This window comes from Streptomyces sp. PA03-5A (genome assembly GCF_033792725.1).
In the GTDB taxonomy this organism is placed as follows: Bacteria; Actinomycetota; Actinomycetes; order Streptomycetales; family Streptomycetaceae; genus Actinacidiphila.
This window is the reverse complement of the sequence record NZ_JARAVL010000008.1, coordinates 53707-278860: the sequence shown is the minus strand read 5'-3', so window position 1 is coordinate 278860 and position 225154 is coordinate 53707. Positions and strand designations below refer to the sequence as shown.

Sequence of the window (225154 nt, the reverse complement as noted above, 5' to 3'; positions counted from 1 at the left end):
GTAGTGGACGCCTCCGGAGCCCGGGGGCAGTTCCTCGGCGGTGGGCTCCCGGAACCAGGCGGCGGGCATCGGGTCCGTGTCGCGCATCGCCGTCCACGCCGACACCTCCAGCTCCGTCAGGTCCTCGCCGGCGGACGCGGTGACGTGCTGGCCCTCGGGGATGGTGGAGGAACCCACGTACTGGCCGGGGGCGAGGCGGACGATGCGGCCTGCCTCAGCGGCGCGGACGAGGTGACCACGGGCGACGTCCATGCTCATGCCGAGGGCCTGGCAGACCTGGCGGGCGCCGACCGGCACCGGCGACGACCGTACGTACGTGACGACGCGCTGGTGCGGGTCCTGGTCGGCGGCGACGATGACCGGCGCGGCCGAGGCCTCCTGCTCCTCGGGCGGGTCGAGGACGATGCGGGCCCGGTCGTAGGCGGGCATGGAGACGAGGGTGGCACCCCGGACGCGGGCCCGGGTGATGCGCAGCAGGAAGTCCCCGGACGACTCGGAGTGCACGACGACCCCGCCCTCCGGGTCGTCGGCGTCTCCGGCGGCCGCGGTCAGCATGTCTCCGAAGGCGAGGCGGGCCGCTGCGGCGGAGACCCGCCCGCCGGGGCCGGTGATGAGCTGCACGGCCCGGCCGGTACGGGCCAGCGAGGTTCCGGCCGCGGTCCAGTCGGCGACGGTGCGTGCCGACAGCATCCAGCCGCCGTCTTCGAGGCGGATGACCGACGCCGACGGCAGAGCCGCAGCGAAGATGATCATGCCGTCTTCGTCGGTGGTCAGCGTGCGGTCGACGAACTCCACGTCGACGTCGTCGAGGTCGACGGATACCCCGAGCGGGGCGCCCTGGTCGAGGAGCGTGCACGCGTCGGCCCCGGCCGGGCGGTCGGCGTAAAGAACGCCCGCCGCGGTGATGCGGTCGCCGTCGCGGCCCATCGTGTCGATGGCGCCGGCGAGCTCGGCGCCCTGGTGGCCCATCAGCATCTCGTCGGCGTACTGGAGCGGGAACGGGCCGCTCTCCCAGTACAGGGAGCCTGCGGCGAAGATCCGGCCGTCGCCGGTCTCCTGGTTCTCGAAGGCGATCGCGGTGTCGTCGGGGGTGGACCAGGAGCGGGCGGACGGTGCCGCCGCCGCGGTGGTCTCTTCCATGGGGGCCTCCTCCTCGTCGGGGCCGAGCGGGATGTCCGTGTGGTCACCGGAGAAGGCGACCCTGATGCGGTCGAAGGTGATCGAGCCGAGGCGTTCCACGAGCGCGGCCAGCAGCCCGAAGTCATCGCTGTACTGGGCGCACACGTGCGGCTGCCATGGGGAGTGCTGCACGGGGATCTCGGGGCCGCGTGCGTCGTCCAGGGCCACGCCTGCAGCCGCGCGGGCCTCGCCGAGCGTGGGGGCCCCGCTGGGGCGGTCGCGGTCATCGCCGACGGACCACACCCATGACGGTTCGTCGCTTCCGGCGTTCCAGTGGGCTGCGCCGAACGCGCGGGCGTGGACGGGCCCGCCGAGGTCGGCGGCGGCATACCGGACCTGTTCGGTCAGGTCGGTGCGGGACTCGTCGCTCCAGTCGGCGCCCTGGCCGAGGAAGTACAGCGTCAGGTGCAGTTCCTCGGCGGCCTCTCCGCCGTCGAGGGCCAGGCGCTGCGCGTCCTCTTCGGACGGGATGAGGGCGATCATCGCGCCGTTCAGGTGGGAGCCGTCAGCGGCGGCCTGCAGAGCGGGGCTGGGGGCGGTCGTCACGGGCGGCTCCTGCGATTCGAAGACGCGGGCCCGTGGGCTCGCTTGAGAATCAAATGCGGCACTTCGGATTTCCGGGTACAAAGCGAGGACGCAGCGGCAGTTCACGACCTCCGACGCAGGAGCCGTGGGGTCGTGCGGCGAGTCCATCTCGATCCCGGACACCGTGAACGTCTCGTCGACGAGGCGGATCTGCCCGTTGACGTCCTCGTGGGACTCACGGACCCGGCTGTCCCGGCGGGTGATCCACTGCTTCACGATGGGCCGGTCCGGGCCGGTGACCTCCCGCGCCGCCGCGAGGGTCGCCGTGTTCCAGGCGCGTCCGGCTTCGGTGCGGGCGATGCGCTCCTCGCGGGCGTCGCCGAGCTGGGCGCCCTCGCGGGCGAACGCGACCCGCAGCCGGGCCCGGAGCTGGTCGATGGTCTCCCCTGCCTCCACGCCTTCGGACAGCTCGCGGGTAGCGACGTCGGACAGCCGCTCCCCGACCGCGCGCAGCAGGTGCTCTGTGGTCTCCACGTACGCCCGGAACGGGCCGGGCAGGGTGTCGTCGTCGTACCGGCCCGGCAGGTCCTCCCAGGTGTCGGGGAGTTCGGCATCCACGGACTCGGCGGCCTGGTGGGCGGCGTCCTCCGCGACGCCCAGGAGGCGGCGCACGATGCGCGGCATGCGGGAGGTGAACATGCGGCGGATCCGGGACACGGAGAACCGGGCGGCCACGATCTCGTCGGCGTCGGCCAGCTCGCGGGCGAACTCGGCGGCGACCTCGCCGAGGACCTCGGAGACCGTGTGGGCCACCTGCTCCTCGGCCGCGTCGAGAGCAGCGTCGAGGTCAGCCACGGCGCTGCACCTCCGGGCTCGGGCCGACGGCCTTGTCCGGCACGCCCGGCTCGCCCTCCAGCGCGTTCTCCCGGATGCGCCAGGCGTGCAGCTCCTCCCAGACCTCCCGGCCCGGGCAGCGGGAGCACCAGCCGTGCGCGCGGTGGGAGGCGCGGCTGTGCCCGGGTGGCGCCACGTGTGGTGTCTCGTCAGCCACGGGGCAGCTCCAGCCGTGGGTGGGGCAGGGCGTAGCACGCCGTGCAGTACGCCCAGCCCCCGGCGGGTCGCGATCCGTCCGGGAGCACGACCGACACCGTGACGATGGTGAGGAAGTCCCCGCCGCACTCGGGGCACCGCTGGTTGATGTCCGCGACGGCGGTGGGGGCGTACGACGGCTGGTTCTCGCTAGGCGGCTCCGCCACGGCGGGGCACCTCCTGTTCGCTGGGGTCCTCGCAGATCTCGCACCACGACCAGGTGCCGACCGTCGACACCCCTTCGGCCGCGAGCAGCAGGAGTTGGCCGTCGAGGCGCGTCCACGCCTTGCAGCGGTAGCACCAGGCCGTCACGACGTTGCCGGGGACGACCGTGAGGAGCGGGGCGGGGGCGGGCATCATGCGGCCGCCAGGCACGAGGTGAGAACACCGGGGACCACGCCGTAGTCGTGCTCTACCCCGGCGGCGATCAGCTCGCGGGCGTAGTCGTCGAGGGACGCGGTCAGGCACTCGGGGTCGAGGCCGTACCGGCCGGCGATCTCCGGTACCCGGGTCCATGCCCCATCGAGGAGCCGCCACTTCTCCACGCCGTCGGCGTCGACCGGCAGGGCGGTGTGGAGGGCTGCGGCCTGGATCTCGCGCGCCTTGGACCGCTCGGAGCGGGGGCAGGCCGGGGTGCGCTTCAGCTTCTCCCCCGCGGCGGACAGCGCGGCCCAGATCAGGCCGTCCGCTGCGGCGTACAGGGCCGTGTGGTCGGGGCGCGCGGCGGAGGCGGGGAGGTCTTCGGCGGGCTGGTTCGGCTGGGTGTCGGGCTCGCTGGTGGTCTCGTCGACCGGCAGCTCCGGGTCGGCTGGCTCCTGCGGCTCCTCCTCGTCGGCCTGCTTCTTGTCGCGCTTGGCCTGCTCCTCGTCGGAGGGCGCGTCGGCGTCGTCGAAGCCGGTCTCTCGGCGCAGCGCCTCGTCGGAGATGACTCCCCGGTCGTAGACCTGCAGCGCGGTCTCGGACCGGTTCGCGCGTACGCGCAGGGGGCTGCTGTCGTACCAGACCAGCCACCGGTGCCAGTCGTCGACGCCTTCGGCTTCCAGCAGGGGGCGGAGCCACTGCTGTGTCAGGGCGTAGGACATGGTGGCGAGCTTCGGTTCGATGCCGAGCCGGATCGCCTCCTCCGTCAGCGCCCACGCCGACCAGTGGTTGACGTCGCCCAGGCCCAGCAGGATCTCGGCGGGGATCTCCAGGCCGATCGCGAAGCGCCTGACGGCCTCCTCGCGGAGCTTCAGCGCGAGGTCGTCGAAGTCCGACTCGAACGTCAGCAGCTTGAAGTCCGAGATCGACTCGGCGGGGACCTCCAGCACGATCGGCACGGTGGCGGCCGCGCTCTCCGGCTCCTTGATGGCGGTCTCGGCGACCGTCATCAGGATCTCGATCAGGTCGTCCTCGGCGTCGCCCTGGGTGGGGGCGGTCGGGAAGCGGGTGCCCTTGGGGACGAGGAGGAGCCCGCGGCCAGTGAGCCGGGAGCGGGCGATGGCCTTCACGGCGGCGTTCAGCAGCTGGAGTTCTTCCAGCAGATCCAGGCTGGAGCGGACCGGGGAGTCGGCTTCGATGGCCCGCTCCGGGTCGGACTCCCACACGCGGATCGCCAGCGGGGCGTCCGAGTCGAGGCTCTCCGGGTCGCCTTCGGGGATGGCGACCTCTTCGCCGTCGATGTCGGCGATGAGCTTCCCGGACTGCTGGCGGACCTCACGGACCGACAGGACCCGCCAGTCGTGGCCGTCTTCGGGGCTGTCGGGGCTGAGGACGTCCGCGTTGGGCCGGACCACCACCCAGCCTTCGCCGGCCACGGTGAGGTGCCGCCCGAACGCGCCGAGCATCTTGGCCTGGCCGTCGGGTCCGCCGGCGATCTGGGACACGATCTCAGTCGCGGCGTGCCCGTCGGGGGTGCGCTCGATGGTGCCGTCGTCGGCGCGGCGGGCCGCGTACAGGAGGGCGCCGGACATGGCGCTGCCGATCCAGTTCGCGGCGAACCGGACCTCGGGTACGGCGTGGTACATCTGCCAGGCCCGGATCTGCCAGGACTGGTCCGGGGTGAAGTTCTTCCCGCGGATCTTGCGGGCGGTGTAGCGGGCTGCGGCCGCGGTGAGGTTCCCGGTCATGACCCCACCCGGCCCATGGTGTCGTCGACGCGGTTCATGAGGACGGCGGCGCCTGCGACGGCCAGCCACTCGATGCCGTGGACGAGGAGCGGCGCGTCATGGAACCGGCCGGTGACGAGGAGGTACGTGGCTAGGAGCGCGCCCGCGACCCACCAGCCGGTGCAGTACACGCAGCTGATCAGGGTGATGACGAACGTGCGGGGCTTGGAGTCGGGCCGGTCCAGGTGCCAGGCGAACACCTTGTCGCGGGCCGGGTCGAGGATGGAGTCATGGACGAGCAGCTGGGTTCCGCGGTAGCCCGCGAACCCCAGCAGGGCGAGTTCAAAGCCACTGATCAAGGTCGCCCCTCTGGTGAAGATCCGCCGGATGTCGGCGGACATCATAGGGTGCATCCCGATTCAGGCGTTGTGATCAGAAACCGCAGGTCAGGCCCACTATTTCCGATCACTCCGGATTGAGGGTGCTACGGGGCGGGTTGTGTAGGCTGCCCGTCACGGGGGCCGACGGCAGTCTCGGCCGGCTGCGGGGAACGTGTGCACTCCGCGAAGCCGTCGGCCCTCCTCCCCGCTGGGCGTCAACTCTTGGCATCGCTCCCACAGCCCTCCACCGCGCGCACCGGGGGATTCACCTTGAGGGCGCCGTATGCCTTCGAGGGCACTGGATGCAGTTCTTCACCCTCACTGAGCTTCCCTGCCTTCCGCACCCACCGCTCTCCGTCACGATCAACGAAGGCGATGCCGACGGCCTCGAGCTCGACGTCGCCGACCTTCTTCAGCCCACCCGGCGCCATGTAGCGGCGTTTGTTGAGCGGCGCCGCAAAGATCAGGGACGTCTCAGTCCCGTATGGGCCTACGTAGAACAAGTTCTGCCTGTCCACGTCCGTAGTGGTACAGGGAGGCAGACTGTTCAGCATCACGTTGAACACGGCATATTGACGCTCTTCGTTCTTGTCGACGCCAACGAAGGCACGGAAGATGATCTTCACGTCCGCGACGGGGTCGGGTGACCTGTTCATCAAGTGCAACGAACTAACACCCTCACTGGAATGGTCCACCCAATACGAGACATGCCCCGCTTGATCGCGGGTGCGTTGCTGGGCTTGCTCACGCGACTGCTCCAGCTGATCCGCCGACACACGGGCACTCCAGATCGCGCCAATGCCGGTCGTCACCAGCCCCCCAAGGCTGGCCACGATGGTGACGACCGCACCTGCGGTGAGGAGGTTCAGCCCGCCGAGCCGGCTGCCGGCCTCGGGCTCCTCGGCTCGTTCCCGGGCACGTACGCGACTCGCGCCGGGGCGCTGCCTGGCCAGGCGCAGCCGGGCCCGTCTCGCTGTTCCGCTGTCTCGCACGCGTCCCCTCCCTGGCATCCCTGCACACAGAGACGCACAGCGCGGGCAGATGACTCCCGCGGGGGCGTGCAAGTACGGATCGGGCCCCCGTCAACCGCATGACGGGGGCCCGGCCATGGCAGCGAGGGCTCCAACGGGGAGAGGAAAGCCCTCGGCCACTTCGTTCACAGCATGACGGCGTCGCGGTGGCGAGGCACCTCGGGGCGGTCCGGGCGGGTGACCTCGGCGCGGCGCCGGCCTGTCGAACTTCCCCACCGGCAAGGTCATGGTCATGACCTCGTACCTGGACGTCGACCTGATGCCGGAGCCGCACCCGGGGGTGGTCGACGTGACGCTGCGCGGCACGGACGAGATGGTGGAGTGCGTGCGGGACTGGATCGCGGAGCGCGCGGTCGACGGCGTCGGCTTCGTGGTGGAGGAGATCGACGGGACGGTGCGGTGTCGTATGCAGGTCGTCACACCTGAGGGTTGCTCGGCGCCTGCCGGGCTGTGACGCCTGGAGGGTGCCGGGGATGGCCGAGGGCCCCGCACCTGATCGGTGCGGGGCCCTCGGTTTGGGCTGGTCAGTGGCGTGTCTGCCACCACAGAACGATCAGGCCGACGGCGGTGGTGCCGACCTTGGTCGAGGCGCCCTCCAGGACGCTCCGGACGTAGGCGTTCTGACCCGCCCGTTTGATGAAGTGCAGCAGGCTGCGCTTAACTGGGCCTTGCATGGTGGTCCTTTCTCGCGATCGGGCACGTGCACGCAGGGAGCCCACTCGGCCCGAGGCGTCCAAACCAAGGCCGGGGTGTGGCTCCCTTTGCGCTTCTCCGTGAGGTTACCCGGGGACGGGGCCCCGGGCCGAATCGTGCCGACCCGGCCCGGGGCCCCCAACTGGCTGACCGTGGGCTTGGCTTGGGGCTGTCGTCGCAAACCTGCTACTCAGAGCCGCCCTGCTCTCCCCGTGACACGGCCGGCCCCGGCAGGCGAAGAGAGGGCGCACCTCGTCCCGAACCGCCCGCGCCGGCAAAGAGATCAGGCTTTTGCACGGAGTGTGACCGGCGAACATTCCGTTGGCAGGGCTGCGTATCGGGAACGTAGCGGTGCTCGGAGCTTGCCCTTCGGCACAATGAACGACGGTCTGATCGTCTGGTCGTGCCGCTTCGACAAAGGCGTTGCGGTCGGAGGCGAAGTTGTCACAGCTTGGCACGTCCGTCACCCACCAATCCTCCGCCCGTACGCCGAGGCCGCGGCGCCCGGCTGCCGCCCGAACTGGGCCGCCTGAGGCGCCGTCGCCATCAGGCGCTTCGGCGGCCCTTACTTTCGTGGTAGCTGAAGCGCTTCCTGCATGCGGGCTTGCAGAAGCGTGCCCGGACTCCGGTCGACTCGAAGTCGGTGCCGCATTCGGCGCACGTGACCGTGCTCGGCTGTCTCCGCACCCACTCCTCCTTCCGGTACCGGGACCGGGTCTCGGAATCGGCGGCGGTGGCGCCGACCGGGGTGGCCTTGTGGAGCCGCAGGTGGTCCGCTTCGGTCATGGGCTCCAGGTTGCCGAGGTCGTTGTTCGCCCGGTCTCCGTCCTTGTGGTGGATGTGGATGCCTTCGGGGATGGGGCCGTGGGCGTGGGCCCAGACGGCGCGGTGCAGCAGTCGCTCGCCGCGGCCTGGTCCGGTCCGAGTGCCGGACTGCCAATAGCCGTCCTTGCCTTCGAAGTACCGGTACCCGTTGAACTCGGTCGACCGCTGCACCGGCCCGTACGGGACCGCCTCCAGGTTGGCGAGGGTGACGTTCTGCCGGTTACCGTCCCGGAACCTCAGGCGGTGGCGTGCCGGGACGGGGCCGTGCGCGGCCTCCCAGATGGCTCGGTGCAGCACCCACGGCTTGCCCTTCCAAGCGGGGTTCGGTGACCGCTTGTAGTTGCCGTCGTAGGGGCTGAGGTAGTACGGAATGCCGCCGAACTCGATGCACGGATACTTGGGTCGCGGTGCCATATTGGGATGCTATCTAGACATTCCACATCATTCTTCCTGTTCAGGCGTTACTTGCCGATGTGTCGGCCGTAAGCGGACGCCGCTTCCGAACGCCTGCCGAACTGGGCCGGCTGCGGGGCCGTCGGGAGCGGGGCGTGGACGATCGCGCCCTGGTTGACCTCGGGGATCAGGCCGTACACCAGGACACAGGACGCGTCGATCCGGCCCGGGCTATCGGGGTCCGTCGGCTGCCAGGAACTCCACTCCCCCTCCAGGTCGACGAACGCGCCGCGCAGCCGGACCCTGTCCTCCACCATCTGCTGGGCGATCGGCTCGGCGCGAAGCAGCTTGCCTTGCTTGGCGTGCACGGGGTCGATCAGCGGCATCAGCTGCTTCTTCGGGATGCGGCCCTCTGTCTGCAGGGCCTCCCACGCCGTACCGATGGCGAGGGTGCACATGTCGCGGCCGAAGTTCCATTCGACGTAGATCACCGAGGCGTTCGTCTGGTGGGCGAGGAGGCAGGCCCGGCGGGACCACTCGGCGGACGACATCGCTGCCGACACGTCGTGCGTGATCCACACGCGCTTGTCCTCGCCGAGGAACCCGCCGATGACACCGGCGACGTCGCGGCCGCCACCGGACGGGTCGATGGAGACGGCGATCTTCTGCGGCTCGATCACGGTGATGCCGTCGCGGATGGTCCGCAGCAGGTCCCGGGAGACCAGGGCGCCCTCGGAGGGCTGCGGGTCGCCCTGCGACAGGGCGTGCCAGTCACGGACGCTGGAACCGGCCTTGTCGGCCGCCCACCACGCCATCAGTCGCTTCCGGTTCCGGGTGGGGATCTTCGGGTGTGTCAGCGGGTCACCGTCACGCCGGCCGAGCGGATCCGGGCCGAACTTGCTGGGGTTGGCGATGGCCGGGAGGTGGACGACCTTCCACTTGCCGCCGTCCTCGAGGCGGCCGTCCTCCGCGAGCCGGCGTCCGGCGAAGTCGTCCGGGTGCCATCGCGTCTGGATCGCGACCACAGCGTGACGGTCGGGCTGGAGTCGCTTCAGCGCGGCCGACGACCACCAGTCGTGGACGCGTTCGCGCATCTTCTTCGACTCGGCCTCGGCGCGGTCCTTGTGCGGGTCGTCGACGACTAGCAGGTTGACGTCGAAGCCGGTCAGCGAGCCGCCGAGCGGCACCGAGCGGACGCCACCGCCCTGGTTCGTGTCGTAGTCCTGCGCGGCCTCCGAGCCGGCCAGCAGCGACAGCCCGTACTCGCCGCCGTACTCGTTGATGTACTGCCGGATCGCCTTACCCCGGCGCAGCGCCAGGTCATCCGAGTACGAGGCGACGGCCACACGGTCCTCGCCGTGGAGCAGCAGCCACCAGAACGGGAACCACTCCGCCACAGTGGTCGACTTCCCGACCTGCGCCGGGGTGTAGATCAGCAGCCGGTCGTACTCGCCGCGCTCCAGCCCAACGAGCGCGTTGCTGATGACCTTCAGGTGCGGGCGCATCCGGTACCCGGCGTCGAGTCCCCGCGCGAGCGTCGCGGGGTCCTTCAGCAGGTCCTGGGCCGCGGCCGCCTTGGCAGCATGGAGCCGCTGGAACACCGCGCCGTCGTCAAGGTGGACCAGCTCGCCGGATGCGTGCAGGGTGGTCACTCGTCACCGCTGCGCTCGTCCGGCGCGGGCTCGCCCTCCTCGGCGCCCTCGTCCTGGTCCTCGTCGTCGAGCGGGTACGTCTCCTCACCGTCGTCCTCGTCGTCGGTGCCGTCCATCGCGCGGGCACGCCGGGCGACGGTGGCCGCCAGCTCGGCGAGGCGTACGCGCCGCTGCTCCGGCGGCAGGGAAGCGAACTCCTGGACCTGGACGGCGAGCGGGTCGCCGCCGGGCCCGGTGACCGCGATCGTCTCGGTCGGGTCGCCGAACAGGTTCCGCCGCAGCCGCATGGTCGTCTCGACGAACTTGGTGAACTCGCCGATCGTCATGCTGGCGGCCTGCTGCTGCACATGGGGCAGGGCCTGGCCGACCATGCCGGTCATGATCCGCAGGATCTTCGCGTCGTCGCGGGCGGCCTTGCGGCGCTCTTCTTCGATCTCGGCGGTGTACTGGCGCTGCTGGTGGGCGTCCCAGGCGCTGGCCCTGTCCTGCCAGCGGTACTGGGCTGCGAGGGCTCGTACATGGCTGTACGAAAGTGCAAGGCCGTCTGACGCTTTTGCAAGGGTCCGTGTGAGGCCGAGGTCGCGGAAGGCGAGGAAGCGTTGGTGGCGCTTGGCGGACTCTCCGGGCTGTCGTTCCCAGGGGTCGATGGCGGGGTCGAGGGTGATGCGTTCAGTCATGGTGGTCACGGTCCTGACGTGCAGGGTTGCTGAGGGTTGTCCCCACGCCTTCCTGTGCCGGGAGGGTGTTGGTCGTGATCGGTTCCGGGGCGTTGGGAAGGCGTGGGGGCTGGGTCAGGCGTTGGCGGGTTCGTGCTCGGCGCGCTCTGCTGCTTCTTCTGCTGCCTGTGCGACTTCACGACGGGCGATGTCGGTGAGGAGCGCGACCATGGTGGTGAAGTTGCGGACCTCCTTGCAGCGGCCGAAGGCGTAGACGGCGGAGGCGAACTCTTCGAACTGGTCGACCGAGGCGACGCCGACCACGTCGGTGCCGGAGGCGATGGCAGTGATGGCGGCCTTGAAGTCCTCCATCTGGTGGGGCAGGAACATGAGGGTGCAGGCGCGCCAGTCGAATTCGCCGTGCGGGATGGCCAGCTTGGTGTCGTCGGGTTCGACGGTGGGGAGCTGGGACTCGTCGAGGCCGGTGGCGATCAGGTCGTCCACGTTGTCGATCATCGCGACGAGGGTTGCGAGGACGTCCTTGTCGGGGTTGCCGTGGAGCTCGTTGTGGGCGATCTGCTTGGCGATGACCTCGGAGCGGCGCATGCGGCGGGCGTCGACGATGACGGGGATGCGGGGCAGGCCGGCGGCGCGTGCGGCGCGGGAGCGGTGGTGGCCGGAGATGACCTCGATGGGGCCGGTCAGTCCGGGCTGGTGGCCGTAGGGCAGGGATTCGAGGGCGCCGCGCTTGCGGATGTTGCCGGTGAGCCGCTCGAAGTGCCGGGGCTGCATGACCTGCGCGTTGATGTCCTGCTCTCGCAGGGAGGTGACGTCGACCCACTTGATGTACAGGTCTTCGCCGATCTGCATGACGTCCTGCGGCGGGTTCTCCGTGCCCCACTCCAGGCGGCCGTCGGTGACGCGGCCCCCGCCCGGCTCCTCGATGGGGGCCGCGTCGGCGGGCGCGTCCTGGTTCTCGGGCGCGGGGGTCGCGGGCGCATCCGGCGCTGCGGGGTCCGGGACCGCGGCGGCCGGGGCCTGGTCCTCGGCGGCCGGGGTGGTCACTTCTTCGCCTTGCTGCGGCTTGCGCGCCATGACTTCTCCTTCTCCAGGAACTTCGTGAGGGTGGTGGGGATGCTGTCGTCGCCCCATCCGGCGCTGTACGACAGCTTGTAGCCGTCCGGGTGCTTGTCGCGGGCGTCGAGCGTCATCAGCCCGCGCAGGCCCTTCGCCTCGGGGTGGCGGGTGTACTCGACGGTGACCAGGCCGTGCGATGCGGCCAGCAGGACCTCCGAGGCGCCGGTGAACACGTGCCGGGCGGTGTCGCGGCGCAGCGCGAGCATCGTCGCCAGGCGCGTCAGCCGCAGCTCGTGGTGCGGGGCGCCGAACGCGAACCGCATCAGCAGGTGGTTCGTGTACTTCGTGGCCCCCGGGTACGGGCGGGTCATCGTCTCGGCGCCGTAGCCGAGGACGCCGGCCACGTAGCCGTCGACGATGACGAGCATGTTGTACGAGCCCGGGGCCGCCGCGAGGCGGTGCATCCACAGGTCCCGGTAATAGTCGACCTCGGTTCCGCGTGCCCCGACTACGTCCACGCGGGACTGGTCGGTGACCTGGAGATCCGGGGGGATGATCGGTAGGGAGGTAGGGCCGGTCGACCGGGCCATGCCCAGGGCGACCTTGGGCCCGCCGGTCAGCTTGAAGATCTCCTCCGGCCGGTTGCTGATCACGTAGGCGCGGGCGACCTCGCCCAGGGGGTGCGCGAACACCGGCGTCGGGTGGGCGGCGATGCCGCTGCGCTCCTCCTGGAGGAACATCAGCAGCGCGGCCTTGCCCTCCATGTGGTCGGCGAGCCGCTTCATGTCGACCTCGGGGTCGAAAATCGCATAACTGGGCTCTTGCCACTCGACGCGGCCGCCGGTGTCAAAGAACTTCTCGAAGCCGCTGTTGTGCATCAGGTAGCCCTCGCCGATGTACGTGCGGGAGCTGGTGCTGATCGACTGCACGGGTGTGGGTCCGACGGGGTCCACAGAGACGATCCGAACGTGGTCGGCGCGGATCGTGCGCTTCTCCAGGCCGGACGTCTGCAGCTTCTCCAGCAGTCGTCCAGGGCGCAGCGTGCCCAGGACGCGGCAGATCTCGGAGAAGCCTCCCGCCACCTCGAACTTCTTGAGGTCCTTCTTGCTGAGCGGGCCCCGCGGGCTGGAGATGTGTGTCATCGGCTTGAACCCGGCCGCAAGCATCCGAGCTTCGATCAGGTCGGCGATCGGACCGACTGCCTGTGTGATGGCCAGCTTGTTGGCGCTGCCGATGTGCAGGCTTCCCTCACCGTCGAACATGCCGGCCAGCCAGCCCGCTTCGTACGAGCGCTGCGGCTCCCAGGTGTCCAGGGCGCGGAAGACGTAGCGAGCTTCGGGGACGGCACCGCGCCGGGGCTTCTTGAGCAGGTCGGCCGCTTCTACCCACTGACGCTTTGCGCCCGGCCCGCTGGAAACGAGCCATGGGTGGTCGGTGGTGCAGACGACCGAGTCGCCGTTCTCCAGGGTGACCCGCACGCAGTCCTTCACGGCGGGTTCGGAGTAGGTGATCTCTGCGAACTCCCAACGGCGGTGGTTACCGGCACCGTCGCGGTTGCCGTGGTGCTCGTTGAAGGCAAGGATGCGGTCGCCTGCCTTCAGCTCCCCGCAGGGAACCCACTGGAGGTCAGCAGTCAGGATGCGCTCGGAGCGCTCCAGGCATTTGTACGTCGGCGGCGCCGCGATGATGATCGCGTGAGGGTCATTCTCGGCGAGGGCGATATGGTCCCACATGCACATCGGCTTGAAGGCGACCCCGCGCAGGCGTTCGGCGAGCGACGTGAGCGAGTCGACGAGCCGCTTCTTGTGGTCGGCCTCGCGCTCGACGAGGTCGGTGACGAGGTTGTTCCAGTAATCAGCGGAGCCTTTGGCCTGCATGCGCGCTAGCCAGTGGACGTACAGCATGTGCGCGGCCTGCTCGACGATCGGCGCGTCGGGCAGCTCGACGGGCTCGCCGTCGAGGGTCATGCCGAGGTCGGTCAGGTCACCGCCCGACACGCATGTCCCGACGATTCCTGTGTAGAGCGTCACATCGCTCGTCTCCATGGCGGAGGGCGGAATGCCAGCGTTGGCGGCGACGAGCGCGGCGGCAAAGGACCCCACCCCCACCTCGACGTAGCGGGTGTATTTGTCGCGGGGGAGCTTGTTGAAGACCTGCCGGTAGAAGGCGCGGTCTGGGGCTGAGGAGTTCCCGGCGAAGAGGACGCCGGGCTGGGCGAATCCAGCTGCGGGCATGGCGGTCCCTGGGGACGTGGTGCGCGATCGCCCGGCCCACAACCAGCGGCGTAGGGGGAAAGGGTAACGGCAGGTCCAGTGGGGGTCCTGGGCTGCGCCCGGAAGCAGAACACCCCCCGCCGAGGCGGGGGGTGTCATGTGGACCGCGGGGGAGGATTCGAACCTCCAGCCTTCGGCTACGCGAACCGGTGCTCCATCCGTTGAGCTACCCGCGGGCGAGGAGCGCGGTGGAAGGGTAGCAGTTGCCCGGATATGCCCGGGATCGTCGCGGTGGGGTTGTCTGGGGGTCATGTTCGTTCTCCTAGGGGGTGAGTGGCCCGGGGCCGTGGAGCTGTGTGGCTCCCCGGCCCCGGTGGCGGTCGGTCAGAACAGCGTCGGCTCGTCCGGCTTGGCTGCCGGGGCGGCCTTGGGCCGGGCTGCGCCGGCGGGCTCGGGGTCGGGGAGTTCGGGGATGTCCCATCCCCAGCGTTCATCCGCCCACTGGGCGAACCAACGCCTGTGGCATCCGTCCGGCCCGTCCTTGCCGTTGACGTCCTCGAAGCACATCAGGACGGCCGGGGTGTCCGGGTGCCCTTCGGCGATCTCTTGGAGGGCGGCCACGATCTCGTCCTCGTGAGCCCGGAGCCGGTCGCGGTAGACGCGCTTCTCGATGGGGATGTTGTTGATCCCCTTGAGGGGGCCTTTCATCAGCTCCCAGGGGGCGAGGACGTCCACGCGGAGGTAGGGATGACGGAAGAAGCGCGGTCGCCCCACGGTCACCCCAACAGGCAGGTATGGGCTGCCGGGCTTCCAGTTTTGGTACCGGCTCGTTGCGAGCTGGAGCGGCTGGGGGACGTCGATTCGTTCGGTCGGGGGCTCGGGGGTGTCCATGTCGATCACGGCTGGTTCTCCTTGGGTGGTGGTGGGTTCGGGTGGGCCCCCCGTGGGCCGCGGCTGTCGGGCCGGGCCCCGGGGGGAGTCTGTGGGGTCATGCCGCCGGGGCCTCGGCCTCGGCGTCGGGGGCGACGCGGAGGGCGCTGGCCTGCACCGAGGCCATCGCGGCGGCCTGGCGGATGTTGTTGGATGCCTTGGCGGCCACGGTCTTGAGGTGGTCGATGCGCATCCGGTTGCCGGGGATCCCGCCGTGCGCTCCGGCGAGGAGGAGCGCCAGCTCGGCCGGGTCCATCGCGGCGATCTCGGTGAGGATCTCGCCAGCGTCGGACAGCTTGTGGATCTTCTTGACGAGCTCTGGCGGTCGGTGGTGATGCGCTCGCGCTCGTCGACCGGGAGGTCGAGGTGGGCGAACATGCCCTCTTGGCTGCCGCTGTCGCCGGTCTCGTGGACCTCTTCGGCGAGGACGAACATGCTGCCCTGGGTGGCCTGCCGCTGCTCTTCGTTCCTGCACATCTGGCAGAACGCTTCGGCGTCCCGGATGGTGTTGAAGAGGCCGCGGGCCCAGCGGGCGAGGAACGCGTTCTGGTTGTCGCCGGACAGCTGGGAGACGTACCAGGCGAGGCCGACCGGGATGTGGTTCTTGAGCAGGGCCTCTTGCATGGCGGGGGTGAGCTTGAGGAGGGACAGGCGCAGGTCCACGTGGTTCCAGGACTTCCCGGCCCGCTTGGCGACCTCCTCCGGGGTGTAGCCGTGTTCGGCGATCAGCTCCTGGAAGGCCTGCGCTTCTTCGAGGGGGGTCATGTCGGCGCGGCCGACGTTCTCGGCTACCTGGCGGGCGAACGTCTCGCCGGGGTCGGTGAGGTCGCGGAGGACCATGGCGTGCATCTCGGTGAGGCCGGCCATCTGGGCGGCCCGCCACCGGCGCTCGCCCATGACAATCACGTAGAAGCCCTGGTTGAGGTGGCGGACGGTGATCGCCTGGAGCTGGCCGAGCTCCTTCATGGAGTCGCAGAGTTCCTGCAGCTTCTCGGGGTCGAAGTTCTTGCGGGGCTGGCCCGGGTCGGGGCTGATGCGGTCGATGGGGATGGTGCGCTGGCTCACCCGCCCGCCGACGGGCGCCGTCTCGGCCGGGGCCGGGGCCGGGGCTTCGGGCTTCTTCGCCGGGGCCGCCTTCTTCGCGGGCGCCGCCTTCTTCGGGGCCTGGGCCTTCTTCGCGGTGTTCGGGGCCTTGGGCGCGGGCGCCTTCTTCGCGGTCTCGGGGGCCTCGGTGGTGGCGGTGGCGGTCATGGGCTTGCCTCCCGGTTTGTGGTGGTTGGTTGAGCTACATTCATCCTTGCCCAAACCCACTTGGATACCATCGGAATCCAAGTGGAATTGGTCAAGGAATCGTCAGGAGAACTGCAGGTCAGGCGGCCTGTCGGCCCGTCATGCCAGCGCCGGGAACAGCTCGGCCTGGACCGGCTCCGGGGCCGGTGCGGGCCGGGCCTGGTCGCGGTGGGCGAGGTGGTCGGCCACGCTCCACCCGGTCCACTCCCACTCGGGGAGCAGAGTGCGCCGTCCGGCGCCCACGTACTGACGAAACGTCATGACCCCGGCGGCGACGGCCGCAGCGCGGATCGGGGAGCCGTCGGGCCGCAGGCGTTCGGGGCGGACGCGGTGGACCGTGCCGTCCAGGTGCAGCCACACCTCGCAGGCCGTGGCGTCGAGGGCGGTCAGCATCGCCAGCTGGTGGATGTCGCCCCATCCGGCGTGGAGTCCACCCGGGCTGACCCATACCCACGTGCCCGGGGCGACGTCGCCGGGTCCGGCCGGTGTGTGCGCGTAGGGCGGGCACTGCTGGCGGCGCCGGCGGGGCTTGTCCGGGTAGAAGTGCGACGGCGGGTAGTGCGGGGCGCGGCCCCGGGCGGCGTCGGCGGCCCGGGCGGCGACGCCTTCGGCGGGGGTGTGACAGCGGGGCCCGGGGTGCCAATGCCGGGGGCCGCGCCGTTCCCACCAGGTGCGGGTGCCGCAGGTGCACGTGCCGGGTGTCAGGTGCTCGGCCGCGGTCTCGCACGGCCAGGGGGCGCCGCACTGGCGGCACTGCCACTCGGGCTCGGTGACGTGGGGCAGGTGGGCGTCGGGCATGCGGATCGGGCGGGGCTGCCAGGGCTCGGCCATCATCGGGCTCCTCTCGCGGGGTGGTGTGGTGGACTGGGGCGGGGGCCGGGGAGCGCTGCCTGCTCCCCGGCCCTCGCGGTCCCGCTACTGGAGGACTTGGGCGCCGCGTTCGAGCAGAGCGAGGGCGTCGCCGAGGTTGCTCGCGCCGCACACGAACCCGCCGGGCAGGTCGAGCGCGCCGTGCTCGGCGGGGACGATGGCGGTGCGTCGGCCCGCTTCCCGCGCGGCGCGGACGGCGGCGGGCACGTCGCCGCTGGGCCGGACCGTGCCGTCGAGGCCGAGTTCGCCGACGATGGCCACGTACTCCAGCGCTGCCGCCGGGACGTAGCCGGCCGCGGCGAGCGCCGCGCAGGCGACGGCCAGGTCACCGGCCGCGTTCTGTCCTGCCCAGCCCGTACGGACCGTCAGGGCGCCGACCGGCCACTGGATTCCGGAGTTCGCGATGGCCGCCCCGATCCGGTCGCGGGTCTCGCGCGCTGGTGCCCCTGCTGCGTCGGTGATGACGAGCTCGGCCGGGCCGGGCTCGAAGGTGCCGTGCACCTCGTGCAGGGTGCCGCCGACGAGCGTCGCGGCGCGGGCCTCGCCTGCCTGCGTTGCGGCCTCCACCGTCCCGGCGGGGCCGAGGCAGTCGGTGTTGCTGTCGTCGGTGAGCCCGTAGTCGGCGAGGCCGGACCGCTGGCCGAGTTCGGCGAGGAGGGTGGTGACGGCCTCGCGGGCGGTAGCGGCCCACACGGTTTCGATGGCGCCGAGCGCGTCGGCCGCGTCGACCCCCAGCTCTTCCAGGATGCGGGTCCGCTTGTCCGGGTCGGTGGGGGCGGGGGCGACGTCCCACAGGGTGTAGCCGGTCCCCCGGTTCACACCGGCGACGATGTACTCGCGGCGCTCCCGGGCGTCCGGGGCGCCGGGGAGTTCGAGGTCGTACACGTCGTCGTAGGCGTCGGGGTTCGTCCACCCGGCGTCCTCGAGCGCCGTCTCGTGGGCGCCCAGTTCGAGGATGTCCCGCATGACGTCGGCGATGTCCTCGGCGATGGCGTCGGGGAGTCCGGCGCCCGCGCTGGCCGGCTGGTACCAGAGGGCGGAGCGGTCGGCGTCCCGGATGGTGCGCAGCTCGCCGTCGGTGGTGTCGACGCTGATCGTGGCGGCCGCCGGGAAGTGGGGGCGGATGAGGGTGGCGGCGAAGGCTGCGGCGGCGGCCACGGCCGCGCGGCGTCCGTTCTTGGCGTCGGCGTACGCGTTGTTGAAGGCGTCGGCTGCGGCTGTGCGGGCGGGGGTCGTCGTGGTGTTCGTCATCGGTGCCCTCTTGTGGGGTGGTGGGGGCCCGCACCGGTCGGTGCGAGCTCGGCGGCTCCTGGGCGGGCGGCACGCGGTGGGCTCGGGGCCCGTCGTGCAGCCTGCTCAGGGGACGGCCCACGCGGGGCCGTCCGGCCGGTCAGTAGCCGCACTCGCACGCCTCGCAGTACGCCTGGTTGCAGCGGTCGCAGTGGAAGTCGAGGTCCCGACCGCAGTCCTCGCAGGTGCCGTAGTCGATGGGCGCGGGGCCGGCCGGAAGGACGGGCGCGGGGACGGGGGTAGTGGGGAGGGGCGCGCCGATGACCAGCTCGGTGACGATGACCGCGGTGGTGGTGGTGATCCGGATGCTCATGGCGCTCTCCCTTGGGGGTGGCGGTTGTGGTGTTGTGTTCTACATTCATCATTCTCCAAACCCACTTGGACACCCTCGATATCCAAGGGAATTTGGTAAAGGAATCGGCATGAGACCCCAGGTCAGGAGACTGATGCGTGGCAGTGACCTCGACGCGAATCGCTGCCGAACCGGGCCACCGGCTCCAGCAAGATGCATCCCTCCACCCGAGGGCGCAGGGTGGAAGTAGGGGCGGAGCCAATCGATTAGGGAGTAGGCATGTCGCTCAACCCTGGGCCCTACCTGAAAGCCCATGGGATTCCAGGTGCCGCCGCCACCGTGGCGGTGCTCTGTGGTGCCACATTGATGGCAACACCTGCATCAGCGGCGTCACATGCGACCTGGAAGGTCGGCGATTGCCGGCTGAGTCGGGCCGATGGATACCCGGTGGTACGTGCCAGCGTTTGGGTACGGAACCGCGACCGCAAGGACACCCATACCTACGAGCTGGACGTTGTCTTCGGCAAGAAGGGAGCTCCGATCGCCCGATACACTGCGTACGTGGGCGAGGTACGGCCTCTGGAAACTGGCAAAAGCCGGATAGTTGACCAGAATCCGAGCGCGGGCGTGAAGAAGGTCAAGAGCGGGACGGTTCCTTGCCGGGTGGTCAGAATCGTGGACTACTACACCGGTGAGACAGTTCGTCCATAGAGCAAAGGGGCCGGCAAACCTCCCGGCCCCTCAGCATGGCGTGAGCTATCCGCCCGCGCAGTGCAGCGCAGTGCTGGGTAACGCGGGCGGCCACGGCCGCGACGACGGCCCGGGTGTCGGCGCGCAGGTCGGTGTTCTGCGAGCGGTAGATCACTTCGTGGCCGTCGCCGCTGTATCCGCCGTCGGGGTAGAAGCACGCCAGCCAGCCGTGGTGGTCGCCGACCGGGTACGCGACTTCGTTCTCGCGCGGGCCGCCGTCGGCGCCGTTGATCCAGATCTCGGCGTCTCCTCCGAGGTCCATGGCGAGCCATCCGCCGCTGCTGTCGCCGTCGCGTCGCGCTGCGAAGCCGGCGATCCGCAGCTCCCTGTACAGGTAGCTCGCGGCCGTCCCGGGACGGTGGTCGCCGTACCGGGCCATGTCGGTGGCGAGCAGCAGCTGCTTCACGTCGTTGGTGAGGGCAGTGTCGGTGAGGTCGATGAACGCGCCGCCGTTGAGGCTGTGGTCCCATTCGGCTCCGGCGTACGAGGCGGGGTCGTCGAGCCACATCGGCGCGCCCTCGGAGGTCAGTGCGCTGAGGTCCGGCACGTTCCACGCCCAGGTGCCGGTCCCGCTGGGGAAGCGGTCGTAGGGGACCGTCACGGAGAACACGGCCCGGCCGTCGGGGTCGTCGAGGACTGCGGCCGCGGACCATGGCGTCGACGGCGGCCGGGCTGAACCGCATCGTGTAGTCGTCCAGCTCTCCGGTGATCTGCAGGCCGGTGCCGTCGGCGCGGCGGAGGCGGACCCGCATCCACGCGTCGTCCTCGTACACGGTGTTGAAGCCGGCCACGAAGATCCCTGCGGCCTGGGTGGTGGCGGGCATGCCGATGAGGCGCATAGCTGTCTCCTTCGAGAGGGAGGGGAAGGTGGGGCCGGGGCGGGCGGGTTAGGAACGCCCGCCCCGGCGGGGTGGCAGGTCAGGCGGCGGTGCCGAACCGGTCCTGCGGGGTGTGGCGGTCGATCTCTTCGCCGGTGATGCACTCGACGAGGGCGCAGAGGATGAACTCGGCGGCGGGCGGGGTGACCGCGTTGCCGTACTGGCGGACGCGGTCCCGTCGTGTGCATCGTGCGGAGCGGCTCGTCGACTGTCGTGCAGTACTCGCCGTCCGCGCCTTGCTGCCGTTGTTCCGCATGACCATGGCGGGCGTGATGAGTCCGTGGTGGTTGCCGGATGCGGTGACGGTGCACAGCGGGTCGGCGACCGATCGGGCGGTGCTGGCGCCGCCCCGGATCTCGGCCACGAAGGGCAGTCAGGCAAGCCCGGCTTCGGCCCGCGGGGTCTGGGTGCCCATGGGCAGGTACGCGCTCTTGCCGATCTTTCCGTCGCGGCCGTCGCGCGGGACGATCAGGGGCGGTACGGCGAGGGCGTCGTTCTCGCGGGTCGTGCGGGTCAGCATCGGCCCGGCTGGAAGCGTCGTCCCGCCATGTGCCGCCGGTGGGCACGACCATCGGCTGAGCGAACCTCTCCAAGCCCGCTTCGATGCGGCGGATCGTCTTCTCCGCGAGCGGGGTGTCACGGTCGCCGATGCGGGTCCCGGCGATGCTCCAGTCGATGGCGACGGCCGCGGGAAGCGTCTCGGGCTCCACGATCTGGTTGCGGCACCTGACCATGCATCGGATCCCAGGGCCGCCGTCGGATACCCTCTGCCGCTGGCATCACGTGGCAGCAGCTACCAATGGAACTGGGCTTCGGCTCGGGACAGACCTGCTGGCGGCGCCTGGGACGGTGGCGCGAGGCCGGCGCCTTCGAGGCCCTGCATCGAATACTCCTGGCCGAGCTGAACGCGGCCGGGCAGATCGACTGGTCGCGCGCTTGCGTGGACGCCTCCCACGTGAAGGCGAAAAAGGTGCCCCTATGGCTTTCGTCAAGCTGCCGCGTTGAGCGGGGGCTCGTAGAGGGTGCCGTCGCGGAGCATGGCGAAGAGCACGTCGATGCGTCGTCTGGCGAGGGCGACCAGGGCTGCGACGTGGTGCTTGCCCTCGCGGCGCTTCCTGTCGTAGTAGGCGCGTGATTCTGGTTGCGAGAGCGAGGCGAAGGCGGCGAGGTAGAAGGCGCGTTTGAGCTGTTTGTTGCCCCGCCGGGCGGGATGTTCGCCACGGATGGACGAGCCGGAGCTGCGGGTGACCGGTGCCAGGCCAGCCTATGCGGCCAGGTGTCCGGCTGTGGCGAAGGTGCTGCCGTCACCGACGTCGATGAGGATGCGGGCCGCGGTCCTGACCCCGATGCCGGGCATAGAGATCAGGACCTCGGAGAGAGGGTGGGCCTCCAGGAGTTCCTCGATGCGGGTAGCGAGGAGTTTTCGCTGGTCCAGGACGGAGCCGAGGGTGGAGACGAGGCTGGGGATGATCAGCGTGGCGGCGTCGGTGCCGGGGACGACCACGGTCTGCTCGTCCAGTGCGGCAAAGATGTCCTCGACCAGGCGCTCAGCCATCCGTGGCGCTTTCGGCCGCAGCAGTGTGACCAGTCGCCGCCGGCCTGCCTTCCTGATCTGCGCCGGGGAACCGAAGCGTTCAAGCAGCGCAAGCACGGCGGGATGGTCCAGACGCGGGCCGAGGACTTTCTCCAGCGACGGGTGGATCTGCGTGAGCAGCCCCCGCAGGCGGTTCTTGGTCCTGGTCAGCTCGATTGCAAGGTCGTCGTCGAACCCGACGATCATCTCCATTTCGGCGACGGTCGCGTCGGCCAGTTCGATGGCCCGCAGCGTGTGGGGCATCGCGCGGGCCGCATCCGCGATGATGTGCGCGTCGCGGGCGTCGGTCTTGGCTTCTCCCGGGTAGAGGTCGGCGATCCGCCGCATCGTCAGGCCGGGGAGGTAGGCGACGCGGCATCCCGCATCGCGGGCCACGGCCAGGGGCAGTGCGCCTATGGAGGCGGGCTGGTCGACCACCACCAGCACAGTGCCGTGCTTGGCCTGGAGCTTGGTGAACACCTCGCGCAGCTTCGGCTCGGTGTTGGGCAGCCGCTTGTCGAAAACCCGCTTGCCCGCCGGGGTCAGGGCGGTGGCATAGTGCTCGCTCTTGCCGACGTCCAGACCCACGTAGACGTCGATGCTGCCGTCATCGTTCACGGTCTTGCTCCTGTGTTCGCCCTCTTCCCGGCCTACCTGCGGCATCGGCGTGCCGGCATCCACGTTACGAAGAGACTGCCTCGCCCGGTCCGGGATCGGCGCTCGTGCCCCTAATCAGCGGTCTGCCAATGCCTCCGACGCCCGGTGGCACCACCTTTTCGATCATCACCGACTGGGGGCTCAAGTCCTGCCGGTGTCGGAGGCCGGGAGCCTCATTGCGAGGCCAGGAAAAAGGTAACGGGGCGATGCGGCCGGCCCGTCACCGGTCGACCGGGGTAGGACAGGCAGCAAACACCACGTGATCTGCGACGGCAAAGGCACCCCGTTCACGGTCACCACCACCGCGGCCAACGTCAACGACGTCACCCAGACCCTCGCCCTGGTCGACGGCATCCCGCCCGTCGCCGGCCGCCCAGGACACCCCCGCATACGGCCCGACGCGCTCCTCGGAGACAAGGGCTAGGACAGTAACCCGCTCCGCCGGGAACTACGCAACCGCCGGATCCAGCCGGTGATCTCCCGCAAGGGCAGCCCGAACATCCAGGGCCTGGGCAAACTCCGATACGTCGTCGAGCAGACCTTCGCTCTACTGCACCAGTTCAAGCGCCTCGCAGTCCGCTGGGAACGCGCCTCGACCTCCACGACGCCCTGGTCTCCCTGGCCTGCACCCTCACCTGTTGGCGGCGGAGGCGTCGAGACCCCCAGGCAACCGCATGTGCGACAGGACATGCTAGAGATCAGCGGTGACTTTCTACGAAGACTTGAGCCCCTACGCTGAGGAGCCGGAAGACACCCTCTGGGAGGGCGAGGGCACCCGAGTGGTGACCTTCACCCCCGCTACACGCGGATCAACATCGGCTGGCTCGCGGCCGACCACCCCTTCGACGTCGGCTCAACCCCTCCCGGCTTCGAGGAACAACTCGACCGCATCCTGCACGGCCAGTACGTCAACGCCTCCCTGGGGACGCACCCGTGCGACCTGTGCAACATCGCAGACGACGACATGCCTCGTGCACCCCGCGGCAGCAGCGAGATCCGCGTCCCGGCATCACTCACCGAGGTCTTCGCCGCCCCCTTCCTCGTTGGACACTACATACAGGCACACAGCTACCTCCCGCCGAGGCCCTTCGTCGATGCGGTCCTGGCTTGCCACGACACCTGGCGCAACGGACCCCCGGCCCCTGGCTCCCTGACGACGCCCAGCGACTCGACTTCGAAGCGGGCGACTGAGCAAGATCGCGTTACGAGCTCTTAGCCGAGCCCAATGGCCTGTCAGGAACGAGTGCGACAGAGGAAGTGGCGGAGCACGAAGCCGTCGTTCTGCATGATCGACGCGCAAAGTATGAAAACCTCGCCCAGCGTCTCCGGTGCCAACCAGGGCGTGGACACCCGGCGAGAAGATTGGGTGACACCCTGGGCCTGCTGTGCGCGGTCTTGGTCACCCCGGCCAGCATCCAGGGCTCAACCACAGGTCAGGTACTTCGTCGAGCACGCTGCCACGCTCGACGTCGATCTCGAAATCGTCCAACGCCCATCCGAAACCAGGGGATTCCTTGCGGTGCCGAAACGCAGGGGGGGCGAGCGGACGTCGGCTTGCTAATGCGCCACCGCAGTCTGGCCCGCGACTACGAAGCCCGAAGCCATGAGCCACCCCGCCATGACCGACCTCATGGCCCGCCACCTCACCGGCGAAAGCACCATCCCTTGGCGTGGCCCGAAATCAGCAGACCAAGCCCGCATCGCGGGATGAAACAACGGGAGACAGCAACGCTTGAGATGACGGACCCAAGAGTCCGGAAGTTAGGACGCCGCGTCACCACATTCGTCGTGAACTGCAAAAAGAAACAGCCTGAGAGGATAGCTTGACCAAGTTCTGCGGCATCGAGTGGGCCGAGCACCATCATGACGTGGACCTTATCGACGAAGGCGGTAGTTTACTCGCCACGGCACGTATCGCCGACGACGCGGTCGGCTACCAGGAGCTCTTCAACCTCCTATCCGAAAGCCGACTAGAAGCCTTCCAATCCCCCCCCTTCGCCCAGCATTCTCTCTCTTTCTTCACGCCACGATTCAAAGGTGGCCGGCAGTTCCAATTTGGCTCCCAGAGGCGGATGAATTTCGCGACGCACGAGCCTAAGTAGGAACTCCGCCATGCCCATGCGGTATTCCTGCTCCTGGGTAGGATTTCTGGGACGGACGATCACCTGCCAGGTGTCGGGCTTGCCCGTGCACCGCCACAACAAGTCGTCACCGGCCTCGTTTGACGCCCAGGTCAACCTGCCATCAGCGGGCGGCCACTGGACATTGTAAAGCAAGTGGTCCTCGTATGGATAGCCCTCGAATGGCGGTGCACCAATGCCGATCGAGTCGCTGATCGAGCCCACACCGAACACCGAGAGAAAGTCGCGGTAGTCAGTGGGAAACTCCCATCCGGTCTCGGCTTGAAGGGCGTCCCAGTCCACCGCGTCACCCCCGTCCGCGGGTGGTTGCATGACGTGCCGCAGTTCTTCGACAGCCCAATGCATAGTTTCCTCGTTCCGGTCAGATCAGTCGGTTACCGACGTCGGGATGTCCGCGCCCGTGCGCGTGTGAACTACGGTCCCCAGGTTATGCCAGCCCTGCGGCGTGTTCATCATGTTCCGCACTTGGCGCGTCACGGTTCCCACCAGATTACCCTTCTTATCCCAGCTGGTGGCGGCCATCACGTACTCCTGCGGCACGATGCGATCGCCAAGATAGCGCGGACGCACGGTGTACAGGACCGTATTGCCTGCACGTACCTGATCGTGGACCTGTGTCTCAAATTGCACCATGTTGTCCATGGCCCCAAGCCCGCCTCGCTCCGGGAAGGTGTTTGCGTCACGACCACAGGTCGAGAGATTTCTCAGGTCGGTGCCGGAGCCGCCGATTTGGGCGCCGAGTAGATGGCAATTATTGACTGAACTCCTGGCGGTGGCGTGGTGATAGCTAGCGTATCGCCGCGCCCACCCGTAACCGGGAGGGCGAATACTCTTCTCAGTATCCGTTCCGGGATTGTTGTCCAGATACTGATTAGTCAGACAAGCGGTGACGCCCCGAGCGCGATTGCCGTGCGACGGATCGGTGTCCTGGTAGTCAACCCACCCCTTGCCATTAACCGCGCAAGTCGACGGTTCGTCCTCCGGGGGCGGAACGCAGGACCCGCTCAAGATACACACTGCGGCTGTCGTGAGGCCTGCCGCGACGGCAGAAGCGGCATTGCGGACCGAGTTGCTTACATTGACGGGAGAATAGGCTGGCACATCAGCCTGAGCAAGCGAAGAGAGGTAGTCCGCAGAAAAAACAGCCTGAACAATATTATGGATATCATCCGGAGTCGGCTTCCACGGGTCCCAGTCCGCCCTTACCGGCCCTCGAGAAACCTTGGTTCCTGGGCCCTTGGGATTCTGCGGGATTATTCTGATTGCCTGCTGTACAGCTGCCGTTACGGCAGCAGAGGTGCCGGCAGCAACGCCAACTGAGTGGCCTGTCGCACCACTGTGACCGAAGGGCCCGCTTCCATGGGTCATGTTGCAGGAGAATCCGTAGTAGGCGCAGCTCCTGCCGATCGAAGTCGAAGTACTCGCACTGCTCGCAGTCGGAGCAGTCGATTGCGTGAAGTAATTTATGGTGGAGTTGATGGCATAGCCCGCAGCCAGCACCCCACTCACTCCCAAAAGGCCTTTGCCTGCATTCGAGCCGCGTATACCACCAAAACTGCCGCCACGTACACCACCGGCACCGCCTGTGTATATCGGCTGGCCACCGGCGTACAAGACTCCGCCCCCGCCGCTCCCGGTGGCGACTTCTTTGTGTCCGCTCGGGTCGATGCCGTTCATCGGACTGGCGTTTGCGTAGAGGTAGCGGTTGGCCTGGGATGACGGGCTTGGGTCCAGCAGCCAGTCGTCACGGGAGGTGAAGGTGCCGGTGCCGGGTTGGTACCAGCGGGCGGCCATGTTGACGTTGCCGTTGGCTGGGTCGGTCCAGCCGGACTGGTAGCCCACGGAGGGTGTGGTTCCCGCTGCGGATATCTCTTTGCCGAAGGGGTCGTAGGCCGTGGAACCAGTGAGGGTGTCGCCGGTCGGATTGAGGGTGGCCACGAGGTCGGTGTGCTGGTCGGTGATGGCGAGTTGGCCTGAGGTGCCATTGCTGGTGCCGAGGAGGGTGCCGTCGGGGGTTCGGGTGTAGACGCTGGTGCCGTCTCCGACGAGGTTGGTGGAGCCGCCGTCGTAGGTGAAGGTGGCGGCCCCGCTGGCCATGGCGCGGTCGAGGGCGTCGTACCGGTAGGTGGTGGTGCCGTCCAGCATGAGGCGGTCGAAGGAGTCGAAGCCGACCGTGCGGGTGACCCCGTTGGTGGTGACGCCGCTGAGCGTGCCGCGGCCGGTGTACGTGTAGGTGCTGGTGCCGTCTGAGGTGAGGCGGTTGCGGGCGTCGTAGGTGGAGGTGACTCCACCTACCTTGGTGCGGTTGCCGGACTTGTCCCACTCGTATGCGGTCGTGACGCTGCCGCTGGTCCAGGAGGTCATGCGGCCCGCATGGTCGTAGGTGTAGCTGTTTGCGGCCGCTCCGGCTGTGCCGGTGGTGGTCTTGGTGGTGAGCCGGTCCGCTAGGTCGTAGCCGTAGGTGATGGAGGCAGTGGTTCCGCCGGTCGGGGTCGTGATCTTGTCGGTGGCCAGTCGGCCGAATTCGTCGTAGCCGTAGGTGCGGGTGCCGCCGGTGCCGTATTGCTCGGACTTCGTGCGGCCGTTGTCGTCGTAGGTGTAGCCGACGGTGGTTCCCGTCAACGGGTCGGTGGCCGTCTTCAGAGTGTCATCTGCGTAGTAGCCGTAGGCGGTGGTGCCGGCTGCATCCTGACGGGACGTCATTTTCCCGTCGATGTCGTAGGCGTAGGCGGACTGGCCACCGGGACCGGCGGTGGACAGGAGTTGGCCGCGGTCGTTGTACGTGTAGGTGTTGGGGTTGATCGGGTTGGTTGTGCCGACTGTGGTGAGGCGGTCGTCCGTGTCGTATCCCAGAATGCGGTCTGCCGTGGGTTGGGACGAGCCGACGCCTGTCTCCTTGGTCAGCCGGCCCTGTACGTCATAGGTGCGCTGCCGGATGACGTTGTTGGGCTCGGCGAGCGTGACGGCCTGTCCCGCCTTGTCGTATGTGGTGGTCCAGGTGCGGGCCGCCGCCGCCGGGTGGGCCGGGGTGGACGGTTCGATGACGGATTCGGGCAGGTTCCAGCTGTTGTAAGTGTAGATCGACTTGTTCTGGCGGCCGTCGGTCAGGCTGGTGCGGTTGCCGACGGCGTCGTAGCCGAAGCCAGTCACAATGGAATCGGCGTCAGAGTCCGAGACCGGCTCGACCTGCTGGGTCAGCCTGCCCAAGGCGTCGTAGGTGAATTCGGTCGTCGCGCGGGTGGCGTCGGTGACCGAAATCCTATTGCCGTCGTCGTCATACTCCGCGCTGGCGTCGCGAAACCCGGATCCAGAGCCAAAGTCCGTGACCCCGGTGGGCTGGTCGAATTCGTTGTAGCTGATGAATGTGGAGTCGCCCAGCGGACGCGTCAGTCGGACCATATGGCCGACAACGTCGTAGTCCATCCGAGTGGTGCGTGAGAGCGGATCGGTGACCGTGACTGGTTCGCCAGCAGCATTGAAGGTGGCGGTGGTGAAATGACCGGACGGCGGCGCTGAGGCAGTCTGGTTGTCGGCGTCGTCCCACGCGTAACGGCTGGTGAGGTTCTGTGCCGTCGGGTACCGCTCCACTGTGGTGGCAGTGAGTTGTCTGCCGAGTTCGTCGTAGGTGGCCTCGGTGCGCGCACCGGTCGTGGACGTGGCGGACAGTTGCAAGCCGGTGGGCGTCCAGGTGTAGTGGTTCGCCGGGTCCGGGATCACGCCTGGCAGGAGACCGGACGGGTTGGCGATCGGCAGCGACTGGGCGGTGAGGTTGCCGAGTTGGTCGTAGGCGTAAGCCGTAGTGCGTCCGAGAGGATCGCTGGTGAGTACCGCCCGGCCGAGGACGTCGTACTGCGTGGTACTGGTGGCGGTCAGGGAGGTGCTGCTCCCTGGTGGGGTGTACTCGGGGAGCGTGGTGGTGGTGGGCCTGCCGAGCCTGTCGACGGTGGCCCGAGTCGTGTTTCCGTTGGGATCGCGGGTTTCCGTGGCCTCGCCGAAGGTGTTGTAGCCGGTCAGCGTCGCCGGGCGGGTGATCTGGGCAGGGTTCCCGCCTGTTTCGGTTGATACCGGGGGGGCAGTCTGTTCCACCAGACGGCCAAGGGCGTCGTGACGGTAGTTGGTCGTGTAATCCGCTGCAGTCGCGCCCGAAGTATTGCCGCGACCGCTAATGGTCGAGGTGAGCAGGCCGCGCTGATCGTAAGTGTGACGGACGAGGGGCGAGGATCCCAGACCATCACTGACACTCTCTGTGAGGACGTTGCCGGCTGCATCGTAGGTGTAGTCGCTCTCGAACCATGGTTCGAACGCCATCACCGTGAAGCCGGTTGTGGTTCCCTTTTGAGTGACCTGCTCCTTCACACGATCGTCATCGTCGTAGGCGTAGGTGGTGATCCGGTTCAGACCTGCCGGATCGAGCACCGCGCGGGTTGTACGGCCGGTGGCGTCGACGGTGTAGTTGGTCGTGGTCTTGCCGCCGCCGGTGACCTGCTGGATGAGCTGGCCGGCGCCATCGTAGGTGCTGGCTTCTCGAACGACGTCGTGATGGGTGCCGTCGGCCTGGGTCACGGACTTGGCGGTGACAGTGGCTTGCAGGTCGTCGTCGTAGTAGGTGTAGGCGGTTGTCGCGCCCATGGCGTCGGTGACCGAGGCGAGACGGCCTGCCGGATCGTAGGAGCGGGACTCCAGGACCAGATCGCGGATCTGACCTGACGGGTCGCCAGTCCAGTTCTTGAGGGTACTGGTGGCCAATTGCCCGCGGCGGGTGTAGTTGAAAGCGGTGGTGGTGCCCGCCGGATCGGTTTGCGCAGACACCCGTCCCAAGGGGTCGTGCTCGTACGTGGTGGCGGCTTCTTCGGCGTCGGTGACGGAGTCTGTCAGTCCGTGTTCGTCGTAGTGATACGCGGTGGTGCGCGAGGTGTCGCCGCCGGTCGAGTCCTGCGCCGTCTCGCTCAGCAGGTTGCCGTCCGCGTCAAAGAGACGGGTGATGCGTGCAGTGTGGGTGGTGTTGGTGATCTCGTTCTTCACACCGGGGCCAGTCTCGGACACGACCTGCGACATGGCGTTGTAGCCGTAGGTCGAAGTCACCCCGGCGGGTTGGGAGTCCGAAATCTGGGTTTCGGTGAGTCGACGGCCGATCCCGTCGTACGTGAAGGTCGTGACCAGGCTCGACGGCGACGTGACCCTGGCCAGGTCGCCATTCGCGTAGTACTCACTGGTCGTGACGGCTCTGCCCGTCGTGGTCTGAGTCTTGACCAAGCCGATTGGGGTGGAACCCCCACCCACGGCTTGTTCCGTGCCGTCGGTGTAGGTAACACGCCGTGTGCGACCGTCAACCAGGGTGGTGGTGTCGGGCAGGCCGCCGCTCGTGTAAGTCTGCCGAGTCAGATACCGAGCATCGGCCGGCCCGGAAGAGCGCGCGTCCCGTATACCGGTCGGTTTGTCGTTACGCGGGTCCAGTGGATCAGCGGGGTTGAGGTAGTACTCGGTGAACGAGGTCCAGCACGAGTTGCTGTCACGGCATGTCGTCTGGGAGACGACATTGCCGCGAGCGTCATGTCCCGTGATCGTCGCGTGACCGTTGGGGTCGGTCACGGTGTGCAGGAAGCCTCCGGTGTCGTAGGTGTACGTGGTCACCCCACCGTCCGCGTCCGTGTCCGACAGGCGGCGCTCGCCGCGCAGCGCGTCATAGGTGCTGCTGGTAGTGCGGCCGAGTGGGTCGGTCACGGTGACGGTGGAGGCCAGCGCGGAGACGCCGGTCTGGCTACGCGCGCGGTAGTGCTCGGCTACCTGGTCGCCCGTCAGTGGATGCTGGAAGATGCTGACTTCGTCGATGGCACCGTTGAAGTAACTGATGTCGCTGGGGCTGCCGGGCCAGTTCTTCGCGTAGCCGGCACCGATGTAGGTCAGGGAGTTGGCCTGATGGTTCACCGCACCAGTCAGGGTCCCCTGCGGGACGCCGTCCAGGTACAGGGTCTGAGTCGTGCCGGAGGCCGAGATCACGGCGTGGTGCCACTGGTTGTCCGTGACGGTGTCGGTGGACGCGACGGAGGTCCCCGTGACCGTTGAGTTAACGAAGAACTTGCCGTGCAGCTTGTTGTCGGCACCCACGTACAAGACCGGCGTCCAGGAGCCTCCTATGCCGGCTGGATCTTCGATCTGCCGGGACTGGTCCCCGATCATGACGCCCGGCTTCGTGGTCCTGAACCACAGCTCCACCGCTAGATTGGTGGAGGCATGCATGATTGCGCCGGGGAGCTGTGCGTAGCTGTTTCCGTTGAACTGGGCGGCTCCGCCTTCGCCCACTCCGAAGGCGCCGGTGGTGCCGAGGGTGACTCTGGTGTAGGTGCCGTTGCCGTTGTTCGCCTTGACATCGCTGGCGGCTGTGGTGCCGCTGGTTTCGTCCAGGCGCCAGTACGCCCCGGGGGCGTCGCTCTTCACGGATCCCCGATACGCGGGGGCATCTCCGGATATCAGGTCGGTGCGTGCCCGGTAATGGGCGGTAACGGTCGCCCCGTCAAGGGTGTGGTCGTAGACCGCGGGTTCGTCGATCTGCCCGGTGAAGTAGTAGGTTCCAGAGGTAGACGCCCCGTACCAGCTGGGGCTGGCATAGCCGCCACCGACGAACGCGTGGGGCAGTGACTGGTCGATGATGGTTCCGGACAGTGAGCCGACCTTCGTTCCGTCGAGGTAGAGCGACTGAGTGGACGTCGCTCCGGCGAGAACGACGTGGTGCCACTCGTTGTCGGTCACCGTGGTGGTCGACGTGATGGGGGTTGCACCGGCAGCCCCAGACACCCACAGTTCGCCGCGCAGCTTTCCGGCGGCGTCAACGTTTAGAACTGGCCGGTAGGCGGTCGGAGTCTGCCCAAGTTCGGCGTTCTGAAGGGCCATCAGAACCCCGGATTTGGAGGTTCGGAACCAGAGCTCGACCGAAGGTGTGGTGGTGCCTTCAAGAATGTCGTTGGGCAACTCGACGTAGGAGTCCGAGGTTCCATCGAAGGTAGCGGCGGCGTCGTCGCCGTCGGCGAAGGCCCCTGCGCGGCCCAGAGTGACGGCGTCACCATACGAGGCGTCGACGCCCTCGGGGAGTGCAGTGGCGGCGGTGGCGCCGTGCTGTTCGCCCAGGCGCCAGTACCCCTGGGGGTCCGACTTGGTGACCGCGGTGGTGTAGGTGGCCGAGCCGCTGGAGTAGGCCGGGGCAGAGATATGCCAGGTGCCACCGTTCTCGTCGGTGGTCTGGGTGACCCGCCCTGTGGCAGTGTCGTACGCGACCTGCGCGTGGGTCCGCCCGGAGGGCAGTGTCACCGCGGTCATCAGGCCGGTGGCCTGCCGGGCGGCGAAATGCTCGGCGACGGTGGCCGGATCCAGCGGGTAGTGGTAGACGGCGACTTCGTCCATCGACCCGGTGAAGTGCCGTACGCCGGCGGTCTGGCCGTCCCAGCCCGGGCTGGAGTACCCGGCGCCGAGGTAGGTGTAGGTCATGTCCTGGTGGTCGATCGGCCCTGTTCGGGTTCCGATCGCTTCCCCGTCGAGGTACAGGGTCTGCGTTGTCCCGGCCCCGGTGAGGGCGGCGTGGTGCCAGACGCCGTCGGTGACGGAAGTGGTGCTGGTGATCGGGGCCACGGAACCATTCCAGAACTCGCCCCGCAGCTTTCCGGCGCTGTCCACGCCCAGGGCCGGGGTCCAGTGAACCGGCGTGCCGTCCTCCAGAGGCGATTCCTGGAATCCGACCAGCACGCCGGGGCTGGTGGTCTTGAACCACAGTTCCACGGACAGGTACGTCGAAGTGCTGATGGTGTCGTCGGGGAGTTCAACGTAGGAATCGGTGCCGTCGAAGGTGGCGGCGGTGTCGGCCGTGCCGGCCACGGCCGGTTCCGACCCCAGCACGACGTCGCGGTACGTCGCCTGGTTCAGGCCGGTCCGGGAGGGTGCCTCGCTGGTCGCGACCGAGCCTTCTGTTTCGCCCAGCCGCCAGTACGACACCGCGTTGGCGTCCAGGACGGCACTGCGGTAGCGCGATCCGTCGTCGTAGGTGTACCTGGTGCACGCCGTGGTGGAGTCCGGCGGGCACACCGTGGTCAGCCGGTCGCCGTCATAGTGGTAGGTCCAGGTGAGACCGGGGGCGACAGGGCCGACAGCGCTGGTGGTGACCGACTCGACGTGGTTCCCGGACCATGTGAAGGTCAGGGTCCGCCCGGAGGTCTCATCGGTGACGCGCGTCAGCGGTCCGCCATCCTCCTGTTGGTAGCGCAGTGACTGCCGGCGGCCGGCGGCGTCGGTCACCGTGGTGAGACGCCCGGTCTCCATGAAGTGGTAGAGCCATCCCTTGCCGTCGCGCAGGTCCCAGCCCTGCACCGCGTCCTTCAGGGTTCCGGCGTAACCTGCCGGGCCGGTGTAGGAGCCGTCGGCGTTCTCACCGAACCGGGCCTGGGATCCATCACCGAAGGTGACCAGCACGGTGCCGGCGCCGAACTCGTTGTACAACCGCATGTCCCACGGCGTGGACCAGCCGACGCCGAACGCATTACCGGTCCGAGGGTCAAGGGAGTTGTAGGTGCGGCTCACCGCCAGTTCGGGACCGACGACCGCCACCGACGCGTCCGTCGCGGCCGTGATGTAGTTGCCGGACCGGGCGCCGAACTCGCGGCCGGCGTCGGCGCTGCCCAGATGGCTGGTGACTGCGGGTTGCGGTACTTGCGTGGTGAACAGGGCCGGCCCAGGCCGTGCCGAGGTCGCGTTGCCGTCGTAGACATAGGCATACCAGGCGTAGGTCTTGCCCCATGACAGCCAGCCTTCAGGCACCGCCCATTGTTTGGCGGTGCTCCTTGTGCCGGTGCGGCAGTTCTTGCGGGTGTCCTTGCCCTGCACTTCGCAGACCTCGAAGCTGTACTGCAGCGTGCTGAATGGGTACCGGTCGGTGTCCTTGCCTGTCGCCCAGAGCGTGGGAGTCAGTGAATCCTCCACTACGCCGCTGACCGGTGACTCACCGGTTAGCTGGGGAGGAATGTTCACCGACGAGAACTGCATCGCCAGGCCCGGCACGCCCGAGTCAGTGAACAGGGAACTGCCTTCGGCCATGGTCCAGGCGAGTGTGTACGTGGCGGGGGTCAGCTTGGCTATGCGTGCGTCGATGGTCACGGCTTCGCCTGGCGAAACATCCTGCGGCATGTCGGTGGTGAGGACGTTGGAGGAGGAGGTGATCTCCGTGCCAGCCGCGTTGTACAGGCGGTAACGCAACTTATAGGCGCCAGCCTTGGGCCAGGTCGCCTGTCCCCGGTTGGTGACGGTCACCTTCATCTTGCCCTCGGCGGTGGAGGTGACAGGCGTGACCCAGTCGCCTAGCTTGTAGGTGGACCCGTAAGAGGTCCATGTCACGTCCAGACTGGGCTTGTTGCTGTTGTCGTCGGAGCCGAACTCCTTCCATCCCCGGGAGTCCGAGGTGGAGGCCTTCACCGCCAGGCCGTAGTTCTTCACCCGTCCATGAGTCCAGTCATCCACGAGCTTTCGGCCCGCAGAGCCTAGCTTGATGGTTTCCCAGGCCCGATCGCAGGACCAGGTCTCGGTCCCCTCAGGCCGCCAGCCGTGCGCGAAGCTCTTCGAGCCCAGTGACGACCCGGTTGACGGCCCCGGATACTTCTCCGTGGTGGACTCCGACCAGTTCTGGGTGATCGGGTACACCGACACGGGACGGGCCGTGCAGGAGTATGACCAGGTGTTGTACAGGGCCAGATTGGCGCTGAGGACGTAGGCGTTCTTCAGCGTGGTCTCCAGACCGGAGAAGCGCAGGAAGGCAGCCGCCTTGTGACCGCCGGCATCGTAGGTACCTACCTTGAGCACCGTGTCACTGGAGAAGTCCTGGTTGTACGGCGACTCCACGTACGTGCCGGAGGTGGCGGTCACCTTCTGCACCGACGGATCAACCCTCACCGGATACATCCGATCCGGGTCCTGCAACCACTGCTTGTCCAGAGAAACCTTCAGCGCGGGGCCACCGTCGATCGTCACCAGGCTGTACTGAACCCCAGAAGACACCGCGCCCTCGTTGGAGTTCGGGCTGACACGGGAATCCTCCATCCACCCGGCGGGGATTCGCGCATACGTCCCACCCGTGACGTCGACTAGCGCGACGGCGCCAGAGTCCTCCACGCGAGCCGTCAGACCCCGCAAGGTCAGAGGGAAAACCCACTCCGTCGGCGCGTCACGGTCCTTGAGTACCAGCATCTCTTTGATCGAGGTGCTGCCCGCCTCGAACTGCACATCCGCTGACGGCCGTACATCGGCATAGGTGATGGTGTCTCCGTCGACGGCGCCGGCAACATGAGCGGCGTTCTCGAGGGAAAACGCAACCGAACGGTCCCCATCCACACCCAAGGCGGCCAAGGGCCTGTCATCCCCAAAGCTGCCCAGCGTGACCGATGCTTCGCCAGAGACTGTCGTCCAGCCCGCGGCAGGATCCGCAGCAACTGAGCGACCCAACCGGCCGCCGCCACCAGCCCGGATCAAGGTGGTATCGATTGCCTGCCAGCTGCCATCCGTACGACGGAAATTGACCGGCTCGTTGTAGTACCGCGTGGTGAACGTGCCGTCGGCGTTCCGGTACACCCGCTGACGTGTGCCTCGGCTGCCGACCAGTTCCTTGCTCGCCTCACGGTCGAAACCCGTCACGCCTGCCGAGTCGGGTACCGGAACGCGCTCCACGGCAGATGCCTTCGGCCGCCGGGCAGTCGCTACAGGATCCTGCTGTGGCTGCGCTTCCTCGACGGCGAGTTCCCCCCGCCCCTTGAGTGGGCCGAGCCTCCCCCCCTTGGACCAAGCGTCCGTGGCGTCCCCTGGTGTCCGGTGGGACAACCCGTCCGCGCTGCCGTGGCGCTGACTTGGGCGGATACCCCCATCGACAGCGCCGTGGGGCCACACCGAGGCTGCCGCAGCACCCTCTGCAGTACTCAGCACCGCCATCGCCACGGCAACAACGACAGCAACTGAACGCCGAGCGCGCACGAAGCCCCCCTCGTAAAAGACCATCCAGGTGAAGAAAGATCCTTCGGGCACTCATAGGTTTTTCACAAGACCTTGCCTACGAGTCGGCCAGCGATGAGAGATTGCTCACAATCAAACATGACCGATCAAACTCCATATGGGTGGGCATCTCAGACGTCGCGTCAGGACAAGACGAAGGGTTGGGGGGTCCCGTCTGTGGTGGTAGGCGGCCGAACCCGAGGGGGTTCCAGGGTGGCCGGACTGAACCGCATCGTGTAGTCGTCGAGCTTTCCGGTGATCTCCGGGCCGGTGCCGTCGGCGCGGCGGAGGCGGGCCCGCATCCACTTGTTGTCCTCGTACACGGTGTTGAAGCTGGCCACGCGGATTCCAGCGGCCTGGGTGAGGGCGGGCATGCCGATGAGGCGCATCGCTGTCTCCTTCGGGAGGGAGGGGAGGTGGGGGCCGGGGGCGGGGTCGCCCGTCCCCGGCGGCTGGGCGGGTCAGGCGGCGGTGCCGAACCGGTCCTGCGGGGCGTGGCGGTCGATGTCTTCGCCGGTGATGCACTCGACGAGCGCGCAGAGGATGACCTCGGCGACGTTGGGGGTGACGGCGTTGCCGTACTGGCGGACGCGCTCGCGCTTGGTGCCGAGGACCACGTAGTCGTCGGCGAAGCTCATGGCCCTGCCGATCTCGTGGGGCTCCAGCATCCGGAACAGGACGTCGTCCACGTTGATCTCGCCCTTGACGAGGGCGAAGCGGTCGCGGGTGGACAGGGCGCCGATCGGCTCGCGGACGGTGCGGGCGCGGCCGGTGCCGTAGTACGGGACGAGCAGGTGCTGCCAGGTGACGAGCGACTGGTGCCCGGTGGTGGTCAGGGTGCGCAGTGGCTCGTCCGCGCTGGTTCAGTGCTCGCCGCCGTCGCCCTTCGACCCGTTGTTGCGCATGACCATGGCGGGCGTGACGAGGCCGTGGTGGTTGCCGGAGGCGGTGACGGTGCACAGGGGGTCGGCGACCGATCGGGCGTCGCTGGCGCCGCCCCGGATCTCCGCGATGAAGGGCAGCCAGGCCAGTCCGGCCTCGGCTCGGGTGGTCTGGGTGCGCAGTGGGTCGTAGATCGGGCTGGCGTTCTTGCCGGGGCGGCCGTCGCAGGGGACGAGGATCGGGGGGACGGCGAGGGCGTCGTTCTCGCGGGTCGTGCGGGTCGGCATCGGGTCGAAGAGCGGGGTCGCGTCGTTCCGCCAGGTCCCGCCGGCTGGCACGACCATCGGCTCTGCGAACTTCCGGAGCCCCGCTGAGATGCGGGCTATCGTCTTGTCGGCGAGCAGGGTCTTGCGGTCGCCGATGCGCTGGCCGGGGAGCGTCCAGTCGATCGCGGCGGCCGCGGGGAGCACGTCCGGCTCCACGATCTGGTTGCGGCACTTCACCTGCGGGCACCGGTACACGTACTGCTGGCGGTACCGGCCCATGTCGTCGCCGGGCCGCTTGAAGACCTGGACCGTCCGGGGCGTGATCGACCGGCGGGAGATTGTGTCCAGCGGCTCCCTGATCGGGGTGCTGTACCTGCTGCTCAATGAGGCCACAAAGGGGTAGAACTGCGGTGCGTTGGCGTCTTGTCGGGTGGCCTCGATCCGCAGCCAAGCAGGCGCGCCGTGAAAGTGCGTGTGTGTGGCACCCCGGTATGGGGTGCCACACACATCACGCGATCAGGGCTGTTCGACTCGCAGGGCCACGTCGCTCTTGAGTGTTTGCTCGTAGCTGCGACCGTCCTGGCGGTAGGTAAACCTGGTGTCGCGCAGGTTGCCCTTGATAGGTCCGGTGATCTTCATGCGGACCACGTAGTAGATGTCGGTGTCGCCTTTCGCCCTGACTTTGACGGCCTTGTGAAAGTGGTTCTTGAGACGTTCGAAGTGCGGGTCCTCCGAATCGCCTTCGATCCCGAGCATCACGATGCCGTCGGTGTCGTTGGCGCTGTACGCACCGTATTGCAGGATCTTGATGCCCTTGGGGACTCGTAGCACTGTCGCCCCGGTGAGTTCGAGGTCCTTGTCAGAGACGTTGGTGGGTGGCGGTAGCGCCGCCCACCACACCTGCCCGACCTTGGCGTGGTCGTTACCGACCGTCCCCTGTGAGTAGGTGCCGCCGTCCAGGGCGTGGCCTTGTGCAGGACTGCTTTCTGTTCCAGAGCAGCCTGCCAGAGTGATGGTGGACGCGAGAGCCAGTGCCGCGGCAGTGCGGAGGCGTCTAGTAGGAGTAGAAGACGCCAGGCTTGCTCGAGAGCGGACCATTCTTGCCCCAGATGATGTGCGAACCGGTCTTGTTGCCGGCGGTGATGCGCTGCTTGTGCTCGCGATCGTACGAGGTGGCTGCGCTGAGAGAGATACCGAAGGCGGCCACGGCCTTGGTCCACTTGGTGCTCTTGCCGGAGGAGAGCTGGAAGTACGAGCCGCCGGGGACCTTCCCGTAGTACTGCCTCGGCGAGGCCTGGAATGCGGTGGGACCGTCCTTGCTTCGCACGTCCTGCCCGTACTTCCCCGTGGAGCCGCCAGCAGGAACCTTGTACTTGCCGGCCACGATCTGCCGGTAGGAAGACCGAGCGACGCCTGAGCAGTAGTAGGTCTTCTTGATCTTCTTGTACTCGATCGGGACCCGCCACTGCTTGGCGAAGTACGGGCCCTTGTTACTGTAACCGGTCGATATCCCGGTGGATCCACCGACCGAGACGGTGCCAGTGATCTTCCAGGTGTCGTTATGCGAAGTGGCGACGTCGACTGTGCTGGAGAGCTTCTGGTCGTAGTCGAAGTTCGCCTTGGCATCCCAGTATGCGTGGGCCTCGCCGACGGTGGTGTAGGCGACCGTCTTCGACAGCGTCTGGGTCAGCCATTCACAGGAGCCGGAGTTGAGCGGAGTGACCGCCTGACCACTGGTGTCAACACCGTTCACGACGTAAGGGTTGAAGCCTGCCGGGGGCGCGGCAGAGCGGTCGCTCTGCCACGTCGGCGTGGTCCCCTGATCGATGGGTTCGACGGAGTACTGTTCCGCGGTGGCAGCGAAGGTGGTGCTGACCTGCTCCGGGGTGGGATCGGTGCCGGCGTTGTTGGGGTCGGTGTCACTGAGCAGGGGCGACAGTGCCGTGGTGTGCGGCGCTTCATTGCTTGCCGACAGGGCAAAGCCGGTGGGTTGCGTCGATCCTGGTACCTCAGGAGCTGCGACGAGGTTGTCGGCACCGAACATGTTCACGCCGGAAGTGGTGACGCCAGCGGTGGTCGCGGTCAGGTTGAGCGCACCGTCGTTGGCGTCTGCAGCTGCCTGTATGGCTGCGGGAAGCGGGTTAGGCAGGGTCAGCTTCCATGTGCCGTCGGCCGCTGTGTGGACCTTGCCCAGGTCGGGGAGGTCGGTTGCGGTACCGTCGTCCGCCACAAGGTCGGCGGCTTCGACCGTCACCTCCAGCCCGGCAGCGGGCTGACCGTTTCCCAAAGTGAACTTTCCTTGGACAAGGCTGGGGTTCGTTGGCGTCGAGTCCGGCGGGGAGTCGGTACCGACGTCCGTGAGACCACTTTCGTCAGGCTGGGCGCCGAAGTAGGGGCGGGTGTCCGGTGTCGCCGCGAGACAGGAGGCGGTGTCCGTGAACACCGAACGGGCGTAGAGGCCTTGCCGTACGTCGTCGTTGGCGAGGGTGAGTGCAGTGCCGCCGGCTCCGGTGTAGCCCTTGACGATGCCGCTGTAGTCGATGCCGGTGGTGGCGGTGTAGACCGTGCCGGGGCCCGGGCTCCAGGCGGATGTCACCTTCGTGTCCGTGGCCAAGACCGTCTCGGTGGCCACGTCGAGCTTCGGAATAACCCCGAGCCAGGACAGGGTCCAGGACCGGATTGTTCCGTCGGTCAGGCCGTAGATCTTGTTGCCGGCCGACCAGACCTCGTCAGACTTGTTGATCGCTATCACTGCGGCGTTCGTCGCTGAGATCGTGGCCATGTCGAGCATGACGCCCTGACCGTCAGGGGCGTCACTAGAGCTCGGCTGGTGGACGGCGAGAGTACCGGCATCATCGATCGTGAAAATCTTGCTGCCTACGGACCACACGTGATCGTAACTAGCCCAGGGTTGAGCCGAGTTGGACTTAAAGGTCTTGACGTAAGTCATCAAAGAGCCGCCAGAGGCCGTGTTGTCCTTGTAGGACTTCAACTGCCCAGTCTTGCGGTCGATTTGATAGAGAATTCCGCTCCCGCCAGAGAACACCGAGGCCAGGTCCGGAATGGGTGCGACGTAGCCAGTGTCAAAGAGGGGGCCAGCGGCGCCACCGCCACTGGGGTCCCAGTCGATATACTTGCGTAGCGTCGTCGCGCCCGGAATCCCGAAAGGAAGTCCCGGTTTCGCTTCGACGACGTAGGTGGCCACGCTGGACTGGCAGTCCGCGGCAGCTGCGATGCTGGTCGGAGCCACTGTAGCAGGAGCGGCAACAGCTCCGGTGGCGAGGAGCGCCGTACCGAGCGTGGCATGCAGCAGTCGGCTACCCGATCTTCTTTGGGCTCGCTTTGTCAAGTGTTTCCCCTGAATGCAATACCCGCACCAACGGGGGTGGCGGGCAAGATATTTGGTCGTTGCCGATCAAAGCACACACGCCTTCTTTTCACCATGACCACAAGTGGAGGGCATCGTCCGGTTCACCTCGGCTCGTGCCCGCATTGCCTCGCTCGATGAATTTTTGAAGGCTTCTGCACTTGAGCTAGATATGAGCTTCAGGTCACCTTGTGAGGCGTGGAATCCACGCCCGTTCTCCGGTCGAGATCTAACCGTTATTAAATGACGAGGAGTCACGGAGGGGGTGTTTCCACCGGCCCGTCGTGTTGAACGGGCTCGCGCGGTCGAAGCGCGACGAGACAGAGCAGCGGGTCACGTCGAGGAGGAACGTGCGTGGGTGCTGGCCTGGCGCGAGGAACTCCTTGCCCACGCCTGGTGCGGGCTGGCCTGAGCGGCTGCTTGGGGGGCCTTCGGTGACCGCGGCGATGTCGAGTTGACTGCCGGGCATTGACGGCGCCCCTGATCCGTCGGATGCGGCCTCTAGGCGTACACCTCGCGCATCTTCGCCTCGAAGGCGATCACCGGGGCCTGGCGCGCACTGGTGGCCAGACGGGCCTGGAACTCGCGTACGTGGCCCGCGATGCGCGGGGAGTCCACATTGGTGGCCAGGTCCAGTGCCATGCTGGCGGTGGAACAGGCACGGTCGAGGGCCCCGTTGTGCAGTTGGGTGGTGGCGAGCCAGAAGGCGTGGAAGGCCCGGCCGCGCTGCTGCTGGCGGTTCTCGCGGCGCAGGCCTTCGGCGATGAGCGGTTCGGCTTGGCGGTGCTCGTCGAGCTGTGCGCGGGCGATGCCGGTGTCCACGATCAGCTTGGTCTCGTCGAAGTAGCGCAGCCACTGCGGCGCGTTGGCGGTGTCGGCCCGTTCGAACTCGGTGTGGGACCGGGCGAGGGCGCGGTGGCAGTCGTCGGTAGCGCGCAGCGTGGCGTGGGCGAATGCTTCCCGCATGTGGAGCATGGCCATCACGAGCTCCGGGGCCTCGGTGGTGCGGGCGGTGTCCTGCGCGGCGCGTGCGAGCGCAGCGGCTTCGCCGGCGTCGCCTTCGTAGGTGGCCTGCAGGCTCATGCACGACAGGACGTTGGCGGCGAACTGCCGGTTGCCGAGGTTCTGCGCGAGGTGCAGGGCCTGGGTGAAGTAGGTGCGGGCGGTGCTGTATTGGCGGGCGTCGAAGTAGGCCCAGCCCGCCATGCGTGCGAGCTCGGCACCCAGGCCGTCTGCCACGTACCGCGCGTAGTCCGCGCGCAGGGGGGCCGGGGTGGGTGCCTGCCAGCGGGCGACCGCGGGTGCGACGGTCTCGGCCGTGGCCATGTGGCGGGCGTCGAAGCCGGCCAGGTACTCGTCCAGCTCGGCCTTGCCCGCGGCTTGCAGTGCGGTGAGGGTCGCTGGGTTCGGGTTCGCACGGTAGGCCGCCTCTGCGGCCTGGCGGGCGGTGGTGGCGGGGGTCTGGGTGCGGGTCATGGCGCGCTCTCTTCTTTCGTCGTGGGTTGAGGGGGGGAGGCCGGCGGGCCCGGGTGGGCCCGCCGGGGTGGGTCAGAGGACCCGGGTTGCGGCCATGGCCGCCTCGACGATTCCGATCGTCTGGGCCGGGGTGGCCGTGATGCCGACGAATTCGACGCCGCCCCATCCGTCCCGGTGGGTGACCGTCGCCGGGCCGCTGCCGGTGGGAAGCTGGACCGTCCAGGTGTAGGAGCCGTGCCGGACTTCGGTGACCGGGCCGAGGTTGGTGACCTTCCATGAGGTGGCGCGGGCGGCCTCGGCGAACACCGCGTCGGTGGTGGCGGTGGTGATGGTGGCGGTCATGGCGGGCTCCCTGGGGGTTGGTGGTTTGGGGTGCGTTGTTCTACTTTCATCCTTCCTGACCCACCGTTAGCCAACCTCGTTTGGCTAAAAAGTTTCGGGGAATTTCAGGCCGCTGACCTGGGATGATGCCCCACGCGGCCGCCTCGCGTGGGGCGTTCGCTCAGCTCGCGGCGGGCCGCGCGTACCTCTCGGTCGCGGCGAGGAAGTCGCGGATGCCCTCCTGGACCATGAGGCCGTCCGCGACGCCCACCAGGTTGCCGGCGGGCCCTAGGGTGCCGTCCACGAGCCGGTCGGTCAGCGCCGACCGCACCTCGGCCAGCGTCTCGAAGAGATCCACGTTCGCGGCCGCGGCGAGGAGCCTGCGCCACGGCAGGGCGTTGGCGGTGACGCGCATCAGGCGCGTGATCTCGTCGGCGCCGATGACGCGGTCTTCGCTCATCAGGACCGAGGCGATCCGGGCCCGCTCGAACTGCTCGGCCCGCAGCGCCCGGTGAGCGAGGTCGAGGAGGCCGCGCTTGCGGGGGTCGGCCTCGACGTCCGGCTCGGGCGCCTCGTCCACGAAGGCCTGCCCGCTCGGGTTGATCACGAGCGGCTGTCCCTGCGCCAGCGAGTACGAGAAGTCTCGCGTGGTCCAGCCGTGGTTCTCCAGGGCCCACATGGTCTGGACCCAGACCTCGTTGGTGCCGTCGGGTCCGTGGACGCGCAGGTTCTTGCGGGGGCCGAACTCGCGGACGGTGACGCCACCGGCTGCGATGAGGCGGAGCGCTTCGAGCTGGAGGGTGTTCGGGCGGATCACGTCGGTTCTCCTTGGGGGTTGGCTCCTGGTGGGAGGGAGGGGCCGCCCGCCCGGTGCGGGCGGCCCGGGCGGTCAGGCAGTGGCGGGGGCGCCGGCCTCGATGTCCATGCCGTCGGTCACGTTGATGAAGCGGCGGAGGCCCATGTCCTCGTGGTGGCGGGCCGCGTTGGTGACCTGGCCGGTGCTCATCGAGAAGCCGTAGTGGAGCAGGGCCTCCAGCGCCTCGGCCCGCTGCTTGGCAAGGCCGTCACGAACGCCGTGCCGCTCGATGCGCACCATCAGCTCCCGCCACGGCTTGGCCTGGCCGTCGGCGGCCAGTACGGCGTCCATGAGGCCGTCGACCGGGGAGTCGAGGATCGTGAGTGCGTCGGTCAGGGCCGTGCGGGCGGACTCGGCCTTGGCGAAGGCGCCGTTGGCGCGGGCGGTGAGCTTGGTGAGGGCGGTGGTGGCGTCCATGGCGGGCTCCCTGGGGGTTGGTTGTTTGTGGTGAATTGTTCTACTTTCATCCTTCCTGATCCACCGTTAGCCAACCTCGTTTGGCTAAAAGATTTCGAGGAATTTCCCACCCCTGACCTGCGGCGATGCACCCGGAGGGTGCGGCCCGCCGGCCGGGCTCGTGGGTACCCACTACGGTCGGGGCGTGGACAGCACACCCCAACTCCCCAAGCCGTTCCGCGCGCTGGCCGACCTGGCGGCCGGGCCGGTCACCATCGACCATGCCAAGGCCCTGACGGACGCCCTCCTGGCGATCCCCGACCTGCAGCGCTGGCTCCGGGCCCAGCGGCAGCAGACGGTGCGGTCCCTCCTGGACGAGGGCCGCACCCGCGACGAGATCGCCCCCCACCTCCAGGTCACCCCGCAGCGGGTCGCCGACATCGCGGCCGGCCACCGAAGCACGTCGGCGCCGCGCCAGAGCTGACGGCCTCACGGGCGGACGCCCCACCCGGTCCGGGTGGGGCGCCGTCGCCTCTCAGTCCAACTGCGTTTGGCTAAGAAAGGCCGAGGGATTTCCAGCCGTTGAGCAGACCGGTCACCCCCCGGCGCGGCGGGGTGAGGTCAGGCGAACCGGGCGGCCGGGCGGGTCAGGCCCGTGACGAACGCTCCGGTGACCTCGCGGAGGTGGTTGCGGGCCCGGACCATCCGGGCCTCTTTCGGGTCGTCGCCGGCGGCCGCGGTCATGCCGCAGGTGCAGTAGGTCAGGCCGCGGTCCGGGTGAGGGGTTCGCGGCCGGTGGTGGTAGGCGAGCAGGCCGAGGCGGGCGGCGAGGGTGAGGCGGACCCGGCCGCCGGGGGCGTCGGTGACCATGCCGAGCTTGTGGAGGGTGAGGCCGGTGACGGCCTCGATGCCGTCCTCGCCGATGATGACGACTCGCCTGCTGCGGGGGCTCTCCCAGCGGGACCGGGAGTGGGCGTCGATGGTCTCCAGGTCGTGGCGGACGGTGCCGCCTCGGAGGACCGAGGTCAGCAGCTCGGTCGGGGTGAGGCGGATCGAGCGCTCCACGGTGTCGACCTGGCCGTCGCCGGGGCCGAACTGGAGGCGGGTCCAGGAGATGAGGGCGCCGCCGTCGCGCCGGGCTTCGATGTGGAGGCCGCGGCGGTGGCTGCGGGCGAGCAGGGTCAGTGCGTGCGCCTCGCTGGCGGTTCCGGTGGTGGTGCCGCCCGCGTGGGTGATCGTCTCGTGGAACATCGGGTCCTCCTCGTTGGTCTGGTGGCTGGTCAGGCGGTGGGCTGGAAGCGGTCGGTGGCGACGTCTTCGGTGAGCCGGTCGAACTTGCGGTGGAGGGCGAGGAGCGCGGTGGCGACGAAGCGGACGCTGCTGTCGGTGTCGCTGTCGAACGCGTCGTGCAGGACGGTCGTGATGCGCGCCTGCAGGTCCTGCGCCTGCCGGGCGAGGGCCGGGGTGGTGGGGTTGAGGTGGGGCAGCTCGGGCATGCGGCCGGTGATCGTGGCGGTGATGTACTCCAGCGCAGTGGCGGGGAGGTCGCCGGTACCTTCGGCGATCTCTCCGGCCTCGTGCAGGGCGGCCGCCGCGGCGTCGGGCATGTCGGTGGCAGGCGGGGCCGCCTCGAGGACCGTCGCCGCGGTGTCGAGGAGTGCGGCGATCTCGCGGGGCTCGGGACGACTGGCGCGGAGGGCGTTGCGGTCACGGAGGGCTTCGGCGAAGGAGCGGGCGAGGCGGGCGGCCCGCTGCTGGGGGGTGTAGGTGGCGGTCACGGTCGGTCCTTCCGGTGAGGTGGGAGGGCCGGGCGGTCGCCCGGCCCCGAGGGGTCAGGCGACCGCTGCGATGCGGACCGCGATCGCGTGGTAGCAGGCGTACGGGCGGGTCTTGAGGCCGGCCGGGCAGTTGCACTGGCCGGTGGCCGCCGTGCGGTAGGTCTTGGAGCCGTCGGCGGAGACGACTTCGAAGACCCGCTTGGCGCGGAGGGGGAGGACGCCGCCCTGCTCCAGCAGCTCGACGGCCTTGGCGACCAGGTGCGGCTTGTAGGGGGCGACGACCTCGGAGCGGCTGGCCTTGCGGATGCGGGTGCGGCACTTCGGGCCGTACCCGTCGGGGCTCGGGCAGCGGAGGAGGCGGTTGCACCGGCGGCACCGGGTGGGCTCGGTGGTGGTGTTTTGGGTGCCGTCCATGGCTGCCGCCCTTCGCTGACCTGGTGCTTTGTGGTTTGGTGTGACACCTCATTCATTGACCAAATGCCTTTGGATACCCTCGTTACCCAAAGGGGCTTGGTCAAGTGATCGTCAAGCGGGTCGGGGTCGGAAGGAGCCGGACAGCAGGACGCCCCGCCTGCGGCAAGTGCAGGCGGGGCGCCGTCCAGGGGGACGTCAGTCCGCGGGGCGCTGGGCGAAGACGCAGATCCCGCTCCCCGTCGGGCGGGTGACGGTCCATCCGGCCATCGTCAGCTTGTCCGCGAGGATAGCCAGCGACGGGCCGTCCCAGCCGTCATCGGCGGACACGGCGCGCCCGGCCTCGATCCAGTAAGCGGCGACCCGGCCGAGGCCGCGGGGTTCGAGGAGGTAGCCGCGCAGCTCGGGGTCCGCCTGGTGAGGCTCCGTCACCTCGGTGTCGTCGGCCACGACCGCCGGGCGCAGGGGGCGCAGGGCCTCGCGGGCGGCGTCGATGTCCGGGTGTCCGGCGTGCCGGGGGGCGACGCCCTCGCCGGTCGCCGGCCGCCCGGGGACGACGGCCTCGACGACGGGGCGGGCCTTGATCTGCCGGAGGTCGGGGGCGTGGATGTCGCGCTCCACGGTGACGACGTCCCAGGCGGCGTCTCCGAGGGGCAGGGCCACCTTCCACGGCGAGCGGTAGGTCTTGGCGCGGTCGGCGTCGGTGACGCCGTGGACTTCGGCCCACCAGTCGCACTGGCCGGTCTCGCGGGCCCCGGTGACGCCGGTGTCGTTCACGGTGAGGCGGGCGCCGAAGGCGTGGAGGACGTCGCCCTTGAGGACGTCGGTCCGGGGGATGGAGAGGGTGAGGCGTTCGGTGCCGCTCTTGGCGATGACCTCGGCGTACAGGGGGTCGGCCTGCTCCAGGTACCGCAGGGCCTCGGTCAGCTCGCGCAGCGCCTCGGCCCATACCGGGTCGTTCGGGTCGGGGTTGGTGCGGACGCGGACGGCGTACAGGGTGGCGACCCGGCGGGCCTCGGGGATGCGGGAGGTGTCGACCCGCTGCACCTTGGCCGGGTCGACGGTGCTGCCGCCGTCGACGATGACCGCGGTCGGCTGGCCCTTCGCCCGGTACATGCCCTTCACGGTGCGGGCGGCGCCGTCGGGGCAGATGACGCGGTCGCCTGCGGCGAACTCCGGGGCGGTGGTGGCCAGGAGCGGGCCGGACAGCTTGCACCGGCGCGGGGCGACGTCCGGCCGGTGCTCGGCCGCCGCCTTCTCGGCCTCGGCGAGCGTGACGTACGTGCCGATCAGGCTGGACTTGAGCGGGCACTTGCAGTTGATGTGGACCGTGGCGAGGGGGCCGGTGTTCCGGAAAGCGCGGACGGCGACCCGGATGACGTCGCCGGCGGCCGGGGCTTCGTCGGCCTCGGCGGGCTCGTCGACCAGGTCGGTGATGCCGGGGTGGACGGGGCAGCCGAGTTCGCGGGCGATCTTGGCGGCCCGGGCCGCGGCCTCCACGTACTTGCCGTCCCGGTAGTCGCCGACGGGAATGGTGAGGGCGTGGAACTCGCCGTGCTCCTCCGTGATCGAGTGCGGCCAGGCCTCCACGAGGAAGCCGACCACCTGCTCCTCTTCGACGACCAGCACGTCACCGTCGTTGATGTCCTCCCGGCACTGGGTGGCGTCGTAGGCCGTCGCGGAGTCCCAGAAGCGGTGGATGCCGCTGGCGCGCTCGGCGTCGACCTGCTCGAAGAGGTCGGCGAGGCCGGCGGCCGCTGCGGTCTGGGGGGTGCTGTTGGGGTCGATCACGGTAACTCCCTTTTGTGGTGAAGTGTTACACATTCATCATTCTCCAAACCATTTTGGATACCCTCGGTTGCCCAAATGAGTTGGGATAATTTCCAGCCGCCCCACCGCGAAAACAGCCGCGCCGCCTTCCTGTCCAAGTCGGCTTGTGCGAGCATGCATGCATGAGCGACGAGTACAGGCCCAGCGACGAACTCCTGGCAGACGTCCGCGCCTGGCAGGACGCGGTGCGCGAGGAAGAGCGGCTGCGTCACGCCCTGCGCAAACGCATCGCCGACGAGCTCAGGGCAACGGGCGTCACCAACAGGACCATCGCCCAGCACCTGCCGATGACCGAGGAGAACGTCCGCCTCATCGCCCGCGAGTACGGCGTCGCCCACCACCGCACGCCCAAGGAACCGCAGGCGGCCACCGGCTGACGCCGCCCCGGACACACCGAGGGCCCGCACCCCAGGGTGCGGGCCCTCCGTCGTGCGCGAGTCAGAACCGGATCAGGCACGCCACGACGAGCACGACCGCCAGGACCACGGCAGCGATGCGCTGCTCGCGCGGCAGGTCGAGGAGGCTCATCCGCTGCGGCGCGATGACCTGTTCGCCGTCCGGGATGTGCCAGCCGTGGAACAGATCGCGGTGGCTGCTACGGTGCTGGTTCAACTCGTGACAACCTTGGGCCGCCATCGACGTCGTGATGTGCGGACCGGCAGCGGTACATAGCACTCCCGTCGGCCGCCCCCACGCCCCATCGGCACTTTGGATGTGCGATCACGGACGTCACCCGGTCACGGTGTCATCGCCAGCCGAAGCCGACGAACCCGGCCGAGGCTCACTGACCTTGGCTGATCATGTCGTGGGTGGTATGCCGTATTCATGGGGGCAGGACAAGGTGCCGGTGATTTTCATCGGGCAAGGGAGCAAAGGCGTCTGACGCAGGCCAGTTATTTGAACAGGGCGGCCGGCCGGATGCGGAGATCGCACGTCTGCTGGGAGTCAGCGCGCAGGCGGTGCACAACTGGCACCATGCCTGGAGCGAGGGCGGCGCGGATGCCCTGCTGGGGCGGGGGATCGCCGGCGCGCAGTGCGCTCTGGACGAAGTTCAGCGGCAGGCTCTGCGGGAACTGCTGCGGGCCGGGGCCAAGGACTACGGATTCGCCACCGACGGCTGGACGCTGGCGCGGGTCCGCCGCGTGATCATCGAGCGGTTCTCGGTGGTCTACGGCTCGCTGTCCGGGGTGAGCCGGCTTCTGCACCGGATGGGCTTCACTCCTCAAGTGCCCGCCCGTCAAGCCGCCGAGCGTGACGCGGGCGCGATCCAGGAGTGGGTGGAGACCGGGTGGCCGAAGATCGAAAAAGTGCCCCTATGGTCTTCGTCAAGCTGTGACGGGGGTCGGGGGCTCGTAGAAGGTGCCGTCGCGGAGCATTGCGAAGAGCACGTCGATGCGGCGTCTGGCGAGGGCGATCAGGGCGGCGACGTGGTGTTTCCCCTCGCGGCGTTTCCTGTCGTAGTAGGCACGTGACTCCGGTTGCGAGAGCGAGGCGAACGCTGCGAGGTAGAAGGCGCGTTTGAGCTGCTTGTTACCTCGCCTAGCGGGGTGTTCGCTGCGGATGGAGGAGCCGGAGGCGCGCGTGACCGGAGCCAAGCCGGCGTAGGCGGCCAGGTGTCCTGCGGAAGCGAAGGCACTGCCGTCGCCGACGTCGATGAGGATCCGGGCGGCGGTCCTGACCCCGATGCCGGGCATCGAGGTCAGGACCGGGGAAAGAGGGTGGGCCTCCAGCAGTTCCTCGATCCGGGCTGCGAGGAGTCTGCGCTGGTCCAGTACGGAGCCGAGGCTGGAGACGAGATTGGGGATGATCAGTGCGGCGGCGTCGGTGCCGGGGACGATCACGGTCTGTTCGTCGAGCGCGGTGAAGATGTCCTCGACCAGGCGCTCGGCCATCCGCGGGGCCTTCGGCCGCAGCAGTGTGATGAGTCTGCGCCGTCCTGCCTTCCGCAGCTGGGCTGGAGAGCCGAAGCGTTCGAGCAGGGTGAGCACGGCAGGGTGGTCAAGTCGGGGGCCGAGGATCTTCTCGAGCGGCGGATGGATTTGTGTCAGCAGGCCCCGCAGTCGGTTCTTGGTCCGTGTCACCTCGGTGGCCAGGTCATCGTCGAATCCGGTCAGCATCTCCAGCTCGGCCACGGTCTCGTCGGCCGCCTCGATGGCCCGCAGCGTGTGCGGCATCGAACGGGCCGCGTCCGCGATGACATACGCGTCGCGGGCGTCGGTTTTGGCCTCGCCAGGGTAAAGATCGGCGATCCGCCGCATCGTCAGGCCCGGCAGATAGGCGACACGACAGCCCGCGTCACGAGCCACCGCCAGAGGCAGCGCACCAACGGAAGCGGGCTGGTCGACCACCACCAGGACGGTGCCGTGCTTGGCCTGGAGCTTGGCAAAGACCTCACGGAGCTTCGGCTCGGTGTTAGGCAGCCGCTTGTCGAAGGCCTTCTTGCCCTCGGGGGTGAGTGCCGTCGCATGGTGTTCGCCCTTGCCGACGTCCAGACCCAGATAGACGTCGATGCCACCTTCACCAGCCACCACGTGCTTGCTCCCGTATGCGCGTTCTTCCCGGCCTCACCTGCGGCATCAGCGTGCCGGCATCCACGTTACGAAGAGACTGCCTCACCCGGTCCGGGATCGGTGCCCGTGCCCCTAATCAGCGGTCTGCCAATGCCTTCGGTCCCGGTGACACCACTTTTTCGATCCTGATCGACAAGGGGGCTCAGTCATGCCGGGCCCGAAGGCCGGGAGCCTCGTTGCGAGGCCAGGAAGAAGGTAACGGGGGGCCGCCGGAGCCTGGTTCTGCTTCCAGGACGAGGCGGGGACCTCGCTGACCGGCGCCTTCGTCCGCACCTGGGCACCGGCCGGGCAGACTCCGGTGCTGACCATGGTCAAGGGCCGCCAGCCGAAACTGTCCATGACCGCCCTGGCCTGCTACCGCCCCGGCGAGACCCCAGACTGATCTACCGGATCCGCACCGGCTGGTACCGCGACCGCGACCTGATTCCCCTGCTCGACCAGGCCCACCAGACTCTCGGCGCACCCATGGTACTGATCTGGGACAACCTCGCCGGACACCATATCCGCTGGATGCAGCGATCAATCTCGGGCCGGCCGTGGCTGACCGTTCGCTACCTGCCCGCCTACGCTCCCGACCTCCCCTCGAACAAGTCTGGTCCCACCTCAAACGCACCGCCCTGGCCAACCTCGCCGCCCTCACCATCGACGAACTCACCCACGCCGTTCGAACAGGACTCCGCACGATCCAGCACCGTCCCGCCCTGCTGACCGCGTTCCTCGCCCACACCGGACTCGAAATTCGCTCAGCACCAACCTGATCAGCAAAGCTCAGTCAGTTCTGGGAACGATTCAGGGCCCGCACCCAGGTGCGAGCCATGAATCGCGTAACTCAACCTCAGTAAGAGAACCACCTCATCACGACAGCAATCACCAACAAAACCCACGGAGCCCAAGCGCTCAACTTCACAAGCGGCGGATTCGGCGTAGCCGCCACCTGGGCCGAGTCGTTCCGCGCGACCTCACGCCGGAACGACTCCAGCCTGCCCGCGACCACCGCGCGCCTTCCGAATGAAGGCCATTCAGAGAAGGCATCCAAGCGGAGAGCGCTTCCATCCCTGAACTGCATGTTCAGCCTTCCAGGAAGGGACTGAAATCCTTCAATACGACTCCATGGAATAACGTATTCCCCGTTCCGGTTCACCGCAACCAGCACCTCGGGGGTGACTTTCACTCGGGTGCGAAGGTGCACAACCCACACGTAACGCGCCGGAAGAAAAAATGCGGAGGCCATTCCAACCAACTGCCACACGGACTTCTGAGGCATGCCGTGCACGATATACCCCAAATAGACGGCGAGCGCAGTTAGGGCGCTGACCCAGAAGATACGCCTATCAACCCACGAATCCATGCGAAATCATCCCCTCCCAGCCTGTCAGGCGCATCGATAATAACCGATTTTGGCCGAATCCTAAAACCCGACCCTCGACTTGATACCGCTCCAGGCAGCCGACCCAGCTTTCGCCACACCATTTGCTATCGCTCCGGATCGCAAAATGCCGTACCCACCCGCTATGGCTAGACTGCGCATAACAGCGTCTCCTGTATCGCCCTTCGCCCAGGCGTTCACCACAGTGAGGGTTTGCATAGAGGCCCCCACGTACAGGGCGATGGTGGTCACGCTCTCCGCGGCGGCAACGCAAGCAGCAGCCCCAGCGCCGGCGGTCTCGGGTCCTGTCGCAGCGGCGCATCCAGCACCATATATCTGCGCACCAAATGCCACCTCGCCCGCAAGAACGGAAATCTCATCTAGGAGCTGTTCCGTGTCGTCGGACAGGAAGCCGCGCCCCACACCATCCAAGTCGGCCAAGCAGGAACTAGCCGCTTTTCCCGACACGACACATTTATGGAACTCTATTATGTTTTCGGCTTCACCCTCGGGTGCATTGTCGATCCAGGCCGCATAGTCCGCGTCGGTCAACTCGGCGGACCCGCTATAGCCGTAGTAGCTCCTCAACCTGTCGTAGGTGTCGTCGTCCAGCGTCAGTCCCTCCGAGTTGCTGCCGACGTTGCCAGTGCTGTCAGCGGCAGCGGTTCCCGAAGTGCTTCTGCGAGTACGGTGTCCCTGAGCGTTGTAAGTCTCGTGCGTGCCTGCAGGTTTGGGAGAGCCGCGCGTGCCTTCGAGGTCTGATGTTACGTCACCAGGTTGGCAGAAATCGGCGCAGGCAGTGGCGAGGCCGGTTGGGTCGGACATCGTTGCAGGGCTGTTGTTTGCGTAGGTGTAGCCGTTCAAAGACTGAGCGGCGGTGATATCGAGTAGGGGGTCCACGCTGAGGAATCGGCCGGTGGTTGGGTCGTATTCGCGGGCGCCGATGTGGGCGAGGCCAGTGGTGGTGTCTGCCGGGGCGCCGAGGAAGGCCTTGTCGTCGGGCCAGGTGGTGACACTCGTGCCGCGGGAGGCACCGAATGGTGTGCTGTAGCGCTTGGTGATGGCCAGTGTGGTGGCGTCGAGCGCGAGGCTCATGGTGCCGTGGTGGTCGCCGGCGAGGAAGGTGACGGTGTTGCTGGACGGGGTTGCGGTGCGCACTGCGATGGTTTGGCCGGCGGCGGTGTAATAGCGGTTGCCAGTCAGGGTTTTGGTCGTGCCGCCGCTGGTGGTTTTGAGGTGGACTTCGGTGGCGCCCAGGTAGAGGACGGTTTCGCCGTCGGTAGTGGTGGGGCGGCGGATGAAGAGCGTGCCGTTGGCGTCGTAGAGGTAGCTGGTGCCGGTGGCGGGCTTGCTTCCTGCAGCGGGCTCGCTGCTGGCGGCGAGCTTGCCTTCGGGGTTCCAGGTCATGGTTTGGGCGGCCTGGGTGCCGGGGCGTCCGGTGGTGTTGCCGGTCTTGTCGTAGGCGTAGCTGCCGGTAGTGGTGCTTCCGACGGTGGTGGACGACAGGGCGTGGGGTTGGCCGTTGGCGGTGCCGTAGCCGTATTTCGTGGTGGTGTTGCTTGTGGAGGTGTGCACGGTGCTGGTGTCGCGCAGACCGCTGTCCTTGTAGGTGTAGCTGTTCCAGTAGGGGGCGGCGCCGCCGAGGTTGGCGGTGGTGCGGCCGGAGTCGGCGCAGTCGGCGGTGGTGGGGGTCCACGCTTCGGTCACGCGGCGGTAGCCGTCGTAGAGGAAGCACTGGTTGTCGCTCTTGCCGGTGCCGCCGAGCGTGGTGGCGTCGAAGATGGAGCGGACGTTGCCGGCGTCGTCCTGCTTGAAGCGCAGTTCTTGCGGCATGTAGCCGTGGATGTCGTCGGTGACGTATGAGCGGGCCAAGCGGCGAGTGCCGGGTTCGTACTCGTTGTTGAGGTAGGCGTACTTGCCTGGGGTGGAGGCGAGTCCGAGGGTGAGCTGCTTGCGGTCGCCTTGGGGTGAGTAGGTGGCGGCCACCAGGTAGCCGGTGGTCCCCTTCAGGCCCACTTGCTGCCCGGTGGCGTTGTACGTGAAGGACTGCTGTTCGGTGGCCAGTCCCGCCACGGCAGGTTCGCGGTGCTGGCTGATGGTGCCGTCCAGGCGGTAAGCCGTGGTGAATGCCAGGGGGCTGAGTACGCCAGCCTTGACCAGAGGGTCTTCTGCGGGCAGCAGAAGCTGGTTGCCGGTGACGTGGTACATCGAGTCGTACGCGGTCACCCTGTTGGTGTAGGCCTGGCCGGTCAGGCCGCCGACGTAACGGGTGGCGTCGGTGAGCTGGCCCTTCTTGATGCTGTCGTAGGTCCAGGCGGCGGCCAGGGTGGCGTCGGTCTTGGAGCCGGTCCACTGCTTGGTCTTGCGGCCGAGCTCGTCGTACTCGTAGATCAGTTTGCGGGAAGCGTCACCGGCCAGGACCAGCGCGTCGCTGGTGGAGATGACCTGGTCGAGTTCGTTGTAAGCGGTGTCGGTCTTCCCCTTGTCGGGGTCGGTCGCCGTGATCTGCCGGCCGAACAGGTCGTAGGTGTAGGACCAGGCAGACGTGTCCGGTCCGGTGATGGTTTTTGCTTGGCCGCCCGGAGTGTAGGTGAAGCTGGTGGTGGTGTAGTGGGCGTTAGCAACCTGTGGGGCGTCGTATTCCCTGCGTTGGGTGGTCTGTCCCAGGGCGTTGGTGACGACGGCTGCTGCCTGGCCGCCCGTGGGGGCAGTGGTGGTGACGGTGTCGCCGGTGTAGGTGCTGGTGGTGGTCCACAGCGGGGTGGTCCCGGTCTTCGTTGCCACCTGGGTAGCACGGCCAGCGCCGTCGTAGGTGGTGTCGGTCTGGATCGGTGCCTGGCCGGCATCGATCTGGCCCATCGTGCTGGACGGGGCTGAGGTGTTGTCGTAGATGTCGCCCTGTGTGGTCACAGCCAGGCCGCGGGCGTCATAGAGGGTTTGGGCGATCAGCCGTCCGCCGGTCGGGGTCGGCGTCTGGATCTGGCGGAAGCGCAGCGCGGCGTCGAAAAACTCGTAGGTAGTGTTGTAGCCGGTCGCATCACCCTTGAGGGCCGCGGTCGACACCCACGAGACGTCGGACGAGATCACCTTGTAGGTGTAGACGTAGTTGGCTGGCTTGCTGCCCGCACGGGAGCTGTTGGGCAGCCAATTGGCGGTGACGCGGCCGAGGCTGTCGTAGGTTGACTCGGTGACCGAGTTGTTGGGGTCGGTGACCTTCAGCGGCGAGCCCCACGCCGGGTTGATGGTGGTGTTGGTGGCGTAGGTCTTGGCGTCGGAGACCTTGGTGGCGGTCAGCGGTCCCGAAGCCACGGGGTCGTACTCGGTGGTGAGCTTGGTGGCGTCGTTGGTGTCCTTGACCGTGGTGGGCCGGCCCAGGTCGTCGTAGTCGACGGTGCCCATCTTCTGCCAGATGGGGGCGTCAGCAGTGGTGTAGCCCTTGGCCCGGCCGGTCCAGCGTGCCTCACCCTGGGTCGGGGTCTGGTCCTCGGTCCAGGTGGTGGTGTCGTAGGCGGCGGCGGTGTCGGAGATGACGTCGCCGGGGCGTGTGGAGTCAGCGGGCAGGTCCAGTTGGGCGTCGGCAACGCCGCAAGCCTTGGCTACCACTCGGGAGCGTGCGACAGGCGAGTTGATGCCCTTAATGTCGTTGCGGGCGTACCAGGTGCGGGTGCACGTTTCGTCGCCGGTGAGTGAGTCGTCGCCCTTGTCGTCGACGGTGATCGGCATGCCGTATCCGTCATAGGTGGTGACGGTGGTACGGACCCGGTCGTAAGGGGTGACGCCGCTCGAGATGCGGGTGCGGCCGTGCGTGGCGCCAGTGCGCACGTAGTACGACTCGGTGTCGGCGTATGACTTGTGCTGGGTGGCGGTGCGCTGGGACCAGGGGTCGTTGACGCTGCCGGAGACCTCGTTGGCGCCGTCGTAGGTAACGGACTCGCGGGTGAAGCCGGCGTACTGCTCGCTGTCGGTCAGCTCCGCCGCCTTGATGCCGGAGACGGTGACAGATTTCCGCTTGTCGCGGTCCGGTGTCTTACCGTCGCTGCCGAGAACGCGGTCGCCGTTCATGCCGCGCAGGTAGACGGTGACCGTCTTGGACTGGGTGCCGCTTGCAGGTCCGGTGAGGTGGGTGACCTTTTCGAAGCCGCGCCAGATGGACCAGGTGCGTTCCTTCTCCGGGGTCATCGGGTCGTCGTTGTAGTGCCAGGCGCCGCCGCCGGAGTAGCTGTAGGTGTGGGTGACTGATTCCGATCCGCCGGTGGTGTCCCCTGTGGTGACCGAGGAGACGGGGTACTTCTGGAACCAGTCGAGCTGCGGGGTGGGGCCGCCGTTAGGCGACCAATACACGGGGTAGCAGCGTGAGGTGTTCTGGTCGGGTGCGGGACGGATTTCTGTGGCCAGGCAGCCCGGGTCCATGTAGGTCACCTGGGTCTCGGCACCGGTCTCAGACAAGATCTTTTTGATGCGGGGCCGGGACAGCGGCAGGATGTCGTCAGCGTCGCCGTCGACGCGGTTGGCCATCCAGGTGGGGGTGAAGGTGACCGGATCCAGCGCGATGTCCGTGCCTCGCTTGCCGGTGTGGCGGATCTGGTCCAGCCACAGCGCCTGGTCGGAGGCGTCACCCGGCTTCAGGTAGCTCTGCGTGAGAGCCCAAGCGTCTACCGGTGCGTAGTCGGGTGTGGCGAGGGTCTTGTCCCAGAAGTAGGTCGTGACGGCGGTCAGGCGCTTGCGCGTGAAAAAGGTCGGGCCGACGTTACCGGTACACGCGTCCCCCGATGCACAGATCGCATCGAATGGAACATCGGGCCAGTGGTCGCGGGTGCTGTCGGTGAGCTCGCCGCAGCTGGTTTCACAGCGCTCACTGGGAGTGAAGACAACCTTGTCCGAGGCGGCCGGGACAGCGGAGAACAGCTTGCCGGCGCGCTGACCGTAACGGATTTCCTTCAGGTAGCCGCCGCGGGTGTACTTGCTGGAGGTGGTTCCGGCCCTGAGGTAGTAGTTGTCTTCGGCGGCGTACCAGTAGGTCATGGCGTTGTCGTGGGTGTCCACGACGTAGTCCAGGTTCCAGCGCCAGGCTTGTTGCTTGCTGCGGCCGCTGAAGCTGGTATCGCTGCTGTAGCCGGGCTCCCCCTCGTCGTCGCCATAGACCGGGACCGTCCACACCGACTCGGTACGGTCGGAGGCGCCTGCCCCGTCGAGCTTGTTCAAGCCGAAGACGTACTGCGTGCCGTCGCCCGTGGTGACGGTCCAGTATTCGCCATCGTCGTCGCCGTTGTCGGCCCCGGTGGAGTGGGTGACGGTCGAGGCGTCATCGTTCTTCAGCCGCCACTTGTGGCTGGTGTCGTCCTTGACCAGCTCGGTGGCCTTGCCGTTCAGCACCAGGGAGGCGTTCTCGTACTTCCAGCACATGTCGTACTTGCCGTCTTGGCCGTCGTCGTCGCAGGTGCCGTACTTGCGCTCGATGTAGGAGGAGGTGAGGTCGAAGCCCTCACCGATCCACGTGCCCTGGTTGTTCGTGCTTGCAGTACGACCGTCGACGCTACCGGAGTCGTAGGAGATCGTCAGGTCGGGGGCGGGCCCGGCCGCAGCCGGGGGCACACGCAGCGGGTAGGACCAGGTGAAGGAACCGGAGTTCCCGCCGGCTTCCCAGGTGGAGGAAGCCGCCAGTGGGGTCGCCTTGTGGTCGCCAGCGCCGGAGGCGCTGGTGGCGGCGAGCGCCAGCAGCATCGTCTGGCCGGTGGCAGCCGCGGATGTCCCGGTGGAGTCGAAGGCGAGGTCGGCCTGGAGCCGCTCCTGACGACGCTCATTGGTGAAGTGCAGAGGGGTGAGGGTCCGGCAGGCGGCCTTGTCCGGCGTGGTCAGTGCGCAGGCGGGCATCTGAGCGACCTGCAAGCGGCCCGCCCAGTCGCCGCCGTATGCGGAGGAAAAGGCCGAGTAGTCAATGCCCAAGCGTGCGGTTCCGCCGGCGGCAGGAGCCGTCGCAGTCAGCAGCACGCCCTTCAGACCCACCGCCTGGGACGCCTTCTGATCCAACACCTTGACGGTCACCGAAGCCGCACGAACGGCCGGACGTCCCTTACTTCCCGCATGAGGCACGGACAAGGTGACAGGCAGGGAACCAGGAGCGGCTATCTTAACGCCACTGGCAGGCACGGTGAGTTGTGCGGTTCCTGCTTTCGGCCAGGTGACAGTGCGGGCCTGGTCGTCTTGTGCACGGCGGTGGTCAGCATTGAGCGCCTTCTCGTCCTTGGCTCTCCTGGCAGCGGCCTTGGTCTTCGCCTCAGCAGTGAACGGCGTGACCTTGACCGTAGAGGGGGCGCTGAGCTCCGGTCGGCCCAGGGGCTTCGACACAGAGGCGAAAGCGATCGGGGTCAGCAGCCCTGGCAGCATGGCAAACCCGACCACCGCGGCTAGGCGGTTGCCCCACTGGCGACGTACCTTGGCGGCACGCCGATACATCAATGGCCTAAGAACGCTCATGTGTGTCCCACCCCTGTGTGGCCTGCGCGGCCGTTTATTTCAGGTCCCCGCACCGGCTGGGTTCTCCGGTGCACGGTGAAGGCTGTGACTGGTGCGGCTCATACGATCAGGTAGGGGCACGACGCGTAACGTGCCGTGCCCCTACCTAGGGGTCAGGTCGTTCCGGTTTCGCGCGGAGCGATGATCTTCTGGAAGACCTGCTCGGAATCCATCGCGCCGACGAATACCTTGATTTCCTCCAGGGCGCCCGGCAGATACTTGCCTGTTGTGCCACCGCTGGTCCCGCGGCCTGTTGTTATGTCTCCGGAACCTTGCTGGGCGGTGGAGAAGCCAGCGTTCGATCCGAGCGGCTGAGGGGTTTCACCGACGTACAGATGGGTCACGCCGTAGCGTTTGTCGCTCTGAGTGGCATCGACTTCGTTGGCGTCGAAGACGCCCGTAACTTGCACAAAGGTGTCCAGTTCGGCGACGTTGTAGTCTTCGACTTCGCTGGCCTTCGTAAGTTTCCCAGTCGCGTCCACCGCTGCGCGTCCGAAGCACCAATAGATGCCATCCGCCCGTTTCTCCGCCCACAGAGCCCACGACGACTCACCTGCCGTGCCGCCTGCTCGCTGGGCGGCGACGATCGCGGAGTAGCCAGTTGGCTTCGTAGCCCACTTGACACTGTCAAGTTGTGCCCGGGCTGTGATAGTGAACGATGCGGTCTCGTCCAGCACTGGGCCAACGACAGAAGCGGATCCGCTGGTGCCGTCCAAGGTGAGATTGTTGTTGTCGGCGTCGATGACCGCACCCGTGGCGGACAGATTCATATTCGCCCGCGGGTAGGAACTGGTCTGCTTAATCGCAGTCCCGCTGGACACGGTCGCGTCCCAGGCGGCCACCAGCTCGGTTTGCGGAGCGCCGTTCTCCCTGACTGCGGTCTCGTCCCGGATCTCGTCCTCGGTCAAGGCACGCTGCCATACGGCGGTTTCATCCGCGCGTCCCCGGTAGTACTCGCCCCCGACTCCGTCCTTGACCGAGCGACCCCACTGCAGACCACCGCTTGCAGTCCACGGCTGATATGTCGACGACAATCCGGTCAGGTTGACCGGCTGGCCCTGCGGCTGTCCATTGACAAACAGCTGAATGGTGTCGTTTGTGGGGTCGGTGTCAGGGATTCCGTCGTCGCCGTTGGTCTTGAATACGGCGGCCAGGTGCGTCCAGACCCTCAGCGGCGGGTTCTGCTTATCCGCCACAGAGCGCAGATACACCGGTGTGGATAGATCCCGGTCCGTGCGGTTGAACACCCAAGCCTTGTAAGACGATGAGTAGTACAGAGTGAACGCGTTCGCGTGATCGCCAGGCGCCGCCAAAATCACGTGGTTGGAAGCCGCATCCGTAAGGTAGGCCCACGTGGAAACGGTAAACGAATCGTGGCTGTTCACTGGAGGAGCTGCGGTGGCGGCCCATCCCACGGGCACCGTTGTATCCGAGCTGTCGTTCAGGTACAGCGAGTAGTCCGCGTCTCCGCGCCGCGCAAGGGTCGACCAGCCAACTCCACCCGTTGGGTCCTTGAGTGTGGCGTCGTGCCGAGTCCCATCCGTGGCGCTGTCCTTAGCTGTCCCCACCGGCGACCCCGGAGCGGCGTCGTCGAAGTGCCACCGCCCAACAGGACCCTGGGCCGGCGCCACCTTGAACGTCAACTCAGCAGGTGTCCCCCATCGCTGCCGAACGTCCTTGGCTTCAACCGTCAGTACCTGGGTTCCTGACAGCGTCGGAGTGACAGCGACGCCCAGGGCGTTGTGACTGGCATCTGCGGTCACCTCCTGCTTGTCCGCGGCAGTTGTGGTCAGTAGCCGGTACCGGTAGCCGATGATGTCGGTGTCCGCGGCGTTCTGCTTGAAGTCGAACGCCCCGGCTACTCCTGGGCCGCCGTGCCCCTCGCACAGGTTTGCCGTGCACTCGGTGTACGGGGCCTTGGGCAAGATCTGCGGGGCTTTGGGTGCTGTCGCATCGATCTTGAAGTAGCACCATGACGAGTAGGCCGAGAACTGGTCCACGGCCTTCTTGTTGAACGTGGTGTGGGACTGCGTACGAGCCTTGTACCGGTAAAGCGTGTTGTCTGCCCTGGGTGTGGTCCGCATCGACTGCAGGGTGCCGTCGGTCACCCAGCCGGACGAGGGCCGGTAGTCACTCCACGAAGCCACCCACGTTGCGTCTGCCTGCTGTCGTTCCACCGCGAATTCGGCCTGCAGGCTGCCCTTGTCTTCGTCAGAGGCAGGCTGCACCTTCGTCTGGACTCGCGCCCGGACCATGGGATCGGTTCGTGTCACGATCAGGGGATCCGCTGCGGTCCTGCAGTATGCGGTGTCGCCGTCGCCGGGGATCAATCCCACATCGGTCGGCGTACCCGGCTGCGCGATGTAGATTACCGACAGCTCGGCGTTGTCATCGAACCGCTTCCATGCCGACGGATCACCCTCGTCCTTGGCCCGGAGCATCAGTGTCAGGCGGGAAATCTTGCCCTCGGCGAACGACTTCACCGTGGAGGTCAGGTTCTCGTCGGTCTCGTCTGCGTTGTCGTTGAACTCGATCCACTTGTTGGGCTGCTCCGGCGAGCACGCGTCGCCCCGGCCCGCCGATACCAGGCGATCGCCCATCTGATCCAGCTGCGTCGGACCCGGCCAGCGAGTGCCTTCTGAGATGTTGTTGGTCCGCTCGAGATCCACCCAGTGCGCTTCGCAGTCGAACGACCACGTTTCGTAGGCCCGGAAGGTCGCGTCCAGCACGTATTTCCCAGACAGCCGCGCCGGGGAGAACTCGTAGTACATGCGATTGGTGTAGTTCGAACCGCAGTAGTAGGGGCCTACAGCACTGCAGTTGCCGACTCCGTAGTCACCGTCGAACTGCCAGAACCGGTCCCCGTCAGACGATAGGACTGTGCGTTCCGAGGCTTCCAGCTTGAACTCAGGATCAATGTGTACCGGGTACACCGTCGCATCGCCGCGCAGCAGGTCCAAGTCCGGACGGATACTCACGGCACCATCAACCAGTCCCACTGGGAGCACTGCCGTGGCATCACCGTCGCCCGGCTGTGTCTCAGGCTCTTGCTCGCCAGAGACCGGCTGCACGGCAGGCACCGCCGCCTTGGCGCCGGCACGTAGCGTCGAAATTGTCTCCGGGCCGGCCGAATCCCACATCAGCGCAGCCGACCCCTTGAACACGGCGTTGCCGTCGTCGTCGACCGCCCGTACACCGCCACCCGCACCAGGCGTCAGAGCCAGGCCTGTGCCAGAAGCCTGGAACTGGATGTGCTCCAAGGAAGGATTCGCCGCCGCCTGAGCAGACTTGACCACCAGGACCTCACGAGAGCCCTCAACGGTCGCGGTCAACTGCAGGTCAACCCCAGGGAGGACTTCAAAGTAAGTCGCGGTGGAGCCGTCTAGCACCGGGACCGGCAGATCATCAGGCCACTGGAGCCCCAAGGCCTTGTCGCCCTTGGCGATCCGCAGCATTTCGCTTGCCGCACCGCCCCCAGAGAACGACACGTCCACTGCCGCGGCCTTCGGTGCGATCCGGCCGTCCGCGCGCTTTACCAGCGTCGCGTCCGGCTCAACCCAGTTACCGCCAGCGTCCCTCACTCGCTGCGGCACGGTTGCCTGCTCGAGTGTGAACGTCCCGTCGGGGTTCGCAAACGTCTGCGCGTACTCGTCGCGCAAGCTGAGGACCTCGACGCGCTCCCCGGTCTCGGCAGCGATCGCCGCGGCAGAAGTCTGATCTTGCGCCTCGGTCACGGACTGAGTTGCGGGAGCCGCGCGCACCACGGTGGGGAGCAGGCCGACCAGAATCACCGCCGACGCAGCAACGCCCATCACCCGCAGTGCACTACGTCTCTGCGCTCTTCGTCGCAGGAAGACACCACGTCGCGACCCGTCCTGTGGCAAAGCCCCCACCCCCGATTCACATGATCTACACAGCGAAGACATCCAACCTCGATCTCCCCGTAACTGATCAACTCCGGGATGCGACCAAAACCGGCATGACCTGTACCGGACAACATTCGAAAGTGATCTCTAGTACCCCTGCACACCACGACGTCCCACCTACTGCGCCCCTGATACAGCGACTGGCGCTTGCTCGATGCCCACGCGCAGGGCGCATCACCGTGCCGCCGCGTTCGATCGAGACGAACTACCTAACCCAAGCCAGCTCTGTCTGGCCCTCACCTGCGGAAGGACGCACGCCTCGTACCTGTCAAATCGCTTTGTCTGGATATGGTTGGGCGCCCAGTGGCGGCCCGCGACGAACTCCTGGCAGACCTTTGGACCTGGCAGGACTCGGTGATGGAGGAGGAGCGGTTGCGCGCACTGCGCAAGCGTCGCCGACGGGCTCAAGGCGACGGGCGTCCAACAGGACTATCGCCCAGCACCTGCCGATGACCGAGGAGAACGTCCGCCTCATTGCCCGCGAGTACGACGTCCCGCACCACCGCATGCCCAAGAACCCGGAGACTGCCGGCAGCTGAGGTCATCCCACACACACCGAGGGGCCGCACCCCAGGTGCGGGCCCTCGGTGTGAGCGGGTCAGAACCGGATCAGGCACGCCACGACGATCACGACCGCCAGAACCACGGCGGCGATGCGCTGCTCGCGTGGGAGGTCGAGGAGGCTCATCCGCTGCGGGGCGATGACGTGCTCACCGTCCGGGATGTGGCCGCCGTGGAACAGGTCGCGGTGGCTGCTACGGTGCCGGTTCAGCTCGTGGCGGCTGCGGGCCGCCGGCGACGTCGTGCGGCACTGGTCGCACCGGTAGCGGTACATGGCGGTCCTCCTCGTCCTCGTCTGTCCTGCTTATGGTGCTACACCCGGCTGACAGTTGAAGCCCGTTCGCGGTCAGGAATTACGTTCGGTGACCGGCGCCAGGGGCCACGAACAAGGAGAGGTCGTCGCGATGGACGCCGGAGCGTCCCGCCCCTTCACGGGTTCGCATGCTGCGCCTGATCCTGATTCCTTCCGCCTCGAGTCGGCGCCTCAGCTCTTTCCGGCTGTCGATGCCCAGGTGCCTGACCAGAGGCAGCAACGTCGAGAGGTGAACCCCTCGGCAAGCTCTGCCGCCAGCGCTACCGGCTCTAGGTCCTCGTGCCTGCGCTTCCCATCCATGTACGACCGGACGGGGGCCTCACGCCGGAACCACTCGGAGTCCTCAACCCGAAATGGATCGAAGTAGAGGTGAAGCGCCTGCTCCAGCTGCCGGTCACCCCAGAGCGCCAGGACCACGGCACTCGGGCGCAGCGAGAGCGAGCTGATGCGCTTGCCGAGGTTCGTGGTGTATCCGATCTTCACCCGCCTCCCGTGTTCGATGAAGTACACCTGCGGTTCGTGGGCGGTGTTCAGCAGCAGAGGTGCCTTCCGCGCTGCCCTCAGCAAGCGAGCCGAGTGCGGGTCCACCGCGTTCGTCGGCGTTACATCGGCCGTCTCGGCGGCCACGCTCAGTATGTCCGGGACGATGGCGATCGCGACCTGCATCCGATGCGGGGTGCACAGCGGGACGGGCGTCTGGCAGGTCGCGGCCTCGAAGCACGAGACGCCGTCTTCGGCGGCATGCAACGGACGCTACTGTCTTTCACGTCGACTCCTACAAGTCGGCTTAGCCCTGGAGAGTGTTCCTAGGCACTCTCCGGGACACTTTCGTCTAAATCTTGACTTTAAGTCAGATCGACTTCACTAATCAATTAATCCGGATTATGGACGATTACTCCGGACTCGCCGAAGCGCTCCACTCGGAGCCCTCGGGTGGCGTTGTTGGCGTTGGCTGTTGGCTCCTCACCTGCGACAACATCGCCACCAAGAGCCACCCCTTCGAAAGAGGGGCAGGAGGGGAAGTCTTTCCGGTGAATTCCGGGCCCGTTTCCTGCCACCGCACGGACCCCCGGGCGTGAGTGAATACCAGCCTCTTTCAACAGCGCTTTCACGGCCTTGGTAGAGGGCACCTTGAGGTGGTCCCGGAGGGTCGTGAACAGAACCCCGCTACCGCTTCCCACAAGAGCGTGCAGCGCCTTTGCGATGTCCTCTGGCGCGGGCCCAGGCACGGCCTCATCGGGAGCCTTCTCTTCCTCCTCAGCGGGGCCCTCGTCCTCCTCGTCGACGTCGTCGGCGGGCGTCTCCCCGGCGTTCTCCTTGCCGGCATCGTCGCGCTGCTTGTTCGCCCCGGCCTTGCCCTTGCCGCGCTGGCGGCGGCGCTCGGCTTCAGTCGCGGCCCACCGGTCGGCGAGGGCTGCGCCGAGGACCCAAGCAACGGCGAAGCCGAGCAGGGCGCGGAGCGGCCAGAGGGCGACCGCGCGGCACAGGCAGTAGCCGACCAAGAGGGCTCCCCCGAGCCGGTAGACGAGTGAGCCGCCGCTCTTGCCGCGCGTCCCGGTTAGCCAGCCGACGACCAGCTGCAGCAGAACGCCGCTCCCGTTGGGGAAGCGGCTCAGGAGGGCGGCGAGGCCACGGCCCGCCGCGCGGGCGGGGCGGCGGCTCACGTCTATGCCGAGCTGGGCCATCTCGCCGGCAGCGCCGCGCGGGTCGAGGTAGGGGCGGAGGTCGGGCATGGTGAACGCCCGCCCGGGCGCGGCCTCCTCCCCCGCCTCCTGCCCGTCGTCGTCGACCAGCTCGTGCTCCTGGTCCTCGTCGTCGACCGGCTCCTCCCCCGGCGTCTCGTCGTCGCCGGGGTCGGGCACGACGTGGACGGCGCTCATGCCGCGCTCTGCGCGATGAGGTGGATGCGGTCGGCGAGGACGCTCCACGCTCCCCCGGCTCCGGCTGCGACGTACCAGAACGCGATGCCCATGACGCTGATGCCGCGGAGGGTCAGCTTCTTCCACAGGATGATGATGACCATGGTGAGGGCGAGGGCGGGCATCGTCAGGCCGGGCAGGATGCCTTTCGCCAGGCCGACGCCGTCGCCGACGAGGTCGGAGACGAACGAGAACGGCGGCCCGGCTGCCTTGAAGGCGCTGCCCGCCACCATGCTCAGGACGAGGCACGCGCCCCACGGGAGCGGCTTGAGCCGGCCGCCGGGCTGGGTGCCGAGGAGCAGCAGCGCGGACAGGGCGAGGGCGACGCCGACGGTGCCGAGCGATCCGAGGAAGCTGTTCACGGGCTTGTTCCGTTCCGGGAGGGGCGGTCAGGTGGGGTCGCCGTAGAGCAGGACGCCGACGACGAGGGATGCGGCGGGGACGCGCAGGAGGAGGGCGAGGCCGGGCCACCAGCGGCGGGTTCGCCAGTCCACCCAGGCGATCCCAGCGGTGACGGCGTACCAGAACAGGCAGTTCGGGTCGGCCCATGAGCTGCTGGTGGCGACGAGGTAGGCGGTCTCTGCGGTGAAGAACTGGGGCAGGCCGAAGGCGAAGCCCAGCGCGAGCGCGGCGCCGTTGTAGATGGCCCACCGGTGGTGTCCGGACATCGTCCGGACTGACATGAGCAGCGACTTGCGGCGCTTCGGGACGCCGGGGGCGGCGAACGGCGGGCGGCGCTGCGGACGCGCCCGCCGCGGCTCCTCGTCCTCGTCGTCGTCCTCGTCGTCGCCCTCCCCCGCCTTCGTCTTCTTGACGGTCCGGGTCTTCGGGCGGCGGGCGGTCCGCTTCGGCTCGTCCTCGCCGTCCTCTTCCTCTTCCTCCTCGTCCTCCCTGTCCGGACGCCGTGTCCGTGGGCGCCGGACAGGTCGCCTGCGCTTCGGCTCCTCCCCCGGCTCCTCCTCTTCGGGCTCGCCGTCCAGGTCTTCCCTATCGGCCTCCGTCATCGGCTTGGTCTTGCCGAGAACCCAGAGCGGCGGCGGGTGCGGCCACCGGCGGGGCTGCGGCGTGCGCTCCTCGGTCTCCTCCTCCGCGTCGCCGGTCGGCGTGTAGCCGACGCCGAAGTGACGGAGGATCATGCCGATGCGCCGCTCGTCAGCGCCGGGCTCGGTGGTGGTCATCGGGTCACGTCCGTTCGCGGCGGGAGCTTGCGCAGGGCAAGCTCGGTGAGGTGGCGTCGGCTGCTGCGGCCGTGGGGGCGGCCGAGGCGCCGCATGACGTCGCAGGCCCGGTCGGCGGACACGATCCGGACGCCCCGGAACGACAGCTGCTTGTCGGCGACCCGGGCGCCCTGGACGACGACCAGGGGCACCACGGGGACGCCGAGGGCACGGGCGACGGCGGCGGCCTCGTGAGCGAGGGCGTCAAGCCGGCCGGTGACGATCCGGCCGCCGTGCATCAGGTGCTCACCGGCGACGTAGACCGGGAACCGGGCGTCCCAGCGCTTCGTGTCCGGCAGGATCACCGTGCCCGAGGGGCTGATGGCGAGGTGGTCGACGTTGGCGCGGCCGGTTGATCTGGCGGGCGGTGCGCCGCTCCCCTTCGGCGCCCGCGTCGTACCGGCGGGCCAGGCGCTCGGCGCGGGTCCTGATGCCGAGGAGCGTGGCGAGGCGTACGGCCGGGGTGCGGAGCTGGCGGGCGCGGGCGGCGGCCGACGCTCCCGCACCACTTCGGTGCTGGGAGCGCCGGTATACCCACACCACCGCGGCGGCGAGGACGAGGACCGCGACGAGGCTCATCAAGCGCCCCGCCTGCTCTTCTTGGGCGGGTTCTCCTGCCGGTGCCGGGTCCGGACCACGGTGCCGGCGAGCTTGCTGTCGTCCCGGTCAGGGTGGACGGCCCGCACGCGCTCGATCAGGTCCTCGTCGCTGATGCTCTTGTCCTTGGCGAGTTCGGCCCGGATGGTGGCCGCGATGGACCCGCCGACCGGCGCGACAGGCGGCACCGGCGCGGGCGGCTCCTCGGCCGTGTCCGGCCCGGTGTCCTCGTCGTGTCCGGACACTGTCCGCGCAGGCTCCGGTGCCGTGGGCGCGGGCTGTCCGGACGGGTCCGGGTCCGGGCGTCCGGACGTGTCCGCGACGTGTCCGGGCACCTCGACGACCGGCAACGCCTGCGCGGGCGCGCTGAGGATCTCGGCAGCCGTCGACGCCTGCGGCCCGTACACCGCCTCCGCATACCGGCGGTGCCGGTCGATGCGGCGGAGCTGCCCAGCCACGGCGAGGGTCGCAACGGCCTTCTCCCGGCGGCGGTGCATCCAGAACGCCACGCCATCGCTGAGCGGCACCGCGTACGTGCGGAGCACCAGCCACCACAGGCCCTTCGACAGCAGCGGAACGGCGGCCGCCACACAGCCCGCGGCCCACTGCTCCATGACGCCGCCGAACGCGACGATCGAGCCCATCGAAATCAGCAGGGCGACCCACCCGGTATTGCGGGCGGCGCGGGCGCGCGGCGGGTAGAGCCGCTCGACGTGCTCGATGGCGATGCTGGCAAGCCAACTCAGATCAAAGACGAGAGCGGTGCCATAACTGATGGCGACGGGCACAACCCGGTGCAGCAGGCCGCCGATGGCGGCCGTCGTGCCCGCGAGGGCCAGCACCGTCACGCCGACCGCGACGGCGGTTACGCCTCGCACGATGATGTCGTCCCAGTCGCGCGGTGGCACCGGCTCCCACGTGGTGTACAGCACCTTGCGGGTCTCGGGCACGCCATCGATCACCGTGGTTTCAAGGCGGTACCGCTCGGCCTTTCGGTAGCGAACGCCAGGGATGCGCGGCTGGACTGGCGTCGTGTCCTCGGTGGGGCGCTCAGTGCTCATGCAGAGACCTTCCTTGCGGTGCCGGAGGTGCCAATCGGGTAGTTGTCGACGACGTCCAGGACGAGGGCACGCACGCGGTCTGGGAAGTACTCCCGTCCGTGCAAGGGGCGTTCGCCGGCGAGGCGCAGTGTTGCCAGGACGTCACGTTCCAGGCGGGGGGCGATCCCGTCCGGCAGGCCGGTCAGCAGGCGGTGGACTGTCTCGTAGCCTGCGCCAGCGTGACGTGACAGGCGTGAGCGCCCGTCTCCCGTTGTGATGCCGAATTTGAGAGCACCGTCACTGTTGGACACGACGTAGAAGGCGTTCGAGTCCCAGCCGCGGCAGCGGAGGCACACACCCCACCGCGCCACGTTGCTGGGTCGTGGCGCGCACTCATGCCCAGCCGTGCAGAGCACCCGGTGGGGAGCGTGATTACCCAGCCACTCGGGCTCAAGCAAGGTGGCGCCCAGCTCGGCCAGGCGGGCGCGGAACTTCGCCTCAGCGGTTGCTGGATCTAGTCCTACGCACGCCCGACAGATGCCATGCCCTTGCTGGACGTCAGCGGGACGGGGAGTCGACTCATGCCCGTACTGGCAGCGAATCCTGTGCATTTCAAGCGAACCAAGCCACTCCGGCTCCAGAAGGGTTGCCCCGAGTTCTGCGAGCCGCTGGCGGAACGCGCTCTCGGCGCGTGCCTTCTTCGCATCGTTCATACGGATACGGGCGCACTTCTGGCACCCTCGGCCGCGCTTCGCGCCGGCGGGGGTGTAGGTGCACTCGTGTCTGGCTGGGCACAGCGCGCGGTGCGGAGCGTGGGTGCCGAGCCACTGCGGTTCGAGCAGCGTTGCCCCAAGCTCCGTGAGCCACGCATGAAACCGCGCCTCCGCCGACTTGCTGTCGCCCCCGGCGCAGATCCGGCAGATGCCAACCCGCATCGCATTGCCAGGCCGAGGCAGGCATTCATGCCCGCCAGCACAAAGCACCCGGTGGGGCGCCTTGTTGCCGAGCCACTGAGGCTCAAGCAGCGTGGCGCCCAGCTCGGCGAGGCGATCGCGGAAAGCTCGCTCGGCCGCCAAGGAGCGGGCCGAGCGGCGGGCGACCGAAGGCGCGGTGTCGGTCACGGGGTGTCCCTTTCGGACGTCGGGTAACGGCAAGCGGGCCGGGCCCGCAGGAAAGTCGGGCCCGGCCCACGGGACGGGGGGTAGGTCAGCCTCGGCGGCGTCGCCAGCGGCCGACGCGCTCGTGGGCGCGGTCGTTGTCCTCCCAGGCCTGGCCCTCCCGCGCGGCCCGGTCGGCGCCGCCGTTGCGGTGGCCCTCGCGGTTCTTCTTCGAGCTCTTGCTGGGCTTCTCGCCCGGATCGGGCAGGCGCCAGGTCACGACCGGCCACCTCCCGCCAAGGCGACGGCCACGGCCTCGTTCACGTCGGCACGGCTCTGCGCGCGGGCAATGCCCTCGTCGTACTCGGTGCGGCGGGCGGCCCGCTCGTCCGGCGTGCCGTAGTCGGCACGCGCCTGGGCATGCAGGGCGGCAACCCGCTCCTGGGAGGTCGGTCGCGCCATCAGACCGTCACCCCCGCCGACTCGGGCGACCGGCGCGGACGCGGGAAGCGCGGGATCACGCGCTCGTTCGCGTCGTCCCACTGGCCGACGACGAACGGCAGTTCACCGGCCCCGCACTGGGGGCCAGGGAAGGTCAGATCAGTAAGGTGCACTGTGTCAGCTCCTGTGTCAGCAGGTGTCTGGCGTCCCGGCCCGTGTGCAACCACGAACCGGGGTTGAGGCGCCGCCCGGTGTGCAACCACCGGGCGGCGTCGTTTTCAGCAGCCCCGGCCCCCGTGTGCAACCACGCGGGCTGGGGCTTTGTGCTGAGCAACGTGGGTTGCCTTGTTTGAGCGTACGGGAGTCCCATACGCTGATCAAGCGGCAACCCGACAAAAGGAGCGGGATGGCCGATCGATTGACGGATGGCGAGGAGGCGCGGCGGGTGCAGGAGGCGCTGGAAGCCCTCAAGCGGATGGAGGACCCTGCCGCCCGGGCGCGGGCGATCAGTGAAGTCCTCCGCGCGCAGCCCGAGACCACCCGGGAGCTCAAGGCCCTCCGACGTCAGTACGTTCTTGACCAGCGCGCCGAACATGTCCCGTACCGCAGCATCGCCACCCAGCTCGGCGTATCGCTCGCGACGGTCCAGGACATCGAGCGCGGCTATTCCGGCTCCGGCCGGGACCGCCCGCGCAAGAAGAGCACCGAGGAGCCCACGACCGAATGAGGGCGGCCGGGCGGCAGTGGCCTTTGCCGCCCGGCCCCGGGGTTGCCCTCAACCGTGCGCGGGATCGTACAGGATTGCGGCTTTCGTGGTGTTTGCGCTGGTCCGAACGGGGAGCGGCCCCCGCCGGGTGACTGGCGGGGGCCGCTGTGATGAGCTCACGGCCTGACCGTAGGGCCGTGGTGGTCCGGCGGGGTGGGGTGCCGGGCCTGCCTGGTGGATCTAGGTCGAGGGTAGCAGGGAGCGTTCAGTCGAATGCCGAGAGTGACGATCCGGTCGGCTGTCAGTGCCCGGGGTTAGGGTGCGCGGCATGGCCACTCCGACACCCCTGCCCCCGAGGATCGCGAACGGTTCCTGCCGGAAGTGCTTCGAGCCCTGTGTCCGTTACGGCGTGGGTGGCAATCCGTTGTGCGACTCGTGCCTGCAGAAGCAGATGGAGCTGTGGGGGCCGGGTGTCCGGCTGGCGGGGCGCGGGCCTGCGGTGCCGGCTGAGTAGGTCGCCGGGCGAGCGTGGGGCGGCCCCGCCGAGGACTGGGAAGGACGCGCCGGCGGGGCCGCGCCGTGGGCCCGCCCGGCACTCACCACGTAACCGGGCGGGCTGCTGGGGGGCTATGGGCTGTGCTCCACGCGGGCGGGGATCATGAGGTTCCAGCCGATGCCGGAGCAGTGTTCCGGAACTGGCGGGAAGGTGTGGCCCTGCACGTTGGTGCTCGTGATGGTGAAGCGGTGCCCTTCGCCGCACGTGCACTCGTAGATGCCGCTGACCGGGACCTTCTCGCCCGGGCGGTGCATGCGGGTTGTCTCGTCCATCATGTCCTCCTCGCCGATCGGGGCCCGGAGGGGAGGGAGCCCCGATCTACAAGGGTGCCGAGGGGCGGAGGCCCTTCGGGAGCCGCTGTAGGGCAGGTGCACTGCGGCTCTGCGAGGTCGTATTACCGCCCGCGAATCGCCGAAACCCTCGTGTTGGTGTTCCTCAGGTCGCGTCCATCTCCGGCGGCGCGACGATGCGCATGCGGCAGCGGGCGAGGCCGTCGGGCTGGTCGGTGAGCATGCTGCTCCCGTCGCCGGCGGCGCGGGCCTCGATCCAGGCGCGGACGCGTGCGACCTGGTCGACGGGGCCGGTGAGGACGATGTCGAAGGCGTCGCGGTCGGGGGGCGGGAAGAGGTCGTTTTCGACTGGGCTCATGGCCTGTGCACGTGCGGCCGGCGTGGGCCGGTTGCGCCGGGGTCCATGGCCACTCGAATGAGTGAGCGCTGCCGTCCGGGGTTGGTTGCGCCCTCTCCCCCGCCCTACAGTCGAACACGTGAGCGATTGGCGTGATGCGGTGGAGGTGCCGCCCCGGCGACCCGGGGACGGCGCCGAGCCGGTCGCTGTCACCGAGGCGTACCCGGAACACAACCGGCCCAGGGTCCGCCTGCAGATCGCCGGGCATCCGCACCGGGCTATCGCAAGCGAGCGCCGCGAGTACCCGGACGGGCGGGTCGCACTCCACCTGATCCTCTGGCCGGCCCTGCCCGACGGCCGCCGCCGCGCCTGGTTCTACTGGGACGAGGCCGGGATGCGCATGGAGTCCCGCGCGGTGAGCCCGGTCGAGGAGCAGCTCCTCGACGGCGACGTGGTGCGCGTCCACCACGGGGATCTGCCGACGGGCGTGCCCGGGGCGGACGTCGAGGCGTACCCGTCGGACCGGCGGCCGCGGGTGGAGGTGCGGGTCGGCGGCCAGTGGCACCAGGCGACCGTCTTCGTGAAGTTCAAGCACTCCGACGGGCGGGTCACGCTCCTCATGCGGGTGTGCTTCCTCGAGGCCGACGGGTGGCCGGTGCACTACTGGCGGCGCTACTGGTGGTCCCCGGAGGCGATCCGCGTGCCGGGCCGGCCGTCGACAGAGCCGGCCGGGCAGGAGCCGGCGGCCGTGGGGTGGAAGCTCGCGCACGTGCCGGTGGGCGACGGCGGAGGCCGGGGCGTCCTGCACCGGGCCGGCTGCCGGAAGGCCACTGGCGGGACGCTCACCCGGCAGGAGGCGCTGGTGGCGCTGGAGGTGGACGTCGTCTCGCCGTGTGAGGAGTGCCGCCCCGAGGCGGAGCTCCGCGGCTGACGCGACGCCGGATCAGTGACCGGTGAGCAGGATTCCGATCCACACAACGCCGGAGAGGGCGCACCCTGCTCCGAAGACCCGGGCGAAGCCCCGCGTGAGAACGTGGCTGGGGCTCACGACACTCAGGAAGCGCCGGACCGCGTCCCGGTAGGCGGTCGCCAGCAATGCGCCCCCAATGACCATGATCGCAAGCACGGCAATCCCCATGGTTCCCCCTGGTCGCGGACCTGTGCCGCGAGGATAGTGGCGCCACCGCAACGTGGGCGAGGCAGGGCCAGCGCCGGGCGGGCTAGTCCACCGTGCACCGAACTGCCCCGCATCCCACGCTGTCGGTATGCGCGCGATCTGGACCGGCTACGTCAGCTTCGGCCTGGTCAGTCTGCCTGTGCACCTGTACTCGGCGACCGACGAGCACGGCACCGGGTTCCATCAGGTTCATGTGCGCGATGGCTCCAGGATCAGGCATCGGAGGGTCTGTGAGAGCGAGGACGTCGAGGTTCCGCAGTCGGAGATCGCCCGAGGGTGGGAGCGGCCGGACGGCCGCACCGTCGTGCTCCTCGATGAGGACCTTGCCGCTCTCCCCCTCCCGACGAAGCGCACCGTGGACGTCCTCGGCTTCGTCGACGAGCGCGATGTCGACCCGGTCCTCTACTCCAAGCCGTACTGGGTCGGCGCCGCCGGCGAGCAGGGTCAGCGGCCGTACGCGCTCCTGGTGGAGGCCCTGGCCAGGCACGGGACGGTGGCGGTTGCAAAGGTCACCTTGCGCACCCGGGAGCGGCTGGCGGTGCTGCGGCCCCGGCACGGGATGCTCGTGCTCCACACGCTGCTGTGGCCGGAAGAGATCCGGCAGCCTGACGACCTGTCGTCGGCGGCCCCGGTGACGGAGCGGGAGCTGGAGCTTGCCGAGCTGCTGATGGATCAGCTTGCCGGGGTGGAGATCGCCGAGCTGCACGACGAGTACGCGGCGGCGCTGGAGCAGCTGGTGGTCGCGAAGATGACGGGGGCGGGGCTGGAGGAGCCGGAGGAGCCGGTGCCGGCCGTGGACCTGATGGCGGCGCTGGAGGCCAGCATCCGGGAAGCCGGGAGCCGCTGACCGCGCGCCTGCTGCGCGCTCTGCGGGCATGCGATCGAGCGCTGCCTCCTTCGTGCGGTCCGGGGCGATTCCTCCGCGTCTGCCGGGCTGGCGCCGTTAGGTTCTGCGCTCCCAGAACCACCAGAAAGGCACCACCAGATGCGTACCCGGCTTGCCCTCGCCACCGTGGCCCTGGCCGCTGCGGCGGCCCTCACCGCCTGCTCCTCCGGAAGCGGATCGACGTCGGCGACGAACGACTCCACCGCGGCAGCGAAGGCTTCGGCTGCCGCGTCGGCGAAGGCGGAGGCCTCGGGCGCCGTGAGCCACGTGAAGGTCGTGAAGTCCGGGTTCGAGAATCACCAGACCTGGGGCGACAACGCCTACGTGGTCCACTACACGATCACCAACCTGGGCAAGGAGACCGCGGACTACTTCGTGTCCATGGAGTTCCTGGACAAGGACGGTGACGTGCTCGGGTCGACCGGCGTGACGGCGGACAAGCTCGGCGTCGGCAAGGTCAACACCGGGGACTCGGCACCGCTGGACGCGGAGATCGGCAACGGCAAGATCTCCGACATCAAGTCGGTGCGGGTCGCCTCGGTCGAGCGGACGCCGACCGCCGGCTGACCGGCGCCACGCGGCGGCACCCACCTGTGCCGGATGGGAGCCGTCTCGTGTGCTCAGTGATTCGGAACCGGTGGACGCCGCAGAGGGGCGTCGCCATGCTGATACGCATGCCGAGTAGCGAGACACCCGAGGTACCGAACTCCCGCGATGGGGCCGAGAGACGCCGTCCGCTCAACAATCTGCTCAGCGTCCGGCGCGTGGCCGTCATCACGGCATGCGTGCTTTTCGGTTCAGCGCTGGGATTCGCGATCGCTGCCCTCAGGTCGGACGATACGTCCACTCGCCAAACTTTCACGGCGATCGTTTTAGCGCTCATCGCGCCCGCACTCTACGTGCTGGAGCGGGGCTACAGGACTAACAGGTCACTTATCCGCGAAAGTCGCGACCGCGTCCGCGAAGCTGAGCGATCTTTCGAAAATGCCGTACGAAGAGATGCTACCCCCGTTATCGGCGGAGACCTCCACGGAGACCTTCACGTTTGGTATGGCCGACCTGGCAACGGAACGGCCACTGACGTTCCGGTTCCCCGTCCGGACGGTGACTCGGCAGTGCCACCCGTGGAAGGACGCAGAATTGCGCTTGCCGAGCAATGGGAGCTTACGCATGCCCGGCTGGAGCTGTATCACGTTATTGCTCAGGACCAGGCCAAGAAATCCTTCCGGAACGCTCAGATTTCCATGGGACTCGGCTTCGCACTCCTCGTCGGCTTCATCGCTGTGGCCCTGAAAGCGAGCAACGCGACTGGAAGCATCGTGGCAGGCGGTTTGGGAGCCGTCGCCGCAGCTTTGGCTGGGTACGTGAGTAAGACCTTCGTCAAGTCGCAGGAGTCCGCGGCCACGCACCTGCGGTCGTACTTCGATCAGCCCTTGGAGTTCTCCAGGTATCTGGCCGCGGAGCGTCTGATTGTTGATGCTGGCTTGGCTGATGAGCAGCGACGGGAAGTCCTGATGGCGCTGGTTCAGGCCATGGTGGCCTCGCCGGCGGCCCCGGGAGCTCCGGCTGCGGCTAGCGGTCAGCAACAGCCAGCTCAGGCCCCGTAGCCGGGCTCGCCGCGGCGCTCGGCAGCCCCGGCTGACCGGCGGCGCCCCCACCGTGCCGGGTGGGGGCCGCTGTCGTATGACTGCCGACCGGTCAGGAAGCGACATCGGCTACGTCCCCACTGTTGGTGAGGACGGCCCGCCACTGGTTGATCCTGGCGAGAGGGACGTGGCCGGTCTGCTTGCATTTCTGGCCGGGGTGCGTGTCGTTGGTGAAGTGGGCCAGGACCTCGTCGAGGGTGGCGGCGAAGGTGGCAGCGCGCCCTCGGTGGTGGGCGATACGATCGGCGACCGCACGGCCCAGGTCGGCGTCCTCATCGGCCGGGTGGCCGTCGGCGGCGAGGACTTGGCGGACGGCGCCGAGGCCGGCGCGGGCCGTTTCGGCGCGGTCCCACGCCTTGCCCCACGCGCTGATGGCCAGGTGCTGGACGTCGGCGGGCAGGACGGTGCCGAGCCAGCCGACGAGGTCCTCCACGTCGACGCGGTCCAGCTCGGGCACCGCCGTGACCTGCGGGGCTCCGTCGGGGTGGACGACTTCCGGGGCCGGGTCGGGCGACTCGTCCACCTGGTGCCAGCACTCGCTGGGGTAGTGCCCGGTGGAGGACTGGCAGTCGTCGCACTGCTTGCACCAGCCGCGCGAGCTGTGGTCCCAGTGGTCGTGCCCGCACCGGCACTGGTGGTCGCACGCGTCGTCGGCGGGGGTGTCGGCAATCTCGAACGCGGCATCGATCGCGGCCCGTACATCGGCGCGGCGCTCCCCCTGTCCGGACACTGTCCGGCCGGTGTCCGGGGACACGGTGTCCGCGCGTCCGGACGCGGTGTCCGTGCTGGCCGGGGCCGGTGCGACGGGTGCGAGGTCGTTGCGGGCGAGGGGTGTCCGGACACCGTCCGGGGACACCAGGACAGCAACGCCGGACGGTCCGGACGCGCCTGTCCGGACGTCCTGCGCGGCGTCCAGCGTGGCTTTGGCCGCCCGGTACCAACGCACGTCGTCTTCGGGGTCGTACTGCCAGGGGACGCCGACGGGCGCGGCCACGATCGACCAGCCGTAGGCGACGCCGCGCCCGTCGGCGTGAAGTGAGAGGGCCAGGCCGTGGGGGTGGAACACGGCGCGGTTGATCAGCCACAGGATGCCGCTGTCGCAGAGCTGCTTGAAGGCCAGGGCTTGCGTGGGGGTAGTCATGATCCGTCCAGGAGGGCTGCGAGGGCGAAGACGAGGCCGATACCGGCGAGGACGACGAGGGAGCGCCACGAGGCGTGCCACGCGCGCTTCACGGGGCCGCCTCGGACTGCTCGGGGAGTTCGATGCGGGCGGTGACGACCATCCGGGTACCGGGCGGGAAGTCGTCGGCGAGGGCCTGGAAGCCGGTGCCGACGGCGATCCCCTGGGCGCCGATGGTGCCGGGCGGCCCCCAGAACCGGCCGACGAGGACCTGCCTGCCGCCGACCTCGCGGTGCCGCTCGGCGACCTCGACGACGGTCTCGACTTCCAGGCAGGCCGGGGTCATTCGTTGGGATTCCGTGCGGTGGGCGAGGTAGGTCCGGAAGTCCTCGACGGCCTCTCGGTCTCCGGGCGCGAGGCGGGCGGCGGGGTCGTTGCCGCAGCGGGGTCCGGCGGCGTGCTCAGGCATGGGTAAGCCTTTCCGGTTGAGGGCCCGGCCGGGGAGTCGTCCGGCCGGGCGGTTCAGGAGCGTCAGGCGCGGGGCGGGGCGGCCCAGTCGGGCGCCCAGCGGGGCCGTGCTCGCCGGCGGGCGGCGAGGTAGGCCGCCCCGGCGGCGAGCGCGACGACGGCCAGCTGGCGCACGCCGGTCACCGCTCGCCGTCCCGGCGGGGGCGCAGCAGGCCACGCAACCTGTCGGCGAGCGGGTGCGAGGCGCCGGATCCGGCCTCCTCGTCGAGCTGGTCGGCGGTGGCGTGGATCTGGGCGACGGTGCGGGCGTCCGGCGCCGGGTGGTCGGTGTCGTCGCTCCAGCCGAACGGGCTCTCACCGCGGTCGGTGTCGCACTCGATGCGGTCGTACGGGTCGGTCATGGCGCTGTGCTCCAGGTAGGTTGCGGGGTGCGGGCCCGCCGCCCCGGTTAGGACGGGGCGGGGGGCTCGTTTCGTGGTCATCGGAAGTCGGCCCACCGAGGGGCCTGGGGGCAATCGGCGTCGTGCTCCTCGCCCATGGACGACCACCAGGCGTTGCACTCAGTGCGCGCGGTGATCGCGGCCGCTCGGGCGGGACCGGGCGGGATCGGGTCGTACGCCAGCCCGAGGTCCAGCGGCGCGGGCCGCACCTGGGCGCGTCGCTCGATCTCGGCGGCCTCTTCGTCGAACACGCAGCGGATGGCCATCACGGGCAGCAGCGACGCGGCGGCGAACACGATGGCGAACAGCGGGGCGTCGTGCTCCGCGCACATCACGCTGAGCCCGACGAGGACGAGACACGCCAGGGAGTTGAACAGGACGAGGAACCCGCCGGTGCGGCTCATGTGCGGCCCCCCGCCCCGCTCACTCGGTTGACGATGGCGGGGCCGTAGCCGAGCCACGGTGGTTCGCCGGGGCGCTTCGTGCTGCCGTTCATCTCGGCGGCGAGGTCGACGAACTCGCGGAGCCTGTTGCGGCGGTCGTCGGGGCCTCGGACTCCGGCCTGGACGTCGGCAAGGACCGGGCGCAGCGGGTACGCCTGGATCTCGATACGGCCCCGGGTGGACTGCAGGCAGTGGCGGTCGCCGATGTGGAGCCAGTCGGCGGCGTCGAGACCGGCCGCCGTGGCGAGGCCGTCGATGCGGTCGCCCAGGGCGGTGCCGCCGTCGGTCCACGCGTGCCAGACGCGGGCGCCGCCGTCCGGCTTGGTGAAGACGACCCACAGGAACGTCTCGGGCTCGTGCCCGTCGAGGATGCTGTCGACGGCGGCCCGCTCCACGGGCGCCGGGTCGCCGGTCGGGGTGAGCAGCGTTCGGGGTGCGGTGATCACGCGTACTCCTTGGGGTCGTTGGCGGGGCTCACGGGCGGGGCCTCCGGGCGGGGCGCTGGTCGGGTGGGAGGGCGGTCCGGTCGCCGGCGGCGAGGCGCTGCAGGCGGCGGACGGACAGGGTTCGCCAGCCGAGCGCGGTCGCCCGGATCACGGCCTCCCTCAGCAGGTCATCGGGGTCGGTCACTCGAACTCCCTGGGGTCGATGAGGCCGAGCACGATCGCCGACGTGCACGGCCAATCCACGTAGTCGCGCGGCCACGGGCCGGGGGTGCCGGGGACGAGGCGCATGCACCGGGCGCACACGTCGCGCTCGACGCGATCACCGCAGGCGTCGCAGGCCCCGCACATGCCGTGGTCGATCCGCCGGCGCCGATGCCCGAAGTCCTCCCGGGACGGCGGGTAACGGACCAGGTCCTCGGCAAGCACCAGGCGCTTCACGGCTGGGTCTCCGGCAGGTCGCCCCGGTCGATCTCGACCCCGTACTCGGTGCCCGTGATCGGCCCGTACCTGGCGATCAGCTCGCCCAGCGGCTTCGGCGTGGCCCATCCGTCGCCGTCGGCGAGGAACGTCAGCTGCCCGTCGTCGTCGATCCCGTACGGCATCCACCAGTCCTGCCCACTGTCCAGGTGCCAGTGCACGGCGCTGTACGCGACGCCGTCGTGCAGCACCCTCGACTTGTGGCAGGCCGCGTCGTGTCCGGGCGTATCGAAGCACCGGCAGTTGTCGACCACGGCGGCCGAGCCGGCTTGCGCCTCGGCGGCCTCGATGTCCGCGAGGAGGTCGCCCAGCTCCCGGCGCACGGTGTCGGACATGTCGCCGTGCTTCACGATCACGGCCAGCGCGGAGGCCACGCCTCCCAGGGGGTTCGCCGTCGCGCCGCCCCCTCCCGCTCCTCAGGCTGGACCGGCCACGTGTTGCCGTCGCCGTCGTCGTGGTCCTCCCGGTGGTCGGGGTCCGTGTTCACGCAGTGCATCTCCGACCCGATGTCGTTGTGGGCCATCCCGTCGCACCCGGTGGGCTTCTCGGCAAGCACCGGCACGCGCTTCGTCTGCTGCGCCCGGTTCAGCTTCCGCCGGGTCTCCATGCGCAGCCGGATCTGCGCCGGTGTCGGCGCCGTCCACTCGTGGGACTTCGCCGACCGGCCGGTCTGGATGGCGTGCCCGAGCCTCGGCAGCCCGCACCAGCGGCAACCCATCGGCGTCGGCGGGGAGTCGTCGGCCCACCGGATCGCACTGCAGCGCATCCCGGACGGGTGGTGGACGAACGGCAGGGTCTCAAGAGCGCTCATCCGGCGCTCACCTCCAAGGGTTGGGCGTGCTCGCATTCCTGGCACCGGCCCGACTGGTGGGCTCGGTACGTCCGGCCGCAGCCGCAGGTGTGCTGCGGGGCGGTCGGGTCTTCGGGCTGCCACTGGGGCAGCGGCGCATCCGTGACGGGCTGCTCGGGCCCAGTGGGCACCGGCGCCATCAAGGGCGGCTGGATGACTCGCTGACGGCCTCGGGCGCCTCGGCGCTGGCCCGGCATCGGGGTCTCACGGTGATCGACGCAGCGGGGGCTTCCCGGGCGGATGAGCGCCTTCCGGCAGACCTCGCACCGGCCGTACGGCGTGTCGTTCTCGTGGGGCGTCGAAGGCTGATCGGTTTGCTCGTCCGAGCCCCCAACAACCTGAGGTTGAGTACCTACATCAACCACTACTTGGGTAACCCCCTGGGTTACCCCTGGGTTATTCGGGCCGCTGTGGCCCGAACCAATCGGGCCGCTGTGGCCCGAACCCATACGGGCCGCTGTGGCCCGAACTGGTTCAGGCCGCTGTGGCCCGAACTGGTTCAGGCCGCTGTGGCCCGAACTCTCCTCACTGGAGTTCGGGCCGCTGTGGCCTGAACTCTCCTGATCCGGGGACGGCGTGCTCCGGGTCCGCGCGGTGGCCTTGAGGTGATGAGCAGCCGCATCCCAGTCCGGCGCCCACTCGTCGCCTCGCAGGGGGTTCAGGACATAGAGCGTCGGCACTCCACGGCGACGTTCGCCACGGACTACCACCAGGCCGGCCAGGACAGCAGCGTCCAGGTACCGGCGCGCATCCTTCTCCCTGCACCCGGCGGCCTTCGCCAGGTCCTGAATCCGGATCGCCTTGCCGTCCTTGAAGCACAGCTTGCCGGAGCTGTCGGCCACGTGCCGGAGGGCGTAGAGCATCGTCAGGAAGCCGCCCTTGAGGGCAGGCGGCATCACCCGAGTCCACTGCCAGGCGAGCTTGTTGCCGAACTCATGAGGCGCGCAGTGATCGGAAGTGTGGGAGCCAGCTCCCTCTGTACTCACTGGACTCCTCTCTCGGTCATACGGGCCGAAGGGTGGGCACATGCGGTGACCGTGTCGTGACTCGCGATCACCGCATAGCCAACATACACTTGGACAACTGCCTGTTGGCTGATGGACACAAGGGTGTGTCCAAGGAGCTGTGGCCAAGGCGGTGTGGAACGATCAGCGCATGCCAGTGGAGGACCCGTTGACCCGCCTGAGGGAAGCTGCCGCCGCCAAGAACCGCGCCGACCAGGAGGCGCAGGCCATCCGCGACAACGCCGCCGCGGCCTTTGCCGACGCCGTGGTCCGCGCCCTCACCCAGGACGGCATGAAGCCCAAGGAAGTCGCCGACGCCACTGACGTCAGCTACGAGACGATCCGGCGCATCGCCCGCGCCCGGGACATCGAGCGACTCCGCGAGCCGACCGTCACCAGCCGCAAGAAGGCCGGCGAGCCCGGCCAGTCCTGACGTCATCGGCTGGCCGCCTGCCGGGCGAAATCCAGCGCGGTCCAACGGCGGTTGAGCGCTCGCCGCTGTTGGCGGGTGAGCTGGACGTACCGGTCGTACACGGTGCGGACGCGGGCGGCCTCGACTGCCCATGACGGGAACAGGTCCTCGGTGGACGGCTCGACGTCGCCGACGGGCTCGACAACGTACAGGTCCCCCCGGGGGAACAAGGACGCATACCAGCGGGCGTACTCGCGGTCGCTGGTGAGGTAGACGCGGTCGGGGCGTTCGGTGAGCGGGTCGACGATGCCGAGGCCGGGCACGTGAGGCTGCTGGCCGGCTGCCTTCGCTGTGCAGATCGGGCAGCCGTCGACGAAGTTCGGTTCGTGCGGGGTGAGCAGGTCGCCGGGCCTGAGGCCAGGGATGCCGCCATGGAAGTACCTTGCGGGCAGCGGTGAGGCGCTGTTGGTCATGAGGGCTTTCCGGGGCTGTGAGGGCAGGGAGAGGGCCCCCCGGGGAGGCAGGTTCCCGGGGGGCCGGTCTAGGGGTCAGCCGCAGGGACCGAACGTGATGTCCACGTCCAGGTCTCTGCGGTGGCGGGGGGTGCTCGAGGACGTCAGGCCTGACGGCCGGGTGGCCTGCCGGGGCGGGTCGGCCTTCTTCCACGAGCTGGAGCCGCGGGTGGCCTCGGGGGCGACGGCCGCGCCGGCGAGGCCGAGGTTCGTGCAGTCGGCGGGGGGCGGGTCTCCGTCGACGTGGATGCACCCGGCCGCGATGAAGGCGAGGAAGACCGCGAGGAGGACCCAGCCCGGCCAGAACGGGCGGGCGTTCACGCGCGCCCTCCCTCGACCGCCGCGGTGCTCTTCTTGCGGGCCGCGCGGGTACCGCTGCGGGTGCGCATCTGCACGCCCATCTCCAGCAGCACGACCCGCGTCCAGCCGTACGACCGGCCGTAGTGGTCGGCGATCGCTCGGATCGACGACCCGGCCGTGTAGAGCGCGGCCATCTTCCCGGCCATCTCTGACCGCTCGTCACCCTTGATCCGCGTCCGGTAGTTCTTGCTGTACGTCACGCTGGCGTCTTCTCTCGTTCTCGTACGACTCGGCTTGCTCGGCGATCTGTCGGGCGATGGCCTCCTCCGCGCAGACCTTGTGCGCGGGCTTCCTCTTGGAGTCGCGCAGGTTGGTGAGGCCACCGCAGTAGCGGCAGGGCTTTTGGAGGTCCGACCAGTGGTCCCAGGACTTCCAGTTGAGGACGACCCCGGTGACAGGCGGCTTGTGCCGCTGCCCCTGGGGCATGGGTGGTTCCTTCCGTGCGTCATGCGGCGGTCCGGCTGCTGGAGCTGAGGGCACGTCTCTCGTCCGGGTCCAGGCCGCCCCAGATCCCCCAGGGGTCGCCGGTGTCCAAGGCCCGGCCGAGGCAGGGCAGGCGGCACGAGCAGCGGCCGCACAGCCGCTTGGCCTCCAGGACCGCGAGCGGGTCGCTCTCGCGTTCCGCGAACCACATGTCGGGGGCCTCGTGGTTCTGGCATTCGGCGTCGTCGCTCCAATGCGGCGGACGGTCGGTGGTGTCGGGTGCGTAGCGGCTTGGACGAGGCATCAGCGGTGATCTCCTCCCGTGAGCCCGGACATGTCCGGGCCGGCGTCCACGGACATGTCCGGAGACGTGTCCGCGCAGGTCAGAGCACCGCCCTCGGGCACCTCGGGGGCGGTGTCCTCCGTCCTGTCCCCGTGTCCGGGGACAGGAGTCTCGGGTGTCCGGACATCGCGGCGGCGGCCCGTCGGGCGCAGCCGCCACCACATGGCGCCGGCCACGGCAAGGCCCACGGGCGGCCCCCACACGAGGACCGTGCGGGCCACGGAGTCGACTGCGGCCCCGTACGCGAAGACCACGTCAACCCACGACATCGGCCGCCGCCTCCCGCCACCGTGCGACGGTCCGCTCGCTGATGCCGAGCCGTCGGGCAACCTCCTTGTCGCTGACCTCGGCCTGGAACATCAGGCGTGCGGCCACCCGCTGCTCCTTCTCCTGCAGCTCTGGCAGCGGCCAGTCGCCGCTCACGACCCGCTGCACGGCCACGTAGTCGACGTCGCGGTTCCAGGTGTCGCCCTCCATCGCCATCAGCGCCTCGCCGCCGTCAGGGCCCGCAGCCACGTGTCGGAGAGGTGGGCGCCGGCCACACAGCCCGGGTAGTCGCACGTCGACAGGTGCAGCACCGGCCCGTCAGGCTCCCGCCCGTGGTGGATCTCGAAGCCGATCCGGTACGCGGTGCGGTACCGCCTGCCCAGGCCGACCACGGGTGTCCCGCGCGCGCTGAGCGACCCGGTCCAGTGCACGTGGTCGCCGTCAACCGCGACGGTCCGCGCCCCGTACGCCTCCTGCCAGGAGTCGGCCGTCCTTCGCCGCCCGCGCGGGTAGGGCGCCAGGCCGATCTCCCAGCGGATGCGCGACACCCGGTCCTTTCGACAGCGCAGCAGGCGGGCCACCGACGCACACGACACGTCCGGCCCGGTCAGGGCCGCGGCGATCTCCTCGTCCGTCGCCCGCCGCACCACCAGCACCGAATCCAGGGCTTCCGCGATTTCCTCGATCGTGATGCCGCCCGCGCCGGTCACCGGCCAGCCCCCTGCCCTGGGTTGGGGTTGGCCTTCCAGCAGGCGCGGCACCGGCCGCCGCGGTTGTGGCTGAGCTGCGCGTCACACTGGGAGCACTTACTCCGGTTGTTGCGCCGGTTCCGGGGCCGCGCCTTCCAGTACGCGCGGCTGCACACGAACGAGCAGAACACCTGTGTCGCTGTCTTCCGCCGGAACGGCTCGGCGCACCCCTTGCAGTCGACCGGCTCGGACAGGTCTCGGCCCGCTGCCTCGTTGGAGCAGAGTTTCGAGCAGTGCTTCTGGGCGGCTGGCCGGTCAGTGTTGAAAGGCTTCCCGCAGTGAGCACATAGGCGGTCGTTGTCTGTTCCCCGCGCCAGCGTGGAGTGGTGGCGAGCGACCACGACGATGGTGCGCGGGTTATCGGCGTCGCACTCCGCGATGCCGTAGGCGGCGGTTACCTGCGAGTCGTCGACCCATGCGATGCCGTTTGCCGAGTCGCAAATGTGCTTGAGCATGTTGTCGACATCGATGCGCTGCCGGTTGGGCCGAAAGAACACACAGCCCAGGGCAACGTTCCCTGTCCAGGGGCCTTCTCCCTTGAACAGGCGGCGGAAGTGCCACCCGGTGCGCTTTTCGGCGTCGGTGTCCGCGTCTGTCTTGTAGGTCTTTCCACCACGGCCGAACCGCGGGCGGCTCTTACTGGCCGGCTCGCCGGGGATGACGAAGATCTTCGCATCAGCCGTACCTGGCGAGAGGGCAGCCATGAGGCGTAGAGCACGCTCGTTGTCCAGTTCGCGGCCGCCCTCGGGAAGGAGCGAGGATCCGCCGTAGCAACGGCGCGGAAACTCTGTCGGTTCTTCTGATGAGGGGGCGGCCCCCGCCGCAGGGGCGGGGGCATCTTCGAACAGCACCAGGTCGTCGGCGTTCACTCGGCACCACCGGCCGGACCGGCCCACGACGCGAGCGCCGGAGCCACGCGGATCTCCAGGAGCACGATGTGGTCGGCGTCCTCCACCGCACAGTTCGCGGCCGCGTCCAGGAACTTGCCGAGCAGGTCGCCCGGCTGGAGGCCGCTCGCGCCCACCAGCTGGTCAACGGGGACGGTCACGGGCTCGTCCGTCTTCCACGCGGTCACCACGACCTGCGCGGTGCGCGCCCGCTCGTCGACGTCCATGACGACGACCGGGCCCCGCTTCCACTCCCCCAGCCGGCGGCCCGACAGGTACACGTGCCCGAGGTCGGTGACCTGCAGCCTCAGGTCCACGAACCTGACGAGCCACCGCTTCGTGACTTCCTGCAGCGGCCCGAGCGGGCCGTCCAGCACCTCACCGTCGGCGAGGCCGCGCAGCAGCTCCTCCGCCTCCTCGGACAGGCCCTTCCCCATGGCCAGCCGGGTCAGGGCGATCTTCGCCGCGTGCCAGGCCGCGGTGCCCGTCGTCGACTCCGCCGAGCACGGGCAGCCATCGACGGTCGGCCGGTGCTCGGCTGGCGTCGACCCGGCACAGGCCGACACCGTCGTCCGGCCCCGCGCGCACAGGGCGGCGGTGCAGCAGGGGCAGTCGGGGCAGACCTGCCGTGCAGGTTGCACGTACTCCGGGCCGAAGGTCTCAACACTCATTGGTCACCCGCTGTCTCGTGTCCGCAGCTCCAGCACCGGCGGGACCCGTCGCCACGCATCGCGTGAGGGGTCCGGCGTCCTTCGCGCTGGCACTGGTCAAAGTCGTTGCTGTCGGCGTCGTCGACCACGCCCATCTCGGGGTCGCAGTCGTCGTCGAGGGCACCCAGGTCCTCGAGGAACGTCGTTGTGGCATCGGCCATCGCCGCCCGCAGGCGGCCAGCCCGGGCGCGGAGCGCCGCGAGGGGGCTCATACGCGCTCACCCATCCCCACCGGCCACGCCGGGACGATCGGCCAGTCCTCACGGACCCCCGCCGCCAGGTGCTCCCGGCCGGGAGTGCGGGCGAAGTAAGCCCGCAGGTCGACGGCTTGGTCCTTCGCCCAGCGGGCCTGGTCCTCGTGCAGGGACTCCAGGCTCAGGTCGGTCAGCCAGCCGTGCCGGGCGGCGATCTCCCACACCACCGCGCACGCGGCCTCTGCGTCGGCGTGCGCGGAGTGCGCGTCGACCAGGGGCACCCGGTAGTGCCCGCACAGGTCGGTCAGGGTCCGGCGGCCGGGCCGCCACGGATCGGTGTGCTTGTCCAGCACCCGCGGGTCCAGGACGTACGGCACGGACACCGAGAACAGGCCCCGCTGCCCGTACCGGACGGCCTCCGCCTCCAGCATCGTCAGGTCGAAGGAGGCGTTCATCGCCACGATGGGCAGACCGCGTTCCACGGCCTCCGCAAGCGCGACCTTCACTTCGGCCACGACCTCGGCGGCCGGGCGGCCCGCAGAGCGGGCCACCCGGGTTGAAACGCCGTGCACTGCCGTGGCTCCGGCCGGGATCTCGACGCCACCGGCGTCCGAGAGCCACGACCGGGAGTCGAGCGTCCGCCCGTTCTGCCAGTAGACGACCGAGGCAGTCACGATGCGGTCCGTCTCCGGGTCCGTGCCGGTCGTCTCGAAGTCGACGCCGACAAGGACCCCTTCGTGCCAGGACATCAGCGGCGCCCCTTTCGGATGGCGCGGCGGCGGAGCGTGTTCCGCTTCACCAGGACCGGGCGGGACTCGCGCACCCGGCGCAGGGGCAACTGCGGCGCCTCCGCGTCGGCGTCCTGTCGGGCCGCGATCCACGCGGCCTCGCCGGGCGCCGGCGGGGCGTGGAGGATCTGCGGGGTGCCGGAGTCCCCGGCGTCGTCCGCAGCGGCCAGTGCCGCCAGCTCGGGCGACATAGGCACATATTTCGGCAGGCGGCGGATCGCCGACTTCACCCACATGTCGGGGAACTTGATGTGCCAGAACGAGTCCCGCTTACCGGACTCCTCGGCCCGCTGGTACGCGCGGCTGTGCTCGTCGCGGATCTGCTCGGCGTCCTCCCGACTAAGGACGATCACCTGCGAGCGGGCGCCGCCCGTCATCCAGCAGAACGCGTACGCGAGGATCGGCTCGCCACGCTTCTCCTTGGGCAGCTCCACGCGCGGCAGGTGCTTGAAGTCGTCCGGCGGAGTCGCCGACGGCGCGAAGTGCCATTCGTCGCCCTCGTAGATCAGGCCGACCCGCACCGACTGCACCTGCCCGGACAGGTGCATCAGCTCGATGTAGCCCTGATACATGGGCACGAACACGGCCAGGCCCTCGTCGGCGACGATCGCCGCACGGCGCCCGTCGGGGACGAGTCCGAACCGGGCGCAGGCTAGGAGCGCCTGCAGCACGCTCGCCGGCGTGCAGCGGGCCAGGGACGGCAGGACCGCCCGCACGGCCGCGAAGAAGTTGTCGCGGTCGACGTGCGCGGGCAGGGCCTCGGCGAAGTGCTGCTCGTACCGGCGGAGGAAGTCCATCGCCACCTGGGCGGCCTCGGGCTCGTCGGCCTGCTGCGCGGGGATGATGCCCTCCGGCACGAGGCTCCGCGCGGTGGTGCGCTGGGGGTTGGCCGTGGTCGCGGAGCGGACCCGGTCCTTGAGAGAGGTCGTCATGGCTCACAGGCCCTTCGTGGACGGCCGCAGAACGCGGGCTCGAAACTCGGCATAGATCTCGGGGTGGTCGGCAGCGAGCCGCTCGGTGTCCAGCACTGGCGCATCGGTCGTGTACTCGGCGGCCAGATCGGGGTGGGCCTCGCGGAACTTCTTCGACGCGAACGTGCCGTTGGCCTTCCACGACCACGCCTGCTTGCCATCGGCCTTGGCGATCGCGGCCTTGCCGGTCAGGAGGCGCATCTCGTTCTCGACCGTGCGCAAGGCGTCATCGAGCGCCTTCTCCTGCGCCTTGAGGTCCGCCCGGCGGGCCAGCAGCTCCTTCGCCTTCGCGAGGTCGACGGTGGCCACCTCGTCGGCCTTGACCGACCACAGCTTGGCCAGGAGGTTCGTCGTGGCCTCCAGGCCGTCAGGCGGGGGCGGGAAGCCCTCCACCACGTGCTTCTGGAACCACGTGCCGCAGTAGTCGACGAGGTAGCCGATCATCTCCTCGTCGCGCTCGATGCGGTGGTAGCGAAGTTTGTTCCCGCCGACGAGCGCAGCCACGTACGCGTGGTCCCAGCCACCGACCGCGAGGTACCAGTGGGCCTGGAGAGCCGGGCCGTCAGGCACGCCCTCTTCCCAGTCGTCGATCTGGTACTCGGATCGGTTTTTGCACTCCAAGGGCGCGATGACTGCACCGGCCTCATCGAGGACGTACCTGTCGACGTTGGCTCGCATCCATGCGTGCTCGTTGTGGACGAGCGTGCCCGGCGGCTCGGCGATCGTCAGGCCAGACCGCTTGGAGAACAGGTAGGCGATGAACGACTCGATCTCCACGCCCACTTCGGCGTACTCGGTGTTGCCGTCGAAGGTCGAGCGGCCGTGCTTGGCCTCGAAGACCTGCCGAGGGCTGGAGTACTTCCCGGCCAGGCCGAGGATCGCGGCGACGTCCGAGCCGCCGATCCCGGCGCGGCGCACGGCGTGCCACTCAGCCTCGGACGCGTCGGCGGGGAGAAGGAGACGGGCGGTTGGGGCATCAGCGGCGATCGCGCTCGTCATCGCGCACCTGCCTGACGACGAGCCGCCTTGAAGGCGGCAACCCGCTCGTTACGGCAGATACGACAGGCGCGGCCACCGTCGGTCTGGATGTACGTGTTCGCCGCGTCGTACGCATGGCCTCTCGGACAATGCGTCTTATTGGCCCAGTGGTGGCTGCCGCGCTCCACGCAGTCCTGCGAGTTTTCGCCTACCGAACCCTCCCGCAGGTGCTCCGGATCGGCACACGGCGGGTTGTCGCAGGAGTGCAGCGCGAACATCCCGTCCGCGAGGCGTCGACCAAGGCGCACCTCAAGCGAGGACCTGTGCGCGGTCAGGACGACGCCGTCCATTCGGAATCGGCCGTAGCCCCCGCTCCTGGCGCCCGTCCCCACCAAGCAGCCGTCGCGACGCTCGGTGCGGTCTGCGAGCAATGCGAGGAAGCGTGCCTTCCCGTCGGGAAGGTCGTAGATGCTGCGACTCACAGGGGGACCCTCCTGGTCATGATGTAAAGGGCACCGCGGCAGCTCTCGCAGCGGTGAGAGACGGGGTGGCGGGCGGCCTGAATGCGGCGCATGCCGGCCAGGGCCTCAATGTGGGCGGCAATGCTGATCGCGTCGTCGCTGTCGAGGGACGGCGGCCGCTGTTCCTCGCCGCGCACGATGGCGTCGGCGTAGTAGCGGGTCATCCGCTTGAACCGGGTCGGGTTCTCGGACTCGGCACGACGCTTCCGGGCGACGTCCTCGATCGCGGTGACCAGCGGGTGAACCTGCCGCGCGGTCTTGGCAGTCTTGGCGCTCGTGGCGGTCATCGGCCGTCACCCCTGCCGAGGGTGTGGAGGTGGTGGGCGGCCTGGTTGGCCGACATCAGTCCCCGGCAGGCCTGGAGCTGTTCCCAGACGATTCCGGCGGCCTCGGTGTGCCCTGCCTCGTCGAGCGCCTGCGCGCCCTGCTTGGCGTGAACGAAGCGCTTCGCCGTCGCGCCCTTGACGAGGAATTCCACGGCCTCGGCGAACCGGCCGCCGTTGGTCTCGACGACCGGCACGACCGGGTTGGCCCTGCGCCTCAGGCTCCGAGCCTCGGACAGCACGTCCTCGTACATGTCCTTGTGCGTGCACGGGTTGGCCCACTGATCGCGGACGTGCCAGACGTCGTCTCGCTGGAAGCAGTCCGGCACGATGCGGTCGAAGCCGCGCGGACCGCCGCAGACGGAGCAGGTCGGCAGGATCGACACCTCCACGATCCGCACGCCCTGGTAGTCAGGGCCGGGCCCGTAGTCGGGAACACGGACCGTCATCCGCTCCGGCATCGGCGGCGGGACCGGGCCGTCGCCGCCGACGTAGCGGACCCACACGGCCGCGCCGGTGGGGACGAGCGCGGCGTACGCCTCGAACTCCCCGGCCGGGCCGTACGCGAGTCCGCCGCTCCTGGCGAGCCGTGCGATCTGCTGCGCGGTCGGCGTCGCCCGGTAGGTGAACACCGGCACCCAGACGCCGCGCTCACCGCGGGCGGTCGCGGCAGTGGTCACGTGGTTGGCGCGGTACAGGTCGCGGCTCCGGCTCATGCCTGGCCTCCGATCCGGGGGCGGGGCATCGCGGCGAGCGCGGCGCGGGCGGCGAAGTTGGACGGGTGCCGCAGCCCCGCGCAGTCCTTGCACGTGACGGCGTCGTGCGGCGGGGCCTGCGTCCGGTCGGTCAGGAACCGCTGGAGGACGATCGCGGCGGGGAGCGCCAGGGCAAGGAAGCCCATGGTGGCGAGGATGCAGGCCTTGATGGTCTCGACGACGTCCATCAGTGCTCGCCTCCAGCCGGGTTGTGGTCGGGCGAGGCGAGGCCGGCGAGAAGAGTCATCGCCTTGCGCTGCGGGCTAGCATTGGGTTTCACGGGTTCCTCTTCTTCTCGTGGTTGAGGGCTCGTGGTCGGCGGGGCTGTCCGGACGTGCGAGGTCCGACGGCCCCGCGCTCATGAGGCGGCGCGCTTCCTTCCCGGCCCCGAGGGACGGATGGCAGCGAGCGCCTTGGGCGGGGTGGTGGTCTGCGGCTCGACCGCCGCGAGCACCGGCATGGCGCGGAACTGCGCCTGGATCCGGCGGAGTTCGCAGTCGCAGAACGAAACCGATTCGCCGATCTTCTGGTGCAGGGGGCGGCTGATGTTGTCCTGCAAGAACCGCTTCTTGCACCGGAGTTTCTCGGCGGCTTCGTCGTAGTCGTAGTTCCGGACGACCTCGCAGCCGCACGGGTGGCCGGTCATGCGGGGAGCTCTGCGATCAGGTCGCTGACGGGGACCTCGTAGGCCGCCCCGAGCGCCCACAGCGTGTGGACGCTCGGGAAGGTCTGGCCCGTGAGCAGGCGCGTGACCGTCGACTGGCGCACACCGATGCGCTTGGCGATATGGGCGTCGCAGTTGTCACCGACCTCCCCTGCCTTCTCGCGGAGGAAGGCCGTGCGGAGAACAAGCTCGGGCACGTTCACTCCTTGTCACACCTGTCGTGCATGCATGCATGGAATTGCTTGCATGCATACACGTTAGGACGCGTGCACGCATGCACGCAAGTAAGACACGGGCTGATTGGAGTGTGATTTTTCGGGTGAATGCGCCCAGCGCACCTCTGGCACTACCTGGGCAAATTACGACACGCCTTGATCACCTGGGCTAATGCGTGCATGCACGCCTTCCCCTGATGCATGCATGCGCGCTAGCTTGGAGACATGCGGAGTATGGACGACACATCCGAGCCGACGGTGGAGCGCTTCCGGGCACTGATCGTCGACCTCGCCGACAGGGCCGGCTACGACCTCACCAGCGGGGCCGGCGGACGGAAGCAGCTCGCAGCCGCAACCGGCATGAGCCAATCCGCGGTGAGTCGCATGGTCGACGGCATCACCCTGCCGCACCCCAACCAGTTCGAAGCACTCGCTCGCGCCCTCCACACCGACGTGTGGACTCTTTTGATCACTGCGGGGGTCGTCTCGGCCACAACAAGCCCGACATACCCAAATCAGGATGTACGCTCACAATCCGAACCGATTCAACCGCTAACCCCCGAAACTGCCGCTGACGCGTGGGGCATTCACGACCCCAGCATCCGCAGCATGCTGATCGCCAACATCGAGCACGCGCGACGCCTGCAATCCGAGTTGGGCAACCAAGGGGGTGCGAGAGCAAGGGGGTGACGGGATGCAGCGACGCTTCCCACAATCCACCGTCACAGCCGCCGTCGGCGGACTGACGGGCGGAACCGCGATCGGCCTCGCCGTGGCCGACGACGCCCCCACGGCCCACGACATCAGCGTGGTCCTGCTGCCCGTCGCCTTCGTCACGGCCGTTGCCACCAGGTCCATGCAGCGGTGGCTCCGCCGCCGCGACGAGCAGACCCGCGAGGCGTACAGCGAACTCGCCGAGCGCCGCATCCGCCTGGACAAGGAGCACGGGGAACGCCTCACGCAACTCGCCGAGCGGGAAGCGAAGCTGACGCAGTCACACTCGGCCCGATCCGGAAGCGTCGCCATCCTCGCCAAGTACATCGGCGACACCCTCGGCACCCTCGCCAGGGAGCGAGCCCAGCGCGAACAACTGCAACGCGACTACGAGACCCTGGCCGGCGAGTACAACGACCTGGTGCAAGAGGCCATGCAAGAGCGCGCCGACCGCTTCAACCGGACCGCTCCCCCGGAGGCCCGCCCCGGCGTGCCGCGGCTGGTCCACGCCCGCTCCCCCGTGGTCGGTACACCGTCCCGCCGCAGAGGCGAACGCTCTCCTGCAGACGGCACACGCGACCGCGTCTAACGACAAAGGCCCCGGCCGATGGCCGGGGCCCTTCACGTTGCCTGTATCGGTCACAGGTGCGGCAGGCTGCCTGGCGAGTGATAGTGGGAGATACGAGCCGGATATCAGGTTCGCAGTTCGAAAGAGGCCATGCGCCACAACCCCTCTCCCTGCCGCCGCACAGCAGGGGGAAAAGGGGACGCTGGCCACCGACACGGCATTCGGCGATCGCGCCGCCATGCTCGCCGGAGCGGCGGCGGCTGGGCTCGCCACGCTGGTGGTGCTGCATGCCCAGCACAATGCCAATCGCACTCCCGCCACCTCCGATGCGCCAAAGCCAGCCTAGGATCCGTCATCAGAGATCACAGATGGTGGCGATCGCGAACGCGCAGAACACCGGGTCAAGGCGAGATCGGAGATGGTGGCGCTGTGGACGAAGAGGGCGCCGCTCCCTGCCGCATCATCGTCTGTCCGGCCCGGTTGGCGGGACGATCTTCCGCCTCAGGACCTTGCCGGTCGGTCCCTCCGGCAGCGCGTTCGTGATCCACACCTTTCGCGGGTAGGCGGCCACCTGACTGTGACGTAAGCACGCAGACTCGTGGCCGTGGCGTGGGCGCCCGGCTTGAGAACGATTGGCTACCTCCTCACCCAGATCGGGGTTGGGGAAACCGACGACCGCGACAGCGGCCCCACTGCGGTGTCGTCCTCGTGCCGGTCGGACACGTCCTCGAGGGCTGGGATGGAGCTCAGCAGGTCGCCAAATTCTACCAGCCCACGACGACCGTACCGGCCCTGGCCTGCCGAGCACCGGCACGCGCCTCGTCGGCGCAGGCGTGCCAAGCGAACACCACCCGATCCTCTGAGTCGCCAAGGTGGTAGGCGACCTCCCGAGGCTTGAGCAGGGGTTCATCGGAACGATGATGCCGCCGGCCCGCAGTACGGCGAAGTAGGCGCGAACTCTGGGGTGTTGGATAGCCTGATTGCGACTCGGTCGCCGCGTTTCACGCCGCGGTCGCGGAGCAGCCCGGACACGCGGGCGCTGCGCTGGTCGAGCGTGCGGTAGGAAACCGTGTCGTCTTCCAAACGCAGTGCGGAGCGATCCGGATGGGTCCGGGCGCCGCGCATCACGTGGGCTGCGAGGTTCATGTCAGCTCCTCTTTCCTGCGCGCCAGTCCCTCAGTCACATAGCCCCTAGCAGGATCCGAAGGGGTCATGCCAGCGCCCGTGACGGCCATGTCCGCCATTCCGGGACGGGGTCGCGAAAGTGGTCAGCCTCGCCAGGGGACTCGGCTCGGCCCCAGGTATCAACGCTCAGCCGTGTTCGGGTAGATCCTGTTCCGCCCAGACGACCTTGCCGCCGGTTGTCCAGCGGCTGCCCCACCGGTGCGAGAGCTGGGAGACCAGGAGAATGCCGCGGCCGCCTTCGTCGCTGCTGCAGGTGTGGCGCAGGCGCGGGAAGGACTTGCCGGCATCCGAGACTTCGCAAGTCAGCAGCCGATGTTTGATCAGACGCAGGGAAACGGGTCCGGCGCCGTGGCGGATCGCGTTGGTGACGAGTTCACTGGTAATCAACTGCGTGTCAATGGCCAGGTTTTCCAAGCCCCACTGGGTCAGTTGCCGGGTCACCAGTGCGCGGGCGCGGCAGACAACGGCGGGGTCGCGGGGCAGATTCCATGAGACGGTCTGGACGGGGGTGAGCGAATGGGTCCGCGCCACCAGCAGCGTGATGTCGTCAGAGGGTGACCGAGTCGGCAGCGCCTCGATCACCGCGGAGCAGAGCGCTTCCAGAGACCGCTGGGGCTGGGCCGCGAGGGTCGCGCCCAACTGCCGCATCCCGGTGTCGATGTCACTCTCGCGGGCTTCGACCAAGCCGTCGGTGTACAGGGTAAGCAGGGACCCGTCGGGGAGGTCCACATCCACCGATTCGAAGGGGACCGATCCAATGCCGAGTGGAGCCCCTGAGGGCAGGTCGGGAAACGTCACCCGGCCTTGCGGATCGACGACCGCGGGCGGAGGGTGCCCGGCCCGTGCCATCGTGCACCGCCGGAGCACCGGGTCGTACACGGCGTAGAGACACGTGGCGCCGACCGCGGCGCAGGCCCCGTTGTCGACGTCGGCATCCTCGTCGGCCTGGTGCCGGACCGTGTCGTCGAGATGGGTCAGCAGTTCGTCGGGAGCCAGGTCCATGTCCGCGAGAGTGCGTACGGCCGTCCGGAGCCTCCCCATGGTCGCCGCGGCGTTGATACCGTGCCCGACGACGTCTCCGATGACCAGCGCCACCCGAGCGCCGGAGAGGGGGATCACGTCGAACCAGTCGCCCCCGACACCGTTGCCCGCATCGGCCGGCAGGTAGCGCGAGGCCGCCTCGATCGCTGTGCCGCTCCTCGAGCGCTGGGGCAGCAGGCTGCGCTGCAGTGCGAGAGCGGTGGCGTGCTCGCGCGTGTACTGGCGGGCGTTGTCCAACGACAGCGCGGCCCGGGTGACCAACTCCTCCGCAAGGAGCAAGTCGTCCTCCTGGAACGGCTCGGGATCCTCGCTGCGGATGAACAAGGCCACCCCCAGCACGGCATGACGCGCCAGGATGGGCACGAGCATCATGGAGTGCATCCCGTGCTCACGGATCGCCCGCGCCCGCGCGGGGTCGAGGTCCACCCAGGTACCCGGAGACGTGTCCAGGACCGGTTCGAGGTGGGAACTACCCGAGGACAGCACCTTGATCCAGGGCGAGGTCGGCGGCACGAGGATCAAGTCCCCACGCGCCCACGGCGACTCCGGGGTGCCCGAGTGGATCGAGGCCAGGCCCGCACGGCGGAACGTCTGGCGGCACTCCCCCGCCGAACGGACCGGGACCGTCGGCTCCTCGCCGAGCCGGACGCACTCCGCGAGGTCGACGACTGCGTAGTCGGCCAGGAGGGGCACGGCGAGGTCGGCCAGTTCCTGACCAGTCTCCATCACGTCCAGGGTGCTGCCTATCCGGGTGCCGGCCTCGCTGAGGATGGCGAGACGCTCGTGCGCCCGTCGGCTGCTGGTGACGTCCACGGTCAAGGAGCACACCCCCAGCGGTCGACCTTGGCTGTCGTGGAGGCAGAAGAACGACGCCGCCAGGGCACGCTCCCTGCATTGGTCGTCCACGGGCGACGCCCGGTACTCGTACGCCGCGCGAATGCCGCTGTTAAGCGCCTGCCGCATCACCGCCTCGAGCGCTTCGGATTCGAAGCCAGGTCGCGCATCCGTAAGGCGACATCCCAATCGCCGGCCATGCGGGACGCCGTCCAGGCGTTCCATGACCTCGTTGACCCAAGTGCAGCGCAGTTCCAGATCGCGGACCACAACGCCGATCGGCGTGCGCATGAGAAGCGACTCGCGCACCGATCCGGTGGTCGCCGATGACGACAGCGCGGCGATGTCGGTGCCGGAGACGAGCCAATGGACATTCCCGTCCAGTCCCCACAGCAGCGAAATCCGCACCCCCACCTGGAGCGTGCGGCCGTCGCGATGTCGAACCGCCGTCGTGCCGGACCAGCCGCCCCGCACGCGGCACTCCTCGACGAACGCCTGTACCTGCCACATGCTCCGGGACAGGGGCATCACGAACCAGACGGGTTGGCCCACCACCTCCCGGGCCGAGTAGCCGACGAGCCGTTGTGCGGCGCTCGTCCACGCGACGACCCGCCCCTCGGAGTCGACCATCGCGATTGCGGAATCGGTCGTCTCGAGCGTGGTGTACTGCTGCGTGCTGAGGCTGCCTCGGTAGGTGTCGGTCACTGAGGACCATCTCCTCGGATGGTTCTGGTCTCGAAGCATGGGCTGGCGTGCGCCGACCGCCGCAGAACGGATTCGGGGCGATCCCGCCAAAGGACGACGCTAGGGGTGGGAGGCACGGCAGCCACTGGGCGCGTAATACGACCTTCGCGCGAAATTTGGTGCCGTTGAACCAATCCACGCGGGCGGACTGCGTCGGTGTGCGGCCGGGGGCATCGCTGTCCATCACCGGCAGAAGAGCAAGAAGATCATGAGGCCGCTGTAGAATCGAACCATGGTTGCGGAATATCCCGGCACCGCAAAGCAACTGTCCGTTGTCGCGGAGAACGTAGGGTCACACCTGTCGGCGGTAAGCCACGACATAAGGCAGAATCTGATTGCCGAGATCCCGGATCTCAGGGGCGACGAGACCGTCGTCAAAATTCTCCAGGCGAGCGTCACGGAAAACGTCGCCACCTTGCTGCACATTTTCGAGAACGACATTCCGCTGGACAACGTCGAGGGGCCCGTGGCCGCCTCGGAGTACGCCAGGAGACTCGCGCAGCGGAATGTCTCCGTCAGCGCGCTGGTTCGGGCCTACAGGATCGGCCATTGGCGGTTCATGCAGTGGTGCCTCGATGAACTTGACCGGCAGGGCGCCGAAAGGGATCTGTGGGCCGCCACCAATCGGCACATGCTGCAGGTGAGTTTCGGCTACATCGACCGGGTGACCGAGCACGTCATCGACGTGTACCAGTTCGAACGGGAGCACTGGCTGCTCAGCCAGACCGCCGTGCGCGCCGCGCGGGTGCGGGACATCCTGGCCGAGCAGGATGTCGACCTCGACTGGGCGGAATCGGCACTTGGTTACCGACTCCGGCAGCATCACCTCGGAATGGTGGCTTGGCTGCCTCCGCTGACCGGCGAGGGAAATGGACTGTCCCGGCTCGACCGGATGGCCCATGTGATCGCCAAGGAATTCCAATGCCCTGCCAGGCCGCTTTTCGTCCCCCGCGACGAGATTCTTTCGTGGGTCTGGCTGCCGTTCGGCTCGCGTGTCGACGTTCCCTGGGATCGGCTGTCGAATATCGCCGAGCTCGGTGATCATTCCGTGCACTTGGGTTTTGGTGGCATGGGATTCGGAATCGATGGATTTCGCTGTACGCACCGGCAGGCACTGCGCACTCAGGAGCTGGCGGCCATGGCCGACCCGGCACCGCGGTTCACCGAGTACTCCCAAGTCGCTCCGATCGCCCTGATGGCCGGGAACATCCAGGACTTGCGCACCTGGGTGCAGAGCGTCCTGGGTCCGTTGGCCACCGACAACGAGAGCTGCGCACGGCTGCGGGAGACCGTGCAGATCTTCCTGAACAACGGTTGCAGTTACACCGCGACCGCCAGCGCCCAAATTCTGCACAAGAATACCGTCCAGTACCGCATCCGGAAAGCTGAGGAGACGCTGGGACACTCTGTCCAGCAAGGGCATACCGATCTGGAGGTCGCGTTGCTCGCGGTCCAGTACCTCGGCTCGACGCTTCTTCGCACCATCCCCGCATGACACGCCGGATCGGTGCCCGTGAGGTGCGACACGGCGGATTTCAGGACGGGGGGTCACAGCATCGCCTTCTGGGGTCGCGTGGGGACCACGATGACGGTGGTGGTGGCGGCGGACAGCGCGGCCTTGAATTCGCGTTCCAGGTCCTCGGTGGTGTCCACGTCGACCGCGCGGCAACCGAACCCTCGGGCCACGGAGGTGATGCCGAGCCCCGGCAGGTCGAGTCCCGGAACGCCGGGCGTCCCCTCCAGTACCGCGAACGACTTCAGGATCGAGTACTCCTGGTTGCGCATGACCACGTAGACGATGGGCAGCCTGTGCTGGGCCGCCGTCCAGATGGCCTGTACGGAGTACTGGAACGAGCCGTCGCCGATCAGGCCGACGACCGGCCGGTCGACACCCCTGTCCCGGTCGCCCAGCGCGATCCCCACCGCTGCCGGGACGCCCCAGCCGATGCCCCCGCTGGCCGTGGCAAAGAACGATCCGGTCCTGACTGTGGGAAGCCACTCGACCTGCTGGGCCATGGTGGAGGTGGTTTCGTTGACGATGACCGCGTCCGGAGGCCTGACTCGGCTGAGGGCGGCATACACCTCCGGCGGGGTGAGGGGACTGTTCGGCACCTGCGGAAGGTACCGGGGCCGCGGCATCGGTTCCGGCGTGGACCGTGCGGATCCGTCCGCGACCATGTCCTGCAGCAGCTCGATCGCCGTTGCGGGGTCGCCCAGGAGACTGTCGCCCACCCGTGCCGCCCCGGCGGCCGAGGGGTCGGCAGTGATCTGCAGCAGTTCCGTGCCCACCGGGAGGTGGTCGCCGGGGACGTAAGGGTAGTAGCGGAAGACCTCCGCCCCGATCACGACCACCAGGTCGTGCCCGTCCAACCGGCCGCTGATGGCCTTGACCGACATCCCGAGCGGACCGGCGAAGAGGGGATGGTCCTCCGGGAAGGAGGCGCGATCGAGCAGCGGCGCCCCGTAGACGGCCGCACGCAGCTTCTCCGCCAAAGCGACGGCCGCATCCCATCCGCCGCCGCGGTCCACCTCCGGCCCGAAGACCAGCGCGGGGCGTCGGCTGGCGGACATCCGGTCGGCGAAGCCGCGCAGTCGCTGGGTGTCGGGGGCCACCCGGTCGCTCACCGTCCGCACGCGGGCGAAGCCGGACAGCGGCTGCTTCCAGTCGTCCATGGGAATCGAGAGGTAGACCGGACCCGCCGGAGGCTGCAGCGCCATCGCGTAGGCCCGCATGAAAGCCTCGGGTACATCCTCGGCGCGCGCGGGTTCGTATGACCACTTCACCCAGGGTTTCGGCAGAGTGGTGGCATCGCGATTGCCCAGATACGGGTCCCCGATCATCAGTTCCCGATGCTGCTGCCCCGAGGTGACGATCAAGGGCGTGTTCCCGTGGAACGCCGCCACCAGGTTCCCCACAGCATTGCCGAGGCCGGCCGAGGAATGCACGTTGACCAGTGCCGGGCGCCGGGTGACCTGTGCGAACGCATCGGCCATCGGGACGACGGATGCCTCTTGCAACGCCAGGACGTAGGTGAAGTCCTCGGGAAATTCCTGGAGGAACGGCTCCTCGGTGGATCCGGGGTTACCGAAGACCGTGGTGAGTCGGAGGGTCCGCAGCAGATCGTAGGTCACGCTTCGGACAGTGGATTGCTCGGTCATCATGGGTCACCGGCTTCGTACGGTGTGAACAGGGGCTGTGCCTGTGGGCGCGGGCCATGAGCGCCGTGCGCGGCAGGGCGGGAGTCAGCGCCCCTGCCAGCGCGGCCGTCGCTTCTCGGCGAAGGCGCGGGCGCCCTCCTGCGCGTCCTGCGATGACAGGACCGGTCCGACGATCCGGTCCTGGTCGTGGAAGGCCTCCTGGTCGCCGAACGCGGTCCGTTCGTCGACGACCGGCTTGACCGCTGCCACCGCCAGCGGGGCGTTGCGCGCAATGCGGGCGGCGAGTTCCAGAGCCCCCTTCAGTGCTTCACCCGGTTCGGTGAGGTGGTTGACGAGGCCGAAGCGTTCGGCGCGCTCGGCGGGGAGGGGATCGCCTGTGAGCAGGAGTTCCAGGGCGATGTTGCGGGGGATGCGGTCGGGCAAGCGCACGATGCCCCCTTCGGGCGGCACGATGCCGCGCGTCTGGACGACCCCGTAGGTGAGCCCCGCCGTGTCCAGCAGTTCGCGCCACTCGGCCAGCGGCCGGGTCGCGAAGGTCTTGTCCAGCAGGGCGGCGATCTCCGACGCGTGCGCGCGGCGGCTGCGGGTGTCGGCGTAGCGCGGGTCCTCCGCCGCTTCGGGATGGCCGATGGCCTTCAGGAACGGCGGGACCTGCTTGTCCTCGATGACGAAGACGAGTATCAGCCAGCGGTCGTCGGCCGTCCGGTACATGTTCCCGAGCGCGTTCGGCGGGTCGGACCGGTCGACCGGGCGAGGGGGGGTCCCCCCCGACCAGTACGGCCTGCAGCCACAGGCCCGCCGCCCAGGCGCCCTCGGCGAGCAGCGACGCCGTGACCCGCGCACCCTGGCCGGTCCTGTCCCGCCGGTACAGCGCGGTCATGATCCCGGCGAAGAGCGTGATCGCTGTTGAGTGGTCACCGGACCCGACCACGTTCATCGCCGGCGGCACGCCGTGTTGGCGTGTGAGATCCATCAGGCCGCTGCGCGCCCAGTACGCCGTCACGTCGAAGCCCGGCAGGTGCGCGTCCTGTCCGTCCTCGCCGAAGCCGGTGACGTCGGCGTAGATCAGCCGGGGATTGAGGGGGGCCAGAGCGTCGTACTCCAGGCCCAGCCTCTCGCGCGTGGGCGGTGGGTGCGCTTGTTCCGGTTGTCCAGCTGCCAGGGGTAGTTGATGCCCTCGACATGGGGGTTGGGCGGAATCCGGTCGAGCGACCGGTAGGCGTCCCCGGTGTGCGGTGGTTCGACCTTGACCACGTCGGCGCCGAAGTCTCCGAGAACGGTGGCCGCGGCCGGTCCGGCGATGAAGCTGGCGAGATCGACGACGTGCAGTTCTTGGAGGAGGGGCGTGTTCTCCATGGCTGGTCCTGTTCTTCGGACGTGACGTGTACCGGGTCAGCGGGCCGGGGACGTGGGCACGACGGCGTTGTAGCCGGTGATGTCACGGCCCACGATCAGTGCCTGCACCGTGTCGGTCCCCTCGTAGGTGTTGATGGCCTCGATGTCGCACAGGTGCCGGGCCACGTGGTAGTCGAGGAGGATGCCGTTGCCGCCGAGCATGTCGCGTGCGTCGGCCAGGATGGCCCTGGCGCGCTCGGTGTAGTGCATCTTGGCCAGCGCCACACGCGGCATCGAGTACTTGCCCTCGTCCAGGAGCTGGCTGAGCCGGAACTGCATGCACATCATGTCGGTGATGTCCGCCAGCATCCGCGCCAGCCGGTACTGGACGAGCTGGAAGGCGGCCAGTGGTGTGCCGAACTGCTTGCGCTGCTTGGCGTAGGCCAGCGCGGTCTCGTAGCCGGCGACGGCGGCGCCGATCGCCTCCCAGGCGACGCAGAAGCGCGAGGCCAGGAGCACCTTCTCGGTGTCGCGGAAGGTGTCGACGTTCGCCAGCCGATTCTCGGCGGGCACCCGGACGTCGGTGAGGGAGATCTGCGCGTTCTGCACGCAGCGCAGTGCCGTCTTGCCCGTGATGACCTCGACGTCGAACCCCGGGGTGTCCTTCTCGACCACGTAGCCGCCCACGTGCCCGTCCTCGCCGCGCGCCCAGATGAGCACGTAGTCGGCGAAGCTCGTGTTGCCGATCCACCGCTTGTGACCGTTGAGGACGTAACCGTCGCCGTCCCGGCGCGCGGTCGTCTCCAGCTTGACCACGTCCGTGCCGTGCGCGGGCTCGGTCAGCCCGAAGGCGCCGATCTTCTCCAGGCGTGCCATCGGCGGCAGGAAGCGCTGCTTTTGCTCTTCCGAGCCCAGCAGCGCGATGGACATCATCGCCAGCGCCGAGTGCACCCCGGTGAACGTGGAGATGCTCAGATCACCGCGGGCGAGTTCGAGGATCACCAGCCCGGCCATCACATTGCTCATCCCCGGACAGCCGTAGCCGGAGATCTGGAAGCCCGCGATCCCGAGTTCCGCGAGCTTGGGAAGCAGCGGGAAGGGGAATTCCGCCCGCTCCCAGTAGGGGTTGATGATCGGGGTGACCTCGTGGTCCATGAAGTCCCGGACCCTCTGGCGGAGCGCCTTCTGCTCGTCCGTCAGGAGGTCGCCCAGCAGGTAGTAGTCCGTGTGCTCGGATCCGCCCAGCACGGGAGGCTGGACAACCGGGTGCCCGTTCCCGGGGCCCACGGTGGTGAGGTCGACGGGCGCCAGCGTGTCCTGGCCTGTCGCGTTCATCTACCGCTCCTTCCGTTCCGGAAGACCGGATCGTGTCGGTGACTTCGACGCTACGAGCACGCCGCACGGAAGCTATTAGCCCCGGAACACCACCTTTGGTCTGGTTTTGGTGGCCCCGAACCATACCTCCGACAGCGCCGTCGAACCTGCCTTGCAGCAGGACTTCGGGTGCACCGCAACTCCGCTCGGCCGACCGGCACCGCACATGACCTTTGACCAGGCGATTTGCAGCGAAGACCGGACAACGAGCGCAAGAAGATCTACGCTTCGGCGACCACGCCGGATTTACGCCTCCCAGCCCACCGGCGAGGTCCACGGATTCCTCGCCAGGACGCTTCGCCGAAGACAACGCCGGCAAGCCGTGGGAGCACCAGAGCCGCCTTGGGGCTGTCGAAGGAGTTCATCTGAGGAGGTGCGCGTCGACCGACGCACCTACAAAGCAACCCTCAGCATCAACAACTTGACGCCGATGATCAGCCCTGTAACTTCACGGCCTTGGGCTTTGGGGGTCCGAATGGAGGGTGTGTAAGGACGCGGGCGCAACGCACGGTGCACCTGTCCGGCCGCCTTTGCAGCCAGGGTGCAGAGCACCTGCGGGAGCGAACCGGAGAGGGGTGGTGTCAGGGCGCCGGCGACCTCATGTGCGGCGGATCACCAGTACGGCCACGTCGTCGGCATGGTCTACCGCGAGCGCGGCGTCGAGGATGCGGTCAGCGGTCTGCTCGGCGTTCAGTCCGTCGTGGAGGGCTGCGCCGGCCAGTGTTCCGGCCCGCTCCAGTCCGGCTTCCAAGGTCAGGCCCGGTCCTTCGACCACGCCGTCGGTGACCATGATCAGCGCGCTGTCCTTGTCCAGGGTGAAGGTCTCCTCGCGGTACTCGGTGTCGGCCACGACTCCCAGGACCGGCCCACCCGGCAACTCGTGGATGCTGTGGCTGCCGTCCCTACGCGCGCACAGCACCGGCACATGGCCGGCGCTGGCGCCGGTGACCTGTCCGTCGCACGGGTCGAGATGCAGCATGGTGCAGCTGGCGAACCGTGCCGCATCCATCGTGGTCAACAGCTCGTTGGTACGCCTCAGCACGGTTGCCGGATCCGGTTCCTGGGCGGCGATCGCACGCATGGACAAGCGGACCTGCCCCATGAGGGCGGCGGCGTCCACGTCGTGCCCTTGGACGTCGCCGATCTCCAGTGCGATGGCGCCGTCGGGCACAATGAAGACGTCATACCAGTCTCCGCCGATATCCAGCCCGTCCCGGCTGGGCCGGTAGCGGGCAGCCACCTCCAAGCCCGCGAGGTTCTCAGGCAGCCTGGGGAGCATGGTCTGCTGCAGCGCAGTGGCCAGTTCGACTCGTGCCTGCTGCAACCTGACGCGCCTCAGCGCCTGGCCTGCCAGGTCGGCGAGGGTACCCATGAGGGTGTGCTCCTCCGGGGACGGGCGGTGTCCGCTGCCGTAGAACACCATCCACGCCCCGAGTGGCTGATCCCCGGTCTCGCTGAGGGGGGTGATGGAGGTGGTGTAGTCGAAGCCGAGTCGGCCGAGCCGCGGAAATCCGGCCCCATGCGGCCAGCGGTGGATGTAATCCTCCCGGTCGCGGATGAACTGCGGCCGGCCGCTGCGGATCGCCTCGGGCAGCGGGCTCGGTTGGTCCAGCGGCAAGCCGTGCAGGGCCTCGACCTCCCACATGGCCACCCGGGCATCGGTGGAGACGAGCAGGCGGCCTTCGTCGACGAGTGCGAGCAGGGCACCGGTACCACGGAAGGTCGCGGCGAGCCGGGTCAGGACGACCTGCTGCACCTCCTGCTCCGTGGCTGCGCTGATCAAGGCGGAGGAGAAGTCGGTGATGTCCTTAGCGCGCTGTCGCTCGGCAGTCAGTGCGGCATGCGCCTTCTTCTTGCGCTTTTCCTGCTTGGTGTCGTCGCGGACCACCCCGAAGATCCGCTCCGGGCCGCCATACCCCAACTGAATCCGACGGCTCTGAGCAGCCAGTTGGTGCCACCCATCGTGCTCAGTGAGGTACCGCAACCTCACCCAGGGGGACTGCGCGGGGGCTGAGCGCAGGAGCTGCCGCAAGGCCGCACGGTCGTCAGCGTGCACTGCCGAGATCACGCTGGAAAGCGACACAGTGGGATCCGGGAAGAGCGCGGCCAGGGCGGGTACGCCACCAAGCCATCCCATACTGTTGTCACGGGACGAATACATCCACAGGCCGAGGTCAGCGGCCGTGGTGGCCATCCGAAACGGGATCAGCAGGCTGGCCAGGTCGTTTCGCGCGTCCAGTGCATGCACCCAGACCAGTTGCTCGTCACCGGCGGGATCCTTCACTTGCCGCGCCTCGATCAAGCAGACAACGGGTGCTCCGCCTCGCCCGGGGAACTCCATCACCTGCATCGCGACCGTCTTCGTCCTGGCGGCGTGGAGCACGAGACTCCTGGCCGACATGCGCTGGCTTGCGGGCCACAGATCACCAAAGTCACGTCCCAGGGACTGCTCTGCCAGCCTGCCGAGCGCCGTGGCCATCGCGGCGTTAAGGCTGAGGATGGCACCGTCCAGCCCGAGTAGAGCCGCCGGGTCAGCCCTTCGAAGGAGTGCGTCCGAGGCGTCCATCCGTGACTCCCTGGCACATACCGAAACAGTCTCTTCAGCAATCTTTGCGCATTTTGCCCGTCACCGAGAGGGTGCGGCGCATGACTGACCAGTCACCTAGAGTGACGACTATGCCTCAACAGAGGCCAACGACTCCTCCGATGGGTGATTGTGCGCTGGCAACAAGCTATCGCCCCAGTTTCGTACGGTCAGGACATGGGCGCCGCCTGGCCTCCTTCGCACGCTGGGGAAGGCGCTGTGCCGGCCGACCCAGACCGGGTGAAGCGAGGAGGATAGGCGCGATGGATCCAAAGCTCGGCGGGCAGTTCGGGAATCGCCTTAATGAGATCCTTGTCAACGTACTGTCCCGCGTGGTGTCGACTGTGCCCGTGGTCGGGCAGAGCGCAGGGCGCAGCTGGCGCCGTCGCTTCTGTCGGGCGTCGCGAGTGGCGCGACCGAGTGCACCCAGCGAGCCGACGGGCACAACCGACAGACGCGGGCCACTACTTCCAGCACGGAACGACGCAGTCCCGAAAGGCGGTAACGCCGTCGCGCGGCGCAACCATGGCCCGTGGTCGAACATGAGAAGAAAGGGCCTCTCCCGGCGGGTACGGGAAGAGGGCCGGCCGTTCTCGCCTGCGCTCCTGATTCCGCTGCTGGTGATCGTGCTGGACTCGGTGGTGGCACTCTTCACGCCCCACCTGCAGTTCTACCGGTTGATCGGGGCGGCGCCGGCGCTGGCCGCCGCGATGTTCTCCGTGGCCGGCACGCTGGGCATCGGGCTGCTCGCCCTGATGGCCGGGTTCGCCATCTCCGCCGCCGATCACACTCTGGGCCGGGCGCCGGGCAATTTCACCCTGCTCGCGATCATGGTCGTCACCCTGGCCGCCACCTACGCTAGCCGGGTACGGCAGAACCGGGAGCGCACCCTCGCCGAGGTCCGCACCGTGGCGGAGACCGCGCAGCGGGTGCTGCTGCGCCCACTCCCGCAGCGCCTCAAAGACATCGACGTCGAGGTCCTCTACCGGGCCGCCGCCGCACAGGCCTGCATCGGCGGCGACTTCTACGAGGCGATGCAGACCCCGCACGGGGTGCGGTTGATCATCGGCGACGTCCGCGGCAAGGGACTTCCAGCCGTCGAGGTCGCCTCGGTCATCCTCAGCACGTTCCGGGTACTGAGGATGAGCGCGCCCGACCTGCCATCCCTGGCAGGACACATGGAGACCGTCATGAGCCATTACTCCCGAGAGGTCCCCGACGACGCGCTGGAGCGCTTCGCCACCATCGCGCTCGTGGAGATCCCCGCCGGGGAACCGATCGCGCGCGTGCTCAACTGCGGCCACCCTCCGCCACTACTGTTGCACGGCGGCGAAGTACGCGAGGTGGAACCCAGCGCGCCGTCACCCCCCATCAACATGGCGGACCTCGTCGGCGACCACTACCAGGTCGACACCATCCCCTTCACCCCCGGCGACCGCCTGCTGCTCTACACCGACGGCGTCAGCGAGACCCGCGACCGGACCGGGACCTTCTACCCCCTCGCCCAGCGCGTTCCCCGATGGGCCCTCGCCCCGCCCCGCCAACTCCTCGACCACCTCCACCAGGACCTGCTCACCTACGGTCACGGCACCCGCGACGACGACCTCGCCGCCCTCGTCGCCCATCGCGTCACTCCACACCCCTGACCCGCACCGCCGCACCCCTGTGCCCACCGCGTGCCCGTACGGAGGGCACACCACGTTGGACAACGCGGAATCACGGCGACTTGCCAGCTCCCCCATCGCTCGCCATGACGGCGGCCTCCGCCATGGACCTGGTGCTGGCCGCCGCGGTGGGCGTCGCGGCCAACGCAGCAACGAGCGAGGACCGATGGCCCGGAGTCCTGGACGTACTGCACCGCCACCCGTGGACCGCCGTCGGAACGCTGCTCGCGCTCGCCGTGGTCACCTTCGCAGCCCGGACCTGGAAACAAGAGGCTCGCCAAGCGAATGATCCGCCGCTGCCGCCACGGGCGGTCGTACCGGAGTGGTTCGTGGCGCGGTCCGAGACACGGCAAGCGGTCGCGGCAGTCTGCCAGGAGACCGGCGGGGCGGTGGGCCTGACCACCGCCCTGTCCGGGGCCGGGGGCTTCGGTAAGACCACCCTTGCCACCGCGGTGTGCGCGCACCGGCAGGTGCGGCGGCACTTCCGCCGGCGGATCTACACCATCACCATCGGTCGCGGGACTCCTTGGGCTACTACGTCCCTCCGCGCATGGCACCACTGCCGCGGGGGCATCTATGACGCTGTTCGGTCTCGGCTCGTGCCTTGGCCGGGCCGTCTCCGGCCAGCTGACCAACCGCGCCGGCCAGCGCACCGCGCTGGTGCTCCAGTTAAGTCGGAAGAAACCCCCAGGTCAGGTGGGCCATCACTATTGGAATTCTCGCCTCGATGTCCTGTATTTTCCCACCTGACGTCACATCAATTTCTCACTGGCTGTCATCCGTAGCTCTGCCCCGCACAGCCAATCCAGCACGTGATACGGATGCCAGCCAGAAGAACGCCGGACACTGAAAAGAGAACTCATCCGGACATCGAAGTGAGACTCAGCACGCCGAGACGTACAAGCCACGGGTACCCGGACGGTGCAGATGCCGCACAGCGCGGTCCAGGCCACCCTGTTGATCCGGGCGCAGCACCGCCCGCCCTGACGCGGGATCCGGGACGGCGGAGAGGGGGTGGCGGTGCTCATGGAGAGCATTCTCCCGGGCCAGTGGGTAGCGGGCCGAAAGTGCCGGAGAAGGGGACGGATCCGCAACCTGGGGAGGCATGCAGAACGGCGCGCCAGTGGTCACCTTTGGGCGGCATCAGGTGACTGCGCCCCTGCCATCAGCCACGCCGCGGCCCGGGTGCAGTCCGCAGATTCTCAGAGCGTCCGTGCGGGCCTCCGCGTAGGCAGCCCGCACGGAGGCTTCGTAGAGGCCCCATGCGGCCGCCACTGTCAGGCCGTCGGCGCCGTCGAGCCACTCCGCCCGCGACCGGGCGGGCTCGCTGGTGTACAGGTCGTCCCACTCCCACGCCCACCGGCCGCGCAGCTCGTGCACGTTCGGGTCGCTGGCCAGCTCGGTGCCGTCCGACCCGTACACCGCCGGGCCGAGCTGCCAGACCCACAGCCGGTCGGGCACCTCGCTGCGGATGTCCCTCACGCCGTTGCCGACCGTGCGCGACCACCACTGCGCCGACCACGTCTCGACGCGGGTCGCCCCGCCCGGGTTCTCGCTCCAGGCCGCGGAGGTCTCCAGCGCGTGCGCCCGCTTCCAGAACCCGACCAGGCGCTCCCCGAGGTGCACGATGTACACCGTGCCCCGGGCGCCCGGCACCGGCGCGGTCGTCTCCTCGGTGTCGTCGTCTCGGCGCAGCGACTCGTCGATCGTGTCCATCGCCGCGTCGTCGGCCTCCGGCAGCAGGTGTCCGTACCGGTCGGACGCCGTCTGGATCGACTCGCGCCCGAACCGCCGCTGAACGTACGTCAGCGAGTGGCCGGCGGAGATGAGCGCCGAGGCGTGGGAGTGCCGCAGGTCGTGAAAGGCCGGCACCTTGAAGTCGAGCAGAGTGCCCTCGGCATGCGCCTTGGCGACGGCAGCCATCCAGCGGTCGTAGAACGTGCTGTACGGCAACCACTTGCCTTGCCCGTTATGGAAGAACACCGGCTGGTTGCTACTGAGCCCGTACGGGCCCGCCTGGCACAGCTCCCGCCACACCTCGGGCGACGCCCACAAGGTGGGCCGCAGCTTCTTTGCCTTCGGCCGCCGAGGTAGTCGCCTCGGGCCTTCTCCTACTTACAGGCGGGCGCGACGCGCAGCATCGGCTTGGCCAGGTCGGCGTCGACTGCGTAGGGGCGCGAGCGCGGCCATCGCGCACAACGTAATGCGTTCTCAGTCAGCTGACACTACGCAGCCGACCGTGCGCCAAAGGGGCGGGCTAAGTGTCGCTTCGATCGTAGACATGGCGTCGTCGTCGGCCTCTGGAAGCAAGTGGCCGTAGGTGTCTGACGTCGTCGTAAAGGACTCGTGTCCAAGACGACGCTGCACGTACGTTAGAGGATGCGAGGCCGAGATCAACGCGGCTGCGTGAGAATGCCGGAGATCGTGAGGGGTGGGGTGCTTCTCCGGCGGCAACAAGCCAGAGTGCCTTGCTCGCCTAACGGCACGATGCCATCGTCCCGAGAAGGTTGCATAGGAGAGGCGTTGCCCGCTATCGCCCGTGAAGAAGAGCGCATCATGCTGTAGGCGATTGAGACCCAGTTCCTCGAGGGCTTCCATCACCCCCGCGCTCACTCGGAGGGTACGCCGGCTACGTCGCGTCTTCGGCGGACCGAGAAAGTAGCCCGTCCCGCCATCACGCTTCCATGCTCGGCGCACCCGGATCTTGGGCTTATCAGTGTCGACATCCTGTACGCACATGGGTGCCAGCGCGGTGATCTCCGACCACCTCAAGCCCGTCCCGTACTTCACGAGTACGAGTAGCTGGTCGCTGCGCCGTTCCATGCACGAGATCAGGCCCTCGACTTCGGTCGGCGTCAGGAACTCGATGTCCTCGCCGTCCACGCCGCCGTCATCGTCGCAGCGCGGCAGCACAGTGAGTTCACATGGATTCCGGGCGCGAAGTGGCGGCTCAGCGGTCACAGCCTCGTGTCCGAACTCCTCAACAGCTGTGGCGAACGCGTGAGCCGACGCCTCATCGGCGAAGGTCTCCGACTGCCATTCGCCTGTGCGTGTGCCACCGAGGCGCCACTTCACTCGGTAGCCGATGATGTCTCCTGCGCGGTTCCTTCGCGCCTGCACGCTCGCCATGGATGCGATGAAAGCAGTCCGTGTGGCCGCGGTGTGGCCTCATCCAGGGAACATCACCCTCGTGTTTCGGCTATTTTCGCAGGACAACGCGGGTGCGGAAGGCCACGCACGGAGTAGTACGACGACCTCTTCCATGCAGACAGCCGATCACCGGCTTGGACTTGGGGCAATAAGTATGGCCACATGCCAAGCCCGTTGGCCTGGTAACCCCGTTGTCGGCCGCCCAACCAACTCCCTGGCGAGCCCTGCACTTCGAGCGAGCATCGAGCGAGCAGACGATCTTCGAAGAGGGTACCCCCGGATTCCTGGAGCGGCTGGTGCCAGGTCCTCCCAGGTCCGAGGGCTGCGACCCCGTCACGCCTTGCAGGGGCGGCAGGATTTGAACCTGCGGCGTGCGGGTTTGGAGTCCGCTGCTCTGGCCGGGCTGAGCTACGCCCCTTCGGTGGCTCCACCTTGACATGTGCGGCAATGGGCCGGCCACGCAATTTCCGGGGCGGCGAAGGCTGGTCAGCCGCCCGGGCGTTCGTAGCAGTCGCAGTTGCGCTGGGCGGTGATCCTGCCGTCGCGGAACTCCAGGAACGGCGCGATGTGGGCGCGCGGGACGTGGCCGGCAGGGTGCTCGGACACCTTCCGTATTAGGGACTCACGGTTCGGGCCGGCTTCCGTTGGATCGACCGAAGCATTCTGATCGTGGTCTCGTCGGTGAGCCCCATCGGTCATTTCCATGAGTACGGGCTCCGGCTCGACTTTCTGTGATGCGGCACGCCGAGACAAATAGATACCTGGGGGCGCTGTCCGTCCCTGATCCGGCCCCGTCGTGTGTGGCACGGCTGTGGCACGTCGTTGCGAACCGACACCCGTCTGACGCGCAGCGCCCCGGCAGATAGCCCGCGAAGCGCGTCATGCATCATTCTTCGGGCGGCGCTGGACGGCGCTGCGGGACGAAGGACCAGAACATGCCCGATCGACTCGGACCTCTTGCGTTCACCGACGGGGAGTGGGTGATCGGTGATCCCGCTGGAGACCACGTAAGGCTGAGGAAGGAGGGTCTATCGCACTGGGTGCAGGGCGTCGAGACCCAGCAGATTCCGTGGGCCCGCGTGATGGACATCGTGCTCGACGTCCAGCCTCACCGGCACAACCACTCGAAGAGGCTGCGGAAGGTTGCGGAGATCCTGTCTTGGCTCGGCCAGCCGACCGAGCACGTGGGGCTCCCCGCTTCCATCGGGGGGCTTGCGCGCTGTCCCTATGAAGAGTGGAGCGCGAACTTCACCCACCATGCCTACCGGTACCCCCGGCGGGAGATCACCGCAGCTTGCAAGCTACTCGACGAGGTAGCGACCAGCGGCCGAGTTGCGCAGCTCGGCGACGCCGAGTGGCTCGCCGCCATTACCCAAAACCTGAGCGGCCACCGGTACGGCTCACGCGCACTCTTCCCCCGCAGGCGGGCAATCCGAGAGGTCCTGGAAGCCGACCCGGACCGCCGCCTGTGACCGTCATGTGCTCACAGCCCTACGGCCGGCACCGGGCAGACCTCCTGCGGGCCGCCCGGAGGTCATCCACCAGCCAGTTCTTCCCCAAGACGGCCCAGTCGCGGGGGCTCAGGAATCGGCACTGCCCCCGAAGCGTTCCCGAAGGTCATTGGTGATCGTAGACATCACGGCAATGCCGTCCGGGGCCGAAAGCTCGGAGAGCGGAAGCTCGACCTGTGGGTCGTAGCCTTGTATGCCGGTCTCGCGTTCGATGATCGCGCCTAGCGCATACGCCATGCCGAGGACGTGTTCCGCCTTGTCCCCCATGTGCCAGTAGGGCACCGTGATCGTTACCTCGTCGATGAAGACAGATGCCTGAATGCCTGTGGCGTGGTGCGTGAGCTCTCGTGTCTCATCGGTCTCGAAGAGATTGAGCTCGCCAAGCAACCCCCGAGCCTGAGGGACGATGCGGTCCCACGCGTCGATGAGCTCTGGCGTCACCGGCCCGTCGAGAACGTCCTCACTTTGCGCTTCGAGCTCCTCCAGGGCGTCGTCCCACGACTGCTCTGGGCGCCGGTTCAAAAAGTAGATGTCGTAGCTCACGGCGGAACCTTAGAGCCCCGGCACCTCTGCCACCAGGCAGGAGGTCGGGGCAGCGGCTTCGGGCGGGAGCTGCCTTGGGCGAGGGATCGGGGGCCCGTAAACTTGCGGCGACTTGGGCAGCACTTGTTCGGTCGGCGGCGACCCATGCGGCGTCCGGCTCGTCCTGGCGCACGAAGCTCGCCGCGGCTACCTGGCAGGTCCGGGCCGGTACGGCGTGGAGCTCCGCGCGTTCGGCTTCGGGGCCCTGGCGTACGGCGACTTCGAGTTGCGGAAGGACCTCTGGCTTCCCGCCCGGCTTTCCAAATCAGTTGGAGTCGCACGGGGCTGTTCATCTGCATTCGCGCGGGGTCGGCGGTACAGGCGGCGGCTCCGGTCTCGCCATGAACCCTCGTGCACGGTGCTGAATGAGGCGGAACACAAGACGGGGACTGCGGTGGAACGAGTAGAGGCTGAGCTGTCCACCGATGGCAACGACGCCGTACTCCGCCAGGTCGCCGCGCCCCACGGCACAAGCAGTCAGGCTCTCCGGCATGGGCCGGCACTCGCGGCCAAGCATGGAGAGGCCCCTCCTGGACCCGCCACGGGAGACCGTCCCATGGTGCGGAGGAGTGGATGACCGGGGGGTTGCGGGCCGTAGCTTCGTGCGGCCCGGGCCGCCGCGATGGGCGCGCGGGGCGGGCTGTGCGTGCATAGGGTGGGAGGCGCTGGGGCGGCCGGGGCGACGGGAGGCTGGGATGAGCGCACAGGGCACGGACGCGTACACCGACGGCAACGCGCTGGCCGGGCCGCTCCGGGAGATCTTCGCGGTGGACATGACGGCTGCCGAGGGCCGCTGCGTGGGCTGCGGGCGTACCGGGCCGGTGGCCACGCTGCGGGTGTACGACCACTCCCCCGGGCTGGTGGCCCGCTGTCCCGGGTGCGACACCGTGATCCTGCGGGTGGTGCGCGGGCCGTCCGCCGCGTGGCTGGACCTGCGGGGCTCGGTGAGCATGCGCATCCCGCTCCCCGAGTGACGTCGCCGGGCTGACAACCGGCCCGGTCGACCGCCGCACGGGTCTTGGCTCTTCGTGCCGTGTGCCCAACACTGTGGCGATGACGACGCGAGCGGAGTGGGAGATCCTGCTGGACCGGCTGGCCGTCGACGAGCTGATCAGCGGCTACGCGGCGGCCGTCGACGACGGCGACTGGGCGGCGTACGTCGCGCTCTTCGCCCCGGACGGCCGGGCCGATTATTCGTCCGCGGGCGGCATCGCCGGACCCGCCACCGAGGTCGCCGACTGGCTCTCCTCGACGATGCGCCTGTTCCCCGTGCGCCAGCACCTGGTCGTCAACCGCCGGATCGCCCTCGACCCGCCGTCCGCGGTGGCGCACGCCGACTACGTCAACCCCATGCGGCTCGGCGAAGCGGGGGCGGGCCCGACCGCCCCCAACTTCGTGTGCGGCGGCCGCTACACCTTCGGTCTGCGGCACACCGGGACGGGCTGGCGGATCGCGGAGGTGCTCGTCCTGGAGAAGTGGCGCTCCTGAGGCGGGGGCGGAGCGGGCAAAGCGGGCGGAGCGGGCGGAGGGCGTACGAGCGGGCAGGGCCACGGACGCGGGTGTATCCAAGAGTCATGGATGTTGCACGACGCCTGGAACAGTGGGGGCGGTCGTGGCGGCCCGGGCATCTGCTGGTCGCCACCATGCTCACGCTGATCCTGATGGTCACCGTCGTGGACATCATGTCACCGCCCGACGTCCATCTGGGGCCGTTCCTGGTCGCCGCCCCCGCGATCACCGCGTCGTTCGCGGGGGCCAGGACGACCGCGGTCGTCGGCGGCGTCGCGGTGGTCGCGCAGGTCCTCGTGGCGGCGGTGCGCACGACACCCCTGGACCTCAACCACTCGGCGCAGATCGCCACCCTGGCCCTGATGTCGGTGCTGGCGACCTTCTTCGCCCATCTGCGCGTGAAGCACGAGCGACAGGTGACCCGGCTGCGCTCGGTTGCGGAGACCGCGCAGCGGGTGCTGCTACGGCCCATCCCCCGGCGCATCGGGCCGCTGCGCATCGCCTCGGTCTACCTCGCCGCGGAGGAGGAGGCACAGATCGGAGGGGACCTGTACGCGGCTGTGCGCACGGACACCGGGACCCGGGTGATCGTGGGGGACGTCCGCGGCAAGGGCATGGAGGCGGTGAACGAGGCCGCGCTGACCCTGGGCGCCTTCCGTGCCGTGGCGCACCGGCAGGCGGAATTGCCGGCGCTGGTCCTGTGGCTGGAACAGGCGATCTCCTCCGACCTCACCGACCCCGCGGCCGAGGCCGGGCCGACCGAGGACGAGGCGGAGTCCTTCGTCACCGCGGTCGTCGCCGACATCCCGGACGACGAGCCGGTGGTCCACCTCGTCACCTGCGGTCATCCCCCGCCGCTGCGGCTCCACGAAGGCCGCGTGACCCCGCTCGACATGCCGGCGCCCGCGCCGCCGCTGGGGCTGACGCAGTTCGCCGGCGCGGAGCCCTCGGTGCGTACGTTCGCCTTCGAGCCGGGCGACACCCTGCTGCTGTACACCGACGGTGTCGTCGAGGCGCGCGACGTGGCCGGGTCGTTCTACCCGCTGACCGGACGGCTCGCCGGGCAGCCGGCCGGTGATCCCGAGGCGCTGGTGGAACGGCTGTGCACGGACCTGCTGGCCTACGCGGGAGGCTGCCTCGGCGACGACGCGGCCGTGCTGGCGATCAGCCGGTCCCCGGCCCTGGTGGCGGCGACCGGCCGCGCGGGTGGTCGCCCGCCCTCGGCGCCGCCGCCTCCCCATCAGGCGGCGCCCCCGGGGTGAACGCCGTTGCCCGCCGCGGAGAGCGCGGTCACCCGGCATCCCGGAGGGCGCTCGGGGTATCCGGTCTGTGACACGGGGAGACCACGACCGGAACAGACCAGAAGAGGGGGGAAGTCCGTGGCTCGGTTGGCGTTGCGCGGGCGTTCGTCGGAGACAAGGCAAGAGGGGCGGCGGTCGCCACTGGCCTCGCTGGCCCGGTGGGCGGCGATGGCGCTGGCGTTTGTGGCGATGGTCGCGTTCGGGGCGGTGCTGGCCCGCGCGACGCTGGCGCCGTCGTACGCCTCTGAGGGTCTCGCTCACGCGAACCTGCACCCGGGCGCCTCGCTGCGCCAGTACTACGAGCGGTACACGGTCGCGGGCGCCGTACGGCAGGTCGGGGGGAACGTGCTGCTGGGCATGCCCTTCGGCGTGCTGCTCCCGGTGCTGGCACCGAAGGCGCGCGGGGCGCTGCGCGTGGTGGTGACGACGGGCCTGGTGATGATCCTCGTGGAGCTGGCGCAGGGGGCGGTGGTGCAGGGCCGCGCCTTCGACATCGATGACGTGATCATGAACACCACCGGTGCCCTGCTGGGTTACCTGCTCTTCGGGCGCCGCCTCGGCCGGGCCGTGCACGCCGTCCCCCCGGCGGCCCCCGCCCAGGCCCCGGCCCCGGCGGCGAAGCCCACGGGCGGCACGAGGACGTCGAGGATCACGAAGGTTTTCGGGACCCGCGGGAGCGGCACGGCCGGGACGTCGGGGAAGCCCGGGAGGTCCGGTAGGACGACGAAGGCCGGCAAGGGCGCCAAGGCCGCGCAGACGGCGCCCCGCAAGTCCTTCCTGTCCTTCGGGACGGTGCGCCGCAAGGCCGCCCGGCGCTCCTGAACAGGGCCCGGAAACCCTCCCGGGCCACCTGGCGCTCCGCCGCTGGTACGTCCCTGACCAGCGGCGGAGCCGCATGGAGTGCGTCACATCCGAGCCGGAAAGGCTTTCCCCCGAGCACGACCCTTTGTTACACAGGGTGGATTCATCCCCGATTGCCCCGGGAGCGAGCGACATGAACGACGACGACGTCCCGGACCGCCTCCACGCGTTCGAGCTGGACTTCACCGACCACGAGACCCGCCGCCGGGCCGAGGTCCTCGCCGCCCTCGGCGACGACTGGGACCCGGTCGCCGTGCTGCGCGAGGAGGACGCGGCGTACCGGCTGCTCTACTCCGGCCTCGACGACGAGCAGGAGGCGGTGTACCGCACGCTCGTGGCGGCCGGCGTGCTGCCGCCCCGTGAGGGGTCCGAGGAGGACGACGGTGCTGCTTCCGATTGATCCCACGGCCGACCCCGGCCGCCGGGCGTGGGTCCCCTGCCCGCGCTGCGAGGACCACCGGGAGTGCGCCACCTGCGCCGCGGGCCGCAACTGCCCCGACCACTGGCGCTACTTGCTGTCGAACAAGGGGCCCGTGGTGCATCTGCAGTGCCCCGGCTGCACCCACATGTGGGCCTGGGACTCCGGTTTCGGCGCGCACCACCGCAACGGGGCCTGAACACCGCGCGGCCGGGCCGTCCCCGGCAGGCGGCGGCCAGCCTGGTGTGCGAGGCTCGGGGTGTGGGCTGCCCCCGTCCGCGGGGAGCAACCGCGGACCCCTCAGGGAGGCGATCATGGAAACCGATGCCCTGACGGCCGGCACCCTGCGAGCACTGCGCGCGACCAGGCCGTATCCGGCGGTGTCGCTGACCATGCCGACGCATCGGCGCGAACCGGACAACGCCCAGGACGCCGTACGGCTGCGCAATCTGCTCGCCGAGGCCGAGCGCCGGATCGAGCACGATCCGGAGGCGTCCCGCCGTTCGCGGATGGCCATCAAGACGCAGCTGAAGGCCGCCGCCGCCGAAGTGGACCTGCGCTACTCGCTGGACGGGCTCGTCATGTACGCCACGGAGCGGGACCACCAGATCTGGACGCTGCCCCGGGCCGTCCCCGAGCGGGTGGTGCTCAGCGACAGCTTCCTGACCCGCAACCTGGTCGCCGCGAAGGCCAGGGCCCTCCCGTACTGGGTGCTCACGGTGGCGGCCGACCGGGCGACCCTGTGGAGCGGCAGCGGCCAGTCGCTGCACCCCCAGGACGCGCAGGGCTTCCCCATGGAGCCGGACCCCGTGCAGTGGGACCCGGAGCGGCAGGAGCAGGTCGGGGACCACCCGAGCACCTTCCGGGACGAGGAGACGCGGCGCTTCCTGCGGTCCGTCGACGGCGCCCTCGCCTCCCTCCTGGCCGCCGATGGCCGGCCGCTGTACCTGGTGGGCCTGCCGGACGCGGTCGCCCTGCTCAAGGAGGTCGGCACCGCCGCGGACGCCGCGGTGGCCGTCGTGCACAAGGGCGGCCTGGCGAACGGCCCCGCGCAGACGCTCCTCCAGGAACTCGCCCCGGCGCAGAGGGAGTTCGCCGAGCGGGAGACGGAAAGGACCGGCCGCAGGCTGGTGGACGCCCGTAGCCGCAGGACCTTCGCGGCGGGGCTGGACGAGGTGTGGGAGTCCGTGTGCGAGGGCCGTGCCGAACTCGTCGTGGTCGAGGAGGACTTCCAGCGCACGGTACGCCTGAGTGACGGTCACCTCACTCCGGTGGACGGTGACGGCCCGGAGGCGGGCGGCTTCGAGGACGGCATCCGCGAGGACATCGTGGACGAGTTGGTCGAGGCGGCGCTCGACAAGGGCGCCGAGGTCCGCTTCGTGGCGCCGGACAGCCTCGCCGAGCACGACCGGATCGCGGCGGTGCTGCGCTACTGAGCCCCCGCCAGGACGCCACCCGGGTCCGCTGTCGGCGGCGCGGCCCGGGTGACGCGTGCCAGGGTGCCAGGGGGTCGGTGAGCGGTCAGGACGCCTCGGCGGCGGCCTTGATCCGCTGCCCGAACGCCGGGGCGTCCTTGCGTGCGGCGCTCAGGGCCAGACCCACCAGCAGCTTCCCGAGACCGTGCCCCTCCAGGTGGTTGAAGATCCGCACCCGGGTGGTGGTCTCGGACACCGGCTGCAGGTCGTAACCGCCCTCGGCGGTGACCAGGTTCTTCGACTGCTCGGTCCAGCGGATCCGGTTGGGCGGGTCGAACTCGGTGATCCGGAACTCCCGGTGGGACTTCATCCCGGCGTCCTTCACGACGCTGGTGAACACCGTGCCGACCGCCGTCGGGGCGTCGGGCGTGCGCAGGATCTCCTGCACCCGGGGGCTGAACTTGGGGTCGTTGCGCCCGTCGGCGAGGAAGGCGAAGACCTCCGCCACAGGACGGTCGACCTCGACGACCGCCTCGAATTGACCGCCCATGTCGCTCCTTGATGGCTCGTTGGATCGTCGGCTGCGCCGACCCGGCCACGATAGAGCGCCTCGCCACCCCGGGCACCTCCGCGCGTTCCGGATCGGCGCCGCACGCGGTGAGCGCTGCGGCTCCCCCGCACGTATGGAAGGCCGGGTCCCCTCTCGGGCCCGCGGCAGTCGATGCCGGTGACCTGCAGGTACGGAAGCGGATGTAGGGGGCACGTTGAGGCGCACACGGCGTCAGGTGCAGCGCGCGCTGCGGCTCGTGGCCGTCGCGGGAGTGGTCTGCGGCGGAGTGATGATGTCGCAGGCCTTCGGGGCGGCCCCCGACGGCACGCGGACCGGGAGCGGCAGCCAGGTGCTGGACGCCCCGGACGGCGCGCAGGGCGGGCAGGGCACGGCGGACGCCGCGGGCCTGGCCAGAGACCTGGCGGCGCGCCTCGGCGACGCCCGGACCGGCGGGAGCTGGGTGGACGCCGAGGGCCGCCCGGTGGTCGCCGTGACGGACCGGGACACCGCGGCCGAGGTCGCCAGGGCGGGCGCCCGGGCGGAGGTCGTCCGCTACAGCATGCGCGACCTGAAGGACGCGGCCGGCGAACTGCGCGAGGCCCCCCGCGTGCCCGGAACCGCCTGGTCGGTCGATCCGGTCTCCAACGAGGTCCTGGTGCTGGCCGACAGCACGGTCTCCGCCGACGAGTGGGCGCGCCTGCAGTCCGTCGCGGACGGCATCGGCGGGCAGGTCCGCATGGAGCGCACCGCGGCCGACTTCACGACCAGGACCGCGGGGGCCGCACCGATCCTGACCCGGGGCAGCCGCTGTTCCGCAGGCTTCAACGTCACCAACGGGACGACCGACTTCATCCTGACGGCCGGTCACTGCGGCCCGCCGGGCACCGCCTGGTTCGCCGACAACCAGGGGACCAGGCCCGTCGGCACCACCGTCTCGACCTCCTTCCCCGGCGGCGACTTCTCGCTCGTGCAGTACCAGAACGACGGATCGGACCACAGCAGCGTCGTCGGGGTCGGCGCGGGCCGCGTGGTCCGGATCACCGGCGCAGCCGACCCGTTCGTGGGGCAGGAGGTCTTCCGCAGCGGCAGCACCTCGGGGCTGCACTCCGGTCAGGTGACCGGGCTGAACGCGACGGTCAACTACCCCGAGGGGACGGTCAGCGGGCTCATACAGACCTCCGTGTGCGCCGAGCCCGGCGACAGCGGCGGCCCGTTGTTCGCGCAGGGCTTCGCGCTCGGGATCACCTCGGGCGGCAGCGGCGACTGCACGGCGGGCGGCATCACGTTCTTCCAGCCGGTGAACTCGGCGATGGCGGCGCTCGGCGTGAGCCTGCCGCGCGCCACGGACAGCGGTGACGCCCCGGCGCCGGCCGCCGGTGGCGACGCGCCGGGCGCGGCGCCGGCCGCCTCCGCCGGTGCGCCCACCCGTGAGGCGGGCGGGGGCGCGGGGGGCGGCTCCGGCGGCACAGGCGGCTCCGGCAACGGTCAGGGCGGGCAGCAGGCGGCCCCGGGGGCCCCTGCCGCCCCGACGGCGCCGGGTGGTGCGCCGGTCTACCCGGGCACCGCGAGCGATCAGACGTCGCTGGGCGCGATCGGCAGCGGGGGCGGCATCGGCCCCGGTCTGCTGATCGTCGCCGTCAGCTGCCTCGCTTTCCTGGCCACGCGGTGGATCCGTCCCGCCGCGGGAGCCGGCGGGGGCTACGGCCCAGGAGGCTGGGACTGACCGGGCGCCACGAGCGGGCCGGGGCGGAGGATCATGGAGGTATGACCAGCTCACCTCGCGCCCGCGCCTTCGACCGGGCCGCCGGACGGTACGCCGCGAACCGTCCCTCGTACCCGCCGGCCCTCCTCGACGCCGTGGAGGAGCTGGCGGGGCACCGGCTGCACGGTGCCCTGGTCGCCGACGTGGGCGCGGGGACCGGCATCGCCACCGCGCTGCTGCACCAGCGCGGCGCCCGGGTGGTGGCCGTGGAGCCGGGCGACGGCATGGCCGCGGAGCTGCGCCGCAACCTGCCGGACGTCGCCCTGGTGCGCGGGGACGGCGACCGGCTGCCACTGGCCTCCGGCGCCTTCGACTTCGTGACGTACGCGCAGGCCTGGCACTGGACCGATCCGCGGCGGTCGGTGCCGGAGGCGCTGCGGGTGCTGCGGCCGGGCGGCGCGTTCGCGCTGTGGCGCAACGACCCCGACGTGTCGGTGCCGTGGATCGCCGGCGAGCAGGACCGGCTGGGCGGCTTCTTCGGGAAGCTGTCCCATCCCCGCTCGGGGCGGCTGCCGGGCGGGCCGGGTTTCGCCGAGCACCGGCTGCCGTGGTCCCGGCGGGTGCCCGTCGAGGTGCACCTGGCGAACGTCGGCACCCAGTCGGCCTTCCTGGTGCTCGGCGAGGAACGCGCCGGCGCCTTCCTCGCCGCCGAACGGGAGCGCCTGCTGCGGCACTTCCCGGACGGCGTGGTCGAGGAGAACTACGTCGTGACCTTGGTCCTCGCGGTCCGCTGACGCGCGGCCCGGCCGGCCCCGGACGCCCCGGGCCGCCCGCGGTTGATCAGGACGACGCCCGCGATGCCGATCGCCCCGCCCGCCAGTTCGGTGGGCCGGGGGATCTCGCCGAGCCACACGAAGGCGACGAGGAGGGCCACCGGCGGTACGAGGTACAGCGCCGCCGTCGAGGTCGCGAGGCTGAGCCGGGCGACCGCGTACCCCCAGATCACGAAACCCAGCGCGGACGGCAGCAGGCCGAGGTAGACCGCCGAGGCGAGGGCCGGGCCGGGGGCGTGGGCCGCCGCCCGCACGGTGCCGGGGGCGAGTGGCAGCAGCATCAGGGTGCCGGCCCACATGGCGTAGCAGGCCACCTCCAGTCCGGTGTGGCGGCGCAGCAGCGGTTTGGTGGCGGCGTGGTAGACGCCCTGGACGACGGCGGCGCCGAGGACGACGAGCGCGCCCGCGGTGAAGTGCGCGCCGCCGCGGGCGAGGGCGATGACGGCGGCCCCACCGATCGCCACGAGGCTGCCCGCCACGACGGTGCGGGTCAGCGGTTCGCCGAGGAAGGCCGTCGCGAGGAACACGCTGAAGGCGGGGGCGATGGCGACCAGCAGGCTGGCGGTGCCCGCGGGGACGTGAACCTCGCCCCAGTTGAGCAGCAGTTGGTACGCGGCCATGCCGGTCAGGCCGCACAACGCGATGAGCGGCAGGTCGCGCCGCCGTGGCCGGCGGACGCCGAGCAGGGGTGCGGCCACGGCGAGCGCGGCGGACGCCACGGCCAGCCGCAGGAAGGACAGACCGGCGACCCCCAGCCCCTCCAGGCCGACGCGGATGGCGGGGAACGCCGAGGCCCACAGCACGACGGTGCCGGCGAGGGCGAGGACACGGGGCGAGGGGGCGGGAGGCTTCACGTGTCCCACTGTCCCGACTAGGATGGAAAAGATCCAGTTACCCTTTCTTCCGAAAACGAGAAGGTGGGCTTTATGCTCGACGTCCGCCGGCTGCGCCTGCTGCGGGCCTTCTCGGTGCACGGCACGGTCGCCGCGACCGCCGAGGCACTGCATCTGACCGGCCCCGCCGTCTCCCAGCAACTCGCCGCGCTGGAGCGGGAGACCGGGGTCCCGGTCCTGGAGAAGCGGGGCCGCACGCTGCGGCTGACCCCGGCCGGGCGACTGCTGGTGGAGCACGCGGAGGTGATCCTCGGCGATCTCGCCTCCGCCGAGGCCGCGTTGGACAGGCTCCGCGGGGGCGCCGGCGGCCCCGTCCGCGTCGCCGCCTTCCCGTCCGCGGCGCGCACCCTGATGCCGGAGGTGTGGCGGCTGCTCGCCGGCGGGGATGCCGGTGCGTCGACCGGGCTGAGGATCGCCGAGCACGAACCCGCCGCGGCGGTGGAGCTGCTGCGGCGCCGTGAGGCCGACATCGCCGTCGTCCACGCGTACAGCCTGCTCCCGCGCGAGGTGCCCGCCGGCTGCGAGCAGCACCATCTGATGGAGGACCCGGTGCTGCTCGCCGTTCCTCCCGCGCTCGCCGCCGAACACGGCCTGGGCCCGGGCGAGGCCCTCGACCTGGCGCTCCTCGCCGGGCAGGAATGGCTCATGCCCGGACCGGACACCTCCTGCCACGAGCTGACCCGGCGGGCCTGCGGCGCGGCCGGATTCGTGCCCCGGCCGGTGGCGCTGGCCAGTGACTTCTCGGTGCTCACCGCCCTCGTCGCGGCCGGTGCGGGTGTCGCGCTCGTCCCTCGGCTGGCACTGCCCGCCGCCCTGGACGGCGTCAGCCTGCACCCGCCCGCGCACCCGGTGACCCGTACGGTCTCGGCGCTGCTGGCCGCCGGCACCGCCGGGCAGCCGCCCTTGCGCCGCGTGCTGGAGTGTCTGGTGGCCGCGGCGGGGCGGCACGCCTAGCGTGGGCGGAGCGGCAGCGGGGACCGCCCGGCACAGGAACCGAGGGAGCACGCATGAAGAGCGCAGATCTGCTCGCCGACGCCTTCGGCAGGATCCAGGAGACCGTGCACGAGGCCGTCGACGGCATGCCCCTGGACGGCCTGCACGCGCGGCCCGACGAGGGGGCGAACTCGATCGCCTGGCTGATCTGGCACCTGACGCGCATTCAGGACGACCATGTGGCCGGCGTCGCGGGCACCGGGCAGCTGTGGACCGACGGCGGCTGGGCCGACCGCTTCGGCCTGCCCTTCGCGCCGTACGACACCGGGTACGGCCACCGCCCCAAGGACGTCGCCGCGCTGCGCGTCGCGTCGGGCGAGCTGCTGACCGGCTACCACGACGCGGTGTACGAGCACACCCTGGGCTACCTGCGGACGCTCCGCGAGACGGACTTCCCACGCGTCGTCGACACCAGCTGGGATCCGCCGGTGACGCTGGCGGTACGGCTGGTCAGCGTGGTGTCGGACGACCTGCAGCACGCCGGGCAGGCCGCGTTCCTGCGCGGCTGCGTGGAACGCGGCGCGCTCTAGCGGCGGTCAGGCGCCCGCTCAGACGCCCGGTCAGACGCCCGGTCCGGCGTCGGCCCGGTCGTACTGCAGCAGCACGACCCCGTTGCCGAAGGTCTGGGTCCCGGCGAGCCGGAGGGCGGTGAGCGTGCCGGCGTCGGGGAAGACCGGCCTGCCCCGGCCCAGCACGACCGGGTGGACGTAGATCCGGTACTCGTCGACCAGTCCCAGCCGCAGGAACGAGGCGGCGAGGTCGGCACCGCCGAGCACCAGGTCGCCGCCCGGCCGCGCCTTGAGCTCCAGGACCTCCTCGGCGACGACGTCGCGCACGATCGTGGTGTTCCACTCGGCCCGCTCCAGCGTCCGCGAGTACACGAACTTCGGCATGTCGCGCCAGATCCCGGCGAACTCCGCCTCGGCGGGGCTGCTCTGCGGGTCGGCGTCGGCCGTGGGCCAGTAGGCGGCCATGAGCTCGTGGGTGACGCGGCCGCTCAGAAAGGCGCCCATCGTCTTCAGCCGCTCGTTCATGTGGAGGTGCAGTTCCTCGTCCACGCGGTGCCAGTCGATCTCACGGTCGGGCCCCTCGAAGTAGCCGTCGAGGGACACCGCCATCTGCAGGATGATCTTTCGCACGGGGGTCCTCCCCTGGGTTGCCTACGACCCACCGGACGATACGCCCCCGGGGTCGCCGGGGACGCCCTTCACGGGCGCGCTCCGGAGGCGCCGGAGGTGGTCCCCGCCGGTTCCCCGACGGCGCTGAGCGGGGCAGCCAGGGACTCCAGGCTGCGCCGCTCGGCGCGTACCCCGATGGCCGCCTCGACCAGGCCCGCGAGGGTCATCAGGGCGGCGCCGAGGCAGAAGGCGAGGGTGGTGTCGCCGGGCTCGCCGCTGCCGACCAGGCCGTTGAAGAGCAGGGGGCCGGTGATGCCGCCGAGGGCGGTGCCGACGGCGTAGAAGAAGGCGATGCACAGCGCACGGGTCTCCAGCGGGAAGATCTCGCTGACCGTCAGGTAGGCCGCGCTGGCTCCCGCGGAGGCGAGGAACAGCACCGCGGTCCAGCAGGCCGTCATGGTGACCGCGCTGAGTGCGCCCTGCTGGAACAGCCAGGCGGTGCCGAACAGGAGCAGGCCGGAGCCGACGTAGCTGCCGGTGATCATCGGCTTGCGGCCCACGGAGTCGAAGAGGTGACCGAGCAGCAGCGGGCCGAGGAAGTTGCCGACCGCGATGACGGCGAAGTAGTAGCCGGTGTCACCGTTCGGCACGTCGAAGAAGGTGGTGAGGATGACCGCGTAGCCGAAGGTGACGGCGTTGTAGAGGAAGGCCTGGCCGGAGAAGAGCGCGAGACCGAGCAGCGTGCGGCGCGGGTACTCGCGGGTGACGGTGCGGGCGATGGTGAGGAAACCCAGTTCGCCGCGGGGGCGGATGAGGATGCTCTCGCCCGGCTCCGGCAGGGGCTTGCCGCTCTCCTCGGCCACCGTGCGCTCGACGTCGGCGACCAGGCGCTCGGCCTCCTCCGCCCGTCCGTGGGTGAACAACCAGCGCGGGCTCTCCGGCACGTGACGGCGCACCAGCAGGATGACCAGGCCCAGGACGACGCCGATGCCGAAGGCGAGCCGCCAGCCGACGTCACCGGCGAACAGCGAGGTGTCCAGCAGGGCGATGGACGCGAACGCGCCCACGGCGGCGCCGATCCAGAAGCTGCCGTTGATGATCAGGTCGATCCGGCCGCGCACCCGGGCGGGGATCAGCTCGTCGATCGCCGAGTTGATGGCGGCGTACTCGCCGCCGATGCCGAAGCCGGTGAAGAAGCGGCACAGGATGAAGAACCAGGCGGTCCACGACACCGCGGTGACCGCCGTGGCCGCGAGGTAGACGGCCAGGGTCACCATGAACAGCTTCTTGCGGCCGAGCCGGTCGGTCAGCCTGCCGAAGAACAGCGCGCCCAGGCAGGCCCCCGCGACGTACACCGCGGCCGCCAGCGTGGTGACCTGGGCGGTGCTGATGTCGATGCCGCTGCCCTGCTCGGCCAGCCGGCCCGCCATGTTGCCGACGATGGTGACCTCGAGGCCGTCGAGGATCCACACGGTGCCCAGGCCGATGACGATGCGCCAGTGCCAGCGGGTCCACGGCAACCGGTCCAGCCGGGCCGGCACATCGGTCCGCAACGCTCCCGGCGGGTCGGCATGAGCCGTCGACGCTGACATGGTCACCTCCGTGAACGAGCCGTTCTGTCCGGAAGCGCGCCTTCCCCCGCCGGGGGCGTTCATGCTGCGGGCGGTCAGCCGTAGAAGTTGCGCTCCCAGCGGTGCCGGGCCAGGACCGCGAGTTGTTCCGGCGTCAGGGGCCGGCCGTCGCTCAACGCGGTGTTCCGCTCGACGTTGCGCACCGACCGCATGCCGGGGATGACGGTGGAGACCGCGGGGGCGCTCAGCACGAACCGCAGGGCGGTCTCCGCGATGTCGTCGGGGTCGATGCCGAGGTCGGCGACAATGGCGTCCACGCGGCGCTCCACCTGCGCGGGGCGGTCGTCACGGAAGTAGCGGTTGCGGAAGTCCCCTTCGGGGAAGGTGGTTCCGGCGGTGATCCGGCCGGTCAGGCCGCCCTCGTCGAGGGCCACCCGGACGATGACGCCGACGCCCTGCTCCTGGCAGGCGGGGAGCAGCGCGTCCGCCGGTGCCTGGTCGAAGACGTTGTAGACCACCTGCACCGTGTCCACGAGCCCGCTGCGGACCAGGGCGAGGGCGTTGTCCGGCTCGTGGTCGTTGACCGACACCCCGAAGAGCCGGATCTTGCCCTCCTTCTTCAGGTCGGCGACGGTCTCCGCCCAGTCCCCGCGGCCGACCCACTCGTCGCTCCAGACGTGGAACTGGAGCACGTCGAAGTGGTCGAGCCCGGCGGCCCGCAGGCTGGTCTCGAGGCTCTCGCGGATGTGGTCGCCGGGGAACGCCTCCGCCGGGTCCACGCCGTCGGGGGCGGGCCACAGGCGGTTCTTCGGCGGCACCTTGGTGGCCACGAGGATCTCGTCACCGGCCCGGGCGCGGTCGCGGACGACCCGTCCGACGATGCGCTCGCTCTCGCCGTAGCCGCGGGCGGTGTCGATGAGGTTCACCCCGAGGTCGACGGCCCGGTTCAGGGCGCGCAGCGACTCGTCCTCGGTCGCGCCCACCCACGCGGACTCGCCGATCCCCCAGGCTCCGTAGTCGATCTCCGACACCCGCAGCCCGCTGCGTCCCAGGTCCCGGTAGCGCACAGTCGTCCTCCACTCGTGCCGTCACCCGCGGAGCGGTCTCCGCAGCCACGACGATAGGCGACCGGCCGGCACAAGGTCGTCAGGGTTCCTTCGCGGCGCCGTCGGCGGTGACCGCGCATACCCCAACGGAGCCCGGGGCGCGGCGCGTTCGGCGATTCCGGGCCTTCGGCCCACCCGCGGGTCCTAGCGTGGCCGGCCCAGTACGAATGACGGGGGGGGGGAGAACAGGGGGACCGCTGTGCCGAACCCGTCCGGCGGAGGACCGCCGCGGCGCCGCATGATCGAGCCGACGCGCATCATCACCGCGCGGGAGACGCCCGGAGGGCCGGACGAGCCGTGGGAGGAGTCCCTCGGCCTCTTCCGCCCCGCCGGCGGTGCCGCCCCGCCCCGGGAGGGCGGCCCTGACACCCAGGCGCTGCCCCGCACCGGACCGCCTCCGCGACGGGCCGCGCCTCAGGCCGCGGACCCCCGGGCCGCGGATCCCCGGGCCGGGACCAGGACGGCACCGCCCCGGCGCTCCCCCGCCACCCGGCGCGCGCTGCGCGTCGCGCTGCTCACCGGCACCGGCGGCGCCGCCGGATTCGCGCTCGCCCTCGCCCTCGCCCTGTTCTCCCCCGGCGTCCTCCACCCCGGTACCCCGCAGGGCGCCGCCCCCGCCTCCCCCGCCGCACCCGGCTCGCCCGGTGCGGGCGCGATCGGCGGGGTGCTCCGGCAGGGCGACACCGGACCGGCCGTCAGCGAGCTCCAGGCCCGGCTGCTGCGGATCCCGGACGTCTACGCGGACGGTGCCGTCGACGGCCGCTTCGACGGGCGCCTCGCCGCGGCCGTCGCCCGTTTCCAGGTCTGGTACGGCGTCCGCGGCGACGAGAGCGGTGAGTACGGCGACGCCACGCGCCGCGACCTGGAGTCCCGTACGTCGCTCGCCTCGGGCTGAAGGCGCCGCCGGGCGGGCCCGCCTGGCGGCGCCTTCGCGACAGGTGAGGCGGCCGAACGCCTTATAGATTGGTTGCGTGGCCCTGCCGGACACGGGGGACGACGAGCACGCCGTGGCGACACCGCAGATCGACTACGCGGCGCTGTTCGCGGCGACCCCGAGCCCGTACCTGGTACTGGACGCGGCGCTGGTGATCGTGGGCGTCAACCAGGCGTACCTGGCGGCGACCAAACGCACCCGGGACGACCTGATCGGCCAGTACATCTTCGACGCGTTCCCCGACAACCCGGACGACCCGCTGGCCGACGGGGTGCGCAACCTCAGCGCCTCCCTGCAGCGGGCCCTGACCTGCCGCGAGCCCGACACGATGGCGCTGCAGAAGTACGACATCCCGGTGATGGACGATCCCGGGAGGTTCGAGGAGCGCTGGTGGAGCCCGATCAACACCCCTGTCCTCGGGCCGGACGGCACCGTCGCATGGATCATCCACCGGGTGGAGGACGTGACCTCGTTCGTCCAGGCCCGCCGCCACCGGCACGGGCTGCAGGGCTCGGAGCTGAGCGAGCGGGAGCAGGCGATGGAGGCCGAGCTGTACGCGCGGGCCCGGGAGCTGCAGCGCCTCAACGACCAGCTGCGCGAGGCCCACGCCCGCGAACGGCAGGTCGCCCTCACGTTGCAGGAGGCCATGCTCCACTCGCCGGACCTGCACCAGCACGAGGATATCGCGGTGCGCTACCTGCCGGCCGCGGGCTCGCTCAACGTGTGCGGCGACTGGTACGACGTGGTCAACCTCTCGCCGAACCGCTACGCGGTGGCGGTCGGCGACGTCGTGGGCCACGGCCTGGAGGCCGCCAGCGTCATGGGGATGCTGCGCAGCGCGCTGAGCGCGGCCATGCGCACCGTCGACGGTCCCGCCAAGGCCCTGGAGGTCGTCGGCCTCTACGCCCGCTGCGTCGAAGGTGCCGTGGCCACCACCGTCGTCAGCGCGCTGATCGACAAGGAGCGGCGCACGATCAGCTACAGCAGCGCCGGGCATCCGCCGCCCGTGCTGCTCCACGGCGACGGCACCTGCGAACTGCTGGACCAGGCCACCGACCCGCCCCTGGGTGCCCGCCCCGCCCACGTCGCCCGGCCGCAGGCGGCCTTGACGTACCGCCCGGGGGACACGCTGGTGCTCTACACCGACGGCCTGATCGAGCGCCGCAGGGAGGACATCTACACGGGCCTGGCCCGGCTGACCTCCGCGCTCGCCGATACCCCCGGGCTCGGCGCCGAGCGGCTCGCGGACGCCCTGCTGGCCCGGCTCGGCGTCACCGGAGGCGCGGCCGACGACATCGCGCTGGTCACCGTGCGCCTGTGAGGCGCGGGCGGGGCAGGACCGCGCGGTGGCCGGGCGGTCCTGCCCCGCCTACCGTGATCTGAAGGGGTCCGGCGTGTCGTGGACCTGAGGAACGAGGAGGCCGCGGGTGCCCGGTCGCGGTGCGCGGGAGTGGCTGCGGGCCCGTGATTCGGGCCTCCGCGCGGTGCGCCGTTCGGTGCGGGTGACCCTCGTGGCGTGCCTGAGCTTCTACGTCGCGCGCTACGGCTTCGGCCAGCCGGTCGTCGCGATCTACGCCCTCTTCGGCGCCGTGGCCTCCGGTGGCCTGTCCTACGTGCCCGGTACGCCGGTCGAGCGCGCCCGCACGCTGGTGGCCGCGCTGCCGGTGGCCGCGCTGCTCATCGCCCTGGGCACGGCACTGGCCGTCAGCGACTGGACGGCGGCGCTGGGGATGCTCGGGGTCGGGTTCGCGGTGTCGTACGCGGGGGTGGGCGGGCCCAAGCTGGTGGGGCTCGCCAACGGGCTGCAGCTGTTCTACATCCTGCCGTGCTTCCCCCCGTACCAGCCGGAGTCGCTGGGCCTGCGCCTGTGCGGTCTGGTGGTCGGCGTGCTGCTGATGGCCGCCGCCGAGGTGTGGGTGTGGCCGGATCCGTCACCGGGCCGCTACCAGGACCGGCTCGCCCACGCGTGCGAGACCGCGGCGAAGGCCCTGCGGTCACTGGCGCTCGAGCCGCCGGTGGTGACCGAGCGGCTGGAAAGCCTGCTGGGGACGGCGCAGCAGCTGCGCATGAGCCACGTGCCGAAGGACGAGCGCCCGGCGTCTGCGGGGGCACGCGACCGGGCCCTGTGCCAGGGGGCCGCGTACCTGCGGCACCTGCTGGCGCAGACCGGGCAGTTGGCCGAGGACGCGGCGGAGCGCACACCGGCCCCCGACCCCGCCCGGTCGCGGATGCTGCTGGCCTCGGCCACCGCCTGCCACAGTGCCGCCCGGGCGCTGAAGGGCGAGGCCCCGGCGCCCCTGGTCGCCCCGTGCGCGGCCGCCGCGGCGGCCTTCGAGGAGCACCGGGCCCGCCGGCCGGTGTCCGGGGGGACCTCCGCCTCGACGGTGCGGGACGGGGCGATCGCGCTCGACATCGCGTACACCGCGGCCTTCCTGGTCACCTCCGTGCGGATCGCGCTCGGCTCGCCGGTGCCGCCCGACACGACACGGCCCGAGGAGCGGCTGGGGCCGTTCTGGTACGCGGGGCAGTCGCCCGTCGCCCTGTACGGGCACCGGATGCGGGCCCATCTCACGCCGCGCTCGGTCTACTTCCAGAACGCCGTGCGCATCGCACTGGCCCTCGCCGCGGCGCGCCTGATCGCGGGCGGGCTCGACCTGTCGCACGGCTTCTGGGCGCTCCTGACCACGCTGACGGTGATGCGCACCAGCGCCGCCGGCACCCGTACGACCGTGGTCCCCGCGGTGCGCGGCACGCTGGTGGGGGCCGGGGTGGCCGCGCTGCTGCTGTTGCTCGTGGGCGACCACACGCCGGTGTACGCGGTCATGATGGCGCCCGTGTTCTTCCTCGCGTTCACGGCGGGGCCGGTGCTCGGTCTCGGCTGGGGCCAGGCGTTCTTCACGGTCGCGGTGGCCTCGGCCTTCACACAGATCGCCCCCTCGGGTCCTGAACTCGCCGCGTTCCGGATCGCGGACGTGGTGACGGGTGCGCTGACCGGCATCGTCGTCGGGCTGCTGGCCTGGCCGCGGGGCGGCACGGGCGAGCTGGGGCGGGCCTGTTCGCGGCTGCTGGACCAGGGCACCCTGGCGGTCACCCGGATCACCGAGTGCATCACCGGGACCGGGACGGTGGGCGACGCGCTGTCCAGGGCCCGGCTCGCCCAGCTGATCGCGGAGGCCAGCTACGCGCAGTTCGCCACCGAACGCGACGCCCCCGGTGCGGGACCCGCGCTGCCGACGGACTTCCAGGCGATCATGCTGGCCGGGAACCGGGTCCTCACCATGGGGCAGACCCTCGTCGACCACTGCCCGCCGGGCGCGCTGGCCGCGTGGCCGCTCAGCGCCGCGCACCTGCGCGACGCGGCCCACCATCTGCGGCTGACCACACTGCCGCTGACGTACGACCTGCGCTCGGGCACGATGCGTCCGGCGCCCGCCGAGTCCCCGCGACGGAGCGTGCCGACGGACCGCACGGTCATCGCGGACGTCTGCGCCGCCTCGGGCGGCCGGGCACCGGACCCGCTGCTGTACTACGCCGTCGACGCCGCGATCTGGCTGGCCAGCCTGCAGCGGGTGGTCACCGCGATCAGCAGGCCGGCGGAAGATCCGGCAGCAAGGCCGGGTTGACGACCGCGAGGATCGTGGCCACGTCCTCGCGGGGCACCGCCGGCCACAGGATCGCCCGGGCCCCCCGGTACTTGGCGGCCAGCCGCAGCCGCTGCGCCTCGTCGAGGCGCGCGGCCCGGTCCGGGTGGCTGTTGTGGGCGTTGTCGGCGATCTTCACCAGGGCCGCGTCCCGGTTGGCGGCGATCCGGCGCAGTTCGTCCTCGTAGGGCACGCCCGGCTGGTTGGTGACCTGCTCGACGATGCCGACGACCCGCTCCGGGACGCCGGCGGCGCGCAGCCGGCCGGCGGTCCAGGGGGTGTCCTCGATGGCGTCGTGCAGGAGTGCGGCCATCTGCAGGTCCGGCCCGAAGGCGGCGAGGCCCGCCGCGACCGCCCGGACGTGCTCGATGTAGGGCACGCCGATGCGGTCGGTCTGGCCCTCGTGCGCCAGGCGTGCCAGGGCCTCGGTGGCGGCCACGCTGTTCACCCTCATGGCAGCCCATCCTCGGGGGCGCCGGGCGGGCCGGTCCAGCCTCAGGCCAGCGTGGCGAGCAGGCGCTCGGCCAGCGGGCCGGAGGAGGCCGGGTTCTGACCGGTAATCAGGTTGCGGTCGGTCACCACGTGGGGCGTCCACGGCTCGCCTTCCTGGAAGTCCGCGCCGAGGGCGACCAGACGGTCCTGCAGGAGCCAGGGGGCACGGCCGGCGAGCCCTCCCTGGGTCTCCTCGGCGTTGGTGAAGCCGGTCAGCCGGTAGCCCGCGAACGGCCAGCCGCCGTCAGCGCGTTCGGCGGCGAGCAGGGCCGCGGGACCGTGGCAGACGACGCCGAGCGGCTTGCCCGAGTCGAGCGCGGCGGTCAGCAGGCGGCCGGAGACCGGGTCGACGGCGAGGTCCTCCATCGGCCCGTGCCCGCCGGGGTAGAACACGGCGGCGTAGTCGTCGAGGTCCGCCTCCTCCAGCTTGATCGGGCGCCGCAGCACCGTCATCGCCTCCAGTTCCCCGGCGAGGGCCCGGGCACCCTCCTCCCCGCCGTTGAACTCGGCGGCCAGGCTCCCCCGGTCCACGGCCGGCACGACGCCGCCCGGGGTGGCCACCACGACCTCGTGGCCCGCGGCGGTGAGGATCCGGTACGGGGTCGCGGCCTCCTCGGCCCAGAAGCCGGTGGGGTGCTCGGTGCCGTCGGACAGCGTCCAGGACGAGGCGCCGGTCAGGACGAACAGGATCTTCGCCATGTCAGGTCTCCTTGGTGTGCTCGGTTGCCACCGGACCGCGTCGGAGCGGGCCGGACGGCTCGACGGTAGGGCGGACCTCCCATTGGCATCCAATAGGATCGCCATCATGAGCCATACGGTTTCCAATGGGTCGCCGGGAATACGCCCGGGGCACGGGGGCGGGGGCCCGGGAGGGGGGTCGCTGGACCTTGCGCTGCTGCGCACCTTCCTGGCGGTGCACCGCGCCGGTTCCTTCACCGCGGCCGCGCGGCTCCTGGGGCTCTCCCAGCCGACGGTGACGACCCAGATCCGTACGCTCGAAGGCCAACTGGACCGAGAGCTCTTCGAGCGGCTGCCACGTGGCGTCGCCGCCACGCCCTTCGCCGACGAGCTCGCCGGACGGGTGGCCGAGCCGCTCGACGCGCTGGCCGCCGTCGCCGGCCGCGGGCACGGCGACGCGGACCTGCCCGCCGAGCCGGTCCGCCTCGGCGGCCCCGCGGAGCTGCTGTGCGAGCGCGCGCTGCCCGCGCTCGCACCGCTCGTCGAGCGCGGCGTACGGCTGCGGATCGGCACCGGGCTCACCGACGTCCTGCTGGAGTCGCTGCGGGCCGGGCAGCACGACCTGGTGATCTCCACGCACCGCCCGCGCGGGCGCCTGCTCAGCGCCGTGCCCCTGATGGACGAGGAGTTCGTGCTGGTGGCCGCCCCGTCCCGGGCCGCCCGGCTGGACGTGGCCTCCGGCGGGCCCGGCGCGCTGAGCGGCGTCCCGCTCGTCTCGTACGCCGAGGACCTGCCGATCGCGCGCCGCTACTGGCGCCATGTGTTCGGCCTCCGTCTCACCGGCCACGCCGCCGTGACCGTCCCGGACCTGCGCGGCGTGCTCGCCACCGTCGCCGCGGGCGCGGGCTTCACCGTCCTCCCCCGCTACCTGTGCGCGGCGGCCCTGGCGGACGGCACCGTGGTCCCGCTGCTCGACCCCGACGACCCGCCCATCAACACCGCCTACCTCGTCCAGCGCCCGGGCGCCGACCACCACCCGCACCTCGGCCTCGTCCGCGACCTGCTGCTGCGCGAGGCCCGCGCCTGGTGAGGCGCGGCGCCGCCCGGGGCGCATGCTTGAGTCTCCCGCGGCGGGAGACCCCAGGATGGCGGACATGGACGACGACACCCTCCACACCATCGGTGACCTGGCCCGGCTAACCGGTCTGACCGTGAAGACCATCCGGTACTGGTCGGACACCGGAGTGGTGCCGCCGACCGATCGGACACCCGCCGGCTACCGGCTCTACGACCGGGCCGCGCTGGACCGTCTGGCCCTCGTGCGCACGCTGCGCGACCTCGGCATCGACCTCGCGGCCGTCCACTCCATCCTGGACAGGAAGGTCACCGTCGCCGAGGTCGCCGCTGCCCACGCCGAGGCGCTGGAGGTGCAGATCCGCACCCTGCGGGTCCGCCAGGCGGTGCTGCGGACGGTCGCGGGGCGCGGGGCCTCACCACAGGAGACGGAACTGATGCACCGACTCGCCACCCTCTCGGACCGTGAACGCCGCCGCCTCGTCGACGAGTTCGTCGACGACGTCGTGAGCGGCATCGACGTCGACCCCGGTTTCCCGGCCATGATGCGCGCCGCGATGCCCGAACTCCCCGACGAGGCCTCGCCGGAGCAGGTGAGCGCCTGGGTGGAGTTGGCCGAGCTGATCCAGGACGAGGACTTCAGGGCCGGCGTCCGCCGCGCCGTCGCCGACCAGAGCCGCGCCCTCGCGAAGGGCGGTCAGCCGGACCCGGCGGCGGCCCGCCGGACGGCCGAGTTGCTGCGGGAGCGCGCGGGCGGCGCCGTGGCGGCGGGCATCGGCCCGGCATCACCGGCGGCCCGTCCTGTCGTGGAGGAACTCGTCCGCGCGTACGCGGAGTTGTCCGGCCGGGCGGACGGCCCGCAGTTCCGGGGATGGCTGGCCGAGCGGCTGGAGATCTCCCACGACTCCCGTTACGAGCGCTACTGGCAGTTGCTGGCGCGGGTGGGCGGGCAGGAGGCGCCGCCCGCGCTGGCCCCGGCGGTGGCGTGGCTGACGGCCGCCCTGCGGACGGGATGAGGCCGGGCGTCGCGGGCCGTCAGCGTTCCTCGGCGACGCGAGCCCGCTGCCGCAGGACTTCGGCGGCCCGCCGGCACCAGTCCCGGTTGCCCTCCTCGAAGGCCAGGCCCCGCAGGCAGGTGAGGTAGGGGCCGACGCGGCGGCCGCGACCGAGGAACTCCTCCTCGGTGCGGCCGCCGCGCATCCGCGCGAGGAGCCGTTCGAACAGTTCGATCTTGGCGTCGGCGAAGGCGGCCCGCTCGCCGAGCCGGGCGATCAGCTCCCCGGCGTCGACCACGTCCGCGGCCTGCACCGCCACGAGCAGGTCGTCGCGGATGAAGGAGGGTTTGCCGACCGCCGCCGCGAACCGTTCCAGCTCGGCGACCCCGCCCTCGGTGACGTGGAAGAGGCGCTTGTTGGGCCGGCTGTCCTGCACGACCTCACGGCCCGCGATCAGCCCCTCCTTCTCGAGCCTGGTCAGTTCGGCGTAGAGCTGCTGCGGCAGGGCGTGCCAGAAGTTCGCCACCCCGATGTCGAACGCCTTCGTCAGCTCGTAGCCGCTGAGTTCCCCGTCCAGGAGTGCGGCCAGGACCGCGTGCCGCAGGGCCATCCCGGCTCCCCTTCCGTCCGTCGTCACGTCTGTCCCGCCGTGCCGTGCTCTTCCGTGTGACCGCTCCTCATGATACTCAAGAAACTGAGTAATCAATTTTCTGAGTGTCGACGTCCGGAGCCGGACGACCAGGAGGAGCCATGACAGCCGCCGACCGCTTCCGGTCCGCCGTCGAGCGCCGCGATCTCAGCGCGCTGGACGAACTGTTCCACGACGACATCCGCCTCTACAGCCCGGTGAAGTTCACCCCGTTCGAGGGCAAGCCCATGGTGCTGGGGCTCTTCGGCGTCCTGCTGCGCACCTTCGAGGACTTCCACTACGTGGGGACCCTCGACGGCACGGTCGAGACGAGCGCCGACGGCACCGAGGCACCGTCGACGGTGCTGGTGTTCCGTGCCACCGTGGGCGGCAAGAGCATCCACGGCATCGACCTGCTGCAGGTCGACGAGGCGGGCCTGGTCAAGGAGTTCACCGTGATGGTGCGCCCGCAGTCCGCGGTGCACGCGCTCGGGGAGGCCGTCCTGGCCGGCCTCGTCGCCGACGGGCTCGTACCGGCCCCGTAGGGCGAGGGCCCGGCGCCGGTAAGGCGGCGCCGCCACGTGCCCGCGAGCAGCCCGCGGTACCAGGCGACGGTGGCGTCGAGCGCCTCGCCGAGCGGTGCCGGCCCCGTGCCGAAGGCCCGCTCGAAGGCCGAGGAGTCCATGACCTGCGGCTCGGTGTGCGCGCTGGCCGAGGCGTACCGCGCGTGGGCGGTCCGCAGGCCCCACCGCTACCTGCTGGTCCAGGGCACGCCCGTCCCCGGCTGCACCGCCCCGGCCGACACCGTGGAGCGCGCCAGGGCGGCCCTGGGACCCTTCCTGGAGGTCTTCGCCACGGCCTCCCCCACCGCGGCCGTCCTCCCCGTCGTCGAGGAGACGGACAGCTGGGCACGCCGCGACGACGCCGTCGCCGCCTGGGTGACCACCCACACCGGGGAGCGCGCCGCGGCGGCCCCCGGTGTGCCGCTGACGGGCGCCGTGCTCGCGTGGTCCCACCTGCACGGCGCCGTCGGCCTGGAGACGGCCGGCCAGCTCGAGGGCATGGGCCACAGCGGCGCCGCGCTCCTGACCGCCCGGATCGACTCCCTGGCGGATTCCTTCGGGCGCGCCTGAACCCGGGCCGAAGGGATCCGAACGGCTCCGAAGGGATCCGAAGGGCCGCGCGACCTAGGCCGGGTCCTACGCCTGCGGCCGGTTACGCCGCCGCGGCCCCCCGCCTAATGTCCTGGCCATGGATACGACAGGGACCCTGGACGAGGCGCTCCAGCGACTGCACAGATCGGGGCCCGAACGCCTCGGACGACTCACCAACCACGCGCCGATGGCCGTCGAGGCCCTCGCCGCCCACGGACAGGCCCGTTCGGTGCACCGCTGGCTCGACCTCTACGCGCGCAAGCTCGAGGAGTTCCCGTCCGGCACCGAGCCGGTCACGGCCGGCAACTGGCGTGCCGCGCTCGGCGATCCGCGCCGGGCCGGCGACTGGATCGGCTACTTCGGGCGCGAGATCGCCGAGCATCCCTGGCGCGAGGTGCTCACGCTGTGGTGGCCCCGACTCCTGCCCGGCTTGTACGGCGGCTCGACGCACCCGGTGATCCGGGTGGGCCACGCCGTACGCACCCTGCTGGCCGGCGAGAGCACCGGACCCCGTCTGGCCGAACTCGCCCACGGCCTCGGCTACTGGGCCGCCCGCCACCACGCCGTCGCGGACCTCGCACCCCTGCCCGGCGCGGGCAGCGCGGCCGCCGCCCTCGACGCGGTCGTGCCCCTCGCCGTACGAGACGGCGGCTTCCCGGCCCGGCTCGGCCGCGTCACGGGCCTGCCGGTGTGGGCGGCGGCGGTCACGGACCCGGACGAGGCCCGAACCCGCCTCACCGAACTGGTGCGGGCGGCCACCCACCGGTACGCCACCCACGGCCACGGCGAGGAGACGATGCTGGTCCACGCGGCCACTGCCCCCAACGCCGTCCTGCGCACCCTGCCCGCGCTCCCGCGCGCCCTGTGGGTGCCGAGCCTGCGGGCCGCCTGGACGGCCTCCGCCGCGGTGACCGCGATGTACGCGCCGGACGCGCCGGTCGCGTACACCCCGCCCGGCACCTTCACGTCCGAGGAGGTCTTCGAACGGGCCCTGGAGCACGGCGACGAACACGTCATCAAACTGACCGACACCGCCCTCGACGTCGGCGACGGACCAGCCCTGGCGGCCGCCCTGCGCTCCATCGAACTGAGCGAACCGTTGCGGTAGTCGGTTGTCCGGCGGGGCTTGGACGACAGGACCTAACGGCCCCGGGTGCCCGGTGAGCGGCGCAGCCGGAACAGCAGGGCGATCGCGGCCATGCCGCCAAGCAGGGTGGCGCTGCCGAGGGCCAGCAGGGTGCGCCCCGGTCCCTCGCTCTCGGCGGCCACGGGCTGGGTGGCCGGGGTACGCACGGCGTCCCGCGGAGAGGCCTGGGCGGCCGCGGGGGATCCGGCCGTCCGAATGGCGGAGGGGGACGCCGTGCCCTTTGACGCCGCGGCTTCGGGCGTCGCGGAGGCCGAAGCCGGCGAGGGCTTCGCCGGCTTCGCGGGCTTGGCCGGTGCCTTGGCCGCGGCAGCCGGGAAGACGACGTCGGAGCACGAGTAATACGTGTCGGGTGTCGAGAAGTTCTGCCAGATCGTGAAGAGGACGTGGTGCCCGGTGCGGTTCGAGGGCAGCCGCCCGCTGATGCGGTAGGCGCCGCCGGACACGGGCGGGTCGGTGACCTTCACGAAGGGGTCGCTCGCCAGCGACGACCAGGTCAGCGGCCGGGTCGGGTCGTAGCCCTCCTTCGTGAGGTACAGCCGGAACGTGCCCTGGTGCGGGATGGTCGTTCCGTACGCCATGGTGAAGGCGGCGCCCGGCGTCAGCCGGGTGGCCGGCCAGTCGGAGCGCGGCAGGTCGAGGCCACGGAAGGCGGCCAGCCCGCCGCTGCACAGCTTCCCGTCCGGGATCACCTGGCGGTCGCGGCCCGCGACCCCGGCGACGCGGAGGTTGTCCCAGTCCGCGAAGGGCCGGCTCCCGCCGTTGGCGGCCGCGGCGGCCCGGCAGGCGGCCGTCCCCACGTACTGTCCGCTTCCGGACGCGCACGCCGCGGCGCGGCTCACCGGGGACACCGGCGCGCCGTGGGCGGCCGCCGGTCCCGCCAGGGCCAGCGGCAGCAACGCGGCCGTGCCTGCGACGACGGAGCTGAGCACGTGGCGCGATGGGGCCATGCCGGCCGCCTTCCTGTTGCCGTTCGGTGGATCGGAACGCACGTCCCCTCGTAGTACGGACGGTCGGCGGGGGGTGTTCAGCCGGGTGGGGGGTTCCCCGGGAACCGGTCGCCGAGGAATCGTGTCTGTTGAGGAAAAGTCGACGCGGTCGCCGGCACCGCGCCACATGCAGGGGGGACAAGTGAATGAGCGGCTGGAGGGCTCCGGGGTACACCGAGGCCAGAGAACTGGGCTCGGGCGGCTGCGGTCGCGTGGTGCTCGCGTCCCATGACGCCACGTCAACGCCTGTCGCGATCAAGTACCTGAGCGACGAACTGCGGGGCGACCCGGAGTTCCTGCAGGAGTTCCGAGCCGAGGCACAGCTGCTGGGAGGTCTCCACACCCCATATGTCGCCAGTCTGTACGAGTACGTGGAGGGTCCCGCAGGGGCGGCCATCGTCATGGAGCTGGTCGACGGCTTGGCGCTGAGGGCGTTACTCCGCCAGGAAGGAGCCACCGGGCCCGAAGCAGCCCTGGTGGTGCTCAAGGGGTCGCTGCTCGGCCTCGCCGCCGCCCACCGCACCGGTGTGGTGCACCGCGACTACAAACCGGAGAACGTCCTGGTCGCGGCGGACGGATCGTCGAAGCTGGTTGACTTCGGCATCGCCCTGCGCAGCGGAACCAAGGGGGCCGTGGCGGGAACGCCCGCCTACATGGCCCCCGAGCAGTGGAACGGGCGCCCGGCATCGCCCGCGACCGACGTGTACGCGGCGACCGCGACGTTCTACGAGTGCCTGACCGGCCGCAAGCCGTTCCAGGGTGAGAACTTCGCCGAGCTGGCCGTTCAGCACATCGAAGCGCCGGTACCGGTCGGGCAGGCACCGGAGCCGGTGCGTGAGCTGATCCTGCGCGGGATGGCGAAGGACCCGGCGCTGCGTCCGGCGGACGCCGAGGCGTTCGTGGCGGAACTGGAGGTGATCGCGGGAGCGGCCTACGGGAACGACTGGGAGGAGCGAGGGCAGCGCAGGCTCGCCGCGCTCGCGGTGCTGTTGCCGCTGCTCTTCCCGTCGGCGGGACCCGGGCCGGGGACGGTCCACCTGGCCACGACCATGGTCGGCGGCGGCGCACGGCGCCTGACACGTCAGGGCATGCTCGCCGCGGTGGGCGGTGTGGTCATCGCCGGGCTGCTGACCTTCGCCGCGGTGGCCTCGGGTGAGGGCCCGCACCAGACGACCGCCAACTGGACAGGGGAAACGACGAGAGCGACCCCACGCGGCACCTCCGAAGCGCCGGGGACGACGGCTCCGCCGGGCAGTCCCTCGCCCGGCTCCCCGAGCCCGTCGCCCTCCACGCCGGAGAGCGCCCCGGCCTCCACCGGGGCGACCGCCGTCACCACGCCGGCCGCACCGACGCCGACCACGACGGCCTCGGCCACGGCTTCCGCGTCCGTGACGGCGACGCCGACGGTGTCGCCCTCGGCATCGACGACACCCCCGGTGAGCGTGAGCGACGTCTCGGTCACCTCGCTCGCCCAGACGGGTGTATTCAGTGCCTCGGCCACGATCCGGCTGCGCACCAGTGATGCACGCCCCGTGACCGTCACGGTGACCTGGTACACGAGCGACGCGAAGGGAGAGCCCGGCACCGCCGACGGCGCACAGACCTTCACCCGCAGCGGTTCCACCTCGTACTCCTTCACCGCCGACCACACGTTCCCGCGGGGCAGCGGCTGTTGGTTCGGCGCGGCCGCCACCACCGACCCGACGGCGGCCAACGGGCAGTCGTTCCAGCAGATCCTCACCCGTGGTTGCGTGATCACGTGAACGGGTCACGCGACCTCCCACCCGAGGAGGACACCGAGCGCACCTTCCGTCTCGGCCTCACGGACGCGGCGCCGAACGACGCGACCCCCCAGGACGCGAGGCCGCACAGCACGGCGCCGCAGGACGCCGATCCCGAGTACAGCGCGACCGTCCTCGCCGAGCACTGGGCGCCGTCGGCACTGCCGACGGCCCGGCTCGAGCCCGTGGTCAGCGCCGAGGCGGCGGTACCGACGGTGAAGGCCGGCCCCACCGTCGTCCTGCCGGACCGGGTCGAGGGCGAGGTCATGCGGTTCGGGCCCGGCGTCACACCCGCCGCGGCGGCCCGGGCCAACGTCGCCGCCGAGGTGTGGCGGGGCCGGATCACCCCGCTTCCGCCGCCCGGACCGCATCGTCGCAGGTGGCCGCGGCGGTACGTACTGGCCGGTGCGGTGCTGGTGGCGGTGCTCGTCTTCCTGGCCTGGCAGCGCTTCGGTCCGGGCCTCGAGGTGAAGCGGGTGACGGTGACCCCGTCCCCGTCGGCACCCGCGTGCGACACGACCGTCGACCTCGTCGCCGTCGTCACGACCAACGGGCGCCCGGGCACGATCAGTTACCGATGGCTACGCAACGACGGCACCTCCTCCGACGTGCTGTACGAAGAGGTGCCCCGCGGCCGCCACGAGGCACGGCTGCACCTGCTGTGGACCTTCCGCGGTCACGGCACGTACCGGGCGGAGGCCGAACTGCGCATCATCACACCCGGCCACCGCGCCGTCACGACGGGTTTCTCGTACGTCTGCCCGTGACCCCCGCGACCCCCGAGCCCGCCCGCGCAGCCTGTGCGCGGGCGGGCTCAGCCATATGACGAGGCCTCAGCACACAGCCGTCGCCTTTTAACTCTCTTGACCGGGACGACCACTCTCGGTAGCGCTTATCGCATCTCCGCGGCTTTCCCGCAACCTTGCGAATCGGTGGTTTTTCCGCCTTTCGGGAACGGTACTCGTCGATTCATCGCGACTTCCCGAGCATTTGCGCAGTCCAGGGCCGCGACATACCACTTCGATCATCTTCGAGTGGCAGTCCGAACGAGGACGGCGGAGACTACGAGGAGCGACATATGGTTGTATGGCGAGAGAAGAGCTCACGACCGCATGGCTTCCGGATTACTCGCTCCGGCCCATAGCCGGGGCAAGAGGGACACCGGGTACCGGCTTTACCGGCCGCCCGTGGTCGACTTTTCCTCAAGGAGCTCACATCGTGGAAAAATCTGCAGAGGTCCTGGCGTCGGATCCCGCTTCGGATCCCGATGAATCTTCAACCACCGGGCGCCCCTACACCGCCCCGGCCGACGGCACGGAAAGGATCCTCGCCGACATCCTGGCGGGCATCGTGCACACGGACCGGGTGTCCGTCGACAGCCATTTCTTCACGGAAATGGGTGCCGACTCCCTGGTGATGGCACATTTCTGCGCCCGGGTGCGGAAGCACCAGGACCTGCCGTCCGTGTCGATGAAGGACATCTACCGGTACCCGACGATCAGAAGTCTCGCGACGGCCCTGGCGGACGCCCCGCCGGTCGGCGCCCTGACCCCCGCCACCCAGGCCCTCGCCGACGTGCCGCTCCCGGAGCCGATCCAGGTGACGGCGGCGAAGGGCACGCCGCGCTACGTGTTCTGCGGCGTGCTGCAGGCACTGTTCTTCCTGGGCTACTCGTACCTCGCCGCGTTCGTCGTGACGCGCGGGGCGGAGTGGATATCCGCCGGCACGAGCCCCTTCGACACCTATCTGCGGTCCGTGGAGTTCGGCGGCGCGGCCTTCGCGGGCGTCTGCGTCCTGCCGGTCGCGGGCAAGTGGCTCCTGGTCGGACGGTGGAAGCCGCAGGAGATCCGCATCTGGAGCCTGGCGTACTTCCGGTTCTGGTGCGTGCGGACCCTGATCCGGTCGAACCCCATGGTGTTGTTCGTCGGTTCACCGCTGTACGTGCTGTACCTGCGGGCGCTGGGCGCGCGAATAGGCCGCGGGGTGGCCATCTTCTCCAAGCACGTCCCGGTCTGCGCCGACCTGCTGACCATCGGCGACGGCACGGTGATCCGCAAGGACTCGTACTTCTCCTGCTACCGGGGGCACTCGGGGGTGATCCAGACCGGTCCGGTCACGCTCGGCAGGGAAGTGCTGATCGGCGAGGTGACCGTGCTCGACATCGGCACCTCCATGGGCGACGGCGCCCAACTCGGCCACGCCTCCTCGCTCCACAGCGGCCAGGCCGTCCCCGCCGGCGAGCGCTGGCACGGCTCCCCGGCCCAGCCGGGCGCCGCGGACTACCGCGTGGTCGCGCCGGTGCAGTGCGGCAGGAGCCGCCGTGTCACCTACTGCCTGAGTCAGTTGCTGATCCTCCTGGCCGCCTGGATCCCGGTCGCGGTCGGCGGGGTGGCGATCCTTCTCACGGTGGTCCCGCGCCTGGACCTCCTGCTGGAGCCGGGCCCGGTGGCCCTGACGACGTGGACCTTCTACGCCGACGCCCTGGCCGCCTCCTTCGTCCTCTTCTGCGGGGCGGTGCTGCTGGGCCTCCTCGTCGCGGTCACCGTGCCGCGGCTGCTGCACCCGCTCGTGAAGCCCGACACGGTCCACCCGCTCTACGGGTTCCGCTACGGGATCCACCGCACCATCGGCTTCCTCACCAACCGGAAGTTCTTCCGCGTCCTTTTCGGCGACAGTTCCGCCGTCGTGCACTACCTGCGCGCCATCGGGTACGACCTGTCGCCGGTGGAACAGACCGGCTCGAATTTCGGTACCGAGGTGAAGCACGAGAATCCGTACCTGAGCAAGGTCGGCAGCGGGACCATGGTCGCCGACGGACTGTCCATCATGAATGCGGACTACTCCAGCACCTCTTTCCGCGTCACCCGGACGGCGATCGGCCCGCACAATTTCCTGGGCAACCACATCGCCTATCCGCCCCAGGGCAGGACCGGCGAGAACTGCCTGCTGGCGACCAAGGTCATGGTCCCCGTCGAGGGGCCCGTCCGGGAGAACGTCGGACTGCTGGGCTCGCCCAGCTTCGAGATTCCCCGCACGGTGGACCGCGACAGCAAATTCGACCACCTGAAGGACGGCGAAGCGTTCCACCGCCTGCTGTCGGACAAGAACAAGCACAACACCGGCACCGCGGTGCTCCACCTGCTGCTGCAGTGGCTGCTGCTCTTCCTGGTGGCGCTGACCGCGTCCGTCGCCGCCGACCTCTACCCCGCGTACGGCGCCGCCGCGGTCGCGGTCGCGAACGTCGTGGTCCTGGTGGTCACCGTCACCTACATCGTGCTCGGCGAGCGCATCGTCACCAGGTTCCGCGGGCTGCGGCCGCTGTACTGCTCGATCTACGACCTCGACTTCTGGCGGCACGAACGCTACTGGAAGGTGACGGCCGCGACGGAGTACCTGAACGTCCTCAACGGCACCCCGTTCAAGAACGTCGTCTGGCGTCTGCTCGGCGTGCGGATCGGGCGCCGCGTCTTCGACGACGGCCTCTTCCTCCCGGAGCGCTCCCTGGCCGCCATCGGCGACGACTGCACCCTCAACGCGGGCACGGTCATCCAGAGCCACTCCCAGGAGGACGGCGCCTTCAAGTCCGACCACAGCACGCTGGGTGCCGGCTGCACCCTCGGGGTCGGCGCCCTCGTCCACTACGGGGTGACCGTCGGCGACGGCGCCGTGATCGCCCCGGACTCCTTCGTGATGAAGGGCGAGGAGCTCCCCGCGCTCGCCCGGTGGGGCGGCAACCCCGCCCGGGAGATGCCCGAGAACCCGAAGACCCCGAACAGCGGCGGCGATCGCGCCACCGCGCTGATCAGCGGTGTGTAGTCCCGTGGAAACCGCAAGTGGAGGCAAGTCGATGGACATGGCAGCGCAGGCCGGACGGGAGTTCTGGCGCGGAGTGCTCCTCAAGGGCGGGTTCACCGCGATCCCCCGCTGGACTCCCGAACCGGCCACCGGCGCCGCCGAGCACGTGGTGGCGGTCCCCGACGGCCTCACGGCGTCCGTGCGCCGTGTGGCCGAGGAGGTCGCCGTCCCGGTGGGCTCGGTGCTGCTGGCCGCGCACGCCAAGGTGCTGGCAGCGCTCGCCGGCGAGACCGACGTCGTGACCGGTTACGTCGCCGCGGGCGGCGCGGTGCTGCCGTGCCGGCTGTCGGCGGGTCCCGGCTCGTGGCGGTCCCTGCTGCTGGACGCGCACGGCGCCGAGTCGCAGCTGCTGGCCTTCCAGGACTTCCCCGTCGACGCGCTCCGCAAGGAGCTCGACCTGGCCGAGCCGCTGTTCGAGACGGTCTTCGACCTGTCCGGCGGTGGCGTCGAGCTCACCCCCGGCACCGTGCTCTGGGTGGGAGCCTCGGACCGCGACGGCCGGCTCTCGTTGCGGCTGCGCTACGCCAACGATGTCATGGACGAGGACGCCGCGGCCCGCGTCGCCGGCTACCACGTGGCCGCCCTGGCGCGGATCGCCGCCGACCTGGACGCCGAGCACACCCGCAAGAGCCTGCTGTCGGCGGAGGAGAACCGGCTGCAGCTCACCGGGATGGCCGGACCGCGCAGGAAGCTGCCGGACCGGCGGATGCACGAGCTGTTCGAGGAGCGGGTCCGGGCGCACCCGGAGGCGGTCGCGGCCGTCCACGGGGACCGCCAGTGGACCTACGGCGACCTCAACGCCCGCGCGAACCGCCTGGCGCATGCCCTCCTGGCGCGTGGTCTGGAGCGCGAGGGCGTGGTCGCGGTGGTCACCGAGCGGAACCTGGACTGGCTGGCGGCCGTGCTGGCGGTCTTCAAGGCCGGCGGCGCCTACCTGCCGATCGAGCCGCACTTCCCGGCCGGGCGGATCAGGAACACCCTGGCCCGGGCCGAGTGCCGGATGGCGCTGACCGAGCGCGGCAGCACCGCCACGCTGGACGAGGCGCTGTCCGCGCTCCCCGAGGTGCAGCGGCTGCCGGTCGAGGACGCCTACGCCGAGGACCACCCGAGCGAGGACCCCCGCGTGGCGGTCGCCCGCGACCAGTTGGCGTACATCTACTTCACCTCCGGCTCGACCGGGGAGCCCAAGGGCGCCATGTGCGAGCACGCGGGGTTCCTCAACCACCTCTACGCCAAGATCGACGACCTCGGCATCGGCGAGGGGCACGTGGTGGCGCAGACCGCCCCGCAGTGCTTCGACATCTCGCTGTGGCAGCTGGTCTCCGCGCTGCTCGTCGGCGGACGCACCCTGCTGGTGGAGCAGGAGACGATCCTGGACGCCGACCGCTTCCTCGACAAGGTCGTCGAGGGCCGGGCGAACGTCCTCCAGCTCGTCCCCTCCTACCTGGACGTCGTCCTGTCCGCCCTGGAGCGGCAGCCGCGCGAACTGCCGGACCTGCGCTGCGTGTCGGTGACCGGCGAGGCCCTGAAGAAGGACCTCATCGGGCGCTGGTTCGCCGTGCGGCCCGGCGTGAAGCTGGTCAACGCCTACGGGCTGACCGAGACCAGCGACGACACCAACCACGCGGTGATGGACCGGGTCCCGGACACCGACTGGGTGCCGCTGGGCCGGCCCGTCAACAACGTGCGGGTGTACGTCGTCGACGAGCACCTGTCCCCGGTGCCGCTGGGCGCGCCCGGTCTGGTCGTCTTCTCCGGGGTCTGCGTGGGCCGCGGCTACATCAACGACCCCGAGCGCACCCGGCAGGCGTACCTGACCGACCCCCACCACGCCGGTGAGCGGCTGTACCGCGGCGGCGACTACGGCCGCTGGCACCCGGACGGCACGCTGGAGTTCCTCGGCCGCAAGGACCACCAGGTCAAGATCCGCGGTTTCCGCATCGAGATCGGCGAGATCGAGAACACCCTGGTCCGTGCGCCGGGGGTGCGCGACGGCGCGGTCGTGGTCAGCGACGACGGCAGCCAGCTGGTCGCCTTCTACTCGGGCCCCGCGCCCGTGGAGGCGGACGTGCTGCGCGAGCACCTGGCGGCTTCCCTGCCCGCCTACATGGTGCCCGCGGCCTTCCACTGGAAGGAGAGCCTGCCGCTGACCGCCAACAGCAAGATCGACCGCAAGGCCCTGACGGCGCTCGCCACGGAGGAGACCTCCGAGCGGGACCCCGCCGGGACGGACCTGCAGGCCCCCGGCACCCCCGCCGAACTGCGCCTGGCGAGGGCGTGGGCGACGGTGCTCGGCGTCCCGCAGGAGCGGATCGGGCGCCAGGACCACTTCTTCGACCGCGGCGGCACCTCCCTGTCCGCCGTACGGCTGGCGATCCTGCTGGACCGCGCGATCTCCCTCAAGGACGTCACCGCGCACCCGGTCCTCGCCGACCTCGCCGAGGTGGTCGACGGCCGGACGACGCGCCGGCCCGGACTGCTGCAGGCCCTGTCGGAGCCGGACGGCGAGCCGCACGGCGCCCTGGTGTGCTTCCCGTACGCCGGTGGCAACGCGGTGAACTTCCGGCCGCTGGCCGCGGCCCTGCGGCCCGCCGGCTGTGCGGTCTACGCCGTCGAACTGCCCGGCCACGACCCGGCCGCCCGCGACGAGGACTTCGCGCCGCTGGCGCAGGTGGTCGACGCGGTGGTCGAGGAGATCGCCGGCCGCGGACTGTCCCGGATCCTGCTGTGGGGCCACTCCTCGGGCACCGCCCTCGCGGTGGAGACCGCCCGGCGGCTGCGGGAGCGGGGCGTGGAGGTCCAGCGCGTGTTCCTCGGCGCGCAGCTGCTCGGCGACTCCGCCGGACGGCGTGCCGCCGCCGACGCGCTGACCGGCCGCAGCGACGCCGACATCGCCGCGGAACTGAGCGGCGACGGCGGTTACGGCCAGCTCGCCGAGCTGGACAGGGCCCGTGCCGGGCATGTGGCCGCCGCCTACCGCCACGACTGCGTGGCGGCCCACCGATACTTCGCCGACGCGTTGGACTCCGCACCGCCGGTGCGGCTGTCCACGCCGGTCACCGTGGTCGTCGCCGCCGACGACCCGTACACGGCGGACCACTCCCGCCGGTACCGCGAGTGGCAGCTGCTGGCCGAGCACGTCGACCTGTACGAGCTCGCCCGCGGCGGTCACCACTTCCCCCGCACCTGCCCGGACGAGGTGGCGCAGGCGGTCCTGCGCGCCGCCGAACTCCTGGCCTCCCCATGAACGGCAACCGAGAGGAGACGCAGTTGTCGACCTCAGCTTCCCCTCCGTCCCTGCTCGACCTCGAGCTGCGGCCCGGTTCACCCCCGATCCTGCGCACCGGGGCCGTCCAGGACCCGGCGGGCTGGGCCGACGGGCACCGCGACGCGCTGCGCGCGGTCGTCGCCGAGCACGGCTCGGTCCTGATCCGCGGCCTCGGGCTCACCGACGCGGACAAGGCCGCAGGCGTGGTCAAGCGACTGGCCGGCCGGCTGACCGCAGAGAAGGAGGCCTTCGCGTCCCGGCGGACCTACGCCGAGGGCCTGTACTCCTCCTCCAACTGGCCGCCCAACCAGCCGATGTGCATGCATCATGAACTCAGCTACCGGCTCGAGTTCCCCGGCATGATGATGTTCGCCTGCCTGACCGCGCCGGAGAAGGGCGGGGCGACGGCGGTGGCCGACGCGCCGACCGTGCTCGAGGCGCTGCCGTCCGAGCTGGTCCAGCGCTTCGAGCGCGAGGGCTGGCTGCTCACCCGCAGCTACAACGACGAGATCGGGGCGACCGTCGCCGAGGCCTTCGGCACCGACGACCGCTCCGCCGTCGAGGACTACTGCCGCGCCAACGCCATCGCCTTCGAGTGGCAGCCGGACGGGGCCCTGCGCACCCGCCAGCGGCGCAGTGCCGTGGTCCGCCACCCGGTCACGGGCCGGCGCTGCTGGTTCAACCAGATCGCGTTCCTCAACGAATGGACGATGGACCCCGAGGTGCACGAGTACCTCGTGGACATGTACGGCGCCGAGGGCCTGCCGTTCAACACCCGCTTCGGCAACGGCGACCCGATCGGCGCGGACGTCGTCCAGCTGCTCAACACCGTTTACGAGGCGAACACCGCCCGCGAGCCCTGGCAGACGGGCGACCTGATGCTCGTCGACAACATCCGCACCGCGCACAGCCGCGAGGCCTACGAGGGCTCCCGTGAAGTGCTGGTCGGCATGGCCGACGCGGTGCGCCTGGCCGACTGCTCCCCGACCGTCGAGGTGACCACCGCATGACCAGCAACCGCTCCGCCGCACAGGGTTCCGCGCCCTCCGGGCCGCTCACCGTACCGCCGTTCGCGGTGGTCCCCGGTGTCCAGGTCCAGCGCGCGCTGCACGGGCGCGAGAAGCAGATCACGGAGCTCGTGGAGACCACCTACCGGCTGCACTCCGCCGGTGACTCGGTGAACCCGCCGTCGTACTTCCTGCGGTTCCCCGACCGTCCCACGGCCCGGATCATCGCCCTGCCCGCCTCGATCGGCGGTGACGTGCGCGTGGACGGCCTGAAGTGGATCTCCAGCTTCCCGGAGAACGTGGCGGCGGGCATCCCCCGCGCCTCGGCGGTGCTGATCCTCAACGACCACGACACCGGCTACCCCATCGCGTGCCTGGAGAGCTCCATCATCAGCGCCACCAGGACGGCGGCGATGGCGGCCCTGGCCGCCGACCGGCTGAGCCGCCCCGACCGGCGCCCGAAGCGCGTCGGATTCTTCGGGACGGGACTGATCGCCCGCTACATCCACACCTACCTGGTGGGCACCGGATGGCACTTCGACGAGATCGGCGTGCACGACCTGTCCACCGAGAGCGCGAAGGGCTTCCGCGGCTACGTCGAACAGACGGGCGCCCCGGGACGCATCACCCTGCACGACAACCCCGAGCAGCTCATCCGCTCGAGCGACCTGGTGGTCTTCGCCACCGTCGCCGGCGAGCCCCACGTACGGGACATGACCTGGTTCGGGCACAAGCCGCTCGTGCTGCACATGTCGCTGCGCGACCTCACGCCGGAGATCGTGCTCGGCTCGACCAACGTGGTCGACGACGTCGAGCACTGCCTGAAGGCGGACACGTCGCCGCACCTGGCGGAGCAGCTCACGGGCAACCGGGACTTCCTGGCCGGCACCCTGGACGACGTGATCGCCGGGCGGGTGGCGCTCCGCGAGGACCGGCCCGTGGTGTTCTCGCCCTTCGGCCTCGGAGTCCTCGACCTCGCGGTCGGCAAGTACGTCTACGACGAGGTGGCGCGCTCCGGCGAGCTGCGCGTCGTCGACGACTTCTTCCACGAACTGCGCCGGTACGGATGAACGGCCGCGACCCCGCCCCCACGACCCCAGGCCCCCGGACCTGGGCCCGGGCCCCCGACGGAGGGGCGGGCACCACGGCGACGGACGACAAGGAGCCGCATGCGGACGCACCTCCGGGAAAGACCAACGGTCCAGCCACGCAAGCTCATCAGTGCAGGACACAGCGGCCGCTGACGCGTTGCTCCCCCGTCTCGACGGGAGAGGCGCTGCAGATGAGGAGGCCATCGTGACAGTCATATCCGTTCCCCAGGCCTTCAACGAGGAAGAGCTCTTCGTCGACCTCGAGTCGATCTTCGGGCAACCGCTCTTCCTGAAGTGCGAGGGCTTCAACTTCGCCGGTTCGATCAAGCTCAAAGCCGCGACCGAGATGGTGGAGACCGCCGAGCGGGAGGGGATCCTGACTCCGGAGTCGATCCTGGTCGAGTCCTCGTCCGGCAACCTGGGCGTGGCACTGAGCATGATCGCCGCCAGCAAGGGCTACCGGTTCCTGTGCGTCACCGACGCACGGTGCAACCTGTCGACCAGGCTCCTGATGAAGGCCCTGGGCAGCCAGGTGCACATCATCTCGGGACCCGACGCCCACGGCGGCTACCTCGGCGCGCGGCTGGACTTCGTCCGCGCGCTGTGCGCCTCGGACGACCGGTACGTGTGGCTCAGCCAGTACACCAACCCGGGCAACTGGAGGGCGCACTACCGGACGACCGCTCCGGAGATCGCACGGCAGTTCCCCGAGGTCGACGTCGTGTTCGTCGGGGCCGGCACCACGGGAACGCTGATGGGCTGCGCCCGCTGGTTCCGTGAGTGGTCCCGGCCGGTGAAGGTCGTCGCGGTGGACAGCGTCGGCTCCGTGACGTTCGGCGGGGCCCCGGGCCGGCGGATGATCCCCGGGCTGGGCATGAGCGTCCACCCGCCGCTGCTCGACGAGTCCTTCGTCGACGAGGTCGTCCTGGTCGAGGAGGCGGACACCATCCGCGCCTGCCACCGGCTGGCCCGCCGCGGCTTCCTGTTCGGCGGCTCGACGGGCACCGTGGTCAGCGGCGCGATGAGCTGGCTCGAGAAGAACGGCGCCCCCGGCCTCACGTCGGTGGCGATCGCGCCGGACCTCGGCGAGCGCTACCTCGACACGATCTACCAGAGCAACTGGCTGCAGGACCTGTACGGCGAGGACGTCCTCGAACCCGACGAGCGGGCCGACACGTCCTGGGCCGACCCCGCCTGGGCGGCGGCGGCCGAAGCCGCGTGGGCCAACGCCCCCGCGGCACCCCCCGCCGAACCCGAACCCGAACCGGCGAGGACGCCGTCGGTCTCACCCGACGGTCAACTGCACTGACGGCCGGGCGGCGACCCGCCCCCGTCGAACGCGTGCTGCTGCGGCGGTCCCCGACCGCCGCAGCAGCACGTCCGCGTCGGGCCGGGTTCCGCAAGAGGCATTCGGGCCGCCTGCACTGAGTAGATCCGCCGCGCGGAAATGAGCACGCGTGCTCATCCCCCGCCCAGGAGCATCGCCGTAGCCTCGTGAGCACGGTCGGTAACGACACCTGGGACCAAGGGGGAACCTACGATGATCCGCCGCGCCGCCACCGCTCTGGCACTCTCCGCCGCTTCTCTGCTGATCGCCGCGGGGGTCGTCGCCGCCACCGGCCCGCAGTCCGAGGCCTCGACCGAAGCCTGGGTGGGGCCGGGCGTCACCCAGGCATGGGTGGGCCCCGGAACCGCCACCCAGGCATGGGTCGGACCCGGCGTCACCCAGGCATGGGTCGGACCCGGTGTCGTCAAGGCATGGGTCGGCCCCGGAGCCGTCACCCAGGCATGGGTCGGACCCGGCGTCGTCAAGGCATGGGTGGGCCCCGGCGTCGTCAAGGCATGGGTCGGACCCGGAACGGCCACCGAAGCCTGGGTCGGACCCGGCGTCGTCGAAGCCTGAGCCGGTCCGGGCGGCATCGCGGGCCGGATGACCCGCCGGTCCGCACGACGTGAAGGCGGGCGCCGTCGCCGGCGCCCGCATCCCCGTCCGGAACCGGCGCCCCCGGCCCGACACGCCCTTACATGGCAAGCGTTACCGGTGGTATGTCATGCGCATGACTACCTCTCGAAGCGCTCGCTTCGTCTCCCTGCCCCGCGCAGGCGCGGTGGTGGCCGCGGTCCTCGCGGTGACCGTTCCCGGGCTGCCACCCGCAGCCGGGGCCGCCGTCGCTGCCGCGCCAGGCGGCACCTTCTCCGTACAGAGCGCCGTGAACGGCCTCAACGCCTCCGACAGCGGCGGCACCGTGGCGCTGCACCGGCCCAAAGGCAACGAGGACCGCCAGCAGTGGACGGCCGTCGCCGTGACCGGAGGGCAGGAACTGCGCAGCACCGACGACGCGAGCCACTGCCTCGGGCGTTCCGGCGCCGACGCGGCGATCGTGGCGTGCGGCGGCGCGAGCGCGACCTGGGAGATCACGGCGGCCGGCGACGGCACGTACGCCCTGGCCGTGCCCGGCACCTCCGACCGCCTGACCCTGGGCGACGCGCCGAGCGGGGGCGTGTACCCCGAGCGGCCGCGCGTGGGCGCCGCGGGCCCGCTGTCCCGGTGGTACCTCACACCCACCCCGCTCCCCCGGGCCGCCATGCCGCCCGCCGACCAGCGCACCCTGGACCAGGTCACCTTCCTGACCGCGCACAACGCCTACGCCAACGGCGTCGACGGCGGCTTCGCCCCGCCCTTCGTGAACCTCTTCCCCAACCAGGCGCGCGGCATCTCGCAGCAACTCGACGACGGCGTCCGCGGCTTCATGATGGACATCCACCAGACCCCGGACGGCGCGATCCTCTGCCACAACAGCTGCACGCTGGTCAGCCGTCCCGTCGCCCTCTGGGTGGACCTGCAGCGGATGGTCGACTTCCTCCGGCAGCACCCGGGGCAGTTCGTCACCGTCTTCCTGGAGGACTACGTCTCCCCCGAGGTGCTGCGCTCCGAGCTCTCCCGGGTGAACGGTCTGTACGACGTCCTGTACCGCCCCGACCAGGACGGCGTGCGCGAGCACGGCTGGCCGACCATGGCCGACCTGGCCGCGCGCGGCAAGCAGCTGATGATCTTCACCGACCGGACCCGCGGCTCCGACACCGGTCTCGAGCGCGACAGCTTCGGCGTGCTGTACCAGCAGGAGTGGACCGTGGAGAACTACTGGTCGATGGGCTCCGGCGCGAGCACCTCCGACTGGTCCTGTTACAGCCGCTGGTACGGCGCCGGGGTCAACGTCCCGCTCACCCGCGAGGAGCCCGGATTCCGGCCGCTGTTCGTCATGAACCACTTCCGGGACACGACCATCGCCGGCACCGCGTCCACCGACAACGGCAAGCTGCTCAACCGCACCCAGAACTTCTGCGAGCCCGCGGCCCGCAAGAAGCCCACATACGTGGCCGTCGACCGCTACGACCTCGGCTCGCCGAAGAGCGCGGTCGACCAGCTCAACACCTACACCGTGGTGCCGTAGCCGTGGCCGCGACGTTACCGCGCCGGCCCCTCACGGCCGTGGCCGCCGCGCTCGTCACCCTCATCGGCCTGCTCACCCCCACGACCGCGCTCGCGCGGGACCCGGAACCCTCGGCCCCCGCCGCCCCCGCGGCGCGGTCCACCGCACTCGCCGCGTCCTGGACCCCGCCGCTCAGCACCCGCGGACGTTACATCGTCGACGCCGAAGGCAACCGCTTCAAGCTCACGTCCGGCAACTGGCACGGCGCCAGCGGCACCTGGAACGGCTCGGGAGATCCGGCCGACCCCGCGAACCACCACGCCGGCGAGGACTCCGGCCGCATGCCGCTGGGCCTCGACCGGGCGCCGATCGCCGAGATCCTCTCCGGCTTCGCCGAACTCGGCATCAACAGCGTCAGGCTGCCGTTCTCCGGCGAGATGATCCACGACACCGTCCCCGTCACCGACGCGGCCGTCGCGGCCAACCCCCAGCTGCGCGGCAGGACACCACTGCAGGTGTACGACGCCGTGGTCACCGCCCTGACGGACGCGGGCTTCGCCGTCATCCTCAACAACCACACCAACACCACGCGCTGGTGCTGCGGCGTGGACGGCAACGAGCGCTGGAACGCCTCGCAGTCCACCGCCGCCTGGGAGGACGACTGGCTGTCCATGGTCCGCCGCTACCGCGACAACAAGCGCGTCGTCGGCGCCGACCTGTACAACGAGGTGCGCCGTTCGGTCTGGGACGACCCCAACTGGGGCCTCGGGGACGACCACGACTGGTTCGCCGCCTCGCAGCACCTGGGCGACCGCATCCTCCAGGAGGCCAACCCCGACCTGCTGGTCATCGTCGAGGGCATCAACTGGACGGGCTTGCCCGTCGACGGCCTCCCCCACGACCGCCCCACCCTCGAACCCGTGCAGCGGCTGTCCCACACCCTCGTCCGGTCCGGGAAGCTGGTGTACTCCGCGCACTTCTACGGCTACACCGGCCCCCGCCACAGCGGCGCCACCGGCATCGGCGAGACCCACGACCCGCGCTACAGCGACCTCGGGCGCGACGAGCTGTTCGCGGAACTGCGCCGGCAGGCCTTCTACGTGTCGTCGGACACCGGCCGGCATTACACGGCACCGCTGTGGATCAGCGAGTTCGGCGTCGGCGGCCGGGACGAGACCAACGAGAAGTCCCGCGCGTGGTTCGCGAACTTCACCGACTTCCTGATCCAGACCGACACCGACTTCGCCTACTGGCCGCTCGTGGGCTGGCACGAGAACCGCCACGGCAACGGCTGGGCGCTCCTGCACTGGGACGCCGCCGGTCACCGGATGGGCCCGTACGACGGCGACGACTGGCGGGCCGGCGCCTGGTCCCGGCTCGTCGGCAGCCCCGGCCGCACCGGGTACGTGGCCCCCGTCGCCCGCTGGTCGATGCTCAGCCCGGACCACGGCGACTTCGTGCAGAGCCTGCGCATGCGGGCCCGTCCCGACTGGGACCCCGGCGCACGCAAGGCGGCGTGCCCGGACGGGCAGCGTCTGATCGGGCTGGCCCACACCGGCAACCGCGGTCTGTGCACCGACACCGGCGCCGGGGACCTGTGGGCGTCCTCGGGCGCGTACCAGGTCGTCACGGACGAGCGGTACGTCCCGTCGGGCGGGGACTGGGCGTCGGGCTACACCAAGCTGCAGTGCCCGCCCGGTTCGTTCCTCGTCGGCTACGCCGTCCGCGGCGCCGCCGTCTCCAGCGCGCTGTGCGCCACCGCGGGCACGGCCCTGGGCGGCGGCGGGCGCACCGTGTGGTTCGACCGGGGCGACGACCGTCCCGCGTCGGGTGCCGGCGGGGACTTCGCGTACGGCAGCTACAAGGGCCAGTGCCCGGACGGCGAGTACGCGGCGGGCATCGCCTACACCGGCCGCTTCGGTTCCTCCCGCACGCCGGACGCATTGTACTGCCGGTCGCTTCCGTAGGGGCGGGTCCGTGCCGCCGCCCACCGCGCCCCTGTGGCGGTGGGCGGCGGCACGGGGCCCGGTCAGCTGCCAGGGACGGTGTCGGTGAAGACGGTGCCCGCGGTGCGGTAGGCGGCCACCTTGGCGGCGACCTGGGCCGGGGTCAGCACCTGGTCCTTGACGAAGTAGACGTAGTCCACCTGCTGGTCGTAGGAGCGCGAGGTGCTGCCCGTCTGGCCGGCGAGGTCGATGAGCCAGTGGTTGAAGTCGATCCACTGGCCGGTCTCGGGCAGGTAGGGCTCGCCGTGGGTGCCGAAGACCTGGCCGTCGATGTAGTAGGTGATGGCGTTGTTGTCGATGGTGAACTGCAGGTCGTGCCAGCCGTCGTAGCTCCGGCGGTTCTCCGAGTGGGTGTTGACGGCGTTCCACGGGTCCGGGTTGTAGGTCTCCCAGGACGTCGTGTACATGATGTTGCTCGGCTCGCCCCAGCCGCCGTTGGGCAGGTACTCGAAGTCCTGCTCGCTGTAGTTCGGGTCCATCGGGGCGTTGAGCGGCGTGAAGGCGAAGAAGGTCTGCACGACGTGGTCCCCGTCGGGGCCGCCGGTCGGGGTGTCGTCGAAGCGCACCCGGGCGGCGTAGGTGCCGTTGCGGAACTTGCGGGCGCTGGTCTGGATCTCGCTCTCCTTGGTGCCGGCGGCGGTGCCGTCGGTGGTGAGGCGCAGGTTCATGACCTTGTTGCTCCCGGTGCCCGCCACGAAGGTGACGTCCTGCGGGGACCAGGTGGCGCCCGGTACGCCGGGGCCGCCCTGGCCCGACTTCACGGTCCAGCCGTGGCTCTGCAGCGCGGGGTCGCTGCTCGAGGTGTAGCTGAAGTCGTCGAAGAGCGCGGGTGCGTTGGGGTCGGTGGGCGGCGTGGTCGGCGGATCCGTGGGCGGCGTGGTGGGGTCGTTGCCGGCGGGCGCGGTGCCCCAGACGACCGAGCCGCCGCGCTGCACGGTGACCTTGTCCCAGTCCGCGTACGACGTCTGGGAGCCGTTGAACGAGTAGTCGTCGGACTGGGTCAGGCGCTGCCAGTCCGCGCGGTAGAAGCGCAGTTGCATGTCGCCGGTGTTCTGCCCGGGGGCGAGCGATCCCGCGCCGGAGGTGAAGCCGATCTCCAGGTAACGGTCAGCGGTGGCGGTAGGGTTGGCGAGGGTGCCGAAGGTACCGGTGATGTTGGCGCACCCCTTGACCGCCCAGGAGCACGCGAAGCGGTACGCGGTGGTGGGGCTGTCGGCCTTGAAGTAGTAGCGCAGGGTCACCTCGCCGAGCGGGACGGACGAGGTGCCCCGGTTGGTGATCTCGAGCCAGGGCTCGGTCTGGTCCGCGGTGGCCCCGGACGCGCTCGTCCGGTACTGCGCGGTGAGCGTGGCCGCCGCGGCGGACGCGGGCAGCGCGACGAGCCCGGCGCAGGCGAGACCCGCCGTCGCGCAGGCGGCCACGGCGGTGCGGACCCGGGCGGTGGTGCGGAACGGTCCTGACATGGGGACCCCTTCCAGTCGGGTGGAGCGCGTGGGGGAGGGCTTACCACTTGGCAACTGGTCTTCCACTGGTAAGGGAAGGTGGCATAGACCAGATGAGGGGTCAAGTCCCGTAACGGGAAGGGAATTCGGGACCCCCACAACCCAAGCGATGACGGAAGGCTGGAGAACTGGTCAGCAACTGGCTAGCCTCGGGCACACGGCATTGCACGGCGCTGCACGGCACTGCACGGCCACGGAGAAGGGCGGGGCGCATGACGGGTGAGGCACCGCGGTCACCGCTGAAACGGGAACGGGTCCGCGACCACCTCCTGGAACTCGTCGAGTCCCAGGCACCGGGCACCCCGATCCCCTCGGAGCGCGCCCTGTGCGAGCGGCTCGACGTCTCCCGCCCCACCGTGCGCTCGGCCGTCGACGAGCTGGTCACCACCGGCCTGCTCGTCCGGCGCCACGGGAGCGGCATGTTCGTCGCCCCCGCGAAGATCACCCAGGAACTCGCCCAGGGGGAGAACGCCTTCAGCCTGCCGCAGGCCTCCGGCCACTGGCTCAGCCGCGTCCTGGAGTTCGCCACGGTACGGGCCGGCGCCCGCGTCGGCCGCAAGCTCCGCGTGTCGCCGGCGGCCGAGATCGTCTACATCGCCCGCCTCCGCCTCGTCGACGGCGAGCCGATGGCCGTGGAGTACCTGCACGTACCGGCCGACCTGGTGCCGGGGCTGCGCGCCGCCGACATGGAGTCCGGGGACTTCTACGCGTACCTGCGCGAGCGGCACGGCGTCCACGTGCACGAGGCCGTCCAGTCCATCGAACCCACCGTCGCCAACGAGGAGGAGGCCCGGCTGCTGCACGTGCCGGTGCTCTCCCCCGCGCTCCTCTTCGACCGCCTCACCAGTGACGCCGCCGGCCGCCCCGTGGAGTACGTGCACTCCCTCTACCGCGGCGACCGCTACCGCATCGTCTCGCGCCTCTCGCTCGCCGACTCCGCGCCCGCGGGCCGGCCCGTTCCGGCGGGACACCACCCGGGCATGCCCCCCGACGAACGCGCCGTCCCGGCCGGCACGCTCGCCCACGTGGTGGGGGACGTACAGCCCCGCGGATGAGGGCCCGCAACCCGTACACATGTGCGGCCCTCAACCCCTATGATCACTCCGCTCCCGTGTCCACCGGAGCCGCGCACGACCCGAGACAGGCCATCCACGATGTCCAGCAAGCCCCCCAAATCCCCTCTGTTGCCCGCCCGCTGCGCGCAGGCGGCGATAGCCGCGGCCGCGATCCTGGACGTGTTCCGGGCGGTGGCGCTCCGGGACTACTTCCTCCGTCCCACGCAGCAGACCCTGCACACCTCCGGCATGGTCTCCATGGTCTTCCTCTACGCCATGATGCTCGCGATCGTCCTGTTCCTCGTCTGGCTCGCACGGGCGCGGCACAACGCGCAGGCGCTGACCCCCCAGGCGTCCCTCCCGTCCCGCGGCTGGACCATCGGCGTGTGGTTCGTCCCGCTGGTCAACTTCTTCGTCCCGCGTCAGGTGCTCCTGGACATCGGGCGCGCGAGTTCGGTCTCGTGGCAGGAGACGCGCGACAAGACGGTCGTGAACCTCTGGTGGGTGGCCTGGCTCGGACACGCGCTGGCGCTCCTGACCGCGGGTCACATCGATCCGGCCTCGATTCCGCTGGTCGCGCTCGCGGAGGCATTCATGATCGCCGCGGCCGTACTGGTGGGCATCCTCATCGAGCGCATTACCACGCTTCAGAACGCCACGCTGGGCACCTCGGTGGCCCTCTCCCCCATCACGCAGTCATGAGGCAGGCTGCAGCCATGACCGGCTACGACATAGTGCGGGTCTTCTGCGGACCCGACGGCGACCACGGCGACCGGTTGGCCGTGGTGCGGGACGGAAGCACCGTCACCGACGAGCAGGACCGCGTCGCGTTCGCCCGGCGATCGGGCTTCGCCGAGACCGTGTTCGTGGACGACCCCGAGCGGGGCATCATCGACATCCGCTCGGCGGACGGACGGCTGCCCTTCGCCGGCTCCCCCTGCATGGGCACCGCCTGGCTGCTGGACGCCCCCGAACTGATCACCCCGGCGGGGGTCGTGGGCGTGCGTCTCGACGGCGAGTTCACCTGGCTGGAGGCCAGCCCCGCCTGGGCCCCGCACCGCACCCTGCGGCAGTACGACTCGCCCGAGGAAGTGGACGCCCTGCCCGTACCGCCACCCGGCGAATGGGTCTACGCCTGGGCCTGGGAGGACGAGGCCGCCGGACGCGTCCGCGCCCGCGGCTTCCCGGGCCGCGGCGACGGCGTCGACGAGGTCGAGGCCACCGGCTCGGCGGCGCTGCTGCTCACCGACCGCCTCGACCGCTCCCTGAACATCGCCCAGGGCCGCGGCTCCCAGATCCTCACCGCCCCCGCACCGGACGGGCTGGTCGAACTCGGCGGCCGCGTCCACCTGGAGCGCGCCGTCCCCGGCACCCCCACACGCACCCGCCCCGCGATCACCCTCGGCACATCGACCTCCTCCCGCCGCCGTATCCATCTGCTCGACCTCTGACCCATGGCCGGAGACCGGGCGGTGGACCTCATCTCGCTGACCGACGGGGAGGGCCGTCGCCTCGTCCGGGTGCTGGGGCGGCACATGCCCGGCGTGCTGCCCTGGCACGACGTCCTTGACGCGGAGATCACCGTGACGAGCGGGTTCGCGCAGGGGCGCCTGGAAGTGTGCCTCGATCCGGACGACCTGGACCGCTGGTCCGACGTCCTCACGGCTGGCCGACGGCTGGTCCGATGAGCACGTCAAGCGCCTGCGCCGGGTGCGCGAGGCATGGCCCCGTGATGGTGGAGACCTCACCGAACGCCTACGAGCGGCGTCGTTGACACGTGCTGCGCGTCGTCGGCCGTGAGACCGCCCCGAGGTCCGTCAGCGAAGGAGGGAGCCGTCCATCGCGCCGAGCCGGCGGATCTCGTCGAGCGGGAACGGGGTCTGCCTGCTCTGACGCTGGAAGGAGAGGTTGAAGTCGGAGATCACCGCGGCGACCGGCGCGTGCCGGGCGAGGATCGCCGTGGCCACCTCCGGGATTCCCGTGGGGCGTTTGCCCTGCGCGTAGGCGCGCACCAGCGCGTAACGGCCTTCCCGGTCCTCCCTCCGGAATCCGTACAGTGCGGTGACCAGCCAGTTCACCAGGTATGTGGCGGTGTAACAGCGGTCGTAGGCCTGATGCCGGTCGAAGAAGTCGGCTTCCTCCTGCGACAGTTCGAACCCGGAGGACAGGGCGAGGCCGTAGTCCGCGAAGTACAGCCGCCGGCCGTCGGTCAGGATGTTCTCGAAGTGCGCGTCGAAGTGCAGGAGCCCGTGGCCGTTCATGAACGCGATGCCGGCCTCCAGTTCCCCCTCCACCATGGCGCAGGCCCGGTCGGCGGTCTCGTCCCCCGCTTCGACCTGGGTGCCCAGCCACTGGTGCAGGTTCTGCGGGATGTACTCCAGGAAGAGCGCGACGCTCGCCGAGGACTGCTGGAGCGCCTCGATCCGGCGGCGCACCTGCGGTCCGCCGCCCCAGTAGGCGACGGCCCTTTCGATGTCGGCCAGTTCTTCGGGCAGGGGCGTCGAGTCCGGCAGCACCCGCCAGTGGTACATCAGGGGGAAGCCCTCGTGTTCCCCCGCGAGCACCCAGTTGGTCGTCATGGTGTGCACGGCGAGCTCGCGCCAGGCCCCGAAGCCCGGCCCGCCGATGGTGCCGACGCCGTACTGGCAGAAGACGGGCGTCTCGAACAGATTCGCCGTGGACCGGACGTGCTCGGGTTGCCTCTCCAGATCGGTGAGGGGCACCCGTTTCACGAAGACCGGGGTTCCGGCGACCTCCAGCAGGGCCGCCTTACCCCCGATGCCGGACCCGAGCGGTACGGCGGTGTCGACGAGCTCGCGCAGGGCACGGTCACTGCGCAGGGCCAGGGAGGTGGAGACGGCACCATGGGCGGCCAGGCGCCCACCACGCGACATGTCGGGGCACTTCATTGCGGCCTCCACCTTGACACTCCCGCCGAGCCCAACGACCGCACTCTATGTCACGCTCCACGACGGAATCCGGGGAGGGCCCGACCCGGCGGACCGCCGCCGGGGAAAAATGCCTGGCCCCGGCGTTCCGCCCCGTCGCAAGATGCCCGCATGGGCGAACGTTTGAGGAACAGCGCATGGCAGTACGTCGCGGGGATCGTGCCCGTCGAGGACCTGCCCATGCTGGCGGCCCACACGCTCGTGGACGGTGACGATTCGCCGGCACTGAGGGAGCTCGCCGGGCTGTCGCGCCGCGACGACGCGGCCGGGATCCGTGAGCTGTACCACCGGGCCCTGAGCCAGCTGGGCATCCCGGTGCCGGACGAGCAGACCGCCGGCCGGCGGGTGCTCCTCGACCGTGCGCGGGCGCTCGTCCGGGGTGAGCTGACCGCGGTCGAGGTGGCGTGCGGGCTCTACGCGGCCGCGGCGGACACCCCGGAGGAGACCCACTTCCTCGAGACCGCTGCCGTGTACAGCGAGTGGCTCCTCCCCGCGCTCCCGCCTGGCTGGGAGCGTGATCTGTGCGCCGCGGCCCTCGCCTTGGTGACGTCCGCCGGCCGGCCGTGACTGCGGGCCGGCTAGGACCGGCGCGCGTACAGCACGTGGCCCAGCGCCAGCACGCTCAGGCCGAACATCAGCACGCCCAGGGGGACATGGAGCGACGGTATGTGGGCGATGCCCAGCACCACCTGTGCCGAGGCGAGGACGAGGAAGCCGGAGGCGTACAGGATGGGGCGGGGCGATCCGCCGCCCGGCCGCCACGCGAGGATCGCGGCGAGCACGTACAGCATCGAGGCGCCGTACATCACGCGTGCTCCCACACCGTGCAGCACCTCGCCGTGGGACGAGGAGAGCAGCACTCCGGCGGTGACCGCCTGGAAGAAGATCGCCGAGGTCTGCAGGACGACCGCGACCTGGAGGAACGTGGGGCTGCGGTGTTCTGCCGTTGTCCGTGTGGCCATGACGCGGTCCCTCTTCTGTCGCACGGGTGCGGATCGGTACTGTCCCGTCAGTCCGACGACCTGGGCCCGTGAACTGTCAGGCGGGGCACCGGCCTGACGAACGGGGGCGGTGTCCCGTCGAAGTGGCGGGAGCGGAAGCGGACGGGACGAACAGGGAGCGGTCGCGAGGATGAGCAGCACCCCATTCCAGTCAGGGCACGACCGGTCGGAGCCGGACCTGAGCGCGGTCGTCGGCGAGCGGCGCCATCTCATCAACCTCGCCTACCGGCTGCTCGGTTCGCTGGCCGAGGCCGAGGACGCCGTGCAGGAGACCTACGCCCGCTGGTACGCGATGTCGCGGCAGCAGCAGGAGGCCATCGAGTCGCCCGGCGCCTGGCTGACGACGGTGGCCAGTCGCGTCTGCCTGGACCTGCTCGGCTCGGCCCGCGTCCGGCGCGAGCGCTACGTCGGCTCCTGGATACCCGAGCCGCTGCCCGACCGTGCGGAGTGGACCGGCGGGCCCACCGTCGGGGGCGGGGCGGAGTCGGCCGACCCCGCCGACCGGGTCACCCTGGACGAGTCGGTGACCATGGCCTTCCTGGTCGTGCTGGAGGCGATGACGCCGGCCGAACGCGTGGCGTTCGTCCTGCACGACGTCTTCCGGTTCCCCTTCCCGGAGGTCGCCGGGATCGTCGGCCGGACACCGGCGGCCTGCCGGCAGTTGGCGTACTCGGCCCGCCGGCGTGTGCGCGACGCGCGGGACCCGGCGGTGCCGGCTGCCGGACAGGCCGGTGTGGTGCGGCACTTCAAGGAGGCCTGGGAGGCCGGGGACATCAAGGCCCTCGTCGGCCTCCTCGACCCCGATGCCACGATGGTCGCGGACGGCGGCGGGCAGGTCGGCACCGTCCTGCGCCCGGTCGAAGGCGGAGAGCGCATCGCCCGGTACCTGGTCCACATCGCGGCGAAGTCGCCGGGGCTGACGCTCCTGGAGCGGACGGTCAATGGCCGGCCGGGCCTGGTGGCCCAGCACGCCGGGGTCACCGTCACCGTGGCGGCGTTCGGCGTCACCGGCGGCCGCGTCACCCGCATCTGGGCGGTCCGCAACCCGGACAAGCTCCGGCCGTGGACGGCGAGCGGATCCGCCTGACGTCGCCGCTCAGGCGACGTCCGCGCTGCCTTCGCGGTAGACCTTCGCCGAGGCGATCCGCCCCTCGCGGAGCTCGTAGAAGGCGGCGATGGGGCAGGTGCGGCGCTCGCCGCGGTAGGTGAGGGTCTCGGTCATCTGGCAGGCCGCACGGTCGTCCGCGGCGATGAGGTCGTGCACCTCCAGCGTGGGGAGCAGCCCGCGCATCGCCTCGTCGAAGAGACCGGTCAGCGCGGCGCGGCCGCGCACCGTGGTGGTACCGGTGATCCACACGGCGTCGTCGGTGAAGCCGGCGAGGAGCGCGTCCAGGTCTCGGGCGTTGAAGGCCGCTACGTGCGCGTGTATCGCCGTCGCGGCGTCAGTGGTGGTCACGGGTGCCAGTGTGGCAGGGCCCCGCGGGGCCGACCTGGCAGTGGTCGGTCCCGCGGGGCCGGTGGTGCGGTCCCGGCGTCGGTGCCGGCGTCGGCGTCAGTTGACGTTCACGGCGGACCAGGCGGCAGCCACGGCGGTGTACTCGGCGCTCGACGCGCCGTAGAGGTCGGTGGCGGCCTTGAGGGCGGCGGTACGGGCGCCCGCGTAGTTGGTGCCGGAGGTCATGTACACCGTGAGGGCGCGGTACCAGATCTTGCCGAGCTTGTCGCGGCCGATGCCGCCCACCGTGGAGCCGTTGCAGGTGGGGCTGTCGTAGCTGACGCCGTTGATCGTCCTGGCGCCGCTGCCTTCGGCCAGCAGGTAGGCGAAGTGGTTGGCGACGCCGGAGGAATAGTGGACGTCGAGGTTGCCGACGCCCGAGCTCCAGCAGTCGGCGGAACTGCCGTCCCTGGAGGGCTTGTCCATGAAGCGCAGCGCTGCCTTGCCGAAGCCGGGCTTCACGATGCGTTCGCCGATGAGGTAGTCGCCGGTGTCGGAGGCGTTGCCCGCGTACCACTCGACCAGCGTGCCGAAGATGTCCGAAGTGGCCTCGTTGAGGCCACCGGACTCCCCGGAGTAGGTGAGGCCCGCGGTGCGCGAGGTGACCCCGTGGGACATCTCGTGCCCGGCGACGTCGAGGGCGACCAGTGGCCCGAAGGTGGTGCCGTCACCGTCGCCGTAGGTCATGCAGAAGCAGCTGTCGTCCCAGAAGGCGTTGTTGTAGTTGTTGCCGTAGTGGACGCGGTTGTACGAGCCCTTGCCGTCGCCGGCGATGCCGCTGCGGCCGTGGACGGTCTTGTAGTAGTCCCAGGTCTCGTCGGTGCCGTACTGGGCGTCGACGGCGGCCGTCGCGCGGTCGGCGGTGGTGCCGGTGCCCCAGTGGTTGTCGGCGTCGGTGAAGAGGACCGCGGGGGCCCGGGAGAAGCAGATGCCGAAGATGCACAGGTCGGTCTTGTTCTGCGCGTCGCCGGTGTAGGTGTTGCCGCGGGTGGGGTCCTTCAGCTGGTAGGTGCTGCCGCTGAGGGTGGTCTCCAGGGACACGGTGCCGCCGTACAGGGACTTGCCGTCCCCGGCGGCGGTCTCCAGGGCGTCCCAGGCGTCGATGCGGGCGCCGGTGCGGGCGTCGGTGAGGACGACGCGGGCGGCGGGGTTGCCCAGGCTGTCGAGGCCTACGGCCGTGGTGCGCCAGGCCAGGCGGGGTGTGCCGTGCAGCGCGTCGACGACGAGCTGCGGCTTGGCCTTGGCCTGCCGGAAGGTGGTCCCGCGGTGGGCGGAACGGAGCGCGGCCAGGCCCTTGTCGGCGGCGGTCGCGGCCTTGACTGCGGGGGTGGTGCTCGGGACGGCGAGGTCGGAGCGGGTGGCACGCTCGGCGCCCTCGTAGGCACCGCCCGGGGCGAGGTGGACGACGAGGTCGCCGCCGAGGACCGGCAGTCCGCGGTACGTCCGGTCGTAGCGGACGTGCTGGGCGCCGTCCGTGTCGGTGACGACGTCGCGGACGGTACGGCCCTGCGCGGACGTGAGGGAGAGTCGGCCGGCGTTGGCCATGACAGCGGCGTCGGCGCGGGCGACGCCGGTGGCCCGGGAGGGGAGGTCCCGTCCGGACGCGGACGCCGCGGAGGGCGTCAGGAGGGCGGCCGTGACGGCGGTCGCGGCGAGCGCCGCGGATATGGCGGTCGCGGCACGTCTGGTGCTGGGCTGCATCGTGCTCCTCTGGTGGGGGCGTGCGCGGTCCCCGCATCTGCGTCCGGCCACGGTGGGGCGGGCCCGGGTGCGGAGGTGAGGCGGTGCCAGATTTAAGTGCCCATGACATACGGATGTCCAGAGCGCGTCCGTGGTCCACACACGGGAACCGGCCGAACCACACACGGCGGACACGCGATGGGCGCAGGTCAGCCGGACGACCGGCGCGGATCGGCCCCCGTCGGACGCTCCGCGCCGGTCAGCTCACCTCGAACGCACCGTGCCTCCCGGCCCCCGCCGAGAAACGCGCCGCGCCCTCCCCCGCTTCCGCGAGGGACACCCGGCCGTGCCGCAACTCGACCTCGAGCGCGGCCGTTTCCTCGAGCCCCTCGGCCTCCAGCACCGCGAGCCGGTCGTGCCGTACGCAGGTCTGCGGGAAGGCCGCGATCTCCGCGGCGAGCCCCTCGGCGGCGGCGCGTGCCCCGCCGACCGGGGCCACCCGGTTGACCAGGCCCATGGCGTACGCCTCGGCCGCGGCGACCGGACGCCCCGTCAGGATCAGGTCCATAGCGCGGGAGGTGCCGATCAGCCGCGGCAGCCGTACCGTCCCGCCGTCGATCAGGGGCACGCCCCAGCGCCGGCAGAACACCCCGAGCACGGCGTCCTCCTCGGCGACCCGCAGGTCGCACCAGAGGGCCAGTTCCAGGCCGCCGGCCACCGCGTGACCCGAGATCGCCGCGATGACCGGCTTGCCCAGCCGCAGGCGGGTGGGCCCCATGGGCCCGTCCCCGCCGCCCCCCTCGGTCACGCCGGTCACCTCGTTGCCGCGCGGGGTGCCGATGGCCTTGAGGTCGGCACCCGCACAGAAGGTGCCGCCCTCGCCCCACAGTACGGCGACCGAGGCGCCGGGGTCGGCGTCGAACTCGCGGAAGGCGTCGGCCAGCTCGCGCGCCGTCGGGCCGTCGACGGCGTTGCGCGCCTCGGGGCGCGAGAGCACCACCGTGGAGACAGGTCCGCTGCGCTCGACACGTACGGGCATGGCCTGTTCCCTCCGCCGCCGGTCACCTCTGCCTGGTCAGGAGAGGTTATCGCCGTGGGTCAGGGTCTCCCAGGCGACGAAGAGGTTGTTGCTGCCGGCCGGGCGCTGGGACTCGGTGAGCGCCTGGGTGTTGGTCATGGCGTAGCCGAGCCGGTTGTGGATCGCGTTGTAGCCGACCTCGGTGACCGGCCCGAGCCCCAGGTTGAGGTGGCCGCCGCACAGCCAGGACGGCACGGCCTCGCCCCTCTGGTACTTGGACTGGAAGCCCAGCGCCTGCCGGAGCCGTTCGCCGACCTGCGGGTAGAGGTCCTCGCCCTGGATGCGGCTGGTCTCCGCGACGTGCGAGATCGACGAGATGCCGTAGCCGGTGTGCGTGAAGTCGCGGCAGGTCTCCTGGGTGAGACCGGTCACGAAGGTGGACTGGCCCTGCCAGTAGCCGACGATCTCGTCGCGGGTGTCGAGCCCGCTGCCGGGCACGGTCCTGGGCAGTGCGCCGTCGGTGTCCAGGTAGACGTACGCGGCGACCCGGTTGAGGTAGCGGGTCACGGCCTTGTCGTACGAGGTGCGGTCGTCGAGGAAGACGGAGATGCCGACGGCGGCCTCCATCATGCTGAGCTCCCAGTTGCCGTTGCTCTTGGAGCCGTTGATGACCTCGGGGAGGTAGACGTTGCGCAGCATGGTGGCGAAGCGGTTCACGTTCGGCCAGCTGGTGTACGTGTAGCGGATGATCTCCGCCGCGCGCGGCCACACCGAGCCCGCCCAGCCGGTCTGCAGCGGGGCGTTGCTGTTGGTGTGGTCGGTGATGGTGGCCGACCAGGCGTCCATCAGCTGGATCGCCTTCTGGGCGTACTTGGCGTCACGGGTGACGTACCAGGCCAGTGCGTTGGTGTAGGCGGCGATCGCGTCCTCGCGCTCGTCGGTGCAGCCGTAGTTGGGGTTGGAGTAGGAGCCGCACTCGACGACTGCGCGCGGCTTGGGGGTGCGCGACTGCGAGGCGTACGCCGACGCCATCATCTGGTCGTAAGCGCCCTTCCAGGGCTGCGCTCCGGCCTGCACCTTGCTGCGTGCGAAGTCGAGTTGGGCTCGGCTGACCAGGACGCCGGGGTGGCTGAAGGCAGCGGGCGCGGCGTCGGCGCGACCACTGCCGGGCAACGCGGTCAGGAGGGCGGCGACCAGCGCCGCGACGAGGGCGAAGACGCCCTTGGTGAGGAGACCTTGTGACCTGTGGGACATGGGGGGACGCCTTCCCAGGAGACGGCATGTTCACATGGGTGAACCATGGATGCACCCGTGAACACTGCGATTGACGGATGACGGTAGGACTAGACCAATGCCCCGTCAAGTCCCCTGTCGTGCACGGCTGATACCTGCCACCGCGATGCACACGGCTGCGACGCGCCGACGGGCCGACGGGGCGTGAGGACACGTATCTGCCCCCCTCACACCTGCCCCCGCCCGGCGGCGCTCCGATGGCGGGCCCGCCTCCCCTCCCCCAGGCTCGATACGCATGCGCCCATCCCGAAGGGGTCCCCATGGAACTGCAGCTTCAGGGCAAGGTCGCGGTGGTCACCGGAGCCGGCCGGGGCATCGGCCTGACGGTGGCACAGACGCTCGCGCGTGAGGGCGTGCGCGTCGTCGCGGGCAGCCGCAGCATCACCCCGCAGGCGCGAGCCCTCCAGGACGCCTACGACGTGACCCCCGTGGCCGTCGACCTCTCCACCCCGGACGGCCCCGCCGAACTCGTACGGCAGGCCGCCGAACGCTACGGAGCCGTCGACGTCCTGGTCAACAACGTGGGCTCCGGGACGTCCCGCAACGGCTTCCTCGAGGTGGACGACTCGGAGTGGCGGCGCGTCTTCGAGATCTCCTTCTTCAGCGCGGTCCGCACCACCCGCGCCGCGCTCCCCCACATGCTGGCGGCGGGCGGCGGCGCGATCGTGAACATCACGTCCGTCAACGCACGCCTCCCCTTCCCCATGGTCGTGGACTACTCGGCCGCCAAGGCCGCGCTGGCGAACCTGACGAAGTCACTGTCCGAGGAGTTCGCCCCGCGGGGCGTCCGCGTCAACGCGGTCGCCCCCGGCCCCGTCCGCACGCCCTTCTGGACCGCTCCCGGGGCCTTCGCCGACCAGACGGCCGCGGCGGCCGGGACCAGCGCCCAGGAGGCCCTGGACGAGGTCGTGCCGCGCACCATGGGCATCTCCACCGGGCGCATCACCGAGCCCGAGGAGGTCGCCGCCCTGGTCGCCTTCCTCGCCTCGCCCGTCGCGGGCAACGTCACGGGCGCCGAGTTCACCATCGACGGCGGCCAGATCAAGACGACCTGACGCCCCGCCACGACGGGGAACACGCGAAAACAGGGGCGGCCGACCCCGTCCCACGAGTCGGCCGCCCCCTCACAGGGCTCTCCCCCACGGTGAACCCCGTGGCCTTGGTTCACGGCATCGGCGTCAGAAGGCGAAGACGCCGGCCGTGTCGCTGCCGCGCAGCATGCACGGGTTGCCGAAGGTCTGCGCGAAGGTGACGCGCCGGCCTTCCCAGACCCCGTCGGCGGTGACCACGACCGGGTCCCACACCCGGGTGCAGGTCACGCCCCCGGCGTCGGCCGTCATCGCCGCGAAGTCCCCGTGGACCGCGGTGAGCTCCGCGCAGGCGGCCACCGGGTCCGGGTGGTCCCCGTACGGGGTGGGCTTGCACCGCAGCACGACCGCGCGCTGTATCGTCGCCGTCGCGGGGTCCTCCCCCTTCCCCACGGACAGGACGAGCGCGGACGGCGCGTACAGGCTCGTCGCCCCGGCCGGCCGGGCTTCCGCCGAGCCGGCCGCGACCCCCGCCGAACACACCGCCGCCACCAGGGCCAGGCAGGTCCCCACCGCACTGAACCGCATAGCGAACACTCCTTCGGCAATTGATCCGGTTATCGGACGTCGAGGAGTCTTGTGCATCGAACGCCCGCCCGTCACATCGTTCCGCGACTTTCGGTCACCGGTTGTTCACAGTGTGTACTATCCGTTGTGTCGCACTTGCGGTGAGCTGGGCGTCCGGGTGAATGGACTCAGCGGAGCCGGGGCCTCCGTGAAAGCGCCTTCACGGATCGACACATCGTCTCCACATCGGCCGGAAAGCAGCGGGCCGCCACCGTGTTCTCCACACGACGGCGGCCCGTGAGGGCGGTCCCGAGGGGTGCTAGCCCGTGTAGCCCGCGAAGATCCGCGAGAACTCATAAGGGGACTGCGGGATGTTGGTGCACATGTAGAGCGCGCCGGTGCAGGCGTTGCGGTCCCGGGTCGTCTCCCAGAAGGCGAGCAGGCCCAGGTGCCTGCCCTGGGCGAAGCTCACCAACTGGCGGGCGTCGGCCTGGTCGTAGATCCGGCCGTCGTCGTTCTGCCCGAGCATCGGCGTGACGCCCACCATCGCCCACAGCTGGGCGTCGGACTTGCCGGGGTAGAGCGACTTGAGCTGGGTGAAGGTGCTGTTGGCCGCCTGGATCGCCGCGTCGCCGTAGTCGGCGCTGCGGTAGTAGTCCATCGCCATGATGTTGACGACGTCGAGGTTCACCCCGGCGTCCCGGGCCGAGCGCACGACGCCCAGACCGTCCGCCGTGAGCCCCTCCGGCAGGACGGGCAGGGTGAGCGAGATCCGCAGCCCCGGATGGGCCTGCTGGAGTCGGGCCAGTGCCTGGGAGCGGCGGGCGACGGACGCCGGGTCGGCGGTGGCGGCGCCCTCGATGTCGAAGTCGGCGTACGTCAGGCCGTAGGCGTTGACCACCGCGTTGTACTCGGCGTACAACGCGTCGACGGAGCCGCAGGCCTGCGCGAGTTCGATGCCGCTGGCACCACCGAAGGAGATCTTGACGTCACCGCCGGCCGCGCGGATCGCGTCGATCTGGTCCTTGTTCCAGGCGTCGCGCGGGTCATAGGCGTTGAACCACATCGCCTTACAGGACGAGGCGGTGATGAAGGCCATCGTGAAGCTCTTCAGGCCGCTCGCCGAGGACAGCGTGGTGAGGCTGGGCGTCGGCCAGGCGCCCATGTCGACGTACGGCGCGGTACGCACGCCGCCCGGGGGCGGGTTGGTGCCGCCGGAGGTGGTCGTGCCGCTCACGGCGGTGCTGTACGCCGAGGTGTTGCCCGCCGCGTCCTTGGCGCGGACCCGGAAGGAGTAGGCGGTGCTCGCCTGCAACCCGCCGGCGGTGTACGAGGTGCCGGTCACGGCGACGGGCGCGCCGCCGTCCCGGGAGACCTCGTAGCCGGCGACACTGCCGGAGTCGTCGGTGGAGGCCGTCCAGCGGACGGTGAGGGAGGAGGAGGTGGCCGAGCCGACGCTCACCCCGCCGGGGACGCTGGGCGCGGTGGTGTCCGGTCCGCCGCCGGTGCCCGTGCAGGACCCGCCGTTGAGCTTGCAGTTCGCAGGCGCCCCGGTGCCCGAGGAGACCCAGCCGAAGGCGGCGGTCGCGCCGGGCGCGAGGGTGCCGTTGTAGTCGCGGTTCTTGAAGGTGTAGTGGCTGCCGCTCTGGGTCATCAAGGTGTCCCAGTACGAGCCGACGCTCGTCCCCGACGGCAGGTCGAACTCGACGGTCCATCCGCTGAGCGTGGTGGTGCCGCCGTTGGTGATCGTGTACTGCCCCTGGTATCCGGTCTCCCAGGTGGACGTCTTGACGAAGGCCGCGCTCGGCGCCGCTGCGGCGGCGGGCGGGGCGAGGAGCAGGACGAGCGCTCCGACGAGCGCCGTGACCAGGGCCAGAGTTCTTCGCATCCGGGCCTCCCGTGGGGGGAACGCGCAGTTGGTCTGTACCAAATGCATCTGGTGTAGACCTATCGAGTTGATGCGTTCGCGTCAATACGCGGAACGGTCCGGGATCACGGAGCCGCACCCCCTGAGTGGCGGCCGGCCCGGTGGCAACCGGGTGAACGACGGCCGGGCCGCACCCGCGGACGCCCACGGGGCAGGCATCATCGCTGAAGGCCGGGGCCGGTGCTCCCCCCTCCCCGATCGTGCCGGGCGGCCCGGGAGGTCGTCATGCACATCCTGCTCATGGCGTCGGCGTTCAACAGCCTGACGCAGCGCATGTACGCGGAACTCGGCGAGCTGGGCCACACCGTCGCCGTGGAGGTGACACCGGACGGCGACGCCATGCGCACGGCGGTCGCCCGCCACGAGCCGGAACTCGTCGTGGCACCCATGCTCAAGGCGGCGATCCCCGCGGACGTCAGGACCGCCCGCACCTGCCTCGTCGTGCACCCGGGGCCACCCGGCGACCGCGGCCCCGCCTCCCTGGACCGTGCCGTCCAGGAGGGTGTCGCCGCATGGGGCGTGACGGTCCTGCAGGCCGAGGAGGAGATGGACGCGGGCCCGGTCTGGGCCGCGGTGGACTGCACGGTGCCCCCGGTCGGCAAGAGCGACCTGTACCGGGGCGAGATCTCGGACGCCGCCATGGAGGCCGTCCTGCTGGCCGTCGACCGGTTCGCGACGGGCGCGTACGTCCCGCGGCAGCAGGGCGACCCGGCCCTCGGAGCGGTCGTCCGCCTCCGCCCCGCCCTCGGCCAGGACGAGCGGCGCATCGACTGGGCCGCCGACCCGACCACGACCGTGCTGCGCAAGCTGCGCGCCGCCGACTCGCGGCCCGGCGTCCTGGACGAGCTCCTCGGCGCCCGCTGGTTCCTGCACGGCGGCCACCCCGAGGACCGGCTACACGGCGAGCCGGGGCGGCTGCTGGCCACCCGCGCGGGCGCGGTCTGCCGGGCCACCCGCGACGGCGCCGTGTGGATCCCCCGGCTGCGGCCCCGTCCCGCCCCCGGCGGCCCGCCCACGTTCGCGCTGCCCGCCGTCACCGCCCTCGGCGCGCTCCTGCCGCCGCTGCCGGAGGAACCGTTGCCCCCCGAGCTCGCCGGCGACCGTGCCACCTGGGCCGACATCCGCTACCGCGAGTACGGCGCGGCGGGCGTCCTGTCGTTCACGTTCGCGGGCGGCGCGATGTCCGCCGCCGACTGCCGCCGGCTCCTCACCGCGTACCGCCACGCCTGCACGCGGCCCACCTCGGTACTCGTGCTGGGCGGCACCCGGGACGTCTTCTCCAACGGCATCGACCTCAAGACCATCGAGGCCGCCGCGGACCCGGGCGCCGAGTCCTGGGCGAACATCACCGCCATCGACGACCTGGTCGAAGCGGTCCTCACCACCACCGACCGCCTGGTGGTCGCCGCGCTCGGCGGCAACGCGGGCGCGGGCGGCGTGATGCTCGCCCTCGCCGCCGACGAGGTCTGGTGCCGCCAGGGCGCGGTGCTCAACCCGCACTACCGCCTGATGGGCCTGTACGGCTCCGAGTACTGGACGTACACCCTGCCCCGCCGGGTCGGCCCCGCCATGACCGCGCGCCTGACGGAGCAGGCGCTCCCGGTCGGCGCGGCCGCCGCGCTGCGGATCGGCCTGGTGGACCGACTGCTGATGTGCGGCCCGCAGGAGTTCGGCGCCGACGTCGCCCGCCTCGCGGCCCGCCTGGCCCGTACGGCCGGGACCCAGCCCAGGATCGCCGCCAAGAAGGCGGAGACCGAGCGCCGCGAGGCGGAGCGCCCCCTGGCGTCCCACCGCGCCGAGGAGCTGTCCCGCATGCGCGAGGCCTTCTTCGACCCCCGGTCCCCGTACCACGCCCTCCGCTCCGCCTTCGTCCACCGCCGCACCCCCGCCGGCACCCCAGCGCACCTGCGGGAGGCGTCGGCGGCCTCCTGCCCCTGAGGGGCGGCTGCGCGGATCGCGGGGCGGTCACCGTATTGGCCCTCTTCGACATCCCCTCCCGGCGAGCCACTCGCTATCAAGGGGGATAGATGCCTTTATGTGGCATTTGTCGCTCGATGAGGAGGCATCCCGATGGATGCGACTGCTTCGACCAAGAACGACGCCGCGCGTACCCCGGCAGCCGGGGACGAGCAGGCCCCGATCCACATTCTCTGGATCAACGCGGGGCTCAGTTGCGACGGCGACTCGGTGTCGCTGACCGCCGCGACGTTGCCCAGCATCGAGGAGATCGTCCTGGGCGGCCTTCCCGGGCTCCCCAAGATCCAGGTGCACTGGCCGCTGATCGACTTCGAGTGCGGTCCGGTCGGGGGCGCCGACACCTTCATCGAGTGGTTCTTCAAGGCCGAGCGCGGCGAGATCGATCCGTTCGTCCTGGTCGTCGAGGGGTCCGTCCCCAACGAGGCGATCAAGGCGGAGGGCTACTGGTGCGGTTTCGGCGACAACCCCGAGACGGGCCAGCCGATCACCACCAGCGAGTGGATCGACCGGCTCGCGCCCAAGGCCCTGGCCGTGGTCGCCATCGGCACGTGTGCCACCTACGGGGGCATCCACGCCATGGAGGGCAACCCGACCGGCGCCATGGGCGTGCCGGACTACCTGGGCTGGGAGTGGAAGTCGAAGGCGGGCATCCCGATCGTCTGCGTACCCGGCTGCCCCATCCAGCCGGACAACTTCGCCGAGACGCTGACGTACCTGCTCTACCAGGCGGCCGGCTCCGCGCCGATGATCCCGCTGGACGACAAGCTGCGCCCGGCATGGCTGTTCGGCGCGACCGTGCACGAGGGCTGCGACCGGGCGGGCTACTACGAACAGGGCCAGTTCGCCGACCGCTACGACTCGCCGCAGTGCCTGGTGAAGATCGGCTGCTGGGGCCCGGTCGTGAAGTGCAACGTCCCCAAGCGCGGCTGGATGGACGGCATCGGCGGCTGCCCCAACGTCGGCGGCATCTGCATCGCCTGCACCATGCCCGGCTTCCCGGACATGTTCATGCCGTTCATGGACGAGCCCCCCGGCGCGCGGCTGTCCAGCACCGCCAGCGGCGCGTACGGCGCGGCGATCCGGCGGCTGCGCTCCATCACGGCCAGGACCGTGGACAAGGAGCCCAAGTGGCGTCACACCGGCCGGAAGCTCACCACCGGCTACAAGGCGCCCTGGTGACCTCACGGCACCGCCCCGGCCACTGACCACCCCCTCCCCCGCTTGACGAAGGGCACGCACACACCATGGCTCCGAAGACGAAGACGGCCGGAGACGGCAGTGGCCTGATGGAGATGTCCTGGGATCCGATCACCCGGATCGTGGGCAGCCTCGGTATCCACACGAAGATCGACTTCAAGCAGAAGCGCGTCGCGGAGTGTTACAGCACCTCGTCGGTCTTCCGCGGCTACAGCGTCTTCATGCGGGGCAAGGACCCCCGCGACGCGCACTTCATCACCAGCCGGATCTGCGGCATCTGCGGCGACAACCACGCCACCTGCTCGGTCTACACGCAGAACATGGCGTACGGGGTGAAGCCGCCGCACCTCGGCGAGTGGATCATCAACCTCGGCGAGGCCGCGGAGTTCATGTTCGACCACAACATCTTCCAGGAGAACCTGGTCGGGGTCGACTACTGCGAGAAGATGGTCCGCGAGACCAACCCGGGCGTCCTGGAGCAGGCCAACCGCACCGAGGCCCCGCACGCCTCCGAGCACGGCTACCGCACCATCGGCGACATCATGCGCTCGCTCAACCCGCTCGAGGGAGAGTTCTACCGCGAGGCGCTGCAGGTCAGCCGCTACACCCGCGAGATGTTCTGTCTGATGGAGGGCCGGCACGTCCACCCCTCCACCCTCTACGCGGGCGGCGTCGGCACCATCGCGTCGGTGCAGTTGTTCACCGACTACCTCACCCGGCTGATGCGGTACGTGGAGTTCATGAAGCGCGTCGTGCCGCTCCACGACGACCTCTTCGACTTCTTCTACGAAGCCCTGCCCGGCTACGAGGAGGTCGGCCGCCGCCGCGTCATGCTCGGCTGCTGGGGCGCGTTCAACGACCCCGAGCACTGCGACTTCACGTACGCGAACATGACCGACTGGGGACGGAAGATGTTCGTCTCCCCCGGCATCGTGGTGGACGGGAAGCTGGTCACCAACGACCTCACGCAGATCAACCTGGGCATCCGCATCCTGCTGGGCAGCTCCTACTACCAGGACTGGGAGGGCCAGCAACAGTTCGTCACCCACGACCCGCTCGGCAACCCGGTCGACCCGCGGCACCCGTGGAACCAGCACACCATCCCGGCGCCCCAGAAGCGCGACTTCGGCGACAAGTACAGCTGGGTGATGTCCCCGCGCTGGTTCGACGGCAAGGAGCACCTGGCGCTGGACACCGGCGGCGGCCCGCTCGCCCGGCTGTGGTCCACCGCGCTCAACGGACTGGTCGACCTGGGGTACGTGAAGGCCACCGGGCACAGCGTGTTGATCAACCTGCCCAGGACGCTCACCAAGCCGGAGACCACCTTCGAGTGGAAGATCCCGCAGTGGAGCAACGCCCTGGAGCGCAACCGGGCCCGCACGTACTTCCAGGCCTACGCCGCCGCCTGCGCCCTGCACTTCGCCGAGATGGGGCTGGAGGAGGTCCGCGCGGGCCGCACCCAGACGTGGGAGAAGTTCGAGGTCCCGGACGAGAGCATCGGCGTGGGATTCACCGAGGCGGTGCGCGGTGTGCTCTCGCACCACATGGTCATCCGCGACGGCAAGATCGCCAACTACCACCCGTACCCGCCGACCCCGTGGAACGCCAGCGTGCGCGACAGCTACGGCACCCCGGGCCCGTACGAGGACGCGGTGCAGAACACCCCGATCTTCGAGGAGAACTCCCCCGAGAACTTCAAGGGCATCGACATCATGCGGGCCGTGCGCAGCTTCGACCCGTGTCTGCCGTGCGGCGTCCACATGTACGTCGGCGGCGGGCGCACCGTGGAGAAGCTCCACGTCCCCACCGGTCTGAGCGGCATGGCCGGATGAGCGCGGAGCAGACGGCGCGGCGCGTCGAGGAGATCCTCGACGCGTTCGCGGCCTCCGGCGACGGCGAGACGGCACGCGCCGCCGAGGAACTGGTGCGCACCCTCATGGAGTTCTACGGCGCGGGCCTGACGCGCGCCGTCACGCTCCTCAAGAACGGCACGGCCGACCCGCTCGCCGTGCTGATCGCCGACGAGATGGTGGCGGGTCTGCTGACCCTGCACGACCTGCACCCCGAGGACACCCTCACCCGGGTCGGCCGCGCCGTCGAAGCGGCGCGCGCCGGGGCGACGGTGGGCATCGAGCACTTCGACCCCGAGACCGGCACGCTGCGGCTGAACGCCCGCGAGGACGGCGGCTGCGGCTGCCCCAGCACCATGGACGCCACCCGGCAGCGCATCGAGGCCGCACTGTCCTGCTTCGCGCCCGAGGTGACGGTGGTCGAGATGCCGCGCTCAGGCCCGGCGGCGGGCGAGCCCGCGCTGCTGCAGATCGGCAACCGTCCACCGGGGGCGCCGTGAGCCCGCGGACCCCCGCGGCCGGACTGCGCCGTTTCGTGGCGCCCCGGCAGCCCGCGATCGAGCGCTGCGAGCTGTGCGGGGTGGAGCTGACGGGACCCCACCGGCACCTGGTCGACACCGGCAAGCGCGCGCTGGCCTGCGCCTGCGTACCGTGCGCGCTGCTCTTCGAACGGCCCGGCGCCGGCGGGGGCCGCTTCGCTTCCGTGCCCGACCGGGTGCTCAGTGACCCGGGCTCGGTGCCCGGCACGGCCTCCTGGCAGCGGCTGCGCATCCCCGTCTCGGTCGCCTTCTTCTTCCACAACTCGGTGCTCGACCGGCCGGTGGTCCTCTACCCGAGCCCGGCCGGCGCCACCGAGAGCGAGGTCGATCCGGGCACCTGGCGGGAGGTCTTCGGCGACTCGCCGCTGGCGGCCGCGCTGCGGCCGGACGTGGAGGCGCTGCTCGTCCGCCGGGACGGCGACGGGGGCGACGGGGGCGAGTGCTTCCTCCTCCCGGTCGACCGGGCCTACGAGCTGGTGGGCCGGCTGCGCCTGAACTGGCAGGGGTTCGACGGCGGTTCCGGCGCCCGCGCCGAACTGGCCGCCTTCTTCGACGACGTACGACAGCGGGCCGCACCGGTGCCGCGGGAGGGGTTGCCGACGTGACCGAGCTGGACTTCGCCTGCACGGGCGTACGGGCGGACCGGTACGCCGCCGGACCGACGCTGGTCTTCCGGCTGCGCATCACCGCCCCTGGCGGGGAACGGGTGCACGCCCTCGCGCTGCGCTGCCAGTTGCGCATCGAACCGGCGCAGCGGGCGTACGGCGAGGCCGAGGCGCAGGGCCTCGGCGATCTGTTCGGCGAGCGTGAGCGGTGGGGCAGCACGCTGCAGCCGATGCAGTTCGCCCAGGTGTCGCTGATGGTGCCGGGCTTCACCGGCGAGACCGAGGTGGACCTGCCGGTGCCGTGCACCTACGACATGGACGTCGCCTCGACGAAGTACTTCGAGGCCCTGGAGGACGGCGAGGCGCCGCTGCTGCTGCTCTTCTCCGGCACCGCCTTCCTCGGCCCGGCCGGCTTCCAGGTGCAGCCGGTGCCCTGGGACAAGGAGGCCGTGTGCCGTATGCCGGTGGCGGTGTGGCGCGAGACCATCGACGCCCACTTCCCGGGGTGCGGCTGGATCCGGCTCCCGCGTACGGCGCTGGAGTCGCTGCGGTCCTTCCGCAGCGCGAACGCGCTGCCCTCCTGGGAGGCGACCGTCGAGGCCCTGCTCGCCGGCGCCGCCGCCCCGGCGGGAGGTGCCGCCCGGTGACGGCCGCCACGGAACGCTTCGCGACGGCCCGTCAGGCCGCCGACGCCGTCCTGTTCGAGGGCTACGTGCTCTACCCGTACCGGGCGTCCTCGGCGAAGAACCGGATGCGCTGGCAGTTCGGGGTGCTCGTGCCCCCGGTGTGGGCGGACGCGTCCGGCGAACCCGTCCTGCAGCGGACCCAGATCCTCATGGAGCCGCGCGCGGACGCCGCGCTCCACGCGGAACTGCGCTTCCTGCACGCCCAGCGGCGCACGGTGGAACGGATCCTGAGCGACGGCGAGTTCGAGCCCACCGACGAACTCCAGCTGCCGGACCGGGTGCTGGTCCCGTGGGACGAGGGCGTGGAGGAACGCGTCGAGGTGTCCGTCGACGTCGCGGCGCTGACCGCCGAGGACGTCGTCCTGCCCTTCAGCGTCCCCGCGACGGAGGAGAGCGAGATCGTCACCGGCGCCGACGGCAGCCCCGCCGGGCGCGTCCTGCGCTGCCGGGCACGCCTGGAGGGCGTCCTGCGGATCTCCGCCGAGGAACTGCCCGGCCCCTACCGGGTGCTGAGGCTCACCGCCGTCGCGGAGAACACCGGGTGCGCCCTGGCCTCCAGCCGCGAGGAGGCACTGCCGCACGCGCTGGTCTCGGCCCATCTGATGCTGGGCCTGACCTCCGGCTACTTCGTGTCGATGACGGACCCGCCGGAATGGGCGAAGGCCGCCGTCGCCGAGTGCCGCAACGAGAACACCTGGCCGGTGCTGGCGGGCGACCACGGCGCGGCGAACGTGGTGCTCTCCTCCCCCATCATCCTGGAGGACCATCCGCGGATCGCCCCGGAGAGCCCGGGAGCGCTCTACGACGCCACCGAGATCGACGAGATCCTGGCGCTGCGCACCGCCGCCCTCACCGACGAGGAGAAGCGGCAGGCGCGCGGTACGGACGACCGGGCCGCCGCGGTGATCGACCTGGCCGAGTCCATGCCGCCGGAGGTGATGGAGCGTCTGCACGGGGCCGTGCGCGCGCTGCGCGAGGTCACCGCTCCGGCAGGCCCGCCCGCCGCGGCTCCCCGGACCCCCTGGTGGGACCCCGGCGCCGACGCCTCGGTCGACCCGGCCCGGGACCGCGTGATGGTGGGCGACACCTGGGTGGCCGCGGGCAGCCGGGTCGTACTGCAGCCGGGACGGCGGCGCACCGACGCACAGGACCTGTTCCTGCACGGGCGCAGCGCCCAGGTGGAGGCGGTGCTGCAGGACGTGGACGGCGGGGTGCACCTCGCGGTCACGGTCGACGGCGACCCCGGCGCGGAGATCCGCCGCGAACAGGGCCGGTTCCTGTACTTCCAGCCCGACGAACTCGCTCCCCTGGAGGACGCGTGAGCACGGGCGGCGTGCTGGTCGCCGGCATCGGCAACATCTTCCTGGGTGACGACGGCTTCGGCGTCGAAGTGGTGCGCCGGCTGTCCGGGCACCCGCTGCCCGACGGCGTCCACGTCACCGACACCGGCGTGCGGGGCGTGCACCTGGCCTACCAGCTCCTCGACGGGTACCGCAGCGTGGTCCTCGTCGACGCCGTCGCGCGCGGCGGCTCCCCCGGCACGCTGCACCTCATCGAGGCTCCGCCGCCCGGCGGCGACGGCCCGGGCGAGGCCCTCGTGGACGGGCACCGGATGACCCCGGACACCGTACTGGCGCTGCTCGACACCCTCAGCGCCGGGACGGATGCCCCCAGGCCCTCCCGGGTCCTGGTGGTGGGCTGCGAGCCGGCCTGCCTGGAGGAGGGCATCGGTCTGAGCGCTCCCGTGGCCGCCGCCGTGGACGAGGCCGTACGCCTGGTGCTGCGGGTCGTCGGTGAGGAGTGCGACCGGCCCGCGGACCCGCACGCGGTGGCCTGACCGGCCCGCCGCGCCACAGATCCCGGCAACGAGCAGAAAGGAGCACCCCGCCATGTGGAAGATCGCCCTGAGCGCGGTGGGCGCGGCCGTGGCCGCCCTCGCCTTGTCCCGCGTCCTGCCCGACGTGAAGCGCTACCTGCACATCCGGTCCATGTGAGGCCGAACGGGTAGGCCGTCGCCGCCCCGGCGGCGTGGCGGGCCGGGTGCCCCGGGCGCCGGGCCTTCAATGAGCCGCGTCAGCCGCCGGCACCGCCCACCGGGCGCGCCGGCAGCCGGGGCCCGGCCGGCACCCGCACACCGGAGAAGAGACCGATGCACGAGATGTCCATCGCAGTGGCGGTGGTGGAGCAGGTCGAGGAGGCCGCCGCCCGGCTCGCGGACGGTACGGGGGCGGCGCCCTCCGCGGAGTCCGTCCACCTGGAGGTCGGCGAACTCGCCGGTGTCGTGGCGGACGCCCTCGCCTTCAGCTTCGACCTCGCCTGCACCGGCACCGTACTGGAGGGCGCGGCCCTCACCACCGAGACCGTCCCCGGCCGGGCCCGCTGTGCGCGCTGCGCGCGGGACTGGCCCACCGGCATGCCCCCGCGGCTGACCTGTCCCGGCTGTGACAGCGCGGCGACGGAGCTGCTGTCCGGCCGTGAACTGCGGATCACCGAGGTGCGGTGGGCCGCGCAGCGCCGGCCGGCCGCCACACTCCCCGAGGAGCGCTGAGGACCATGTGCAAAGTGACCGATCTGCAGCAGTCCGTGCTCGCCAGGAACGACCGTGGCGCACAGGATCTGCGCCGGGAACTGGCCGCACGCGGAACCGTCATGGTGAACCTGCTGTCGAGCCCGGGCAGCGGCAAGACGGCGCTGCTGGAGTCGGAACTGGGGCTGGCCCGGTTGCGGGGGGTGCCGGTGGCGGCGCTCACCGCCGACCTGGCCACCGAGAACGACGCGACCCGGCTGGCCCGCTCAGGTGCCCCGGTGCGGCAGGTGCTCACCGACGGGCTGTGCCACCTGGAGTCGGCGATGGTGCGGTCGCAGGTGGACTCCTGGCTGCCGGAGGGCACGCACCTGCTGTTCGTGGAGAACGTCGGCAACCTCGTCTGCCCCGCCTCGTACGACCTCGGCGAGTCACTGCGCGTGGTGCTGGCATCGGTCACCGAGGGCGAGGACAAGCCGCTGAAGTACCCGACGGCCTTCGGCCTGGCGCATCTGGTGATCGTGACGAAGCACGACATCGCCGAGGCGGCCGGCTTCGACGAGGCGGCCTTCCTGGCGGCCGTCGCCCAGGTCAACCCGGGCGTGGAGGTGGTCGTCACGTCCACGCGGGACGGCGACGGCGCGGGCGTGCTGCTGGAGCGGGCGCTGGCCGTGCACGCGGGGGCCGCGGTGCACCGTCCGGTGATGGCGCGCACCGCCGTGGAGAACGGCCACGCGCACGGGCACACCCATGCGCACGAGCACCCGCACGAGCACCCGCACCAGGACGCCGCCGGGCACACCCACTCCGTGGGCCACACGCACTGATGCCGGGTCAGCCGGGGCCCGCGGCCCGGACCGCGCAGCGCCGCAGGGTGCTGGTCCGGGGGGTCGTGCAGGGAGTGGGCTTCCGGCCGTTCGTGTTCGGTCTGGCCCGTGAGCTGGGGCTCGCGGGCCACGTCGGCAACACCGGCGACGGGGTGGTCGCCGAGGTCGAGGGCACCCCCCGCGCGGTGGCGTCCTTCTGCACACGGATCGGCTCCGAAGCGCCGCCGCTGGCGGTGGTGGAGTCGGTCTCCCATCATCTGCTCCCCCTCGCGGGCGGCACGGACTTCACCATCAGCCCCTCGCGCCCCGGCGACGCGGCCTCCCGCACCCTGGTCTCCCCCGACACCGCCACCTGCGAGGCGTGCCTGGCCGAGCTGCGCGACCCCGCGGACCGCCGCCACCGGCACCCGTTCATCACCTGCACGCACTGCGGGCCGCGCTTCACGATCGTCACCGGCCTGCCGTACGACCGGCCCAACACCACGATGGCCCGGTTCCCGATGTGCGCGACGTGCCGGGCCGAGTACGAGGACCCCGCCGACCGCCGCTTCCACGCCCAGCCCGTCTCCTGCCACGACTGCGGTCCCCGGCTGCGGCTGGTCCTGCCCGGCACGAAGGGCGCGGACGGCACGGACGGCACGACATGGCAGGGCGAACCGCTCGCGGAGGCACGGCGGCTGCTGGCGGCGGGCGCGGTCGTCGCGGTGAAGGGCCTGGGCGGCTACCACCTGGCCTGCGACGCGGGCAACGAGGAGAGCGTACGGCTGCTGCGGGCCCGCAAGGACCGCGGCGACAAGCCGTTCGCCCTGATGGCGCGGGACGTCGCGGACGTGAAGCGGCTGGCCCAGGTCGGCCCGGCGGAGCGGGAGTTGCTGACCGGCGCGCGTCGGCCGATCGTCCTGCTGCGGCGGCGCGCGGGGGTGCGCGGGGTCGCGGAGGCCGTGGCGCCGCGGGTCGCCGACCTCGGGGTCATGCTGCCGTACACGCCGGTCCACCATCTGCTGCTGGGGCTGCCGGGCGATCCCCCGGGGCCCCGGCTGCTGGTGATGACCAGCGGCAACCTGGGCGGGGAGCCCATCGTCACCGACGACGAGCAGGCGCTGGAACGGCTGGCGGGCCTGGCCGACGCATGGCTGACGCACGACCGGCCCATCCATGTGCCGTGCGACGACTCGGTGGTGCGGATCTGCGACGGCGAGGAACTGCCCGTACGCCGCTCGCGCGGTTACGCGCCCTTCCCGGTGCCCCTGCCCGTGCAGGTGGCACCGGCGCTCGCCGTGGGCGGCGACCTGAAGAACACCTTTTGCGTGGGCGAGGGACGGCACGCCTGGCTGTCGGCCCACGTCGGCGACATGGACGACCTGGCGACGCTGACCGCCTTCACGGCCGCCGAACGCCAGTTGGAGGAGATCACCGGGGTCAGGCCCGTGCTGCTCGCCGCGGACCGGCACCCCGGTTACCGCTCGGTGGGCTGGGCCCGGCGCTCCGCGGGCGAGCGGCCGCTGCGGCTGGTGCAGCACCACCACGCGCACGTCGCGGCGGCGATGGCCGAGGCAGGGCTGGACGGGACACGTCCGGTGATCGGCGTCGCCTTCGACGGGACGGGCCACGGCGACGACGGCGCGGTGTGGGGCGGTGAGTTCCTGCTCGCCGACTACGACGGCTTCCGTCGCCCCGCGCACCTGGCGTACGTGCCGCTGCCCGGCGGGGACGCGGCGGTGCGCCGCCCCTACCGGATGGCGCTGGCGCATCTGCGGGCGGCCGGTCTGCCCTGGGCGCCGGAACTGCCCTGCACGGCCGCCTGCCCGGAGGACGAACGATCGGTGCTGGCCGCCCAGTTGGAACGGGGGCTGCACTGCGTCCCGACCTCCAGCATGGGCCGGCTCTTCGACGCCGTCGCCTCGCTGGCCGGGGTGTGCCACGAGGCGGGGTACGAAGCGCAGGCCGCCGTCGAACTGGAGGCCGCGGCGGTGGCGGCGGGCCGACTGCCCACGGAGGGCTACGCCTTCACCCTGCGCATCGGCGCCGGCGCCGACGGAGCGACCGCCTGCGACCCCGGCCCGGTGCTGGCGGCCGTCGTCGCCGACCTGCACGCGGGCGTGCCCGCCGGGGTGGTCGCCGGGCGCTTCCACCGGGCGGTGGCCGACCTGGTGCGCCGGGTGTGCGCGGCCGTTCGGGAGGCGGAGGGCACCACGACCGTGGCGCTCAGCGGCGGCGTCTTCGCCAACGCCCTGCTGTCCTCCGCGTGCGCGCGGGACCTGCGCGAGGACGGGTTCACGGTGCTGCGCCACCGGCTCGTCCCCCCCAACGACGGAGGCCTGGCGCTCGGCCAGTTGGTCGTCGCCGCCCGCGGCGGCCCCACGAACCCCCACCCACAGCGAGGAGACAGCTGATGTGCCTGGCGGTACCCGGCAAGGTGCTGGAGATCGAGGAACGGGACGGCACCAAGATGGCGACCGTCGACTTCGGCGGCGTGGTGAAGGACGTGTGCCTGGAGTACCTGCCCGACCTCCAGGTCGGCGAGTACGCCATCGTCCACGTCGGCTTCGCGTTGCAGCGGCTCGACGAGGAGTCGGCGCGGCAGACGCTCGCCCTCTTCGGGAACCTCGGGCTGCTGGAGGAGGAGTTCGGCGACCCCTGGCAGCAGGCGGCCGCCGAGGCGGGAACGACGGCGGAGGCGGAGCGGTGAAGTACATCGACGAGTTCCAGGACCCGGAGCTGGCGCGGAGGCTGCTGGACGACATCCACGCGACCGTGACCAGGCCCTGGGCGCTGATGGAGGTGTGCGGCGGCCAGACCCACACCATCATCCGGCACGGCATCGACCAGCTCCTGCCGAAGGAGGTGGAGCTCATCCACGGCCCCGGCTGCCCGGTCTGCGTGACCCCGCTGGAGGTCATCGACAAGGCACTGGAGATCGCCTCCCGCCCCGGGGTGATCTTCTGCTCCTTCGGCGACATGCTGCGCGTCCCCGGCACCGGGCGCGACCTCTTCGGCGTCCGCGGCGAGGGCGGTGACGTGCGCGTCGTCTACTCCCCGCTGGACGCCCTGCGGATCGCCCGGGAGAACCCCGACCGCGAGGTCGTCTTCTTCGGCATCGGGTTCGAGACCACCGCCCCGCCCAACGCGATGACGGTGTACCAGGCCCGGAAGCTCGGCATCGCCAACTTCAGCCTGCTGGTGTCCCACGTGCGCGTCCCCCCGGCGATCGAGGCGATCATGCGCTCGTCGGACTGCCGCGTGCAGGGGTTCCTGGCGGCCGGTCATGTGTGCAGCGTGATGGGGACGGAGGAGTACCCGGAGCTGGCGGACGGGTTCGGTGTGCCGATCGTCGTCACCGGCTTCGAACCGCTGGACATCCTGGAGGGCGTACGCCGGGCGGTGCACCAGCTGGAGCGCGGCGAGTACCGGGTGGAGAACGCCTACCCGCGCGCCGTGCGCCCGGAGGGCAACCCCGCGGCGAAGGCGATGCTCGCGGACGTCTTCGAGGTCACCGACCGCGCCTGGCGCGGCATCGGGGTCATCCCCGACAGCGGGTGGCGGCTGTCGGAGCGGTACCGCGAGTACGACGCCGAGCACCGGTTCTCCGTCACGGGCATCACCACGCGGGAGCCGGCCGCCTGCCGCAGCGGCGAGGTCCTGCAGGGCCTGATCAAGCCGCACGAGTGCGAGGCGTTCGGCGGTGCCTGCACGCCCCGCACGCCTCTGGGCGCCACGATGGTCTCCAGCGAGGGGGCCTGCGCCGCGTACTACCTCTACCGCCGGCTCGGCGGGACCAGCGCACCCCTGGAGGCGAGCCCCGTTGGCTGACATCGCAGAGACCCTCGCCGCCCCGGACTTCTCCGGCTGGACCTGCCCGGCGCCGCTGCGCGACCAGCCACGGGTGGTGATGGGCCACGGCGGCGGGGGCGCGCTGTCCGCGGAACTCGTCCGGTACGTCTTCGCCCCCGCCTTCGGCGGCGAGGTGCTGGCCGGGCTCGCCGACTCCGCGGCCGTGACGCTGGGCGGGGCCCGGCTGGCGTTCTCCACCGACTCCTACGTGGTGCGGCCGCTGTTCTTCCCCGGCGGCAGCATCGGCGACCTCGCCGTCAACGGCACGGTCAACGACCTGGCGATGAGCGGGGCCAGGGCCGCCTACCTCTCCTGCGGCTTCATCCTGGAGGAGGGGGTGGAGATGCCGCTGGTGGCGCGGGTCGCCGAGGCGCTCGGCGCGGCCGCGCGCACCGCCGGGGTGGAGGTCGTCACCGGCGACACCAAGGTCGTCGAAGCCGGCCACGGCGACGGGCTGTACATCAACACCGCGGGCATCGGTCTGATCCCCGACGGTGTCGACATCCGTCCGCAGCGCGCGGCGCCGGGCGACGTGGTCATCGTCAGCGGGGAGATCGGGGCGCACGGCGTCGCCGTGATGAGCGTGCGCGAGGGCCTGGAGTTCGGGGTCGAGATCGAGAGCGACACGGCGGCGCTCGGCGGGCTCGTCGAGGCCGTGCTGCGCGTCACGACGGACGTGCACGTGCTGCGCGACCCCACGCGTGGCGGTCTGGCGGCGGCCCTCAACGAGATCGCGGCCGCCTCGGGTGTCGGTGTCGTCCTGCAGGAGCGGGCGGTGCCCGTGCCACCCGCGGTGGCCAACGCCTGCGCGGTGCTGGGCCTGGACCCGATGTACGTCGCCAACGAGGGCAGGCTCGTCGCCTTCGTGCCCCGCGCGGTGGCCGAGGAGGTGCTGGCCGCGATGCGCGCGCATCCGCTCGGCGCGGACGCGGCGGTCATCGGGGAGTGCGTGGCGGACCACGCGGGCATGGTCGTCGCCCGTACGGGCCTGGGCGGGACGCGGGTGGTGGACCTGCCGCTGGGCGAGCAGTTGCCGCGCATCTGCTGACCGCGGACCGGATCCGGCCGGTCCGCGGACGCGGGCCGGCCGGGCACGTCCCGCGCACCGCACCGCCCATCGTCGACGAGCCCCCGGGGAGGACGGCGTGGCATTCCGGCATCCGGCCGAGCGGACCGACGAGGACGGCGGACGGGGCCGGTTCGAGCGGCTCGCCGAGGCGACGTCCAACTTCACGGCGTCGCCGCTCTTCTACTGCCTCTGCCTGCTCCTGGTGGCCGGCTTCCTCGTCGTCCACGCCCTCGGGCTGCCCTTGAAGTGGCAGCTGTTCGCCGCGGATCTGACGGCGGTCACGCTGCTGCTGCTCGCCCTGCTCAAGAACGCCGAACGCCGCGCCGAGCACGCCGTCCAGCGCAAGCTGGACGCGATCGCCGCCGCGCTGCTGGAGCAGGGCGGCAGCTCCCACGAGGCACGGGACGCGCTGCGTGAGGTGATCGGCCTCCACGAGGAAGCATGCCCCCCTATTTTCTGATGCTCCGTCAATCTTGTTCCGGCAGCGTATCCCTGTCGGCCCGTCACCTGATTGCGGGTAAGGCAGCCCGCTTTCGCAGGCGATCGTCCGCAGGGGGCGTGACCTGCGGTGACGTGGCGAGCCGGGGCCGGGCGGGGACGCGTTCGGCGCCGTGAGCACCGCTTTCGGGTGGCAGGCCCCACACGGTGCTGTTTTGCTCCGCGTGGAGCGGACACCCTGGGACCGCTCCTCTCCCTGCCCGTTCGACCTGGAGCTGCCTCATGCCTACAACACGCGTTCTTGGCGGTGTCGCCATGGCCGCGGCCGTCATCGGTCTCACCGTTCCCACCGCCTCCGCCTCCGCCCCTGCCTCCGACTTCCCCAATGCATGGGTCACCCCCTACTACGCCGTCCCCGGAATGCGGCTGATGGTCACCACCACGGCCTGCGGCCGTGACGCCAACTACTCCAAGGGCCAGTCCGAAGCCGGCGGCCAGGTCAACCTGCTGCCCCTGGGCAGGGGCGGCGGCCTGCTGGCCGGCAGCTTCCGGGTGCCGAAGCACACCCGGCCGGGCTGGTACACCGTGACGCTGCGGTGCCCGCCGCGCGTCCAGACCACCGCCTCCTTCCGGGTGGTCAGGGGCTTCGCGCACGGGTTCTCCGGCCGCGACTGCGACGACGACTTCGGTCCCGTCGGCCGGCGGTCCGCCCGACGCTGACCCCCGGTGCCCGGGTCCTCGGACCGCTGCCCCGGCCGCCGCTCAGGATGACGGTGGCGCGGCCGGGGCAGCGGGGGCACGGGACAGCGGGTGAAGGTCCGGGGAACGCTCCCGCACCGACCTTTTTCACGCTTCCGGGTGGCGATCGGCGTCCGGACGGAAGAGTGTGGAGGGAAAGAGGGGGCGCGCGGCCCGCGAGGCGGCGCCGAGGCGGTGGCGGCGCGTGAGCGAGGAGACGGACATGCGAGAGAACGAGATGGGTGACGAGGTCTACCAGCCCGACGGGTCAGAGGTACAGGACGACGCCGGGCTGCTGGAGCCCGAGGACACCCTGGACTACCACGGTGTCGACCAGATACTCGACGAGGGCTACTCACCGCCGGAGCGGCCCTGGGCGGTGAACAAGCCCGCCATCACCGCGGCGGGCCGCCTGCGGGGCGAGACGCTCGACGAACGCCTGGCCGAGGAGCTCCCGGACCTGCCGGTCCCCGACGGGGACGGCATCGGGGACGCGTGGGACACCGACGGGGAGCTGATCGACGGCGAGGTCGGGGGCCCGCGCGCCGGGCGTCTGGTCGCCCCCGACGAGGGCGCGCACTACGAGACCGAGGGCATGGTCGCCCAGGACATCGGCATCGACGGGGCGGCCGCCTCCGCCGAAGAGGCCGCGATGCATCTCGTACCGGAGTCCGAGGAGTACTGACCCCCCCTGACCCGGTCGCGCCGGGACCCGGTGGCGCGGACCCGGTCGCGCGGGTCACCCGGCCGGGGGGCGGTCCTTGCGCATGTCCTGCCCGCCGCCGGTCACCGTCCCGCATGCGGACTCCTCGCCGCTCTGCAGGGGCGGAGCGCCGATGGCGCAGTAGTGCTTGCACGCCGGAGCCGGCTTGGCCGGCTCCTCGGGGGTCTCGCGGAGCACGTCGGAACGGATGCCGAACCAGGCGAGGAGCGAGCCCACCACGAGCATCCCGGCGCAGATCGTCACGGCGACCCGGAACCCGTGGCCGAAGGCCGCCGGGTCCTCGTAGTCGTCGCCGGAGAGCCCGGCCATGAGCGGCAGGGCGGCCACCGCGAGGAGGCCCGCCGCACGGGCCACGGCGTTGTTCACACCGGACGCGGTGCCCGCGAGCCGTACCTCGGCGGCGCCGAGGACGGTGGCGGTGAGCGGGGCGACCGTGGCCGCCAGGCCCAGGGCGAAGACGCACACCGCGGGCAGGACGTCGGCGACGTACGACGCCTCCGCGCCGATCCGCAGCATCAGCAGCAGGCCGACGGCGGAGACCGCCGGCCCGACCGTCATGGGGATCCGCGGCCCGATGCGCTCGGCGAGCCGGCCCGCGCGCTCGGACAGCGCCAGCATGATGACGGTGATGGGCAGCAGCGCCGTCCCGGAGGCCAGGGGGGAGTACCCGGCCTCGGTCTGCAGCTCGAGCACCAGGAAGAAGAACAGGCCGCCGAGCGCCGCGTAGACCGCGAAGGTGACCAGGTTCGCGGCGGTGAACTGGCGATTCGAGAAGAGCCTCGGCGGCAGCATCGGGTGCGGGCTGCGCCGCTCGGTCACCACGAACCCGGCGAACGCGGCCAGGCCCGCCACGCCGGAGACGCAGACGGCGGCGATGTCCGGGTGGCTTCCGCCCGCGGAGATCAGGGCGTAGGTGACCCCGGCGAGGCCGACCGCACCGAGCACCGCGCCCGCGACGTCGAAGCCGCCGGTGACGCTCTCGTCGCGGCTCTCCGGGACGTGCCGGGAGGCGACCGCGATGACCAGGACGGCCAGCGGGAGGTTGATGAAGAACACCCAGCGCCAGCTGACGGCGTCGACCAGCCAGCCGCCGAGCAGCGGCCCCAGCGCCCCCGCGATGCCGCCCAGGCCCGACCACACGCCGATCGCGCGGGCCCGGTCCTGGGACGCGAAGGACGCCTGGATCAGGGCCAGCGACCCGGGGGTGAGCAGCGCCCCGCCGACACCCTGCAGGGCGCGGGCGGCGATCAGCACCTCGATGCTGGGGGCGATGCCGCACAGCAGGGAGGCCAGCGCGAACCACACCGTACCGATCATGAAGACCTTGCGCCGCCCGAAGCGGTCGCCGAGCGAGCCGCCCAGCAGGATGAGCGCGGCGAGGGTCAGCGTGTAGGCGTTGATCGTCCACTGGAGACCGGCGAGCGTGGCGCCGAGCTCCTTGCCGATCGTCGGGAGCGCGACGTTGACGACGGTGCCGTCGAGGAGGGTCATGCCCGAGCCCAGGACCACCGCCGCGAGGACCCATCGCCCGCTCGCCCCGCCCAGCGTCAGCGTCCCGGCCCGGTCCGTCGCGCCCGCGGCTTCCGTCATCCCAGCCTCCGCCATCCCCCGCCGTCCCCCGCGGGTCGTCACCGAATCTACTCCGGGGGCCGGGGTATCGCGTGGCGGTGGGATCCCTCCACGGACTACCTTGGCCCCGGTCGACGATCATCGCGTACCAGGGGGCAGCATGCGCAGGCTGACGTATTTCGTGGCGTCCACGATCGACGGGTTCGTGGCCGGGCCGGAGGGCGAGTACGACTTCCTCGCGGCCGTGGGCGACCACATGGAGACGGTCCTCGCCGAGTACCCGGAGACCCTGCCGGCGCAGGCCCGCGGCCCGCTGGGCATCGCCGACGCGCCGAACCGGCGGTTCGACACGGTGCTGATGGGCCGGGCCACGTACGAGGTGGGGCTGCCCTTCGGGCTGACCAGTCCCTATCCGCACCTGCGGCAGTACGTGGTGTCCGGGAGCATGACGGCGAGCCCGGACCCCGCGGTGGAGCTGGTCTCCGGTGACCCGCTGGAGTTCGTGCGCGGGCTGAAGCGGCGGGACGGGGCTGGCATCTGGCTGTGCGGGGGCGGCCGGCTGGCGGCCTCGCTGCGCCCGGAGATCGACGAGCTGGTCGTCAAGCTCAACCCCGTGGTCGCGGGCGCCGGCGTCCCGCTGTTCGCGGGCGGTTTCGCCCCGCAGGCGTACGACGTGACCGAGGTGCGGACGCACAAGAGCGGCGTGCTGATGGTGACGTACGCCCGCCGGGAGGACTGAGCGGCGTCCGGGGCGCCGCCACCCGGGAATCCCGCGTCGCGGTGGGCGTTGCACCAAAGGTGATCGCACCGCAGCTCCCCCCGATTCCGTTCTCGATCCTCGACCGCTCCCCCGTCCGCGAGGGCGCCGAGCCCGCGCAGGCGTTGCGGGACACGGTGTGGCTGGCTCGGCACGCCGAGGAACTGGGCTACCGGCGCTTCTGGGTGTCGGAGCACCACGGGGTGCCGGGGGTGGCGGGATCCTCGCCGGCGGTGCTGGCCGCGGCGGTCGCCGCAGCCACGTCCCGGATCCGGGTGGGCACGGGCGGGGTCATGCTGCCCAACCACCGGCCGCTGGTGGTGGCGGAGCAGTTCGGGGTGCTGGAGTCGCTGTTCCCCGGGCGGATCGACATGGGGCTGGGGCGGTCGGTGGGCTTCACGGTCGGAGTGCGCCGGGCGTTGGGGCGCGATGCCCAGGCCGCCGGGGACTTCGAGGAACTGCTGACGGAGCTGCTCGGCTACTTCACCGGCACGGCTGGCCCCGGCGCGGTGCACGCGCGGCCGCCGGAGGGGATGCGCGTCCCGGCGTTCGTACTGGCCACCGGCGCGGGAGCGGCCACGGCGGCGGCCTTCGGGCTCCCCCTGGTGATCGCCGCGGTGCGGGGCGAGGAGCGCATGCGGGAGGCGATCGAGGGCTACCGCGCGGCGTTCCGGCCCTCGGCGGGGGCGGCGCGGCCGTACGTCGTGGTGTCGACGACCGTGTCCGTCGCGGAGACGACGGAGGCCGCGCGGCGGCTTCTGGTGTCGGAGGCCTGGTCGCTGGCGCACTCGCGTACGCAGGGCGAATTCCCGCCGCTGGCGCCGCCGGACGAGGTGCTGGCCAGGCACATGACGGCGCGCGAGCGCGACGTGTTCGAGGGGACGCTGTCGGGGGGCGTCCACGGCACCGAGGCCGAGGTGACGGCCGCGCTGTCGGGCCTGGTCGGACGCACCGGGGCGGACGAGGTGCTGGTCACCACGGCCGGCTACGACCGGTCGGCACTGCTGGACTCGCACCGCCGACTGGCGCGGCTCGCGGGGCTGGGCACACAGGCCGTGGCGGCGCGATGACCGGTGGCGGGAAGGTGCCTGCGGTGATCGCCGCCGTCACGGCGGCCGAGGGAAGCACCCGCGCCCCCAACTCGGCCACCACAAACCGGTCATGGTCCGCGAGGACGCCGACCTCGGTGGCCCGCTGGGCGAGTTGCCGTTACCGGCTGGGTAACTCGTCGCCCTGCGACGGCTGCCGAAGCGGCGTCACGGGCACGGGAGGGACGTCAGGCGGTGGGGCCCTCGTACACGTCGTCGTTGCGGCCCTCTGCGAACTCCCACCACGACAGCGGCAGCCAGTCGCCGTCCACGAAGGCGTCGACGGCCGAGCCCCGTCCGCTGATGGCCACGCGCGTGCCCACCGGGTACACCGTGCCGGACAGGCCGGGCACGGGGACGAGCAGCGTTCCTGAGCGGTGGGCCATTCTTCCCGCCTTTCCTCGCGGTCAATCACAAATCGCCATATTCCACGTGAAGAATAGCTGGCTTGTCTCGCACTGCCCAAGGGGGCAGCATGAGAAATAGGTCACGTAAGCCGCGAATCAGACACCAATCGGAGGTGTCCACGTGAAGGCCGTCGTCTACAAAGGACCGTTCGAAGTAGCCGTCGAGGAAGTCGACAATCCACGCCTGCAGCACCCCAACGACGTGATCGTCAGGGTGACGTCGACCGCGATCTGCGGCTCCGACCTGCACATGTACGAGGGCCGGACCGCCGCGGAGCCCGGCATCGTGTTCGGCCACGAGAACCTGGGCATCATCGACCAGGTCGGCGAGGGTGTCACCACCCTCAAGCAGGGCGACCGCGTGGTCATGCCCTTCAACGTCGCCTGCGGATTCTGCAAGAACTGCTCGGCGGGTTTCACCGGCTACTGCCTGACGGTCAATCCGGGGTTCGCCGGAGGCGCTTACGGCTATGTGGCCATGGGCCCCTGGCCGGGCGGTCAGGCGGAATACGTGCGCGTACCGTACGCGGACTTCAACTGTCTGAAACTGCCGGACGGCACCGCCAACGAGTCCGACTTCGTGCTCCTCGCCGACATCTTCCCGACCGGGTACCACGGCTGTGAGCTCGCCCAGGTCTCCCCCGGCGAGAGCGTCTCGGTGTACGGCGGTGGCCCGGTTGGGCTGATGGCCGCGTACTCGGCGATGCTGCGCGGGGCGGCCAAGGTGTTCGTCGTGGACCGCGTGCCGGAAAGGCTGCAGAAGGCCGAGGAGATCGGCGCGGTCCCGATCGACTTCACCAAGGGCAGTCCGGTGGACCAGATCAAGGAGCACACCCAGGGCGAGGGCACCGACAAGGGCGTCGACGCGGTCGGCTACCAGGCCCAGGCCGGCGGCGCGGGCCGCGAGGAGCCCGCGGCGGTGCTGAACTCCCTGATCGACACCGTGCGCCCCACCGGTGCCCTGGGCATCCCGGGCCTGTACGTGCCGTCCGACCCCGGCGGCCCGGACGAGCAGGCCAAGAGCGGCCGGCTGCTGGTCGCCATCGGCCGGCTCTTCGAGAAGGGCCTGCGGCTGGGCACCGGGCAGTGCAACGTCAAGCGCTACAACCGGCAGCTGCGCGACATGATCATCGAGGGCCGCGCCCGTCCGAGCTTCGTGGTCTCCCACGAGTTGCCCCTGACGGACGCGCCGTCGGCCTACGAGAAGTTCGACAAGCGGATCGAGGGCTACACCAAGGTCGTCCTCCACCCGGGTCAGGGCTGATCCGGCGCAAGCGCGGCACCCGGGGCCCGGCTAGCAGCTCTCCGGGCCCTGGGCGTCGTACGGACCCGAGGGGCTGACCTCCTCCAGGGTGTACGTGTACAGGTCGAACTCCACCAACCCGTCCGCATGCGTGGTGACCCGCGGCGGGCGGGTCCCCGGATACCGGGAGGCGATGACGTCGGCGACCCTGTGGGCGGTCGCCGCGTCGGCAGCGGCGATGCGCACGTAGGCCACTCCCGGTTCGTACAGCGGTCCGAGTTGTCCGGTCATGCTGCTCCCCTTGTCCCGTCCGTCCGGCGGATTACCGCTGGAGACAGCCCGTCGGTCGTCGCGGTTGCCCGCGCGGGCTGGGTTCACTCGAAGATGTCAATGCGGGGGCTCAGGACAGCAGGAAGTCGGCCTTCCCGTCCTTGGCGCCCTGGATGAACATCCTGATCTCGTGGTCCGTGTAGATGAGGGCCGGCCCGTCGGGGTCGGTGGACTGCCGCAGCGCGACCCTGCCGTCGGCCAGTTTCATGGCCTCCACGCAACTTCCCCCGTTGCCGCCGCTCCACGGCTTGTGCCAGCCCTCGGTACCGAGGTCGACGGCGCGCATGCCGTTGTATATGCGGTCGTCCATGTATGTCAGATCTCCTTGCGGATGCCATCGAGGATGGCTGCGGTGCTGTGTGCCGGCGCGGCTTGCGCGCACATCCGGTCGAGGGCCTCGAGGAACGCCGAGACGTCGTCCACGTCGTCCAGGTAGGCGGCGCCCACCAGGCTCTCGGTGAACACGACGTCCGGCAGCTCGCGGATCTGGAACCGGAAGATGTGGAAAGGCCCGTACATCGCCGGGTGCGGCCCGGCGTCGAAGGGCATGATCTGCAGTCTCACCTGCGGCAGCTCACAAGCCTCGGCCAGCCGGTCCAGCTGGGCGCGCATGATGCCGGGACTGCCGATGGGGCGGCGCAGCACGGTCTCGTCCATCACCACCCACAGCAGCGGGGCCTCGGGCCGGGCGATCAGCGCCTGCCGTTCCCGGCGGAGCGCGACCAGGCGCTCGAGTTCCTCCTCGGAGGCGCCCGGGCGTCCGGCCTTCAGCACGGCGCGGGCGTAGTCCTCGGTCTGCAGCAGGCCGGGGACGTAGTGCGGCTCGTAGGCGCGGATGATGGCCGCCTCGCCCTCGAGGCTGACGAAGGCGCTGAACCAGGACGGCAGGACGTCACGGTAACGGTGCCACCAGCCGGGGCGGTTGCCCTGCCGGGCGAGGTCGATGAAGGTCGCCGCCTCGGCGGCGTCGACGCCGTACAGCGCCAGCAGCTTCTCCACGTACGGGATGCGCAGGCCGACCTCGGCCTTCTCCATCCGGCGCACGGTGGCATGGGTGACGTCCAGCTCGCGCGCGGCCTGTTCGTACGAGCAACCCGCCTTCTCCCGCAGGTCTTGGAGGCGTTTGCCGAGGATCACGCGGAGGACGGTCGGCGCCCCGCTCGCCTTCGCCTCACCCACGTCGCAACTCACGCATGGCAGCAGTGTGCCATGTCAGGAATGGAACCCACACCCTGATACTGGCGATTGTGCAATTTGCAGAATGACCCTTGCCTTCTGTGCAAGCAGTGGCCATAGTTGCGTGTGTGCTCTTTGCCCTCAGCGCCCGGGACACCTTCCGGCTCCGACTGCCGGCGCAGGCCTCGTCGGTCGGCGTCGCGCGGCGCCAGGTGCGTTCCGCGCTCAGCAGCTGGGGCCTGGAGGAACTGGGCGACGACGCCGGCCTCGTGGTGAGCGAACTCTTCACCAACGCGGTCGTGCACAGCGGCAGCGACCACGTCGCGTGCCTGCTCTGGACGGCGGGCGGCACGCTGCACATCGAGGTCGTCGACGAAGGGCGCGGGCCCGCGGGTCCGCAGGCACGCGCGGCCGCCGACGCCGACGAGAACGGCCGCGGGCTCGCCCTCGTCGCCCATTTGGCCCAAGGCTGGGGCGTGCGTCCGCCGGCGCACGGCACCGGTCGCGCGGTGTGGGCGACCCTCTCCTGCGCCCGTCCCGGGGCGGTACGGCGCAGCGGTTGAACACCGGGTGACGACCGCCCGGCGTACGCGGGAAGGGTGGCCGTCGCCGCGGCGCGCCGTATTGGGATGGTGGCACCCCGCGTCCGGGCATAGGCTTCTCCCGACGGAAAGGCCCTCGGGGGAGCACCAACACCCCCTGCCTCCGCCCCGGGAGGAACCGCCCACCGCGGTCCCCGCCCGGTTCCGCAACCGGCGCCACCGCGTCCGCTCAGCCATCAGCCCGACCGGGCGGTCGGCGTCCGGCAGCGGCCGGGCCGGCGTCCGGCTCACCCGACACGAAGGAGTGCGCGGTGACACCCGAGAAGTCAAAGCGGAACCAGCTCCCCAAGGAGCCTGACGATCAGCCCGCGCAACAGCGGGAGGTGCGGAACCTGGACGTCTGGGCCAGGTCGGCACCGATCCGACTGGCCGGCTACGAGGACGATCTGAACGAACCCCACATCCTGCGCGGTATCGACTGACCCTCCGGCACGGCCGGTTCACGGGCCGTACGGGCAACGAAGCCCGTACGGCCCCTGCCGTGTCCCGGGCCTCCCGGCGGCGTTTCCGGCCCGCTCAGCCCGCCGCGTCCACAGCGCCCACGGTACGGCCGCCCGGCGGTTCGATGGCGTAGAGGTCCAGGACGTCGGGCGGTACGGCGCGGCCCGGTCCCCCGGCGCGCACCCACGCGACGATGTCGCCGAGGGCGCCGGGATCGTTGACCAGGCCGAGCCAGACCGGCCGGCCTCCGGCCGCGCGCCCCTCCGGCGAGGGCTGCACGACGACGGCGTTGGCCTGTTCGCACACGTCGAGGCACTCGGTGACGCGTACCCGGCAGACCCCGGCGAGTTCCCGCCGGAGCAGGTCGAGTTGAGCGTCGTGGTCGACGCCGGGGACCTTCTCCGTACCGCAGCAGCAGTCGCGGCAGACGCTCACCGTGCAGGCGCCCTGCCGCGGCGCACCGCCGCTCACGTGAGGGTGATCCGCACGCCCACCGTGCCCTCGCGGCCGCGGCGCAGGCGGCTGCCGAACAGGGTCAGCCGGCCGAGCAGGCCGTACTTGCGGGCGACCAGGGAACGGTAGCGCTCGGTCTCCTGCGGTCCGAGGATCTCGGCGCGCGCGGGCACCTGCTCCCCGGTGGGGTTGCCGCGTACGTCGCAGGGGCCGACCAGCACGTCGGCACGGTTGCGGATCCGCTTGACCTTGCCGGAGTCCGCCGCGGTCCAGGCACCGACCGCCTCACCGTCGCGGACCACCCAGACCGGGGTGGCGACGGTACGGCCGTCCCGCCGGTAGGTGGTCACCAGTAGGTACTTGCCCGCCGCGAGCCGGGCGGACGCGCTGTCCTCGATCACGGACCAAGGCTACGCGGGAACGGCCTCCTCGGCCGGTGCCCGGAGCGTTTTGCCCAGGCACACGCTGAGCGGACTGTCCCTGTAGTGGCCGAACTTGGTCACCGGCGTGTAGCCGCAGGAGGCGTACAGGGCGATCGCCTCCGGCTGCATCTGCCCCGTCTCCAGCACCATCCGGGTGCGGCCCGCCGCGGCGGCGCCGGCCTCCAGTGCGGCGAGCATCCGGCGTGCGAAGCCCCGGCCCCGGGCCTGCGGCACCACGTACATGCGCTTGACCTCGGCGTCGCCGTCCTCGAAGCCCTCCGGGGAGGCGTCCTGACCGCGCCAGCCGCCGGTCGCCACGGGGGCGCCGTCGAGGTAACCGACCATGAACTCGCCCTGCGGGCCGTCGAAGTGGTCGGGGTCCATCGCCGTCTCGTCGGGGCCGCCGTACCGCACGACGTACTCCTGCTGCACCTGCTCGGTCAGCAGCACGGCGTCGGGGTGGTCGTAGGGCGTCTTCCGGATCTCCACCCGCACATCGTACGGGTGTGCGGCCTACGCCCCGGTACGGGCACCCTCCGGCGGGCCGGTATCGTCCCCGTCATGCTCACCGTGACCACCGTGAACGTGAACGGGCTGCGCGCCGCGGCCAAAAAGGGCTTCCTCCCCTGGCTGGAGGCGACCACGGCCGACGTGGTGTGCCTGCAGGAGGTCCGCGCCGAGGCCGCGCAGCTGCCCGAGGAGGTCCGTGCCCCCGAGGGCTGGCACGTGCTCCACGCCCCGGCGGCCGCGAAGGGCCGGGCCGGGGTGTCCCTCTACTCGCGGCAGGAACCGTCCGCGAGCCGGATCGGCTTCGGCTCGGAGGAGTTCGACGGCTCCGGCCGCTACGCGGAGATCGACCTGCCCGGCGTGACGGTCGCCAGCCTCTACCTCCCCTCGGGCGAGGTCGGCACGGAGCGGCAGGAGGAGAAGGAGCGCTTCATGGCCGCGTTCCTGGAGCACATGGTCAAGCTGCGGGAGAAGGCCGCCGCCGCCGGCCGCGAGGTGCTGATCTGCGGTGACTGGAACATCGCGCACACCGAGCGGGACCTCAGGAACTGGCGGGCCAACCAGAAGAACGCCGGCTTCCTCCCCGAGGAGCGGGCGTGGCTCTCCCGCGTCTACGACGAGGCCGGGTACACCGACGTCGTGCGCCACCTCACCCCGGAGGGCGAGGGCCCGTACACGTGGTGGTCCTACCGCGGCCGCGCCTTCGACAACGACAGCGGCTGGCGCATCGACCTCCACGTCGCGACCCGCGGCCTGGCGGCCCGGGCCTCGCAGACCCGGGTCGAGCGCGCGGACACGCACCCCGAGCGCTGGTCCGACCACGCGCCGGTGACGGTCGCCTACGATCTCGGCCGGTAGATCCTCCAGGGGGGAGCATGCGGCGGCACTGGCCGCGGGGCGTCGAGCGCGGGGACCGTCCGGGCTTCGCCCTGTCCCGGTCCGGGGACGGCCTGCTGTGGGGCGTGTGCGCGCGGGTGTCGGGGCTGCTCGTGGACCCGTACCGGCGTCCGCACCAGCTCGTCGCGTGCGAACCGTCCGGCCCGCTGCTCGACGTCCTGGACGGGGAGGGGCACGGGATTCCTCGGTGACCTCTGGGTGAGCCCGCGGGACTGCGGGCGGCACGCCGCGCCGGATCCGTTCGACGACCCGCACGCGCCGTGGCGACTGGAGGACGCACGGATCACGGGTCACCGCCGTCGCCCCGGCGCGCCCGCCGCGTGGGACGTGTTCCTGGACGCCGTGGACGGGTGGCCCGAACCGCCCGGCGAACCCTGCCTCGCGGCGGGGCTGCTGATCCACGACGGACACCGGGCCCTAGGTGTATTGATCACGAGCGTTGTTGACACCGGCCCGGGCTTGATCAAGGCGAAGACCTCCGGTGTGGTGGAGCTGTCTAGGACTGCACCACACCGGAGGTCTTCGTGTCCCACCGTAATGCCCGGCTGACCGTTCATGGCAGGCGGCTGCTGGTCGAGCGTGTCTGCTCGGGCCGACCGGTCGCTCATGTCGCGGCTGAGATGGGGATATCGCGCGCCACGGCTCACAAGTGGGTCCGCCGCTGGCGGGTCGAGGGCGACGCCGGCCTGCACGACCGTACGAGCAGGCCTCACACCGTCCCCCACCGCACACCGGCCGCCATGGAACGCACTCGGCCCCGGGCTCGTCGACGTCGGCCTCACCGACGGCGTGTGGGTGCCCTTCCCGGCTCGCGCCCGGGCGCTGTGGGACCGGTGGCTCGCCGGGCCCCCGGCGGAGTCCGGTACCTGGTCCGGGTACGCCACCCGTGACCGGTCGTTGCGGCTGGGCCTCGTCCGGGACCGCGGCTGCGCGGACCCGCGTCCGGCGCGGCCCGCCGGGCTCGTGCACGACCTGGACGGCCGGCACGTCACTGACGAGCCCGCCCTCTACCTCGCGCTGGGTGAGGCGATGAACGGTCCGGGCGGCTACCTCGGATGCAATGCGGACGCCCTGGCCGACTGCCTCCGCGGCGGCTTCGGGGTCACCACCCCGTGCACCCTGGTGTGGCGGGATTCCGCGGTCGCCCGCCGGGCGCTGGGCGGGACGCTGAACTCCCACGGGGAGCCGGACAGCCGCTTCGGCCTGGTCCTCAAGGTGCTGGCCGAGGGCGGCGTGGAAGTCGTCCTCGCCTGAGGGCGCGGCGGCACCCGGTGCCGCCGTACGGGACCGCCGGAGGGCGCCGTCGCCGTATCGTCTAGTCAGCTGCCCTTTTCCGGAGGAGTACCCATGGCGCCGCCCGTCGTCCGCTCTCTGCGCGAGCAGATCCGCGAGTTCATCGTGGACGGCATCGTCAGCGGGCGGTGGAAGCCCGGGGAGCGGATCGTCGAGCGGGGCATCGCCACCGAGCTGGAGGTCAGCCAGACGCCCGTACGGGAGGCGCTGCGGGAGCTGGAGGTCATGCGGCTGATCGAGTCCGCCCCGAACAAGGGGGTGCGGGTGCGCCGGCTGACCGCCGGGGACCTGGAGGAGATCTACCCGGTGCGGGCGGGCCTGGAGCAGATCGCCGCGGAGCTGGCGGCGCCGCGCCTGCGGTACGACCTGTCGGCGCTGGAGGCCGAGGTCGCGCTGCTGCACGAGGCGGACGAGGAGGGCGACGCCGGGGCGCAGGTACGGCACACCGTGGCGTTCCACCGCGAGCTGGTGCGCGCCTCCGGCAACAGCGTGCTGCTGCACACCTGGGAGTCGCTGGGCATCGAGGTGTGGACGGCGCTGTCGATCCGCTGGCTGGGCACCCGGCAGCGGCTGTACGCCGAGGAGCACCAGGCGGTGGTGGAGGCCTTCCGCAGGGACGACCCGCGGGTCGGTGAGCTGGTCAAGGAGCATGTGCTGGGCTGTGCCCCGCAGGGCGGCTGACGCCGGCCCGGAACACCCCGCCCGTAAGGCCGGAGCTCCCCTTTGTGACCCTCGTCACAAGGTATTTGATCGATCATCGATCAGTCTTACTCTGTGAGACACGGGGACACCCCTGCCCGCACGGAACCAACTGGGAGGCGTTCACCATGACCGACGCCACGCTGAGCGCGCTCGATCACCTGCCGGACCCGGACCCGGAGGAGACCGGCGAATGGGCCGCCTCACTCGACGCGGTCACCCACGCCGCCGGCCCCGATCGCGCGGCGTACCTGATGCGCCGCACCTTCGACCACGCGCAGGCGTCCGGTCTCGCGGTGCCGTCGCTGCTGGAGACCGAGCACATCAACACCATCCCGACCGCCGCGGAGCCCGAGCTCCCCGGTGACCTGGAGATGGAGCGGCGCATCGCCGGATGGAACCGCTGGAACGCCGCCGCCATGGTGACCCGCGGCAGCCGGCTGGGTCTGGGCGGCCACATCGCCACCTTCGCCTCCGCGGCCTGGCTGTACGAGACCGGCTTCAACCACTTCTTCCGCGGCAAGGAGGGCGACGGCTCCGGCGACCAGCTGTACGTCCAGGGCCACGCCTCCCCCGGCATCTACGCCCGCGCGTTCCTCGACGGCCGGCTGACCGAGCGGCAGCTGGACAACTTCCGCCAGGAGGCCGGCGGCGACGGTCTGCCGTCCTACCCGCACCCGCGGCGGCTGCCCTGGCTGTGGGAGTTCCCGACCGTGTCGATGGGCCTCGGCCCGCTCGCCGCGATCCAGCAGGCGCGCTTCAACCGCTACCTGACCCACCGCGGCATCAAGGACACCTCCGGCTCACACGTGTGGGCCTTCCTCGGCGACGGCGAGATGGACGAGCCGGAGTCGACCGCCGCCCTCGGCCTCGCCGGCCGCGAGGGGCTGGACAACCTCACCTTCGTGATCAACTGCAACCTGCAGCGCCTCGACGGGCCGGTCCGCGCCAACTTCAAGATCGTCCAGGAGCTGGAGGCGAAGTTCCGCGCCGCCGGCTGGAACGTCGTGAAGTCGCTGTGGGGCTCCGCCTGGGACGAGCTGTTCGCCCTCGACACCACGGGCGCGCTCGTGCGGCGGCTGCGCGAGGTACCCGACGGGCAGTTCCAGACCTACGCCACCCGCGACGCCGCGTACATCCGCGAGCACTTCTTCGGCGCCGACCCGGCCCTGGCCGAGATGGCGAAGCTGCTGACGGACGCCAAGATCGCCGAGTGCTTCCACACCTCCCGCGGCGGCCACGAGCCGCGCAAGGTGTACGCCGCCTACCGCGCGGCCACCACGCACAAGGGCGCGCCGACCGTGATCCTCGCGCAGACCGTCAAGGGCTGGACACTGGGCCGCGGTTTCGAGTCGCGCAACGCCAACCACCAGATGAAGAAGCTCACCCTCCCCGAGTTCCGCGCCATGCGCGACCTGCTCGAACTCCCCATCCCGGACAGTGCGCTCGCCGGGGACCTGGTGCCGTACGCCCACCCGGGCGCCGACTCCCCCGAGGTGCGCTACCTGCAGGAGCGCCGCGCCGAGCTCGGCGGCCCCGCCCCGGCCCGCCGGGTACACCCGGTGGCGCTCCCCGAGCCGTCCGCGAAGCCCTTCGAGGCCCTGGCCAAGGGCTCCGGCAGCCAGGAGATCGCGACCACGATGGCCCTGGTCCGGCTGATGAAGGACCTGATGCGGGAGAAGGAGAGCGGACGCCGCTGGGTGCCGATCGTCCCCGACGAGGCGCGCACCTTCGGCATGGAGTCGCTCTTCCCGAGCGCGGGCATCTACTCGCCGCTCGGCCAGACCTACGACCCGGTCGACCGCGACATGCTCCTGTACTACCGGGAGGCGGAGAACGGGCAGATCCTCAACGAGGGCATCACCGAGGCCGGTTCGATGGCCTCCTTCACCGCCGCGGCGACCTCGTACGCCACGCACGGCGAGCCGATGATCCCGCTGTACATCTTCTACTCGATGTTCGGCTGGCAGCGGACGGCCGACCAGATGTGGGCCCTCGCCGACCAGCTCGGCCGCGGCTTCCTGGTCGGGGCGACCGCGGGCCGCACGACGATGACGGGTGAGGGCCTGCAGCACGCCGACGGCCATTCGCACCTGATCGCGTCCACCAACCCGGCGGCGGTCTCGTACGACCCGGCCTTCGCCTACGAGGTCGGCGTCATCGTCCGCGACGGCCTGCGCCGCATGTTCGGCCCGGACGCGGAGGACGTCTTCTACTACCTGACGGTCTACAACGAGCCCAAGATCCAGCCGGCCATGCCCGCGGAGCCGGGCGTCGAGGAAGGCATCGTCAAGGGCCTCTACCGCTTCCGCGCCGCCGACACCGCCGGGCTGTCCGCCGACGCGCCGCGGCTGCAGCTGATGGCCTCCGGCACGGCGATCCACTGGGCCCTGGAGGCGCAGCAGCTGCTGGCCGCGGAGTGGGGCGTGGCGGCGGACGTGTGGTCGGCGACCTCGTGGAGCGAGCTGCGGCGCGGTGGTCTGGCGTACGACGCGGCCCGGCTGCGCGGCGAGGACGCCCCGCTCCCCCACGTCACCCGTGTCCTGGAAGGTGCGCCGGGCCCGGTGCTGGCGGTGAGCGACTGGATGCGCGGGGTGCCGGACCAGATCAGCCAGTGGGTGCCGCAGGAGTGGCACTCGATCGGCACCGACGGCTTCGGCCTGTCGGACACGCGCGATGCGGCGCGCCGCCACTTCGGCGTGGACCCGCAGTCGGTGGTCGTCGCCGCGCTGGCCGCGCTCGCCGGGCGCGGCGAGGTCAAGCGGGAGACCGTGCAGGAGGCCCGGGAACGTTACGGGCTCTGAGCTCCCCGCTCCGCCCCGGGCGGGGGCATGAGGGCCGGGTACGCCGTCACAGGCGTGCCCGGCCCTCTTCCGTGCCCGGCCCTCATCCGTGTCCGCCCCCTGCGCCCCCTCCCCAGATACATAAGGCAGTGATATAAATTCCTTATGCATCTTCCCGACGACGACCCGGACCACGGCCACGCCGTCGACGTGGCGCGGGCACTGGAGCGGCTGTACCGCATGCTGCGCAGGCTCAGCCAGCCGAGCGAGCTGTCGCTGACCACCGTGGCGACGCTGTCCACGCTGGAGCAGTCCGGCCCGCTCCGGCTGACCGAGCTGGCAACCCTGGAGGGCGTCACTCAGCCGGCGATGACCCAGGTCGTGTCACGGCTGGCGGAGGCGGGACTGGCCGGTCGCGCGGCGGACCCCGCGGACGGGCGTGTGGTGCTCGTCCACATCACCGACGCGGGCCGGGAGGCCATCGCCCGCCGTCGCGCCGTGCGCGCCGAGCGGCTCGGGGAGTTGCTGGAACAGCTGAGCCCGGACGAGCGGGCGGCCCTGGTGGCCGCGCTGCCGGCCGTGGAGGCACTGACCCGGCTGGGGCCGCCCCCGGCCCCGTCGCGCCCGGCCCAGCGGAGCAGTTGATCAGGCATCGGTTTCTACGTCGGAGCACCTTCATGACCGCGCACGCGCAATCGTCTCGTTCCGTGAATCCGTTCAAACAGCCGAAGGCCGTGTTCGCGGTCGCCTTCGCCTGTGTGGTCTCGTTCATGGGGATCGGTCTGGTCGACCCCATCCTGCCCGCGATATCGCAGCAACTGGACGCCACTCCGAGCCAGGTGACGCTGCTGTTCACCAGCTACCTGGTGGTGACCGCGGTCGCCATGCTCATCACCAACTGGGTCTCCAGCCGGATCGGCGCCAAGCGGACGCTGATCGCGGGCCTCGCCCTGATCGTGGTGTTCTCCGCCCTGGCCGGCACCTCGGGGAGCATCGGCGGCATCGTCGGCTTCCGTGCGGGCTGGGGCATCGGCAACGCGTTGTTCATCGCCACCTCGCTGGCGGTGATCGTGGCCTCCGCGAGCGGCGGCTTCGTGGGCGCGATCATCCTGTACGAGACCGCGCTCGGCGTCGGCATCGCGGTGGGCCCGCTGCTCGGCGGCCTGCTGGGCAACGTGAGCTGGCGCGGCCCCTTCTACGGCGTGGCCGTTCTGATGGCCATCGCGCTGGTCGCCACCGTCGTCCTCGTGGAGCCGATCCCGCTGCCGGCCCGCAAGACCGGGCTGAGCGAGCCGCTGCGCGCGCTGCGCCACCGAGGCCTGCTGACGATGTCGCTGACGGCCCTCTGCTACAACTGGGCCTTCTTCACCGTGCTCGGCTACGCGCCCTTCCCGATGGGGCTCGGCGCGGTCCAGCTCGGCCTGGTCTTCACCGGCTGGGGCGCCCTCGTCGCGGTCTTCGCCGTCTTCGGGGCGCCGCGGCTGCAGGCCCGGCTGGGCATCGCGCGCACGCTCTACGCCAACCTCGCGCTGTTCGCCCTCACCGTGCTGGCCATCGCGATCTGGACCGACGACCGGACCGTGCTGATCGTCTGCGTGATCGTCGCCGGCGTCTTCATCGGCGTGAACAACACGGTCACCACCCAGGCCGTCATGACCGTCGCGCCCGTCGACCGCGCCGTCGCCTCCGCCGCGTACGGCTTCGTCCGCTTCATCGGCGGCGGTCTGGCGCCGTTCGCCGCGGGCAAGCTGGTCGAGGCCTTCGGGATCCACGTGCCGTTCTACATCGGCGCCGGGGCACTCGTGCTGGGCATCGTGATCCTCTCCACGGCCAACGGGCTGCTCAAGGAGGCCGAGAAGGTCCAGGCCGAACAGGTCGGGGCCGCCTCGGAGCCCGCCTCGGAGCCCGCCCCGGAGCCCGCCCCGGAGCCCGTCCCCGGGGCCGACGCCGCCCCCTCACTGGTACCGGTCGAGCACGACGCCGCGGCGCACCACGACCCGGGGCGCGGCGCCATCGTCGCCGCCGTGGACAGTTCCCCGCACGCCGAGCGGGTCGCCGCGGCCGCCGGCCGCCTCGCGACGATCAACGGCCGTACGGTGCACGTCGTCCACGTCGAGGAGGCCGCGGTCGCGGGTGACGCGGCCGCCGATGCGGAGGACCTGGAGTCCGCGCGGACCGCCGTCCGCAAGCACCTGGACCGGCTCGCCGCCCTCGGCATCCCGGCCGTCGGGCACGTGCTGCGGAACGCCACCGGCCACGGCGAGGTGGGCCGTATGGTCGCCGAGCACGCGAAGCGCACCGGGGCCCGCGCCATCGTCGTCGGGGCGCCCACCCACGGCGGGCTGTCCGCGCTGCTGGACGCCGGCGCCGGGCAGGCCCTGATGCGGTACGCGACCTGCGACGTCGTACTGATCAACCCGCGTTCGGCGGAACTGGAGGCCGCGGCCTGATCCCACGGCGGAAGATCACGGTGGCCGCGCCATCGAAATACCGACAAACCCGACGTATGGTGGCCTGACGGTGCCATGTGCCGGGGGACGCGGTCACCGTGCCTCCCCATGATCGTGACGGCGGCGCCGGAGGCGGCCATGGCCGATCCCAAGGGCTTTCTCACCACCCCCCGCCGCACCCCCGCGCGGCGCCCCGTCTGCGAGCGCGTCGAGGACTGGCAGGAGGTCTACACCGGCCAGGGCCTGCTGCCGATCATCTCCGCGCAGGCCGGCCGGTGCATGGACTGCGGCATCCCGTTCTGCCACGACGCCTGCCCGCTGGGCAACATGATCCCCGACTGGAACGACCTGGTGTACCGCGAGGACTGGGCCGCCGCCGCGGAACGGCTGCACGCCACCAACAACTTCCCCGAGTTCACCGGCCGGCTGTGCCCGGCGCCCTGCGAGAGCGCCTGCGTCCTGACCATCAACGCCGACCCCGTCACGATCAAGAACGTCGAGGTCGCCATCGCCGACCGCGCGTGGGAGGACGGCCTCGCCCTCCCCCGTCCCCCCGAGCGGCGCTCCGGCCTCACCGTCGCGGTGGTCGGCTCAGGACCCGCCGGACTCGCCGCCGCCCAGCAGCTCACCCGGGTCGGCCACACGGTGACGGTCTACGAACGGGCGGACCGGCTCGGCGGCCTCCTGCGCTACGGCATACCGGAGTTCAAGATGGAGAAGCACCATCTGGACCGGCGCCTGGCGCAGATGCGCGCCGAGGGCACGCTCTTCCGCACCGAGGTCGAGGTGGGCGCCGACCTCGACGCGGAACGGGTCGTCGCCGAGCACGACGCGGTGCTCCTGGCGGTGGGCGCCACGGCATGGCGCGAGCTGCCGGTACCCGGACGGGAACTGGCGGGCATCCACCAGGCGATGGAGTACCTGCCGCTGGCGAACCGCGTGCAGGAGGGCGACCTGACCGAGTCACCGGTCAGCGCCGAGGGCAAGGACGTCGTCATCGTCGGCGGCGGCGACACCGGCGCCGACTGCCTGGGCACCGTGCTCCGGCAGCACGCGGCCTCCGTCGTGCAGCTCGACATCAACCCCCTGCCGGGCGAGTACCGCCCCGAGCAGGAGCCGTGGCCGGTGTACCCGCACGTCTACCGGGTCTCCCCCGCCCACGAGGAGGCCCGTGAACTGGCCCGGCGCGGCGTCTGGGACCCGGCGGAGCACGGCGGTGTGCCGCTGCCCGGCCCGGAGGGCGACATCCGGGTGTTCTCCGCCTCGACCTTCCGCTTCGAGGGCGACGACGAGGGGCACGTACGGTCGCTCCACCTGGTCGGGGTGGAGCCGCGGCACCGCCGTCCGCAGCACGGCACCGAGCGCGTCATCCCCGCCCAGCTGGTGCTGCTGGCGCTGGGGTTCTCGGGGGCCGAACGCGACTGCGGGCTGGTCACCCAGCTCGGCCTGGACATCGACCGGCGCGGCCACGTCGTCCGCGACGCCTGCTTCGCCACCGGGGTGGAGAAGGTCTTCGTCGCGGGCGACGCGGGCCGCGGTCAGTCGCTGATCGTCTGGGCGATCGCCGAGGGCCGGTCGGCCGCGGCGGCGGTCGACCGGTGGCTCACCGGCAGCACGTGCCTGCTGGCACCGATCACGCCGACGACCCGGCCGCTGGTGGCGTGACGGCGGCGGAACGCGGGCGCGGCTCGAAGCCCGCGGCGCGGTAGCAGGCGTCGATCATGCGCATCGACTCCACGGCGTCGTCGGCGTCCGTGGGCAGCGGGGCGCCGTCGCGCAGGGTCGCCGCGAACGCCTCCAGCTGGTAGGTGTACGACAGGCGCCTGCCCAGCTCCTCGACCCGCTCGCCGTCCGGCGTACGGACCACGACCCGGTCGTCCTGGTGCGGCAGCACGAAGCACGGCGCGGTGGCCTCGCCGCGGCTGCCGACGATGCGCCAGCTCATCTCGAGCGCCTCGGCGTCCATGTGGCAGCGGGCCGAGGCGGTGGCGCCGCCGGGGTACTCCAGGTCGGCGTCCAGCCATTCGTCGACACCCGGCGCCTTGGCGCGCTCCCCGCCGCGCGCGGCCACCAGGCGCGGGGCGCCGCCGGCCCACGGGGCCAGGGATCCCGCCGCGTGCAAGGAGTAGCAGCCCAGGTCCATCAGGGCGCCGCCGGCCAGCGGAAGCGACCAGCGGGGGTCCTCGTCCGCGGGCGCGGGGATGTTGACCACGGCTTCCACGTGCCGCAGCTCGCCGAGCTCACCGGACTCCAGCAGCTCGTGCAGGCGCCGGGTGACCGGGTGGTAGAGGTAGTGGAACGCCTCCATGACGACCACGCCCGCCTTGGCGGCCGCGTCGCGCACCTCGACGGCCTCCTCGAGGTTGCTCGCGGAGGGCTTCTCGCTGAGCACGTGCTTGCCCGCCGCGATGGCGGCCAGGTTCCAGGGGCCGTGGAGGCCGTTGGCGAGCGGGTTGTAGACGGCCTCGACCTCGGGGTCGGCGATGACGTCGGCGTAGGAGTCCAGCACGCGCTCGACGCCGTGCTCGGTGGCGAAGTCCGCCGCCCGGGAGCGGTCGCGGGCGGCCACGGCGACCAGCCGGTGACCGGTCGTGCGGGCGGGGGCGGCGATGGCGGTCCCGGCGATGCGGGCGGCGCCGAGCACGCCGATGCGCAACGGTTCGGTGGTCATGCGGTGCGTACCTCTTCCATGACTGCGGGTCGGTGGTCCCCGTGGAACAACGTGCAGGCCTCGGCGATCCATCCGGCCTCGACCCCGTCGGCGACGCTACACCGCGCAGGCGAACGGCCGGCGACGGCCTCGGGGAAACCGGGCCAAGCGGGGCCCACCTCGGCCGGGGGCGGCGGCGGGCCGCTGGCCGCCGCCCCCGCCACCGCCGGAGTCGCCGCAGTCGCCGCGCCTCAGTCGAAGACGGGACCGGCGGTGCGGGTGCGCTTCATCTCGTAGAAGTCCGGCATGGAGGCGAGGACGATCGCGGCGTCCCAGAGGCGCCCTGCCTCCTCGCCCTTCGGGGCGGGACTGACCACCGGGCCGAAGAACGCGGCCCTGTCACCGTCCTGACCGGGCAGGGCGACGACGGGACTGCCGACGTCCTCGCCGACCAGGTCGACGGCCTGCTGGTGGGAGGCGCGCACCAAGGCGTCGAAGGTGTCGGTGTCGCCGGCGTCCGCGAGGCTCTCGGGCAGGCCCGCGTCGCGCAGCGCGGCCGCGATCGTCGGCTTGGTCCGGGGCTGCTGGTGCAGGTGGAAGCGGGTGCCCATGGCGGTGTACAAGGGCCCCGTCACCTCGGGTCCGTAGGCCTGCGAGGCCGCGGTCAGGACCCGGACCGGTGCCCATGCCAGGCCCATCAGCTCGCGTATGCGCTCCGGCAGTTGGTCGAGGCGGTCCTCGTTGAGCACGGCCAGGCTCATCACGCGCCAGGTGACGTCGACCGGCCGGATCCTCTCGACCTCGAGCATCCAGCGCGAGGTCAGCCAGGTCCAGGGGCACACCGGGTCGAGCCAGAAGTCGACGGCCGTACGGGGGCGGGATGCGTTCACAGGAGGGTCCAAACTCGGTAGCAGGAACCCTGGCGGAGGGGCCAGGGAGACGTCGGGTTCACGTTGTTCACCGGTCGGCGGGGAAATCGGTGGAGACCGTGAGGTCGGCCCAGGCGGCGAGGTCCTCGCGCAGCAGCCGCTGCCCCTCTTCGACCAGACGCAGAGCATCGGTGCCGAGGACGAGGTGGACCGGGGGGTTGTCGGCATCCAGGACCCGCAGCAGCGCCCGGGCGGCGCGGGCCGGATCACCGGCCTGGTTGCCGCTCTTGGCCTGCCGGGCGGACCTGATGGGGTCGAACAGCGTGTCGTAGTCGGGGATGCTGCGCGGCACGCGGGTCATCGAGCGGCCCGCCCAGTCGGTGCGGAACGAGCCGAGCGCGAGGGAGGTGACGTGGATGCCGAAACCGGCGACCTCCTGGGCCAGGGACGCGGCGATCCCCTCCATGGCGAACTTGCTCGCGCCGTAGAACGCGACTCCGGGGAGGGCGGTGAGGCCGGCCATGGACGAGAGCGTCACGATGTGCCCGCCGCGGCGCCGGCGCATGTGGGGCAGGACCGCCTTGATGACGGCGACGCTGCCGAAGACGTTGACCTCGAACTGCCGGCGCAGGTCCGCCATCGCCGACTCCTCGACGGTGCCTTCGAGGCCGTAGCCGGCGTTGCTGATCAGCACGTCGACGGGGCCGGTGTTCCGTTCCACCTCGTCGACGAGGGGGACGACGGCCTGTTCGTCCGTCACGTCCAGCAGCCTGGCGCTGGCACGCCCCGGGGCCAGGGCCTCGAACTCGGCGATCCGCTCCGGTGCGCGGACCGTGCCGACGACCCGGTGACCGGCGGCGAGTGCCTCCTGGGCGAAGGCACGGCCGAGGCCGCCGCTGACACCGGTGATCAGAAACGTCTTGCTCTGGCCCTGAACGCTCATGTGTTCCTGCTCCGGGGGGAGGTGATGGAGACGTAGTAGACGATCGGTCTACTACACGATAGGCGACCCGCCGGGGTGCGTCAAAGGCGCGGGGCCCGCCCACCCTTGGTCGTGTCCCGGATCTGGGATACCGTCCCGGATGTGAGAGAAACCGCCCCCACGTCCGTCGACACCCGCCTCGCCGCGCGCCTCGCCGAGCTGCGCGACGAGCGCGGCTGGTCCCTCGACGACCTCGCGACGCGCACCGGCATCAGCCGCTCGACGCTCTCCCGCCTCGAACGCGCCGAGATCAGCCCCACGGCCGCCCTGCTCGGGCGCCTGTGCACCGCGTACGGACGCACCATGTCCCGGCTGCTCGCCGAGGTCGAGAGCGGCGGCGAGCCCGCGCAACTCGTACGCGCTGCCGACCAGCGCGTCTGGACCGACACCCCGTCCGGCTTCGAGCGGCGCTCCGTCTCACCCCCGCACCCCGGACTGCGGGCCGAGATCATCGAAGGGGTGCTGCGCCCCGGTGCGGACATCGCGTACGAAGGCCCACCCGTGGCCGGGCTCGAACACCACGTGTGGTTGCACGAGGGGGCCCTCGCGGTCACCGTCGAGGACCGCTCACACCACCTCGCCCCCGGCGACTGCCTCCGCTACCGCCTGTGGGGCACCTCCCGCTTCCGCTGCCCCGGCCCGGACCCCGCCCGCTACACCGTCGTGGTGGTACTGCCATGAAGGACAGCCGCGCCCCCGCCCCCGTGCACGCCGTCGCCCCGCTCTCCGCCGAAGCCCTGCTGGAATCCGCCGACGACCTCGCCGCCCTCCTCGTGGACGCCGTCGAGGGCGGCGCGTCCCTCGGCTTCGTGACCCCCTTCACCCACGCCGAGGCGGCCGCCTGGTGGCGCGCCCGCGCCCACGTCGTCGCGGACGGCGGTCTCACCGTCTGGGCCGCCCGCGACACCGCCGGTGTCACCGGTACCGTCAGCCTCGCCCACGAGGGCAAGCCCAACGGCCGCCACCGCGCCGAGGTCCTCAAGCTCATGGTCCACCGCCGCGCCCGCGGCCACGGCCTCGGCCGAGCCCTCCTCACCGTCGCCGAACACGCCGCGGCGGCCGCGGGCGCGACCCTCCTGCTGCTCGACACCGAGACCGCCAGCCCCGCAGAACAGCTCTACCGCAGCGCCGGCTGGACCCCCTACGGCACCGTCCCCGCCCACGCCGCGAACCCGGCGGGGGTGCTGCGGCCGACGACCTTCTACTTCAAGGCGCTGCCGTCCGCGCAGGAGCGCGCGTCGAACCACCGGCCGTAGGCCCGCGCGCCTCGCTCCCGCCCGCACTGCGAGCGCGGATCCGCCGGTACGCGACCTCGCGGTGAACGGAAGGACAAGGACGAGCGGGCAGCCGGCGAAGAACGGCCGAACCCGGCCGATCGCGCGCAACCCTGCCCGGTCATCGAGCGTCTGGTCAGCGGCGTCGCACGGTTCGGCGCTCGTCCATCAAGACCAGAGGAGATTCCGTGTCACGTGCGTCGTGGCCCGCGGCAACTGCGACGCAGGCACCCCCGCCACCGGAGGCGAACGCCGGAACACCGGTCCGTCCGGCCGCCGGAGCACCGCTGCGCCTCGACATCCAGGGGCTGCGCGCGCTCGCGGTCTCGCTCGTGGTGCTCTCGCACGCCGGGGTCCGGCCGCTGGCGGGCGGCTACATCGGGGTCGACGTCTTCTTCGTGATCTCGGGCTTCCTCATCACCTCGCTGCTGCTGCGTGAGCTGGCCCGGAACGACCGTGTGTCGGTGCGGAGGTTCTACGCCCGCCGGGCCCTGCGGTTGCTCCCCGCGTCGACCCTCGTCGGGGTCGTCACGCTCGGCGGCGCCTGGCTGTACCTGTCGAAGGTCCGCTTCGCGGAGTACGTCGGGGATGCGCTCGGCAGCACCTTCTACGTGGTGAACCTCCGGCTGGCGAACGCCGGCACCAACTACCTCAACGCGGACAGCCCGCCGTCGCCGTTCCAGCACTTCTGGTCACTGGCGGTCGAGGAGCAGTTCTACCTGGTCTGGCCACTGCTGCTGTGGGCGAGCTGGAAGCTTGCCCGGCGCCGGACCGGACTGCTGGCGGCGCCGCTCGCGGTGCTGTGCGCGATCTCCTTCGCCCTGAACGTGTGGGTGACGGGCACCTCGGTGTCCTGGGCGTACTTCGGCTCGCACACCCGCTTCTGGGAGCTCGGTGCCGGGGCGCTGCTCGCGCTCTCCGCCGGCCGGCTGGAGCGGTTGCCGGCCCGGGTGGCCGGGCCGATGAGCTGGGCCGGGCTGGTGTCGCTGGTGGTGGCGGCGGTCTGGTTCGACGACGCCACGCCGTTCCCCGGGCCCTATGCGCTCGCGCCCGTGCTCGGCACCGTGCTGGTGCTGGCGGGGGGCTGTTCCCCCGCGCGGTACGGGGCCGGGGCGCTGTTGTCGCTGCGGCCTCTCACTTGGGTCGGCGGCCTGTCGTACGGCTGGTACCTGTGGCACTGGCCGATGCTGGTGATCCTGCCGATGGCGTGGGAGCGGCCGGCGACCGTCCGCTTCGGCCTGGTGTGTGCGGTGATCTCCCTGCTGCTGGCCTGGGGGACGCTGCGTCTGGTCGAGAACCCGGTGCGGTTCCACCACGTCTTCCGCGGCCGTCCCGCACGGGCACTGGGGCTGGGCGCGGGGCTGACGGCGTGCGCCACGGCGGCGGCGCTGGTCGCGACGGCCTTCCCGCCACTGATCAGTTCGGGAGCGGCCGCCCCGGAGCTGAGGGGCACGCTCACCGGGGTGACCGACCCGCAGACACGTCTGACCGAGCTGCTGGAGGCACCCGAACGCAGTCTGCCGGTCAATCTCACGCCCGGGATCACCAAGGTCAAGGGGACGTTGTCGGCGGTCTACCGGGACGGCTGCCACATCGGCTACCAGAGCACGGCAACACCGTCGTGCGTCTACGGCGACCGGTCCGCGCCGAAGACGGTCGTCCTCTTCGGGGACTCACACGCGGCCCAGTGGTTCCCCGCGCTCGACCGGCTGGCCCGCGAGCGCCACTGGAGACTGGTCTCGCTGACCAAGGCATCGTGCAAGGTCGCCGCGGTCACCACGGTCTACCAGGGCGAGCCGTACACGTCCTGCGACCGGTGGCGCACCAAGGCACTGGCCCGGATCAGGTCCCTGAAGCCCGCGCTGGTGATCGCCTCCTCCTCGGACACGGCCGACCTGGCCCGGCCGTCCGCCGACCCGCGCCGGCAGTGGACCGACGGTTTCGAGCGGACCTACCGGGAACTGGCGAGGAGCGGCGCCCAGGTGCTGGCCATCGAGGACACCCCCTGGCCGAAGGGGGACGCGGTCGACTGCGCGGGGACCCATCCGCAGGAGCTGGAACGGTGCGCGTCCGAGATCGGGCAGGCGGTCAGGGATCCCGACAAGAAGCGGGAGATCACCGAAGCGGCCGCGGCCACCGGCGTCTCGGTGGTCGACCCGGTCCCCTGGCTCTGCGGCACCGGCGGCGACTGTCCCGTGGTGGTGGCCGACACCTTCGTCTACCGCGACGACAGCCACCTCACCGAGTCCTACGCCGAGGCCATCGCACCGGTGCTGGACCACGAGATGACCGTCCTCTACGGCGCGGACCTGAGCCGGCACCCCGTACGGCCGACCGGCCCTTAGGCCCTCCCGCCGGCCGGGAGTCAGGCGGGCAGGGTGAAGAGCCGGTACTCGGAGACCGTGGTGAAGCGGCGGTAGAGGGGTTCACCGGACGGGCTGGCGATGAGGGCGGCCAGGTGCGTGCCCCGGTCGTGGGCGACGTCGAGGGCGGCCGAGGTCAATGCGGCGCCGATGCCGCGGCGGCGGTGGGGCGCGGCGACGTGGACGAGGAAGATGCCGGCCACGTCGTGCGCCGTGATCAGCACCGTCGTACCGACGACGTCACCGTGCAGCACGGCGGCCAGGCGGACGATGTCCGCGTTGTCCGCGCGCCGCGCCTCTGACCGTACGAGGCCTGGCTGCAGCTCGGGCGCGAAGCCCATGGAGGTGCGGTACGTGCCGACCAGTTCGGCCGGCCGGTCCGGGGTCTCCACCGCCTCGACGCCCAGGCCGGCCGGCGGGTCCTGGGGGGCCGGGGCGCGGTCGAGGGGCCGCACCATCAGGGGCAGGGCGCCGAGCGGGACCGCGCCGTGCCGGGTCAGGGCGGCAGAGGCGCCTTCGGGGCTGTCCGGGCCGGCCCACCACCAGGGGACGCCCGCGAGTTCGGTGCGCGCGGCGGTCACGGCCTGCGCCACCGCGTCCAGGGACCGTACCCGGACCACACCGTTGAACTGCGGCGTGGCGAGACCGCTGCGATAGCGGTCGAGGTCGCCGTCGGCTCGCTGCGTCCGGCCCCACCCCGTCAAGTACTGGCGGAGGCGGTGACCCGTGCCAGCGCCTCCGTGCTCGCCGCGCCCAAGGCGTCTCCTTCGTCTGCGATCTCGATCAGGCATGGTGTCACACGTGTCACATGCCGATGCAGTGCGGTGACGGTCCTTCCTTGTGGGCGGTGACCTCCCCTTATGCTGGCGGGCATGAGCGAGGGACTGCTGGAACGGCGTGAGGGCCCGGCGGGCGACGGGGCGGCCTCCGAGGCGATGGTGGTGGTCGAGGACCTGGTGCGCACCTTCGGTGCCGGGGACACCGCGGTGCACGCCCTGGGCGGGGTGTCCTTCTCCGTGGCCCGAGGTGAACTGGTCGCGCTCAAGGGCCGCTCGGGCTCGGGCAAGACGACCCTGCTGAACATCATCGGCGGCCTGGACCGCGCCGACGCCGGCCGCGTCACCGTCGACGGGACCGCGCTGGGCGGCCTGGGCGAACGCGACCTGCTCGCCCTGCGCCGCGACCGCATGGGCTTCGTCTTCCAGTCCTTCGGCCTGCTGCCCATCCTCACCGCCGCCGAGAACGTCGGCGTCCCCCTGCGACTGCGCAACACCCCCCGCCGCGAACGCGAAGAACGCGTCGCCCTCCTGCTCTCCCTGGTCGGCCTGCAAGGCCACGCCGACCAGCGCCCCGGCGAGATGTCCGGCGGCCAGCAACAACGCGTCGCCATCGCCCGCGCCCTGGCCAACCGCCCCGCCCTGATCATCGCCGACGAACCCACCGGCCAGCTCGACGCCGACACCGGCCGCGCCGTCATGGAACTCCTGCGCGCCGTCGTCCACAGCGAAGGCGTCACCGCCCTCGTCGCCACCCACGACCCCCAGCTCCTCGCCCTCGCCGACCGCGTCCTGGAACTCCGCGACGGCCACATCACCCCCACCGACTGACCCACGCCTTCCACGAAGAGTGGGGACATCACGCCCCTCGGCGCGTAAATTGGGATACGAACGGTGCCCATCGGTCGGCACCATGTGCATCCGTGTGAACGCGGAACGCACGGAGGTGAGGGGATCACATGGCTTCGGTGACCCGGGCGGCGCGGAACGTCGAGCACACCGCGGAGAGCCTCCACGAGGATCTGGTCCGTCTAGAGGCCCAGAGGCAGGCCCTGGAGAGGGAGCTCGCCGCGGTCGTGGCGCACCTCGGTTCGGTGCAGCGGGCCCTGGGCGCCCTCCAGTCGGTCATCCGCACCCCTGAGGCCGCCGCCCCCACCCCTGCGGACGTGACGTCCCCTGCCGGCACCGGCACGACGTACGGCAGGCTCACCGAGCAGATCATGGACTTCTTCGAGCAGGCCGGTGACGCCGAGGTACGTGCCCGCGACGTCGCCGCGGCCCTCGGGCGCGACGGTGACAGTGGCAGCATCAACGCCGTCCGGAGCACACTGGACCGCCTCGTGGGGGCGTCGCGCGTGGACCGTGCGGGCCGTGGCCTGTACCGGGCGCGCCGGGGGTAGGCCCCCTCCGGTCGGGGTTCGACATTCTTCGAACATTCGGGTTATCGTGACCCCATGGCGGACCAGCATTCCCACGAGGCGAGCGAGATGAGCCTGCCGCGCGTCCTCGCCGCGCTCAGCGATCCGACACGGATCGGGATCGTGCGCGTGCTGGCCGACGGCAGGGAACGCGGGTGGGGCCAGTTGCGGGCGCCCGTCGCCAAGTCCACCTTGAGCCACCATCTGAAGATCCTGCGCGAGGCCGGCATCACACGGACCCGCCAGGAGGGGACGCGCTGCTACGTCACGCTGCGTCGCGCCGAGCTGGACGAGCGGTTCCCCGATCTGACCCGGGCCCTGCTCTCCGCGGCCGACGCAGAGGACGTCGGCGAGGTCACCGTGGTGGATCCGTAGTCCGGGACACCGCCGTTGGAGTCCCGCGTGGTCACCGCGTGTGTTCGCCGTACTAATCTGTGTGCGCGGACGTTGGCCCCCAGGGGCCGGGAATGAGAGGACACATGGTCTCAGCAGCGCACACGACCGAGGATCTCCAGGTCACGGCCGGAGCCCTGCAGGGAGAACTGCAGCGCCTCGAGCTGCAGAAGCAGGCACTCGAACGGGAGTTGGCGGCGGTCGTCGCCCACCTGGGATCGGTGCGAAGGGCTCTCGGCGCCCTCGGCCACCTGGCGGTCACGGCTCCCGCCCTCGCGGCCGCGGGCACCCAGGTCGAGGAACGGCAGCCTCCCGTCGTGGAGGTCGAGGAAGCGAGGGCCGAGGAGGAGAGGGCCGGGGAAGCACGGACCGCTGAAGCGCAGTCCGAGGAAGCCGAGGACGGCACGGCGGAACGGAACGGCGCTTCCGCGGCGGGCGGCTACGGCAGGCTCACCGAGCAGATCCTCGACTACCTCGCCACAACAGGCGGGTCGGAGGTGCGGGCGCGCGAGGTCGCGGCGGCTCTCGGCCGGGACGAGAACGCCGGCAGCATCAACGCGGTGCGCAGCACGCTCGACCGGCTGGTGGGCGGCTCCAGGGTCCAGCGCGCCGGGCGCGGCCTGTACCGGGCCGCCGGCTGACGACCCGGGGCCACGAGGCCCCTGGCGCTTCGTTGTCACAATCCCGGCGGCTGAACTGTCAAGAGTGTGCTTGACCGGCGCTCCGCGCCGGGTGAGCGGCCGGAGGAGGGGGTTTCCCCTGCCCCCCTCCTCCGGCCGTTCGCGTCTCGACGGCTGTTCCGCCTGGAAGGACAACGATGCTCCCGAACACCGATGGCGCCCCCGACGTGCGGGCGATCGTCATGTCACTGGCCGCCGAGGCCGCCGCCCTGGAGGCGCACGTCCATCGGCTGCAGGAGGAGATCACCGCGGTGGACGCCCGGCTGGAAGCCGTGAACGAGTCCCTGCGCGACCTGCCCAGCCTGCCGGGCCTCGCGCGCCCGGACGCAGACGTAGACTGACGCTGTGACACAGCATGTGAACAGTGTGAACTCTTCCTCCTCGCCCGCTGCCCTCCCTCGCGCCGCCGACAGCACGGGCGGGCCACTCGCCCCGGGTACCCACACGATCACCGTCGACCACAAGGGCGCCGCCGTCGCGCAGCGGTACCACGTGGCCGGCGCCGGGGGCCCGGTGTGCCTCGCCCTCTCGGGCGGGCCCGGCATCGGCTGGGAGTACCTGCGCATGCCGCTCCTGGAGCGTGCGTTCACGATGGTGTACGTCGAGCCCGTCGGCACCGGCGCGTCCGGACGCCTGCCCGACCCGCGCGACTACACCTTGGCGACGTACACGCGCTTCGTGAACGCTGTGATCGAGCACCTCGCGCAGCCCTCGGTGACGCTGCTCGGCCATTCGTACGGCGGATTCGTCGCCCAGCAGTACGCGCTGGAGCACCCGGAGCACCTCGGCTCCCTCGTCCTGTACGACACGTCCCCCGTGACCGGCGAGGAGTTCTGGGCGGACGCCGTGGCCAACATGGAGCGGTTCGCCCGCCGTCATGTCGCGGACCACCCCGAGGTCGCCACCTACGTGGAGGCCCTGACGGCGCCGCTCGGGCAGCTCGACGACGACGGCGCCACCGACTGCCTGCGCACGATCCTGCCGGCGTACGTCGTCGACTACTGGGGACGCGAGGGCGAGTTCGGGCCCGCGCGCGGGTCCTTGCGCATGTACGCCGAACCCTCCCTCGGCGAGGGCCCCGCCTTCGACGTCCGCGAGCGGCTGTCCGGCATCACGGCGCCCACGCTGGTGCTGGTCGGCGCGGACGACTTCATCTGCGGACCGCGGTGGGCGCGGATGATCCACGAGCGGATCCCCGGTGCGCAGCTTGCCGTCCTGGAGGACACGGGCCACCTGGCGCACTTCGAGCGCCCCGGGCGGTTCGCGGACGTCGTGACCGGCTTCGTGCTGGAGCACGTCGTTCCCCAGGGGGCGTCGCGCTGACCGTGGGGGCGGAGCCGGGCAACCGGACGTACGCCGGGCCCGCCGGACGGTCGTCCGGCGGGCCCGGGTCAGCGGGCGTACGGCCCGTCACTTGATGAGATAGGCCTTGAGCACGGTCTGCTTGAAGGAGTTGCCCGCGGCATCCTCGACGAAGGTGCGCAGGGACACGGCACCGCCAGAGAAGCGCTTCGGGTGGGACACCTTCACGGTGCGATGCATGCCCGAGCCCTTGACCTCGGCGCGCTGCCAGGTCTTGCCCTCGTCGTAGGAGACCTCGACGGTGAACGTGCGGACGGCGGACACCGGGGCCCCCTCACGCTGGATGTAGGCCGGGATCTCCAGCGTGCCGCCGGCTCCCGCGCGGTTCCACTCGTCGAGCTCCGGCGACATGCGGACCGCGTACAGCGGGAGCGACTTGGGCTGCTCGGTACCGGCGGAGCGGAACCGCCACTCCGCGGAATTGCCGGCGGAGATGTCGCTGAGGGCGGAGTCGCGGTCGTAGCTGGCCTTCAGCACGTGGTCCGCGGGAGTCGGGTCCTGTGGAACCGTGACGTCCGCGAAGGGGTAGTCGGAGACCATCTCGCCGTTGCGCCGGAGCTCGCCCCGGAGGATGCCGGTTCCGCTGCCGACGATGGGGGCGAGGATCCCGCCCCCGGCCGGTGATCCCGGGGGCAGGGAGGGCGCGGGGAGGGCGCGGAACGCGCCCCGGCTCAGCGCCGGGGCAGGTGGTACGGCTCGTGCGGCGTCCGGGAGGCGGGCACGACCAGGCCGTCCACGTACTGGCGGACCAGGCGCGGGCACCTGTCCTCGGTGGCCCGCCAGGTGGCGCCCGGCAGGGGGCGGCCGAGCTGGGCCACGACGGCGAGGACGTCCTCGGCGGTGATGTCCTCACGTACGCGTCCCGAACGCTGCGCGCGGGACAGCAGCCGCCGCGTGGCGCCGGCCACGCGGGCCCGCGGCCCGTCGGCCGCGCCTTCGGGCAGGCAGTACAAGGCAGCCGGCCGCGCGGACGCCATGGCTTCCAGGAAACCGCGGAGCGCGACCAGAGGATCGCTCGTGGCCAGCCGTGCTTCGGCGGCCACGGCCACCGCCGCGATCTGCTCGGCCACGTCGGTCAGCAGTTCCTCGCGGCTGGCGTAGTGGCGGTACAGCGTCGCGTTGCTGACCCCGGCCAGGCGGGCTATCCGGTCCAGCGACACGCCCGCGCCCTGTTCGGCGAGCAGGTCGGCGGCGGCCGTACGGATCCTGCGGCGGTTGCGCACCGCGTCGGCCCGCAGTCCGCCGTAGCGCGGCCCGCACTCCTGCTGCGCTCCGCCGTCCGGTGCGGAAGTGGTCACGCGCCGGTCCGCGGTGGGCGCGGGGCGCGCAGGTGGGCGCGCTGGGCCAGTTCGGCGTCGTCGACCAGGGTGAGCATCGGCCGGCCGGGCGCGCACAGCATGGTCACGACGAACCGGGTCCGCGCGTCCGGCAGGGCGTTGCCGTCCTGGTAGTGGATGACGTCCCCACCCGGCTCCCAGAACGTCTCACCGGCCTTGACGATCCGCTCCGGCTCGCCTTCGAGCTCGAACCGGACCGCTCCTTCGAGCACGTACCCGAAGGCCGGCCCCGAGTGGCGGTGGGGCGGGGTCCCGGGGTCGCCGGGGGGCCACTCGACGGCGATCGTCATCCCCGAGGCGCCCTCGGGGATGAAGGGGGGCTTGGCATCCTGCAGCATCGTCACCGCCGTCTTCCAGGCCTCCGACCGCGGCTGCTCGTTGCTGCTGCCCTGTGTCTCCGACACTGCGCTACACCTCCTTGATTGTGCCCGAATTGTGCAGAAATGATGGCATGTCGCCGTTGCGCACGGCCGAGGTACCGACATCGGCCGGCGATGGCCACCACCGTCGTCCCTTCCGGGCGGACGTCGCTGCTCCTCCATACGACCGGACAGCACCCGCCGGTGTGACGTCCCCCGCCTTCGCGCCTCCCCGACCGCTCGCAGGAGCCGTCGCCCGGTGGTGTCACAACCGCGGCACGGGCGCGGTCACAGCAGGTGGAGTGGCCGGCTGCGCCGTCACGAGGACATCGGAGGGCCGACGGCCCCGCGGACGAAAGGGACCCGGATGAGAGTCGTTGTCGCAGGGGCCGGCGGTCTGCTCGGTTCCAGGACGGTCGCCAGGCTGCGGGACCACGGGGTGGAGGTCGTCCCCCTGCCGGACTGCGACCGGCCCGGAGCCGTCACGGACAGGGACCTCGCCGGGACACTGCGCGGCGCCGACATCGTGGTCGACGTCACCGACACGCCCTCGCCCGCCGAACCGGTCAGCCTGCAGTACTTCCGCACCGCCACCGCGCGCCTGCTGGCCGCGGCCGAGGCGGCGGGGGCCGAGCACCACGTGGTCCTCTCCTTCATGGGGGCCGAGCGACTGCTGTCGGGCTACTTCCGCGCGAAGCTGCTGCTGGAGGAGCAGGTGCGGCGCTCCCCGGTCCCCCACTCGATCGTCCGTGCCGCCCTGTCCTTCGAATGCGTCGAGGCGATGGCCGTGGCGGGCGCGGACCAGGACGGCGAGGTGCGCGTGGCGCCCGCCCTGGTGCGGCCCGTGTCGGCGGACGACATCGCGGCGGCGGTCGCGCGCGTGGCGGTGGGGGTGCCGCTGTTCGGCACCCTGGAGGTCGCCGGGCCGCACGAGTTCGCGCTCGACGAGCTCACCGCCGACCTGCTGACCGCCACGGGCGACGCCCGGAACGTCGTCACCGACGAGCACGCGTGGTTCTTCGGCGCCGAGCTGCAGCGACGGTCGCTGCTCCCCGGAGCGGACGCCCACGTGGGCCGCACGACGTTCCGCGAGTGGCTCACGCAGCGGTGACGCCCGCGGCACCCGCGGCACCGTCCGCGCCCGCCCCGCACCGCCCCGTCTCCGGCGGCCGCCGTCCGCGAGTCCCCCTCCGCGGCCGCCGCCCTCCCCTCCCCTTGTCCCGACAGGAAGGCCGCCATGAGTGATCCGGCGCAGTCCGCGCAGTCCCCCTCGCCCAGCCCGCTCGACCGGTTGCCCGACCGCGACGCCGAGGAGACCGCGGAATGGCGGGCGTCGCTCGACGCCGTCATCCGGCACGCCGGTCCCGACCGGGCCGCCTACCTGCTGCGGCGCGTCCACGAGTACGCGGCGGCGTCCGGGGTGCCGGTCCCCGGGCTGCTGTCCACGGAACCCGTCAACACGATCCCCGCGGCGGCCCAGCCGGCCTTCCCCGGCGACCTCGCGATGGAGTCCCGGATCACCGCGCTGAACCGGTGGAACGCGGCGGCCATGGTCACCCGCGCCTCCCGCCTGGGCCTGGGGGGCCACATCGCGACGTACGCGTCGGCGGCCTGGCTCTACGAGGTCGGCTTCCAGCACTTCTTCAAGGGCAAGGACCGGGGCTCCCCCCGGGCCGAAGGCTCCGGGGGAGGTTCGGGCGACCAGCTTTTCGTGCAGGGGCACGCGTCACCCGGCATCTACGCCCGCGCGTTCCTGGAGGGCAGGCTGGGCGAGGAGCAACTCGACGGCTACCGCCGTGAGGCCGGAGGCCATGGCCTGCCGTCCTACCCGCACCCCCGGCGCCTGCCGTGGCTGTGGGAGTTCCCCACCGTCTCCATGGGTCTCGGCCCTCTCGCGGCCGTCTACCAGGCCAGGTTCAACCGCTACCTCCACGGCCGCGGCATCAAGGACACGTCCGCGTCGCGGGTGTGGGCGTTCCTCGGGGACGGCGAGGTGGACGAGCCCGAGTCGCTGGCCGCGCTGGCGCTCGCCGCGCGCGAGGGTCTCGACAACCTGACCTTCGTCGTCAACTGCAACCTGCAGCGCCTGGACGGGCCGGTACGGTCCAACTCCAGCATCGTGCGGGAACTCGAGGGCCGGTTCCGCGGCGCGGGCTGGAACGTGGTCAAGTCCCTGTGGGGCGAGGCCTGGGACCCGCTGCTGGCGCAGGACACGGAGGGGGCCCTGGTGCGGCGGCTCGGCGAGGTGCCCGACGCCCAGATGCAGACGTACGCCGCGCGCGACGCGGCCTACGCACGCGAGCACTTCTTCACCGGCGACGCGCTGGCCCGCATCGCGGCGGGACTGACCGACGGACGGATATCCGAGCTGTTCACCGAGTCCCGGGGCGGTCACGAACCCCTGAAGGTGTACGCCGCCTACCGCGCCGCCGTGGAGCACCGGGGCGCGCCGACCGTCGTCCTCGCCCAGACCGTCAAGGGGCACACCCTGGGCTCCGACTTCGAGTCGCGCAACGCCAACCACCAGATGAAGAAGCTGACGATGGCGCAGTTCCGCCGGATGCGCGACACGCTGGAGCTGCCCATCCCGGACAGCGCGCTGAGCGGGGACCTGGTGCCGTACTGGCACCCCGGCGAGGACTCCGAGGAGGTGCGCTACCTGCGGGAGCGGCGGGCGGCCCTGGGCGGCCCCGCGCCGGTGCGCAGGGTGGTCGCCAAGCCGCTCAAGCAGCCGCCGGCCGCGCCCTTCGAGGCCCTGCGCAAGGGCTTCGGCAAGCAGGAGGTGGCCACCACCATGGCGCTCGTGCGGCTGGTCAAGGACCTCATGCGCGACCCCGACACGGGACGGCGCTGGGTGCCGATCATCCCCGACGAGGCGCGGACGTTCGGCATGGAGTCCCTCTTCCCGACGGCCGGGATCTACTCCCCCGACGGCCAGACCTACGAGCCCGTCGACGCCGACCAGTTGCTGCACTACCGCGAGGCCGAGAACGGGCAGCTGATCGACGAGGGGATCACCGAGGCCGGGTCGATGGCGGAGTTCACGGCCGCCGCGACGGCCTACGCCACGCACGGCGAGCCCATGATCCCGTTCTACATCTTCTACGCGATGTTCGGGTTCCAGCGGACGGGCGACCAGTTCTGGGCCCTGGCCGACCAGTTGGGGCGGGGCTTCGTGGTCGGCGCGACCGCGGGGCGTACGACGATGACGGGCGAGGGCCTGCAGCACGCCGACGGGCACTCGCACCTGCTGGCGTCCACCAACCCCGCCGCCGTGAGCTACGACCCCGCCTTCGCCTTCGAGATCGCCGTGATCGTCAGGGAGGGGCTGCGGCGGATGTACGGCGACCGGCCCGAGGACGTCTTCTACTACCTGACGGTCTACAACGAGTCGAAGCGGCAGCCTGCGATGCCCGACGGGCCGTCGGTCGAGGAGGGGATCCTGCGGGGCATCTACCGCTTCCGGCAGGCGCAGTCCCCCGGCGCCGGGCCGCGGATCCAGCTGCTGTCCTCCGGCACGGCGATCCACTGGGCGCTGGAGGCCCAGGAGCTCCTCGCGTCCGAGTGGGGGGTGCAGGCGGACGTCTGGTCGGTGACCTCCTGGACGGAACTGCGCCGCGACGCGCTCGACGCCGACCGGCAGCGGATCGGTGGTGAGGAGCGCGTCCCGTACGTGACCTCGGCGCTGTCGGGGGCACCCGGGCCCGTCCTGGCGGTCAGCGACTGGATGCGGCAGGTGCCCGACCAGATCAGCCAGTGGATCGAGCAGGACTACTCCTCCCTCGGCACGGACGGCTTCGGCCTGTCGGACACCCGGGAAGCGGCGCGCCGCTACTTCCGGGTGGACGCCGGGTCGATCGTGGTGGCCGCCCTGGACCGGTTGGCGCGCGCCGGAGCGGTCACCCCGCAGACGGTGGAGCAGGCCCGCGGCCGATACGGCTGGCAGGCCTGACGCGCCCACCGGGGGCACGGACGTCTCCGTGTCCCCGCGGGCCCTCGGTGTGAACGTCGCCGAGGGCCCGCCGCCCCGCGCCGGGCGGCGGCCCGGCGCGGGGTTCACTCCCGCATCCCGGCCAGTGCCGCCGCCGGGCCCCGCACGGCCAGCGCGGCCGGGACGGTCGCGGCGGCGACCGCGAGCACCGCGCACGCGCCCACGGCCGCACCGACGGCCGTCCACGGCAGTGCGATCGGACTGTCCACCGACAGCAGGGCCAACGCACAGCGCATCCCGGCCAGGTTGAGTGCGGCGACGGCCAGGCCCAGCAGGGCGCCGACCGCGACGACCACCAGGGACTCGGCGCCCACCAGCCGCAGCACCTGCCGCCGCGTGGCCCCGGCCAGGCGCAGCACGGCCAGCTCGCGGATCCGGTCGGAGGTGGCCATCACCATGGTGTTGACCAGGGAGATGGCGGTGTAGAGCAGGGCGATGCCGAGGACGAGCAGGAAGCCGAGCCGGGTCGTGCGGTCGTTCCCGGGCCGGGCGGCCGCGAGCCACGCGTCCCGGGTCAGCACCCGGCCGCCGGACGGCTGCACCGCCTCGCGCAGCGCGGCGGCCACCGCGCCGGGGTCGGCGCCCTGGGCCAGGGCGACGTCCACCCGGTCGACGGGAGCGCCGGGGGCGTTGGCGGGGGTGACGTAGACGCCGTTCCCGCCCGTGCCGGTGGCCATCACCGCCGCGATGCGCAGCGTCCTGCCGGTGCCGTTCCCGAGCCACACCCGGACGCTCTGCCCGACGGAGTGCCGTTCCCATTCCTCGTTGACGACGATCGACCCGTCGTCCAGGTCGCTCACCTTCCCCGCGACGAGCGGCAGCCGGCTGGTGGCGGCGAGGGCCCGGGGGTCGGCGGCGTGCGCCTCGGACCTGATCAGCGCCGGGCCGTCCTCCAGGACGTACACCGCGCTCGACGCGGTCGGTGACACCTGCGTCCCGGGGACGTCGCGCAGACGCTCCAGGGTCCGGGTGCCGAAGCCCGCGCCGTCCGGTGCGACGAGGACGAAGGCGGCGGTGGTCCGCTCGCGCGCCTCGGCGGCCTCGGCACGGCCGAGCGTGGCGGTGGCGCCGAGCAGCGAGCCCGTGAGGGCGACCACCACCAGCACGGGCGAGGCGACCGCGGCGGTACGGCGCACGCCGGCGGCGGCGTTCTCGCCCACGAGCATGCCGGCCGCGCCGGGCAGCAGCCCCGAGGCCCGGGCGAGCAGCCTGGTCAGCGGGCGCAGCACGACGGGTGCGAGCAGCGCGGTCGCGGTGATCAGCAGCATCGGCCGGCTCACGTACGTCTTGCGGTGCAGCAGGTCGCCGGGGTCGCCGTACAGCGTGACGCAGAGGGTCACCACGGCGGTCAGCAGCAGCCCGCCGCCGGACAGCCACCGGCCCCACGTCATCGCCCCGGTGTCCACGGAGGCCTCGCGCAGCGCCTGCGCCGGGCCGGTGCGGCCGGCCCGCCACGAGGCCGCGGCCGCCCCTCCGAGGGCGACGAGCAGGCCCGTCCAGAACGCGGCGTGGTACGGCCAGGTGTGGTCGCCGACGGCGAACCAGCCCGGTGCCAGTCCGCCGTCGACCACCGACGCGGCCAGCCACGGCGCGGCGTACCCGCCGAGCGCGCAGCCCGCCGCCGAGGCGAGCACGCCGACCAGCAGGGACTCGGTCAGCACCATGCGGCGCAGCAGGCCCGGGGTGGCGCCCGCGGTGCGCAGCAGCCCGAACTCGCGGCGCCGCTGGGCGACCGCGAAGGCGAACGTGGACGCCACGACGAACACCGACACGAAGGCGGTGACGCCGCCGGCGGTGCCGAACAGGGCGTTCAGCGCGGTCACCGCCTCGGCGTCCCGGCCGGGGTCGGCGTCGGCGTGACGGCGCTGGTTCCCGGTCAGCACCCGGGCGCCGCTGCCGCGGACGGCGTCCCGTACCGCGGCGGCGTCCGCGTCGGCCACCAACTGCACGCTGACGGGGCACAGTCGGGCGGCGCGCGCGTCGGTGTAGAACACGGCGTGCTCGAACCCGCGCCCGGGCACGGTGCCCACGACGCGGACGGTGCCCCGGTCGGTGCGCACCCGTGCGCCCGGCGTGGCCCAGCCGCCGGTCACGACGACCTCGTCGGCGGCGCGGGGCGCGCGTCCCGCACTGAGCCGGTACGGGGCGAACGCCGCGGTGGACCAGGGGTGTCCCACGAGGTCGCCGGGCCCGCCCTCGGCCCGTACGGGGAAGGACCGGTCCTCGACCACCGTGCCGAGCCGCCGCAGCCCGGCGAGGGTCGCGGCGGGTACGGCACGCGGCTGCGCGAGCGGCTGCGTCGCCTCGCCCCTCGGCGTGGCCACGCGCAGGGTGTCCTGGCCGCGGACCACGACCGGCGCCGCCGCGAAGCGTTCCGGCACCCGTACGGGCGCGTCCTGGGAGGAGGCGAGGACCAGCCCCATCACGGCCAGCAGCGCGACCCCCAGCGACAGCGCGACGAAGCTGCCGGCGAAGGTGACCCAGCGGGTGCGCAGGGTGTGCAGGGCGAGGCTCAGCACGGCACGGCCTCCAGCCCGGTCATGCGCGCGGCGATGACGTCGGCGCCCGCCGCGGCCACTTCGCCGTTGACGCGGCCGTCGACGAGGAACACGACGCGGTCGGCGTAGGAGGCGGCCACCGGGTCGTGGGTGACCATCACGACGGTCTGGCCCTCATGGTCGGCCATGCCGCGCAGCAGGGTCAGCACCTCTCGGCTGGTCCGCGAGTCCAGGGCGCCGGTCGGTTCGTCGCCGAACAGCACCTCGGGGCGGGTGATCAACGCACGTGCCAGGGCGACGCGTTGCTGCTGCCCGCCCGACAGCTCCGACGGCCGGTGCCCGGCGCGGTCGCCGAGCCCGACCTGCCGCAACACGTCACGCACCCGCGCGCGGGAGGGCCGGCGGCCGGCCAGGCGCAGGGGGAGCGCGGCGTTCTGCTCGGCGGTCAGCGACGGCAGCAGGTTGAACGCCTGGAAGACGAACCCGATGCGTTCACGGCGCAGCAGGGTCAACTGCCTCTCACCGAGGCCGGTGAGGTCGGTGCCGCCGAGGAGGACCGACCCCGACGTGGGCCGGTCCAGGCCCGCGGCGCACTGCAGGAGGGTCGACTTGCCCGAGCCGGAGGGCCCCATGACGGCGGTGAAGGACCCCCTGGGAAAGGCGAGGGAGATCTCGTCGAGGGCCGTCACGGCGTTGTCGCCGCAGCCGTGCCGCCTGCTGACGGAGCGCAATCGGATGGCGTCGTCGTTCATCTGTCCCCACTCGTTCGGTGCCGGTTCTCCGCCGCGCCCGGCGGGGCGGCGTGCTCCGGGACGCGGCGCCTCCCGGACGGCTCCACGAAATCCCGTGGGACGGGTCCGGCGCAGTGCGGCAGGGGCGAGATCCGGGGTAGGGCCAGGCATACCCCCGGTCCTCCCGCCGGCCCGATGGTCCGGACCCGCGCCCGGGTCCTACGGTGATCCGCATGCAACCCAGGAATGTGTGGCAGGCGATGTCCGGACCGGGGTTCCTGCGGTCCGCGTGGCCGTGGCGCTCGCTGGCGTACCTGCTGACCGGGGTGGTCGCGGGCGCCGTCACCCTCGTGGGGATCGTGACCGCGGCGGCCGCCGGGGCCGCCCTCGCGGTCGTGCTGGTGGGCCTGCCGTTGCTCGTGCTCACCGCGCTCGCGGGTCTTCCCGTCGCCGTGCTGGAGCGGGGCCGGCTGCGCCTGGTCGACCGTGATCCCGCGCCGGGACCGCATGTGCCGCCCGCCGAGGGAGGGTTGTGGGCCTGGCTGACCACCCGGCTGCGGGAGCGGGCGACCTGGCGGGAGCTCGGCTACGCCCTGCTGTTCGCGGGTCTGCTGTGGCCGGTGGACGCCCTCCTCGTCACCGTCGCGCTGGCGGTGCCGGTCTCCCTGGTCGCGACTCCGGTGCTGATGGCCACCGCCGGGGAGGGCCACGAGGCGAAGGTGCTCAAGCAGTGGAGCGTCACCACGTGGCCCGCGGCGTGGGGCACCGCCGTCCTGGGGCTGCTGCTGCTCGCGCTCGGCGCGTACGTCCTGGGCGCCGCCGCGGGCGCCAGGGCCGGCCTCGCCCGGCTCCTCGTCGCCCCGCGCGACCGGGACCTGGGCGCCCGGATCGTCGAACTGACCCGCTCCCGCGTGCGCCTGGTGGACGCCTTCGAGGCGGAGCGGCGCAGGATCGAACGGGACCTCCACGACGGGGCGCAGCAACGCCTCGTCGCCCTGTCCATGGCCCTGGGGCTGGCCCGCATGGACGCGCCGCCCGGCCCGCTGGCCGACCGGCTCGCCACGGCCCACGACGAGGCGGGCAGGGCCCTGGAGGAACTGCGCGAGCTCATCCACGGCATCCACCCCCGGGTCCTGGCCGACTTCGGCCTGGCGGCGGCCGTCGCCGACGCCGCCGACCGCTCCGCCGTCCCCGTCGACGTCGACGTGGAACTGCCCGGACGGCTGCCCCGGGCGGTCGAGGCCGCCGCGTACTTCGTGGTGCGCGAGGCCCTCGCCAACGTCGCCCGGCACAGCGCCGCCGACCGCGCCGAGGTGAGCGGCGGGCACCGCGACGGGCGGCTCTTCCTCCAGGTGCGCGACGACGGCCGGGGCGGCGCCGAGCCCGCTGCGGGCAGCGGGCTGACCG

General features: G+C 70.8%; 221 protein-coding genes, 2 tRNA genes and 8 pseudogenes (2 of these 231 running past the window's edge). 101 read left to right on the top strand and 130 right to left on the bottom strand.

Going from position 1 to position 225154, the window contains the following annotated elements:
- From PV410_RS12815 to PV410_RS12785, 7 genes are all read right to left on the bottom strand, one after another.
- Positions 1-2559: the 5' portion of a phage minor head protein gene (locus PV410_RS12815; protein ID WP_500324212.1), read on the bottom strand. 756 nt of this gene lie to the left of the window's left edge; only the first 2559 of its 3315 coding nucleotides appear in the window; it begins with the start codon at positions 2557-2559; its stop codon lies beyond the left edge, outside the window.
- Positions 2552-2755, bottom strand: coding sequence for a hypothetical protein (locus PV410_RS12810; protein WP_500324211.1), 204 nt, complete (start codon positions 2753-2755; stop codon positions 2552-2554). The genes PV410_RS12815 and PV410_RS12810 overlap by 8 nt, the downstream gene beginning before the upstream one ends.
- Positions 2748-2960, bottom strand: coding sequence for a hypothetical protein (locus tag PV410_RS12805; RefSeq protein WP_500324210.1), 213 nt, complete (start codon positions 2958-2960; stop codon positions 2748-2750). Before PV410_RS12805 ends, PV410_RS12810 begins: the two co-directional genes overlap by 8 nt.
- Positions 2944-3168, bottom strand: a complete 225-nt coding sequence (locus PV410_RS12800) for a hypothetical protein (protein ID WP_500324209.1) — start codon at positions 3166-3168, stop codon at positions 2944-2946. Before PV410_RS12800 ends, PV410_RS12805 begins: the two co-directional genes overlap by 17 nt.
- On the bottom strand, positions 3150-4901 hold the full coding sequence (locus PV410_RS12795) for a hypothetical protein (protein ID WP_500324208.1): 1752 nt from the start codon (positions 4899-4901) through the stop codon (positions 3150-3152). The genes PV410_RS12800 and PV410_RS12795 overlap by 19 nt, the downstream gene beginning before the upstream one ends.
- Positions 4898-5284 (bottom strand): DUF1360 domain-containing protein, encoded by a 387-nt coding sequence (locus PV410_RS12790; RefSeq protein WP_500324207.1) that lies wholly within the window; start codon positions 5282-5284, stop codon positions 4898-4900. Before PV410_RS12790 ends, PV410_RS12795 begins: the two co-directional genes overlap by 4 nt.
- 191 nt (positions 5285-5475) lie before the next feature.
- A complete protein-coding gene (locus PV410_RS12785) occupies positions 5476-6252 on the bottom strand; it encodes a hypothetical protein (protein WP_500324206.1) in 777 nt (258 codons plus the stop codon).
- Positions 6253-6523: 271 nt separating this feature from the next.
- Here PV410_RS12785 and PV410_RS12780 point away from each other — a divergent pair, with 271 nt between their 5' ends.
- The gene (locus PV410_RS12780) at positions 6524-6745 is read left to right on the top strand and encodes a hypothetical protein (RefSeq protein WP_500324205.1); all 222 of its coding nucleotides are present in this window, start codon (positions 6524-6526) and stop codon (positions 6743-6745) included.
- A gap of 70 nt (positions 6746-6815) precedes the next feature.
- Here PV410_RS12780 and PV410_RS12775 read toward each other — a convergent pair whose 3' ends face one another.
- The 11 genes from PV410_RS12775 to PV410_RS12725 all read right to left on the bottom strand — a co-directional run bounded on the left by PV410_RS12775 (position 6816) and on the right by PV410_RS12725 (position 18493).
- Positions 6816-6965, bottom strand: coding sequence for a hypothetical protein (locus PV410_RS12775; RefSeq protein WP_500324204.1), 150 nt, complete (start codon positions 6963-6965; stop codon positions 6816-6818).
- Between the two features lie 565 nt (positions 6966-7530).
- Positions 7531-8223 carry an HNH endonuclease signature motif containing protein gene (locus PV410_RS12770; protein WP_500324203.1) on the bottom strand — a complete coding sequence of 231 codons (693 nt, stop codon included), beginning with the start codon at positions 8221-8223 and terminating at the stop codon, positions 7531-7533.
- Between the two features lie 47 nt (positions 8224-8270).
- Positions 8271-9854, bottom strand: coding sequence for a terminase large subunit domain-containing protein (locus PV410_RS12765; protein WP_500324202.1), 1584 nt, complete (start codon positions 9852-9854; stop codon positions 8271-8273).
- The gene (locus tag PV410_RS12760; protein WP_500324201.1) at positions 9851-10531 is read right to left on the bottom strand and encodes a hypothetical protein; all 681 of its coding nucleotides are present in this window, start codon (positions 10529-10531) and stop codon (positions 9851-9853) included. Before PV410_RS12760 ends, PV410_RS12765 begins: the two co-directional genes overlap by 4 nt.
- 114 nt (positions 10532-10645) lie before the next feature.
- Entirely contained in the window at positions 10646-11605 is a 960-nt protein-coding gene (locus PV410_RS12755) for a ParB/RepB/Spo0J family partition protein (protein ID WP_500324200.1), read from the bottom strand.
- On the bottom strand, positions 11572-13821 hold the full coding sequence (locus PV410_RS12750) for a Hint domain-containing protein (protein ID WP_500324199.1): 2250 nt from the start codon (positions 13819-13821) through the stop codon (positions 11572-11574). The genes PV410_RS12755 and PV410_RS12750 overlap by 34 nt, the downstream gene beginning before the upstream one ends.
- 139 nt (positions 13822-13960) lie before the next feature.
- Positions 13961-14036: transfer RNA gene (locus PV410_RS12745), tRNA-Arg, on the bottom strand.
- A gap of 148 nt (positions 14037-14184) precedes the next feature.
- A complete protein-coding gene (locus tag PV410_RS12740; protein ID WP_500324198.1) occupies positions 14185-15981 on the bottom strand; it encodes a ParB/RepB/Spo0J family partition protein in 1797 nt (598 codons plus the stop codon).
- Between the two features lie 138 nt (positions 15982-16119).
- A complete protein-coding gene (locus PV410_RS12735; protein ID WP_500324197.1) occupies positions 16120-16854 on the bottom strand; it encodes a hypothetical protein in 735 nt (244 codons plus the stop codon).
- 81 nt (positions 16855-16935) lie between these two features.
- Complete coding sequence (locus tag PV410_RS12730) at positions 16936-18141, bottom strand: magnesium chelatase domain-containing protein (RefSeq protein ID WP_500324196.1); 1206 nt, start codon at positions 18139-18141, stop codon at positions 16936-16938.
- A gap of 139 nt (positions 18142-18280) precedes the next feature.
- Positions 18281-18493 (bottom strand): hypothetical protein, encoded by a 213-nt coding sequence (locus PV410_RS12725; protein WP_500324195.1) that lies wholly within the window; start codon positions 18491-18493, stop codon positions 18281-18283.
- A gap of 258 nt (positions 18494-18751) precedes the next feature.
- Between PV410_RS12725 and PV410_RS12720 the strand changes: the two genes are divergently transcribed.
- The gene (locus tag PV410_RS12720) at positions 18752-19183 is read left to right on the top strand and encodes a hypothetical protein (protein ID WP_500324194.1); all 432 of its coding nucleotides are present in this window, start codon (positions 18752-18754) and stop codon (positions 19181-19183) included.
- Here the strand turns inward: PV410_RS12720 and PV410_RS12715 are convergent.
- The 3 genes from PV410_RS12715 to PV410_RS12705 all read right to left on the bottom strand — a co-directional run bounded on the left by PV410_RS12715 (position 19140) and on the right by PV410_RS12705 (position 20620).
- Entirely contained in the window at positions 19140-19832 is a 693-nt protein-coding gene (locus tag PV410_RS12715) for a hypothetical protein (RefSeq protein ID WP_500324193.1), read from the bottom strand. The two genes, PV410_RS12720 and PV410_RS12715, sit on opposite strands and share 44 nt — an antisense overlap.
- A 308-nt stretch (positions 19833-20140) precedes the next feature.
- Positions 20141-20464 (bottom strand): hypothetical protein, encoded by a 324-nt coding sequence (locus PV410_RS12710; RefSeq protein WP_500324192.1) that lies wholly within the window; start codon positions 20462-20464, stop codon positions 20141-20143.
- A gap of 9 nt (positions 20465-20473) precedes the next feature.
- A complete protein-coding gene (locus PV410_RS12705; RefSeq protein WP_500324191.1) occupies positions 20474-20620 on the bottom strand; it encodes a hypothetical protein in 147 nt (48 codons plus the stop codon).
- Positions 20621-20875: 255 nt separating this feature from the next.
- Between PV410_RS12705 and PV410_RS12700 the strand changes: the two are divergent.
- Positions 20876-21064: pseudogene (locus PV410_RS12700) on the top strand (transposase); the annotation flags it as partial.
- Positions 21065-21088: 24 nt separating this feature from the next.
- Here the strand turns inward: PV410_RS12700 and PV410_RS12695 are convergent.
- A pseudogene (locus tag PV410_RS12695) lies at positions 21089-22336 on the bottom strand (IS110 family RNA-guided transposase).
- A 193-nt stretch (positions 22337-22529) separates the two neighbouring features.
- On the opposite strand from PV410_RS12695, the pseudogene PV410_RS12690 reads away from it, so the two are divergent.
- Positions 22530-22754: pseudogene (locus tag PV410_RS12690) on the top strand (transposase); the annotation flags it as partial.
- Between the two features lie 333 nt (positions 22755-23087).
- Positions 23088-23546 (top strand): DUF7919 family protein, encoded by a 459-nt coding sequence (locus PV410_RS12685; protein ID WP_500324249.1) that lies wholly within the window; start codon positions 23088-23090, stop codon positions 23544-23546.
- 754 nt (positions 23547-24300) lie between these two features.
- Here PV410_RS12685 and PV410_RS12680 read toward each other — a convergent pair.
- The 5 genes from PV410_RS12680 to PV410_RS12660 form a co-directional block, all read right to left on the bottom strand.
- On the bottom strand, positions 24301-24753 hold the full coding sequence (locus PV410_RS12680; protein WP_500324190.1) for a hypothetical protein: 453 nt from the start codon (positions 24751-24753) through the stop codon (positions 24301-24303).
- 84 nt (positions 24754-24837) lie between these two features.
- Positions 24838-35133 carry a LamG-like jellyroll fold domain-containing protein gene (locus PV410_RS12675; protein WP_500324189.1) on the bottom strand — a complete coding sequence of 3432 codons (10296 nt, stop codon included), beginning with the start codon at positions 35131-35133 and terminating at the stop codon, positions 24838-24840.
- Between the two features lie 494 nt (positions 35134-35627).
- Positions 35628-35873 (bottom strand): hypothetical protein, encoded by a 246-nt coding sequence (locus PV410_RS12670; RefSeq protein WP_500324188.1) that lies wholly within the window; start codon positions 35871-35873, stop codon positions 35628-35630.
- A gap of 72 nt (positions 35874-35945) precedes the next feature.
- On the bottom strand, positions 35946-36173 hold the full coding sequence (locus PV410_RS12665; protein ID WP_500324187.1) for a DNA cytosine methyltransferase: 228 nt from the start codon (positions 36171-36173) through the stop codon (positions 35946-35948).
- Between the two features lie 174 nt (positions 36174-36347).
- Positions 36348-36911: a hypothetical protein gene (locus tag PV410_RS12660; protein ID WP_500324186.1), complete on the bottom strand. Its 564-nt coding sequence runs from the start codon at positions 36909-36911 to the stop codon at positions 36348-36350.
- 31 nt (positions 36912-36942) lie between these two features.
- Between PV410_RS12660 and PV410_RS12655 the strand changes: the two are divergent.
- Positions 36943-37035 (top strand): annotated as a pseudogene (locus PV410_RS12655) (NUDIX hydrolase); the annotation flags it as partial.
- Between the two features lie 113 nt (positions 37036-37148).
- On the opposite strand, the gene PV410_RS12650 reads toward PV410_RS12655, so the two are convergent.
- The 6 genes and pseudogenes from PV410_RS12650 to PV410_RS12625 form a co-directional block, all read right to left on the bottom strand.
- A complete protein-coding gene (locus tag PV410_RS12650) occupies positions 37149-37532 on the bottom strand; it encodes a hypothetical protein (protein ID WP_500324185.1) in 384 nt (127 codons plus the stop codon).
- Positions 37533-37686: 154 nt separating this feature from the next.
- Positions 37687-39837 (bottom strand): hypothetical protein, encoded by a 2151-nt coding sequence (locus tag PV410_RS12645; RefSeq protein ID WP_500324184.1) that lies wholly within the window; start codon positions 39835-39837, stop codon positions 37687-37689.
- Between the two features lie 663 nt (positions 39838-40500).
- Positions 40501-41484 (bottom strand): annotated as a pseudogene (locus PV410_RS12640) (NsdA family TPR-like regulatory protein); the annotation flags it as partial.
- A gap of 63 nt (positions 41485-41547) precedes the next feature.
- Positions 41548-41817 carry a hypothetical protein gene (locus PV410_RS12635; protein WP_500324183.1) on the bottom strand — a complete coding sequence of 90 codons (270 nt, stop codon included), beginning with the start codon at positions 41815-41817 and terminating at the stop codon, positions 41548-41550.
- Between the two features lie 160 nt (positions 41818-41977).
- The gene (locus PV410_RS12630; protein ID WP_500324182.1) at positions 41978-42613 is read right to left on the bottom strand and encodes a hypothetical protein; all 636 of its coding nucleotides are present in this window, start codon (positions 42611-42613) and stop codon (positions 41978-41980) included.
- Positions 42614-42685: 72 nt separating this feature from the next.
- Positions 42686-43069 (bottom strand): hypothetical protein, encoded by a 384-nt coding sequence (locus tag PV410_RS12625; RefSeq protein WP_500324181.1) that lies wholly within the window; start codon positions 43067-43069, stop codon positions 42686-42688.
- A gap of 184 nt (positions 43070-43253) precedes the next feature.
- Between PV410_RS12625 and PV410_RS12620 the strand changes: the two genes are divergently transcribed.
- Positions 43254-43532, top strand: a complete 279-nt coding sequence (locus PV410_RS12620) for a sigma-70 family RNA polymerase sigma factor (protein ID WP_500324180.1) — start codon at positions 43254-43256, stop codon at positions 43530-43532.
- Positions 43533-43669: 137 nt separating this feature from the next.
- On the opposite strand, the gene PV410_RS12615 is transcribed toward PV410_RS12620, so the two are convergent.
- From PV410_RS12615 to PV410_RS12600, 4 genes are all read right to left on the bottom strand, one after another.
- Positions 43670-44299, bottom strand: a complete 630-nt coding sequence (locus PV410_RS12615) for a hypothetical protein (protein WP_500324179.1) — start codon at positions 44297-44299, stop codon at positions 43670-43672.
- A gap of 29 nt (positions 44300-44328) precedes the next feature.
- Positions 44329-44826 (bottom strand): hypothetical protein, encoded by a 498-nt coding sequence (locus tag PV410_RS12610; protein ID WP_500324178.1) that lies wholly within the window; start codon positions 44824-44826, stop codon positions 44329-44331.
- A 54-nt stretch (positions 44827-44880) separates the two neighbouring features.
- Complete coding sequence (locus PV410_RS12605) at positions 44881-45240, bottom strand: hypothetical protein (protein WP_500324177.1); 360 nt, start codon at positions 45238-45240, stop codon at positions 44881-44883.
- Between the two features lie 195 nt (positions 45241-45435).
- A complete protein-coding gene (locus PV410_RS12600; protein ID WP_500324176.1) occupies positions 45436-47028 on the bottom strand; it encodes a hypothetical protein in 1593 nt (530 codons plus the stop codon).
- Positions 47029-47189: 161 nt separating this feature from the next.
- Here PV410_RS12600 and PV410_RS12595 point away from each other — a divergent pair, with 161 nt between their 5' ends.
- Positions 47190-47444 carry a hypothetical protein gene (locus PV410_RS12595; protein WP_500324175.1) on the top strand — a complete coding sequence of 85 codons (255 nt, stop codon included), beginning with the start codon at positions 47190-47192 and terminating at the stop codon, positions 47442-47444.
- A 61-nt stretch (positions 47445-47505) separates the two neighbouring features.
- Here PV410_RS12595 and PV410_RS12590 read toward each other — a convergent pair whose 3' ends face one another.
- Positions 47506-47679 carry a hypothetical protein gene (locus PV410_RS12590; protein WP_500324174.1) on the bottom strand — a complete coding sequence of 58 codons (174 nt, stop codon included), beginning with the start codon at positions 47677-47679 and terminating at the stop codon, positions 47506-47508.
- 290 nt (positions 47680-47969) lie between these two features.
- On the opposite strand from PV410_RS12590, the pseudogene PV410_RS12585 reads away from it, so the two are divergent.
- A pseudogene (locus PV410_RS12585) lies at positions 47970-48341 on the top strand (winged helix-turn-helix domain-containing protein); the annotation flags it as partial.
- A gap of 51 nt (positions 48342-48392) precedes the next feature.
- Here PV410_RS12585 and PV410_RS12580 read toward each other — a convergent pair.
- The 14 genes from PV410_RS12580 to PV410_RS12515 all read right to left on the bottom strand — a co-directional run bounded on the left by PV410_RS12580 (position 48393) and on the right by PV410_RS12515 (position 68800).
- Positions 48393-49595, bottom strand: coding sequence for an IS110 family RNA-guided transposase (locus tag PV410_RS12580; protein WP_500324248.1), 1203 nt, complete (start codon positions 49593-49595; stop codon positions 48393-48395).
- 1450 nt (positions 49596-51045) lie between these two features.
- Positions 51046-57477: an RHS repeat-associated core domain-containing protein gene (locus PV410_RS12575; protein ID WP_500324173.1), complete on the bottom strand. Its 6432-nt coding sequence runs from the start codon at positions 57475-57477 to the stop codon at positions 51046-51048.
- A gap of 152 nt (positions 57478-57629) precedes the next feature.
- A complete protein-coding gene (locus tag PV410_RS12570) occupies positions 57630-61328 on the bottom strand; it encodes a laminin G domain-containing protein (protein WP_500324172.1) in 3699 nt (1232 codons plus the stop codon).
- 712 nt (positions 61329-62040) lie between these two features.
- Positions 62041-62277, bottom strand: coding sequence for a hypothetical protein (locus PV410_RS12565; protein ID WP_500324171.1), 237 nt, complete (start codon positions 62275-62277; stop codon positions 62041-62043).
- A 210-nt stretch (positions 62278-62487) separates the two neighbouring features.
- Positions 62488-63063, bottom strand: coding sequence for a GIY-YIG nuclease family protein (locus PV410_RS12560; protein ID WP_500324170.1), 576 nt, complete (start codon positions 63061-63063; stop codon positions 62488-62490).
- A 125-nt stretch (positions 63064-63188) separates the two neighbouring features.
- On the bottom strand, positions 63189-64196 hold the full coding sequence (locus PV410_RS12555; RefSeq protein WP_500324169.1) for a hypothetical protein: 1008 nt from the start codon (positions 64194-64196) through the stop codon (positions 63189-63191).
- On the bottom strand, positions 64193-64597 hold the full coding sequence (locus PV410_RS12550) for a hypothetical protein (protein WP_500324168.1): 405 nt from the start codon (positions 64595-64597) through the stop codon (positions 64193-64195). Before PV410_RS12550 ends, PV410_RS12555 begins: the two co-directional genes overlap by 4 nt.
- 27 nt (positions 64598-64624) lie before the next feature.
- Positions 64625-65413: a hypothetical protein gene (locus PV410_RS12545; protein ID WP_500324167.1), complete on the bottom strand. Its 789-nt coding sequence runs from the start codon at positions 65411-65413 to the stop codon at positions 64625-64627.
- On the bottom strand, positions 65410-65958 hold the full coding sequence (locus PV410_RS12540) for a hypothetical protein (RefSeq protein WP_500324166.1): 549 nt from the start codon (positions 65956-65958) through the stop codon (positions 65410-65412). The genes PV410_RS12545 and PV410_RS12540 overlap by 4 nt, the downstream gene beginning before the upstream one ends.
- A gap of 72 nt (positions 65959-66030) precedes the next feature.
- The gene (locus PV410_RS12535) at positions 66031-67110 is read right to left on the bottom strand and encodes a hypothetical protein (protein ID WP_500324165.1); all 1080 of its coding nucleotides are present in this window, start codon (positions 67108-67110) and stop codon (positions 66031-66033) included.
- Positions 67107-68210: a hypothetical protein gene (locus PV410_RS12530; protein ID WP_500324164.1), complete on the bottom strand. Its 1104-nt coding sequence runs from the start codon at positions 68208-68210 to the stop codon at positions 67107-67109. Before PV410_RS12530 ends, PV410_RS12535 begins: the two co-directional genes overlap by 4 nt.
- An 85-nt stretch (positions 68211-68295) precedes the next feature.
- Positions 68296-68466 (bottom strand): hypothetical protein, encoded by a 171-nt coding sequence (locus PV410_RS12525; RefSeq protein ID WP_500324163.1) that lies wholly within the window; start codon positions 68464-68466, stop codon positions 68296-68298.
- Positions 68463-68648, bottom strand: a complete 186-nt coding sequence (locus tag PV410_RS12520; RefSeq protein ID WP_500324162.1) for a hypothetical protein — start codon at positions 68646-68648, stop codon at positions 68463-68465. The genes PV410_RS12525 and PV410_RS12520 overlap by 4 nt, the downstream gene beginning before the upstream one ends.
- Entirely contained in the window at positions 68648-68800 is a 153-nt protein-coding gene (locus PV410_RS12515; protein ID WP_500324161.1) for a hypothetical protein, read from the bottom strand. The genes PV410_RS12520 and PV410_RS12515 overlap by 1 nt, the downstream gene beginning before the upstream one ends.
- A gap of 233 nt (positions 68801-69033) precedes the next feature.
- Between PV410_RS12515 and PV410_RS12510 the strand changes: the two genes are divergently transcribed.
- Positions 69034-69354 (top strand): helix-turn-helix domain-containing protein, encoded by a 321-nt coding sequence (locus PV410_RS12510; RefSeq protein WP_500324160.1) that lies wholly within the window; start codon positions 69034-69036, stop codon positions 69352-69354.
- A 606-nt stretch (positions 69355-69960) separates the two neighbouring features.
- Here PV410_RS12510 and PV410_RS12505 read toward each other — a convergent pair.
- On the bottom strand, positions 69961-70161 hold the full coding sequence (locus PV410_RS12505) for a hypothetical protein (protein ID WP_500324159.1): 201 nt from the start codon (positions 70159-70161) through the stop codon (positions 69961-69963).
- Between the two features lie 163 nt (positions 70162-70324).
- On the bottom strand, positions 70325-70537 hold the full coding sequence (locus PV410_RS12500; RefSeq protein ID WP_500324158.1) for a hypothetical protein: 213 nt from the start codon (positions 70535-70537) through the stop codon (positions 70325-70327).
- Between the two features lie 118 nt (positions 70538-70655).
- Here PV410_RS12500 and PV410_RS12495 point away from each other — a divergent pair, with 118 nt between their 5' ends.
- The 4 genes from PV410_RS12495 to PV410_RS12480 all read left to right on the top strand — a co-directional run bounded on the left by PV410_RS12495 (position 70656) and on the right by PV410_RS12480 (position 74186).
- Positions 70656-71447 carry a DUF6233 domain-containing protein gene (locus PV410_RS12495; protein WP_500324157.1) on the top strand — a complete coding sequence of 264 codons (792 nt, stop codon included), beginning with the start codon at positions 70656-70658 and terminating at the stop codon, positions 71445-71447.
- A gap of 334 nt (positions 71448-71781) precedes the next feature.
- Positions 71782-72540, top strand: a complete 759-nt coding sequence (gene ku, locus PV410_RS12490; protein WP_500324156.1) for a non-homologous end joining protein Ku — start codon at positions 71782-71784, stop codon at positions 72538-72540.
- A gap of 138 nt (positions 72541-72678) precedes the next feature.
- Entirely contained in the window at positions 72679-73146 is a 468-nt protein-coding gene (locus PV410_RS12485; RefSeq protein WP_500324155.1) for a hypothetical protein, read from the top strand.
- Positions 73147-73703: 557 nt separating this feature from the next.
- Positions 73704-74186, top strand: coding sequence for a TRADD-N-associated membrane domain-containing protein (locus tag PV410_RS12480; protein ID WP_500324154.1), 483 nt, complete (start codon positions 73704-73706; stop codon positions 74184-74186).
- A 91-nt stretch (positions 74187-74277) separates the two neighbouring features.
- Here PV410_RS12480 and PV410_RS12475 read toward each other — a convergent pair whose 3' ends face one another.
- From PV410_RS12475 to PV410_RS12435, 9 genes are all read right to left on the bottom strand, one after another.
- A complete protein-coding gene (locus tag PV410_RS12475) occupies positions 74278-75366 on the bottom strand; it encodes a hypothetical protein (RefSeq protein WP_500324153.1) in 1089 nt (362 codons plus the stop codon).
- Between the two features lie 88 nt (positions 75367-75454).
- Positions 75455-75814 (bottom strand): hypothetical protein, encoded by a 360-nt coding sequence (locus PV410_RS12470; RefSeq protein ID WP_500324152.1) that lies wholly within the window; start codon positions 75812-75814, stop codon positions 75455-75457.
- 178 nt (positions 75815-75992) lie between these two features.
- Entirely contained in the window at positions 75993-76214 is a 222-nt protein-coding gene (locus PV410_RS12465; RefSeq protein WP_500324151.1) for a hypothetical protein, read from the bottom strand.
- Between the two features lie 77 nt (positions 76215-76291).
- Positions 76292-76657 carry a hypothetical protein gene (locus PV410_RS12460; protein WP_500324150.1) on the bottom strand — a complete coding sequence of 122 codons (366 nt, stop codon included), beginning with the start codon at positions 76655-76657 and terminating at the stop codon, positions 76292-76294.
- Positions 76654-77142 (bottom strand): hypothetical protein, encoded by a 489-nt coding sequence (locus tag PV410_RS12455; protein WP_500324149.1) that lies wholly within the window; start codon positions 77140-77142, stop codon positions 76654-76656. The genes PV410_RS12460 and PV410_RS12455 overlap by 4 nt, the downstream gene beginning before the upstream one ends.
- 28 nt (positions 77143-77170) lie before the next feature.
- The gene (locus PV410_RS12450; RefSeq protein ID WP_500324148.1) at positions 77171-77326 is read right to left on the bottom strand and encodes a hypothetical protein; all 156 of its coding nucleotides are present in this window, start codon (positions 77324-77326) and stop codon (positions 77171-77173) included.
- Positions 77323-77580 (bottom strand): hypothetical protein, encoded by a 258-nt coding sequence (locus PV410_RS12445; RefSeq protein WP_500324147.1) that lies wholly within the window; start codon positions 77578-77580, stop codon positions 77323-77325. The genes PV410_RS12450 and PV410_RS12445 overlap by 4 nt, the downstream gene beginning before the upstream one ends.
- On the bottom strand, positions 77577-77993 hold the full coding sequence (locus tag PV410_RS12440; RefSeq protein WP_500324146.1) for a hypothetical protein: 417 nt from the start codon (positions 77991-77993) through the stop codon (positions 77577-77579). The genes PV410_RS12445 and PV410_RS12440 overlap by 4 nt, the downstream gene beginning before the upstream one ends.
- A complete protein-coding gene (locus PV410_RS12435) occupies positions 77972-78430 on the bottom strand; it encodes a hypothetical protein (RefSeq protein WP_500324145.1) in 459 nt (152 codons plus the stop codon). Before PV410_RS12435 ends, PV410_RS12440 begins: the two co-directional genes overlap by 22 nt.
- Positions 78431-79594: 1164 nt before the next feature.
- Between PV410_RS12435 and PV410_RS12430 the strand changes: the two genes are divergently transcribed.
- Entirely contained in the window at positions 79595-79906 is a 312-nt protein-coding gene (locus tag PV410_RS12430; RefSeq protein ID WP_500324144.1) for a hypothetical protein, read from the top strand.
- 2 nt (positions 79907-79908) lie between these two features.
- Here the strand turns inward: PV410_RS12430 and PV410_RS12425 are convergent, their stop codons facing one another.
- From PV410_RS12425 to PV410_RS12330, 20 genes are all read right to left on the bottom strand, one after another.
- Positions 79909-80358 carry a hypothetical protein gene (locus tag PV410_RS12425; RefSeq protein WP_500324143.1) on the bottom strand — a complete coding sequence of 150 codons (450 nt, stop codon included), beginning with the start codon at positions 80356-80358 and terminating at the stop codon, positions 79909-79911.
- Between the two features lie 75 nt (positions 80359-80433).
- The gene (locus PV410_RS12420) at positions 80434-80718 is read right to left on the bottom strand and encodes a hypothetical protein (protein WP_500324142.1); all 285 of its coding nucleotides are present in this window, start codon (positions 80716-80718) and stop codon (positions 80434-80436) included.
- On the bottom strand, positions 80715-80957 hold the full coding sequence (locus PV410_RS12415) for a helix-turn-helix domain-containing protein (RefSeq protein WP_500324141.1): 243 nt from the start codon (positions 80955-80957) through the stop codon (positions 80715-80717). The genes PV410_RS12420 and PV410_RS12415 overlap by 4 nt, the downstream gene beginning before the upstream one ends.
- Positions 80917-81183 (bottom strand): hypothetical protein, encoded by a 267-nt coding sequence (locus PV410_RS12410; protein WP_500324140.1) that lies wholly within the window; start codon positions 81181-81183, stop codon positions 80917-80919. The genes PV410_RS12415 and PV410_RS12410 overlap by 41 nt, the downstream gene beginning before the upstream one ends.
- Positions 81184-81202: 19 nt before the next feature.
- Complete coding sequence (locus PV410_RS12405) at positions 81203-81484, bottom strand: WhiB family transcriptional regulator (protein WP_500324139.1); 282 nt, start codon at positions 81482-81484, stop codon at positions 81203-81205.
- On the bottom strand, positions 81484-81792 hold the full coding sequence (locus tag PV410_RS12400; protein ID WP_500324138.1) for a hypothetical protein: 309 nt from the start codon (positions 81790-81792) through the stop codon (positions 81484-81486). The genes PV410_RS12405 and PV410_RS12400 overlap by 1 nt, the downstream gene beginning before the upstream one ends.
- Positions 81779-82039: a helix-turn-helix domain-containing protein gene (locus tag PV410_RS12395; protein WP_500324137.1), complete on the bottom strand. Its 261-nt coding sequence runs from the start codon at positions 82037-82039 to the stop codon at positions 81779-81781. The genes PV410_RS12400 and PV410_RS12395 overlap by 14 nt, the downstream gene beginning before the upstream one ends.
- Positions 82006-82500 carry a hypothetical protein gene (locus PV410_RS12390; RefSeq protein WP_500324136.1) on the bottom strand — a complete coding sequence of 165 codons (495 nt, stop codon included), beginning with the start codon at positions 82498-82500 and terminating at the stop codon, positions 82006-82008. The genes PV410_RS12395 and PV410_RS12390 overlap by 34 nt, the downstream gene beginning before the upstream one ends.
- A complete protein-coding gene (locus PV410_RS12385) occupies positions 82497-83408 on the bottom strand; it encodes a RusA family crossover junction endodeoxyribonuclease (protein ID WP_500324135.1) in 912 nt (303 codons plus the stop codon). The genes PV410_RS12390 and PV410_RS12385 overlap by 4 nt, the downstream gene beginning before the upstream one ends.
- Positions 83405-84097 carry a hypothetical protein gene (locus tag PV410_RS12380; RefSeq protein WP_500324134.1) on the bottom strand — a complete coding sequence of 231 codons (693 nt, stop codon included), beginning with the start codon at positions 84095-84097 and terminating at the stop codon, positions 83405-83407. The genes PV410_RS12385 and PV410_RS12380 overlap by 4 nt, the downstream gene beginning before the upstream one ends.
- On the bottom strand, positions 84094-84348 hold the full coding sequence (locus tag PV410_RS12375; protein ID WP_500324133.1) for a hypothetical protein: 255 nt from the start codon (positions 84346-84348) through the stop codon (positions 84094-84096). The genes PV410_RS12380 and PV410_RS12375 overlap by 4 nt, the downstream gene beginning before the upstream one ends.
- Positions 84345-85079 (bottom strand): exonuclease domain-containing protein, encoded by a 735-nt coding sequence (locus PV410_RS12370; RefSeq protein ID WP_500324132.1) that lies wholly within the window; start codon positions 85077-85079, stop codon positions 84345-84347. Before PV410_RS12370 ends, PV410_RS12375 begins: the two co-directional genes overlap by 4 nt.
- Positions 85079-86050, bottom strand: a complete 972-nt coding sequence (locus PV410_RS12365; protein WP_500324131.1) for a recombinase RecT — start codon at positions 86048-86050, stop codon at positions 85079-85081. The genes PV410_RS12370 and PV410_RS12365 overlap by 1 nt, the downstream gene beginning before the upstream one ends.
- 3 nt (positions 86051-86053) lie before the next feature.
- Positions 86054-87088 (bottom strand): YqaJ viral recombinase family nuclease, encoded by a 1035-nt coding sequence (locus tag PV410_RS12360; RefSeq protein WP_500324130.1) that lies wholly within the window; start codon positions 87086-87088, stop codon positions 86054-86056.
- Entirely contained in the window at positions 87085-87549 is a 465-nt protein-coding gene (locus tag PV410_RS12355; protein ID WP_500324129.1) for a hypothetical protein, read from the bottom strand. Before PV410_RS12355 ends, PV410_RS12360 begins: the two co-directional genes overlap by 4 nt.
- On the bottom strand, positions 87546-87875 hold the full coding sequence (locus PV410_RS12350; RefSeq protein ID WP_500324128.1) for a hypothetical protein: 330 nt from the start codon (positions 87873-87875) through the stop codon (positions 87546-87548). The genes PV410_RS12355 and PV410_RS12350 overlap by 4 nt, the downstream gene beginning before the upstream one ends.
- Positions 87872-88627: a hypothetical protein gene (locus PV410_RS12345; protein ID WP_500324127.1), complete on the bottom strand. Its 756-nt coding sequence runs from the start codon at positions 88625-88627 to the stop codon at positions 87872-87874. The genes PV410_RS12350 and PV410_RS12345 overlap by 4 nt, the downstream gene beginning before the upstream one ends.
- Positions 88624-88854: a hypothetical protein gene (locus PV410_RS12340; protein WP_500324126.1), complete on the bottom strand. Its 231-nt coding sequence runs from the start codon at positions 88852-88854 to the stop codon at positions 88624-88626. The genes PV410_RS12345 and PV410_RS12340 overlap by 4 nt, the downstream gene beginning before the upstream one ends.
- Positions 88855-89024: 170 nt before the next feature.
- Positions 89025-89312 (bottom strand): hypothetical protein, encoded by a 288-nt coding sequence (locus PV410_RS12335; protein WP_500324125.1) that lies wholly within the window; start codon positions 89310-89312, stop codon positions 89025-89027.
- Complete coding sequence (locus PV410_RS12330; protein ID WP_500324124.1) at positions 89309-89527, bottom strand: helix-turn-helix domain-containing protein; 219 nt, start codon at positions 89525-89527, stop codon at positions 89309-89311. Before PV410_RS12330 ends, PV410_RS12335 begins: the two co-directional genes overlap by 4 nt.
- 252 nt (positions 89528-89779) lie before the next feature.
- Here PV410_RS12330 and PV410_RS12325 point away from each other — a divergent pair, with 252 nt between their 5' ends.
- Positions 89780-90235 (top strand): helix-turn-helix domain-containing protein, encoded by a 456-nt coding sequence (locus tag PV410_RS12325; RefSeq protein ID WP_500324123.1) that lies wholly within the window; start codon positions 89780-89782, stop codon positions 90233-90235.
- 4 nt (positions 90236-90239) lie between these two features.
- The gene (locus tag PV410_RS12320; RefSeq protein WP_500324122.1) at positions 90240-90848 is read left to right on the top strand and encodes a hypothetical protein; all 609 of its coding nucleotides are present in this window, start codon (positions 90240-90242) and stop codon (positions 90846-90848) included.
- An 885-nt stretch (positions 90849-91733) separates the two neighbouring features.
- Here PV410_RS12320 and PV410_RS12315 read toward each other — a convergent pair.
- Both PV410_RS12315 and PV410_RS12310 read right to left on the bottom strand, forming a co-directional pair.
- Positions 91734-91973, bottom strand: a complete 240-nt coding sequence (locus PV410_RS12315) for an AMP-binding protein (RefSeq protein ID WP_500324121.1) — start codon at positions 91971-91973, stop codon at positions 91734-91736.
- A gap of 165 nt (positions 91974-92138) precedes the next feature.
- The gene (locus tag PV410_RS12310; RefSeq protein ID WP_500324120.1) at positions 92139-94592 is read right to left on the bottom strand and encodes a SpoIIE family protein phosphatase; all 2454 of its coding nucleotides are present in this window, start codon (positions 94590-94592) and stop codon (positions 92139-92141) included.
- A 271-nt stretch (positions 94593-94863) separates the two neighbouring features.
- On the opposite strand from PV410_RS12310, the gene PV410_RS12305 reads away from it, so the two are divergent.
- Positions 94864-96126 carry a PucR family transcriptional regulator gene (locus PV410_RS12305; protein WP_500324119.1) on the top strand — a complete coding sequence of 421 codons (1263 nt, stop codon included), beginning with the start codon at positions 94864-94866 and terminating at the stop codon, positions 96124-96126.
- 53 nt (positions 96127-96179) lie between these two features.
- Here the strand turns inward: PV410_RS12305 and mdlC are convergent, their stop codons facing one another.
- From mdlC to PV410_RS12275, 6 genes and pseudogenes are all read right to left on the bottom strand, one after another.
- Positions 96180-97763, bottom strand: coding sequence for a benzoylformate decarboxylase (gene mdlC / locus PV410_RS12300; RefSeq protein WP_500324118.1), 1584 nt, complete (start codon positions 97761-97763; stop codon positions 96180-96182).
- A gap of 111 nt (positions 97764-97874) precedes the next feature.
- The gene (locus tag PV410_RS12295; protein ID WP_500324117.1) at positions 97875-98633 is read right to left on the bottom strand and encodes a CoA transferase; all 759 of its coding nucleotides are present in this window, start codon (positions 98631-98633) and stop codon (positions 97875-97877) included.
- Positions 98623-98859 (bottom strand): annotated as a pseudogene (locus PV410_RS12290) (CoA transferase); the annotation flags it as partial. The gene PV410_RS12295 and the pseudogene PV410_RS12290, both read right to left, overlap by 11 nt.
- Positions 98856-99146, bottom strand: a complete 291-nt coding sequence (locus PV410_RS12285; RefSeq protein ID WP_500324116.1) for a CoA transferase — start codon at positions 99144-99146, stop codon at positions 98856-98858. The pseudogene PV410_RS12290 and the gene PV410_RS12285, both read right to left, overlap by 4 nt.
- Positions 99147-99182: 36 nt before the next feature.
- Positions 99183-100460, bottom strand: coding sequence for an acyl-CoA dehydrogenase family protein (locus PV410_RS12280; protein WP_500324115.1), 1278 nt, complete (start codon positions 100458-100460; stop codon positions 99183-99185).
- Positions 100461-101097: 637 nt separating this feature from the next.
- Positions 101098-103065, bottom strand: coding sequence for a SpoIIE family protein phosphatase (locus PV410_RS12275; RefSeq protein ID WP_500324114.1), 1968 nt, complete (start codon positions 103063-103065; stop codon positions 101098-101100).
- A 560-nt stretch (positions 103066-103625) separates the two neighbouring features.
- Here PV410_RS12275 and PV410_RS12270 point away from each other — a divergent pair.
- Positions 103626-104729 (top strand): PP2C family protein-serine/threonine phosphatase, encoded by a 1104-nt coding sequence (locus PV410_RS12270; RefSeq protein WP_500324113.1) that lies wholly within the window; start codon positions 103626-103628, stop codon positions 104727-104729.
- A 594-nt stretch (positions 104730-105323) separates the two neighbouring features.
- Positions 105324-105497: a hypothetical protein gene (locus PV410_RS12265; RefSeq protein ID WP_500324112.1), complete on the top strand. Its 174-nt coding sequence runs from the start codon at positions 105324-105326 to the stop codon at positions 105495-105497.
- A 393-nt stretch (positions 105498-105890) separates the two neighbouring features.
- Here PV410_RS12265 and PV410_RS12260 read toward each other — a convergent pair whose 3' ends face one another.
- The 3 genes from PV410_RS12260 to PV410_RS12250 all read right to left on the bottom strand — a co-directional run bounded on the left by PV410_RS12260 (position 105891) and on the right by PV410_RS12250 (position 108315).
- Positions 105891-106730 (bottom strand): tyrosine-type recombinase/integrase, encoded by an 840-nt coding sequence (locus tag PV410_RS12260; protein WP_500324111.1) that lies wholly within the window; start codon positions 106728-106730, stop codon positions 105891-105893.
- 228 nt (positions 106731-106958) lie between these two features.
- Entirely contained in the window at positions 106959-107876 is a 918-nt protein-coding gene (locus tag PV410_RS12255; protein WP_500324110.1) for a site-specific integrase, read from the bottom strand.
- Positions 107877-108240: 364 nt separating this feature from the next.
- A tRNA-Trp gene (locus tag PV410_RS12250) sits at positions 108241-108315 on the bottom strand.
- Between the two features lie 517 nt (positions 108316-108832).
- Between PV410_RS12250 and PV410_RS12245 the strand changes: the two genes are divergently transcribed.
- Complete coding sequence (locus tag PV410_RS12245; protein WP_500324109.1) at positions 108833-109369, top strand: hypothetical protein; 537 nt, start codon at positions 108833-108835, stop codon at positions 109367-109369.
- A gap of 108 nt (positions 109370-109477) precedes the next feature.
- Here PV410_RS12245 and PV410_RS12240 read toward each other — a convergent pair whose 3' ends face one another.
- Positions 109478-109951, bottom strand: coding sequence for a hypothetical protein (locus PV410_RS12240; RefSeq protein WP_500324108.1), 474 nt, complete (start codon positions 109949-109951; stop codon positions 109478-109480).
- A 734-nt stretch (positions 109952-110685) separates the two neighbouring features.
- On the opposite strand from PV410_RS12240, the gene PV410_RS12235 reads away from it, so the two are divergent.
- The 7 genes from PV410_RS12235 (at position 110686) to PV410_RS12205 (ending at position 115515) form a co-directional block, all read left to right on the top strand.
- Positions 110686-110964 carry a DUF6510 family protein gene (locus tag PV410_RS12235; RefSeq protein WP_499509531.1) on the top strand — a complete coding sequence of 93 codons (279 nt, stop codon included), beginning with the start codon at positions 110686-110688 and terminating at the stop codon, positions 110962-110964.
- A 79-nt stretch (positions 110965-111043) separates the two neighbouring features.
- Complete coding sequence (locus PV410_RS12230) at positions 111044-111478, top strand: nuclear transport factor 2 family protein (RefSeq protein ID WP_500324107.1); 435 nt, start codon at positions 111044-111046, stop codon at positions 111476-111478.
- A gap of 86 nt (positions 111479-111564) precedes the next feature.
- The gene (locus PV410_RS12225) at positions 111565-112761 is read left to right on the top strand and encodes a PP2C family protein-serine/threonine phosphatase (protein WP_500324106.1); all 1197 of its coding nucleotides are present in this window, start codon (positions 111565-111567) and stop codon (positions 112759-112761) included.
- A gap of 207 nt (positions 112762-112968) precedes the next feature.
- Positions 112969-113622, top strand: a complete 654-nt coding sequence (locus tag PV410_RS12220; RefSeq protein WP_500324105.1) for a VanZ family protein — start codon at positions 112969-112971, stop codon at positions 113620-113622.
- A 172-nt stretch (positions 113623-113794) separates the two neighbouring features.
- Entirely contained in the window at positions 113795-114061 is a 267-nt protein-coding gene (locus PV410_RS12215) for a DUF6400 family protein (RefSeq protein WP_500324104.1), read from the top strand.
- Positions 114048-114278 carry a hypothetical protein gene (locus tag PV410_RS12210; RefSeq protein ID WP_500324247.1) on the top strand — a complete coding sequence of 77 codons (231 nt, stop codon included), beginning with the start codon at positions 114048-114050 and terminating at the stop codon, positions 114276-114278. The genes PV410_RS12215 and PV410_RS12210 overlap by 14 nt, the downstream gene beginning before the upstream one ends.
- Positions 114279-114393: 115 nt before the next feature.
- The gene (locus tag PV410_RS12205; RefSeq protein WP_499509536.1) at positions 114394-115515 is read left to right on the top strand and encodes a baeRF3 domain-containing protein; all 1122 of its coding nucleotides are present in this window, start codon (positions 114394-114396) and stop codon (positions 115513-115515) included.
- Positions 115516-115600: 85 nt separating this feature from the next.
- Here the strand turns inward: PV410_RS12205 and PV410_RS12200 are convergent, their stop codons facing one another.
- Positions 115601-116044: an SRPBCC family protein gene (locus PV410_RS12200; RefSeq protein WP_500324103.1), complete on the bottom strand. Its 444-nt coding sequence runs from the start codon at positions 116042-116044 to the stop codon at positions 115601-115603.
- Between the two features lie 214 nt (positions 116045-116258).
- Between PV410_RS12200 and PV410_RS12195 the strand changes: the two genes are divergently transcribed.
- The gene (locus PV410_RS12195) at positions 116259-117767 is read left to right on the top strand and encodes a S1 family peptidase (RefSeq protein ID WP_500324102.1); all 1509 of its coding nucleotides are present in this window, start codon (positions 116259-116261) and stop codon (positions 117765-117767) included.
- Positions 117768-117808: 41 nt separating this feature from the next.
- On the top strand, positions 117809-118540 hold the full coding sequence (locus PV410_RS12190; RefSeq protein WP_500324101.1) for a class I SAM-dependent methyltransferase: 732 nt from the start codon (positions 117809-117811) through the stop codon (positions 118538-118540).
- Here the strand turns inward: PV410_RS12190 and PV410_RS12185 are convergent.
- Positions 118507-119433 (bottom strand): DMT family transporter, encoded by a 927-nt coding sequence (locus PV410_RS12185; RefSeq protein WP_500324100.1) that lies wholly within the window; start codon positions 119431-119433, stop codon positions 118507-118509. The two genes, PV410_RS12190 and PV410_RS12185, sit on opposite strands and share 34 nt — an antisense overlap.
- Before the next feature lie 72 nt (positions 119434-119505).
- Here PV410_RS12185 and PV410_RS12180 point away from each other — a divergent pair, with 72 nt between their 5' ends.
- Both PV410_RS12180 and PV410_RS12175 read left to right on the top strand, forming a co-directional pair.
- Positions 119506-120426 carry a LysR substrate-binding domain-containing protein gene (locus tag PV410_RS12180; protein WP_500324099.1) on the top strand — a complete coding sequence of 307 codons (921 nt, stop codon included), beginning with the start codon at positions 119506-119508 and terminating at the stop codon, positions 120424-120426.
- A gap of 53 nt (positions 120427-120479) precedes the next feature.
- Entirely contained in the window at positions 120480-120995 is a 516-nt protein-coding gene (locus PV410_RS12175; protein WP_500324098.1) for a mycothiol transferase, read from the top strand.
- A gap of 30 nt (positions 120996-121025) precedes the next feature.
- Here PV410_RS12175 and PV410_RS12170 read toward each other — a convergent pair whose 3' ends face one another.
- The 3 genes from PV410_RS12170 to PV410_RS12160 all read right to left on the bottom strand — a co-directional run bounded on the left by PV410_RS12170 (position 121026) and on the right by PV410_RS12160 (position 124221).
- Positions 121026-121604, bottom strand: coding sequence for a dihydrofolate reductase family protein (locus PV410_RS12170; RefSeq protein WP_500324097.1), 579 nt, complete (start codon positions 121602-121604; stop codon positions 121026-121028).
- 68 nt (positions 121605-121672) lie between these two features.
- Entirely contained in the window at positions 121673-123175 is a 1503-nt protein-coding gene (locus tag PV410_RS12165) for an MFS transporter (protein ID WP_500324096.1), read from the bottom strand.
- Between the two features lie 74 nt (positions 123176-123249).
- Positions 123250-124221 carry an aldo/keto reductase gene (locus tag PV410_RS12160; RefSeq protein WP_500324095.1) on the bottom strand — a complete coding sequence of 324 codons (972 nt, stop codon included), beginning with the start codon at positions 124219-124221 and terminating at the stop codon, positions 123250-123252.
- 277 nt (positions 124222-124498) lie between these two features.
- Between PV410_RS12160 and PV410_RS12155 the strand changes: the two genes are divergently transcribed.
- From PV410_RS12155 to PV410_RS12145, 3 genes are all read left to right on the top strand, one after another.
- Complete coding sequence (locus PV410_RS12155; protein ID WP_500324094.1) at positions 124499-125155, top strand: peptidoglycan-binding domain-containing protein; 657 nt, start codon at positions 124499-124501, stop codon at positions 125153-125155.
- A 76-nt stretch (positions 125156-125231) separates the two neighbouring features.
- Positions 125232-126515, top strand: a complete 1284-nt coding sequence (locus PV410_RS12150; RefSeq protein ID WP_500324093.1) for a PP2C family protein-serine/threonine phosphatase — start codon at positions 125232-125234, stop codon at positions 126513-126515.
- Between the two features lie 106 nt (positions 126516-126621).
- Positions 126622-128817, top strand: a complete 2196-nt coding sequence (locus PV410_RS12145; RefSeq protein ID WP_500324092.1) for an FUSC family protein — start codon at positions 126622-126624, stop codon at positions 128815-128817.
- Here PV410_RS12145 and PV410_RS12140 read toward each other — a convergent pair.
- Both PV410_RS12140 and PV410_RS12135 read right to left on the bottom strand, forming a co-directional pair.
- Complete coding sequence (locus tag PV410_RS12140; protein WP_500324091.1) at positions 128777-129289, bottom strand: HD domain-containing protein; 513 nt, start codon at positions 129287-129289, stop codon at positions 128777-128779. The two genes, PV410_RS12145 and PV410_RS12140, sit on opposite strands and share 41 nt — an antisense overlap.
- A gap of 41 nt (positions 129290-129330) precedes the next feature.
- Entirely contained in the window at positions 129331-130026 is a 696-nt protein-coding gene (locus PV410_RS12135; RefSeq protein WP_500324090.1) for a type 1 glutamine amidotransferase domain-containing protein, read from the bottom strand.
- A gap of 106 nt (positions 130027-130132) precedes the next feature.
- Here PV410_RS12135 and PV410_RS12130 point away from each other — a divergent pair, with 106 nt between their 5' ends.
- The gene (locus PV410_RS12130) at positions 130133-131095 is read left to right on the top strand and encodes a LysR family transcriptional regulator (protein ID WP_500324089.1); all 963 of its coding nucleotides are present in this window, start codon (positions 130133-130135) and stop codon (positions 131093-131095) included.
- A gap of 64 nt (positions 131096-131159) precedes the next feature.
- Complete coding sequence (locus PV410_RS12125; RefSeq protein WP_500324088.1) at positions 131160-132095, top strand: MerR family transcriptional regulator; 936 nt, start codon at positions 131160-131162, stop codon at positions 132093-132095.
- A gap of 19 nt (positions 132096-132114) precedes the next feature.
- Here PV410_RS12125 and PV410_RS12120 read toward each other — a convergent pair whose 3' ends face one another.
- The gene (locus PV410_RS12120; RefSeq protein WP_500324087.1) at positions 132115-132684 is read right to left on the bottom strand and encodes a PadR family transcriptional regulator; all 570 of its coding nucleotides are present in this window, start codon (positions 132682-132684) and stop codon (positions 132115-132117) included.
- 140 nt (positions 132685-132824) lie between these two features.
- Between PV410_RS12120 and PV410_RS12115 the strand changes: the two genes are divergently transcribed.
- The 3 genes from PV410_RS12115 (at position 132825) to PV410_RS12105 (ending at position 134964) form a co-directional block, all read left to right on the top strand.
- Positions 132825-133247: a nuclear transport factor 2 family protein gene (locus PV410_RS12115; protein WP_500324086.1), complete on the top strand. Its 423-nt coding sequence runs from the start codon at positions 132825-132827 to the stop codon at positions 133245-133247.
- A 36-nt stretch (positions 133248-133283) separates the two neighbouring features.
- On the top strand, positions 133284-133835 hold the full coding sequence (locus PV410_RS12110; RefSeq protein ID WP_500324085.1) for a TetR-like C-terminal domain-containing protein: 552 nt from the start codon (positions 133284-133286) through the stop codon (positions 133833-133835).
- Positions 133836-133953: 118 nt separating this feature from the next.
- Positions 133954-134964 (top strand): questin oxidase family protein, encoded by a 1011-nt coding sequence (locus tag PV410_RS12105; RefSeq protein WP_500324084.1) that lies wholly within the window; start codon positions 133954-133956, stop codon positions 134962-134964.
- A gap of 32 nt (positions 134965-134996) precedes the next feature.
- Here PV410_RS12105 and PV410_RS12100 read toward each other — a convergent pair whose 3' ends face one another.
- A complete protein-coding gene (locus PV410_RS12100; protein ID WP_500324083.1) occupies positions 134997-135950 on the bottom strand; it encodes a lytic polysaccharide monooxygenase in 954 nt (317 codons plus the stop codon).
- A gap of 185 nt (positions 135951-136135) precedes the next feature.
- On the opposite strand from PV410_RS12100, the gene PV410_RS12095 reads away from it, so the two are divergent.
- From PV410_RS12095 to PV410_RS12050, 10 genes are all read left to right on the top strand, one after another.
- Positions 136136-137752, top strand: a complete 1617-nt coding sequence (locus PV410_RS12095) for a serine/threonine-protein kinase (protein WP_500324082.1) — start codon at positions 136136-136138, stop codon at positions 137750-137752.
- Complete coding sequence (locus PV410_RS12090; protein ID WP_500324081.1) at positions 137749-138537, top strand: hypothetical protein; 789 nt, start codon at positions 137749-137751, stop codon at positions 138535-138537. Before PV410_RS12095 ends, PV410_RS12090 begins: the two co-directional genes overlap by 4 nt.
- Before the next feature lie 448 nt (positions 138538-138985).
- Positions 138986-141586 (top strand): Pls/PosA family non-ribosomal peptide synthetase, encoded by a 2601-nt coding sequence (locus PV410_RS12085; RefSeq protein WP_500324246.1) that lies wholly within the window; start codon positions 138986-138988, stop codon positions 141584-141586.
- 31 nt (positions 141587-141617) lie between these two features.
- A complete protein-coding gene (locus PV410_RS12080; protein ID WP_500324080.1) occupies positions 141618-144872 on the top strand; it encodes a non-ribosomal peptide synthetase in 3255 nt (1084 codons plus the stop codon).
- Positions 144869-145903, top strand: a complete 1035-nt coding sequence (locus PV410_RS12075; RefSeq protein ID WP_500324079.1) for a TauD/TfdA family dioxygenase — start codon at positions 144869-144871, stop codon at positions 145901-145903. Before PV410_RS12080 ends, PV410_RS12075 begins: the two co-directional genes overlap by 4 nt.
- A complete protein-coding gene (gene sbnB, locus PV410_RS12070) occupies positions 145900-146970 on the top strand; it encodes a 2,3-diaminopropionate biosynthesis protein SbnB (protein ID WP_500324078.1) in 1071 nt (356 codons plus the stop codon). The genes PV410_RS12075 and sbnB overlap by 4 nt, the downstream gene beginning before the upstream one ends.
- 226 nt (positions 146971-147196) lie before the next feature.
- The gene (gene sbnA, locus PV410_RS12065) at positions 147197-148300 is read left to right on the top strand and encodes a 2,3-diaminopropionate biosynthesis protein SbnA (RefSeq protein ID WP_500324077.1); all 1104 of its coding nucleotides are present in this window, start codon (positions 147197-147199) and stop codon (positions 148298-148300) included.
- Between the two features lie 231 nt (positions 148301-148531).
- Positions 148532-148894, top strand: coding sequence for a hypothetical protein (locus PV410_RS12060; RefSeq protein WP_500324076.1), 363 nt, complete (start codon positions 148532-148534; stop codon positions 148892-148894).
- 154 nt (positions 148895-149048) lie between these two features.
- On the top strand, positions 149049-150443 hold the full coding sequence (locus PV410_RS12055) for a phosphoinositide-specific phospholipase C-related protein (RefSeq protein ID WP_500324075.1): 1395 nt from the start codon (positions 149049-149051) through the stop codon (positions 150441-150443).
- 2 nt (positions 150444-150445) lie between these two features.
- Positions 150446-152389 carry a glycoside hydrolase family 5 protein gene (locus tag PV410_RS12050; protein WP_500324074.1) on the top strand — a complete coding sequence of 648 codons (1944 nt, stop codon included), beginning with the start codon at positions 150446-150448 and terminating at the stop codon, positions 152387-152389.
- A gap of 62 nt (positions 152390-152451) precedes the next feature.
- Here the strand turns inward: PV410_RS12050 and PV410_RS12045 are convergent, their stop codons facing one another.
- Positions 152452-153891: a cellulose binding domain-containing protein gene (locus PV410_RS12045; RefSeq protein ID WP_500324073.1), complete on the bottom strand. Its 1440-nt coding sequence runs from the start codon at positions 153889-153891 to the stop codon at positions 152452-152454.
- Positions 153892-154142: 251 nt separating this feature from the next.
- Between PV410_RS12045 and PV410_RS12040 the strand changes: the two genes are divergently transcribed.
- From PV410_RS12040 to PV410_RS12025, 4 genes are all read left to right on the top strand, one after another.
- The gene (locus PV410_RS12040) at positions 154143-154985 is read left to right on the top strand and encodes a GntR family transcriptional regulator (protein ID WP_500324072.1); all 843 of its coding nucleotides are present in this window, start codon (positions 154143-154145) and stop codon (positions 154983-154985) included.
- Positions 154986-155084: 99 nt separating this feature from the next.
- On the top strand, positions 155085-155687 hold the full coding sequence (locus tag PV410_RS12035) for a DUF4328 domain-containing protein (protein ID WP_500324071.1): 603 nt from the start codon (positions 155085-155087) through the stop codon (positions 155685-155687).
- Between the two features lie 14 nt (positions 155688-155701).
- The gene (locus PV410_RS12030; RefSeq protein WP_500324070.1) at positions 155702-156436 is read left to right on the top strand and encodes a PhzF family phenazine biosynthesis protein; all 735 of its coding nucleotides are present in this window, start codon (positions 155702-155704) and stop codon (positions 156434-156436) included.
- A 3-nt stretch (positions 156437-156439) separates the two neighbouring features.
- Entirely contained in the window at positions 156440-156673 is a 234-nt protein-coding gene (locus PV410_RS12025) for a DUF5959 family protein (protein ID WP_500324069.1), read from the top strand.
- 129 nt (positions 156674-156802) lie between these two features.
- On the opposite strand, the gene PV410_RS12020 is transcribed toward PV410_RS12025, so the two are convergent.
- Positions 156803-157894, bottom strand: coding sequence for a protein kinase family protein (locus tag PV410_RS12020; RefSeq protein WP_500324068.1), 1092 nt, complete (start codon positions 157892-157894; stop codon positions 156803-156805).
- Positions 157895-158044: 150 nt separating this feature from the next.
- Here PV410_RS12020 and PV410_RS12015 point away from each other — a divergent pair, with 150 nt between their 5' ends.
- Positions 158045-158500, top strand: a complete 456-nt coding sequence (locus PV410_RS12015) for a hypothetical protein (RefSeq protein ID WP_500324067.1) — start codon at positions 158045-158047, stop codon at positions 158498-158500.
- A gap of 11 nt (positions 158501-158511) precedes the next feature.
- Here PV410_RS12015 and PV410_RS12010 read toward each other — a convergent pair whose 3' ends face one another.
- Positions 158512-158895 carry a hypothetical protein gene (locus PV410_RS12010; RefSeq protein ID WP_500324066.1) on the bottom strand — a complete coding sequence of 128 codons (384 nt, stop codon included), beginning with the start codon at positions 158893-158895 and terminating at the stop codon, positions 158512-158514.
- Between the two features lie 169 nt (positions 158896-159064).
- On the opposite strand from PV410_RS12010, the gene sigJ reads away from it, so the two are divergent.
- Complete coding sequence (sigJ, locus tag PV410_RS12005; RefSeq protein WP_500324065.1) at positions 159065-160021, top strand: RNA polymerase sigma factor SigJ; 957 nt, start codon at positions 159065-159067, stop codon at positions 160019-160021.
- 9 nt (positions 160022-160030) lie between these two features.
- On the opposite strand, the gene PV410_RS12000 is transcribed toward sigJ, so the two are convergent.
- The 4 genes from PV410_RS12000 to PV410_RS11985 all read right to left on the bottom strand — a co-directional run bounded on the left by PV410_RS12000 (position 160031) and on the right by PV410_RS11985 (position 164381).
- Positions 160031-160390 (bottom strand): nuclear transport factor 2 family protein, encoded by a 360-nt coding sequence (locus PV410_RS12000; RefSeq protein ID WP_500324064.1) that lies wholly within the window; start codon positions 160388-160390, stop codon positions 160031-160033.
- Positions 160391-160486: 96 nt separating this feature from the next.
- Positions 160487-162130 carry a M4 family metallopeptidase gene (locus tag PV410_RS11995; RefSeq protein ID WP_500324063.1) on the bottom strand — a complete coding sequence of 548 codons (1644 nt, stop codon included), beginning with the start codon at positions 162128-162130 and terminating at the stop codon, positions 160487-160489.
- Positions 162131-162368: 238 nt separating this feature from the next.
- The gene (locus tag PV410_RS11990) at positions 162369-163148 is read right to left on the bottom strand and encodes a crotonase/enoyl-CoA hydratase family protein (RefSeq protein ID WP_500324062.1); all 780 of its coding nucleotides are present in this window, start codon (positions 163146-163148) and stop codon (positions 162369-162371) included.
- A 36-nt stretch (positions 163149-163184) separates the two neighbouring features.
- Entirely contained in the window at positions 163185-164381 is a 1197-nt protein-coding gene (locus PV410_RS11985) for an alginate lyase family protein (RefSeq protein WP_500324061.1), read from the bottom strand.
- 299 nt (positions 164382-164680) lie between these two features.
- Here PV410_RS11985 and PV410_RS11980 point away from each other — a divergent pair, with 299 nt between their 5' ends.
- Positions 164681-165475 carry an SDR family NAD(P)-dependent oxidoreductase gene (locus PV410_RS11980; protein WP_500324060.1) on the top strand — a complete coding sequence of 265 codons (795 nt, stop codon included), beginning with the start codon at positions 164681-164683 and terminating at the stop codon, positions 165473-165475.
- A gap of 123 nt (positions 165476-165598) precedes the next feature.
- On the opposite strand, the gene PV410_RS11975 is transcribed toward PV410_RS11980, so the two are convergent.
- Both PV410_RS11975 and PV410_RS11970 read right to left on the bottom strand, forming a co-directional pair.
- Positions 165599-166036, bottom strand: a complete 438-nt coding sequence (locus tag PV410_RS11975; protein ID WP_500324059.1) for a subtilase-type protease inhibitor — start codon at positions 166034-166036, stop codon at positions 165599-165601.
- A gap of 298 nt (positions 166037-166334) precedes the next feature.
- A complete protein-coding gene (locus PV410_RS11970; protein ID WP_500324058.1) occupies positions 166335-167903 on the bottom strand; it encodes a cellulose binding domain-containing protein in 1569 nt (522 codons plus the stop codon).
- Between the two features lie 264 nt (positions 167904-168167).
- Here PV410_RS11970 and PV410_RS11965 point away from each other — a divergent pair, with 264 nt between their 5' ends.
- The 18 genes from PV410_RS11965 (at position 168168) to PV410_RS11880 (ending at position 184908) form a co-directional block, all read left to right on the top strand.
- Positions 168168-169880 (top strand): hydrogenase maturation protein, encoded by a 1713-nt coding sequence (locus PV410_RS11965; RefSeq protein ID WP_500324057.1) that lies wholly within the window; start codon positions 168168-168170, stop codon positions 169878-169880.
- 132 nt (positions 169881-170012) lie between these two features.
- Positions 170013-171098, top strand: a complete 1086-nt coding sequence (locus PV410_RS11960) for an NADH-quinone oxidoreductase subunit B family protein (RefSeq protein ID WP_500324056.1) — start codon at positions 170013-170015, stop codon at positions 171096-171098.
- Positions 171099-171163: 65 nt separating this feature from the next.
- Complete coding sequence (locus PV410_RS11955) at positions 171164-172948, top strand: nickel-dependent hydrogenase large subunit (RefSeq protein ID WP_500324055.1); 1785 nt, start codon at positions 171164-171166, stop codon at positions 172946-172948.
- Complete coding sequence (locus tag PV410_RS11950) at positions 172945-173466, top strand: NifU-related iron-sulfur-binding protein (RefSeq protein ID WP_499509583.1); 522 nt, start codon at positions 172945-172947, stop codon at positions 173464-173466. Before PV410_RS11955 ends, PV410_RS11950 begins: the two co-directional genes overlap by 4 nt.
- Positions 173463-174110, top strand: coding sequence for a DUF5947 family protein (locus PV410_RS11945; RefSeq protein ID WP_500324054.1), 648 nt, complete (start codon positions 173463-173465; stop codon positions 174108-174110). The genes PV410_RS11950 and PV410_RS11945 overlap by 4 nt, the downstream gene beginning before the upstream one ends.
- Entirely contained in the window at positions 174107-174757 is a 651-nt protein-coding gene (locus tag PV410_RS11940; protein WP_500324053.1) for a DUF6084 family protein, read from the top strand. The genes PV410_RS11945 and PV410_RS11940 overlap by 4 nt, the downstream gene beginning before the upstream one ends.
- Positions 174754-176118, top strand: coding sequence for a hypothetical protein (locus tag PV410_RS11935; RefSeq protein ID WP_500324052.1), 1365 nt, complete (start codon positions 174754-174756; stop codon positions 176116-176118). The genes PV410_RS11940 and PV410_RS11935 overlap by 4 nt, the downstream gene beginning before the upstream one ends.
- On the top strand, positions 176115-176633 hold the full coding sequence (locus PV410_RS11930; protein WP_500324051.1) for a hydrogenase maturation protease: 519 nt from the start codon (positions 176115-176117) through the stop codon (positions 176631-176633). Before PV410_RS11935 ends, PV410_RS11930 begins: the two co-directional genes overlap by 4 nt.
- 52 nt (positions 176634-176685) lie before the next feature.
- Positions 176686-176790 (top strand): DUF6893 family small protein, encoded by a 105-nt coding sequence (locus PV410_RS11925; RefSeq protein WP_499509588.1) that lies wholly within the window; start codon positions 176686-176688, stop codon positions 176788-176790.
- A gap of 155 nt (positions 176791-176945) precedes the next feature.
- Positions 176946-177344, top strand: a complete 399-nt coding sequence (locus PV410_RS11920) for a hydrogenase maturation nickel metallochaperone HypA/HybF (RefSeq protein ID WP_499509589.1) — start codon at positions 176946-176948, stop codon at positions 177342-177344.
- 5 nt (positions 177345-177349) lie between these two features.
- Entirely contained in the window at positions 177350-178147 is a 798-nt protein-coding gene (gene hypB / locus PV410_RS11915) for a hydrogenase nickel incorporation protein HypB (protein ID WP_500324050.1), read from the top strand.
- Entirely contained in the window at positions 178147-180540 is a 2394-nt protein-coding gene (gene hypF, locus PV410_RS11910; protein ID WP_500324049.1) for a carbamoyltransferase HypF, read from the top strand. Before hypB ends, hypF begins: the two co-directional genes overlap by 1 nt.
- Positions 180540-180836, top strand: coding sequence for a HypC/HybG/HupF family hydrogenase formation chaperone (locus tag PV410_RS11905; protein ID WP_500324048.1), 297 nt, complete (start codon positions 180540-180542; stop codon positions 180834-180836). The genes hypF and PV410_RS11905 overlap by 1 nt, the downstream gene beginning before the upstream one ends.
- On the top strand, positions 180833-181957 hold the full coding sequence (gene hypD, locus PV410_RS11900; RefSeq protein WP_500324047.1) for a hydrogenase formation protein HypD: 1125 nt from the start codon (positions 180833-180835) through the stop codon (positions 181955-181957). Before PV410_RS11905 ends, hypD begins: the two co-directional genes overlap by 4 nt.
- A gap of 1 nt (position 181958) precedes the next feature.
- Positions 181959-183026, top strand: coding sequence for a hydrogenase expression/formation protein HypE (gene hypE, locus PV410_RS11895; protein WP_500324245.1), 1068 nt, complete (start codon positions 181959-181961; stop codon positions 183024-183026).
- A gap of 97 nt (positions 183027-183123) precedes the next feature.
- Positions 183124-183507 carry a low affinity iron permease family protein gene (locus tag PV410_RS11890; RefSeq protein WP_500324046.1) on the top strand — a complete coding sequence of 128 codons (384 nt, stop codon included), beginning with the start codon at positions 183124-183126 and terminating at the stop codon, positions 183505-183507.
- 260 nt (positions 183508-183767) lie between these two features.
- On the top strand, positions 183768-184205 hold the full coding sequence (locus PV410_RS11885) for a sortase (RefSeq protein ID WP_499509594.1): 438 nt from the start codon (positions 183768-183770) through the stop codon (positions 184203-184205).
- Positions 184206-184446: 241 nt separating this feature from the next.
- Positions 184447-184908: a DUF5709 domain-containing protein gene (locus tag PV410_RS11880; protein ID WP_499509595.1), complete on the top strand. Its 462-nt coding sequence runs from the start codon at positions 184447-184449 to the stop codon at positions 184906-184908.
- A 54-nt stretch (positions 184909-184962) separates the two neighbouring features.
- Here the strand turns inward: PV410_RS11880 and PV410_RS11875 are convergent, their stop codons facing one another.
- A complete protein-coding gene (locus PV410_RS11875) occupies positions 184963-186537 on the bottom strand; it encodes a DHA2 family efflux MFS transporter permease subunit (protein WP_500324045.1) in 1575 nt (524 codons plus the stop codon).
- A gap of 139 nt (positions 186538-186676) precedes the next feature.
- Between PV410_RS11875 and PV410_RS11870 the strand changes: the two genes are divergently transcribed.
- Complete coding sequence (locus PV410_RS11870; protein ID WP_500324044.1) at positions 186677-187255, top strand: dihydrofolate reductase family protein; 579 nt, start codon at positions 186677-186679, stop codon at positions 187253-187255.
- 41 nt (positions 187256-187296) lie between these two features.
- On the top strand, positions 187297-188343 hold the full coding sequence (locus PV410_RS11865) for an MsnO8 family LLM class oxidoreductase (protein ID WP_500324043.1): 1047 nt from the start codon (positions 187297-187299) through the stop codon (positions 188341-188343).
- A 206-nt stretch (positions 188344-188549) separates the two neighbouring features.
- Here PV410_RS11865 and PV410_RS11860 read toward each other — a convergent pair whose 3' ends face one another.
- Entirely contained in the window at positions 188550-188747 is a 198-nt protein-coding gene (locus tag PV410_RS11860) for a hypothetical protein (protein ID WP_499509599.1), read from the bottom strand.
- 142 nt (positions 188748-188889) lie between these two features.
- Here PV410_RS11860 and PV410_RS11855 point away from each other — a divergent pair, with 142 nt between their 5' ends.
- A complete protein-coding gene (locus PV410_RS11855; RefSeq protein ID WP_500324042.1) occupies positions 188890-190032 on the top strand; it encodes a glutathione-independent formaldehyde dehydrogenase in 1143 nt (380 codons plus the stop codon).
- A 30-nt stretch (positions 190033-190062) separates the two neighbouring features.
- Here PV410_RS11855 and PV410_RS11850 read toward each other — a convergent pair whose 3' ends face one another.
- From PV410_RS11850 to PV410_RS11840, 3 genes are all read right to left on the bottom strand, one after another.
- The gene (locus PV410_RS11850; protein ID WP_499509601.1) at positions 190063-190302 is read right to left on the bottom strand and encodes a hypothetical protein; all 240 of its coding nucleotides are present in this window, start codon (positions 190300-190302) and stop codon (positions 190063-190065) included.
- 109 nt (positions 190303-190411) lie between these two features.
- On the bottom strand, positions 190412-190651 hold the full coding sequence (locus PV410_RS11845) for a DUF397 domain-containing protein (protein WP_499509602.1): 240 nt from the start codon (positions 190649-190651) through the stop codon (positions 190412-190414).
- Positions 190652-190656: 5 nt separating this feature from the next.
- The gene (locus PV410_RS11840; protein ID WP_500324244.1) at positions 190657-191478 is read right to left on the bottom strand and encodes a Sco1979 family transcriptional regulator; all 822 of its coding nucleotides are present in this window, start codon (positions 191476-191478) and stop codon (positions 190657-190659) included.
- A 167-nt stretch (positions 191479-191645) separates the two neighbouring features.
- Between PV410_RS11840 and PV410_RS11835 the strand changes: the two genes are divergently transcribed.
- Together PV410_RS11835 and PV410_RS11830 are read left to right on the top strand one after the other, a co-directional pair.
- A complete protein-coding gene (locus tag PV410_RS11835; protein ID WP_500324041.1) occupies positions 191646-192080 on the top strand; it encodes an ATP-binding protein in 435 nt (144 codons plus the stop codon).
- A 290-nt stretch (positions 192081-192370) separates the two neighbouring features.
- The gene (locus PV410_RS11830; protein WP_500324040.1) at positions 192371-192541 is read left to right on the top strand and encodes a hypothetical protein; all 171 of its coding nucleotides are present in this window, start codon (positions 192371-192373) and stop codon (positions 192539-192541) included.
- Positions 192542-192635: 94 nt separating this feature from the next.
- Here PV410_RS11830 and PV410_RS11825 read toward each other — a convergent pair whose 3' ends face one another.
- Genes PV410_RS11825 through PV410_RS11815 form a run of 3 tightly spaced genes read right to left on the bottom strand, consistent with a single transcriptional unit; the run spans position 192636 to position 193924 of the window.
- On the bottom strand, positions 192636-193031 hold the full coding sequence (locus PV410_RS11825) for a (2Fe-2S) ferredoxin domain-containing protein (protein ID WP_500324039.1): 396 nt from the start codon (positions 193029-193031) through the stop codon (positions 192636-192638).
- Positions 193028-193414 (bottom strand): PPOX class F420-dependent oxidoreductase, encoded by a 387-nt coding sequence (locus PV410_RS11820; protein ID WP_500324038.1) that lies wholly within the window; start codon positions 193412-193414, stop codon positions 193028-193030. Before PV410_RS11820 ends, PV410_RS11825 begins: the two co-directional genes overlap by 4 nt.
- Positions 193415-193423: 9 nt before the next feature.
- The gene (locus PV410_RS11815) at positions 193424-193924 is read right to left on the bottom strand and encodes a GNAT family N-acetyltransferase (protein ID WP_500324037.1); all 501 of its coding nucleotides are present in this window, start codon (positions 193922-193924) and stop codon (positions 193424-193426) included.
- Between the two features lie 72 nt (positions 193925-193996).
- Between PV410_RS11815 and PV410_RS11810 the strand changes: the two genes are divergently transcribed.
- From PV410_RS11810 to PV410_RS11770, 9 genes and pseudogenes are all read left to right on the top strand, one after another.
- On the top strand, positions 193997-194800 hold the full coding sequence (locus PV410_RS11810) for an exodeoxyribonuclease III (RefSeq protein ID WP_500324036.1): 804 nt from the start codon (positions 193997-193999) through the stop codon (positions 194798-194800).
- Positions 194801-194817: 17 nt separating this feature from the next.
- Positions 194818-195030 carry a hypothetical protein gene (locus PV410_RS11805; RefSeq protein ID WP_500324035.1) on the top strand — a complete coding sequence of 71 codons (213 nt, stop codon included), beginning with the start codon at positions 194818-194820 and terminating at the stop codon, positions 195028-195030.
- Between the two features lie 333 nt (positions 195031-195363).
- A pseudogene (locus PV410_RS11800) lies at positions 195364-195675 on the top strand (leucine zipper domain-containing protein); the annotation flags it as partial.
- The gene (locus PV410_RS11795) at positions 195629-196093 is read left to right on the top strand and encodes a barstar family protein (RefSeq protein WP_500324034.1); all 465 of its coding nucleotides are present in this window, start codon (positions 195629-195631) and stop codon (positions 196091-196093) included. The pseudogene PV410_RS11800 and the gene PV410_RS11795, both read left to right, overlap by 47 nt.
- A 93-nt stretch (positions 196094-196186) precedes the next feature.
- Complete coding sequence (locus tag PV410_RS11790) at positions 196187-196813, top strand: GntR family transcriptional regulator (RefSeq protein WP_500324033.1); 627 nt, start codon at positions 196187-196189, stop codon at positions 196811-196813.
- Between the two features lie 146 nt (positions 196814-196959).
- Positions 196960-199635 (top strand): pyruvate dehydrogenase (acetyl-transferring), homodimeric type, encoded by a 2676-nt coding sequence (gene aceE, locus PV410_RS11785; RefSeq protein ID WP_500324032.1) that lies wholly within the window; start codon positions 196960-196962, stop codon positions 199633-199635.
- Between the two features lie 144 nt (positions 199636-199779).
- Entirely contained in the window at positions 199780-200259 is a 480-nt protein-coding gene (locus PV410_RS11780; protein ID WP_499509611.1) for a MarR family winged helix-turn-helix transcriptional regulator, read from the top strand.
- Between the two features lie 32 nt (positions 200260-200291).
- The gene (locus PV410_RS11775; protein ID WP_500324031.1) at positions 200292-202064 is read left to right on the top strand and encodes an MFS transporter; all 1773 of its coding nucleotides are present in this window, start codon (positions 200292-200294) and stop codon (positions 202062-202064) included.
- Between the two features lie 138 nt (positions 202065-202202).
- Positions 202203-203729: a glutamate synthase subunit beta gene (locus tag PV410_RS11770; RefSeq protein ID WP_500324243.1), complete on the top strand. Its 1527-nt coding sequence runs from the start codon at positions 202203-202205 to the stop codon at positions 203727-203729.
- Here PV410_RS11770 and PV410_RS11765 read toward each other — a convergent pair.
- The 3 genes from PV410_RS11765 to PV410_RS11755 all read right to left on the bottom strand — a co-directional run bounded on the left by PV410_RS11765 (position 203698) and on the right by PV410_RS11755 (position 206526).
- A complete protein-coding gene (locus PV410_RS11765) occupies positions 203698-204735 on the bottom strand; it encodes a Gfo/Idh/MocA family protein (RefSeq protein WP_500324030.1) in 1038 nt (345 codons plus the stop codon). The genes PV410_RS11770 and PV410_RS11765 overlap by 32 nt on opposite strands.
- Before the next feature lie 230 nt (positions 204736-204965).
- Positions 204966-205604 carry a mycothiol-dependent nitroreductase Rv2466c family protein gene (locus PV410_RS11760; protein ID WP_500324029.1) on the bottom strand — a complete coding sequence of 213 codons (639 nt, stop codon included), beginning with the start codon at positions 205602-205604 and terminating at the stop codon, positions 204966-204968.
- 67 nt (positions 205605-205671) lie between these two features.
- The gene (locus PV410_RS11755; protein ID WP_500324028.1) at positions 205672-206526 is read right to left on the bottom strand and encodes an oxidoreductase; all 855 of its coding nucleotides are present in this window, start codon (positions 206524-206526) and stop codon (positions 205672-205674) included.
- Between the two features lie 141 nt (positions 206527-206667).
- Between PV410_RS11755 and PV410_RS11750 the strand changes: the two genes are divergently transcribed.
- The 3 genes from PV410_RS11750 (at position 206668) to PV410_RS11740 (ending at position 210184) form a co-directional block, all read left to right on the top strand.
- Positions 206668-207246, top strand: a complete 579-nt coding sequence (locus PV410_RS11750) for a helix-turn-helix domain-containing protein (protein ID WP_500324027.1) — start codon at positions 206668-206670, stop codon at positions 207244-207246.
- Positions 207243-207821, top strand: a complete 579-nt coding sequence (locus PV410_RS11745) for a GNAT family N-acetyltransferase (protein WP_500324026.1) — start codon at positions 207243-207245, stop codon at positions 207819-207821. The genes PV410_RS11750 and PV410_RS11745 overlap by 4 nt, the downstream gene beginning before the upstream one ends.
- Before the next feature lie 206 nt (positions 207822-208027).
- Positions 208028-210184 (top strand): acyltransferase family protein, encoded by a 2157-nt coding sequence (locus PV410_RS11740; protein ID WP_500324025.1) that lies wholly within the window; start codon positions 208028-208030, stop codon positions 210182-210184.
- A 20-nt stretch (positions 210185-210204) separates the two neighbouring features.
- Here PV410_RS11740 and PV410_RS11735 read toward each other — a convergent pair whose 3' ends face one another.
- Positions 210205-210906, bottom strand: a complete 702-nt coding sequence (locus tag PV410_RS11735; RefSeq protein ID WP_500324024.1) for a GNAT family N-acetyltransferase — start codon at positions 210904-210906, stop codon at positions 210205-210207.
- Positions 210907-211137: 231 nt separating this feature from the next.
- On the opposite strand from PV410_RS11735, the gene PV410_RS11730 reads away from it, so the two are divergent.
- From PV410_RS11730 to PV410_RS11705, 6 genes are all read left to right on the top strand, one after another.
- The gene (locus PV410_RS11730; RefSeq protein ID WP_500324242.1) at positions 211138-211809 is read left to right on the top strand and encodes an ABC transporter ATP-binding protein; all 672 of its coding nucleotides are present in this window, start codon (positions 211138-211140) and stop codon (positions 211807-211809) included.
- A 128-nt stretch (positions 211810-211937) separates the two neighbouring features.
- On the top strand, positions 211938-212378 hold the full coding sequence (locus PV410_RS11725; RefSeq protein WP_500324023.1) for a hypothetical protein: 441 nt from the start codon (positions 211938-211940) through the stop codon (positions 212376-212378).
- Positions 212379-212432: 54 nt separating this feature from the next.
- Positions 212433-212771, top strand: a complete 339-nt coding sequence (locus PV410_RS11720) for an ArsR/SmtB family transcription factor (protein ID WP_499509622.1) — start codon at positions 212433-212435, stop codon at positions 212769-212771.
- Between the two features lie 104 nt (positions 212772-212875).
- Positions 212876-213430: a hypothetical protein gene (locus tag PV410_RS11715; protein WP_500324022.1), complete on the top strand. Its 555-nt coding sequence runs from the start codon at positions 212876-212878 to the stop codon at positions 213428-213430.
- A 176-nt stretch (positions 213431-213606) separates the two neighbouring features.
- Complete coding sequence (locus PV410_RS11710; RefSeq protein WP_500324021.1) at positions 213607-213810, top strand: hypothetical protein; 204 nt, start codon at positions 213607-213609, stop codon at positions 213808-213810.
- Positions 213811-213814: 4 nt separating this feature from the next.
- Positions 213815-214792, top strand: coding sequence for an alpha/beta fold hydrolase (locus tag PV410_RS11705; protein ID WP_500324020.1), 978 nt, complete (start codon positions 213815-213817; stop codon positions 214790-214792).
- Positions 214793-214879: 87 nt separating this feature from the next.
- Here the strand turns inward: PV410_RS11705 and PV410_RS11700 are convergent, their stop codons facing one another.
- The 3 genes from PV410_RS11700 to PV410_RS11690 all read right to left on the bottom strand — a co-directional run bounded on the left by PV410_RS11700 (position 214880) and on the right by PV410_RS11690 (position 216506).
- Positions 214880-215371 (bottom strand): hypothetical protein, encoded by a 492-nt coding sequence (locus tag PV410_RS11700; protein WP_500324019.1) that lies wholly within the window; start codon positions 215369-215371, stop codon positions 214880-214882.
- 131 nt (positions 215372-215502) lie between these two features.
- A complete protein-coding gene (locus PV410_RS11695; RefSeq protein ID WP_500324018.1) occupies positions 215503-216129 on the bottom strand; it encodes a TetR/AcrR family transcriptional regulator in 627 nt (208 codons plus the stop codon).
- Entirely contained in the window at positions 216126-216506 is a 381-nt protein-coding gene (locus PV410_RS11690) for a cupin domain-containing protein (protein ID WP_500324241.1), read from the bottom strand. The genes PV410_RS11695 and PV410_RS11690 overlap by 4 nt, the downstream gene beginning before the upstream one ends.
- Positions 216507-216894: 388 nt before the next feature.
- On the opposite strand from PV410_RS11690, the gene PV410_RS11685 reads away from it, so the two are divergent.
- A complete protein-coding gene (locus PV410_RS11685; protein ID WP_500324017.1) occupies positions 216895-217638 on the top strand; it encodes an SDR family oxidoreductase in 744 nt (247 codons plus the stop codon).
- Positions 217639-217764: 126 nt separating this feature from the next.
- Entirely contained in the window at positions 217765-220479 is a 2715-nt protein-coding gene (gene aceE, locus PV410_RS11680; protein WP_500324016.1) for a pyruvate dehydrogenase (acetyl-transferring), homodimeric type, read from the top strand.
- Between the two features lie 104 nt (positions 220480-220583).
- On the opposite strand, the gene PV410_RS11675 is transcribed toward aceE (PV410_RS11680), so the two are convergent.
- Together PV410_RS11675 and PV410_RS11670 are read right to left on the bottom strand one after the other, a co-directional pair.
- A complete protein-coding gene (locus PV410_RS11675; protein ID WP_500324015.1) occupies positions 220584-223037 on the bottom strand; it encodes an ABC transporter permease in 2454 nt (817 codons plus the stop codon).
- On the bottom strand, positions 223031-223768 hold the full coding sequence (locus PV410_RS11670; protein WP_500324014.1) for an ABC transporter ATP-binding protein: 738 nt from the start codon (positions 223766-223768) through the stop codon (positions 223031-223033). The genes PV410_RS11675 and PV410_RS11670 overlap by 7 nt, the downstream gene beginning before the upstream one ends.
- 212 nt (positions 223769-223980) lie before the next feature.
- Between PV410_RS11670 and PV410_RS11665 the strand changes: the two genes are divergently transcribed.
- Positions 223981-225154 carry the 5' portion of a sensor histidine kinase gene (locus PV410_RS11665; protein WP_500324013.1) on the top strand. 116 nt of this gene lie beyond the right edge of the window, so only the first 1174 of its 1290 coding nucleotides appear in the window; the start codon lies at positions 223981-223983; its stop codon lies off the right edge, out of view.

Coding starts and splice junctions, on each gene's coding strand:
- PV410_RS11780 (WP_499509611.1), top strand. CDS start 199,780: ATGCATCTTCCCGACGACGACCCGGACCACGGCCACGCCGTCGACGTG.
- PV410_RS12725 (WP_500324195.1), bottom strand. CDS start 18,493: ATGAGCATCCGGATCACCACCACCACCGCGGTCATCGTCACCGAGCTG.
- PV410_RS11985 (WP_500324061.1), bottom strand. CDS start 164,381: ATGTCCCACAGGTCACAAGGTCTCCTCACCAAGGGCGTCTTCGCCCTC.
- PV410_RS12360 (WP_500324130.1), bottom strand. CDS start 87,088: ATGACGAGCGCGATCGCCGCTGATGCCCCAACCGCCCGTCTCCTTCTC.
- PV410_RS12080 (WP_500324080.1), top strand. CDS start 141,618: ATGGACATGGCAGCGCAGGCCGGACGGGAGTTCTGGCGCGGAGTGCTC.
- PV410_RS12380 (WP_500324134.1), bottom strand. CDS start 84,097: ATGAGTGTTGAGACCTTCGGCCCGGAGTACGTGCAACCTGCACGGCAG.
- PV410_RS12340 (WP_500324126.1), bottom strand. CDS start 88,854: ATGGACGTCGTCGAGACCATCAAGGCCTGCATCCTCGCCACCATGGGC.
- PV410_RS12060 (WP_500324076.1), top strand. CDS start 148,532: ATGATCCGCCGCGCCGCCACCGCTCTGGCACTCTCCGCCGCTTCTCTG.
- PV410_RS12510 (WP_500324160.1), top strand. CDS start 69,034: ATGGCCGATCGATTGACGGATGGCGAGGAGGCGCGGCGGGTGCAGGAG.
- PV410_RS12790 (WP_500324207.1), bottom strand. CDS start 5,284: ATGATGTCCGCCGACATCCGGCGGATCTTCACCAGAGGGGCGACCTTG.
- PV410_RS12470 (WP_500324152.1), bottom strand. CDS start 75,814: ATGCCTGAGCACGCCGCCGGACCCCGCTGCGGCAACGACCCCGCCGCC.
- PV410_RS12320 (WP_500324122.1), top strand. CDS start 90,240: ATGCAGCGACGCTTCCCACAATCCACCGTCACAGCCGCCGTCGGCGGA.
- PV410_RS12120 (WP_500324087.1), bottom strand. CDS start 132,684: ATGGCCCTGCGGCACGCGGTCCTGGCCGCACTCCTGGACGGGGAACTC.
- PV410_RS11975 (WP_500324059.1), bottom strand. CDS start 166,036: ATGCGGTTCAGTGCGGTGGGGACCTGCCTGGCCCTGGTGGCGGCGGTG.
- PV410_RS12010 (WP_500324066.1), bottom strand. CDS start 158,895: ATGGCCACACGGACAACGGCAGAACACCGCAGCCCCACGTTCCTCCAG.
- aceE (WP_500324032.1), top strand. CDS start 196,960: ATGACCGACGCCACGCTGAGCGCGCTCGATCACCTGCCGGACCCGGAC.
- PV410_RS12635 (WP_500324183.1), bottom strand. CDS start 41,817: ATGACCGCCACCATCACCACCGCCACCACCGACGCGGTGTTCGCCGAG.
- hypF (WP_500324049.1), top strand. CDS start 178,147: ATGCCGGGTCAGCCGGGGCCCGCGGCCCGGACCGCGCAGCGCCGCAGG.
- PV410_RS11765 (WP_500324030.1), bottom strand. CDS start 204,735: ATGACCACCGAACCGTTGCGCATCGGCGTGCTCGGCGCCGCCCGCATC.
- PV410_RS12075 (WP_500324079.1), top strand. CDS start 144,869: ATGAACGGCAACCGAGAGGAGACGCAGTTGTCGACCTCAGCTTCCCCT.
- PV410_RS11730 (WP_500324242.1), top strand. CDS start 211,138: ATGGTGGTGGTCGAGGACCTGGTGCGCACCTTCGGTGCCGGGGACACC.
- PV410_RS12505 (WP_500324159.1), bottom strand. CDS start 70,161: ATGGACGAGACAACCCGCATGCACCGCCCGGGCGAGAAGGTCCCGGTC.
- PV410_RS11810 (WP_500324036.1), top strand. CDS start 193,997: ATGCTCACCGTGACCACCGTGAACGTGAACGGGCTGCGCGCCGCGGCC.
- PV410_RS12755 (WP_500324200.1), bottom strand. CDS start 11,605: ATGGCGCGCAAGCCGCAGCAAGGCGAAGAAGTGACCACCCCGGCCGCC.
- PV410_RS12265 (WP_500324112.1), top strand. CDS start 105,324: ATGACGCTGTTCGGTCTCGGCTCGTGCCTTGGCCGGGCCGTCTCCGGC.
- PV410_RS12350 (WP_500324128.1), bottom strand. CDS start 87,875: ATGACCGCCACGAGCGCCAAGACTGCCAAGACCGCGCGGCAGGTTCAC.
- PV410_RS11920 (WP_499509589.1), top strand. CDS start 176,946: ATGCACGAGATGTCCATCGCAGTGGCGGTGGTGGAGCAGGTCGAGGAG.
- PV410_RS12475 (WP_500324153.1), bottom strand. CDS start 75,366: ATGACTACCCCCACGCAAGCCCTGGCCTTCAAGCAGCTCTGCGACAGC.
- PV410_RS12365 (WP_500324131.1), bottom strand. CDS start 86,050: ATGACGACCTCTCTCAAGGACCGGGTCCGCTCCGCGACCACGGCCAAC.
- PV410_RS11965 (WP_500324057.1), top strand. CDS start 168,168: ATGCACATCCTGCTCATGGCGTCGGCGTTCAACAGCCTGACGCAGCGC.
- PV410_RS12370 (WP_500324132.1), bottom strand. CDS start 85,079: ATGTCCTGGCACGAAGGGGTCCTTGTCGGCGTCGACTTCGAGACGACC.
- PV410_RS12485 (WP_500324155.1), top strand. CDS start 72,679: ATGCGTACCCGGCTTGCCCTCGCCACCGTGGCCCTGGCCGCTGCGGCG.
- PV410_RS11955 (WP_500324055.1), top strand. CDS start 171,164: ATGGCTCCGAAGACGAAGACGGCCGGAGACGGCAGTGGCCTGATGGAG.
- PV410_RS12345 (WP_500324127.1), bottom strand. CDS start 88,627: ATGAGCCGGAGCCGCGACCTGTACCGCGCCAACCACGTGACCACTGCC.
- PV410_RS12405 (WP_500324139.1), bottom strand. CDS start 81,484: ATGCCTCGTCCAAGCCGCTACGCACCCGACACCACCGACCGTCCGCCG.
- PV410_RS11970 (WP_500324058.1), bottom strand. CDS start 167,903: ATGCGAAGAACTCTGGCCCTGGTCACGGCGCTCGTCGGAGCGCTCGTC.
- PV410_RS11770 (WP_500324243.1), top strand. CDS start 202,203: ATGGCCGATCCCAAGGGCTTTCTCACCACCCCCCGCCGCACCCCCGCG.
- PV410_RS12735 (WP_500324197.1), bottom strand. CDS start 16,854: ATGATGGCCGAGCCCTGGCAGCCCCGCCCGATCCGCATGCCCGACGCC.
- PV410_RS12575 (WP_500324173.1), bottom strand. CDS start 57,477: ATGAGCGTTCTTAGGCCATTGATGTATCGGCGTGCCGCCAAGGTACGT.
- PV410_RS12595 (WP_500324175.1), top strand. CDS start 47,190: ATGAGCGACGAGTACAGGCCCAGCGACGAACTCCTGGCAGACGTCCGC.
- PV410_RS12175 (WP_500324098.1), top strand. CDS start 120,480: ATGAAGAGCGCAGATCTGCTCGCCGACGCCTTCGGCAGGATCCAGGAG.
- PV410_RS12235 (WP_499509531.1), top strand. CDS start 110,686: ATGAGCGCACAGGGCACGGACGCGTACACCGACGGCAACGCGCTGGCC.
- PV410_RS11715 (WP_500324022.1), top strand. CDS start 212,876: ATGGTCTCAGCAGCGCACACGACCGAGGATCTCCAGGTCACGGCCGGA.
- PV410_RS12255 (WP_500324110.1), bottom strand. CDS start 107,876: ATGGCGAGCGTGCAGGCGCGAAGGAACCGCGCAGGAGACATCATCGGC.
- PV410_RS12045 (WP_500324073.1), bottom strand. CDS start 153,891: ATGTCAGGACCGTTCCGCACCACCGCCCGGGTCCGCACCGCCGTGGCC.
- PV410_RS12400 (WP_500324138.1), bottom strand. CDS start 81,792: ATGTCGTGGGTTGACGTGGTCTTCGCGTACGGGGCCGCAGTCGACTCC.
- PV410_RS12740 (WP_500324198.1), bottom strand. CDS start 15,981: ATGACCGCCACCGCCACCACCGAGGCCCCCGAGACCGCGAAGAAGGCG.
- sbnB (WP_500324078.1), top strand. CDS start 145,900: ATGACCAGCAACCGCTCCGCCGCACAGGGTTCCGCGCCCTCCGGGCCG.
- PV410_RS12605 (WP_500324177.1), bottom strand. CDS start 45,240: ATGGACGGCACCCAAAACACCACCACCGAGCCCACCCGGTGCCGCCGG.
- PV410_RS12125 (WP_500324088.1), top strand. CDS start 131,160: ATGGACGACGACACCCTCCACACCATCGGTGACCTGGCCCGGCTAACC.
- PV410_RS12335 (WP_500324125.1), bottom strand. CDS start 89,312: ATGACCGGCCACCCGTGCGGCTGCGAGGTCGTCCGGAACTACGACTAC.
- PV410_RS12285 (WP_500324116.1), bottom strand. CDS start 99,146: ATGGAGAACACGCCCCTCCTCCAAGAACTGCACGTCGTCGATCTCGCC.
- PV410_RS12570 (WP_500324172.1), bottom strand. CDS start 61,328: ATGGGCGTTGCTGCGTCGGCGGTGATTCTGGTCGGCCTGCTCCCCACC.
- PV410_RS12280 (WP_500324115.1), bottom strand. CDS start 100,460: ATGAACGCGACAGGCCAGGACACGCTGGCGCCCGTCGACCTCACCACC.
- PV410_RS12410 (WP_500324140.1), bottom strand. CDS start 81,183: ATGCCCCAGGGGCAGCGGCACAAGCCGCCTGTCACCGGGGTCGTCCTC.
- PV410_RS12095 (WP_500324082.1), top strand. CDS start 136,136: ATGAGCGGCTGGAGGGCTCCGGGGTACACCGAGGCCAGAGAACTGGGC.
- PV410_RS12315 (WP_500324121.1), bottom strand. CDS start 91,973: ATGAACCTCGCAGCCCACGTGATGCGCGGCGCCCGGACCCATCCGGAT.
- PV410_RS12200 (WP_500324103.1), bottom strand. CDS start 116,044: ATGGGCGGTCAATTCGAGGCGGTCGTCGAGGTCGACCGTCCTGTGGCG.
- PV410_RS12500 (WP_500324158.1), bottom strand. CDS start 70,537: ATGAGCCCAGTCGAAAACGACCTCTTCCCGCCCCCCGACCGCGACGCC.
- PV410_RS11995 (WP_500324063.1), bottom strand. CDS start 162,130: ATGCAGCCCAGCACCAGACGTGCCGCGACCGCCATATCCGCGGCGCTC.
- PV410_RS11775 (WP_500324031.1), top strand. CDS start 200,292: ATGACCGCGCACGCGCAATCGTCTCGTTCCGTGAATCCGTTCAAACAG.
- PV410_RS12275 (WP_500324114.1), bottom strand. CDS start 103,065: ATGGACGCCTCGGACGCACTCCTTCGAAGGGCTGACCCGGCGGCTCTA.
- PV410_RS12460 (WP_500324150.1), bottom strand. CDS start 76,657: ATGAGCCGCACCGGCGGGTTCCTCGTCCTGTTCAACTCCCTGGCGTGT.
- PV410_RS12135 (WP_500324090.1), bottom strand. CDS start 130,026: ATGGCGAAGATCCTGTTCGTCCTGACCGGCGCCTCGTCCTGGACGCTG.
- PV410_RS12520 (WP_500324162.1), bottom strand. CDS start 68,648: ATGGCGCGACCGACCTCCCAGGAGCGGGTTGCCGCCCTGCATGCCCAG.
- PV410_RS11790 (WP_500324033.1), top strand. CDS start 196,187: ATGGCGCCGCCCGTCGTCCGCTCTCTGCGCGAGCAGATCCGCGAGTTC.
- PV410_RS12040 (WP_500324072.1), top strand. CDS start 154,143: ATGACGGGTGAGGCACCGCGGTCACCGCTGAAACGGGAACGGGTCCGC.
- PV410_RS11990 (WP_500324062.1), bottom strand. CDS start 163,148: ATGCCCGTACGTGTCGAGCGCAGCGGACCTGTCTCCACGGTGGTGCTC.
- PV410_RS12775 (WP_500324204.1), bottom strand. CDS start 6,965: ATGCAAGGCCCAGTTAAGCGCAGCCTGCTGCACTTCATCAAACGGGCG.
- PV410_RS12140 (WP_500324091.1), bottom strand. CDS start 129,289: ATGAGGGTGAACAGCGTGGCCGCCACCGAGGCCCTGGCACGCCTGGCG.
- PV410_RS11885 (WP_499509594.1), top strand. CDS start 183,768: ATGCCTACAACACGCGTTCTTGGCGGTGTCGCCATGGCCGCGGCCGTC.
- PV410_RS11725 (WP_500324023.1), top strand. CDS start 211,938: ATGGCTTCGGTGACCCGGGCGGCGCGGAACGTCGAGCACACCGCGGAG.
- PV410_RS11845 (WP_499509602.1), bottom strand. CDS start 190,651: ATGGACGACCGCATATACAACGGCATGCGCGCCGTCGACCTCGGTACC.
- PV410_RS11870 (WP_500324044.1), top strand. CDS start 186,677: ATGCGCAGGCTGACGTATTTCGTGGCGTCCACGATCGACGGGTTCGTG.
- hypB (WP_500324050.1), top strand. CDS start 177,350: ATGTGCAAAGTGACCGATCTGCAGCAGTCCGTGCTCGCCAGGAACGAC.
- ku (WP_500324156.1), top strand. CDS start 71,782: ATGCGCGCGATCTGGACCGGCTACGTCAGCTTCGGCCTGGTCAGTCTG.
- PV410_RS11690 (WP_500324241.1), bottom strand. CDS start 216,506: ATGCTGCAGGATGCCAAGCCCCCCTTCATCCCCGAGGGCGCCTCGGGG.
- PV410_RS12105 (WP_500324084.1), top strand. CDS start 133,954: ATGGATACGACAGGGACCCTGGACGAGGCGCTCCAGCGACTGCACAGA.
- PV410_RS12670 (WP_500324188.1), bottom strand. CDS start 35,873: ATGCGCCTCATCGGCATGCCCGCCCTCACCCAGGCCGCTGGAATCCGC.
- PV410_RS12055 (WP_500324075.1), top strand. CDS start 149,049: ATGACTACCTCTCGAAGCGCTCGCTTCGTCTCCCTGCCCCGCGCAGGC.
- PV410_RS11960 (WP_500324056.1), top strand. CDS start 170,013: ATGGATGCGACTGCTTCGACCAAGAACGACGCCGCGCGTACCCCGGCA.
- PV410_RS12270 (WP_500324113.1), top strand. CDS start 103,626: ATGAGAAGAAAGGGCCTCTCCCGGCGGGTACGGGAAGAGGGCCGGCCG.
- PV410_RS12730 (WP_500324196.1), bottom strand. CDS start 18,141: ATGACGAACACCACGACGACCCCCGCCCGCACAGCCGCAGCCGACGCC.
- PV410_RS11860 (WP_499509599.1), bottom strand. CDS start 188,747: ATGGCCCACCGCTCAGGAACGCTGCTCGTCCCCGTGCCCGGCCTGTCC.
- PV410_RS12795 (WP_500324208.1), bottom strand. CDS start 4,901: ATGACCGGGAACCTCACCGCGGCCGCAGCCCGCTACACCGCCCGCAAG.
- PV410_RS12625 (WP_500324181.1), bottom strand. CDS start 43,069: ATGGACGCCACCACCGCCCTCACCAAGCTCACCGCCCGCGCCAACGGC.
- PV410_RS12770 (WP_500324203.1), bottom strand. CDS start 8,223: ATGGCACCGCGACCCAAGTATCCGTGCATCGAGTTCGGCGGCATTCCG.
- PV410_RS12535 (WP_500324165.1), bottom strand. CDS start 67,110: ATGAGCACTGAGCGCCCCACCGAGGACACGACGCCAGTCCAGCCGCGC.
- PV410_RS11685 (WP_500324017.1), top strand. CDS start 216,895: ATGAGAGTCGTTGTCGCAGGGGCCGGCGGTCTGCTCGGTTCCAGGACG.
- PV410_RS12660 (WP_500324186.1), bottom strand. CDS start 36,911: ATGGGCCGGTACCGCCAGCAGTACGTGTACCGGTGCCCGCAGGTGAAG.
- aceE (WP_500324016.1), top strand. CDS start 217,765: ATGAGTGATCCGGCGCAGTCCGCGCAGTCCCCCTCGCCCAGCCCGCTC.
- PV410_RS12215 (WP_500324104.1), top strand. CDS start 113,795: ATGAACGACGACGACGTCCCGGACCGCCTCCACGCGTTCGAGCTGGAC.
- PV410_RS12565 (WP_500324171.1), bottom strand. CDS start 62,277: ATGTACCGCTACCGGTGCGACCAGTGCCGCACGACGTCGCCGGCGGCC.
- PV410_RS12225 (WP_500324106.1), top strand. CDS start 111,565: ATGGATGTTGCACGACGCCTGGAACAGTGGGGGCGGTCGTGGCGGCCC.
- PV410_RS11720 (WP_499509622.1), top strand. CDS start 212,433: ATGGCGGACCAGCATTCCCACGAGGCGAGCGAGATGAGCCTGCCGCGC.
- PV410_RS11950 (WP_499509583.1), top strand. CDS start 172,945: ATGAGCGCGGAGCAGACGGCGCGGCGCGTCGAGGAGATCCTCGACGCG.
- PV410_RS12465 (WP_500324151.1), bottom strand. CDS start 76,214: ATGACCGACCCGTACGACCGCATCGAGTGCGACACCGACCGCGGTGAG.
- PV410_RS11755 (WP_500324028.1), bottom strand. CDS start 206,526: ATGAGCGTTCAGGGCCAGAGCAAGACGTTTCTGATCACCGGTGTCAGC.
- PV410_RS12545 (WP_500324167.1), bottom strand. CDS start 65,413: ATGACCACCACCGAGCCCGGCGCTGACGAGCGGCGCATCGGCATGATC.
- PV410_RS12760 (WP_500324201.1), bottom strand. CDS start 10,531: ATGACTGAACGCATCACCCTCGACCCCGCCATCGACCCCTGGGAACGA.
- sigJ (WP_500324065.1), top strand. CDS start 159,065: ATGAGCAGCACCCCATTCCAGTCAGGGCACGACCGGTCGGAGCCGGAC.
- PV410_RS11905 (WP_500324048.1), top strand. CDS start 180,540: ATGTGCCTGGCGGTACCCGGCAAGGTGCTGGAGATCGAGGAACGGGAC.
- PV410_RS12190 (WP_500324101.1), top strand. CDS start 117,809: ATGACCAGCTCACCTCGCGCCCGCGCCTTCGACCGGGCCGCCGGACGG.
- PV410_RS12230 (WP_500324107.1), top strand. CDS start 111,044: ATGACGACGCGAGCGGAGTGGGAGATCCTGCTGGACCGGCTGGCCGTC.
- PV410_RS11745 (WP_500324026.1), top strand. CDS start 207,243: ATGAAGGACAGCCGCGCCCCCGCCCCCGTGCACGCCGTCGCCCCGCTC.
- PV410_RS12115 (WP_500324086.1), top strand. CDS start 132,825: ATGACAGCCGCCGACCGCTTCCGGTCCGCCGTCGAGCGCCGCGATCTC.
- PV410_RS12305 (WP_500324119.1), top strand. CDS start 94,864: ATGGTTGCGGAATATCCCGGCACCGCAAAGCAACTGTCCGTTGTCGCG.
- PV410_RS12780 (WP_500324205.1), top strand. CDS start 6,524: ATGACCTCGTACCTGGACGTCGACCTGATGCCGGAGCCGCACCCGGGG.
- PV410_RS12155 (WP_500324094.1), top strand. CDS start 124,499: ATGATCGAGCCGACGCGCATCATCACCGCGCGGGAGACGCCCGGAGGG.
- PV410_RS12245 (WP_500324109.1), top strand. CDS start 108,833: ATGCCCGATCGACTCGGACCTCTTGCGTTCACCGACGGGGAGTGGGTG.
- PV410_RS11925 (WP_499509588.1), top strand. CDS start 176,686: ATGTGGAAGATCGCCCTGAGCGCGGTGGGCGCGGCCGTGGCCGCCCTC.
- PV410_RS12555 (WP_500324169.1), bottom strand. CDS start 64,196: ATGAGCGCCGTCCACGTCGTGCCCGACCCCGGCGACGACGAGACGCCG.
- PV410_RS11850 (WP_499509601.1), bottom strand. CDS start 190,302: ATGACCGGACAACTCGGACCGCTGTACGAACCGGGAGTGGCCTACGTG.
- PV410_RS12220 (WP_500324105.1), top strand. CDS start 112,969: ATGGCGCTGGCGTTTGTGGCGATGGTCGCGTTCGGGGCGGTGCTGGCC.
- PV410_RS12750 (WP_500324199.1), bottom strand. CDS start 13,821: ATGCCCGCAGCTGGATTCGCCCAGCCCGGCGTCCTCTTCGCCGGGAAC.
- PV410_RS12100 (WP_500324083.1), bottom strand. CDS start 135,950: ATGGCCCCATCGCGCCACGTGCTCAGCTCCGTCGTCGCAGGCACGGCC.
- PV410_RS11880 (WP_499509595.1), top strand. CDS start 184,447: ATGCGAGAGAACGAGATGGGTGACGAGGTCTACCAGCCCGACGGGTCA.
- PV410_RS12180 (WP_500324099.1), top strand. CDS start 119,506: ATGCTCGACGTCCGCCGGCTGCGCCTGCTGCGGGCCTTCTCGGTGCAC.
- PV410_RS12020 (WP_500324068.1), bottom strand. CDS start 157,894: ATGAAGTGCCCCGACATGTCGCGTGGTGGGCGCCTGGCCGCCCATGGT.
- PV410_RS12030 (WP_500324070.1), top strand. CDS start 155,702: ATGACCGGCTACGACATAGTGCGGGTCTTCTGCGGACCCGACGGCGAC.
- PV410_RS12720 (WP_500324194.1), top strand. CDS start 18,752: ATGTCGCTCAACCCTGGGCCCTACCTGAAAGCCCATGGGATTCCAGGT.
- PV410_RS12015 (WP_500324067.1), top strand. CDS start 158,045: ATGGGCGAACGTTTGAGGAACAGCGCATGGCAGTACGTCGCGGGGATC.
- PV410_RS12435 (WP_500324145.1), bottom strand. CDS start 78,430: ATGAGCGCTCTTGAGACCCTGCCGTTCGTCCACCACCCGTCCGGGATG.
- PV410_RS12375 (WP_500324133.1), bottom strand. CDS start 84,348: ATGAGCCCCCTCGCGGCGCTCCGCGCCCGGGCTGGCCGCCTGCGGGCG.
- PV410_RS11875 (WP_500324045.1), bottom strand. CDS start 186,537: ATGACGGAAGCCGCGGGCGCGACGGACCGGGCCGGGACGCTGACGCTG.
- PV410_RS12705 (WP_500324191.1), bottom strand. CDS start 20,620: ATGCTGACCCGCACGACCCGCGAGAACGACGCCCTCGCCGTACCGCCC.
- PV410_RS11805 (WP_500324035.1), top strand. CDS start 194,818: ATGCGGCGGCACTGGCCGCGGGGCGTCGAGCGCGGGGACCGTCCGGGC.
- PV410_RS12325 (WP_500324123.1), top strand. CDS start 89,780: ATGGACGACACATCCGAGCCGACGGTGGAGCGCTTCCGGGCACTGATC.
- PV410_RS12205 (WP_499509536.1), top strand. CDS start 114,394: ATGGAAACCGATGCCCTGACGGCCGGCACCCTGCGAGCACTGCGCGCG.
- PV410_RS11980 (WP_500324060.1), top strand. CDS start 164,681: ATGGAACTGCAGCTTCAGGGCAAGGTCGCGGTGGTCACCGGAGCCGGC.
- PV410_RS12165 (WP_500324096.1), bottom strand. CDS start 123,175: ATGTCAGCGTCGACGGCTCATGCCGACCCGCCGGGAGCGTTGCGGACC.
- PV410_RS12025 (WP_500324069.1), top strand. CDS start 156,440: ATGGCCGGAGACCGGGCGGTGGACCTCATCTCGCTGACCGACGGGGAG.
- PV410_RS11700 (WP_500324019.1), bottom strand. CDS start 215,371: ATGGTCTCCGACTACCCCTTCGCGGACGTCACGGTTCCACAGGACCCG.
- PV410_RS11670 (WP_500324014.1), bottom strand. CDS start 223,768: ATGAACGACGACGCCATCCGATTGCGCTCCGTCAGCAGGCGGCACGGC.
- PV410_RS12035 (WP_500324071.1), top strand. CDS start 155,085: ATGTCCAGCAAGCCCCCCAAATCCCCTCTGTTGCCCGCCCGCTGCGCG.
- PV410_RS12615 (WP_500324179.1), bottom strand. CDS start 44,299: ATGTTCCACGAGACGATCACCCACGCGGGCGGCACCACCACCGGAACC.
- PV410_RS12130 (WP_500324089.1), top strand. CDS start 130,133: ATGAGCCATACGGTTTCCAATGGGTCGCCGGGAATACGCCCGGGGCAC.
- PV410_RS12425 (WP_500324143.1), bottom strand. CDS start 80,358: ATGACCAACAGCGCCTCACCGCTGCCCGCAAGGTACTTCCATGGCGGC.
- PV410_RS11710 (WP_500324021.1), top strand. CDS start 213,607: ATGCTCCCGAACACCGATGGCGCCCCCGACGTGCGGGCGATCGTCATG.